The organism is Salinibaculum sp. SYNS191 (assembly GCF_037338445.1).
Taxonomy (GTDB): Archaea; Halobacteriota; Halobacteria; order Halobacteriales; family Haloarculaceae; genus Salinibaculum; species Salinibaculum marinum.
The window spans coordinates 1415600-1633326 of sequence record NZ_CP147838.1 but is presented as its reverse complement, the minus strand read 5'-3'; the positions used below and the strand labels follow the sequence as shown (position 1 = coordinate 1633326).

The following is a 217727-nucleotide window of genomic DNA, read 5'->3' as shown; positions in this document are numbered from 1 at the left end:
CCGAAGGCCTCGCCGGGGACGACGACGACGCCGCGGTCGATGACCTCGTCGACCCAGCCGTCGGGGACCTTCGGCATCGCGTAGAAGGCACCCTGCGGCGTCGGGCACTCCAGCCCCATCGACTCCAGGCCGTCCAGCAGCACGTCCCGGCGCTCGCGGAAGGCCTCGCGCATCTCCCTGACTGGCTCCTGTGGCCCGGTCAGGGCCGCCTCGGCGGCGTACTGGGCGGGCGCGCTGGCACACGCCTGGGCGTACTGGTGGACCCGCAGCATCCGCTCGACGCGCTCGGTGCTCCCGGTGACCCAGCCAAGCCGCCAGCCGGTCATCGAGTAGGCCTTCGAGCAGGCGTTGACCAGCACGACGTTGTCGCTGTCGGCGAACTCCATCGGCGAGCGGTGTTCCCCCTCGAACACCTGGTGTTCGTACACCTCGTCGCTGATGCAGAGCACGTCGTGTTCGTCCGCGATGCGGGCGAACTCGCGCATGTCCTCGACGGACTGCACCGCCCCCGTCGGGTTCGCGGGGCTGTTGACGACGAAGGCGGCGGTGTCGTCAGTGAGCGCGTCCTCGACGGCCGCCGGCGAGAGGGTGAGGTCCTCGCGCAGCGCGACCGGCCTCGGCTCCCCGCCGGCGAGGTGGGTCAGCGCCTCGTAGGAGACGAAGCCGGGGTCGGGGATGACGACCTCCTGACCGGCGTCGACGTGGGCCTCCAGCGCGATGTGTAGCGCCTCGCTGCCGCCGGACGTGGCGATGACGTCTTCGGGGTCGATATCCAGGTCGTTGTCCCGCTCGTGCTTTGCGGCGATTGCCTCCCGGAGGGAGAGCGTGCCCTTGTTCGAGGTGTAGGCGTCGGTCTTCCCGGACTCGATGGCCTCGACGGCCGCCTCCCGGGCGTGTTCCGGCGTCGGGAAGTCGGGCTGTCCCAGCCCGAGGTTGATGGCGTCCTCGCCGGCCGCCTCGAACACCTCGCGGATGCCGCTGATAGATACCTGCTCGACGCGCGAAGAGAACTCTGTCATACTCTACTTCCGGTCCGGGGTCCCGATAACTCTTGTCCGTTCGTCCCCGACCCCGTCCTGTGGACGTACTGGCCGACTGCACCCTGGACGACCGGGCACTGGTCTTCGACGAGACGCTCGTCTTCGCGGACTGCCACGTCGGCCGCGGCGAGTCCTCGGCGCTCGAACTCCCGGTCGGCGACGGCTCGGACATGATAGAGCGCGTCCAGCGTCTGGTCGCGACCCACCAACCCGCCGAGGTGGTCGTCGCCGGCGACCTCCTGCACTCCTTCCAGATGGTCACCCGCAGCGTCGAGCGCGTCGTCGCGGACCTCGCAGCGGCGGCCCGCGATGCGGGCGCACGCGTCGTCGTCACGCCCGGCAACCACGACGCGATGCTCGACTCGGTGTGGTCCGGGCCGTCCGAGCAGGCGTACCGCGTCGGCGACACCGTGGTCTGTCACGGCCACGAACCGCCCGACGCCGACGCCGAGCGCTACGTCGTCGGCCACGACCACCCGACCATCTCCATCGAGGGCCAGCGCCGGCCCTGTTATCTCGTTGGCGAGGGCGTCTACCGCGGCGCGGACGTGGTGATGCTGCCGGCCTTCAACCGCCTGCTCCGCGGGGTCGAGGTCAACGACATGCGCGCTGCCGACTTCATGTCGCCGCTGGTGACCGACGCCGACGCCTTCGCGCCGGTCGTGCTGGACGAGGCCGCGGGCGAGACGCTCTCCTTCCCGCCGCTTGGGGAGTTCCGCCACCGGCTGTAGATTCGTCGCCGGACCGACGGCCGATTCGTGTCGTCGGTGACCGGCCCGTAACCGGGTGTGACACCCGTTAGCAATCGCTTATGTCCACCGCCCGGCAACAACTGACCGATGTCAGACGACTGCATCGTGTGCCGGACCGACTACCGGGACGCGCCCGACCCGCTCCCCGACTGCTGTGTGCCCGCGGATACGACGGTGCTTGTCCGTAATAAGCCGCTACTTTCATATTCCGGACTCGTGGATTGTAAAGTATGGTAGAGATTGCACTCCTGTTCGTCGGGGCATCGGTGCTGGTCCTGCTGCTGATGCTCGCCGCGGCCATCGTCTACGTCCCGAAGGCGCTGGCGACGGGCCACGGCGAGGACGAGGAGGACCACGGCTCCGGCGGCCAGACAGCCTGAGACGGGAGACGACTACGACAGCGCCTTCTCGACGGCGAGCGCCGCGTCGCGGCCGCTCTCCATCGCGCCCTGTATCGACGACCAGCGGGTGTAGTCGCCGGCGAGGTACACCGGCCCCTCGGGGTCGTCGACCGCCGGGAGTCCGGCGCGAAAGCCCGGTGGCTGGGCGAACTGCGCGAAGTCGATGCGGTCGGTCGCCAGCAGTTCGAGGTTCGAGAACTGGTTCTCGGGGTACCACGACGCCAGGGCGTCGCGGACCTCCCCGGCCAGCGCCTCGTCACTGGCGTCCTGCTGGCCGAGAAACGTCGCGCTGAGCAACTGCATGTCATCGGGCGCGTACGACGGCGCGGCGGCGGACATCGGCGCGACGGTGTTGGGCCGGTCGTTAGCGGCGTTGAGCAGCAGCCGCCGGCCCGTATCGAGGCGCTGGGTCTCCGGCAGCGCGAAGTGCTGGGTGACGCAACTGCGGGCCTCGGTCGGAATCGACTCGACGCCAGTCAACTCCCTGGCCGTCGGCGGGTCCGTGGCGACGACGGCGGCGTCGGCGGTCACCGTCTCCGTCCCCGTCGTCACCTCGACGCCCCCGTCGTCGGGTTCGACCGCCTCCACCGTCGTGTCCGCCTCGACGGTCGCGCCGGCGTCGCGGGCGTTGGCGGCCAGTTGCGCCGGTATCGCGCCCATCCCGTCGGCCGGCACCGCCGTCTTGCCCTCGCTGAGCATCTTGAAGGTGTACTCGAAGACGGCCCGCGAGGTGGACAGCGAGCGGTCGAGCGTGATGCCGCCGTAGAACGGGGCCGCGAAGTTCCGCCGGAAGCGCTCGGAGAAACCACGCCCGGCCAGGAAATCCTCGATGGACTCGGTGTCGTTGCGCAACGCGGCGTCGACAGACTGGCCGGTGAGGTCACGCCGGAGTTTCAGCACGCGCAGTTTGTCCAGCGTGCTCACCTCGCGGTTGAAAAGCGACGCCGACAGCGCGGAGGGGTCCCGCAGCGGGTCCGACAGCGTCGAGCGCTCGCCCGGCCGCGTCAGCGTCGCGCCGGGGGTGAAGTAGCCGAGGTCCAGCGCGTCGAGGTCGAGTTCCCGTCGGACGGCAGGGTAGGCGGTGAACATGACCTGGAAGCCGCGGTCGAGCGTGAACCCGTCCACCTGACGAGAGCGGACCCGCCCGCCGACGTCCGGGTTGCGCTCGAACACCGTCACGTCCTCGCCCCGGTCCGCCAGCGTCCGCGCCGCGACCAGTCCGGCCAGTCCGCCGCCGACGACGGCTACGTCTGTCATGGCTCTCCCTCCGGGCGCGAGCGTCAAAAACGGACAGGGCTTAGTCGCCAGCGTCCCCAGCGGGCGTATGGAGACGACTGCGGCCTTCGCCGGCCTTCGCTGTACCGACTGCGGCACCGTCCACGGCGCGGACGTGGCCCACCGCTGCCCCGACTGCGGTGGCTCGCTCGACGCGACCTACGACTACGACGCCGCCGACGTCTCGCCGGCGGACCTCGAACCCGACGCCTCCGCCGGCATCGCCGCCTACGCCGACCTGCTGCCCTTCCCGGCGGATGCGCTCGTCACCGCGGGTGAAGGAGCCACGCCGCTGGTCGCGTGCCCCGGCCTCGCCGACGATCTCGGCGTCGCCGAAGTCTACGTGAAGGACGAGGGCCACAACACGACCGGTGCGGCGCTGGACCGTGGGCTGGCGCTCGCGGTCACCGCCGCCGCCGCCACCCACGACGCGACCGACGTGGCCGTCCCCTCGATGGGCAACGGCGGGCAGGCCGCGGCCGCCTACGCCGCCCGCGCCGGCCTCGAATCACACTCCTTCGTCCCCTCTCGCACCCCGTTCGTGAACAAGGCGATGATAAACGTCCACGGCGGCGACATGTCCGTCGTCGGCGGGCGCTACGCCGACGCCGTGGACGCCTTCGAGGAGGCGATGAGCGAGGAGGACTGGTACTCGCTCGCGGCGTTCGAGACGCCCTACCGCCACGAGGGCGCGAAGACGCTGGCCTACGAAATCGCCGCCCAGTCCGACTGGACCGCGCCCGACGCCGTTGTCCACCCGACCGGCCACGGCACCGAACTCGTCGGACTCCACCGCGGCGCGCGGGAACTGGCCGAGTTGGGCCTCGTCGACGGCGAGCCCCGTCTCTACGCCGCGCAGGCCGGCGGCTGTGCCCCCATCGCGGCGGCCTGGGAGGACGGTGCCGAGGACACCGAGGTCTGGGAGACGCCGGACACCATCGTCGGGCCGCTGGAGATTCCCGACCCCGCCGGGGGGTCCCGCGTCATCGACGCACTGGAGGCGACCGGCGGCGCGGCCGTCGCCACTGGCGACCAGGCGATTCTCGAAGGCGCGGTCACGCTCGCGGAGGCCGGTATCACGATGGGTGCCTCCGGCGGCGCGGCCTACAGCGGCGCGCAGACGCTGGCCGAGCAGGGCGCGTTCGACCCCGACGACGTGGTCGTCCTCGTCAACCCGACGACCGGCAACAAGGAGGCCGACATCCTCCGTAGCCACCTGATGAGTAAAGGTATCTGACAGGAATTGGCGGCAGTTCTCGTGCGTTCTATCGTAGCGGAATTTCGACCTATCGATATCGCTGTGACCGATTCAGAGCGTGTAGTCAGCAGTCAGCCATCGTTGGTTTCAGACCGATTCCTATGAATCAGCTGTTAGAACGAGCGTGCGAATATACCCTGATGATTCTACCAAATTACAATGAGTTTCACAGCGTCGTGCTGGATAGAGAGCGCGAACTGTGCCCTTATAGCTGGTCTGGCGATGTGTCCGCCAGCGACACCTGTTATTGGACAGAAAATACTTACCGAGAACACAAAAACGGGGCCATGTGCCCTCGAAACGAATTCCCCTTTTGATACTATGTCTCGCTCTGCTCACCCTCGCCGGTTGTATAGGTGGCATCTCGACGGACAGTGGGACACCTACGACTTCAGAATCTGGAGGCAACGGCCCGACGGACACCGGGACGCCTACGAGTACAAAATCTGGAGGAGACGAACGCTCACCGACGATTCCCGACAATGCCACGGTCGTCGACTATACTGCCCTCACCGTCACGCAGCAACAAGCGTTTGATGCGGCGCTTTCTGCGGATGAGATACGTCTGATGGACGGGAGAGCGTGGGACGCACCTGATTACTACTACAGCTATAATAATGTGGTACGGTCATGGCCCGAAGAATTCGTGACTCTGAGAGACACGTCTACGGATAGAATAAAAGAGACATATGTGCGGCGAAATACGACGTACTACCAGGTTACTGTCGACGGTCCGTATTGTTGCGCCGGGAAAGGAGAGCGTCTGTCCCTGACTCAGATTGAGTCGCCTGGGAATCAGACGGTAACCCATCTTGCAAATCACAGTGGCCGAGCCTGGGACTATCTCAAATACCTCATTGAAAACGGTACTACTCTTCCCGGGTGGGAGGTTGATGCGCCGGTCAGAGGTGGTGTCATCGAGCATCAAGGCGATTACTACGAGGTGGAGTACCGCGGACTCTATGATTTCGGGAGGGCAACAATGTCAGTCACGAAAGTCGAAGAAAGCTGACGCTGAAAGTTGGCATATTTTCGAGAGCAAGAATGCCCCCTGAATAACTCAGGAACTGGCATGACTGACACATGCCCAGTGCTGAGCAATTCGAGTCGGTGAAATTGTTTGCCCAATCGATGACCGATACGCGCGGCGTATCTCGCACAGCCGTTCTAACAGCGTTCAGACTATTCGCGCTCGAACACGGGGGTTCTTTTGCGAATCCCGACGAGCCCTCACCGGTCGGGTTCGCCGGCCAGCGCCGCGTCCCGCAACTCCCGACACCGCTCGGACTCGACGGTCAGTTCCGGGACGGGCGTCGGCGTCCCCTCGTCGTCGATGGCGACGAACACGAAGTACGAGTCGGTGGTCCGCTCGGACTCGCCGGTCCGGGGGTTCTCGCGGAAGGCCGACAGACGGACGCGGACGCTACTTTTCCCGACCGCGTAGGCGTAGGCCTCGATGACGCAGATGTCGCCCTGGGGGACCGGCCGCTCGAAGTCGAGGCTGTTGACGTGGGCCGTCACGCAGGTCTCGCCGGCGTGGCGCATCGCGCAGATCGCGCCCACCTCGTCCATCCAGTGCATGATGTTGCCCCCGTGGGCGGAGCCGTAGTTGTTCGTGTCGTTCGGTTGCACCCGCTCGCGGTTCTCGATGTGAGTCTCGCTGACGCTCGCCATGATACCCGGTCGGCCGCGGGGGTGAAAAAGCCCGCCGCGCCCTCAGACGAGCGGTTCCGGCGGCCGCGGCCGATCGTAGGTGTCCCGGACGGTGTCGGCGAAACGGCCGCCCTTCCGGAACGTGATGGTGACGACGACGAACTCGCGGGTGGGGGGCCGGAGCACGAACACCTCCCGCGGCGCGGGGCCGTCCTCGTCGCGGTCGTTCACGCGGTCGACCAGCGGTTCCAGCGGCCGCCGCCCGTCGCGGAACTCCGCGAAGCGGCCGCCGGCGTCGTTCTCGGCGAAGACGTAGACGACGCCGTTGACCACGCCGTCGGTGTTCTTCGTCACGCGGCTCCCCATCGCGTCGCCGGCCGCCTGCACGTCCCGCCAGGTCTCGGCGGCTACCTCGAACACCGGGTCGATGTCGTCGGCGAAGGCATAGAGCGTCGGCCGCACGACGGACGCTGACTCCACGGTCGGGTCGGCACTCGCCCAGGAGAGCGTCGCGTCGACGAGGTAGCCGGGCCGCAGGTCCCCGACGGCCGCCTCGTGGCCCGCCGCTGCCAGAGTAATCGGGTCGTAGCTCTCGCGGTCGAGCAGGCGGACCATCCCCTCGTCCTCGCCCGGCAGCACGCGGTAGCGACCCTCGTCCATACCTCCGGTAGTACCGGCGGGCGGAAAAGCACACCCATCCCGGCCGCGCTCGCGGTCCCCCGGTCCGATACACCCAAGTGACCGGTAGGGGATGGATGGGGCATGAGCACGCCCCGTGCCGCGACTGCGGAGATGGCCGGTGGCGTCTCCCGCCGTCGCTCGCTGGTCACCGTCCTGGGCATCGTCTTCATCGACCTGCTCGGGTTCGGCGTCATCATCCCCATCCTCCCCTTCTACGTCCGCAGTTTCGGCGTCAGCGACGTCTTCATCGGCCTGCTGGCGGCGTCGTACTCGCTGACCCAGTTCGTCTTCGCCCCGCTGCTGGGCCGCATCTCCGACGAGCGGGGCCGCCGGCCCGTCCTGATGCTCTCGGTGTTCGGCAGCGCCGTCGCCTGGACCATCTTCGGCCTCGGCGGCGAGTTCGACGCGCTGTTCGGGACCGTCGGCGCGCTCGGGGCGCTCTTTGCCGCACGGATGCTCGCCGGCGCGATGGGTGGCAACATCGCTACCGCGCAGGCGTACATCACCGACGTGACGCCCCCCGAAGAACGTGCGGCAGCCCTGGGCCTCGTCGGTGCGACGTTCGGCCTGGGCTTCGTCTTCGGTCCCGCCCTCGGCGCGGCCGTCGCCAGCGACCCCGCGGTCGCTGTGGCCCGCGATATCTTCCCCGGCTTCGTCCCCGTCAGTTCCTTCTCGCTGCCCAGTTTCCTCGCGGCGGGGCTGAGCCTGCTCGCGTTCGTCGCCGCCGCGCTCTTTCTCCCCGAGCCCAACCGGACCCGGCGCGCCGCCCGCGGCGGCGGCCTCGTCGCACAGTTCCGGGCGGCGCTGGCCGACGCCGACCTCCGCCCGCTCGTGCTCGTCTTCCTCGTCGTCTCCCTCGCCTTCTCCGGCGTCCAGGTCGCCTTCATCCCCTTCGTCGCCGACATCTACGGCTACGACGAGGCCCAGGCCGGCCTGCTGTTGACCTACATCGGCGTCCTCGGCGTTCTCAACCAGGGCGTCGTCGTGCGCGCGCTCTCGCGGCGCTACGCCGACACGCGGCTGGCCGTCGGCGGCGCGTCGCTGTTGCTGCTCGCGCTCCTCGCGCTCCCGTTCGCGCCGAACCTCGGCGCGACTCTCCTTCCGGGCGTCCTCGGCGCGTCGCCGGAACTGCTCGCCTTGCTCCTGGTCCTCGCGGTGCTGTCGAGCGGGAACGGACTCCTCAACGTCGGCACGGCGTCGATGGTCTCCGCCGCCGCCTCGGAGGACAGCCAGGGCAGCGCCTTCGGCGTCACGCAGGGGGCCGGCAGCCTCGGCCGGACCGTCGGCCCGCCGGTGATGACCGGCATCTACGTGCTCGTCTACTGGGCCCCGTTCCTGCTGGGCGCGCTGCTGACGGCCGTCGTCGTGGCCGCGCTGGTGGTTCTCACCCGCCGGTCGGCGGCGTTCGCCTAGTCGGCGTGTTCCTTCGCCAGCGTGTACGCCTCGCGCACCCGCTTGAACTCGTCCTCATCGCCGCCCTGGTCGGGGTGGACGTCCTTCACGCGCCGGCGGTAGGCCCGCTTCACTTCGTCGACGCTCGCACCGGCGGACACGCCCAGTTCCGCGAACGCGGCAGTGATGGGGTCGACGCGACTCCGCCCGTCCCGGCGACCGAAGCTGACGTCGGGCACCTCGAAGGGGAGGCGGCTGCCGAGCGCCGAGCCGGGCACCTCGTGTTCGACCAGAATCGCCGTCGTCTCGGAGCGGTCGATGCGGTAGTACGCCTTCGGGTCGAACGTGATGGCGACGTCCCGCTCGGGCAGGTAGAAGGCGACGCGTTGGCCCTCGACGACGTGGCCCTCGGCGTAGGGTTCGTCGATGGCGTCGAGGTACTCGCGGAACTCCATGCGCCGACGGGACTCGCCGCTACGGCGCTGGCGTTGCCGCTGTTGCTCGCCCGGAATCAGCCACTCGGCAGCGAGGAAGGCCCCGGCGACGACGAGCGTGCCGCACAGTCCCAGCAGCACCCCCGTGACCAGCCACGGCGGCAACCCCGCTACCACGTCCTCGAACACGGAGGCGGATACGGCGGGGACCAGTAAGAATCTCTCGCTCGCGCTAGCCGATGTACCGCAGGTCCTCGTCGGTCGGCGCGGGCGACTGCTCCATCTCCTGAATCTTGCGGACGACCTCCTCCATCTCCTCCGCGCGCTCCTCCAGCGAGGAGAAGTCGATTTCGAACCCGAGCACGTCCTGCAGGACCTCCAGCACCGCCTGCGCGCTCTTGGGGTCGACGAGGTAGCCGCTGGTCTCGCCCATCAGACAGGCAGCGGGCACGTCGCGGCGCTCACCCAGGCCGAGCAGGAGGCCGCTGACGCCGACGATGCCGCCGGCCGGTTCGTCGCCGCGGAACTCCACGCCGGCCTCCTCCAGTTCGTCGCGCTGGGCCTCGCTGGTCGTCGCGCCCACCACGTCGTACTCCTCGATGAGTTCGCCGGTGGGGACGCCGCCCAGCGCGAAGACGCGCTCGGCACCCAGGTCGTCGGCGATGTCCAGGAAGGTGTCCGCCAGGCCGTAGTGGCCGACGGTGTCCTGTGCCTGGTGGTCGCCGGTCAGCACCAGCAGGTCCTGGCCGTCGGTCTCCACGGCGTGTATCTCGGCGCAGGCCAGTTGCGTGAGGCCGTCCTCGACGCTGACCTGCGGGGGGAGATGCGTCGAGTAGACGCGGCGCACGAGGTCGCCGTCGCGCTCCTCGACGAGGTGCTCGGCGGCGAGTTTCCCGACGTGGCCGACGCCTGGCAGCCCCTCGACCAGCACCGGGTCGGTGAGCTCCGGCTCGGCGACTGCCTCGATCTCGAATTCGTCCATACCGTCTATTCCCGGTTGCGGCGCTTAAGTGCGCGTCGATACTTTCCGTGGGGGTCCTCGGGATTGAACGGCGCCGGCGCGCTGTTGACAGCTGCCGCGCCACAGTCCGGGCAGGTCTCCCCGAGCGTGTAGACCGGCCGCTCGTGGGCGTGCTTCCAGTCAGAACAGACGAGAATGTCGGATTTCACGGGGCCGCTACTCGTCGTCTTCGTTACGCTCGCGGTGGTAGAGCCCGGTGCCACCGTGTTGCTCGACGACGCTGCGCGCCCGCTCGGCGCTCTCCTCGAGGTGGGCCTCGGCCGTCTTGTAGTCGGGTGCCTGCACCTCGATGCGGTACTCCGGCGACCCGACGTAGGTCACTTCGAGCTGGATTTCCTCGGGCACCTCGCCGTTGCCCTCGGCGGCCTGCAGCGCCTCCCTGATGACGTCCACGCCCTCGCCAGTCGGGCACTCCAGGTCCACGTAGCCGGTGACGTTGACGTACGGCACGGAGACGTTCTCGCGGGCCGTCTGGACGATGGCCTCGACCTCCTCCTCGGAGAGGTCCGTCTCCTCCAAGGCCTCGGTGCCGTGGATGGCGGCCTGCTCGAAGCCGTCGTACATCGACCCGAAGTTCGCGAGCAGTTCGTTTGCGATGGCCGCGTACTGCTCGTCGTCCATGTCCTCGCTGAAGGCGATGGCCATCCACTTGTCCGCCTTCTGCTCGTTTTTCCACTCCTGTATCTTCTCCTTGCGCTGGTGGTCGTTGACGTCCTTCAGCGAGAGGTCGATTTGCTGTGAGCTCTCGTCGACGTCCAGCACCTTCGCGACGACCCGCTGGTCGACGTTGACGTGGTCGCGGACGTTCTTGATCCAGCCGGAGGCGACCTCGCTGATGTGACAGAGGCCACGCTTGTCCTCGTACTCCAGCAGGTCGACGAACACGCCGAAGTCCTCGATTTCGTCGATCCGCCCGACGACGAGTTCGCCGGGGTCGGGCCAGCCGCTGAACTTCATCGCGCCTCGACGGTCTCCGTGACCTCGCCTTCGAGGACGGCCTCACCGCCGGTCGGCCGTGCGAGCGTGTGCCCACAGACCTCGCAGGCGACCTCGGTGGCTGCCTTCCCGAAGACGATTTGTTCGTTCTCGCAGTCCGGACAGGCGACCTTGTAGAAGCTCCCTGCCATACTTACTCCTGGAACGTGAGGCGGCCGGCGCGCCAGCCCTTGCGCTGGTGGGCCTTGCCGCACTCGCCACAGCGGTAGGTGAGCTGTGTCTTCTTCGTGGGTTTGTCCCCACCGGGCACCTTCGAGAACTTGCCGTCGTTCCCGATGCCGCTGTTTCGCTTGCGCTGGCGGTCGTTGACCTTCTTCATGCCCGACGAGCGGCCCGAGCGGACCTTCTCGACCTCGTGCTCGTGGTGTTCGTTGCAGTGCGGACAGTACGTGTTCATCCGGCGTGGCATCTCCATAGATATCGACCTTGCGGCGGTGTTGGACACCAGCGTTTAAAACCCAAACGATTGCCGGCCACTTTTTGCTGTGCTACGAGACGGCGAAGCCGTCTCGGCATGACGAAAGAGCGCAGAGTGATATGCACAAGAACTGAATAGTAAACGAAGACGGGCGAGCGGCTACACAATCAGTGGCTTCGCCTTGCTCGCAATCACTGGTCTGTAACGCTCTTCACTGACTATTCAACAGTTGCAGTGACCACTCAAACGCACGCACCGGCCGCCGCTCTGCGACTGTCTGTTCAGGGCCAGTCCGTCGGCAGGTCGTCGGCGTGCTCCTCGAGCAGTTCCAGCAGCGGAACGATTTCGCGGAACTGCGGCCCCCGCGCTATCTGGCCGGTCAGCCGGTTCCACTCGATGTACCCCGCCGACTCCAGTTTGGGCAGGTGGTCGTGCTCGTACGTGACCTGTTCGGACTCGGCCGTCCCCTCGTCCATCACGTCGGCCACCTCGAAGGGGTCTCCATCGAGCAGTAGCTCCCGGAGGACGAGCCGCCGCTCCCGCCGCGACAGCAACTTGAGTTGCGTGTCGAGGTTCGGGACCGACTGCAACTCCTCGGCCCAGCCGGTATTCATTGCATCAGATATCTCTCGAACTCGCAGTTAGTGATGACGCGTTTCCGAATGACAAGCCCTGACATCTGGACGCTCTTTGCGTTCATGTTCCGGTTCCTGGATTAAATATCTCCGGTCAGGCCGTGTGCGGTTCCGACCGCGATTTGTACGCCTGGATTGTCTCCTCGGCCCACTCCCTGGCGGCCGGGTCGGTGGTCGTCACGAGTGCGTTCGGCCGGCCGTCCCTGATCGACCCGAGTGCCGTCGTCTCGTCGAGGACGCCGACGAACAGCGGGATGCGCTCGGGGTGGGCGAACATCTCGACGCCCTCGGCACGCAGCGTTTCGAGGTGGGCCTCCCGGTAGTCCGGGTTCGTCATCGCGTCCTCGGCGGCGTCCGCCGGGATGATGGTCGTCATCTCCAGGTCCTCGCCGCTCCTGACCCGCCGCGCCAGTTGCTCGATGCTCTGCTTCTCGACCGCCGGTGCTATCTCGCTGATGGTGCTGGCCCTGCGGCGCAACTCAAGCGTGCGGTCGAGAATCGCGTACGGGCTGGTCTCGCTCGCGGTGAGCACGTCGGCGTCGGCCAGGTGCCGGGGGTCGAGGTCGAACAGCGACGGGGGGACGTGCTGGAGAAAGGGTGCCAGGCGGTCCGCCAGCGCCGTGTCGGTGACGAACTGGTCGTAACTCTCCGCGAGGAACGCCCCCAGCGACGTCGGGCGGACGCCCGCGTCTGTCTCGGTGACGAACCCGCGGTCGGCGAGTTCGTTCAGGTTCCGGACCACGGTCCGGCGCGTGGCGTCGACCCGCTCCTCGATGTCGTACCGGTCCAGCGGCCCCTCCTCGGCGACGACGCGGAGTACCGACCCCCGGTTCGGGGAGTGCGTCAGGAACTGGACGTCCGCGGTGCGTTGGTCCATCTGTCGAAGCCATCTCGGCCCTCTCCGATAACGATTGCCTTTACCCGGACAGTGACGACGGCCCTCCGGCGGCGGTATTCCTCGGCTCGCGGGTTCGAAGTCCCTAAGTACACATCTTGCGAACGCGGGAGTATGAAGAAGCTCATCATCCACGGGGACCCCGGCATCCGGAAGGGCGCTGTCATCGAGTACGACGACGAGGAGTGGGTCTGCTTCGGCATCAACCGCAACGGCGACTGGCACGGCCCGGACCGCCCGCAGCTCTGGTGTACCATCGGCAAACCCGACGAGGAGGAGGCCTACGAGCGCCGCCAGTACATCTCCAACCACCTCGACGTCGACGCCATCGACGCCGACGCCGTCACCGTCATCAAGAAGAAGGCCGACGCGTAGCGACGCCCGGCCTACGCGACGCGGTATATCGTCACGCTCTCGAACTCACGGACGACCCTGACCCCCGCGGCGTTCCCGACTGTTATCTCCCCGTACGCCGCCCGTTCGGCCGGTCCGACGTAGACGTACTCCACCTCGTAGAACTCCAGCAGCCGGCGCTGGTAGTCGCTGTCGTCCGTCGTGTAGATGTCCTCCACGTCGCCCAGTCGCTCCTCGTAGTCCTCGCTGCCGCGGTACTGCTCCTCGTGGAACCACCCCAGGACGGCCGGGAGCCCGGTCAGGCTCGCCGGCGCGCTCGCACCCTTCCCGTCGTCGGGGTTCCACCGGTAGGTGCCGGGCGCGGCCGTGACGATGGTGGGCTGGCCCTCCCGCGCGTCCAGCCAGCGGATGGCCGGCGCGTCCCGCGGGAACTCGACGTCGAGGTAGGCCGTCGCGTCCAGCGTCGGCCCCTCCGTCTGGACGGTCTGGCCCGCACCGCCGACGTGGGCCGGCAGCGCGAACGCCGGGTAGACCAGCGTCGAGAGGACGAGCACGACGGCGAGGACGCTCCCGGTGCGGCGCAGGCGCTCGCGCGGGACCGCGAGGCGGTCGGCCGGCCAGCCGGTCACAAGCCGCGCCAGCAACACGCCGGCCGCCGTCGCCCAGAACAGCCACACCTGCGAGTACGGCTTGAAGATGGTGTTGAACCGCTCGCCCTGGATCGTCACCAGTTCGACGACGAGCACCAGCCCCGCGCCCGCCATCACGAGGGCGAGTTCGAACCCGGCGTCGTCCTGGCTGCGACAGAGCCACCAGGCGGTGACCAGCAGCGGCGCGACGATGCCCAGTGCCGGGAAGCCGAAGAAGACGCCGGCAGCCACGACCACGAGGAACCCGGCCAGGACCTTCCCCGGGCGCTCGACCGTGGCCCCCGTCCGCCGCGCCAGGGCGACGAAGAAGACGGCCAGGAACGCGCCGTTGACCAGCAGCAGGTTCCCCAGCGGCGTCCACGCCTGCCAGAGACCCACCGTCCGGCCGGGGCCGCCCAGCACCACCGGCCAGAACGGGGCCGTCCAGACCAGCCCCACCAGCAGGACGACGACGGCGACCACAATCGCCAGGACCGCGCGACGGAGTTCCCGGGTTACGGGACTGTCCCCGCCCGGCAGCCGCTCCGCGTACCGCGCCGGTAGCAGGCTGGCCGGCGAGGCTGGTGCGAGCCCCACAGCGAGCATCGTCAGGCCGCCGACGGTCGGCAGCGACCAGAGGTTCGTGAAGCCGACGACGCCCGCCAGCGGCCCCAGAAGGCCGAACAGCACGAGCAGCCGTCGCCGGCGGTTGTCGGCCGGCAGCCGCCAGTACGCGAGCAGCAGTCCGCCGGCGAGCAGCATGAGCGGCTGGCTCATCATGTGGGCGTGGAGGTCGCCGTTGAGCCAGGCAAAGAAGGGGAACTCCGTGGCGGCGGGGTAGGTGTCGGCGACGCTCGGGTCCGTCGGGATGACCCGGCTGGCGTCGAAGTAGTAGAACTCGCCCGGCGACCACGACGTCGCGTCGCTCGGGAGCCCCGTGACGTCGACGACCAGCCCTGCGGCGGCGTCGGGGAGCAACCACACGAGGACCTTCGTCGCCGTCACCAGGTTCGCCGCGACGCCGACGAAGAAGGCACCGAAGCCGGCCGCGAGCCGCCGCGGCACGCCCGTGGGGAGCGCAATCGACCCCGCGAGACCGTAGGCGGTCGAGACCAGCGTCGCGTAGAACCCGGCCAGCCCGAGGTTGTACGCGAACTTCGGGGCGGTCCCGGTCAGCGTCGCCACAAGCGTCGTCGTCAGGTGGCCGCCGTAGTAGTAGCGCACCGGTTCGCCGGCGAACCAGAAGTCCTCCGGGGGGAGCGTCCCCGCCCGCTCTAAGGTCTTCAGCATCCCGAAGTCGAGGAACTTCTCGCCGACGGCCAGCGGCAGCGGCGCGGCGGCGGGGTCGAACCCGCGGATGCCAACGACGAGCAGGAAGGCGAGCACGAAGACGACCGCGCCCTCGCCGAAACTCCGGTAGGCCGGGGTGACGCGGCGAATCGCCAGCGCCGACGCGCCCGCCAGCACGACCAGTCCGGCCGCGAGCGCGGGCCAGGGAAAGCCAATGTGCCCGACGAGGTGACCGACGAGGGTCAGCGTCGCGAGCGCCAGCGGCACGGCGAAGGGGCCGGCGTCGAGGTCGGCCAGCAGCCAGGAGGTGACGGGGAGCGCGAGCAGTCCGAGCAACAGGAGGGCAGCAATCCAGAGGGCGACGAGGCCGAACTCCATCACCGAAAGTCACCGTGACCGCGGACCATACGTCTTGTGAACTCCGAGTCGAACGGTTTTTACTGGGCGCTGTGGTGTATTCGGCCAATGACGCCCGCTGTCGGACTCGTGGTCCCCGCCTACCGGCCCGACGTGGACCGTCTCTCCGCGTACGTGCGCGCCCTCCACGACGCACTGGACCTCTCGACGCTCCGCATCGAACTCGACGCCCCCCGCGAGGGGGTGCCGGAAGCGCTCGCCGACTTAGAGGCCGAGGTCAACGCCGTCCCCTACCGCCGGGGGAAGGGCGCGGCCGTCACCGCCGGCTTCGAAGCCCTGTCGACGGACGTCCTCGCCTTCGCCGACGCCGACGGTGCGACGCCGGCCACCTCCATCGCCGAGGTGGTCCAGCCGGTCCGGGACGGCCAGGTCGGTCTCTCCGTGGGGTCGCGCCGGCACCCGGAGGCGACGGTCGCAAGTCACCAGACGCTCGCCCGCCGGTACCTCGGCGACGGGTTCGCGTGGCTCGCCCGCCGCCTGCTCTCGGTTCCACTCTACGACTACCAGTGCGGTGCGAAGGCCATCGACGCCGACGCGTGGGCGAAGGTCCGCCAGCACATCTACGAACCGGGGTTCGCCTGGGACGTGGAACTGGTCGCCATCGCCGGCGCGATGGGCTACCGCGTCCGCGAGGTCCCCGTCGAGTGGCACGACCGTCCCGGGTCGACGGTCTCGCCTGTTCGCGACTCGCTGCGCCTCGGCCGCGCGCTGCTCACCGCTCGCCATCGGGCGAAACGCCTCAGCGATAGCCGGCTCCACGCCGCCATCGCCGCTCGCCGGGACGACTCGCCGGCACTGGTCGACCGGGAATGAGCGACCGCTCGCTGCCCTCGTCGCTGGAGTCGCTCCTCTCGGGGGCCCGTTTCGGCCAGTTCGTCTCGGTGGGCGTCGTCGGCGCAATCAGCGACAACACCGTGCTGACGGCCCTGCACCTCCTCGCCGGCGTGCCCGAACTGTGGGCGAAGGCCGCCGGCGTCGAGACGGCCATCGTCGTGATGTTCCTGGTCAACGAGCACTGGACGTTCGCCGACCAGGGGGCCGCGGGTCGCTGGCCCTTCCTGAAGCGACTGGGAAAGTCACACCTCGTCCGCTCCGGCGGCGTCACGGTCCAGTTGACGGTCTACTGGTTCCTGGTGCGCTATCTCGACGTGACTCTCGAAATCGCTGGCACCGACCTGTGGTTCCTCGCGGCGAGTCCTATCGCCATCGCCGTCGCGATGTCGGTCAACTACGTCTTCGAGAGCCTGTTCACGTGGCAGGTCCACCTGGAGTGAGCACGGGAGAATGTCACGGACGGCCCGGTAATCACAATCCTTAAACGCAAACCGGAGTTACGAATGGGTAGCGGGATGGGATAGCCAGGAGATTCCGGCGGGCTCATAACCCGCAGATCGGTGGTTCAAATCCACCTCCCGCTACTTCTCACGAACTCACACGCGCCGAGTTTCATCTCGGCGCAACGCTCGTGAGTGAGTCGTCGCGGCGTGGATTTGAACGAGAGAAACGCGAGCGTCAGCGAGTGTTTCGCGTTGTTCGAATCCACCTCCCGCTCCTTTCACGAACTCACCGCTGAGCGACGAGTCCGGGAGCGTCGACAGAGGACTGGGGTCCCCCGAGCCAGCCGCCTCAGTAGGACATCAGCCAGTCGAACAGCCGGCCGAGGACGGCAACCGAGGCGAAGACGAGGAACATGAGCAGGAGCGCGAGCGCCAGGTCTGCGATCCCGCGGCTCTCCTCCAGTCCGATCTGCAACACCACGAGCGCCCACATGGTCCGGGGTACGTGCCTGACGGGAATAGAGATACCGGGTGACAGCGACGTGTCAGGACTGGTCGTGGGCGGTGCGCATGTGCTGGCGGGCCTCGTCGGGCGTCATCCCGCGGACGCCGCAGGCACAGGAGTGCAGTTCGGGGTCGGTGAGGTCGTTCACCTGCTCCTCGCGCGTCCGTTCGAGTGCGTCCGCGTCGGCGTCGTACTCGTAGTAGACGCGGTAGTTGACCTGCGCGACGCCCTCGATGCGGTGGTCGGCGTCGGGGTCAGGGTCGGCGATGGCGTCGTCGTGTTCGGCCTGCATCTCCGCCTTCCAGTCTTGGAGGGTCTTCTCGGGGTCGTCGGCCATGGCGGAACGTCCGTCGCCGGGGACAAAAGCGGTGTTACTGGTCGAGGACGCGCTCGGCGGCGCGGCGGGCGGCCTCGACGTGTTCGTCGGCCGTCTCGTCGCCGGTGCCGTCGACCTCCGACAGCAGGTCCAGCACCTTCTCGGTGCGCTTGCGAACGGTCTCGTCGTCGAGGTCGGCCGTTGCCAGGTCGGCGGCGACGGCCTGTGCTTCGCCGAGCCAGCGGTTCGCTGCAGTCTCCAGCGGCCGCTCCTCGGTGGCCGCGAGGTGGTCGTGCAGCGACGCCAGCAGTTCCTCGCGGTCGGTCATCTATCCGTCCCCGTCCTCGTCGACGATGACGACTTCGCCGTCCTCGACGACGACGTTGATGAGCGTCTTCGGTTCGTAGCCGGCGTCGGCAACCTTGTTCTCCCCGTCGGCCTTCTTGATGACGCAGACGATGTCGGCGATGTCCGCGCCGATGTCGTCCAGCGCGCTGGTGATACCGCGGAGGGTCCCGCCGGTGGAGAGCACGTCGTCGAGGATGAGCACCCGGTCGCCCTCGTAGACGTCGTTGATGTACATCTCACCCTCGGAGTAGCCGGTGACCTGCGAGAGCGACACCTCGCCGTCGAGGCCGTAGGAGCGCTTGCGCACCACGACCAGCGGGATGTCGGTCATCAGCGAGACTGCCGTGGAGATGTGGATACCCATCGCCTCGGGCGCGACGATCTTGTCGACGTCGTCGATGTCGGCCTTCCGGATGATTCGGATGACGATCTCCCGCAGGAGTTCGGGGCGCAGCATCGGCACACCGTCGCTGATGGGGTGGACGAAGTAGTGGTAGCCCTCCTTCTCGATGATGGGGGCTTCGAGCAGCGACTCTCTGAGCTGGTGCATGCCCGCGCTACTGCGAGCCAGCGTAAAAATCCCCTGTTAGGCCGCGGCCGACAGCCGGTCGGGCATAATATTCCCGACTACCAGAATATTCGCTACCAATAAAAGGAACCGTGGCGGGTGCGGTAAAACAAACCCCGGCGAGTGCGTTGTTATGCCGACTGTGACGCCAGTTCGCTGGACTGGTCGTCCTTCTCCCAAACGACTGTGAGTTCCCAATCCTGCGTCCCTGCGTCGACGGTAATGCGGTCGCCCGACGCAACCTCGTCGCCCGAGATTGCATCGGTGATGTAGGCTCCCGAACTGGAGTTATTACTCCAGTGGACGTCACTGCCGTTCAGGGTTCCCCGTGTATACAGCGTCGATGCGTCGATTTTGTCACCCGACTGGTGACTGATGTCGACGTAGCTGCTGTTCGTCGAGTTGGTTTCAAACTCGAACTGCGCGCTCGGTGCTGCTTCACTCGGACCGAGTCCGAGCACGAACGATGCGATGACCGCGGCCAGAATGACCGTAATTGCGACCATCAGGATAACCCCGATGACCGGGCTGACCGCACTGTCGTCGTCCAGTATCTGTCTCAGACGCATAGGCGGCGGTTACCTTGCAGCCTATATATTAGTTAGGGTCGTATTATCACAAAGTGTAATTCAGGCAATTGCTTGGTGGTTACTTCAGTCCCAGAAAACACCTCTAGTCGAGGGACAATCGCAGTGCCGACCGCACTCTCCAATTATCACGTATGATATGCGGCACACTCGGGACGTATTGCGGTTATTCCGGACAGTCCCAGCTTTCGCCACTGGTCTATCTGTTCGACGTGGCGACAGTGTCGCAGCTGATGTATTAAAGACTGAATGTCACGTTCACCATCCTGTCGGCGAACGTTCGGCCCCCGGTCCCGCCACCAGTGCCGTCTAGAGGCGGCAATTTTCGCCGCGCGCGCCCGGCGCGCGGAACTGCGTCAGACGGGCGCGCGCCGCGAACTCCAACTCAGGGAGCGAGCGTCGCGGCGAGTTCGTCGGCGACCCGGCCGCCCAGCGCCGTCTTCGTCCCCTCGAAGACGTCGTAGTCGTCGCGGCGGACCACGAGCGCGCGCGTGCGCTCCTCGCCCATGACGCTCGTGTCGTTGCCGACGACGAACGAGAGGCCCGCCCGGTCGAGTATCTCGCGGGCCTTCGCTGCGATGGCCGCGTCGTCGCCGTCGCTCTCGGCCTTGAACCCGACGATGGGCAGGTCCGGGTGTGACTCGCGGATTGTGTCGATGAGTTTCGGCGTCGGTTCGAGTTCGAGGGCGAGTTCGTCCTGGCCCGAGCGTATTTTCTCGGGGCTGGACTCGACGGTGTAGTCGGAGATGGCCGCCGCGGAGACCAGCGCGTCGGCGTCGTCGGCGTGTGCCTCGACGGCGGCGAGCATCTCGGCGGCGCTCTCGACTGTCTCGACGGTCGCCCAGGGGACGTTGGGACCGTCGTGGACCAGCGTCACCTCGGCCCCGCGGACGTAGCAGGCCCGGGCGACGGCGCGGCCGGTCCTGCCGGACGCGCGGTTCGAGAGCGTCCGGATGGGGTCGATAGACTCCGTCGTCCCGCCGCTGGTGACGACGACGTGTCTGTCGGCCAGGGTCTGCTCGGTCGTCGCGCGCGCGACGCCGGTCACGATGTCGTCCTCGGCGGCGATTTTGGCCTTGCCCTCCTCGACGCGGGGGTCGACGAAGGCGACATCCCACTCCTCCAGACGGTCCAGGGCGTCCAGCACGCCGGGGTGGTCGTACATCGGTTCGTGCATCGCCGGGACGACGACGATGGGGAGGTCGGCACCGAATGCGGTCGTCGCACACGTCGTCACCGGGCTGTCGTCGATGGCCGCGGCCATCTTCCCGACGGTGTTGGCGGTGGCCGGCGCGACCAGCAACACGTCCGCCCAGCCGTCGCGGCCGCAGAGTTCGACGTGCTCGACGCTGCCGGTGATCTCGGTGACGACGGGGTTGTCGGTTGCGAACTCCAGCGCCCACGGGTGGATGATGCCCTCCGCGGCCGACGTGGTGACCGCCCGGACCGACGCGCCCTGACGGCGGAGTTCGTGGGCGAGTTCGACCGTCTTGACCGCCGCTATCGACCCGGTGACGCCCAGGGCGACGTTCACTCCCTCCAGCATACTCCTACTGCGGGGGCGCTCCGGTATAAATGCGGGTGCGTCCGCGCGGCCGGTTTCACTCCTCGACGCTGGGGTGCTGTGTGGGTTCCTCCGGATGCGGTTCGCTGAAGTGTCTGCGCATGACCTCGCGTGCCTCCCGCTCCCGGCGCTCGCGCTCGTCGTCGTCGATCTCCTCACAGCCCGGCGGCACCTCGCGGCCGCGGCCGGTGAAGTAGCCCTCCGGCGCGACCCAGTCGTGGTAGAAGGGGACCTCGGAGTCCTCGATGGCCGCCAGCGCCACGTTGGCACCGTCGCCCGCCGCGACCACGGTCTGGTGTCGACTGCCGGCGACGCGTCCGGCGGCGTAGAGGCCGTCGACGCCAGTCCGCCCGTCCCCGTCCACGTCGACGTAGGTCTTGCTGCCGCGCTCGATGAGACCGACCCCCTCGACGCCGGCCAGGTAGTCGGTGTCGGCCCAGGATGTGCAGACGACGCGGTCGGCCAGCAGGCGCTCGTCGCCGTCGGTATCGAGTTCGAAGCGGCCGTCGGGGGCCCGCTCGACCGCCCGGACGCGCGTCTCCCGGCGGTCACAGCCGTTGCGCTCGGCCTGCTCGCGCGTCAAATCCAGGAAGCGGCGGGCGTTGACTCCCGCCGGGAAGCCGGGGACGTTCTCCAGGTGGGCGTTGCGTTCGAGAATGGGCTGCCCGCCGTCCAGGACGAGCGTGTCCAGGCCGGCGCGGGCGGTGTAGATGCCCGCGGTCAGTCCGGCGGGGCCGCCGCCGACGATGCAGACGTCACGCGTTTCGGGACTCATGGCCGCCCGTTGGCGTGGGTGGCGCAGAAATCTGGCGATTGGCGGGCCTGGCTCGCGAGGCGACACTCGTCCGTGCGTGAGGCTTACGTAGTGGTAGCCCAACGTACGGGCGTGGACTGCGTCGAAGTCAGTACGGTCGTCTATCTGCCCCCCGAGGAGATATACGAGTTTCTCCTCGATTTCCCCCGGTACGCAGAGTACTCGAAACACCTCACGGAGGTCCGTCGGCACGGCGGCGAGGGAGCCCCGGGCACGCGCTACGACATCACGTTCGCGTGGTGGAAGCTGTCGTACACCGCCCGGTCGCAGGTGACGGACGTCGAACCCCCGAACCGCATCGACTGGCGGCTGACCCGGGACATCGACGCCCGCGGGTACTGGGCCGTAGCGCCCGAACCCGAGTCGTCGCCGGAACCGAACCAGCCCGCCTCGCGCGTGCGCCTGTACGTGGAGTTCTCGCCGGGGTCGGCCGACCGCCGGAGCATCGGGCTCCCCTCGTTCGTCTCGCTGGACTGGCTGGTCGACCGTATCAAACCGAAAGTAACGGCGGAGGCAGAGCGAATCGTCGAGCGCATCGTCGCCGACCTGGAGGGCGAACACCGCGACGTCGCGCTCGACATCCACACGACGCCGGAGTCGCTGTAGTTACTCGAAGTCGCCGTAGTCGCCGCCGTACTTCATGAAGAAGTAGGCGAAGCCGAGCGTCGCCGCCGTCACGAACATCGTCGCGACGCCGAGCGTCTTCGCGCTGCCAGGCAGGTCGCTCGGGCCGACGGCGCCGCCGGTGTCCAGCGTCGGGTAGTCCGTCCCGACGACGACGGCCCCCAGCATCCCGCTGGCCCTGTGTGGGGAACAGAAGTACGGGTAGATACCGTCTTCGTTGAACGTGTGCTCGAACGTGCCCGAGGCCTTGGCCGGCCCGGAGTCGAACACGTCGTCCTCGGAGATGACGTTGTGGTTGCCGCCCTCACCGGTCCACTCCCAGACGATGGTCGCCCCGTTGTCGACGTGGACGGCGGCCGGACCGAACGCGAGGCCGTTGCTCCCGGCACCGACGTCGACCGTGACCTCGCTCTGGCCCCGCTGGTCGACGACGGACCCTTCGTAGTTGTTCGCGCCGTCGAGGTAGCCACCGAGGTCCGGCGGGCCGCCACCGCCGCCACCGCCGCCGCTGGACTCGTTGCCGCTACTCTCGTTGCTCTCCGCGGCACTCGCGGTTCCGGTCGCGGCCGCCGCCGTGGCCGTCCCTGCCGCTGTCCGCATGAATGCGCGGCGGGACAGGTCCGCATCGCTCTCTGTCATACCTGTCCCTTTGCAATCGCCCGTAGTGAATACTTCGCTTCAGTTCTCTCAGGGGAACAGGGCGAGAAAGCCCGCGAGGAAGGCGACCGCGAGCAGGACACCGACCACGACGAAGAGCGCGTTCTCCGCGCTGATGTCGCCTGCCTCCAGTTCCTCGTCTATCGCCATCGACCCCGCAACGTTGCCGCCGCCGTCCCCCTCGGAGTCGTCCTCCAGGTCGGACAGCGAGAACCGCCACTGGCTGTCGTCGTCCGCGGTGTCGGGGTCACTTGCCATGCTTCCACGTAGGGCGGCCACGGACAAAAGGCTGACCAGTTCTACCGAATCTTCGTCCCCAGCGGCGCGTCGGCGTGGGTCGTCAGCAGGTCCGCGTCCTCGCCCGCCGCCAGAATCATGCCGTTGGACTCGTAGCCGAACAGTTCGGCCTTCTCCATGTTCGCCAGCAAGACACACCGGGTCCCCGGCAGATCCTCGGCGTCGTGCAGCCCCTTGATGCCGGCGACCACCTGGCGCTGTTCTACGCCGATGTCGACCTCCAGGCGCATGAGGTTGTCCGAGTCCTCGATGGGTTCGGCGGCCGTAATCTCGCCGACCCGGATGTCCACCGCCTGGAAGTCCTCGAAGCCGATGCGCTCCTCGGCCAGCGGCTCCAGGTCGACGGACTCCGCCTCGTCCCCGTCGTCGTCTTCGTCCTCGCTCGCTGCCGCGACGCGCTCGCGCAGCGTCTCGTTGAGTTCCTCGACTTCCTCGTCTTCGATTTTGGTGAACAGCTCCGACGGCTCGCCGAAGTCGGCCGGCGGCGCGTCCAGCGCGGCCGCCTGCGTCGCGTCGTCGACGCTGCCCGTCTCGCCGAGCTGGTCCCAGAGGTCGGCGGCCTTCTCGGGCAGCACCGGCTGCATCAGGACGGCACAGGCCTTCGTCAGTTGCACGCAGTCGCGGATGACCTGCGCGGCCCGGTCTGGGTCGTCGTCGACGAGGTTCCAGGGTTCGTTGCGCTGGATGTACTCGTTGCCGAAGTCGGCCAGGTCGACGGCCACGTCGGCGACGTCGCGCAGGCGGTACTCGCCGACGGCGGCCTCGAACTCCTCGACGGCCCCCGTGATGCGCTCGGCGACCTCCTCGCTGACGTCCGCGTCCGGCGTCCCGTCGTAGTTCCGGTGGGCAAAGAGCAGCGCGCGGTAGCAGAAGTTCCCGAGGTTGCCGACGAGTTCGCCGTTGACCCGCTCGGCGAAGCGGTCCCAGGAGAAGTCGACGTCCGTCTCCAGCCCGGAGCCGGTGGTGATGTAGTACCGGAACAGGTCGGGGTGGAAGCCGGTCTCCAGGTACTCGTCGGCCCAGACGGCTCGGTTACGTGACGTCGACAGCGCCTTCCCGTCGATACCGACGAAGCCAGTCGCCAGCACGGCCCGGGGTTCGGCGTAGCCCGCCCCGCGGAGCATCGCGGGCCAGAAGACGGTGTGGTGCTGGATGATGTCCCGGCCGATGACGTGGATTATCTCGCCGGTCTCGTCGTCCCAGGACTCGTCCCATTCCGCGCCCAGGCGCTCCTCGCCGCCGGGTTTCCAGACCTCCTCCCAGTCGTACTCGTCGGCCCCGACGCGCTCGGTGTACTGTTTGGTCGAGGAGACGTATTCGATGGGGGCGTCCACCCAGACGTACAGGACGAGGTCCTCTTCGCCCTCGCCCGGGTAGTCGATGCCCCAGTCCATGTCGCGGGTGATACAGAGGTCCTGTAGCTCCCCTTCGATCCACTCGCGGGGCTGGTTGCTCGCGTTCTCCGTGCCTTCGAGGCGGTCGATGAAGTGCTGGAGGTAGTCCTGGAAGTCCGACAGGCGCAGGAACTCGTGTTCCCGGCGGCGGTACTCGGCGGGGTTGCCGGTGATGGTGCTCACCGGGTCCTCGATTTCGCCGGGTTCGAGGTGGCGCTGACAGCCCTCGTCGCACTCGTCGCCGCGGGCGTGCTCGCCGCAGTACGGGCAGGTCCCCTCGACGAAGCGGTCGGGCAGGGGCTGGTCCTCCTCGGTGTCCCAGGCGACCTGAATCTCCTTCTCGAAGACGTGGCCCTGCTCGACCCAGGTCCGGACGAACTCGCGGGTGGTCTCCGTGTTCGTCTCGTCGTGGGTGTGGCCGTAGTTGTCGAACTCGACGTTGAACTGCGGGAAGGTCCGCTCGTACAGTTCGTGGTACTCCAGGGCGAAGGACTCGGGGTCGACGCCCTCCTCGGCGGCGTTGACCGCGATGGGCGTGCCGTGCATGTCGGACCCGCAGACGAAGGCGGTCTGCTGGCCGACCCGCCGGAGCGCGCGGGCGTAGACGTCGCCGCTGACGTACCCGCGCAGGTGGCCGACGTGGAGGTCCCCGTTCGCGTAGGGCAGCCCCACCGTGACCACCGCCGGGTTGTCCGTCGGCAGTGTGTCTCGACTCATGTGCACCCTTTCTGGCATGGAGGTCAAAAACACCGCCGGTTCGCGGTAGCGGGGGCTACGCGGACTCCGTCGGCGCGACCGGCACGTCGGTCTCGAACGTCCGGCGGTCCGGCACCGATATCCGGACCGTCGACCCCTCCGACGAGGTCCGGAAGTCGACTGTCCCGCCCAGCGACCGCGTGCCCCAGGAGACGAGCCACATCCCCAGGCTGCTCGCGTGTGAAAGCGGCGTCTCCTCGCCCGACTGGATGGGGTCCAGTTCCGCCCGGGGTATCCCCGGCCCGTCGTCGGTCACGACGAGTTCGACCCGGTGGTCCGTGGTCGAGACGTCGACGGTGACCGACGGCGCGGACCCGCTGTGGACCAGCGCGTTCTCGACCACCTCACGGAGGACGACGGCGAACAGCCGCGGGTACGTCTGCACCTCTCCGCCCTCCACGTCCGTCTCGACGGTTGCTTCCGGGTGCTGGTCGGCGAGCGAGGAGACGACGTCGGTGACGAGCGACTCGACGTCGACGGACCGCGCCTCGGACTCGCGGTCGAACATCCGCTCGACCTCCAGTGCCTTCTCGCTGATGCTGGAGAGGCTCCGGGCCTTCCGGCTGACCTTCTCCCCCAGCGTCGCGACGTCGTCGCCGCTCTCGTGTTCTATCTGGGCCGCGAACCCGAGAATCACGTTCAGGTCGTTGCGGAGGTTGTGCCGGAGGATGCGGTTGAGCACCGACAGCCGCTCCTGGCGGCGCACCAGTTGCGTGACGTCCCTGATGACCAGCGTCCGGCCGACCTCCCGGTCGCGCCAGTCCGTCACCGACGACACCTTCGCCTGGTACGTGCGGCCGCGGCGCTGGAACCGCGCCGGGTAGTCCGAAAGCGAGTCCACCCCCATCTCCTCGAAGACCGCCGACAGCGGCGTCCCCGCGAGGTCGTCCGCGTCGAGGTACGCGTGGGCGCGGGGGTTGGCCTGCAACACGGTGTCGTCGCCGACGACCACGACGCCGTCGTCGAGGTCCTGGAAGACCGCTCGTTCCCCGATGCGGGCCACGGCGGGCACCTGGTCGAGGAACTTCGTGCGGAAGACCGCGTAGCCAAACAGCAGCGACTCCGGCCCGAGCGCAACCTGCGTGGCCGGGAACCCGTCGACCGGGAACCCGACGATGCTCCCCATGCTCCCCAGCACCGTCACGAGCGTCCCGAGGACGAGCGCGCTCGCCTGGCCGAGAAAGAGCTTGTCGCGCTCCAGGACGGTCTTTGCCACGACGACGAATCCGGTGAAGAAGACCCCGTAGATGTACAGCCCGAGGGCGGCCCCGACCGGGCCGACCGACGACGTGATGACGGTGCCGGCCGGAATCGACGCCTCCGTGAGCCCGCCGACCAGCGGCTCCCAGGTCGGCGCGACGGCGTAGGTCACGGCTCCCGCGACCAGCGGCGTCGCAACGGCCGCGAACCACCCGGACTGCACCCACTCGCTTCGCCCGGTGTACGCCAGGATGAACGCCAGCCAGAGGACGGTCGAGAGCAGGCTCAGCCCCGTCACGATGGCCCAGACCCGGAGCCGGAGGGGGCCGTGGGACAGTTGCAGGCCGACCACGGTCATCCCGACCCAGACGGTCGCCAGCGACTGCAACGCGGCGAACGCCCGCGCACTCGGCGTCTCCCGGTTCCGCCATCCGATGACCGCCAGCGCGGCCAGCAGGACGGCGGTCGCCAGGAGAATCAGCGTGGTACTCATCGACGTGTTACTATCTGTGATACACTCCCGGAGGAGTATCAACATTGCTACGCGTTATCAGGCCGTGAAATGACGACCGCGGGTCACCCCGTCCGCCGTCAGTCCGTCACAGAGACGCCGCCGAAGGCGGCGAACCCCGTGACGACGAGGTCGACCTCGTCGTGGTCGCGCTCGCGGCGCATCCGCTCGTCTGTCGCGCCGCCGAACAGCGGGAGCACGTCCATCTCGACGTTCCACTCCTCGGGCACTTTCACCTCGACGCCGCCGAACAGGGCGATGCAACTGACGTGGGCCGGCGGTTCAGCGACCGTCGCGTCCCGCAGGTCGAGTTCGGCACCGCCGAAGAGAGCGGTGAGGTTCGCGCCGGTGAAGCGCTCGGTCGTCACGCGCTGTTCGTTGCCGCTGAAGACGCCGAAGCCGGTGACGTGCGAGGTGCCCGTCGTGGCCGGCGGCGAGCGGAACTGGCTCAGCACCAGCGAGAGGCCAAAGAGGACGATGAAAAGCGGCCACAGCGAGACGACGTCGGCCGCCTCGACGAACCCCAGCGTCGTCGCCTGCCAGAGCCCGGCCAGGACGATGATGACCAGCGGCCCGAAGACGTTCCGGAAGCCGCTGCGGACGAGCGCGTACACGCCCACGAGGACGAACAGCGAGGGGATGTAGTCGAACAGGAAGCTGGTGTCGACTGTCCCCGTCGTGTCCGCGAGGAGGACCAGCCCCAGGAGGACGATGAGTGCCCCGAGGAGGAGCTGACTGGAGAGGGTGCGCTGTGTCTGTGCCATATGGCTAGTTCGCTGCCAGATAGCTTATAGACGGCTGTGTGGAGTGTGACCGCGGGACAACTACGGGGTGTCAGCGAACTCCTCTCGTGCCGTTCGAAGTCGCAGAAGTGGGAGAGACCGGCAAAGCACTTACCGACGAGTGACTGAAAATCAGTATGCGCCGTCGGAGTGTCATTGCAATCCTTGGCATGCTGACAGCAGGTACAAGTAGTGGCTGTATCTCCTCGATTCGAGACGCGGTGAATCCAACGGCTCAACTCGGGTGGTTCGGCGTTCACAATGCCGACACGGAGTCGTCACACCGATTCGTCCTCGAAGTCGAACGAGACGGGGAGGTCGTTCATTCGTCGTCACACACAGTCGACGCAGCGCGCGAATACGAAGGCGGTGGTCAACACAACGACGGGGCTGTGGCCGAGTGTGAGTGGGGGAGCACTCCGGGAGATTATACGGTTCGTGTCCGTGTAGATGACGGCGAGTGGGTAGAAGCGTCTGTAACGGAGTTCGCTACATCGAGAGACGTGGACTGTGTCGTCGCTGATGCCGAGTATCGCTCAACCCTCACCATCTATCTCAAAGAGGGGTGTGACCGAGACGGGTACGGGCGAATGTGCTCGTTCACGAACGAATAGAGTCACACGCCCACGCCAACGGACAATTCCCTGCCCGTCGTGTGAAAAACTTCTCCGAGGAGGGTTCGACCCGCTCCACTCGCGGTCAGTACCAGTCGAGGTCGGCGACGAAGGAGCGCAGCATCGACCGGGTGACGTGGGGCATACAGACGACGCGCATCTCGCCGGACCCGGTCTTGGAGACCCGCCAGCCGCGGTCCCGGAGTTCGTCGGTCATCGGCACCGAGAGGTCGGCGGCCACCAGCGGGAGTTCCGGCCCGACGACCTCGTGGCCGCGGACCTCCAGGGCCTCGGCCAGCCACTCCGCGTTGTCCATCGCGCGCTCGTAGGTCTCGCGGTAGCCCTCCGGCCAGAGGGCGTCCATCGCGGCGACGGCGCTCGCCACGCCCGCGCCGGAGCGGGTCCCGGTCAGCGTCACCTGCGACGTCGACTCCAGGTACGGCGTGTCGATGGCGAGTTCGTCGAACAGGTCCGGCGAGTGCGAGAGCAGGCCGCCGGCCGGCACCGCGGCCTGGCCGACCTTGTGGGGGTCGATGGTCAGCGTGTCGATGTCGGCGTGGTCGAAGTGCCACTCGTGGTCGCTGAAGGGGAGGTAGAAACCGCCCCAGGCGGCGTCGACGTGACAGAGCGCGCCGGCGTCCGCGGCGACGTCCGCCAGCGCGGGAATCGGGTCGACGTAGCCGTACTCGGTCGACCCGGCGACGCCGACGACGCAGACCGTGTCGCCGTCGATTAGTTCCTGCATCGCGTCGACGTCGGCGGTGTGGTCGGTCGTCGGCGCGGTCCGCAACTCGACGTCGAGGACGTTCGCGGCCTTCCGGAAACTGAAGTGGGCGCTCTCCGGGGCGACGACATTGGGGTCGTCCGTGTCGGCGCGGTTGCGCGCGATGCGGACCGCCTGGATGTTGGCCTCCGTCCCGCCGCTGGTGACGTAGCCGGCGGGGTCGGCCAGGCCGGCGACGGTGCCGAGTTGCTCGACGGCCCGTCGTTCGAGTTCCGCCACCGTCTCGTAGGTCCCGGGGTCGCCCGGATTGGTGGCGAGAAAGCGCTCGGCTGCCTGCCGCGCCGCAGGGTGCGGGACGGTACACATAGAGGAGAGGACGCGTTCGAAATCCTGCGGTTCGGCTCGCTCGACCTGCTGCATACGCCATACTATCCACGAACCCGCTTAGTGGTTACGTTTGTCTGAGTGTCGCACACCCCCGGCGCTCGGGGCCGAACAATACAGAAAACGACGGCTTCGGCGGCCGTTACCGCACGGAGTCCAGCAGCAGTTTCTGCTCGGTCCGCTTGACCTCGTGTTGCACGTCGCGGACGGCGTCGATGTTCGCGGAGATGGAGGTGACGCCCTCGTTGACGAGGTGTTGCACCATCCGTGGCTTCGACCCCGCCTGCCCGCAGATGCTCGTCGCGACGTCGTGTTCCCGGCAGGTCTGGATGGTCTCGCTTATCAGTTCCATCACCGCGGGGTGGAGTTCGTCGTAGCGGTCGGCCACGTTCTCGTTGTTGCGGTCGACCGCCAGCGTGTACTGCGTGAGGTCGTTGGTGCCGAAGGAGGCGAAGTCGATGCCCGCCTCGGCCATCTGTTCGACCGACAGCGCCGCGGCGGGGGTCTCTATCATCACGCCCCAGGAGCGCTTCTCCGTGTCGATGCCCGCGTCCTGCAGGTGTGCCTTCGCCCGCAGGACGTCCTCGGCGTCGTTGACCAGCGGCAGCATGATTTCGACGTTGTCGTAGCCCATCTCGAAGAGCTTCCGGAAGGCTTCGAGTTCGTGCTGGAAGACGTCGGGCCGGTCGAGGCTCCGGCGGATGCCCCGGTAGCCCAGCATCGGGTTGTGCTCCGCGGGCTCGTCGTCGCCGCCCTCTAGCTGGCGGAACTCGTCGGTGGGGGCGTCAAGCGTGCGCACGCGCACCGGGCGCGGGTAGAACTCGTCGGCCACGCTGCGGGCACCCTCGACGATCTGGTCGACGTACTCGTCGACGCCGTGGTCCGCGATGTAGCGCTCGGGGGTCTTGCCCAGCGAGAGGATCATGTGCTCGATGCGCAGCAGGCCGACCCCGTCGGCACCGGTCGCGGCCGCGCGCTCGGCGGCGTCGGGGATGGAGACGTTGACCTTCACCTCGGTGGCGGTCATCGGCTTGACCGGCGTGTCCGGCCGTATGTCCTCGACGGCGTCGTGTGCCTCCTCCTCCTCGGCACCGGTCTCGACGGTCCCCTTCTCGCCGTCGATGGTGATGACCTGCCCGTCGGTGAGCAACTCGGTCGCGTGCTCCGCGCCGACGACGGCGGGAACGCCCAGTTCGCGCGAGACGATGGCGGCGTGGGAGGTCATCCCGCCCTCGTCGGTGACGATGCCCGACGCCCGCTTCATCGCCGGCACCATGTCCGGCGTCGTCATCTCGGCGACGATGATGTCGCCCTCGCCGACCTTGTCCAGTTCGTCGAGTTTCCGGACGATGCTGACCTCGCCCGAGGCGCGGCCGGGGCTGGCACCCAGGCCGGAGAGGACGACCTCGCCGTCTTCGGTGCCCTTGGGCTCCTCGCTGCTCTCCTCGGCGAGGCCGCCGTCGGCGACGCTGCCCTCGGTCGTGCCGCCCTCGCTGATGGTCGTGATGGGGCGGGACTGCAGCAGGTAGACCTCGCCGTCGTGGATGGCCCACTCGACGTCCTGCGGTTCGCCGTAGTAGCCCTCTATCTCCTCGCCCAGTTCCAGCAGGGCGTCGAGTTCGTCGTCGGAGAGGACGCGCTGGTCGCGCTTGTCCTCGGGGACCTCTCGCTCGACGGTCTCGCCGGTTGCCTCGTCGCGGACGTGCATCACCTTCTTCTGGGCGACCGTCTCCGTCTTGATTTCGGCGGTCGCGCGGTCGATGACGTAGTTGTCCGGCGTGACCGCGCCGGAGACGACTGCCTCACCGAGTCCCCACGCGGCCTCGATGGTGACGACGGGCGCACCGGTCGAAGGGTGACTGGTGAACATGACGCCCGATTTGTCGGCGTCGACCATCTCCTGGACGACCACCGCGATGTCGACGGTGGCGTCTTCGAAGCCCTGCTCCTGGCGGTAGTAGATGGCGCGCTGGGTGAAAAGCGAGGCCCAGCACTCCCGCACTTTCTCCAGCAGGTCGTCGCGGGTGATGTTGAGGAACGTCTCCTGCTGGCCCGCGAAGGAGGCGTCGGGCAGGTCCTCGGCCGTTGCCGACGAGCGCACCGCAACGGACGCGTTCTCGCCGATGCGGTCGTAGGCCTCCAGGATGCCCTCCCGCTGCTCGTCGGGAATCTCGGTCTCCCGGATGAGCGACTGGGCGCGCTCGGCGGCGTCGGCCAGCGCGGCGGAGTCGTCGGAGTCCACGTCGACGATGTCGAATAGCTCCTCGTCGATGCCGGTGTCTTCGATGAACGAACGGTACGTGTCTGCGGTGACGATGAATGCCGGCGGGACAGGCAGGTCCGCCGACGTCATCTCCCCGAGTGACGCCGCTTTCCCGCCGACCGACTCCAGGTCGTCGGCCCGCACGTCGTCCAGCCAGAGTACAGCCATTACATGTAGCCTATCGAACTAGGATAAAGAACCTTCTGGAGTTGCCGGGCGGGACCGAGTGGCCGTCTTCGGGCCGCTCGACGGGGTGAGACTCCTTCCCACGCACAGCCCCGCCGTCCGGGACTGGACGGTCGCTGCCCCCGGCGTTTATACCATCTCAGACCTCGATGATGTCGTCGTCCTCGTCGCCGGGGACGGTGACGGTTCCGTCTAGCGTCGTCACCGCGTGTCCGCCCACCCGGAGGCCCCCGCCCGCCTCCACGTGGACGCGGCCGGGCCGCTCTGCGAAGTGGCCCTGCTCGACGCTCGTCGTCGCGTCCTCGATGACGCCGCGCTCGAACAGGTGCGCGACGAGTCCGCCGGCCAGGCCCGGCAGCGCCGGCGTCTCCAGTCCGACGGTCCGCACGCCCGGGTCGGTCCCCGGGGGGACGAACGTCCGCGCGTGACACGCCGCGTCGGCGGCCAGCGTGTCGAAGGTGAAGGCGCAGACGGCGTCGACGTCGGCGTCTGCGGCCACCTCCGCCAGCACCACCGGGTCGGGGTCGGCACCGCTGACGTGTTCGAGGAAGTTCACCGGCGCGGCCAGTACGTCCCGCCCGACCGAGAGCGAAAGCGGCGGCAGGTCCGCGCCGACGTCCCGCAGCGCCGCGACGTCGATGCCCAGCGCGGCCGCGATGCGCGCCTCGTCGACCGTCGACTCCGTGACCGTCGGCGTCGGCCGCGCGACCCAGACGCCGCCGTCGCTCGTGACCTCCACGTCGACCGTCCCCGTCGCCGTCGAGAGCGTGTCCGTCCCCACCTCGCGGCCGCCGCGCTCGTGCTGGAAGGCGACGGTCGCGACGGTCGCGGCGGGGTGGTCGTCCAGCGGTCCCGTCGGGCCGACGACGCGGAGGCTGTCGCCGTCGGGGACCGCAGTGGCCGCGGCGAGTTCGCCCGCGACGCCCTGCAACTGGTCGTCGGTGAGGTCCGCCCCGTCCGGCAGGAGGCCGACCGGGACGCCGCCGGTCGGCTCGGCGGCGCACGCGTCCACGATGACGGCCTGTCGGGTGTCCATACCCGGTGGGCGTCCGGCGGCCACATGAAAGCGTCGGGAATTTTCCCGCGGGCGTCCGTGAGCGCCCCCATGGGAGAGACCGAGACTGCCCGGCTGTCGCAGTCCCACACCGAGATGACGGAACTGCTGATGCCCGACGACACCAACTACTTCGAGCGCGCGCTCGGGGGCGCGGTGTTGCACTGGATGGACATCTGTGGCGCAATCGCGGCCATGCGCTTCTCGCACAGCCAGTGTGTCACGGCGTCGATGGACCACGTCGACTTCATCACGCCCATCGAACTCGGCGAGGTGGTCGTCGTCCAGGCCTACGCCTTCGAGACCGGCCGGACGAGCATCGACGTGAAGGTGGACGTGAGGGCCGAGGACCCCCACACGGGGGACTCCCGCGACACCACCTCGTCGTTTCTCACCTTCGTGGCCGTCGACGAGGACGGCACGCCGACGCCGGTGCCGGACCTGGTCTGCGAGAGCGACGCCGAGCGCCAGCACCGCCAGGAGGCAATCGAGGAGCGACAGGCGCAACTGGAGGCCATCATCGACCGGATGGAGTAGTCCGACCGCCCCCGGCGCGTTCCCGAGCGGCACCTCCTTTAATTACCGGAAAGACTGATGTTCAACCATGTTAGAGGATATCATCGAGGAGTCGAACACTGCCCGGATGAGCGACGCTCAGATACGGGAGTACCTCCTGGCGCAGGGGGTCGGCGTCCTGGGGCTGCCCGACGCGGAGTTTCCCTACCTCATTCCGATGTCCTTCGGCTACGACGGCGAGTCGACGCTGTACTTTCTGTTCTTGCTCTTCGGCGGCGACACGCAGAAGGAGTCACTGAGCGACAGGTCCGCGCGGGCGACGTTCGTCGTCTACAGCGCCGAGTCCAAGTTCGAGTGGCGCAGCGTGATTCTCAAGGGAACCATCGCGCCGGTGCCCAACGAGGAGTTCGGCGAGCTGCAAGAGGCCATGGAGAATGCCTGGCACCCGGACCTGTTCAGTTCGGCCAGCCCCCAGCGGGGCGTTCAGGGGTACAAACTGGAGATAGAGGAGTCGAACGGCATCTGGAACCGGAGCAGCCCGCGCAGTTCCGACGTGTCCCACACGTTCTAAATCTAGTCTGTCCGCACCGCCGCCGCGACGTCCTCGGTGATCTCCAGGCGCATCTTGAGCGTCTGGTCGTCCATGTCGAGGAGTTCGAAGCCGATGGACTCGTAGACGTGGACCGCGCGCTCGTTTCTGCTGTCGACGTGGAGCAGTATCGCGTCCATCTCGTCCTCGGTCGCGTAGGCGATGGCCTGCCGGATGAGTTCCGTGCCGATGCCGCGGTTGTGGAACTGCTCGTCGACGAAGATGACCAGTTCCGCCTCGTCGGCCTCCCGCGGCGAGTAGGCGACGTGGCCGACCAGCCGGTCGCCGGCGAAGACGGTGAGGTTCCGGCCGCGGTCGACGAGTTTCCCGACCCAGTCTTCGATTTGCGAGCGGGCCAGCGGCGGGAGCGACATCGAGCGGTGCCGTTCCGGGTAGCCCTCGTAGAAGTCGACGAGCGCCTCGAAGTGGTCCTCGTCGTACGGGCGAACGTGCAGCGCGACGCCGGTCTCGTCCTCGAAGCAGGGGCTCCGCGGCGGACTGTCGTCGAATCCGGCGCAGTCTGGCTGCGTCGAGTCGTCGGGGGACACGCCTTGTTGCAGTTCGACACTCATTCGTTCTATCTACTACAACTTATGGGAGCGACACGAATCACCCCTGGGCAGCACATGTGCGGGGTTTATATAGGAAACGGCGGCGAACGCCGGTGCATCGGGCCGGAGTATTTCGATTAGTCGAACGATACGGGACGGAGTGGCTGCTGCGCGACGCTACGGGGTGTGATGCGGTGTCGGAAGAACGGTCGACACGTCAGAACGAGGGTACGGATACCGGACGTACACCCTGCCGGTACGGCCGCACAGCTGGTCGTGGCGCGAGCGGGTCGCGGTGGTCGGTTGGCTGTGTCATGTGTCGTGCGTGCTCACTCTTCGATGCGGTGGCTCAGGACGATTTCTTCGAGGTCTTCTCGGCTCGTGCCGCCGTCCGTGTAGACGTCGGAGTCGTCGTGGATGTCCGGGACCATCGGTGCGCCAGTGTTCTCGGCGTCTGTGAAGTGGGTGTACATGGGTTCTCCGCAACCCTCATGGTCTTCCATGACGGTTGTACTCGATTCGTTGGCTCCGGGCCATATAAATATAATGGTCTATAATTCGGGTTGCCGGAATCCGGGGATGGGTCGGGCCCGGTCGGGGTCGCTGGCAGGTCACTCGTCCCAGTACTCCACGTCCGCGTCGAGCGGGAAGTACCCCTGGAAGGTGCGCTCCTCGCGGCCGCCCGGCGGCGAGCCGACGTAGACGCCGAACTTCTCCATCTCCGGATAGACCGTCACGTCGGGCTCCTCCATCGTCGACACCATCAGGTAGCGCAACACCTCGTCGCCGTCGTTGACGAGTTGGTGACCGCCGCTCTCGTCGGCCGGGAGTGCGACGAAGTCGCCCGCGCCGATGTCCTGTTCGCCGTCGTCGCCCCGGAGCAGTCCCGACCCCGAGAGGACGTAGACGGCCTCCTCGTTGGCGGTGTGGTAGTGGTAGGGCCACGAGCGCTTGCCGGGGTCGAGTTCGTAGAGGCTACAGCCCAGTTGCTCGGCGTCGGTGGCGTTCGCGAGTTCCTTCCGACGGAAGGCGTTCTCGCCGCGGTCGTACTCCTCCCAGTCGAGGTCGTCCTCGTTGACCGTCGTCATGGGCCGACTCACGGCCGGCGAACTGATAAGCGCGGCCCCGGTGCCCCGGTCACCATTTGTCTGTCGCGGGCCTCCAGCCGTGACTTCGAAGGGATTGTGTAGGCCCGGCGTCAGCCACGTACTGTGTCGCTGCTGTCTATCTTCGGGACGGCAATTCTCCCCATCGTCGCCATCGCCGCCGCGGGGTACCTCCTCGGGCGCACGCGCGATATCTCCGCGACGCCGTTGAACACCGTCACCGTCTACGTCCTCGTGCCGGCGCTGGTCTTCCACACGCTGACGACCACGCAACTCGCCGGGGAAACCCTCGCCAGCATCGTCCTCGGCGTCTTCCTGTTCACCGGCGTGATGGCCGTCCTCGCGCAGGGGACGGGGACGGTGCTGGGCAACGCCGAACCCATCCTCGGCACGTTCGTCCTCGTCAGCGTCTTCTCGAACGCCGGCAACTACGGCATCCCCGTCTCCGAGTTCGCCTTCGGCGCGCTCGGGCGCTCGACGGCCGTCGTCTACATCGTCGGCCAGTCCGTCGCCATGTACACGCTCGGTGTCTACCTCGCGGCCCGCGGCGAGGGCAGCGACTGGCGCGAGGGGATGCGGGCCATCTTCTCTATCCCGCTGATCTACACGGTCCTGGCCGCGCTGGCCGCCCGGTACGCCGGTGTCGTCCCGCCCGCCGACACCGCTGCGATGGAGACGCTGCAACTCGTCGGCGACTCCGCCATCCCCGTGATGTTGCTCATCCTCGGCATCGAACTCGCGGAGACGGACTACAGCGCGGCCGCGCTCCAGGTGACGCCGGCCGTCGGGCTGAAACTGCTCGTCGCCCCCGTCGTCGCCGTCGGGGTCGCGCTCCTCGTCGGGTTCCAGAATCCGACGGTCGCGCGGGTGTTCGTCCTGGAGAGCGCGATGCCGGCGGCCGTGACGACGCTCATCCTCACCGGGGAGTTCGCGGGCCCGAACGCGGACGGCATCGCTGCCACCGAGTACGCGAGCACCGCCATCTTCGTCTCTACCGTCATCTCGGTGCCGCTCCTTACGGGGTTGATTGCCCTCCTACAGTCGGGAGTGGTGCTCTGACGGCGAGAGGTGGACGTGGTAGAGCTTCCCGCAGTCGGACTCTCCGCAGACCGGACACTCGTCGGGCGCGGGGTCGACGGCCTCGGACGGTGACCCGTTCAGGTCGACGTCCGCGGCGGTGACCAGTCGCGCGCCCGCGTGGTCGAGTTCGTAGCCGTCCTCAGTCTCGCGGACGAAGTGCTCGCAGACCAGCGAGAGGTGGTAGTTGAACCGGCCGGCGTCGCTCACGCCCACGCGCCGGCGGAGGTCGCTGAAGGGGAGCGGCTCGTCGGCCTCGGCGAGCGTCCGGAGGATGCGCACCCGCGTCTCGTCGCTCAGCACGTCGAGCGCGTCGCCGGGGTCTGCCTTCTGCTCGGACATCACCGGTAGTACGGCGATGGCCGAAAAGACGCTTTCGCGATTCATACGCGAGCTTACTGAAACGCGCTTCTGGGAACGCTGAAGGGGGCCTGCGCCGACGGTGTGCCCATGCTACGGAACCGCCTCGACGAACGCACCGCCGACCTGCTCGGCAACGTCGGCTTCCGGCGGCTGTACGCGGGCCACGCGGTCAGCGAAGTGGGCGACGAACTCTACTTCGTCGCGGCGATGTGGCTCGTCTACTCGCTGTCGGGGTCGACGGCGCTCACGGGCGTCGCCGGCTTCCTCGCCCGCGCGCCGGGTGCCCTCGGTTTCCTCTTCGGTCCCCTCGTCGACCGCGCACCGCTTGGCCGACTGCTCGTCGGCTCCGAACTCCTCCAGGCCGCCGTCGTCCTCGCCGTTCCCGTCGCGGCCGCCCTCGACGCGCTGACCGTCCCGGTCGTCCTCGCCGTCGTCCCGCTGCTCGCGACGCTGAAGCGCATCTCCGACCCCGCGCAGAACGCCGCAGTCCCGCGATTGGTCGCCGACCGGAACCTCGTACGGGCGAACTCGCTGACCGCGACCAGCGACCGGGCCATCGGCGCGCTCGCCCGGGCCGGCGGCGGTGCAATCATCGCTGCCGTCGGTGCCGTGACGCTGTTCGCCGTCAACGCCGTCACCTTCCTCGCGAGCACGCTCGTCTTCGCGGCCATCGCCGTCCCCCGCACGGACAAGGGTGGCTCCCCCTCGGCCCGCGAGTACGTCGACGATATCGCCGAGGGTATCGGTATCGTCCGCCACTCCGCGCTGGCGCACATGGTCGCCGGGGCCGCGCTCGCGACGTTTTTCATGGGACTGACGACGGCCGTCCTCCCCGCCTTCGCCGCCACCTTCGGCGGTGCCGGGACCTACGGGCTCCTGCTGGCGGCGATGACCGCCGGGATGCTCTGTGGCTCCCTGCTCGCGTCGTGGCTGGAGACGGTCCCGCTCGGCCTGGTGACCAGCGCCGGATTCGTCGCCGGCGCGGCCTGCTGGGCCGCGGCCGTCCTCAGCGGGTCGCCGCTGGCCGTCGTCGTCCTGTTCGGCCTCGCCTTCGTTCCCGTCGGGAGCTACAACGTCCTCGTCAGCGCCGCCCTCCAGAGCGGCGTCCCGGAGGAGACGCTGGGTCGCGTGACGGCGACGACCGGCAGCCTCGTCTCGACCGTCGGCCCGCTGGGCATCCTCCTCGGCGGCGTCCTCGGCGACGTCGTCGGCAGCACGCTCGTCATCGGCGGGTCGGCCGTCGGCTTCGCGCTCATCGCCGCCTACTGGTTCCTGGTACCGACGCTCCGGCAGTTCCCCGCTATCGACGCGCTGGAGCGCAACGCGTTCGCGGTCTGACCGCTCCGCGTTCGGTCCCAGAGAGAAAGAGCCGCCGCTCCCCGCGTGGCCGACCGGTCAGCACTCGCTCACTGTCGCCCGTCGTCGCGGACGTAGGTGAGCGCGTCCAGGAACGTCTCGACGTCGACGCTGTCCTCCGACTCTGCGAGGCGCTCCCGGAGCTTGGTCGGTGTCATGTGTACTGGTAACATACAGCACTCCGAGCTATAGTTCTTTCGCTGCCACTAACAGGTCGACCTCCCCGGCGAAACGCAGTACTCAGTCGGCGATGGCTTCCCCGGAACCGGTCGCGGCGCTGGGGTCCTGAATCCAGAGGTCGCCGAAGAGGTCGTCCTGCTGGAGGCGGACCTGTCCGCGGTGGGAGAGAAAGAGCAGGCCGAGGAACGTCTCGACGCGGGAGCCGCCGGCGTGGGCGACCTCCCGGTAGAGCACCTCGTCGCGCCCGGCCTCGTAGTGCTCGCGCACCGCGTCGTGGACGCTCTCGATTATCTCGTCGATGTTCTCGGTGTGAGCCGTGCCGGTGACGTCCTCCGCGGTCGGCTCGTCGTCCATCCGCAGGTCGTCGGCGGTGTGGTAGTCCAGTTGCTGAGTGCCGCGCTGGTAGCCGCTCGGCGACCCGCTGGTGTCGTACTCGCGGGAGTCCTTCCACCAGCTATCCCGCTCGGCCTCCCGCAGGTCCCGCACCAGTTCGTCCAGCGTCTGTGGCATCCCGCGGGCGCGCCTGCGCTCCAGCCGGCGGTCCATCTCCGCCTCCAGCGTCGCGAAGGGGTCGTGGTCCTCGGGCACCTCGCCGTCGTCCATCATCGCCTGCTCCCACGGCTCGGGTTCGGGCTCGTCGTCGTCGTCCGCCTCCAGCATCGCGTCGCCTTTCATCCGCAACAGGACGCTCGCGTAGAACAGCGCCCGCCCGGACGTGCGCAGGTCGGCGTCGTCCAGCCGGTCGAGGAACTTGTCGGTGACCGCCACGATGTCGATGTCCCAGGGGTCTATCTCGCCGTCCTCGGCCAGCGCGACCAGCACCTCGACCGGTTCGACTTCCTCCTCATCGTCGCCTTTCTCTCCGTCGTGGGAATCCCCGTTTTCGAGCAGCGCAGCGGCCTCCTCGTCGGCTGGCTGGTGCCCGTTCTCCGACGCCGACGAACCGGGCTTCTCGCGGTCCTCGTGACCGGTGATGTCCAGCGGAATCTCGGAGTCAGTCACGGTCGACACCTCCGTGCTGGCTGGACGCGAGCGGGTCGCTTCGCTCCCCGTTCGCCGTTCGAGGACTCACTTCGTTCGTCCTCGCTAGTCATCAGCTGGCACCTCCGCTTCCTCGCCGTCACCGCCGGAGAGGTCGATGCCCGTCACGGCGCTGACGTTGTTCTCCTGCATCGTCACCCCGATGGCCCGCTCGGAGCGTTCGAGCATCGCCGAGCGGTGGGAGACGACGACGAACTGCGCGTCGCCGGCGAGTTCGTCGACCAGTTCCCCGACCAGGTCGGCGTTGGCGGCGTCAAGGAAGGCGTCCACCTCGTCCAGGGCGTAGAAGGGCGCGGGGTTGTGCCGCTGGATGGCGAAGATGAAGGCGAGCGCGGTCAGTGACTTCTCGCCGCCGCTCATCGCCTCCAGGCGCTGGATGGGCTTGTCGCCTGGCTGGGCCTTCATCGTCAGGCCGCCGTCGAACGGGTCGTCCTCGTTTTCGAGGTGCAGGCGGCCCGAACCGTTCGAGAGGCGCTCGAAGATGTCCTGGAACTGCTCGTCGATGGCCGTGTAGGCGTCCATGAACGTCTCTTTCTTGCGCGCCTCGTAGGTCTCGATGCGGTCGCGGATGCCCTCTGCCTCCTCGACCATGGTGTCCTTCTTGTCGAGGATGTCCTCCAGGGCGGCCTCGACCTCGTCGTACTCGTCGATGGCGAGCATGTTCACCGGCTCCAGTGCCTCCATCTCGGCTTCGAGCCGGCGAATCTCCGACTCCACCTCGTCGTGGTCGGGTATCTCCTCGGGGTCGAAGTCGCCGACCTCGTTCTCCAGTTCACCGATTTCCCACTCCAGGCGGTCGGCGTCGTCCTGGGCCTCCGTGAGGTCGCCCTGGACGCTCGCGACGGCCTCCTTCTTCGCGTCGCGCTTCTCGCGGGCGTCGGCGAGGTCGGCTTTCAGGTCCTCGCGCTCGTCTTTGAGGTCCGCGAGTTCCTCCTCCAGTTCGGCGACGGCCTCCTCCTTCTCGGCCAGGGTCTCCTCCTTTCCGTCAATCTGGCCTTCCAGGTCCTCGATGCGGGCCTCGGCGTCGGCCTCGCGCTCTTTCGCCTGGTCGATTTTGCCCTCCAGTTCCTCGATTGCGTCCTCGGCGTACTCCTTCTCCAGCGTGAGTTCGCTCAGTTCTGCGTCGAGTTTGTCCTGTTCGCGTTCGAGGTCGTCGATGTCCTCGCGGATCTCCTCGGCCTCGGCGGTCAGTTCCGGCAGGTCGGAGTCCTCGACTTCGGCCTCTAGTTCCGCGATGCGCTCCTCTATCTCGGCGATGGTCTCGTTTTGCGCGGCGATGTCGGCCTCCAGGCCGTCCATCTCCTCGGAGACCGACTCCCGCTCGGCCGCTATCTCTTCGAGTTCCGCCTTCAGTTGCTCGATTTTCGCCTCCGCCTCGCCGATTTCGGTCCGCTTGCGCTCGATTTCGCTCTGTATCTCGCGGACCTGGTCGGCGGCGTCGCTCTGCCGGTCGCGGGCGTCGTCGAGTCGCCCCTCCACGTCGCGGATGTCGTCGCGGATGGACGACCGCTCGTCCTCCAGTTCGTTGATGCGCTGGGCGACCCGCTCCAGTTTGCCCTCACTGCCTTCGAAGGAATAGCGGGACCCCTTCTTCGACCCGCCGGTCATCGCACCCGACTTCTCGACGAGGTCGCCATCGAGCGTCACGAGACGGTAGTCGCCCATCAGGTCCCGCGCCGTCTCCATGTCCTCGACGACGAGCGTGTCGCCGAGCACGTACGAGAAGACGCCGGCGTACTCGCTGTCGAAGTCCACGAGGTTGTACGCGAAGTCGACCACGCCCGCGCGGTTGGGCAGCGACGGGAGCGAGCGGGTGTGCATCTCCGTGATGGGGAGGAAGGTCGCCCGCCCGGCGTTGCGCGATTTCAGGTACTCGATGCAGTGCTGACCGATGCCGTCGTCGTCGACGACGACCTGCGCCATCCGGCCGCCGGCAGCGGTCTCGCAGGCGGTGGCGTACTGGCCGGAGACGCTGCCGAGCTGGGCGACCGTGCCGTGGACGCCGTCGATGTCGCCGTTGAGAATCGTCGTCACTGCCCGGCCGTACGAGGAGTCGCCCGAGTGGTCTGCCTTCGCCTCCAGTTCGGCGTACTCCTGCTGGGCGGCGCTAATCTCGTCCTCGATTTCTTCGAGGTCGTCCTGCAACGCGGCCTTCTCGGCCTTGAGGTCCTCGACGACCTCCGTGATGGTCGCGCGGTTCTTCTCGGCTTTCTCCAGTTCGGTTTCGAGGTCCGCGATGTCGGCCTCAAGTTCGGGGATGCGCTCTTCCGCTTCCTCGATGTCGGCCTCGGTCTCGCGCTGCTCGTTCGAGCGCCGGCGGGCCTCGTCCAGCAGGCGGTCCTGCTCGCGCTGCAGGTCGTTCTTCTCCGACTTTGCTTTCTCCAGGGCCTGCTTCTTCTCGTCGAGTTCCTCCTTGACCTCCTCGAAGTCCTGTCCCACCTCGTCGATGCGGGCCTCGACCTCTTCGAGTGCCGCCTCCTTCTCCTGTATGTCCGCGGCGATAGAGGACTTGGCGACTTTCGTCTCCTGGATGTCGCTCTGGAGGTCCTCGATGGTCTCCTGTTTGTTGTCTATCTTGACGAAGGCCTCCCGCCGTTCGGTCTCGGCGGCCTCGATTTTCTCCTCCTCGTTTTCTATCTTGTCTTCGAGACGGGCGATGTCGCCCTTTATCTCCTCCATCTCGCGCTTGATGGCGAGCTGTTCGTCCTCGCCCTTGCGCTCGATTTCGTGGTTCAGGTTTTCCAGGTCGGACTCCAGGGCCATCACGCGGGCCTGGCGCTCGTCGAGTTCGGCCTCGCGTTCGTCGAGCGTCGCCTGGAGGTCGTCGATTTCCTCGCGGAGGTCGTCGAGTTCGGCCTGTTTGTCGGCGAGTTCGGCGGCCTTCCGGTAGCTCTCGTACTCCTCTTTCTCCTCGCGGAGTTCCTTGTACTCCAGCGCCGTCTCCCGTTCGTCGGCGAGCTGGTCCAGCCGCTGTTCTTTCTCCTCGATGCGGAGTTCGGCCTCGTCGATGCGCTCCTCGACGACTTCCAGTTCCTCGAAGGCGTCCTCCTTCTTGGCGTCGAACTGGGCGACGCCGGCTATCTCGTCGATAATCTCCCGGCGCGCGCCCGGCGTCATGTTGATGATTTCGGTCACGTCGCCCTGCATCACGACGTTGTACCCCTCGGGCGTGATGCCGGCCTGTTCGAGCAGGTCCTGGATGTCGCCGAGGTTGACCGAGCGGCCGTTGATGTAGTAGTAGGAGTAGTAGTTGTCCTCGGTCTCCTTGACGCGGCGCTTGATGTTGATTTCGTCGACGTCGCCCACGGCGTCGGTGCCGGCGGCGTTGACGACCTGCGCGCGGTCGAGGGTGCCGTCGTCGTTGGCGAGGACGACCTCGACGCTCGCCTCGCGTTCGCCCTCGAAGGACTCGCCCTCCTGGTGGCCGGGGTTGTAGATGAGGTCCGTCAGCTTCTCCGCGCGGATGCCCGAGGTACGGGCGAGGCCGAGCGCGAAGAGGACGGAGTCGATGATGTTTGACTTGCCCGAGCCGTTCGGGCCGCTGACGGTGGTGAAGTCTTCGTAGAAGGGGATACGGGTCTTCCGGCCGAAGCTCTTGAAGTTGTCGAGGACGAGCTCTTTGATGTGCATGGGGGTGCTCGTGGGAGAGGTCCGGACCTACGCCACGATGATGTCGGTCTCGGACTCCTCCGCGTTGTCCTCTCCCTCGGAGGCCTCGGTGTTAGATGTGTCGGCCGCGTCCTGCGATTCGCCGGCTTCCGGCACTCTGATGTCGCTCTCCTCGGATTCCTCGCCCTCCTCGGATTCGGGGACGAAGCCCAGGTCGTCGTCGACCGCGTTCTCCAGCTCGCGCAGCCGGACCTTGCACTCGACGAGTTCGTCGGTCAGCCCCTCGACCGACGCTTCCAGTTCCTTGACCCGCGATTCGAGTTCCTCGACACGGTTGCCGCACATAGACACACCGTCTCACTCCGCCTACATAAACGTACGTCAGACAATGGTACGTGAACGGATATGTTCTCGAACGCAGCTTAGAGGGTCTGAAAACGCTGAATACGGCATATCGGTCCGCGACCAGTTACATTCACTATCTGGAGAGGAAACAGTGGTGGGTGCCCGCTACTCCTCGTCCAGCAGCGACTCGTCGCCGTACTCCGCGCGGAGGTCCTTCTTCGAGAACTTCCCGGTCGCGGTCTTGGGCACCTCCTCGATGAACACGTAGCGGTCCGGCTCCCACCAGTCGGGGAACTCCGCGGCGAGGAGTTCGCCCAGTTCCGCTTCGAGGTCCGCGTCGCTGATGTCGGCACCCTCGCGCCTGACGACGAACCCGACCGGGCGCTCCTGGTAGCGCTCGTGGGGGACGCCGATGACCGCCGCCTCGCTTACGTCGTCGTGGGCCATCATCGTGTTCTCCAGTTCCTGGGAGGATATCCACTCCCCGCCGGACTTGATGACGTCGTCCGCCCGGTCGACGATGTCGATGTACCCGTCCTCGTCGACGGTCACGATGTCGCCGGTCCGGAGCCACGTGCCGTCCGGGTCCTCCTCGAAGTCGCTCTCGTTGGCGTCGGGGCGCTGGTGGTACTCCGTGGTCACCCACGGCCCCCGGATGAGCAGTTCGCCGAAGTCCTCGCCGTCCCAGTCGATTCGCTCCCCGTCGTCGTCGACGACCTTGAACTCCAGTCCCGGCAGGGTCAGCCCCTGCTTGCTCCGCTTTGCCAGCGCGGTGTCGTAGTCGACGTCCTGCAGCGTACTCTTCAGCGTCGCCGTCGAGCCGATGGGCGCCGTCTCGGTCATGCCCCACGCGTGGACGACGGTCACGCCCAGGTCGTCGTACTTCCGGATGAGGCTCTCGGGGGCGGCCGCGCCGCCGATGTAGATTTCCTCCAGCGAGGAGAGGTCGACCTCGTTCTCCTCCATGTACTCCAGCAGGCCGAGCCACACCGTCGGCACGCCGGCGGTGATTGTCACCTCCTCCTCCTCGATGAGTCGGACGAGGTCCTCGGGGTTCGGCGACGGCCCGGGATAGACGTGTTTCGCGCCGGCGGCCGTCGTCGCGTAGGGCATCCCCCAGGCGTTGACGTGGAACATCGGCACGACGGGCATCACGACGTCGCTGTCGGCGAGGTTCATCCCCATCTGCGTGAGTTCGCCCATCGTGTGACTCCAGAGCATCTGCTGGGTGTACTCGACGCCCTTGGGCTTGCCCGTCGTCCCCGACGTGTAGCACATCCCCGCCGGCGTCTCGCCGGAAAGCGCCGGCCAGTCGTAGTCGGTGTCGTGGTCCTCGACGAACCCCTCGTAGGTGATGCCGAAGGGCAGTCCCGGGTACGGCACCTCGTCGCCGATGACGACGATCTGCTCGACGCTCTCGAAGGCGTCCTCGTCGTAGGCGCTCCCGATTTTCTCTGCGAAGAACTCGTCGACGAACAGGACGCGGTCCTGGGCGTCCTCGACGATGTACCGGATGTGCTCGTCCGGGAGCAGCGGGTTGATGGTGTGCAACTGCGCCCCGATGTTCGGCGCGGCGAAGTACGTCTCGAAGTGGCGGTCGTGGTTCCAGCAGACGGTCCCGACGCGGTCACCCGCCTCGACGCCGGCGTCGGCCAGCGCGTTCGCCAGCCGACCGACGCGGTCGCCGAACTCGTCGTATGTCGTCCGCGTGATTCCGTCGTGGGTCCGGGCGACGATCTCCGTGTCCGGGTACAGTCGCTCGGCACGCCACAGGAACGGTCGCAGTGTCTGAGGAGTCCCTCCTGGCATAGCTTTCCCAACGGGTGTCGGACTGATATACGTTCTCGTGTGACACTCTCCGGGCGCGACATCGACTGGATTCTCACGATGCAGGAACTGAAGCTACCAATAAGGTCACTCATGATGAATTTATAGATAGGTGATCACAATGGCCGCCGACATCCCCGAGCACCACGTCCCCGGAACGCCGGAGGCAGAGCAACTGGACAGGGTCTTCCGTGCGCTCGCGGCCCCGGTCCGGCGGGAGCTCCTCCGGGCGCTCTCGGAGCGCGAGGTCGACCACGCCGACCTCTCGTGGCTCGCAGACCGGCTGACCGGCGTCGACGACCGGCTGGACACGCCGGAGCAGGTCGTCGTGGCGCTCACGCACGTCCACCTCCCGATGCTCGCGGATGCAGGTCTCGTCGAGTACGACCGCCGCAGCGAGACGGTCCGGTACGACCCCCACCCGTTCGTCTCGCGGATGCTGCGGACGATACCGTCGATTGCAGAACAGTGACTGCTGCCGTTTTTACTTTCGTCTCCACACACGCGCCCGCAGGGCACGGTGCGTTAGTCTTTAGCCACCAGCCGCCGAACGGCGGGTAATGGCGCAAGTACAGGACCACGGCGAGCTGGCGGTCGTCATCGGGCTGGAGGTCCACGTCCAGCTCGAGACGGCGACCAAGATTTTCTGCGGTTGCTCGACCGAGCCCGCCGACGAGCCCAACACCCGCACCTGCCCGGTCTGTCTCGGACTCCCCGGCGCTCTCCCCGTACTCAACGAGGGGGCCGTCGAGGCCGCGGTCAAGGTGGGGAAGGCAATCGACGCGGACATCCCCGAGCGCACCCGCTTTCACCGGAAGAACTACTACTACCCCGACCTGCCGAAGAACTTCCAGATTACGCAGTACGACGCTCCCATCTGCCAGGAGGGGGAACTGGAGTTCGCCGTCGAGGGCGAGCGCCGCACGGTCGGCATCGAGCGCGCCCACCTGGAGGAGGACCCCGGCAGCCTCCAGCACAAGGGCGGCTCCATCGACACGGCCGACTACACGCTGGTCGACTACAACCGCGCCGGCACGCCGCTGATGGAGATTGTCACGGAACCCGACTTCCGCAGCGCGAACGAGGTCCGCTCGTTCCTCGCGAAACTCGAAGAGGTGCTGGAGTACCTCGGCGTGTTCGACGCCGAGCGCGACGGCAGCCTCCGCATCGACGCCAACCTCTCGGTCGTCGACGCCGACGAAGTGGGCGAGGCAGGCCACATCGACGCCGACGTGCTGGCCGACGCCAACCGCACGGAGGTCAAGAACATCTCCAGCCACAAGGGCGCGGAGAAGGCCCTGGCCTACGAGGCACAGCGACAGAAGAACGCCGTCCAGCGGGGCCGCGCGGTCGAGCAGGAGACCCGCCACTGGGACGAGGCCCGCGGCATCACGGTCTCGATGCGCTCGAAGGAAGAGGAGAAGGACTACCGCTACTTCCGCGAGGCCGACCTGCCCGCTCTGGAGGTCGCCGACTGGAAGGAACAGATCGCGATTCCGGAACTGCCCGACGCCCGCCGGAAGCGCTTCCGCGAGGAGTACGGTCTCAGCGACGAGGCGGCGGACAAACTCACCTCGACGAAGCAGGTGGCGGACTTCTTCGAGAACGTCGCCAGCGAGTTCGACGCCGACCTCGCGGCAACGTGGGTCGCGGACAACCTGCTGGGCGAACTGAACTACCGCGACATGGCCGTCACCGACGTCGACGACCGGTTAGACGAGATAACGCGGCTGGTCGAACTCGTCGCGACCGACGAGATTACGGCGAAGAACGCCCGCGAGACGGTCCTGCGGTCGATGCTCGACGACGGCGACGACCCCGACACCATCGTCGAGGCGGAGGGCCTGGGCAAGACCAGCGGCGACGAGGTGCAGGACGCGGTCGAGGAAGCCATCGCGGAGAACCCCGACGCTGTCGAGGATTACCACAGCGGCGAGGGCGGCGCGATAAACTTCCTCGTCGGCCAGGTGATGCAGAAGACGGGGGGGCAGCGCCGACCCCGGCGACGTGAACCAGTTGCTGCGGGCCGAGTTGGAGTAATTCCCGCGAGCGACCAGCGGGAGCGAGCGGCCTTTTTCACCCACGTTTTTCGAGGAGTGGTGGTGACCGAAGGGAACCCACCCGACGCAGAAAAAGGTGGCAGCGAGACGGGGGGGCAGCGCCGACCTCGGCGACGTGAACCAGTTGCTGCGGGCGGAACTGGAGTAGACTGCTTTTCTCTCACGCCAGCGAAATCCCGAACTCCCGTTCGAGCACGTCGTGGAACTCGCCGTCGTCGAGGGACTGTTCACGGGTCTCGCCGCCCTCGATGACGGTGAGTGTCTCCGGCTTGAGTTTCAGGTGGCCGGCGTCGGTGGCGATGGTCGCGAAGGGGCCGCTGGTGAACGACGACTCGGGAGCGGTCGAGAGGTACCGGCAACTCGCCGCGAAGTAGTCGAGGGCGACCGGGTGGTCGCGGAAGACGAAGCGGCGCTCCCACTCGGCGCCGGGGCTGCGAAACTCCGTGCAGTAGTCGGCGTCGGGCCGGTCGCTCTCTGCGACGCGCCAGGCGACGCCGGCACTGTCCTCGCGGAGTGTCCCGTCCAGCGGGAGCGGCTGACGGAGCGTGGGGACGGCGACGCCGACGTCGACGACGTAGCGCCGGCCGAGGTCGACGACGAGCGTGTGGTGGTTCGCCGGCGTCCCGACCTGGCCCTCCTCGTCGAGGACGGCCGCGGGGATTCGCTCGACGTCGAAGCCGAGTTCGGCGAGCAGCCAGCCGAACAGCCCGTTGAGTTCGTAACAGAAGCCCCCGCGCTCGCGCTCGACGATTTTCTCGTAGAGCGCCGGCAGCGAGAGCGAGACGCCCGGGGTGTCCTCTCCGGCGAGCAGGTCGCCGGTGATAGCGAGGTTCTCGAAGGGGACGCTGGTGACGTGTGCGCGCTGGATTTCAGCCAGCGTCTCGACGGAGTGGTCGTCGACGGCTGCTGGCTCGACTCCCAGCCGCGCCAGGTAGTCCGCAGTGTTCACACGGACAGCATCGCACGCCCCGCAGGTAACGCTTGTGCGGGCTGGCGACGGGTCCGCCCGGGTGCTACCACGGGAAGCGGTCGTCGTCGGCGACGTCGGGGTCGCCGCGCAAAAGTGCGAGAAAGAGCGCGATGGCGCCGACCTCGGCGCTCTTGGAGGCGGCTTCGAGCGGGAGAGTGACGATGTGGTCGACGATGGTGGCGACGAGGCCGGCCTGGTGCTGGTGGCCGCCGCCGACGCCGGTGACGGCCTCGCCGAAGAGCAACTGGCCGTGGCCGGTCGTGTGCCAGACGACCCAGCCGACGACGTAGACGGCCATCATCGCGATGCCGAGCCGGTAGGCCTGCGCCATCGACAGGTAGCCCCGCCAGGCGGCGACGAGGCCGACGGCGACGGCGGACCCCGAGAGGACGAACAGCACGGGACGGGGGTCCGGGAACGCGCTGGTCGAGAGGTACAGCTCCAGCGCCGCTGGGTCGAGGTAGACGGCCGCGCGCGGCAATCCCCAGCTGAGGTGGATGACCGCGGTGAGAACGACGAGCTGTGCCGCCAGCAGCCGCAGTGCCCGCGACAGGAACCGGTCCATGGGCTCGCTACGGCGAGGACGACCAATAGCCCGTTGGTCTCCACCGCGTGGGAACCCTGACTACTGATGGTATTTGATACCATCTGATGGTAATGAGCGGAATCTTTATACTCCTGGGGGCGGTATACAGAAGTAGAACAACAATGGCAGACTACACGACTCCCGTCACCACGACGTTCGAAATGCAGCGCAAGTCGATCGAACAGGGCCAGCAGGCGTTCCAGCAGGTACTCGACGCACAGCAGCGCGTCAACGACGCCGTCGTCGATAGCCTCGAGAGCGTCGAGGACGCCCAGCGCCGCGCCGTCGAACTCCAGCAGGGCGCCATCCACGACGCCATGGACGCAGTCGAAGCGAACGTCCCCGGCAGCGAGGCGGCTCTTGAGGAGTTCCGCGCGGCCGTCGACGACCAGTACGACGAACTGCTCGCCAACCACGAGGAAGCCTTCGACGCCCTCGTCGCCGAACTCGACGACGGCTTCGGCTCCTACGACGACCTCGCCGCCGAGTACGTCGAAGCCCTCGACGAGCAGGTCGAGATGCTCCTGGAGGCCCACGAGGAACTCGAAGACCAGTCGGTCGCGGCCGTCGAGCAGCTGGCCGAACAGGTCGAGGAACTCGAAGGCCAGATCGAGGAACTCGCGGCGCAGATCGAGGACGCCTCGGACCAGGCCCTCGTCGCCGTCGACGCGTAGACTCGACTCCCCACAGCTCCATTCCCCCTTCTGCATATTTCGACCGGCCAGCGGCGCCGCTGGTCCCTGGCGTCGAGGACACCGTACTCCGTCCGACTGCTCCACCGACTCCGGTCGGTAGTGTTGCGTGGCGTCTATTTCGTCGACTCATTGCACCTTCGTGCGCACCCGCTCGCGTGCACGCGAGCGCGTCGTACACGCTCGCACACCCGCGCTGTCTGTCGATTGGGCGAAACGTTTTAGAGGCAGTCCCGGCGTAGAGAGGCGTAGATGCCACACCGAGGTGACCGCCGGTGGAACTGATAATCACCGAGAAGGAGAACGCCGCCCGACGTATCGCCGAGATACTCAGCGAGGGGACCGCAGAGCCAGAGCGCCGCAACGGCGTCAACGTCTACCGCTGGGGTGACAAGCGCGTCGTCGGCCTCTCCGGGCACGTCGTCGGCGTCGACTTCCCGCCCGAGTACGCCGACTGGCGCGACGTCGAGCCCGTCGAACTCATCGACGCCGACATCACCAAATCGCCCACGAAGGAAAACATCGTGAAGGCCCTCCGTGAACTGGCGCGCCGCGCCGACGAGGCGACCATCGCCACCGACTACGACCGCGAGGGGGAACTCATCGGGAAGGAGGCCTACGAACTCATCCGGGAGGAGACGACGGTTCCAATCAAGCGGGTCCGCTTCTCCTCGATTACCGACAACGAGGTCCAGCAGGCCTTCGCCAACCCCGACGACCTGGACTTCGACCTGGCTGCGGCCGGCGAGGCCCGCCAGATTATCGACCTCGTCTGGGGGGCGGCCCTGACGCGCTTTCTCTCACTGTCGGCCCGGCAGCTGGGGGACGACTTCATCTCCGTCGGCCGCGTGCAGTCGCCGACGCTGAAGCTCATCGTCGACCGCGAGCGCGAAATCGAGGCCTTCGACCCCGAGGACTACTGGGAACTGTTCTCTACCCTCTCGAAAAACACCGTCGAGGGAACCTCGACGAGCCATGACGGAACTGGCGTTCCGTCAGACGGAGACGCCTTCGAGGCCCAGTACTTCTACGACGACGACGGCACCGAGGCCGAGCGCGTCTGGGACGAGGACGCCGCGAACGAGGCCCACGAGCGTCTCCAGCAGGCGACGGCGGCGACTGTCACCTCGGTCCGCCGCCGGACGCGGACGGACACCCCGCCGACGCCGTTCAACACCACGGCGTTCATCAGCGCCGCCGGGTCGCTGGGCTACTCCGCCCAGCAGGCGATGTCCATCGCCGAGGAGCTGTACACCGCCGGCTACCTGACGTACCCGCGGACGGACAACACGGTCTACCCGGCGGACCTCGAACCGGACGACCTACTCGATGCCTTCGTGGGTAGCAGTGAGTTCGGCGAGGATGCAGAGTCCCTGCTGGCGCTGGAGGACATCGAGCCGACGGAGGGCGACAAGGAGACCACCGACCACCCGCCCATTCACCCGACCGGCGAACTGCCGGGCCGGGGCGAACTCAGCGACAGCGAGTGGGAGATATACGAACTCGTCGTCCGGCGCTTCTTCGCGACGGTCGCGGAGGCGGCCACCTGGGAGCACCTGCGCGTCGTCGCCGAGGCCGAGGGCTGTCAGCTCAAGGCAAACGGCAAGCGCCTCGTCGAGGCCGGCTACCACGAGGTCTACCCCTACGCGAGCGCCAGCGAGAACCACGTCCCCGACGTGGCGGAAGGGGAGGAGCTGTCGGTCAGCGACGTCCACCTCGACGCCAAGCAGACCCAGCCGCCGCGGCGGTACGGCCAGTCCCGGCTCATCAAGCAGATGGAGGCACTTGGACTTGGGACAAAGAGCACGCGACACAATACCATCGAGAAACTGTACGACCGCGGCTACATCGAGAACGACCCGCCGCGACCCACCGCACTCGCGGAGGCCGTCGTCGAGGCTGCAGAGGCCTACGCCGACCACGTCGTCAGCGACGAGATGACCGCGCGGCTCGAAGCGGACATGGCAGCCATCGCCGACGGCGAGGCGGACCTGGAAGACGTCACCGCAGAGTCCCGCGAGATGCTCGAACAGGTCTTCGAGGAACTGCGCGACTCGCGCGAGGCTATCGGCGACCACCTCCAGGAGTCGCTGAAGGCCGACCGGCGGCTGGGTCCCTGCCCCGACTGCGGCGAGGACCTGCTCGTCCGGCGGAGCCGCCAGGGCTCATACTTCGTCGGGTGCGACGGGTTCCCCGACTGCCGGTACACGCTCCCGCTGCCCAACACCGGCGAGCCGCTCGTCCTCGACGACGTCTGCGATGACCACGAGATGCACCATGTCAAGATGCTCGCCGGCCGGGACACGTTCGTCCACGGCTGTCCCCGCTGCAAGGCCGAGGAGGCAGACGACAGCGAGGACGAGGTCATCGGCGCGTGTCCGGAATGCGGTGAGACCCACGACGGGGAACTCGCAATCAAACAGCTCCGGTCCGGGTCGCGACTGGTCGGCTGTACGCGCTACCCCGACTGTGACTACTCGCTGCCGCTGCCCCGGCGGGGCGACATCGAGATTACCGACACCTACTGCGAGGAGCACGACCTGCCGGAACTGGTCGTCCACAGCGGCGACGAGCCGTGGGAACTGGGCTGTCCCATCTGCAACTACCACGAGTACCAGGCCGAGCAGGCGGTCGACGACCTCGAAGACCTCGACGGCCTGGGCGCGAAGACGGCCGAGAAACTGGCCGAGGCCGGCATCGAGTCGCTGTCGGACCTCCAGGGTGCCGACGCGGACGACGTCGCCGCCACGGTCCAGGGCGTCTCCGCCGACCAGCTCCGCGAGTGGCAGGCGCAGGTCCCTGCCTGAGACCGGACACATGACTCTTAATGCTCGACTGCGATAGGGCGGTATGAGCGTTATCGCCGAGTTCCGCGTCCAGTCGTCGGGCTTTGTCCTCTCGCAGGCTCTCGACGCGGTCCCGGACGTGGAACTGGAGGTCGTCCAGGAGGTCGGCACCGACGCGGACCGCCCGTACCTCTTCATCTGGGTCTCCGGCGAGGACTTCGACCGATTCGAGTCGGCGATGGCTGCGGACCCGACCGTCGAGGACGTCGAGCGGTACATCGAACTGGAGACGCAGGTCCTCTACCGCCTGCGCATCTCCGAGGAGACCGACATCGTCACCTACTCGGTCTGGGTCGAGGTCGGGGCCGACCAGCTCGAAGCGCGGTACGTCGACGGCTGGTGGTACAACCGATACCGCTTCCCCGACCGGGAGGCGCTGTCGGAGGTCCGGGAGTGGTGCGACGAGGTCGGCGTCGAGTTCGACCTCACGCGCGTCTACACGGACGACGCCGAACCGGGGAGTCTAGGCCTGACCGAGCCACAGCGGGAGGTCCTCCGGGTGGGCTACGAACTGGGCTACTTCGAGGTCCCGCGCGAGGCGACTGTGAGCGACATCGCCGACGAACTCGACATCTCGGGGCAGGCCGTCTCCGAGCGCCTGCGGCGCGGGCACCGGACGCTCGTCGGTCAGAGCCTGCCGAACGTCGACCCGCCCTGACGCCCCGACCCGGAGTGACGGAGTCCGCACACGGCCCCGATATCTTCTTGACGTGTCGTGGCATACCTTGACACACGATGGCGTCCAACGAGACCTACCGATGCGAGGCCTGCGGTCGGGAGTTCGAGAGCCGGGAGCAACTGCAGCGACACGTCAAAGAGGTCGGGCTCGTCACGTGAGTGTGCGGGCCGTACTGAAAGGCTGTCCTTAAGTCCCGGCCACCCACAGGAACGGGCATGGACGACCGTACCTATACTGCCGACGCCAGCCCCGGTGACGCCGTCACCGTCGCCGGCTGGGTGCACGAGATTCGAGACCTCGGGGGCATCGCCTTCCTCATCCTCCGGGACAAGACCGGGAAGATTCAGGTCAAATTCGAGAAAGACGAGATGGACGACGAGATGGTCGAGACGGCACTCGACGTCCACCGCGAGAGCGTCATCTCCGTCGAAGGCACCGTCGAGGAGGAGGACCGCGCCCCGACGGGCGTCGAGGTCGTGCCCGAATCCATCGAGGTCATCGCCGAGGCCGACGCCGAACTCCCGCTGGACCCCTCCGGCAAGGTCGAAGCAGAACTCTCGACGCGTCTGGACAACCGCACGCTCGACCTCCGCAAGGACGAGGTCAAGGCCATCTTCGAGATTCGTGCCGAGGCGCTGCGGGCCGTCCGCGAGCACTTCCGCTCGATCGGCTCCACGGAGATCAACACGCCGAAGATCGTCGCCACCGGGACCGAGGGCGGAACCGAGCTCTTCCCCATCACCTACTTCGGCGAGGAAGCGTTCATGAACCAGAGCCCACAGCTGTTCAAGCAGCTGATGGTCGGCTCCGGCCTGGAGCGGGTCTTCGAAATCGGCCCGATCTTCCGCGCCGAGGAGCACAACACGCCCCGGCACCTCAACGAGGCCACCAGCATCGACTTCGAGTCGGCCTTCTTCGACCACACCGAGGCGATGGACGTCTGCGAGGGCATCGTCCGCGCCGCCTACGAGGGCGTCGCCGAGAACTGCCAGGAGGAACTGGAAGCGCTCGGCATGACCGAGGAGTTCGACGTCCCGGACGACGCGTTCCCGCGGCTGACCTACGAGGAGGCAATCGAGCGCATCAACGCGACGGGCGCACTCGACGACCCGCTGGTGTGGGGCGACGACCTGTCCACCGAGGCCGAGCGCGCGCTCGGCGAGGACGTCGGCAGCCACTACTTCATCACGGACTGGCCCAGCGAGATCAAGCCGTTCTACATCAAGGACCACGACGACGACCCCGAACTCTCGACCGGCTTCGACCTGATGCACCCGCGGCTCGAACTGGTCTCCGGCGGGCAGCGCGAACACCGCTACCAGCACCTCATCGAGGGCTTCGAACAGCAGGGTCTGGAACCCGAGGCCTTCGAGTACTACACCAAGATGTTCAAGTACGGCATGCCGCCCCACGCCGGCTGGGGGCTCGGTGCCGAACGCCTCATCATGACGATGCTCGGTCTGGAGAACATCCGCGAGGCGGTGCTGTTCCCGCGGGATCGACAACGTCTGAGTCCGTAGGCGGATAATTCTCACGAGGGTATCGGTTCTCGACTCCCGTTTTTCACTGGTGATGGACACCTTCTGGTGTGGGCGCGCGCTGTCGCGCCCCGTGCGCGACGGCAGCCGTGCGAGGGACGAGGAGCGCAACGGAGTGAGCACCGCAGTCGGCTGGGGAGGTGCGTGGTCGGTACGGGCGGGACCGAAAGGGGCCGAGCGGTCGCGGCGACCGACGACGCAAGCACTGACCGAGCGACCACCGGGAGCGAGGGAAGCGCGCAGCGAGTCAGCCGCCGCGAGCGCGAGGGGGCTTTCAGGCTGTAGGGTTGAGGGTTCAGGCTGTCTCTCGCCGCGAGAAGTTCTGAGAACGCCATAGGACAACAGTAAAACAACTTCGGACCAGTCTCTCCCTACCCGTCGACTTCCCCGATAGCGCGCTCGCGCAGCGTCCCCGTCATCTGCAGCCCGTGGTGGTCTGTCCGGCGGACGACCCGCTTCGCCTGGCCCGTCGAGAAATAGAGGTCGTCGGTCGCTGCGCGCACCACGACGCCGAAGGTGCCGGTCACCGTCGCGCCGAGTCCCTCGGCAATCGCACGGAGGCGCGTGTCGTCCGAGACGAGCGCCAGGTCGTCGCCGTTCGCACGCCCGGCGAGCAACGCGGCCACCAGCACCACGTCGCTGGTCGTCTCGGTCGCGTCCAGCAACGCCAGCGCGTCGTCGACGAACGACTCCCACTCCTCGTCCGCGCCCGCGACGTCGTTCTCCTCGACGAACCGCTCCAGGTTGGTCGCGGCGGGCTCGACGCTCACCTCGGCGCGTACGGCGTCGGGAATTACCACGTCTCCCTCGAAGGCATCGAGCAGGTCGAGTTCCCCGACCTGGCCGAGGTCGTACAGCGGCGTCGCGTCGACGAGAATCATAGCTCGCCGGCCCGCTCGGCGTCGAAGGTGAGGTCCGTCTCGTCGAGTTGCGTGGTCAGGCCGCGCTCGTGGGCGAGTTCCAGCCACTCGCCGATTGACAGCCCGGCCAGGCGCGCCGCCTCGTTGACCGAGACGTCGCCGCTCTGGTAGCGTTCGACGGCGTGGCGCTCCCGCAGCGTCGCCAGCCCCTCCCGCAGCGCCTTCCGGATGGTCGTGCTCTTGTCCTCGGCCAGCAGGTCGGCCACCGCCTCCAGTTCCGCTTCGTCCTCCTCCGGCATCCGCGCGCTGACTGTCGGCATGTATTACGAAGTAATAGAATGCAAACAGGCAAATATCTTGTGACCACTGCAGCCCGGCGGACGCCGGACCGGCGGGGCGCTACTGCTCCGTTACTCCTCCTGGGCGTCCACGACGGCGACGCTGGCCATGTTCACGATGTCTTTCACCTCGTCGCCGCGCTGGAGGACGTGGACCGGCCTGTCCATCCCTGCGAGCATCGGGCCCGTCGCCTCCGCGCCGCCGAGTCGCTGGAGGAGTTTGTAGCCGACGTTGCCCGCTTCGAGGTTCGGGAAGACCAGCACGTTCGCCGGCGCGTCGAGGTCGGTGAAGTCGTACTCGCCGGTCAGCATCTCCTCGACCAGCGCGGTGTCGGCCTGCATCTCGCCGTCGACGGGGAAGTCGACGTCGGGGTCCGACCGCAGGCGCTCGGCCGCCCGCCGTGGCTTGCGCGTCCCGGTGTTGTCGACGCTGCCGAAGTCCGAGTACGACAGCAGCGCTGCACGCGGTTCGACGTTGAACTTCCGGGCCACGTCGGCGGCGTGGCGGGTCACCTCCGCCAGCACGTCCGCGCCGGGGTCCTGGTTGACGGTGGTGTCGGCACAGAAGACGACGCGGTTCTTGAACGTCAGCATGTAGACGCCGGCGGCGTACTTCGTGTCAGGCGCGGTGCCGACGACCTGCAGCGGCGGGCGCAACGCGTCAGGGTAGTGGTGGGTCAGCCCCGTCAGCATCGCGTCGGCGTCGCCCATCTCCAGCATGACGCTGCCGAGGTAGTTGCCGTCGTGGATGAGGTCCCCGGCCTCCGCGCGGGTGACGCCCTTGCGCTGGCGGAGTTCGTACAACCGATCGGCGTAGGGGTCCAGGCGGTCCCGCGCCGGGTCGACGATTTCGGGGTCGAAATCCAGCGCCAGCCGTTCGGCCGCCTGCCATATCTCCTCGCGGTCGCCCAGCAGTATCGGCCGGCCGATTCCTTCGTCGGCAATCTGGTAGGCGGCCCGCACCATCTTCTCGTCGTCGCCCTCCGCGAGGACGACCCGCTTCGGTTCGCGCTTGGCCTGGTTCAAGACGACGCGCATCATCTCGCGGGACTTCCCGAGGCGGGCCTCCAGTTGCTCGCGGTAGCTATCGAGGGCCAGTTCACGGCGTGCCGCGCCGCTGTCCATCGCGGCCCGCGCGACGGCCGTGGTCACCTCGAACAGCACCCGCGAGTCCAGCGGCTTCGGGATGATATACTCCGGGCCGAACTGCAGCGGCTGGTCCTCGTAGGCCTTCAGCACCGCGTCGGGGACGTCCTCGCGGGCCAGGTCGGCCAGCGCCTCCGCGGCGGCGACCTTCATCGCCTCGTTGATTTCGGTCGCACGCACGTCGAGTGCGCCACGGAAAATGAAGGGGAAGCCGAGCACGTTGTTGACCTGGTTGGGGTAGTCGGAGCGCCCGGTCGCCATGATGACGGTGTCGTCGCGGGCCGTCTTGGCCTCCTCGTAGCCGATCTCGGGTTCGGGATTGGCCATGGCGAAGATGATGGGGTCGTCGGCCATCGACCGGACCATCTCCGGGGAGACGATGCCGCCGACCGACAGCCCGACGAAGGCGTCGGCTCCAGCCATCGCGTCGGCGAGGCTGCCGCTCTGCTCGCTGGCGAACGGCCGGACGTACTCCGTGAGGTCGTCGCGGTCAGCCGAGAGGATGCCGTGCTCGTCGCACATCGTGACGTTGTCCGGGTCGACGCCAAGCGAGACGTAGAACTTCGCCGTCGCCGTCGCGGCCGCACCGGCCCCCGCGAAGGTCACCTCGATGTCCTCGATGTCCTTGCCGGCGATGTCGACGGCGTTCAGCAGGGCCGCGCCGGTGATGATGGCGGTGCCGTGCTGGTCGTCGTGGAAGACGGGAATCGACATCCGCTCGCGCAGGCGCTCCTCGATTTCGAAACAGGCCGGCGCGGCGATGTCCTCCAGGTTGATGCCGCCGAAGGTCGGTTCCATCGCGGCGACGGCCTCGGCGAAGGCCGCCGGGTCGTCGATGTCCAGTTCCACGTCGAAGACGTCGATGTCGGCGAAGCGCTTGAAGAGGACGCCCTTGCCCTCCATGACGGGCTTGGAGGCCTGCGCGCCGATGTCGCCCAGCCCCAGAACGGCCGAGCCGTTGGAGACGACGCCGACGAGGTTGCCCTTCGCGGTGTAGCTGTAGGCCTCCTCCGGGTCCGCGTCGATGGCGCGGCAGGGGGCGGCCACGCCCGGCGAGTACGCCAGGCTCAGGTCGCGCTGCGTGTTGGTCGGTTTGGTCGTCGATATCTCGATTTTCCCGGGCGGGTCGCGGCTGTGGTAGTCGAGTGAGTCTTCGTCGAGTCCCATACTGCCACTCGCGCGCCCACGACCGTAAATCGCCCCCGAGGGTGCCAACACACCAGGGTTAAGCGCCTCGGCCTCCGAGCGGCCTGCAATGACCGACGTGGCACAGGCCTTCGTGCCGGGGCACATCACCGGCTTCTTCACCGTCGACCGGGACCCCGACCCGACGAAGGCGGGCTCCCGGGGGGCCGGCCTCGCGCTCACCGACGGCGTCACCGTGACCGTCCGCGCCGCCGACGAACCGCACGTCTCGCTCAACGGCGACCCCGTCGAGATGGCGGCGGTCGACCGCGTCCTCGACGCGCTGGGGGTCCGCGCGCAGGTCCGGGGCACCACCGACCTCCCGCTGGGCGCTGGCTTCGGCGTCTCCGGCGCGATGGCGCTTGGCACCGCCCTCGCCGCAAACGCCGCCTTCGACCGCCGGCTCTCCGAGCGGGAACTCACGACCATCGCCCACGGCGCGGAGGTCCAGGCCGGCACCGGCCTCGGCGACGTGGTCGCGCAGGAGCGGGGCGGCGTCCCCATCCGTCTGGAACCCGGCGGGCCACAGGACAACGAACTCGACGGTATTCCCGCGCGCTCGCGCGTTGAGTACCACACTATCGACCAGCTGGCGACCGACGACGTGCTCTCGGGGTCGACCGACGCCCTCACCGACGCCGGCACCCGCGCGCTCTCGATGGTGGTCAGCGAGCCGACCCTGGAGACGTTCATGCGCGCCGCCCGGCAGTTCTCCCGCGAGGCCGAACTCGTCACGCCGGCGGTCCGCGACGTCATCCTGGACGTCAGCGAGGCCGGCGGCACCGCCGCGATGGCGATGCTCGGCGAGACTGTCTTCGCGCTCGGAACCGGCCTCACCGACGCCGGCTACGACCCGCAGGTCTGTGCGGTTCACCCCGGCGGGGCGACTATCGAGGAACCGGTCGAGTAGGTCTCACGTGTCGTCCTCCCACTCGATGTTCTCCAACCGGTCGGTCTCCCGGAGGACGAACGGGCCGATGGCCAGCGTCCGCTTCGCGACCGTCGCGATGCGCAGCACGTACGCGAGCAGGAGCGCGAAAGGTGCAAGCGAGACTGTGGTCGCACCGACGACCACGAGGACGAGGTTGTCCACGCCAAGCGTCGTCCCGGTGACGGTCCCGGGGGAGTCGAGAAAGAGCACTCCGCCGATAGCCACCACCAGCGCCGGCACGGCCGCGTAGAGGATGGTCCGCGACAGGTTCGTCAGTTCCCACTGGAAGTACAGCGTCTTGACGTGCTCCCGGGCGGGCCCAAACAACCGCAGGGTCTCGACGACCCCCTCCAGCGCGTCCGTCGCCTCCTCCGAGAGTGTGTCGCCGTACTCGGCGCGCAGGCGGCGGGCCTCGTATATCTTCCAGGAGTAGTTGTAATCGAGCGCGGCGAAGACCACCCCGAAGGTGCCAAACTCCGCGTCGGCCAGCCGGTCCGCGACCAGGTCGGCGTCGTCTACCAGCCCCGCGGTGTAGGTGTCGACGCGCTCGCGGAGGGTCTCGTCGTGACTCGCGCCGACTGCCCCGGCGAGGTCCTCGGCGCGGGCCTGTGCGGCCTCGACGAGCGCCTGGAGGAACGCCGCCGGCTCCGGCGGGCTTACCGGCAGGTCGATGACCTCCTCCACGTCACGGCGGAAGGACAGCGCCCCCTCCATGCGCTCGCGCTGGTCGCCGACGGCCCCGAGTTCCTGCGAGAGGACCAGTTGCGTGATGGTGACGACCAGCGTGACGCCTGTGATGATGGCGGTGACCAGCGCCTGGAACAGCGTCTCGACCGGGTCCGACTGGCCGAGGGCCTCCCGGAGCGTGACCGGGGAGGCGACGCTCACCGCGACGAGCGCGCCGAAGATGGTGACCAGCACGGCCGCGGTGACGACCCATCGGTCCGCGTCGAGCAACAGCCAGAGCTTCCAGCGGCTCCCCGCTGCTCGCTCGCGCATCGTCTCCGCGCTCTCACCCGCCTCCCGCTCCGACATGGAGAGAGGTACAGCCTCCCGGATGTTCGGACTTTCGACCGGGACAGCATCGCTTTTCACCGTCCCACTCTGCCATCCGGTATGGACGAGGTCGAGGTTCCGGAGAGTCACCCGCGGTACGAGTCGCTTCTGACCCGTCACCGCATCGAGGCCGGCGTCGAGATGGGCATCACGAGCCAGCAGGGACTCATCGCGCAGGGCCGCGGCGAGGTCTTCGACTACCTGCTCGGCGAGGAGACCATCCCCAGCGCCGACGAGGCCGCCCGCGCCGCCGCCGCACGCCTCCTGCTCGCGGACCATCCCGTTATTTCCGTCAACGGAAACGTCGCCGCGCTGGTCCCGGGCGAGACGGTCGAACTCGCAGATGCGACGGGTGCGGACGTCGAGGTGAACCTGTTCAACCGGACCGAGGAACGGATGGCAGCCATCGCGGACCACCTCCGCGACCACGGTGCGGAGGACGTGAAGGGACTGACTGCCGACGGCCGCATTCCCGGCCTGGACCACGAGCGCGCGAAGGTGGACGCGGACGGCATCGGCGACGCCGACGTGGTGGTCGTCCCGCTGGAGGACGGCGACCGCGCGGAGGCGCTGGCCGACGCGGGCAAGACCGAAATCGTGGTCGACCTGAACCCGCTCTCGCGGTCGGCGCGCAGCGCGACGGTCCCCATCGTCGACAACATCATCCGCGCGGTGCCGAACGTGACCGCCCACGCCCGCGACCTTGCAGACGCGAGCGAGGCCGACCTCCGGGGCGTCGTCGAGGCCTTCGACCCGGACGCGGCGCTGGTGGCGGCGGAGGAAGCGATTCGCGAGGGCGAACTTTCGGGACCCGAATAGGACCCGGCGTCAGGAGAGGTGTGCGGTGATGTCCGTCGAGGAGACGATACCGACGTAGTCGTCGTCGACGACCGGCAGGTGGCTGATGCCGAAGTTCGTCATCATCGCCGCCGCCTCGTTCAACTGGAGGTCCGGGGGGACCGTCTCGACGGACTCGGTCATCACGTCGCTGACGTCGAGCTTCGACGTGTCTCTCCCCTGGGCGACGGCGTCGAGGATGTCGGTTCCGGTGAGAATCGAGGGTGGAGCCGTCGTCACGAGTAGCGCGCCGATGTCGTTGTCCCGCATCGCCGTGGCGGCCTCGGTCAGCGTCCTGTCTGGTCGTATCGTCTCGACGGGCGTGGACATGATGTCCGCGACCGTCGTCGGTGTCGAACCCATACGCACCCGGACGGCGGCCTCCGTGTTGGATGTTTTGCAACCCCCGGCGGACCCGCAGACAGCGTCGCGCGAACGGGCATCCGCGGTATTTACGGGTTCCCGCGCCCACGAACGGGTATGAGTCTGAAGGTCGACGTGCGGAAACTGGACGTCTTCAACAAGATCTCCAAGGAGGGGTCCAGGCGGGTGGCAGACAGCCTGAGCCAGATGACCGGCATCGACGCCGAGATACAGGTCTCGAAGCTCAACCTGCTGGCGATGGAGGACGTCAAGACCCACCTCGGCGACGAGAAGAAGGTCGGTATCCACGTCCAGTTGACCGAGCCGCCCAACGGGTACGTCCTCTTCATGCTCGGGCCGCGCGACAGCAAGCGCCTCGCCCGGCTCATGCTCCCCGGTGACGCCAGCACCGACGGCGGCTTCTCGGACATGGAGCGGTCGGCCATCCAGGAGGTCGGCAACATCATGACCTCGGCCTACATCGACGGCTGGGCGAACGTCCTCGACACCACCATCGACATGGGGACGCCGGCGTTCACCTACGGACCCGCACACGCGATCGTCCAGAAGATGGGCGGCTGGCCCGACGAGGACATCGCCGTCGTGCTCGATACGGAGATTACGGCCGGGGACGACGATGTCGACCTGACCGCCTACACCTTCCCACAGCTCCACGACCTCGTCGACCTCGTCCAGCAAATCGACGTCGACGCCGACGTCGCACGCGACACCGTTGCGTCCGACGAACTTACCGACGGGTAGGGCCATGTACCGCACCGGCCACTCCGGGGCCGCCCTGCTCGCGTACGCCCCGCTGGGGTTCGCAACTCTCGCGGCCGGCCTCGCCGACCTCGCGCTGCTCGGCGGTGCGTGTGCGCTCGCACTGGCGACCCTGCCCGACGTCGACCAGCGACTCCCCGGCGTCGCCCACCGCGGCCCGACCCACACCGTCTGGTTCGCGCTGGCCGTCGGCGGCCTCGTCGGTGCGACCGGCGTCGCCGTCGCCGGCGGCGGTCCGCTCGCGGCGGTCGGCGTCGGCGCGTTCGGATTCGCCGTCGGCACGCTGTCTATCCTCTCGCACGTCGCCGCCGACGCGCTCACGCCGATGGGCGTCACGCCCTTCACCCCGTTCCGGGACGACCACTACACCTACGACGTCGTGAAGGCGAAGAACCCGGTCGCCAACGCCGCCCTGCTGGCTCTCGGCGTGGCCGCGACGGCCGCCGCGGCCTGGGCCGCGACGCTCGTCGCCGGCGTCTGACTCGCCGTTTCCGGCACCGCTACCCCGGGACGCGAACGACTCTTTGCCGTCCCGCCCCTCTCTCCGCCGATGGTACTCTACGCCTCGGTCCGCGACATCGGCGTCGACCTGTGCGCGCGGGCCGGCTACGACGTGGACGCCGACCCGGGTCCCGGCCACCCGCCCGCGCTCGCCGACCCGACCGCCGACGCCGTCGGCCTCGTCGACGACCCCCGACCGATTGCAATCGAACCGCTGACCGAGGCCAGCGTCGGCCCCGAGGCGGTCGTCCCGCGTCTCGCTGCCGCGCTCGACGCCGGGCAGGACTGCCTGTTCGTCGCCCCCGCTCCCGACGGCTCGGAGGCGCTGGCACGCGTCGTCGCCTCCGTCCTGGAGACGCCGACGGCACTCGCCGCGGACGACCCGGAGGGGCGGCGCTTCTACAGCGGCCCCGACCGGGTTCCCCTCTCGGATGGCACCTACGCCTGCGTCCGCGCGCCGCCCGAGCGTCTGCAGTGGCGCGAGGTCCGCGTCGGTGCCGACCGACCGCGCCTGGAACTCTCGGCGGCAGACGAGGTGGTCGCCGTCTTCGAACACGTCGACGCGCTGGCCTGCCCCGACCGTGGGACGTTCCGCCACGCCTACGCCCGAACCGACGACGGGCAGTTCGCGGTCACCGAGCGCGGCGAGGTGGTCGCCACCTTCGCCGGCGTCGCCGCGATGCGCCGCGGCGGCTACACCCCCGTCGCGATGCCGCTGGTTCCCGAACACCTCTTCCCGGCAGAGTCGACGCCCGCCCGCTCCTGGGCGGTCTGTGCCGCCACCGACGACCCCGCCGTCTACGGCCCGGACGGCGTCCACGACTGGCCCTGAGTTCGCCGGTTACTCGATTTTCTCGCCGGCAGTCCTGTCTCCTCACCAAAAGGTCTTTCAATGACTCTGTTGTATGACTGGGTGGTATGGGCGAATCCGACAACTTCGAACAGTTCAGCGACGTCGGCGAGGCGGAAGTAACACGCGCGATCGGCCAGGAGTGGACCGAGGAGTTCATGGACTTCTCGGATTCGGACGTCATCATCGTCGGTGGCGGTCCCTCCGGGCTGATGGCCGCGAAGGAACTCTCCGAGCGCGGCGTCCAGACGATGGTCGTCGAGAAGAACAACTACCTCGGCGGCGGCTTCTGGCTCGGCGGGTTCCTGATGAACAAGGTCACCGTCCGCGGCCCGGCCCACCACGTCCTCGACGAACTCGACGTGGACTACAAGCAATCGCAGGATAGCGAGGGGCTGTACGTCGCCAACGGGCCGGAGGCCTGTTCGGGCCTCATCAAGGCTGCCTGCGACGCCGGCGCGAAGATGCAGAACATGACCGAGTTCACGGACATCGTCATCCGCGAGGACCACCGCGTCGGCGGCATCGTGATGAACTGGACGCCGGTGCACGCGCTGCCCCGCGAGATTACCTGCGTCGACCCCATCGCCGTCGAGGCGGACCTCGTCATCGACGCCACCGGCCACGACGCTATGGCGGTCAAGAAACTCGACGAGCGCGGCGTCCTGAACGCGCCGGGGCTGGAGGAGGAGGCCAGCGGCATGGACCAGACCGGCGACGACTCCTACGGTGCACCCGGTCACGACTCGCCGGGGCACGACTCGATGTGGGTCGGCGAGAGCGAGGACGCCGTCGTCGAACACACCGGCCTCGCCCACGACGGCCTCGTCGTCACCGGGATGGCCACGGCGACGACCTACGGCCTCCCGCGGATGGGCCCGACCTTCGGCGCGATGTTGCTGTCGGGCAAGCGCGCCGCCCAGGCCGCAATCGACGAACTCGGCGTCGACGCCGAGGACGTGGACATGACCACCCGCGCGAGCCCCGCCGACGACTGACGCTGGCGTCGTGGGGCAGCGGTGGGTCACTGCCACCGCGGCTTCCCGGGGGGAGCACCCACTCGCCCGTTTCGCCCGTTCCGGTTTTTCGACACAACCTGTTAGGTGCCGTACTTGGGTGGTCGCAGTCCCTTCTCCCGTGTATGGAAACACGACTCGTGACCGAGGGCGACTACGTCATCCTGGCAGGCACCGGTACCGACCAGTGGCTCCGGTGTGACCACGTCGTCGAACTCGACGCCTGGCGCTGAGACGGCTCGCCCGACTCCCGCTAGTCTCCGATCGAACAGCCAGCAATTATAATACGGGACATACGTTGGCAATTCTCGCATTTCACTCAAGGTATTTCTACTAGCGACGCCAGTATGTGGATGAATGGGTTCGTAATGGCCTCGACAACGAACGATACATCGAAAACGGAGCACGAAGCCGCGGGGACCGACGAGACCGACGCGCCGGGCCCGGAGATGGTCCTCTGGACCCGCCGGCCGGTCTGTGGTCCCCGGACGGAGGTCATCGACCGGCTGAGTGCGCTCGCGGCGCGCGAAGAAATCGGCGGATTCTCCGTCGAGACCTGGCCCGACGAACTGGCTATCTCAGAACACACAGAACACGGTAGCGTCGTCGAGCAGTTCAAGGAGTTCCTGCTCTGGGCCGACGAGCACGACCGCTCGATTACGCCGCCCTTCGAGCGCCGGACAGTCTCCCCGCTCATCGGCCAGAGCCGCGACGTCCTGACACTCCCTATCATGTGTCTCGCGGTCTACGAGGACGGCGACCTCCGCGGCGTCTACCCCCACTCCGACGGCGGTGAGACGGTGAGCGTGACCAACTACCTCGACGACTGCGAGTCCGACGACGGCGTGACCGTCCCCGGCGACTCCTGACGCCCGGTCGAGCACAAACTGTTTTAGTCGGTGGTACTACCACCAAATACCATGGAGACGGTCACGCTCTACCGCGCCCCGACGACCGGGGCCGACGCCGACGCGCTGGCCGACTGGCTGCGCGAGCGCGTCGACGCGACGGTGACGGTCAGGGACCGATTCCTCTCGCTGTACGCAGACGACGACCTGCCAGCGGAACTGGCCGAGACGCGGGTCCTCTCGCCGTACGACCGCGAGACGGGCAACACGATGCTCGGCATCGTCCGCTACGAGGAGCGCGCGCTGGACAGTCCAGAGCGCGCCGGCGGCGTCCTCTACGACGGGCTGGCAGTCCAGGAGCGGCTGGGCCGGCGCATCCCCGACGGGGAGCGGACGCTGGCACACCTCCACGTCCCGCTGCTGGACCGCGCGCTGGGCACCTGGGGTGACCACGACGGCCGCTGGCACAAGCGCGTGAACGTCTTCGGCCAGCCCGCACTGGTCTCGGTTCCCGGACTCTACGAGGCCCCCGCCAAGCCCGAGCAATACTACAAGGAGAAGCAGAAACACGCCCTGGTCGCCGGCGACGCGCCGCCGCGGGAGGTGCTGGAGGAGGAAGTCGACGGGGACTTTCTCGTCGCCGACGACCCCCGCACGACCGAGGCGCTGAAGGGCTACGTCCTCCAGGCGTACCACTACCTCGCCACCGGCGAGGCATTCTGTGACGCCGAGGGCTGTCGGCTCCACAATCCCCACCGCCAGCCGGGGGTCGTCGAGGCACAGCTGCGCGAGCCCGAGTTCTGCGACACGCACGCCGACCGGTACGCGCCGTAGCTGGCCCGCTGCGGCAAAGATTTTCAAGCCTCGGCGGTCCACTGTTCGGGTATGCCCCCGCTCGTTCCCCTCCAGTCCGGTGGCCTGCTGGTCTTCCGGCTGTTCGGCGTCGTCTTCGCCCTGATTGGACTGCTGAACCTCCTCAAGCCCCGCGAGATGACCGCCTACGCCATCCGCCGACGGGCCGGCGGCCCGGTCGACGGTCACATCGAGCCGACACAGACGCGGCTGCTCTTCACCCGATTGATTGGGGCCGTCGGCGTGCTCATCGGCCTGGGCCTCGCCACCGGAATTCTCGGTCCGTGACTACGCCGTGACGGTTCCCGCCAGCACGCCGAGATAGCCGCCCGCGAACGTCTCGAACTGTCGCTGCTCGGTTCGCCCGACCAGCGCCTCGCGGGCCGCGTCGACTCGCCGCTCGAAGGCCGCCGCCTGCGAGGAGCGTGTGAATCGCCCCCCCGGCGCAGAGAGCCGGACGAACCCCTCGAAGGCGACGTTGAACGGTGCCGCGAGCGCCCGGTCGCTGCGCTGGAAGTTCAACAGCGCAACCCGGCCACCGGGACCGACCAGGTCGCACCAGCGGTCGACGACCCTCGCCGGGTCCGCAAACATGCCGACGACGAAGGTGGCGAGGATTGCATCGGCCGTCCGAAGCGGCGGCCGGGTGGCGTCGCCCTGCACGTAGTCGATTCCGGGTCCCGTCCGCTCGCTGTGTTCGCCCGCCCGGTCGAGCATCTCGCGGGTGACGTCGACACCGACGACCCGACCGTCCGGTCCCACACGCTCGCGCAGGTACGGGACGTTCGCGCCGGTGCCACACCCCATCTCGACGACGGTGTCGCCGGCCGCGGGGTCGAGCAGGGCCGCTGTCGCCGCCCGCCAGGAGCGCAGGCCGGGGAGGTCCGCCACGCGGTCGTAGAGGGTCGCCCACCGGCCGTAGTACCGCTGGACGGGCGTGGGCATCTATGCGACCGCGCGGAGCTTTTCGGCCACCGTCACGGCGTCGGGGCCGAGAATGTAGACGATGGGTTCGATGCCCATCCCGCCGGTCTGGTAGACCACGTCGGCCTCGGGCGTCTCGGACAGCGTCGTCGCCAGCGCCGCGTCGATGTCGGCCTCCGGGTCGAACTCGGCGACGGTCAGGCCCTCGTCGGCCAGCGCCGCGACGGTCACCTCGTCGTAGGCGACGTTCAGCGCCGCGCGGGCGTCGCTGCCGGCCGCCATCGCCGCCAGCAGGACGCTCGCGACGTGCTGGCTGACGCCGAACTCCGGTTCGCCCGGCACGGTCGCCTGCCCGCCCACGTCGAGGATGCGCCCCGGCACGGCCGCCACGTCCTCGATGGTCGACGCCTCCGGCAGCGCCTCGACGAGATTCGAGCCGACGGCGGGAATCAGTCCCGCGAACCCGCTCGTGTTCTCCAGCACGCGAAGCCCGCGCCGGACGGACCCGCGGACGCGCCCGGCCTCGCGCAGCCGGCTGTCCGGGTCGTGGACCGAGAAGTCCGCGCCGTAGTCCGCAAGGCCTGGCACGGCCTCGCTGTGGAGGTCCGACAGGACCCCGCCGCGTTCGAGTTCGCGGATGCACACCTCCGCCTCGACCAGCGCCTCGACCGGCGTCATGTCGCCCCCGGCCAGCCCCTCGGCCAGGCGGTCGACGAGTTCCTGCAGGCGTTTGCTGTCCGCCAGGCGCGCGTTGCGCTCGACGTCGCCGTGGACGTACTTCGAGACGGCGCTCTGGCTGATGCCCAGCAACTCGGCGACCTCGCTCTGGGTCAGCCCGCGCTCGCGTAACTGTTCGGCCAGCAGCGACCGGAACGTGGGGAGAAACTCCTCCACGACGAGTTCTTCGATGAAGCGCATCGTTACTGGTCGCCGCCGTCCGTTCCGTCGGTTCTCGCCGACGACCGACGGGACACTCGCCGTTGCTCGTGCCCCGTCATTGGTCGCCTCCGAACTCCACATCGTTTCTCGCCGACGACCGACGGGACACTCGCCGTTGCTCGTGCCCCGTCATTGGTCGCCTCCGAACTCTCTATCGCCCTGTATCTTCGACGCCTGCGGCCCGGTCTGGCCCTGGTACTTCGAGCCGCGCTCGGCACCGTACGGTCGCTCGGCGGGCGTCTTCAGTTCGGTGAAGGTGAGCTGCGAGATGCGCATGCCTGGCGTGAGCGCGACCGGTGCCCGGCCGAGATTCGAGAGTTCGAGCGTAATCTGCCCCTCGTACCCGGGGTCCGCCAGTCCCGCAGTTGCATGCACCACAATCGCAAGACGGCCCAGTGACGAGCGCCCCTCGACGTGGGCGATGAGGTCGTCGGGGATGGCGACGCGCTCGTGGGTCGTCCCGAGCACGAAGTCGCCGGGGTGGAGGACGTACTCGCCGTCCTCGCCGACGTCGGTCTCCTCGACGTACTCCTCGACCTCCTGTTCGCTGTTGGGGTGGATGCAGGGGATGTTGGCGTGCTGGAACTCCAGGAAGGTCTGGCCGAGGCGCAGGTCCACGCTGGCGGGCTGAATCTGCAACTCAGGGTCGTCCAGCGGCTCGATGACGAGGTCACCCTCGTCGAGCCGCCGGGCGATGTCCGCGTCCGAGAGTATCATATTCTCCAAAGCGTCTGTCGGGGCTTAAAGTCTCCCGGCTTCGCCTTGCCCCGACGGTCAGGCCTTAGTGCGCCCGGCCCCGAGCGTGTCTATGAAGCAGGCAATCGTCGCCCGGAAGGACCTCGGGATGGGCGCGGGCAAACTCGCCGCCCAGGTCGCCCACGCCTCGCTCATGGCCTACGAGGACGCCGACGCGAAGACCCGGTCCGCCTGGAAGGGCGAGGGCCAGAAGAAGGTCGTCCTCCGGGCCGACAGCGAGTCGGAGCTGTTCGAACTCGCGGAGAAGGCCAAAAGCGAGCGACTGCCACACGCCGTGGTCCGCGACGCCGGCCACACGCAACTCGACCCGGGCACGGCCAGCGCGCTGGCGGTCGGCCCCGCGAAGGACCGCGCGGTCGACGCCGTTACCGGCGAACTTTCCCTCTACTGAGCTAGATTGCAGGCGACAGAACCCTTATAAATAACTATCCCTTACCTGTGGTGAGTACAGAACTCTCCCCCTTACAATGCAAGACAATCAACAGCAGGCATACGACCGCGGGATAACCATCTTCTCGCCGGACGGACGGCTCTACCAGGTGGAGTACGCGCGCGAGGCGGTCGCGCGCGGCTCCGCGAGCGTCGGCATCCGCGCAGCAGATGGCGTCGTCCTCGCGGCCGATAGACAGGCACGGTCCCCGCTCATCGAGCGCGACAGCATCGAGAAGATTCACACGATCGACGACCACGTCGGCATCGCGAGCGCCGGCCACGTGGCCGACGCCCGCCAGCTCGTGGACGTCGCCCGGCGGCAGGCGCAGGTCAACCACCTCCGCTACGAGGAGCCCATCGGCGTCGAGACGCTGACGAAGGAACTGACCGACCACATCCAGCAGTACACCCAGACCGGCGGCGCGCGCCCCTTCGGCGTCGCGTTACTCGTGGCCGGCATCGAGAACGGCGAACCCCGGCTGTTCGAGACGGACCCGTCCGGGACGCCCTACGAGTGGCAGGCCACCGCAGTCGGCGGCGGCCGCGAGGACATCATGTCGCTGCTCGAATCCGAGTACTCGACGGAGATGGACCTCGACGGCGCTATCGGACTCGCGCTGGAGTCGCTGGCCGAGGCCGACGACAAGCCGCTGGACGCCCACGGCGTCCACGTCGCGACGGTCGACGTCGAGACGGAGCAGTTCGAGACGCTCCAGTCCGAGGACGTTGCGCCACACATCGAGGAGCGCGAGCTCGGAGGTGACCAATGAACGACCCCGTCCGCGACCCCTACGAGCCGGAACTGGGGTCCATCCCCAGCGCCAGCGAGGGAGCCGACGACGACACCGTCGTCAAGACCGGGACGACCACCGTCGGCATCACCACGCCCGACGGCGTCGTCATCGGCACGGACCGCCGGGCCTCGCTCGGTGGCCGGTTCGTCTCCAACAAGCAGGTCCAGAAGGTCGAGCAGGTCCACCCGACGGCCGCGCTGACGCTGGTCGGCTCCGTCGGCGGCGCGCAGTCCTTTATCCGCAACCTCCGTGCGGAAGCGAGCCTCACGGAGACCCGTCGCGGCGAACCGCTCTCGATTAGCGCGCTGGCGACGCTGGCGGGCAACTTCGCCCGCGGCGGCCCCTTCTTCGCCATCAACCCCATCCTGGGCGGCGTCGACGAGGAGGGCAGCCACGTCTACAGCATCGACCCCGCCGGCGGCGTCATGGAGGACGACTACACCGTCACCGGCAGCGGGATGCAACTCGCCCACGGCGCGCTCGAACGCCAGTACGACGAGGACATGTCGCTGGAGGAAGCGAAGACGCTGGCCGCCCGCGCCATCAACGCCGCGACCGAACGCGACACCGGCTCCGGCAACGGGCTGGTCATCGCCGAGATAACCGACGACGGCGTCGACATCACGCACTACGACGACGTGACGGAACTGCTCTGAGGCAGTATCCGTCAGGTCCCCCTTTTCACCTCGGACGGACGCATCCGGGCCCGGTCGAGACTCTCCATCTCGAATTTCTGCTTCGATAGGAGCACGGTAGTTCGTCCCGTGGCTACTGTATGCAGCGCGCGTATCGGTCACCAGTTCGGTGCGCATCGCCACGAAATCAGCTGGGGAGACGGATGCTGTTAGTCGATCCCAATTAAGATGTCCGTTTATTCAGGGTTCCCGAACCGACGATATCGAATGCAACACTGGGCTCGTCCCCGCCGTCTGTCGGATAGAAGTGAGCGTGGTCGTGGTCGGTCTGTAGCGGGTCACCATCGACAATCTTGTCGACGTCGTATTCGATGAGATACTGTTGGCTTTCGGCGATGTCCTCGCGCCGAACTTCCTCCTGTGGTTCGACGTCGATGACCTCTCGGTTCGAGTGGCCGTCCCCGCTCGCAAGGAGATGTACCGTGATGACGAACCGACCGTCGGTATTGTTGATGAAGACTACGTCGAGCATCGGCGGGTCCGATTCCAGCATGGAACAGCCTGACACCGAGGCAACTGAACAGATGCCAGCAGCGATTACTGCGCGCCGAGAGTGAGTGGAGGGCTCGTCAGCCATGGGTTCCGCTATAGTTTCAGCAGTCTGTATAGTTTTTGTCTCGGATGTGCGCCAGTTAGGCGTTACCGGGTGAGCGGGCGTGGCAACGATGCGGGGTGTGCAGCTGTAGGTTGGCGGCTGGTAGTCTACTGCATTCGCGCGTGGTGTGTCTCGGTGAGCGGCTCGTCCTCGCTACGCTTCCTGTTCGTCTGCCCGCTGGGGCTGTCGGCGCGTCCGTCCGAACACTTTTCGCAGGTAGCGATACACCGGGAACAGCCAGTCCTCTAGCTGGCCGCGCATGCCGATGGAACTGGAGTAGATGAGCACCGGCACGCCGGCGCTGTCGGCCAGTTCGATGACCTGGTCCGGCGTGCTCCCGAAGACCCACTGGCGCAGCCGCCGGTCCCGCGAGGCACCGATGAGGAGGACGCCGCCCTCGTCGGAGACCGTCGCGACCAGGCCGTCCGCGACCGAGGAGGCGGTCACCTTGTGGACGACCGTCGTCACGTCCGCCGAGAGTCGGCTGAGGGTCTCGCCGGGGTCCTCCGGCGTCCCCTCCTGAGTCGCGCTGACGCTGACGAGGTTGATTTCGGTGCCCTGGCTGCCGAGTGCGTCCACAAGCGGCAGTGCCGCGAGGTGGTGCGGGCCAGCCCCTGCCCCGACGTGGACCTTCCGGAGGTCCGTGTCGGCCTCGAACCCGCGGGCGAACACCACGTCGCAGGGGGCGTTGTAGGCGACGCTCTCGGTCACCTCGTGGTGTTCTTCGGGGTAGCCCATCAGGATGAGGTCGGCCTCGCTGTTGCGGGCGGTCTGTGTGATATCGAAGGCGATGTCACGGCAGATGTGGCCCTCAACGGCGTACTCGGTGTCGATGTCGACGCCGGACAGCGCCTCGCGGACGCGGTCGACCCGCTTGCTCGCCGTCTCCGTGACCATCTCGTTGGGCGTCTGCTCGGGAATCTGCGTGACGTTGAGCACCTCGATGAACGGGTCGTCGTCTCGGCTCTGGGCGACGAGCGACGCCAGCCTGACGTGCGTCGGCGCGCGCTCGGGCCTGGCGATGGGGACGAGCACGCGGTACCGGTCGTTCTCCGGTTCGCCCTCGCCGGCGGGCGTGGCCGGCTCGATTTCCTCGAACAGGTCCTCGACGTGGGGCGCGCCGCCCCAGATGAGGTAGCCGACGACGACGGCGATGACCACCAGGACGCCGGCGACGACCCCCGACGTGGGGAGGTTCGTGATGAGCGCGAGGTTGGCGAGGATGCCGATGATAGGCAGGACCGGCACCAGCGGCACCCGGAAGGGGCGGTCGAGTTCGGGGTACTTCCGCCGGGAGTAGATGAGCGCGAGATTGACCGCCGACAGCGGGAGGAGGAGGTTGAACGTCGCGAAGCCGGTCAGCCCGGACAGGCCGATGGTGACCTCGCCGACGGCCGGCAGCGTCAGGCTGTGGGGGATGACCGCGATGAAGAGGACGATGAGCGCGACGATGACGCCCGTCGCCGAGGAGACGCTCCAGAACGGGGTGCCAAAGCGCGGGTGGATGCGCGAGAAGCGCCGCGGGGCCTGTCCCTGCCGTCCCATCAGCGACCCGATACCGGACGCCGCCAGGATGGAGGCGTTGGAGGCCGAAACCATCGAGAACACCGCGCCGGCGACGATGAGCGCCTGACCAGCGGGGCCGATGAACACCTGCGCCACCTCGCCCATCGCCGTCTCGCCGAGTTGCAGCAACTCTCTGTGCTCGGCCGGGACGTTCACCAGCGCGACGATGACGAGCGTGTAGAGGACGGTGACCGTCACCATGCTGGCGGCGATGGCCTTCGGGACGGTCTTGCGCGGCTCGATAATCTCGCCGGCGCTGGCGGCGATGGCGGAGAACCCGAAGAACGTGATGAAGGCGGTGGCGGCGATGGAGATGATGCCGACCGGTTCGTTCTGGAAGGAGCCGGTGAACTCGCCGGCCGAGCCACCGATTCCCGCGAAGGCGATGGCTCCGCCGATGAACACGAGCAGGACCGCCACCTTCGCGCTCGTGACGATGAGCTGGAAGGCCCCCGACTCCTCGGTCCCGCGGGCGTTCAGCCCGCCCAGGAGCAGGGCGGCGACGACGCCGACGGTCCCGTGGGGGAGCGTGAGCGCGTCGACCATCGGGACGAACTCGGGCAGCGCCAGCGTCTTCGGGATGATGAACTGGAAGAACCACTCGTCCATCGTCGCGAGGTAGAAGGCCGTGGTGCCGGTGTAGCCGAGAAACAGCGACGCGCCGATGCCGTAGACAAGCAGTTCGCGGTCCTCGAAGGTCTGCGAACTGAACAGGTACCCGCCACCGTTCTCGGCGTAGATAGAGGCGAACTCGGAGTACGACGCCGCGGTGATGCCCGCGACGACGGCCGCGATGACGAAAGCGATGACCGCACTGGAGCCGATCTGGGAGACCGCAGTCCCCGACAGCGAGAAGATGCCCGCGGCAATCATCGTGCCCAGGCCCATCGCGAACGCGATTTTGAACCCGAGCGTTCTGGTGTGCTCGACCATGCTTTGGAGACAGTTGTCCGATACGGCGTCTTATGCGTGTGGGTTTCGCTGCCGTTGCAGCCTCGACAGGTGTTTACCGCCCCGTTGCGTCACACCCGACAGATGCGCGAGGCACACGACGTCGAGCGGGCGGTCGGCATGGACTACTACGTCAGCGACGCCGACGGCATCGGCGGCCGCCTCCGCGACTCGCCGGCGGACTTCCGCGTGACCGAGCGCGAACTGTTCGCGACCGAACCGGTCGACGCCGACCCCGGCGCGTACCCCCACCTGGTGCTCCGCGTCACGCTCTCGGACTGGGACACCAACGACTTCGCGGGCGCGCTCTCGGACAGACTTGGCATCTCCCGCGAGCGCGTCTCCTGGGCCGGGACGAAGGACAAGCGCGCGGTCACGACACAGTTGTTCTCGGTCGACGGCATCGACTCCGATGCCCTGCCGGACCTCCCCGACGCCGACGTCGAAGTGGTCGGTCGCGCCGGCCGCCCGGTCCTCTTTGGCGACCTCGCCGGCAACGACTTCGCGATAACGGTCCGGGACCCCGACGCGCCCGAGAACGTCGACGCAATCACCGCCGACCTCCGGGAGTTCGCTGGCGCGAGCGACGGCGACGACACGACCGTCGCGGTCCCAAACTACTTCGGCCAGCAGCGATTCGGGAGTCGCCGGCCGGTCACCCACGAGGTGGGGCTGGCGATCGCCCGCGGCGACTGGGAGGGCGCGGTCATGGCCTACGTCGGGAATCCGTCGGACTACGAACCGGAGCGCACGCGCGAGGCGCGCGCGTTCGTCGAGGAGACCCGCGACTGGGCGGCCGCGCTGGAGCAGTACCCCGGCCACCTCGGCTACGAGCGGGCGATGCTCCACCGACTGGTCGAGGGCGACGACGAACCGGGCGATTTTCGGGCGGCGCTCGAAACCGCACCGACGAACCTCCAGCAGCTGTTCGTCAACGCCGCCCAGTCGTACGTCTTCAACCGCATCCTCTCGGCGCGCCTGGAGCGGGGCCTGCCCTTCGCCGAACCGGTCGAGGGCGACGTGGTCTGTTTTGCCGACCGCGACGCGCCGGAGGGGCTGACCGTCCCCGACACCGACCGGACACAGCGGGTCACCGAGGGGCGGGTGCGCTCGGTCAGTCGCCACTGCGAGCGCGGCCGGGCGTTCGTGACCGCGCCGCTCGTGGGCACCGAGACGGAACTGGCCGACGGCGACCCCGGCGACGTCGAACGGGCGGTGCTGGACGCGGTGGGAATCGAGCCCGCGGACTTCGACCTCCCCGACGAGTTCCACTCCGAGGGGACCCGCCGCGCCGTCGCCGTCCGGACGGCCCTCACTATCGACCGGGACCCGCTCACCTTCGCCTTCTCCCTGCCGCGGGGGTCGTACGCGACGGTGGTGCTCCGGGAGTATCTCAAGCGCGATCCGGCCGCTCGCTGACCTCGCTGCCCACTGACCCGAAGCGCGTCGCTTATCGGCCCGCCGCCCCCTACCGTGGTCCATGGAGTGTCGGCAGTGCGCGACGCCACTCGACAGGCCGGGCGACTACTGCCTGGTCTGTCACACCGAGAACGCCGACACCGTCGTCCTCGAACTGGAACGCGACCGGGCCACCGTGACGACGCTCGACGGCGAGACGGTCCTGGGGCAGTACGTCGTGACGACGACCCCCGAGGACCCCGACAGCGAGCGCACCATCGCGGAACTGCGCAACTTCGCCGGCCAGATTGCCGACGAGGTGCGGCGCAAGCGCCCGGAGGAGGTCTACGCCACCGGAAACCGCGACGTGCTCCAGGCGGTCCGCGCGCAACTGCACTACGAGTTCTACCGCGTCGAGGCCGACGACCCCGTCCAGCGGGTCATCGACCGCCGGGGCGAGCCCGCACTCGAGGTCGTCGAGGCCAGCGTCGCGGAGAAACTCGGCGGCACCCACTCGACGCTCATCGGCGGTCGGAAGGGCCGGAAGGCGCTGCAGGTCGTCGCCGGCCACCCTCACGTCAAGAAGATAGTGCCGGGCCCCATCGACGCCGGCGGGTCGGGGTCGCGGACCGGCCTGCGCGCGAAGGCGACCCGCGCGGACGACAACGGGAACGTCCGCCTGCTGGTGCGGGACGGCTCCAGCGTCCAGGAGAACCGCGTGGTGACGACCGCGCGGGACCGCGAACTCGGCGAGCACGTCCGGGCCGACCTCAACGAGGCGCTCGTCGACGCGGAGTTGCAGGAGTGACCGCCGAGCCCACAGACTAAGCGCCGCGCGGGCGTAGTACTCTAGGCGATGCGATACGCCCCGCTCGTCCTCCTCGTCGCCACGGTCGCCGTCGGCGGCTCGCTCGCCCAGCCCATCCCGCCGGCAGAGGGGACCGTGGTCGGCAACCCGACGCTGGAAGTCGTCGCCACGGGGAACCGGCTCACCTGGGGCGACAGCCAGGAACTGGCCCTTTCGGTCGCCAACGCCGGGACGCTCCTCCGCGGCGGCCCCGAGCAGTTCGAGTCCCGCGTCGTGACGGCCCGGAACCTCCGCGTCGAGGTGGCGACCGACCGGCTCGACCCCCCGCTGACCGACGGGCTCGTCGTCCGCCGCGGCGCGTCGCTGGTCGGCGAACTCGGGCGGGGCGAGGCGGTGCCCGTGACGCTCTCGGTCGGCGTGACCGACGGCCTCCGGCCCGGCACCTACAGCCTCCCGCTGCGACTCTCCTACCAGTACACGGCCGCGGTCCGGTACGGCGACGGCGACCCGGTGTACACGGACCGGACGCGAACGCGCCTCGTCACCGTGCCCGTTGTCGTCACCGACGAACCGCGTCTCGTCGTGACGCCCGCGGCCTCCCCGCCGCTCTCGCCCGGGCAGGAGGGAACCGTCTCGTTCGCCCTCTCGAACACCGGGACACGGACTGCGAGCGACATCGGTCTGACGGTCAGCGCCGACCCACCCGTCCATTTCGGCGACGACCGGACCCGCCGGACGAGTGTCTTCGTCCCGGAACTGGCCCCCGGCGACAGCCGGACGCTCACTGTCCCGGTCGCAACCGACCCGACCGCCACTCCCTCGACGTACCTCCTCCGGGTTTCCGCGGCCTACACGACGGCGGGGGGATTCGAGCGGACTAGCGACAAGTTACGCCTGGGCCTCCGGGTGCGGGCGAACGACACCGCGGCAACTACCCGCACGGACGGGGGTGTCTCAGTCACTCCGTACTCCGTCGGGGACCGGGCGTCCTCCGGACGGTACTCCCCTTACCGAAACGGCGCTACCAGTAACAGCGCGATTGTGTGTCTGGTACCCACGCTTACTCAGCCAGGCGAGCCCACCGGCCGAACGCCGAGCCGTGGTGCGATAGCGTTCGGTTATTCACGCCCGGCCGCCGGCACGTGCGTCGGTAATCCCGACCCAGGGGCCGGTAACGTCGGCCCACCCTCGTGAACCTCGCCTTACTCTCGACCCGGTCGTCAGTATTCCGAGGTTGTTCTGAACCCCCTCGCGGCCCGCCGAACCTACGGTCGCCTTAGCCTCAGTACAGTACCGAATAACAATCACCGGATATGTCGTAGGGTCCGGACGGAATGGAGGGTTCAGACCACGAGACCAGATTATCCATAGATACCGACAATTGGTCCAACACTATTCAGAGTAGAAACAACAAACAAATATGATAAAATTATGAGACAAAAGCAAACAGAACTCTCGTTCGGAACATCGAGCGTTCTCTTCGCCGTCGCCGTAATGATCCTCTCCTCGATGACACTTGGCGGCGTGCTCGCGGCCACGGTCGAACGTGGAGGGCCCGCCGGGCAGTTCGACCCCGGCGTCGGCGGCGAGCGCAACGTACAAATAACGACAGATAAGCCGGTCGTGTTCCAGGGCGAGGATGGCCTGAACTTCGTCAACGCCCAGGGTAACCCGATCAACGTCGCCCAGCTGGTCGGCGTCGCGGGCAACGCCGAGGGACAGCCCCTCGAAAGCCCCATCCCGACCGACCAGCCCCCGGGACAGTACGCGGTCAACGGTCAGGCGTCACAGCCGGGCGTGACCGTGCAGACGCCGCGCGTGACCGACCTTGACGTGCGCAACGAGCGTGGCATCAACGTCGAAGGCTCCTCAGTCCAGGAGGACGAGCTACTCCTCATCGAGGCGGAGTGGAACTTCGAGTTCGCGGAGGACCTCGAACTGGTCGTCCGTGACGAGAACGGCAACGACGTCACCGGCACGGTGCTGGGCGACGTCGACCAGCTCTCGGAGGCCCAGCGCCAGCGACTCTCCGGTCCCTTTGCGAACAACCCCGACGCTGTTTCCAACCCCGGACAGCGCGGGACCGGGACCGGCGTCGTCTATCTTCAGGGCGTCGGCCAGTTCAACCAGTCACAGCTCAACGGAACCAGCGTCGACGCGGCCTACTGGGCGCTGGACGTGAGCGACCTGGACGCCGGTGACTACACCATCACCGTCCAGGGGTGGGACAACCTCGACTTCGGTCCCGCCTCCCGGACCTCCTCCCTCTCGGTCACGACCGAGACGGACGTGAGTCTGGACCTCGACAGTGACCAGGCGACGCGCGGTCAGAACGTCGGTTACACCATCCGCGGCTCGACGGCCGGCGCGGAACACTACGTCGTCATCGAGCGCGACGAGTTCCGCAACGACCGCGTCGACCAGCGGGTGTTCCGCGACATCCAGGACGTCATCGACCGCGGCACCTTCGACACGAACGGTGACAACGTCTCGGACTTCGCGTGGGCACAGGTCCAGATTGACGAGGACACTGGCCTCGGCGTCGGGCAGATAGACACCGCGTTCCTCGACGACGCCTCCATCGAAGTCGACCTCTTCGAGGCCGGCACCTCGCTGGAGGACGTCGCGGCCGACCTCAGCGACACCGAGGACGACAAGACGCTGCAGGTCGAGCAGGGTGAACTCGTCTTCACCTCGCCCGTCGGCACGTACGTCGCCGGGTCCGAAATCGACGTCCGGGGCGACGCCGCCCCCGGCGTCGACAGCGTCGCCATCTACGCCCGCGACCAGGGCGACTGGGAACTCGTCGACATCAACGAGGACGGGAACCTCAACGACGACGACGCGATCAACGTCGACTCCGCCGGCGAGTGGGAGGAGGAGGACGTCGTGCTGTCACAGGCGACGGACATCTTCTCCATCCCCGGCCGGTACCGCATCGGCGTCGTCGAAGCCGAGGACGCCCGCGGTGACGCCAACCAGCTCCGCGAGACGCTGACCACCTCCGAGTTCAGTAGCGCCACGAGTTCGCAGTCGGCGCTGCTCGTGCAGGAGCCGGGCCTCGAAGAGGCGCGGTCCTTCCGCACCATCAACGCGCAGATCGCCGTCGAGGACGGTACGGTCGACGTCCTGGGGACCGCCCCCGGGCTCGACGACGTGCTCGTCATCATGGTCGACTCACGCGGTCGCGTCGCGACCGAACAGGTGACCGTCGACGACGACGACACCTTCGACGAGGAGGACATCCCGCTGGTGACCCAGGATGGCCGCCAGCTCAACGAGGGTGCCATCGAGGGACTTGTCATCGGCCTCGGCCGGGACGGCGTTGCCGGTGACGGCATCCTGCCCGGCCAGACCAGCGCCTCGCTGGCTGCCCTGGAGAGCTACGTCAACACCATCGGGACGGGACTGACCCAGGCCCAGGTGCTGGACCGCATCAGCGACGAGACCACCGACGAGGTTGCCAGTGACGACCTCTCCATCCAGGAGTCGTTCCGCCTGGCCGATGGCTCGACGTCCATCGAGAGTGTCGGCACTGAGGAGAACCTCCGGCAGGGCGACATCCGTCCGGTCCCGGTCAACTCGACGATGGTGGTCCAGGGGCTGACCAACCGCAAGCCCGACGACAACACCATCTCCGTCGAGGTCATCGAAGGCCCGAGCGTCGACGTCTTCGACGTCAACTCCACCGACGAGTGGGGTCTCGACGGCGTCTGGAGCGTCAGCCTCAGCACCCAGGGCGTCCAGCCCGGTACCTACGTCATCGAGGCGGACGACGGTGACAACACGGACACGGTGCAGGTGAACATCGTCGAAGAGCAGCCCGAAGAGCCTGCTCCTGTCGACAACGAGACGGCAGCCCCCGACGAGAACGTGACTGAAGAAGAGCCAGTGGACGCGAACGCGACTGAAGAAGAGCCAGTGGACGCGAACGCGACTGAAGAAGAGCCAGTGGACGCGAACGCGACTGAAGAAGAGCCAGTGGACGCGAACGCGACTGAAGAAGAGCCAGTGGACGCGAACGCGACTGAAGAAGAGCCAGTGGACGCGAACGCGACTGAAGAAGAGCCAGTGGACGCGAACGCGACTGAAGAAGAGCCAGTGGACGCGAACGCGACTGAAGAAGAGCCAGTGGAGGAGGAAGAACCGGCCGAAGCAGCCACGGTCTCCTTCTCCGACCAGGAGTCTGATGGTACCAGACTCGTTGTCGACTCGGTGACTCTCCCGGAGGGAGGTTTCATCGCCATCCACGATGAGAGTCTATTGGAGGGAGAGGTCGTCGATAGTGTCGTCGGCTCCACCGTGTTCCTCGAGCCAGGAACCTCCGAGAACGTTAGTTTCCGGCTGTTCGACGTCCCTGGCGCGACGTTCAACCAGACGGAGCTGACCGAAGATCAGACGCTCATCGCGATGCCGCACCTCGACACGAACAACAATGTGATATACGACTTCGTCGCCTCTAACGGGACGGATGACGGCCCGTACGTCGCAAACGGTGAACCCGTCACCGACGCTGCGAACGTGACGGTCAACGCAACTGGATAGGGACGAAACCGAGACCGAGGGAGCGCCGCATCGCTCTCTTCGGTTCGCACAACCGTAACGACAGGCGAGCTGTACGGCGGTTACGTGCTGACTCGCACACGCGGCCACAGTACCGTGACTGCAACATTTTTCGGACGCGTCGCGGCTTGGAATCGTAGGGGTTATTGGTTCGCTGCGTAGAGAGTACGGTACTATGAGTGAACAGAAGGGACGCACCGGGAGTGCCGGCCGCTTCGGCGCTCGATACGGGCGCGTCGCCCGCCGCCGCGTCAACCAGATCGAGGACGAGATGCACGACGACCACGCCTGCCCCGACTGCGGCGAGAAGCGGGTCGACCGCCAGGGGACCGGCGTCTGGGAGTGCCAGGCCTGCGGCTACACCTTCACCGGTGGCGCCTACACTCCCGAGACCCCGGCCGGCAAGACCGTCACGCGCTCGATCCGCGCCGCCCTCGGCGAGGACGAGGACTAAGGGCGTCCAGCACGAGTATCCGATATGAGCTACAAGTGCTCCCGCTGCAAGCGCGACGTCACTCTCGACGAGTACGGCGGCGTGCGCTGTCCGTACTGCGGCCACCGCGTGCTCCTCAAGGAGCGCAGCCGTGACATCAAGGAAGTCGACGTCAACTGACCGCGTCCACGACGCTGTTCTCACTTTCGACTACGACGACGCCGAGCGCGCCCGCCGCGTCGAGCGTGCCATCCGCCCGGAGGTCGGCGACATCGACGGCGACCGCTCGACGGTCCGTCTCGCCCGCGAGGACGAGCGGCTGGAACTCACCGTCGAAGCGACGGACCTTGTCGCGCTCCGGGCCGGCCTGAACACCTGGTTCTCGCTCGTCAGCGTCGCCGAGCAGGCCGGCGACGTCGTCGCGTGAGGCCATCATCGAAAGCAAGGGTTTACCACGGCGGGCACCCAGGTGGTGGGTATGCAGGGTAATCTTCCGCCGGAAGCACAGGAGAAACTCGAAGAACTGCAGGACCTACAGGAGACGGCCCAGCAGGTCGCCGCGCAGAAACAGCAGGCCGAGACACAGCTCAACGAGTCCGAGACCGCGCTGGACGAACTCGACGACATCGACGAGGACGCCACGATGTACCGCGAGGTCGGCGAACTCCTCGTCAAGACGGACTACGAGACGGCCAAGGACGACCTCGAAGAGAAGGTCGACAGTCTCGGAGTGCGCGTCGAGACCCTCGAAAAGCAGGAGGAGCGCGTTCAGGACCAGTTCGAGGAACTCCAGCAGGAACTCCAGCAGATGCTGGGCGGTGCCGGCGGCGGTCCGATGGGCGGCCCCGGCGCTGGCGGCGCATAATGTCGACGCCGGACGACCCCACCGACGACGAGGTCGTCCAGACGGCGGCAGAGGCCGCCGAAGACGTCGTCTTCTCTCGTTTCTCGCGGTCGGACGTCGAGGACTTCGACGTGACCGTCTCCTTCGAGGACGGCGTGCTCGAAGTGGACGTCTACATCAACGCCAGCGGCGGGACGGCCGACCCCGACCGGGTGGCCGACGACGCGGCGCTGGCCGCGCGCGCTGCCGTCGACGACCTTCTGGAATAGTCACCGCTCGCCGACCGGGCTCTCCTCGTCGTCGAGCCGGTTGCCGGCCAGCCCGGTCCGGAAGGCGATGTAGCCGATGATGCTGACGAAGATGATTGGCGGCAGGATGAGGAAGGCCCACAGCGGCCGCAGTCCCCAGCCGAGCAACAGGAGGAGGTTCCCGACGCCGAGCAGGACAAAGGGGAGGATGTACAGCGCCGCTCGCGTGCGGTTGAGTTGCGTCTCCTCGCCGAGTGGACCGGCCATGCCTCTCAGTTGGCAGCGCACGTAAAAAAGCGTCGCGCTCGCGTCGGTGCGGGTGGGGCGTCGTCGTCAGCGGGTGTGAATCGACAGCCAGCTACGGACCGTCACTGCTCGCTCTCGGCGTCGTCCTGTTCGCTGTCCTCGGCGTCGCCGTCGGTCTGCTGTCCGTCAGCGCCCGACTGCTCGCCGTCACCGTCGGACTGCTCGTCGTCAGTCTGCTGCTCGTCGTTCATCTCGTCGTCGCTCTGGCCGGCAGCGTCGCCGTCAGCGGCCTGGTCGGACTGCTCGTCACCCGGCGTCACGTCGGCGATCATCTCGCCGAGGCTGTCGATGGTGCCGTCGAGCTTCTGGTTGACGAGGTCGTGAATCTGCGTCACGAAGTCGGGCACCTGCGCGGGCATGTCGGTCGGCGGGCCGCGGCGCTCGTCGGCGTCGGAGGGGGGACCGCGACGCTGGTCGGCGCTGGCTGCGGCCGCGTGGGCGTCACTCTCGTTTGCCTGACCCTGTGCGGCCATCTCGTCCTGTGCGGCCGCGTCGCTCGCGTTGGCCGCGTCCGCTGCGGGGTCGTCGGCACTGCCGTCGTAGTTGTCGTCTGCCTGTCCAGCCTGGGAGTCCGCGGGCGCGTTCCCGGGCATCGCTGCGGCGCCGGCGGTGGCGACCAGCAGCACTGCCACGAACACGCTCGCAATCTTTGTGAGATTCATCGCACTCTCGGCTGTGGCCCGGACTCACTTGAAGGGGGGACGCGCTCAAACCGTCTACTGCCCGAATTTGGCCGAATTAAGCGTCGTCAAATCGGATTTAATCCGGATTAATTCGGCTCGGACCGTCCTGGCGGGGCGAAGTCCGACTCTCGGTGGGAGGCGCGGCCAGCGCGCGCTACGCGGACAGTCTTTTCATACCCTGCTCCCGTAGCCACGTGCATGGAACACGAGGCTACGGTCGAGGGCGTCGGGGTCGGCGTCAGCGACGAAGGTCCCGGCGCGCCCGTCGTCGTCCTGAAGGCCCGCGGCGAACTCATCCCCATCTTCATCAGCTCCGACCAGGCCCAGTCGATGCAACTCGCCCTGGAGGGCGAGCCCTTCGAGCGCCCGCTGACACACGACCTCTTCGTCGAGATGGTCGCGGAGTTCGGGGCGGCCATCGACCGCGTGCGCATCGACGACCTGGCCGACGGCACCTTCTACGCCAAAATCGACACCGAGCAGTACCACGGCGGCGAGCGCAAGCAGGCCGTCTTCGACGCCCGCCCCTCCGACGGCATCGCGCTCGGCCTCCGCGTGGACTGCCCCATCATCGTCTCCGACGAGGTGGTCGACGAGGCCGGCCGCCCGCCGGACGCGTTCGAAACCGACGAGGATTCGGGGCTGGACGACGACCCGCTGTTTTGATGGCCTACGACTCGCTGCTGCTGGACCACGACGGTGTCATCGTCACCCTCGGTGACGAGACGGCGCTGGTCGACGCGGCACGTACCTCCCTGCTGGATGCCGGTATCGACGACCCGCCGGCGGACGCCGTGGACACGCTGAGCCTCGCGGTCGCCGACGACGAACTCCGCGCGGTCAGCGAGCGCTACGGGCTCGACCCCGAGCGGCTGTGGCGCTACCGCGACGACCGCGTGGACGAGGCCCTCCGCGCCGAGACCACGGCCGGCCGGAAGGCACCCTACGACGACGTCGACGCGCTCGCCGACCTGGACGCGCCGACCGGCATCGTCAGCAACAACCAGACCCGGATCGTCGAGTTCGTCCTCGACCACTACGACCTCGCCCACCACTTCGGGACGGTCCGCGCCCGCTCGCCCACCCGCGAGAGCCTGACCAGAAAGAAGCCCCGCCCGACCTTTCTGGAGGAGGCGATGGCCGACCTCTCGGTGTCGAACCCGCTGTACGTCGGCGACAGCGAGAGCGACGTCGTCGCCGGCCAGCGGGCGGGCCTGGACGTGGCCTTCCTCCGCCGGGACCACAACGCCGACCGGTCGCTGGCCGTCGACCCGACCTACGAGGTCGGCGGGCTGGACGACGTCGCGGCGCTCGTCGACGGGGACGGACGATAGCCTGGCCGACCGGTAGACGTGCGTGTGCAGCCGCGTTTTTCGAAAAATGGATGAAACCGGCGCTCAGTCGTCGGCAACCAGCTGGTCGTCGTCGGCGGCGACCAGCCGGTCCATCGCGTCGACCATCGCCGACACGGAGGCGCGGGTGATGTCCGAATCGCTCGCGGTGACGGTCACCGCGTCGTCGCCGCGGGACATCTCTATCTCGACGGTGACGACGGCGTCGGTGCCGCCGGTGATGGCGTCGACGTGGTAGGATTCGAGGGAGGCATCGGCCGAGTGCGACAGCGCCTCCTCGGCGGCGTTCATCGCCGCGTCGACCGGCCCGGAGCCGGTGGCGGCGTTCTCCCGCTCCTCGCCTTCGACTTCGAGGCGGACGCTCGCGGTCGGCGGCGTGACGCCGCTGACGGCGGTGAGGTCGAGCAGTTCGACCCGGCGCTCGCGGTCGCGGCCCTCGACCTCCTCGGCGATGGTCAGCAGGTCGGCGTCGGTGACGCGCTTGCCGCGGTCGCCGATTTCCTTGACCCGACTGACCACCGTGTCGATGTCGTCGCCGGAGAGGTCGAAGCCGTGCTCGTCGAGCGCGGCCTTGATGCCGGCGCGGCCGGCGTGCTTGCCGAGTGCGAGGCGGCGCTCGCGGCCCACCTTCTCCGGCGGGTACGGCTCGTACATGGCGTCGTCCTTGAGCGTCCCGTCGGTGTGGATGCCGGACTCGTGGGTGAAGGCGTTCTGGCCCACGACGGCCTTGTTCGGTGCGAGCGGGATGCCGGTGAGCTTGGCGACGAGCTGGGCGAGGTCGTGAACCTCCGTGAGGTCCATCGCCTCGATGCCGTAGCCGTGGTCGAGCGCGATTGCGACCTCCTCCAGCGCGACGTTGCCGGCGCGCTCGCCGATGCCGTTGATGGTGCCGTGGACGAGGTCCGCGCCGGCCGCGACGGAGACTAAGGCGTTGGTCACCGCCAGCCCCAGGTCGTCGTGGGTATGGGTGCTGGTCGGCCCGAGGTCCGTCAGCCGGGAGACGATTTCAAGCGTCCGGTCCGGCGTCGCGTGGCCGACGGTGTCGGCGTAGCAGACCCGGTCCGCGCCGGCGTCCAGCGAGGCGGCCATCAGGTCTTCGAGGTAGTCGACGTCCGCGCGTGAGCCGTCCTCGCCGATGACCTCGACCCAGAGGTCGTGGTCCTTGGCGTACTCGACGAGTTCGGCCGTCGTCTGGACGTTCGCCTCGTGACTGGTGCCGACTTTCTGGGTGATGTGCCTGTCGCTCGCGGGGACGACGAGGTTGATACCGTCCACGTCGCAGTCCATCGCGAGGTCGATGTCGTTTTTGATGCCACGGCAGAAGCTCGTGACCGTCGCGTCCAGGTCCAGGTCGGTCACCCGGCTGATGGTCTCGCGCTCGCCCGGTCCGGTGCAGGCGCTGCCCGCCTCGATGACGTCGATGGCCGCCCTGTCGAGGCCGCGCGCGATGCGGGCCTTCTCGTCGGGCGTGAGCGACACACCCGGGGCTTGTTCGCCATCGCGGAGCGTCGTATCGAGGAACTGTACGTCGCCGAGTTCAGAGAGTGGGGTTGTTTCGGGGTGGCCCCCGAATAAATCGATCACTGGTCATGTTGACCCTACTCACTCCTCCTGTCGTGCAGCGTTATAAACTTGCCTTTTGCCGGTTTGGTCCCGGCTCGCCTACCCGTCGTCTAGGCCCTCGACGCGGACCGTGTCGCCGACGGTTATCCCGTCGGTCGCGCCGGCGGGCAGCTCGACGATGCGGTCGGCCCTGGCCATCCCCATCCCCGTCCACGGTGACAGGCTGGCGGTCTCGACGACCCGCTCGCCGTCCAGCCAGAGCACGTCGATGGGCACGCGCATGAACAGCATGTGGACGAACTGCCGGGGCGGCCCCTCCGAGAACGGCCACAGGCCGCCGCCGGAGCCGACGTCCAGCACGAGCGCGTAGCCGTCGGGGACCTCGCTTCGGAACATCAGCCCCTTCGCCTGCGAGAGCGTCGAGTCGGCCACCTCCACGTCCGTCGCGAGGACGCGCCGCTCCGGCCCCTCGTCGCTCCCGATGACCTCGTCTGTCTCGTGGACGACGCGCATACGCTGGTCCTCTCCCGGTCGGGTGAAAAAGCGTCCGGTCAGTCCTGTGGCTGTGGCACCTGCTGGGCCGACACCCCGTCGGCCCCGCCGATCCCGGCGTCAGCCTCGGCGACCGTGAAGTCGGCGAGCCGCGACTTGAGGTCGTCGGCCCCGCTGGACAGCGACTGGACGCTGGTGGTCACCTCGGAGATGGTCGCCGTCTGTTCCTGGGCGGCCGCAGCGACCGTCTCCGCCTCGGAGGCGGTCTGCTCGCCGATGCTCGCCACCTCGTCGACCATCCCGACGACGTCCTGTGCGGTCGCGGCCTGCTCGTCGGTCGCGTCGCTTATCTCCTGGACGGTGCCGTTTATCTCCTCGATGACGCCGACGATGTCCTCGAAGTCAGCCAGTGCCGCCTCGACGGTGTCGACGCTGTCGGAGACCTGCTCGTTCATCCGCTGGACGTCGTCGACGGTCTCGCCCGCCTCGGCCTGTATCTCGCCGATGCGGCCGGATATCTCCTCCGCGGACTCGCGGGTCTCCTCCGCGAGCCCCTTGATTTCGTCCGCGACGACCGCGAACCCGTCGCCGGAGCCGTCCGCGCGGGCGGCCTCGATGGAGGCGTTCAGCGCCAGCATGTTGGTCTGCTCGGCGATGTCGTTGATGAAGGAGATGATCTCGTCTATCTCGCCAATCTGGGCGACGAGGTCCTCGACGGCCGCGGCCGTCTCGCCGATGCTGGCCTCCAGTTCGTCCAGTTCGTCGATGGCGTCGTTGGCACGCTCCTGCCCCGACCGGCCGCGCTCGGCGGCCTCGTCGGCGGTCCCCGCCATCTCGTCGGCGGAGGCGGCTATCTCCTCGACGGTCGCCGAGAGGCTCTTCATCTCGTCGGCGACGGTCTGCAACTGCCCGGTCTGCTCGTCAGCGCCGTCGGATATCTCCTGGACCGAGCGGGCCACCTCGTCGCTGGCGTCGTCGACCTCGGTCATGCTCGCGGCCACCTCGTCGCTGGCCCCGTCGACGTCGGCGGCGAAGGTCTGGACCTCGCCGACGGTGTCCCCGAGCGTCCGGACGAGTTCGTTGTAGTTCTCGACGACCTCGCGGTAGGTCTCGTCGTCCGCCTCGACCACGTCCGCGTCGATGGTCGCGGTGAGGTCGCCCCGCTTGGCGCGCTCGGCGGCCGCACCGAACTCGGTGACCAGCGCCTGCAGCCGTTCGGAGCGGGCCTCCAGTTCGTCGGTCATCGTCTCCAGTTCCTCCGTGTAGTCCCGCAGGCTCTCGGCCATCGTCCGCAGCGAGTCGCCGAAGGAGCCGGGGACGTCCTCGTCGAGGACGGGGTCGTCGAAGTCCTGCCGGGCCAGCGCCGCGGCCTGCTCGGAGACCGTCTGGAGGTAGCCGTGCATGTCGGCGAAGGCGTTGGTCAGGCTCCCGATTTCGTCGGGCTGGTCGGTCCGGTGGACGTCGCCGTCGAGTTCCCCGGCCGCGATGTCGCTCGCCCGGGCTTCGAGTCCCTGAATCGGCTCGACGAAGTCCCGCCGGATGATGAGTATCGTGTTGACGAACGCAGCGGCGGCCGCGAGAAAGAGCGCGCCGGCCAGCGCGTACCAGACGACGCCCGAGACGAGAAAGGGCAACACGAGCTGTGCAACAGAGACGGCGAACTGGAGCCCGATTGCCACGAGCACCTTCCGCTCGATGGACTCCGTGACCCCGAGGGCCTCCATCGTCGACCAGAGGAGGTCCTCGTACCGCTGTCTCAATCGGCCTCCTGCCGAAGTGGTCATACTCCAGACATTCTCTAATCGGATTAAAAAGCTATGCGTGCAATTATCAAATGAGAAATTCCACTCCCGGTGGGGGCTCTCTCGGGGACGCTCGTCGACTCTCTCGGTCCACGACCCGTCGGGGCGTCGGACTGAAGGGTGCGGGGCTCCACCGGAGTGACATGGAGAAGACCGACGCGGGCACCGCCGTCGGCGTCGACGACCCCTACGCTCACGTCGACCGCTGTGACCACCTCACCGACGGGGGCAAGTGCCGCTTCGCGGTCGAACACGGCGAGCGCGACCCCGAGTTCGCGGACGCCCGCAGTCGCGAGGAGTTCCAGTGTCCGGTCGCCGGGCCACCGGAGGAGGAGGGGCCGACGGGGCCCTGGGAGTGGGCCGACTGCCCGCACTTCCGGTGTCGCAACCGCGACCGGGCGTGCATCCGCTGTGGCCTCGAAGAGGTGCGGATGGCCCACGACGACGCCCGGCCGCTGCTGGAGGAACACCACCTCTCCTACGCCGACGCCTCGTCCGAAGGGGAGGGCGACCCGACCCACGAGATTACCGTCTACCTCTGTCGGTGGTGTCACGCCAAGGTCCACGGGTCGTGGGCGCGGGTCGACGACGACGTGAACCCCGACCCGGAGGCGGTCGCCGAGCGGGAGTCCCGCCGGGCCGAGGAACAGTCGGAACTGGGCTTCGAGTCGGCGGCCGAGCGGTTCGACCGCGAGTGAGGGGACCGTTTCCCGTCGAGCGGCCCTGCTACGCCCGGCCGTTCAGCGGGCAGACGAAGAAGTTCGGCGGCGCGCCTGCGATGTCCGGGCGGCCCTTGCTGATTGTGAGTTGCCCGGCTTCTTCGGCGGCGAGAACGTCAGATTCGGACGTCAGCGGCTCCGAGAGCGTGACGCCGTCGGCGAGCTGGGCGCTGTAGTGGACCCACTGCCCGCCGTTCCAGTCCCGGTCGCCCGGTGCCGACTCGGAGACGAACGGCGACCCGCCGCCGTTGACGCCGCCGTTGGGCGGCAGCGACGCCGTCGTCCCGTCGTTGACGAAGTAGATGACGTCGCTGGCCTGCGGTTCGTCGTCGAGCACCTTCACGACGTTCGTCCGGTAGAGAACGTCGTTGGCCCAGACGCGGCCGAAGATCTTGCCGTTGCCCTGCTCGTCGCCCTTGCCGGGCGCGGCGACGGCCGTCCCGGTCGCGCCGAGACCGACCGCGCCGATTGCTGCACTCGCACGGAGGACCTCACGTCTCGTTGGGTTCGTTCCTGTCATGTGTTCTCTGGAGGACTGCGCCTCCACCCGCCCGGTAGAACCATCAATAAATAGCCATTTTTCAGAGTTCGGCCGAAATCAGTTCGGAGTCGTTCTAGATTTCGTCCCGGGTGTGCGGCCGGTTCGCACAGTGGCGACCCCTGTCGACAGAGGTTTTCGGTGGGCGTCCGAACGCGGTGTCATGGACCCCGACCTCGACCGCTTCGCGTCGCGCCGACCCACCGTCTACGCGCCCGAGGGCGTCGTCGCCACGAGCCAGCCACTCGCCGCCGCGGCGGGCCGGGAACTGCTGAGGGCGGGCGGCAACGCCTTCGACGCCGCCGTCGCCACCGCCGCCGCGTTGAACGTCGTCGAACCCACCAGCACCGGCCTCGGCGGCGACGTCTTCGCCTGCTACCGGACCGCCGACGGCGACGTGGGTGCGATGCGCGCGTCCGGCGGCGCTCCCGAGGGCGCGACCCGCGAGCGCGTCCGCGACGCCGTCGCCGACGAGGAGGATACCGACCCCGCCGAGGTGTCGATGCCCGAGTTCGGCCCCCACGCCGTCACCGTGCCCGGCACCGCCCGCGGGTGGGAGGCGACCGTGCAGGAACTCGGCCGCCTGACGCTCGCCGACGCGCTCGGGCCGGCCATGCGCTACGCGACCGAGGGCTACCCCGTCACCGAGGTGGTCGCCGCCCAGTGGGAACACGGCGAGGAGTTGTTCACCGACGCCCACGCACGCGAAGCCTTCCTCTTCGACGGCGCGTCCCCGGGCGTCGGGCAGACGGTCCGCCTGCCCGAACTCGGCGCGACGATGGAAACCATCGCCGAGGAGGGCGCGGACGTGGTCTACGAGGGCTACGTCGCCGAGGCAATCGCCGACGAGATTCAGGACAAGGGCGGATTCATGACTGTCGACGACCTGGCCGACTTCGAGGTGGAGTGGCCCGACCCGCTGTCGACCACCTACGACGGCGTCGAGGTGTTCGAACTCGGGCCGAACAACCAGGGTCAGATTGCGCTCGAAGCCCTCAACGTCGCCGAGGAGATCGGCGCTGGCGACCACCCCTACGACAGTCCCGAGCGCGTCCACGCCTTCGCCGAGGCGATGAAGGTGGCCTTCACCGACGGCCACTACCACATCACGGACCCCGAGTACGAACCAGTGCAGGCGCTGCACGAGAAGTCCTACGCCCGCGAGCGCGCGGCGGCCATCGGCGACGAGCCGCTGACCGATGTCGAGGTGGGCACGCCCGGACCGGTCGGCGAGGACGCCGACACCGTCCTGTTGACCGTCGCCGACAGCGCGGGCAACGTCGTCTCGTTCATCAACTCCCGGTTCATGGGCTTCGGGAGCGGCGTCGTCGCCGGCGACACCGGCATCGCACTACAGAACCGCGGCGCGTCGTTCACGCTCGACGCCGACCACCCGAACCGCCTGGAACCCGGCAAGCGCCCGTTCCACACGCTCGTGCCCGGCCTGGCCCGCTTCGGCGACGAGGACTGGGCCGCCTTCGGCGTCATGGGCGGGTACATGCAACCGCAGGGGCACCTCCAGGTGCTCGCCAACCTCGTCGACTACGACATGCCGCTGCAGGCCGCGCTGGACGCGCCGCGCTGGCGCTACCGCGAGGACGGCACGCTCGCAATCGAGGAGCGTCTGCCCGACGGCGTCGCGTCGAAACTCGCCCGCCGCGGTCACGACGTGCGCGTCGAACCGCCGAGCCAGTTCGGCGGCGCACAGATAGCCCGCTGGGACGACGGCACGCTGTCGGCCGCGACCGAACCGCGCAAGGACGGCCACGTCGCGCCGTACTGAGACGGCCGCGCTCGCGCAGATCGCTACGAGACAGCGGTCGAATAAACGGTATGCTTTTTCAGGGCGGGACGATAGCCTCAGCCAATGAGCAGCGACGAGTCGCCGGGGCCTCCGTCTCGCCCCGTGTCGGACGGCCAGTATCAGCGCCAGTCGGGCCGCACGGCCGGTCGGTCGACGGGCGGTGGGCCGGCGTCGCCATGAAGGGAAACGCCACGGGGCGCGACCGCCAGCGGCAGGCGCTCTTCGAGGCGACGCACGACCTCATCCGGGCCGGGTCGGTCGCCGACATCGCGGCCATCGTGACCGACACCATCTCGGAACTGGTCGGGCTCTCGCAGGTCGGCGTCCACCTCCACGACGCGGACGCCGGGGCGCTCGTCCCGGTTGAGTGGACCGATTCGGTCGAGGCTGCCATCGACGAACCGCCGGCGCTGGGCGAGGGGAGCCTGGCCTGGGACGTCTTCCGGGCCGGCGAGCCCCACCTGTTCGCGGACCTCTCGACGGAGCCGACCCACAACCCGGACACTCCCTTCGACAGCGAGTTTATCATTCCGCTGGACGACGAGGGCGTCGTACTGGTCGCGTCGCCCGACCCCGCCGCCTTCGACGAGGGAACCCGCCAGCTCGTCGAGATGGTCTGTGCCAACGCCACGGCGGCACTCGAACGGCTCGAACGCGAGCGGGAACTCAGCGGGTTCAAGAAGGCCGTCGAACACGCCGGCCACTCCATCGTCATCACGGACACCGACGGCACGATAGAGTACGTCAACCCGGCGTTCGAGGAGATTACCGGGTACACGCGCGAGGAGGCGCTGGGCGCGAACCCGCGGATCCTGAAATCCGGCTTCCACGAGGACGAACTGTACGCCAGGCTGTGGCGGACTATCCTCGACGGGGAGGTCTGGCACGCGGAACTCGTCAACGAACGCAAGGACGGCGAGCGGTTCGTCGTCAACCAGACCATCGCCCCCATCGTCGACGACGAGGGGCGGCCACAGCGGTTCGTCGCCGTCAACCACGACATTACCGAGCGCAAGGAGATGGAGCGACAGCTCCAGGAGCAGCGGGACAACCTCGACCTCCTCAACGAGGTGGTCCGCCACGACATCCGCAACGACCTGCAACTCGTCCTCTCGTACACCGAATTGCTGGGTGAGTCGCTAGACGACGCGGACCGTGAGTACCTCGACAAACTCGTCGACCGCGCCGAGAACGCGGTCGACCTGACCGAGACGGCCCGCGACATGGCGGAGGTGATGCTCCAGGCCGACCCGGACCTCGAATCGGTCGCACTCGGCGCGGTTCTGGAGGCGGAAGTCGAGGACCTCCGCAGTGCCTACCCGGCGGCCGACGTCAGCGTCGAGGCCGCGCCACGCGTCGTGGTCGAGGCCGACCACATGCTCGATTCCGTCTTCCGTAACCTCCTGAAAAACGCCGTCCAGCACAACGAGGGCGTCCCCGAGGTCACCGTCTCCGGAGAGGTGAAGGCCGACACGGTGACCGTCCGCATCGCCGACAACGGCCCCGGCGTCCCCGACGAGCGCAAGGAGGACATCTTCGGCAAGGGCGAGAAGGGGCTGGACAGCAAGGGGACCGGCATCGGCCTCCACCTCGTCCGGACGCTGGTCGACACCTACGGCGGCGACGTCTGGGTCGAAGACAACGACCCGACGGGAGCCGTCTTCTGCGTGGAACTGTCACTGGCCGAGTGACTGGCGCGACAGTGCCAAGTCGCGGCACCTAAACACCCCCCGCGCGTACCCGTCTCCAATGACCCGCATCGACGTCGTGGACAACCACGGCCAGTTCACCCACCTGGAACACCGCGCGCTCCGGGACATGGGCGTGGACGTCGAGACCATCGACAACGACACGCCACCGGCGGACATCGAGGCCGACGGCCTCGTCCTCTCCGGCGGGCCCGACATCGACCGCATCGGTAACTGCCCCGACTACCTCGACCTGGACATCCCGATTTTCGGCATCTGTCTGGGCATGCAGATAATCGCCGACGCACTCGACGGTCGGGTCGGCCCCGGCGACTACGGCGGCTACGCCGATGTGACCGTCGAGATTACCGAGCCCGAGGACCCGCTGGTCGGCTCGCTCGCCCCCGAGACCCGCGTCTGGGCCAGCCACGCCGACGAGGTCAAGGAGGTTCCGTCGGGCTTCACCCGCACCGCGAGAAGCGACGTCTGCGACGTCGAGGCGATGAGCGATGTCGACCGCGACCTCTACGGCGTCCAGTGGCACCCCGAGGTGGCCCACACCGAACGCGGCGAGGAAGTCTTCGAGAACTTCCTGGCTCGCTGTCAGTAATCCCGCCGCTGTCGGGTATTCTCCGCGCGCAGAGAAGTAGATTTAACAGCGTTCCGCCATCTCATAGAACAATGACAGCGACGCAGGGAAACCTCGCTGGGCTCTCGCGGTTCATCTTCGGGTCCCCCCGGTGGTACAACAGCGTCGCGATGGCGGTCGTCCTCGCCGCGGTGACGGGGTGGCTCGCCTTCGACTCCGCGTTCCCGCTGGACGACGCCTGGCGAGGGGTCTTCTTCGTCGGCATCCCGACCGTCGTCGCGGGCATCCTCACGCCCGTCGTCGACCAGGCGCTGGGCGGGTCGCTCACCCGCGACCGCGCATCCCTGCTCGCGCTCGCCTGCGAACTGCTGGTCGTCGGCCTGCTGATGGCCGCCTGGCTCATCTCCGAGGGTCTCGGCCTCACCCAGCAGTTCGTCCTCGACGCACTGCTCATCGCGCTGGCGGCCATCTTCGGCTTGCGCCTGCTCGTCGTCGTCGCCACCTCGCGCCAGCCACCGCTCCGGGCCGTCGTGCCGGCGAGCATCCAGACCGTCGCCGCGGCGGTCATGCTGTTCGTCTACAGCGGCACGCTGTACTACCTGGAGGTCGGCGGCCCGCTCGTCCAGACGGTATTCGCCCGCCCCGAGCAGGCCCCGGTCGAACTCCAGAACAGCATCTTCCCGTTCGACTTCGTCCTGCTCGCGGTCATCTGCGTCATCCACGCCGTGGCCGTGTGGGGCTTTCTCGAAATCATCGACCGGCCGTGGCGCTCCAGTCTCGGGGTCTCCGTGCTGGATTTCGTCCACGGGTTCATCGGCCACCTCGCGGAGGGCTCGCGCGAACTCGAAGCCTTCTTCGAGGACATCGGCGAGGAGGCGCTCGTCCCGGTGACGGTCCTCTCCGCGCGCCGGCCCGACGGCACGGAGAAGGCCCGCTTCGTTCTCCCGATGATACACCCGGGACCGATGGGGGAAATCGGCGGCGGGAACCTCCCCGTCCGCGTCGCCGAGCAGGCCGACGGGCTGGCGTTCGTCCCCCACGCCACCGCCGGCCACGACTTCAACCTCGTCACCGAGCGCGAGGTCGACACCATCTGCGAGACGGCCGACCGCGCCTACCAGCACATCGAGTACGACGGCACGGCCACCCGCGGCGTCCGCCTGGTCGAGGGCGACGCCACCCTGACCGGCCACGCCTTCGGCGACGACGCGCTCGTCGTCAACACGTTCTCGCCGACCTTCGCCGACGACGTGGAGTACGCCGTCGGCCTCTCGGCGGCCGCCGAGGCCCGCACCAGCGGGCTCGACGACGTGTTGCTCGTCGACGCCCACAACTGCAACAACGGCCTCGACGGCGAGGACCTGGGTCACGTCGTCCCCGGCAGCGAGCGCTCTTTCGACATGCTTCACGGCGCTGGCCGCCTCGGAAAGCGTCTGGCGGGGATGGCCCAGCACGACCTCCGCCTGGGCGTCGCCCACGAGGAGACGCCCTGGGAGCCCGACGAGGGAATCGGTCCGCTGGGCATCCGCGTTGCCGTCTTCGAAGCCGGCGGCCACACCACCGCATACGTCCTCGTCGATGGCAACAACATGGAACCGGGGCTGCGCGAGCGCATCGTCGACGCCATCGACGCGGTGGACCTGGTGGAGGTGATGACCAGCGACACCCACATCGTCAACACCGTCGAGGCCGAGAACCAGGTCGGCGACAGCATCCCCGAAGCCGACCTGGTCGCGCTGGTCGATTCGCTGGTCGGGCGCGCGCTGGCGGACCTCGAACCCGTCGAGGCCGGCATGGCGAGCGAGCAGGCCGAGGTCACCGTCTTCGGCAACGACCGCACCGAGACGCTGGCCAGCCACGCCAACGCCATGGTCTCGATGGGCTTCGCGCTGGCCGCCGTGTTCGTCCTCGCCGTCCTCTCCATCAGCATCCTCATCTTCGCCCTCGCCTCCAGCGCGCCCTGGTAACGACGCGCCTCCCCTGGTAACGACTCGCACACTCCCGGGTACCGAGTGGTCCCCGCGCCGGTCTTCGACGTGTCCGGTAGGACGAACTTACACCCCGGCTAAGTAACACCTAAGTGTCCCAGTTGGGCATTGCCGCTATGCGTCGCCGGTTCGCGGTGCCCGAGGTCACCACCCTCCGAGGGGCCGTTCCCGACCGCGCGGAGATCCGTCGAACGACCGTTCTCGGCCTCGCGCTGGGGTCGCTGGACGTCGTGACGACCGCCGAGCACATGCTCGTCCCGCCGATGAGCGATGGTAATCCCATCTTAATGGCGGTCGGGGGCGTCTCGCCGTGGCTCGCGTACGGCGGCTTCGTCGTCTGGTTCCTGCTGGTCGCCACGCTTGCGCTCGCACGCGACGACGCGCTCGGCTACGGGGCGGACACCTACCTCCTCGCCGCGTTCAGCCTCACGGGCGTCGCCAACGCCGCCTACTTCGTCCTCGGGACGACCGTCTTCAAGGAGTTCGTCGGCCAGTACACGGCGTTGACCCACCTCTACATCGTCGTGCTCGCGCCCGTCGGCAGTCTCGCCGTCGGCTATCTGTGGGCGAGTCGTCGGTACAGGGGCTGAGAACGGTGGAATTCAAACCCGTTGACACACTTCGTAGCTGACACAACCAACGTGCTGAACGTAGAGGGTGTCGTCAGCAGTCAGCCATCGTTGGTTTCACACCGATTCTGATGAATCAGCCGGTCAGTAAGCCTGCGTACTGACCGCTACAGTTCCTGATAGATTCTGATGATATTCAAATTGCTATGCGAGATACAGGGCGCATATCTTGCACCGGACTTTGGTCAACTAGTACGGGATAAGCCGTGCTTGCAGATCGCTCGCTCGGATATTCAAACAGTACCGGCATGAAAGATATCACCCCCTTATATAGTCAGCGCCCCTACGTGTTGTATGTTATATCCGGTTCCTTTACAGAATCTCGTCTCGGTTCCCGGGATTGTCGGGCTGCTCGTGCTCGGGTTGGCTGTCGTCACCGTCTGGAGTTCGATCCGGATAGTCGACGCCTACGACAAGGAGGCATACACCGTGTTCGGGAAGTATCGCGGCCTGCTCGAGCCGGGTATCACCTTCGTGCCGCCGTTTATCTCAGAGACGACCAGGTTCGATATGCGGACACAGACGATGGACGTCCCCGGACAGGAAGCGATCACGCGAGACAACTCCCCTGTGACCGCCGACGCCGTCGTCTATCTGCGCGTGATGGACGCCAAGAAGGCGTTTCTCGAGGTCGACGACTACAAGACCGCGGTCTCGAACCTCGCACAGACGACCCTGCGTGCGGTCATCGGTGATATGGAACTGGACGACACGCTGAACAAGCGCCAGGCGATCAACGCTCGCATCCGCAGGGAACTGGACGAGCCGACCGACGAATGGGGGATTCGCGTCGAGTCGGTCGAAGTCCGCGAGGTCAAGCCCTCCGATGAGGTTCAGCAGGCGATGGAACAGCAAACCGGTGCCGAGCGACGACGCCGGGCGACGATCCTCGAAGCGCAGGGTGAACGCCGCAGTGCCATCGAGCAAGCGCAGGGTGATAAGCAATCCAACATCATCCGCGCCCAGGGTGAGAAACAGAGCCAGATTCTCGAAGCTCAGGGCGACGCAATCTCCACTGTACTGAGAGCGAAATCCGCCGAGTCGATGGGCGAACGAGCGATCATCGACAAGGGGATGGAAACGCTGGGGGAAATCGGCCAGGGCGAATCGACGACGTTCATCCTGCCCCAGGAACTCACGTCGCTGGTGGGTCGCTACGGCAAGCACTTGACCGGTAGTGACGTCAAGGAGAACGGTCACGTCCTCGAAGGGCTGGAGTTCGACGACGAGACCCGCGAGATGCTCGGCCTGGACGACATCAAGGAGATTCTCGGCGAGATCGACGCAGCCGCCGAACTGGACGTCTCGGAACTGGAACAGCAGGCAAAGGCCGTCAAGGACGGCGAGCCGAGCCCCTGAGTTGGATGTCCCCAGGCGCTGGAGGCGGTAACTGCACCGGGTTTCCGCCAGTCGCTGGGGAGAACGGCGACTTCGAATCGAGACTCGATAGCGACAGGCAGGTCCCTTCCGTCTCGGTTCGTCAGGCGTTTCGGTCGATCCACTCACAGAAGGCGTCGAAGTCGTTTGCCCCGGCGCTCTCGGCGACGTCTCGGAGCCCGTCCGGAGTTCGTCGTGGAGCGGTACCGTCACCTGGCGGCGGTCGTCCTCGTTCGTCGGGTGTTCGTAGTACCGTTGCGCGTGGTCCCCGGTCGTCCGTCGCCACTCGAATCCACTACGTTTGCCAGCACCTTCAGGACCTCCAGCCCGGAGAACATCCGCCGCGCCATTTCTCAGTCCAGTACGTCCGGTGGGTCCCGGTTTCCGGTGGTGTTATCGGCTGGATCGATCCCCGCCGCACGCAGTTCCTCGTCGGTTGGCGCACGACCACGCTCGTCATCGTGTAGTGCCACGGCGTCGTCGAGGTTCTCCAGAGCTGCTTCTCTGGATTCGCCCTGCGTGGTGACTCCCGTCTCCACGTCCCTGGCGATCCACCAGTCGTCCTCTTGCCAGAGACGGATCTCTCCATCGTGGGTGTCACCGTCCCGAGTCGAACTAGCCATCGTACTCATCGTCGGGTAACGGGCCGTATAAGCGTTCTGCGGGCCTTTCTCGTGACGAGCGCAAGAAGGTGATGCGGACGGGCCTGATATGGTGACCGACTGGCGCACTCTATTCAGTACAGCCGTTGGGACCTATCACCACTTGGGGGCCTCAACAAGGCCAGAAATTTGGAGAAGCGCCGAGGGAGAGATTTGAACTCTCGAGTCCGTGAGGACAGTTGCTCTCGAAGCAACCGCCTTGGCCAGGCTAGGCTACCTCGGCCCACTCCACGGTACCCTCCGATTATTGTTATCCGTTTCGATTCGGCCGGTCGGTTCGCGTCGACATCTCCACCACGGTGAGGTCGGGACCACCGTCGTGTGAGGTCCCGACTCGCCATCCGACTCCAGCAGAGAGGGCAGTGAAGTAGCCTTCGCCAAAGTGGCGATTCTCGTCTATTAATCCATACGATTGGTAAATCTTCGGGGCAAACAGTCGTATTATCTGTCTCTACAGGCTCTATTTCAGTATGGTCGTCAAAACAAGTCGGAACGCCATTATCGTCGGTGGCGGTCGGGTCGGTCGGCGGACGGCTGCCAGCATCACGAACGCAGGATACACGGTGACTATCATCGAGAGGGACACGGAGAAACAGGACATCTTGCCGCAGTCGCCCGCGAGCAGGGTGATCGTCGGTGACGGTGCGGACGTCGAGGTCTTCAAGGAGGCGAACCCGACGATGGCCGACGTCGTCGCCGGCCTCACGAACGACACCGACACGAATCTCGCGGTCTGCAAACTCGCCAAGGAAATCGTCCCCGACGCCAGGACGCTCCTTCGCATCGGGGAAGACGGTGCCGAGGACTACGCCCACCTCAACTACGTCGACGCTATCGTCTATCCCGCTGCAGCCGGGGCCAGAGTCGCCACCTCACAGATTACTGGTGGAAACGTCCGGTAGGGTGTACGACGGCGTCGTGGCGTCTCTCACCTCGACACGCCAGTCGACAGCAGTTTCGGACTGACGCCGACGTCTCCCGTTTTCACTCGCCGTCGTCGTCTCCCTCGTCTGCCGAGCCGTGGCCCCCGCCGCCCGGCGTCTCGACGGTGACCGTCGTCCCCGCGGGTACGTCTGTCGTCACCTTCGCGCCCACCTGCTCCCCGTCGACGAGGTTCCGGCCGGTCGCGCCGTCCGCCCCGCCGGCGATGCCCCGGGGAGCGTGTCGCCGCCGCTCGGTCAGCAGCGAGACTGTCGCGTCCGTCAGCACTGTCACCGAGCGCACGAGGCCGTCCCCGCCGCGGTGTGCGCCCGCGCCGCCGCTGCCTGCCCGCAGCGCGTACCGCTCGACGCTCAGGGGGTACTCCTGTTCCAGCGCCTCGACTGGCGTGTTTAGCGTGTTCGTCATCCCCACCTGGACGCCGGAGAGGCCGTCGCTGGTCTGTGTCGCCCCCGCGCCGCCGCCGACGGTCTCGTAGTAGGCGAAGCCGTCGCCGCCGACGACGAGGTTGTTCATCGTCCCCTGGCCCTGCGCGGGGACGCGCTCGGGGGCCGCCTCGGCGAGTGCGGCGAAGACCACGTCGGTGACGCGCTGGCTCGTCTCGACGTTGCCCCCGACCACCGCCGCCGGCGGCGCGGGATTGAGCAGGCTCCCCGCGGGTGCGCGAACGGTCACCGGCTCGTAGCAGCCGTGGTTCGGCGGAATCTCGGGGTCCGTGACGCAGCGGACGACGAAGTACACGGCGCTCTTTGCGACCGCCAGCGGCGCGTTGACGTTGCCGGCGACCTGGCTCGCCGTCCCCGCGAAGTCCACCTCCAGCCTCCCGCCGTCGACGGTCACTGTCACCTCGATGGGGATGTCGGTCTCCGTCACGCCGTCGCCCTCCATCACGTCCGTCGCGCGGTACTCGCCGTCGGGCAAGGCTCGCAGTTCCGTCTCGACGCGCTCGCGGGAGTAGTCGACGACGGCGTCGAAGGCGTCGAGCAGTCGGTCGCCGTGGTCGGCCAGCAGGTCGCCGACGCGCTCGGCCCCGCGCTCGTTGGCGGCCACCTGCGCGCGCAGGTCCGCCCGCCGCTCGCGCGGGTTCCGGACGTTCGCCAGGAAGAGGTCCTCGACGTCGGTGTCGACGTCGCCGGCGCTCGCCAGCCGTATCGGCGGGAGTCGAATCCCCTCCTGCTGTATCTCGCGTGCGCCCGCGGGCATGCTCCCGGGTGCCATCCCGCCGACGTCTGCGTGGTGTGCCCGCGAGACGGCGTAGCCGACTATCTCGCCTTCGCGGGTAATCGTCGAGACGAGCGTCACGTCGGGCAGGTGGGTCCCGCCCTGGAAGGGGTCGTTGAGCAGCCAGAGGTCGCCGGGGTCGGGCGACTTCGCCAGCACCGCGTCGACGGCCTCCGGCATCGCGCCGAGGTGGACCGGGATGTGCTCGGCCTGTGCGACCATCCGCCCGTCGCCGTCGAAGATGGCCGTCGAGCAGTCCCGCCGCTCGGTGATGTTCGGCGAGTACGCCCCCCGAATCAACACCTGTCCCATCTCCTCGGCGACGCTCTCCAGCTGGTTGCGCAGTATCTCCAGTTCGACCGGGCCGATGTCGTCGCTCATGCCTTCTCCACCACCAGCGTTCCCCGTCCGTCGACTGTCGTCTCCCAGCCCGGCGGGACGACGACGGTGCTCTCGCCGCCCTCGAAGATTGCCGGGCCGGCGACGGTCGTTTCGGGTGCGAGCCGGCCGCGGTCGTAGACGGTCGTCTCGTGAGCCCGGTCGGTGAAGTGTGCTTCACGGTGGGCGACCGGCTCCGTGTCGCTTCCTTCGTGTGTGATATCAGGTTCGCTCCCCGGAATCGTCGCCGTCGCACGCAGGTTCACGACCTCGATGGGTTCGTCGTCGAGGTGGTAGCCGCGGGTGCGTTCGTGCGCCTGCTCGAATCGCTCTGCCACGGTCGCCGCGTCGAAGGGGTCCGGAACCGCGACCGTGAGTTCGTGGCTCTGGCCGGCGTAGCGGAGGTCGGCCGCGCGCTCGACGCGTGCCGCTTCGGGGTCGCTGGCGTCAGAAAGCACGGACGCCGCCAGGTCGTCGAACTGCTCGTCCACGGCGCCGGGGTCCGCGTCGGCGAGGGCGAACTGGTCCGTCCGGAGCGTGTCGTGGTGTTCGTCTGCGGCCAGCAGGCCCAGCGCGGAGAGGACGCCGTTCGCCCGCGGCACGCGAATGGTCTCGACGTCCAGGCGGTCGGCGAGCGCGCAGGCGTGCATCGGCCCGGCACCGCCGAATGCGACCAGCCCGAACGCCCGCGGGTCGTGCCCTCGCTCGACGGTCACCGACCGAATCGCTCTGGCCATCCGTGCGTTCGCCACGCGGTAGATACCGCGGGCCGCTTCGACTGCACCGTCGAGGCCCGCCTTCGCTGCCAGGTCCTCGATGACCGCTCTGGCCCGCTCCGCGTCGAGCGTGAGGCCCTCGCCGAGTTCCGTGTCCGCGCCGAGGTAGCCCAGCACGAGGTTCGCGTCCGTCACCGTCGGCTCGTCGCCGCCTTTCCCGTAGCAGGCCGGCCCCGGGTCCGCGCCGGCGGATTCCGGACCCACCCGCAGCGCCCCGCCCGCGTCGACGTGGGCGATGGAACCACCGCCAGCGCCGACAGTCTCGACGTCGACCATCGGCACCCTGACCGGGTGGCCGGCGATGTCGGCGTCGGTCGTCTCCTCGACGTCGCCGTCGCGGACGAGGCTCACGTCGCTGGAGGTCCCGCCCATGTCGAAGGTGATGATTCCCTCGTGTGCATCGTCTTCGAAGAGGCTCGCGCCGACGACGCCCGCCGCCGGCCCGGAGAGTACCGTTTCCACGCCGTGGTTCCTGACGGTCGCCGTGTCGGCGATGCCGCCGTTGGACTGCATCACCTGGACCGCCGGGAGGTCGCGCTCCGCTGCTGCCCGCTCCAGGCGGCCGAGGTAGGCGTCGATGACCGGCGTGACGTAGGCGTCCGCGACGGTGGTCGCCGTCCGCTCGTACTCCCGGAAGGCCGCCAGCGTCTCGTGGGAGGCGACCACCGGGGCGTCGAGGCGTTCCCGGAGGCGCTCGGCGACGCGGCGTTCGTTCTCGGGGTGGGCGTAGGCGTGCAGAAAGGAGACGGCGACGCTCTCGGCCTCGCTGTCGGCGATGGCCGCGGCCACGTCGTCTACCTCCCCCTCGTCCACGCGTCGCTCGATGCCGTCTGGCGTCGCCCGCTCGTCCACCTCGTAGCGCCGCTCTGCGGGCACGAGCGGGTCGGGCCGCGTCGCGTCGAGGTCGTACAGCGCCGGCCTGTCCTGCCGCCCGATTGCCAGCACGTCCTGGAACCCCTCGGTGGTGACCAGCGCCGTCCGCGCGCCGGTCCCCTCCAGCATCGCGTTCGTCGAGACGGTCATCGCGTGGCGGAACTGGTCGACGCACTCGGGGGCGACACCCGCCGCCTCACAGGCCGCGGCGATGCCGGCCAGGACGCCCTCGCTCTGGTCCGATTCTGTCGTGGGCACTTTCGCCGTCGTGACTTCCCCGTCGGCGACGAGCACCACGTCGGTGAAGGTCCCGCCGACGTCGACGCCGAGACGGACCGTGCCGCTGTCCATACCTCACCCTGGGCAGGCACTGGCATAAACGGTGCCAGTCGCACAATTTCTGCTGGTGGGGTCGGCGGTGGCCGTCCACAACTGACGGATAGTTGAACTGTGACAGACACCCAAAGGGCGTCGAGTCCACCGAACTTTATGACAGATGCGTTGACCAACGCCGTCTATGGGCGACGCGACGCTCGAACTCGCAGACGACGAGGGAGGGAACACGTCCGACAGGGGCACTGTCCCGCCGCCGCTGCCACCCGACGACCCGGAGGCCTGGTACGCGCCCGACGTGCGCGCGCAGTACGAGGTTCATCCGGGCGTCGTCGTCACGGTTTCCGACCGCGGCACCGACTTCGCCTACGACGTGCGCGAGCCACCCCTAACCGCCACAGACCGGGACGCGCTCGACCGGGTCGAGTCCCACTTCGCCGACGCCCACCTCGACCGACCGCGGACGCGCGAAGGTGCCGTCGAGCGGATGACGGAGGGGTTCAGCCCGAAACACGAGCGCGTCATCGACCGACTGGTCGACTGTTCGCCGGCCGCCCGCCGGCGCGTGACCTACCACGCGCTCGCCGGGCTCGCGTGTCTGGACGACCTGACGCCGTACGCGCTGGACGACGCCATCGACGTCGCCGACACGACCGACGAGGGCATCGTCGTCCACACGAGCGACTACGCGCCGGCCGAGACGGCCCTCTCGTCCGACCCCGAGTACATCGACCGGTTCGCCAGTGAGCGCATCGACCGTCACACCGTCTCGTTTCACGACTTCGAGATTCCCGTCATCCTCTACCGGGAGAACCTGCTCGGCAACGACCCGTTCACGACGAAGTACGCCGTCCGCGAACCGGACCTGCTGCCCGGCGACGAGGACCTCATCGCCGAGGCCAAGGAACGACTCTGGGAGACGGCCGTCGACGGCGTCATCGAGGACAAGACGACCTTCGTCCGCGAGCGCGCGGAGGAACTGCTGGCCCGGCGACTCCGCGGGCGCAACACCCGCGCCTGGGTCGACGCCGTGGGGAACCGGGTCCGCGCGGCGCTCGCCGAGTACGGTCTCGCCGTCCCGCCGGTCGACCGCCGATACGCCGACGACCGCCTCTCCGACCTGGTCTACTACGTCCTGCGGGACTACGTCGGCTACGGGAAACTCACGATTCCCATCCGCGACCCGACGCTGGAGGACATCGAGGCCAATCGCGTCGGCGAGCGAATCAAGGTCATCCCGCGAACCGCGACCGGCCACGGCGAGCGGGTGCCGACGAACCTCGTCTTTGAGGCGGAGCAACCCTTCGTCAACGTCGTCACCCAGCTCGCCGCCGCCGACGGGACCGAACTCAACGCCTCGACGCCGAGCGCGAAGGTCAACCTCAGCCCGGACGGCCTCGACGAGACCATCCGGTGTGCGGTCGCACTGCCGACGGTCAGCGAGGACGGCCCGCACATCTCCATTCGCAAACAGCGCGAGGACGTACTCACGCCGACCGACCTCGTCCGCGGGAACAGCCTCCCGACCGAACTCGTCGCCCTGCTGTGGCTGGCCTACGAACACCACGGCGTCGTCCTGTTCTCGGGTCCGACCGGTGTCGGCAAGACGACGCTGATGAATGCCCACATGCCCTTTGTCCCCTTCCGCGACCGGCCAATCAGCATCGACGAGGGCTCCCGGGAGGTCCGCCTGCCCCACGAGACGGGCGTCTCGCTGACGACGCGCGACCACGAGAGTGACCACAAGCGCGTGACGATGGCCGATCTGATGACCGAGTGCAACTACCTCAACCCCGACGTCGAGGTCATTGCGGAGGTCAATACGACCGAGAGTTTCGAGACCTTCGCCGAAAGCCTCAACACCGGTCACGGTCTCATCGGAACCACTCACGCCGAGGACGTGGAGACGCTGGTCAACCGGGTGGTCGAGCAGGGCATCCCGCCGTACCTGCTCCGCGAACTCGACCTCGTGGTGTTCCCGCGCCGGGCCGACGGCGAGCGCTACGTCGGCGAGGTCGTCGAACTGCTCGACGAGCGGCAGTTCCGCGACCTCGACCGCGACGAGCGCTGCGGGGTCGTCCGCAAACAGGGAACCGCCGTCTACTGGAACACCGTCGCCTGGCGCGAACCCGACGGCGACTACGGGTTCGCGTACGACCATCCAGCCCTCCGCGACGGAGAGGGAACGGGCCAGTCGGCGACCGACAGGCGCGTCTGCAACCTCCGGACCTTCGAGCGCATCGCCACCCTGACCGACCGGTCGGTCGACGCCGTCGAGGACGAGTTCCACCGGAAGCACCGATACGTCCAGTACTTCGTCAGGGAGGGCATCGACGACTTCGGCGACCTGTTCGACCTGCTGGCCGACCTCGAAACCGACGAGGCCGCGACTGTCGAGCGGCTCCACCGACAGCGCACGCCCGAGGAGTCGACTCTCGGAACGGGGGCGGGTGATGACTGACGAGGACCTCCCCACGCTCGGTCCCCTCGACAGGGGGCTGTACGCGCTGTTCTCCCGTCACGCCGACAGTGCGACGCACGACCGCGACCGGCGGAGCTACCGCGCGGCCGGGCTCTCGACCAGTTTCGACGTCTACCTCTCGCGGGTGTACGGCCTGGCCTGGGCGGCCGGCGTGACCACCGCGCTGCTGGCGTTCGTCGCCATCGCGCTGGCACCGTCGGACCTGGGCGCCGGCCTGCTCGACTTCCTCGCCGGCGGTCTCCCGGTGGTCAACCGACTCCCGCTGCCGGCGATACCCCGTGTCTACGTCGCGCTCGTCACGGCCGCGCTGGCCGGCGCGCTCCTCCGGTGGCTCGTCGTCCGCGCCGGCGGGTTCTACCTGCGGCGTGCTGCGGCGGCCCGCCGCGAGGAGATAGCCCGGACGCTCCCCGGAGCAGTCCGCTACCTCCGCGTCATCGCCACGGGGACGACCGACCAGCGCGCGATGCTCCAGCGAGTGGCCGAACAGCCCGCCTACGGTGCCACCGCCGACACCTTCCGGGCCGCACTCAACAAGGCCGCGCTCACCGGGAGCATCGACGAGGGCCTGTCGATGGTCGCCCGCGACACGCCCTCGCGGGACCTGCTCGCGCCCTTCCTCCTGAAGTTCCGCGAACACGCTGCCCAGGGCAGTGACTCGCTGGAGAGCTACCTGAAAATGGAGGGGCGACTGCTCTCTCACCAGCAGGAGCGCGTGCGCGAACGCGCCAGCGGCTACCTCGAACTCGTCGCGGAACTGTTCGTCGTGCTGCTGGTCTTTCCGGCGCTGGCCGTCCTCATCCTGACGGTCGCGAGCGTCCTCGCGCCAGGGCTCTCGACGTCCATCGGGACGCCGCTGGGACCCGTCTCGGTCCGGGCGCTGCTCGTCTACGCCGCGGTCGCGTTCGTCCTCGTCGTCGGTCTGGGAGCGGCGACCGTCGTCGTCTCGCTTCGGCCGACGGACCACGCCACACCGAGCTACCGCCCGCCCGAACGCGTCACCGGGGTCCTCGCGACGGCGACGAGCAATCCGGCGAGTGCGGCCCGCGCGTTCGCACCTCCGGCGCTGGCCGTCACCGGCGGGCTGTGGGCGCTCGGCTACGACCCGGTGAACGTCGTCCTGCTCGGCTACGCTGCCTACGGGATTCCCGTGGGCGTCGTCGCAGTCCGGCGGGCCTCGCGCGACGACGCGAAGGACCGGGAGATTCGCGACTTCGTCCACGCGGTCTCCGGGCACGTCAGCCTCGGCCGCCCGTTCCCGGAGGCGGTGGGTCGCGTCGCGCGCGAGGTCGACCTCGGTGCGCTCCAGCCCGACGTCGAGGACCTCGCGTTCAACCTCGAACTGACGACCGGGGTCGACGAGACGGACGACGTGCGCGCGGCCGCGCTGGACCGCTTCGTCGACCGCGTCGGGACACCCCTGGCGTCGCAGACGGTCGGGCTGGTCGTCGGCGCGCTCGAAGCCGGCAGCGACACCGAGGACGTCTTCGAGACGCTGGAGACTGAGATCGGCCGATTATACCACGAACGAAAGGCACTCCGGAGCAGGCTCTTGGTCTACGTCGCCGTCGGGTGGACGACCGCACTGCTCGTGGTGGGAATCGTCGTCGCGGTCAACGCATCGGTCCTCGACGGCTTCGCACAGCTCTCGACGGTCGCCGACGCCGACGCCGGCATGGCGCTCGACCCCACCGCCGTCCAGCCGGCCCGGGACCGGGCGCGCTTCTACCTGGTGACCCAGGCGACAGTTCTCTCCTGTGGCTGGTTCGCCGGAACCGCGAGCAGGGGACGCTACGAGGCACTGCTGCACTCGGGGGTCCTCGTCGTGCTGACCTACGTCGTCTTCACGGGGCTGGGACTGGTATGAGCCGCGCACAGTCTCACGTCGTCGGCGTGGCACTCATGCTCGGTATCGCCGTCGTCGCGCTCGGTGGGCTGACCGCCGCGGTCGGGTCGCTCGTCGACGCACAGACCGCGACCGCCGACGCCGCCCGCGTCGCGGACGAGATGGACAGCGCTCTCCGTCCCGTCTCGGTCACCGGGCCGCACGCGGGTGCCGTTCGGTTCGCCGACGGGACGCTGTCGACCGTCGACAGGGACCTCAGGGTCCTCCGCAACGGGACGGTCGTCGCCACACACAGCGTCGGCGGGCTCGTCTTCGACGCCGGCGAGCGCCGGGTGGCCTTTCTCGCCGGCGCAATCGTCAGGGGTTCGCCGGGGAACGCGTGGCTCCAGACGCCCCCGCTCGTGACCGGTTCGGAGCGCAACGCGGTCATCGCCGTCGGCGTGCCCCACCTCGGGGCCGGTACGGTCGCCCGCAGCGGACACGGTCCGACCACGATCACTCTGCGAACCAACGTCAGTCACTCGCGCCGCGACCTCGGGACCGGCCGGTACGCCGTCGCCGTCGAGACGGTCACCCCGGACCCGTTCGCACGCCACTTCCGCGAGGCCAACGCGACCGTCGAACGGCGGGACATCGACGGGGACGACGTCCGGAGCGTCGTCGCCACGTATCCGGGCGTTCGTCGGGGCTATCTCGCGGTCCACGACCTCGCGCTGGAGGTGGACGATGGATAACCGCGCCGTCAGCCCTGTCGTCGGGAAACTGCTCGCGACCGGCATCGCGGTGCTGTACGTCGCCAGCGCCACGGGGCTCTTGCTCGGTGGCGTGGTCCCCGACTACCGGGCCGCGGCGGGGGACGAACTCGGCGAGCGGGTCCTGGCGACTGCGGCAGGCGAACTGGAGCGGTCGCTCCCGGCGGCCGACGGTCGGAGTGACGTACTCCTGACGCGGGACCTCCCGCGGACCATCGCCGGCGACCGGTACCGACTGGTTCTCACCAGCGGCACACTCGCACTCGACCACCCGGACGACAGCCTCGACGCCCGGGCTCGCCTTTCGCTCCCGACGGGGATTCGCGTCCTGAACGCCACGTGGGAGAGCGGCGACCCGCTGACGATTCGCGTGCGCGGCACCCCGGGTAATCGAACGCTCACGCTCGCGGAGGGGACGGGATGAGGGCCCAGACCTCGCTCCCGGCCCTGGGTTTTGCCCTCCTGGTTCTGACGGGCGTGCTCGTCCTGGGCGTCGCTGTCGCCGACGGCTCGCTGGTCGACGCCGACCGGCCGGCGCTGGAGCGACAGGCGGCCGTGGACCTCTCAGACAGACTCGTTGCTCCCGACTCGCCGCTGACCGAGCGCGGGAACGTGGTGAACCGGTCCGCAGTCGCCGCGTTCGACGCGGGACGTCTCCGGAGCCGGTACGGACTCAGAACCGGAACCGAGGCGACTATCTCCCTCGAAGGAAGTGTGATCGCGTCGACCGGATCGGTCGAGGCGGGGACGACGATTACGCGGCTGGTCGTCGTCGAGAGCGTTGGCGAGCGGACGCTGACACCGGCGTTCACCGGGCGCAACAGCGTCACGCTTCCACGGCGGAGCCGCCGTGCCAGAATCAGCATCGCGCCCCCGAACGCGACGGTCACGACCGTCCGGGCGAACGACCGGGTCGTGTTGCACAACGACTCCGGACTCCGGGGTCGCTTCGAGGTCTCGCTGTCGCCGTACCGGACGACGACGTTCCGCTTCGAGTCCACGGCCCATCTCACTGCCGGGAGCGTCGACATCACCTACTATCCGACCAGAACGGAGAAGGCGCGACTGGAGGTGACTGTCGATGGGTAGAGGACAGGCGTCGATTACCGCTATCGAGGCGGGGCTGGGAGTGCTCCTCCTGCTTGGCGTCACCGTCACCTTCGCGCTGGGGACCGGCGCGCCGGCGGACGACCGGACGCAACTGGACGCCTACGCGACCGACGCCCTGACCATTCTCGCCACCGAGCAGCCACGCCACGGCGGTTCGACGCGTCTGTCGGAACTCGCCGCGTCGCGTGGGTCGTTCGCACGGGAGAAATCGGCTCTCGAACGCCGGCTGGACAGGTTGCTCCCGCCGAACGTGCTCTTTCGGGTCGAGACAGCGTACGGCACCGCCGGCTACCGGCTGCCCGACGACGTCGCGACCGGGACCGCGACCGTGACCACGCGTCACGGCGACGTCTCACTCCGGGTGTGGTACGTATGAGCCGCCGCGGCCAGCTCGTGTTGCTCGCGGCTGCTGCGCTCGCCATCGCCCTCGTTCCCATGACCGTCGCGCACCTCCAGCTCGGGTACAGCGCCGACATCGAGACGGCCTCGGTCGACGAGACGACGCTGGCGGACGCACAGCAGACACTCCAGCGGGCCCTCGACGACGCGACTGCATCGGTCCCGTCGCGGTACACCTGGTCGAACAGGTCCGGCGCGGTAACCTCGGTACACGACAGTCTCGCCCCCACCTTCGAGGCGATGCACACCGCTCGACTCGACGCCGGGACTGTCGTTCGCGTCTCCTACAACGGCACTCGGGCGCGGGAGTGGGCGGCACGGCACTGTCCCGGCGGGCCGAATCGGAACTTCGGCTCGTGCGTCGCCGACCGCGGCGTCGTCGTCCAGGAGCGGGCCGGAGACACGCACGTCCTCGCCGCCGCCGTCGACGTTCGCGTGACGACCGAGCGCCGGGACGCCTCGCTCCTGACCGTCGTGCGAACCGTCTCCGCCCGGACACCGTGACCCGGTACACTCGTAGGAAAGAATAAGGTGGTCGAGTGTTTCGTGGTCTCTATGAGCACGCAGGGTCGCGATACGGAGTTCACCCTCTCGGACGTGACACAGATATTCGAAGCCCGGACCGACTACGCCGAACCGCTGACCGCGAGCGAGATCGCCGAGGAACTGGGCTGCTCGCGCCGGACCGCGCTGAACAAACTCCACGAACTGGAGGACGGGACGGACCTCAAGAGCAAGAAAGTCGGCGGCCGCAGTCGCGTCTGGTGGATTCCGGTCAACGTCTGACGCACGAACCGGCGTCTCGTCGCCACTCCTGGCCGTCTGGCGAATTCTCGAAAGGGCAGCCGACGCTCGGTCGGTAGCGAGCCCGTTTTTTATTACCAGTTTCTCACCGTTTGCGACGACGGTTCGGGTTTTTTGTACTGTGATATCGTTACACGCCGTATGACCACGCCGTCACTCGGAGGCCTGTTGAGCGACGCAAGCGAGGCGTCCGAGCACCTACCGCGCGTCGCGGGACGGTTCGACGGCGACCACGTCCTCGCGCCGCTTTTGACCGCCGCCCGACCGACCGTGACCGACCAGCTCACGGTCGCGACGACGCTCGCGAACGTCTCCGACGCCTCGCTCTCGCTCGTGACCCCGGTCGCGTATCCCGACCAGATGGCACCGGTCTGTCACCAGAACGCCGGCGAGATGGACGAGTCCGCACTCCTTGAGTGGGCGCTCACCCGGACGGAGGAATCGGAGGTCTACACCGAGCGGGGCCTGCTCTACACCCGCGACCTCGTGCGGCGCGTGCTCCGGACGGTCCGGGCCAACGACGTCGACACGCTCGTGTTGCCGAGCGGGGCGCACGTCAGCCGGCTCCGGAAGGGGCTCCTCGACCAGATTGCGGCACAGGCCGCGTGCGACGTCGTCGTCGTCAACGGCCAGTCCGGCTACGACTCGGTCACCTCCATCCTCCTGCCGGTCGCCGGTGGCCCCCACTCGGGCCTCGCCGCGGACCTCGCCCGGTCGATCGCCGTGGACTGCGACGCGTGGGTGGACGTGCTCCACGTGGTCGACGCCGCCGCGTCGGAGCGGGAACGCCAGGCGGCACAGACGCTGGTGGGGGACATCGCGACGCGAATCGGCCGTCCCGACACGACGACGACCTGGGTGCTGGAGGAGCGCCGGACCGCCCAGGCCATCGCCGAGCAGTCGCGCTACTACGACCTGACGGTCATCGGCGCGCCGACCAAGGGTCGGCTGCGGCGTCTCCTCTATGGCTCGACGAACCGCTCCGTGCGAGACAAGGCCCGCAGCGTCGTCCTCTCCGCGCGGAGCAACAGTCACCGCCCGTCCGACACCGTCTCGACGCCGGAGTCGTAGCGGGGATTCGATCCATCGTCTCGGCAATCTGTCCGAACGAGTAACGTCGTGGAGGACTAGTCCTGTTCCGGAGCGACAGTGGCGTCAACTCCGTCGAGATGTTCACGAAGTACCCTATCAAGCTCGGTCCGGAGTCGTTCGGACGCTTCTACGTCCGACATGTCGTGAGCCTCCGCGATGTCTCCTAACGATGTTTGCCGGGGGACCTTGAAGTAGCCCCGTTCGACGGCGGTCGTCAGGAGTTCCGTGTCTGTGTCGCTCGATTTCATGGGGTGACCTGGCCGTTCTGGCCGGGGAGTTCCGCCTGGTCGTCCACCCATTCGAGCAGTGGCCGAATTTCCTCGAACTGTGGCCCTTTGACGACCTCCTGGGCGTCCCTGTTCCACTCGATGTAGCCGTAGTCTTCGAGTTTGGGCAGGTGACTGTGGTACATCGATATCCACACTCGTCGCTCGGCGTCGGTCGGCGCTGATTCCCCTGTGGGTAATTCAACCCCCGCGTCTTGCGGATTCGATTCGAGAATGTCCAGCAAGAGCGTTCGGCGTTGTTCGTGCGCGAGTGCGTCGAAGGTTTTGTCGTTCATGGTTTTGGTGAGGCGTCCACCGCGAGGGGGTGTTGGCTCCGATGGCTACATCGTCAGTAGTACGATAGAACGAGCACCGGTATAACGGTGTTGTGAACGCTCACGTAGGCATTCGGGATTCCACAGATTTGTCCTGGTACTGCTGCGGATTTCCGCAGCTGAAGTGTGTTATTTTTTTTGTTTCGGGGCCAAAATCTGCGGATTGCAGAAATATATCACCGATTATTCAGTTTCGGACTCGTCCGCTTCGTCCTGGGCGTTGTTGCGCGCGTCCATCTCTTCTGTCCCTTGCAGGAAGAAGTGGTTGAACGGTTGGACGTGCCGCCGTCGCATCATCTCTGACGACTCGATTTCGACGCCAGTGTCGTGGATAGCGTCGGTAATTCGGGTTATCTCGGCCGTGGTCGTCCCGACCACGTCGACGTGGACGTTCCGTCGGCCAGTCAGCATTTCACGAACGTCGATTACGCCCTGAATCCCTCGAATTTGCTCCGAATATTCTTTCAGTTCAGTCGGTGGCGCGGAGATTACGAACGTGACTTGCAGTGGCAGATTGGCCGCCTCGTAATCTATCTCCGGGTGATAACCTTTGATGATACCGTCCTCTTCGAGTTGGTCGATTCGGTTGCGGATGGTACTGGCCGAGACGCCCACCCTGTCGGCTATCTCCTGTGCCGTGGCATTGCGGGCGTCTTGTTGAAGCAGATAGAGTATGCTCCGGTCGACGTCGTCTAGGTCGCGTCCCATATCTCAAACGTCAGCGTGGCAGTTACTAACAAATTTCCCCGGCGCTGACTCGCAGCGGGGCCGACCGGAGATGGGTTTCCGCTTGCTTCTCGAGCGAAGGGCGGTCACTCGTACCGACTCGTTCTCCATCCGCTGCGGTCGGAGGGTTCGCGTTCCGACTCCGGACCCGGGCCACCGAATGGAGTACGACGACGCTGTCGCAGTCGGTTCTCCGCCGTCCGGTAAGCACTGCTGTATTCCCGTAAGATGCGATTACGGGGCCGAACTGTCGCGTCACTTAATCGGCCGTATTCAGTTATCGCCGGCATGAAACGTGACCGCGGGCCGTCGCTGCCCCGGGCCGGCGTCGCGCTGCTTTGCGTCGTCGTTCTCCTCGTCTCGGCCGGAGCCCTCCCCGCACTCGTCGCCGCGCAGGAAGGGACGGTCGTCGGGCGGCCGGAACTCTCCGTGTTCGCGCCCGACAACCGCATCGTCGGCGGCGGCCAGGTGACCCTCGACGTCCAGGTGACCAACGAGGGGACTCTCACCCGTGGCGGCCCGTCGCGGTTCGAAGAGGAGGTCAAGACCGCCCGCAACGTCCGGCTCTCCGTCCAGGAAGACGAACTCGCCCCAGAACTGGCCGACAACGTCGAGGTCCTCTCGGGCACGATACCGGTCGGGAGCGTTCCCGAGGGAGTCAGCGGCCCCTTCCCCCTCCGGCTGGAGGTGGACGAGGCAATCGAGCCGGGAACCTACCAGATTCCGGTCCGGCTGGAGTACGAGTACACGAGCGTCGTCCAGTACAGCGGCGTCGACGAGCCGGAGTACAGTACCTTCTCGCGGACCCAGGATGCCGAACTCACCATCGTCGTCAGGGAGCAGGCCCGCTTCGAACTCGACGCCGACAGCCGGGCCGTCGCGGCTGCCGAGACCGCGGTCAAACAGTTCACCGTCACCAACGTCGGCAGCCAGGTTGCCACGGACGCGGAACTGCGCCTCTCGGCGGCCAACGGCTCGCTGTTTTTCGGCCCGAACGACGCGCCGAAACCGACGGCACAGGTCTCGCTCGACAGCCTCGACCCCGGCGCGTCGCGGACCGTCGCCGTCCGCGTCGGGGCACCCGCTGACCTCCCGCCCGGCGGCTACCCGCTGTCGGCGGTCGTCACCTACCGGACGCCGGCGGGCGTCCAGGCCCGGTCGTCGCCGCTGTCGGTCACCGTCCCCGTCGGGGCCGAGCAGACCTTCAACGTCGGCAACGTCACCGACACGCTCCGCGTCGGCGAGCGCGGCGTCGTCGAGGGGTTACTCGTCAATACCGGTGACCGCCGCGTCGAGAACGCCGTGGTCCTCTTTCCCGACGACGTCTCGGGACTGCAGCCCCGCGAGCCCGAGTTCGCCGTCGGGACGCTGGAACCTGGCGAGGCGGTCCCGTTCCGGTTCGTCGTCGACGCCGCGAACGGCTCGGTGTCGGGGCCGCGCGTCCTCGACCTGGCCGTCCGCTACCGGGACAGGGGCGGGGACGTCCAGACGCGCGACGCCGGCGACGCGACCGTGAACGTGGCCGGCGAGCAGACGTTCGAACTCCACGATGTCGCCAGCGACTTCCGGGTCGGCGGCTCCGGGACGCTTCAGGGGACGGTCGTCAACACCGGCGAACTGGCCGTGACGGACGCAGTCGTCGTCCTCGCGGACGTCGGCGAGGCGTTCGAACCCCGGGAGCGGCGGGTTCCGGTCGGTGACCTCGCGCCCGGGGAGAGTGCAGACTTCCAGTTTCCGGCGGCTATCCCGGCGACTGCCGAGGCCGGGCCGCAGTTTCTCGCCGTCCAGATTCGCTACCGGGGCCAGGGCGACGAGGTGCGGACCAGCGACATTCTCGACGCCCGCATCGAGGTCGGCCCCGAACAGTCGTTCGCGCTCGACGACGTCGAGAGCACGCTTCAGGTGGGCGATACGGGGACTGTCAGCGGCACCCTCATAAACGCGGGCGACCGCCCCGTCGAGCAGGCGACGCTGCTGGTCCGCGCCAACGGGTCCGACGTCCGGCCGCGCGAGACGGCCTACGCCCTGGGGACGCTCGAACCCGGCGAGCCGGTCCCCTTCTCGTTCACCGCGGACGTGCCCGCCGGCGTCGCGCCCGGGCCGCGCGTCCTCCAGTTGCAGGTGCGCTACCGCGACGACGAGACGCGGCTCAGCGACGTCCTCGACGCGCGGGTCGGCGTCGCGCCCGAACAGTCCTTCGCGCTCCGGAACGTCTCCGGGACGCTCCGGGTCGGCGAGCGGGGCCAGCTTACCGCGACGCTGGTCAACACCGGCGATGTGACCGCCAGCGACGTCTCGCTGCAGGCAATCGGCAACGGCTCGCTCAGCCCGCTCTCGCCGGCCGCTGCGGCGGGGACACTCGAACCCGGCGAGTCGGCACCCGTCGCCTTCACGTTCGACGTGCCGCGGACGGCCGACCCCGGCGAGCGCCCGTTCTCCTTCCGCGTGCGCTACCAGGGGCGCGACGGGGCCTACCGGACGACCGAACCAATCGAGGTACAGGCCAGCGTCGCCGGCGAGCAGACGTTCGCGCTCACGGACGTCGAGAGCACGCTCCGGGTGGGCGAGACCGGCGACGTCACCGCGCGGGTGACCAACACCGGGCCGGTCAACGCCACCGGGGTGGTCCTGCTGGTGGAGTCGACGCCGGCGACGCTCGTCCCCCGTGAGACGGAGTTCGCAATCGGCGCGTTGCCGCCCGGCGAGAGCGCGAACGTCTCCTTCCGGGTCGACGCGACCACCGACGCCGAACCGGGGCCGCGGCTGGTGAGCTTCCGGGTGCGCTACCGCGGGCAGGCCGACCGGACACAGGAGACCGACCCGATAGACGCCCGCCTCGCCGTCGCGCCGGACCGCGACGAGTTCCGCGTCACGGCGGTCAACTCGACGCTCGCCGCCGGCGACACGGCGGTCGTCTCGCTCCAGGTCGAGAACCGGGTGAACGAGACGCTGCGCAACGTGCGGGCGCGCCTGTTCGTCGACGACCCGCTCTCCAGCGACGACTCCGAGGCGTTCGTTTCGCGACTCGACCCCGGCGAGCGCACCACGCTCCGGTTCCGCGTGGCCGCCGACGCCAGCGCCATCCCGAAGGAGTACCCGCTCCTCGTCGACTTCACCTACGAGGACGCCCGCGGCGAGGAGGAACTCTCGGACACCTACTTCGTCGCCGCCACGGTGACCGAACCCGAGTCCGGCGGCGGCCTGCCCGTCGACGTGGTGCCCCTCGCACTCCTCGTCGGTGCGCTCGTGGTCCTCGTCGCCGTCGTCGTCTGGTGGCGGCGTCGCCGCTCCCGCGGGGCGTGAGTCACGCCGCTTCGAGGGGCCGGGCGAACCGCGCCCGGAGCGCCAGCACCGACGGCAACACGAGCACGGACGTGAGGAATGCATAGAGGACGCTCAGGCCGGCGAGCAGGCCGAACTGGCCGATGGCGGGGAACGTCGCGAGGACGAGCACGCCGAGGCCGAAGACGGTCGTGAGCATCGACCCGGCGAGTGCGCCGCCCGTCCCGGTGACGGTCGTGCGCAGCGCCGCGTCGACGGTCGCGCCCTCCCGTCGCTCGTCGGCGAAGCGGTGCAGGAGGTGGACGGCGTAGTCGATGCCGAGGCCGATAGTCAGCGCGAGCACCGTCGCGGTGAAGGCGTTGAAGGAGATGCCGAGCGCGCGCATGGAGGCGGCGACGAGCGCGACCGTTGCGCCGATGGGCACCAGTCCGGCGAGTCCGAGCGTGGGGCGACCAAAGAGCAGCCAGAAGAAGCTCCCGAGCGCGATGGCCGTGCCCGCGAGCGCGACCGCGAGGCTCCCCAGCGCGGAGAGGAGGATGAGGTCGGCGACGGTCTGGAAGACGACGATTTCGCCCGTCGCCGTCGCGGCGTAGGGGAAGCGACCGGCGACCGTCCTGGCGTCGGCGGTGACCTCCGAGGACTCGGCGTCGGCCTCGACGGCGTAGACGACGCGTGCGCTCCGGCGGTTCTCCGTCAGGTACGACAGCGCCGCGTCGCGGGCGGGCGAGTCCAGCAGTTCGTCGTAGATACGTTCGAGATTGCGGTCGGGGACGCCGTCGCCGTCGATGTCGTTGCGCCGGACGAACTGGGCGAACTCCGGGTCTTGGGCGGCCTGCGCCTGGATGACCGTCAGAATCGACGTCGCGCTCGCGCTGCCGTCCGGTGCCGGGACGAACGTGTCGGGTGGCTCGGTGCTCGCCCGCGCCACCGCTTCGAGCGCGATGTCGGACTCCATCGGCCCACGGACGTACACGGTGACGGTGTCGGCCTCGCCGGTCTCGAAACGCTCCTCCAGGAAGTCCAGCGTCCGCGTGACGCTGTAGTCGCTGGGCCGGAACGGCTCCGGGAGCGAGGCGAGATACGACGGCGTCTCCGCGGCCGGGAGGAAGTTCTCCTCGGAGAACTCCGTGTCCACGCCGGTCGCGTACCCGCCCGCCAGGGCCGTCACGATGAGGACGAGCGCGAGGAAGACGGCCGGCGAGCGGCGGGCGAAGACGACGCCGAGCGTCAGCGCGCGCCCAACGCGGGACCCGGGCGTGCTGATGGGCCGGCGACGGGCCGGCGGGAGGCGCGTCCGCTCGCGCAGGCTATCCAGCAGCACCTTCGCGGCGGGGAGGAAGACGCCGAAGACCAGCGCCGTGACCACGATGCCGATGGCCGCGACGACACCGAAGCGCTGTATCGGGACGAGCGAACTCGTCAGGTTCGACGCGAACCCGATGGCCGACGTCACGGTGACGATGCCGAAGGCGACCAGCAACTGGCCGACCGTGATTCGCATCGCCGGGCGGATGGCCTCGCCCGCGGTCCGCTCCTCGCGATAGCGGTTGACGGCGTGCAGGCCGTAGTCGATGCCGACGGCGAGCAACAGCGGCGGGACGGCGACGAGAATCTGGTCGAACGGGATGCCGGCGAGGCCGAGTGCCCCGAACGTCCAGACGACGACCAGCGCCAGCCCGGTCATCCCCAGAAACAGGTCGAGGACGTCGCGGTAGGCCACGACGAGAAACAGCGTGATGAGCAGTATCGAGGCCGGCACGACGAGGAGCAGCGTGTCCCCGATGACCGCCCCGAACTCGGCTTCGAGGATGCCACCGCCGAAGACGACGACCCCCGGTGCGATGGTCCCGACCAGGTCGCCCATGCGCCGCTGTGCTGCGGCCACGGGTTCGGTGTCCTCCGGGGCGGCCGGAACCTCGTGGGTGACGACCGCGACCGTGGCGGAGGCACGCGCGCTCGCCGGGTTGAAGTCCGTACTGAGCAGGCGCTGGACGCCCGGGTCCGCGGCCGCCGTCCGAACGGCCCGCTCGATGGCCGGGGTCGTCGCCCGCTCGACGGCGCGGCGCTGTGCGGTCGGCGTGGTCGCGTCCGGGTCGAGGGTCCGCGCCACCTGCGCGGCGACGCTGGTGACCCGGGCCACGCGCAGGTCCGGCCGCTCCGCGATGGCTTCCTGGATGCGCAGCATCTCGACGAGTCCCTCACGCGAGAGCACGTTGCCGTCGCGCTGGATGAGCTGGGTCGTGCTCTCCGCCGGCGCGAACGGCGGCGCGAACTCCCGGTTCACCGCGTCCAGGGCCTCCTGCTCGGGGAGGTTCTCGGCGAAGGATTCCGTGCCCGTCTCGGTGGTCACGTTCGTCAGGCCGACGGCGAAGGGAACCGTGAGCACGAGGAAGACGCCGACGACGACCCGCGGCCGCTCCACGACCAGCGCCGTCGTCAGCTCGGCCAGCGTCCTGCTCTCGCCCGGACGGCTTTGGGCCGTCCCGGCTGTCTCCCCCTCGCGCATACGCCAGGGTCGGCAGCCGCTGGAAAAGGTGTCGCTGACCGTTCAGCCCGGTAAGCACGGCGAACACGCGATACGCGGGGACTAACTCTCCCTTCTCGGCGCTGCACGCCTCTCACTCGGCGAATCCCCACTCGGCTGCCCGCGCCTCGGCCTCCTCGCGTGCCCGTTCCCGTATCGCCGCTATCTTCTCCTCGTCGTCGAGAAAGGCCTCGACGGCGCTCGTGTCCTCCGATGGCTCGCTCTCGCGGTCTCTCAGTCGGGCCGCAGGTGCGGCCTCGCGAGTCCGGGCCGCGAGCTGTGGGTCGCCGGCCAGTCGCTCGGCCGGCGTCGCCGGTGGCACGCGGAACGCCTCCGTCGCGTGGACGTCGGCCAGCACCTCGGCGTCGAGTTCGTACAGCTCCAGGCGGTAGGGGCCGGCGACGGCGATGTCGGCGAGTGCGTCCTCGCCGGCGGTGTCCGTCGCGGTGTGGTAGGCGACGACCGGGATGCCCCGCTCGAACGTGACCACTCCGACCCCGTCCGCGTCGAGCAAGAGCGCGTCCTGGGATTCGAGTCGGGCGTACCCCGTCAGCTCCATCTCCAGCGCGCTCGACAGGGCCGTCCCGGGGTCGCTGACGACGCGCTGGCGGACCAGCCGCCCCTGCGGCAGTTTCATGGGTTCTCTGGCACGACGGCGCTCCGGAAGCGCTCGGCCACGGCCGCGGAGTCACCGGCCGCGACGTCCAGCGCTGCCGCCGCCTCGCGGTAGGCGGCCGCTGCCGCCGAGTCGGGCGCGTGTGCCAGCAGCGGTTTCCCGGCCCGGCGTGCTGCGCGGACGGCGTCGCTCTCCGGGACCGTCGTCAGCGTCCCGCCCTCGAAGTACCGCTCGGCCTTCTCGGCGATTGCGTCGATGTTCTCGTCGTCGGTGACGCGGTTGAAGACGAGGCCGGCGACGCCCGTCTCGTAGGTCGCGGCGTACTCCTGGACCTTCAGCCCGTCCGACAGCGAGGGGATGGTGGGCTGGAGGACGACCACCACGCGGTCGGCGAGGACGACCGGCAGGACCGCGGCCCGCGACCCGAGCGCGGCCGCCGAGTCGAGCAGGATGACGTCCGTATCGGCCGCGAGATCCGCGACGACGTTGCGGAGTCGTGCGGGGTCGGCGTCCCGGAAGCCGTCCAGCGACGTGCCACAGGGGACCACGTCCATCCCGAACCGGTCGTAGACCGCCGCCTCGACGGGTGCGTCGCCGGCGAGCACGTCGTGCAGCGTCGTTTCGACGTCCGCCAGGCCGGCGTGAAAGAGGACGTTCGCCATCCCGGTGTCGGCGTCGATGACCGTCACGTCGTGGGTCTCGGCGAGTGCCATCCCCAGTGCGAGCGTGCTGGTCGTCTTGCCCGTCCCGCCCTTGCCGCTGGCCACTGCGAAGGCCTCGACCATGTTACCGGTGGCTGCCGCTCGGTCGGGTATAAATTCTCGGTTTCTCGAAATTTCAGTTCGACAACTGCTTTTTTATACTTCGCACTGGACAGCTACGTATCGATGTTACTGGGGTCGGGTTCGGTTCACGTCCTCCTCCTCTCCGTCGCCGCGCTCGCGACGACCGCGCTGGCCGGATACGCCTGGCGACACCGCGACCGGCCGGGTGCCATGCCGTTCCTGGGTGCGATGGTCTTCACCGCGTTCTGGGCCCTGACCGACGTGTTCGCGCTGACGCAGACGTTCGCGAGTCACCTCGTCTGGGAGCGCGTCCAGTGGCTGGCAATCGCGCTCCTCCCGCTGCTTTTCTTCCTGTTCATGGCCGATTTCACAGGCTACGGGGTCGTCCTCGAACGGCGCGTCCTTCCTTTCTGGTTCGTCATCCCCGCTATCTCGGTCGTACTCATCTGGACGAACCCGTCGCACCAGCTCATGTGGTCGAACCCCGAACTCGTCAGGACCGGCGGCGTCGTCACGCTCACGCAGACGTTCGGCCCCTGGTTCTGGGTGTACTTCCTCTACGCCTACACCATCCTCATCGTCGGGTTCGTCCTCCTGCTCAGGCTGGTGGTCGTCTCCGACTACCTCTACCTCGACCAGACGGTCCTCATCATCGTCGGCATCGTCTCGCCGCTGCTGGGCAACGCGATTTCGGTGTTCGAACTCGCGCCGCTGACGGGGCTGGACCTGACGCCCTACGGCTTCGCTATCACCGGCGTCGCCTTCGGGAACGCGTTCCTGCGGTACCGGCTGTTCGACATCCTGCCCGCCACGCGACAGCTCAGCAACCAGGCCGCGCTGGCGGGCGTCGACGACGGCGTCGTCATCGTCGGCGACGAGAAAGAGATTCTCTACCTCAACCGGGCCGCGAGCGACATCTTCGGCTGCGACCGGGAGGACCCCTTCGGCGAGCCGCTGGAGACGCTGCTCAGCACCGACGAACTGGACTTCGAGAGCGAGGACGCCTTCGCCGAACTCGTCATCGGCGAGCGGACCTACGAGGTGACGACGGCCCCGATAACCGACCAGCGCGACCTGCTCATCGGGTACACGATACTGTTGCACGACGTCACCAGCCGGGAGCGACGCGAGCGCCGTCTCCGCCAGCAGCGCGACGAACTCGCGCAACTCGAACAGATAAACCACGTCATCAGGAGCGTCAACACCGCGCTCGTGAACGCGACGACCAGGGACGAGGTCGCGGAGACGGTCTGCGAGACGCTCGTCTCGAACGGGCTCTACGAGGCCGCCTGGTTCGGCTCCGGGCTGTCCGGCGCTTCCGGGACCGTCGCCATGACTGCCGGCGACGACAGTCCCCGCCGACTCGACTCCCCCGAGGACCTCCCGTCCGACGTCACGCTCTCGGGTGCGAGCGCCGACGCGGACGTCCCGGCGGTCGCAGACGAGGCGTCCGCTCCCCGTCCCGACGGCGGCAACCGGACGACGGTCCCGCTGGTCCACGGCCGGACCGTCTACGGCGCGCTCGTCCTGCGAACTGAGCGGGACGAGGGCTTCTCCAAGCGCGAACGGGAGGTGCTCGGCGAACTCGGCGAGACCATCGGACGTGCCATCCAGGCGGTCGAACACCGGCAGTTGCTCCTCTCCGACGCCGTCGTCGAACTGGAGTTCCGGTCGACGGACCCGGGCGACGTGTTCGTCGTGCTCTCCGAGCAAGCCGGGCCGTGTACGCTCGACGGCATCGTCCCCGGCGAGGGCGGCGCACTGCTGGCCTACGTCACCGTCGACGACGCGACCGCCGCGGAGGTCCAGCGGGTCGTCGACGCAGCCAGCGGCGTCCCGGAGGCCCGCACGGTCTCGGAGAACGGCGCGACGACCGTCGAGGTGTCACTGACGTCGGGGTCGCTGTGCTGCCCGCTCGTCGAGTACGGCGCGAACGTCCGCTCGGCGGAGGCGACCGACGGCGAGTGCCGCCTCGTCGCGGAGGTCTCGCCGGAGTCTGACGTCCGGTCCGTCGTCGAGCACGTCACCGAGTCGTTCCCCGAGACCGAACTCCGCGCGAAGCGGGAACTGGAGCCCACGGCTGAGGACCACGCCGCACTTCCCGGCGACGGGCTGGACGACCTCACCGACCGCCAGCAGGAGGCCCTGGAAGCGGCCTTCCGGGCCGGCTACTTCGAGTGGCCCCGCGAGAGCACCGCGGAAGACGTCGCCGAGTCGATGGATATCTCCTCCGCGACGCTGCATAACCACCTCCGGAAGGCCGAGAAACGCCTCCTCGCAGAGTTCTTCGAGGAGTGAGGGGACCTTCTCACCGACGGCCCCGTCCGAGCCCGCCGGCCACGACCAGCCCGAGGAGCGTCAGCGGGAGGACCGACCGGAGCCAGGCGAACACCGACGCGATGAAACCGCGGTCACTGTCGGACTCCTGGGTGTCGAGCTGGTTCCCGCCCGCCTCGCAACTCTCGACGGTCCCGATGTCGACAGCGACGTTCGGCGGCCCGTCGCCTGCCGGGTCGTCGAAGGTACAGGTCTCACCGCCGGCTCCGACGACCGCTCCGAGGATGTCGTACTCCGTCGAGAAGAACTGGGCCGCCACGGGCTCGCGGATGTCCGCGAAGTCGGTCGGGACGACCGCCGTGCCGTAGTTCGGCCCCGCCTCGTCGAAGACGGTCCCCGTCCACTCGTAGCGCACCAGCGGCACCCCGTCCGGACACTCGTCGGACCCGGCTCCCCCGACGGGCGCTTCGGGCACGCCCGCGTCCTCACCGACGCACAGCAAGACGAAGCTTATCGCGGCCCCCTCCTCCGGCGGCTCCGGCGGGGTTGCGGTCGGCGTTGCTGTCGCGGTTTCAGTCGCGGTTTCGGTCGGCGTTGCTGTCGCGGTCTCTGTCGCAGTTTCCGTCGGCGTTTCCGGGGGCGTGACAGGCGGCGTCTCCGTCTCTGTTGGCGTGACAGGCGGCGTCGCTGTCGCGGTCTCGGTTGCCGTCTCTGTTGGAGTTTCTGTGGCAGTCTCGGTTGCGGTCTCAGTTGCCGTCTCGGTCGGCGTCTCGGTTGCCGTTTCAGTCGGCGTCTCAGTTGCCGTCGGAGTTTCAGTCGGCGTGACCGTGGGCGTCGCAGTTGGCGTTTCGGTGGCGGTCGCTGTCGGCGTCTCGGTCGCCGCCGGCGTTTCAGTTGCCGTCGCCGTCTCGGTTGGCGTCGTCGTCGGCGTCTCGGTCGCCGGCGCGGCACCACAGTCGATTTGCACGGTGGTTCTGGCGATGCGCCGGTCGGTGCCCGCGACGAACGTCGCCAGGGTGTACTGGCCGTCGTCGAGTCCCTCGAAGCGCTCGCTCTCTCCGGGTTCGAGCGTCACGCGTTCGCCGAAGTCGCCGGGACCGGATATCTCGACGCGCAGACTCGTCGCGGCGTTCGGATTCTCAACGCCGATGGTCGCCGCCCCGTCGATACACCGCGCCGACACGTCGACCCCGCTCGGCACTTCCGTCGGGGTCGTGGTCGGGGTCTTCGCCGGCGTCTCCGTCGCAGTCGGCGTTCCAGTCGGCGTCTCGGCGGGGGTCTTCGTTGCAGTCGCCGTCGCCGTTCCCGTCGGCGTCTCCGTCGGCGTCGGCTCCACCGGACACTCGCCGGCGACGAGGTACGCCGCGCCGGTCTGGGTTCCGTTGTTGGCGTTGAACGGCGCACCGACGAGGACGTCGTTCAGGCCGTCGCCGGTGGCGTCGTCCGCCGCGGCGACGGACCAGCCTGCCTGGTCGCCCTGGCCGACGCCGGTGAGGGCAGTCGCTGCGGTGGAGAGGTTCCGTTCACCCTCCTGGTCGGGGCCACCGCTGACGAGGTACGCCGCCCCCGCGCCGTCGGCCGCGCTGTCGGTGCCGGGTGCGCCGACGAGCACGTCGTCGATGCCGTCACAGGAGACGTCGCCCGACCCCGCCGGTGCGACCGACCAGCCGGCCAGGTCACCCTCGGCAGTCCCCCGGAGCGTCACGTCGGCCGCTGCGAGCGGACGGTCGCTGGCGTTGCGCTCCCCGAAGAGCACGTAGCTCCGCCCGGCCTGGAGCCCGGCGTCGGTGTCCGCCCGCGGCGCGCCCACGACGACGTCGTCGACGCCGTCGTCGTCGAAGTCGCCCGCCGGCGCGACGGCCCATCCGGCGGTGTCACCCTGGCTGGTGCCGTTGAACGCGATGCCGGCGGTGACCGACGCGGTGTCGGTGCTGGCATCGAGGAGGTAGGCCGCGCCGGTGCGTGTACCGCTCGTGTTCGCACCCGGCGCACCGACCAGGAGTTCGGTCCGGTTGTCGGCGTCGTAGTCACCGGCCGGTGAGACCGCGTGGCCGGCGTTCGCGCCGGCGTTCGGTCCCTCGAAGGTCGCCGCGGCCGCGTCGCTCACTGCCGTCGACTCCGTGGGGACGTCGTCGACGAGGTAGGCCGCGCCGGCGTCGGGCGCTGCGCCGTCGTTCCCCGGCGCGCCGACGAGCACCGACCCGCCGTTCTCGCCCGGGACGACGGCGACCGCGAACCCGGCCATCTCGCCCTGTTCGCCCCCGTAGAGTCGGGTGATGTTCGCGCCCTGGCGCAGGAGCACTCGCTCGGGGCGCTCGGCCTGCCCGCGGACGACGTAGGCCGACCCGACGTCGCCGACGGTCTGGTTCCCCGTCACGAGGGCGCTGCGGGGTGCCCCGACGACGATGTCGTCGATGCCGTCGCCGTCCACGTCGCCGAGGGCGACGTCCCGCCCGGCGTCCTCGCCGGGCGCACCGACGAAGGTCACGTTGGCGTCGGTGACGTTCAGCGTCCCCGCGTCGACGGGGCCGTAGAAGACGTGTATCGACCCGCTCTCGTTCCCGTTGCTGTCCCGGCGCGGAGACGTGACGACGACGTCCGTCTCCCCGTCGCCGTTGACGTCGCCCTCACCCGCGACCCGCCAGCCCGTCGTGTCCTCCGCCCCGACACCCTGGAACGTCGTCCGGGCGTCGGCGAGCGAACTATTCCCCGACAGCGCCGCCGGGGTCGCGGTTCCGTCCGTGGCCGCGGACGCCGGGCCGGCGTCGGCGAGTCCGCCGACGACGACGGCGGCGCTGACGACGACCACGGCGATGGCGAACGCGAGCGTGTCTCTCCCCGGACTCCCATTCATGTCCGCGCCGTCGATAGCCGCGAGTATTGTTATGACTCGCTGACAGACGGTAGGCTTGCCACCACTGCGGGGTAGGCTCGGATTCCTCGCGCGCGCTCGACGGCGGTGCGCAGTAATCGAACGGTACGCCAGCGACTCCGCGGGTACGGACCGGTTTCAGTCGCGCTCCCGCCCGTCGTAAGCTCCGCTTCTCCGACCCCTATTCACAGTAAGCCGGCCGAATCCGGGGACGGGCTTGTTCCGGACGGTGCCTACCTGTCGGTCGACAACCCCAGCGGACCGAGGTCGACGTGGGTCGCGACGAGGTCGCGCGCGGCCCGATACGGCCGGTGCCCGCTCGGGTCGTCCCCGGACCCCACTGTGGGCGGGTCGACGCCGGCGGCAGCAGCGACAGTCTCGACGAACGCCGCGCGGACGGCCGCGTTCTCGAAGAGCCCGTGGAGGTAGGTGCCGAGTACGCGGTCGGTTGCGGCCCCGCTCTCGCCGAACCGCTTGACGTCGCCGACGAGTCGCGTCCGCCCCATGTGTATCTCGTAGCCAGTGACCGTCGCCGACAGGCCGGCCAGTGGCCCGGTCCCCTCGACGCGCCGCGACACCGGTTCGACGCGCTTGTCGCGCTCGAAGCGGGTGGCGACCGGCAGCAGTCCCAGCCCGGCCACCGCGTCCGTGGCGCTGGCGCTCTCGACGGCGGCGTTCGTGATGCGCTCGCCGAGCAGCTGGTAGCCACCGCAGACGCCGACGACCGGCCCGTCGAAGTCGCAGATGCGCTCGGCCATCCCCGACTCGCGCAGCGCCAGCAGGTCGTCGACGGTGTTTTTCGTCCCCGGGAGGACGACGGCGTCCGCGTCCAGGGGGCCGTCGAGGGGGACGTACGCCACGCGGACGCCGCGTTCGCGCGCCAGCGGTTCGAAGTCGGTGAAATTCGAGATGCGGGGCAGTCGCACCACGGCGACCGTCACCGCCTCGCCGTCGGGAACCCCGTCGTCGGCCCCGCGGACAGCGCGCTCGCCCGCCGGCGGCAGCGAGACGCTGTCCTCGGCCGGCAGCCCCGGGTCGTCGTAGGGGAGCACGCCCAGTACCGGCAGGCCGGTCCTGTCCTCGAAGTCCTCGACGCCCGGCCGGAGTATCTCGCGGTCCCCGCGGAACTTCGTGATGACCGCGCCGACGACGCGCTTGCGGAGGTCGGCGGGCAGCAGTTCGAGCGTCCCGACGAGGCTGGCGAAGACGCCGCCGCGCTCGATGTCCCCGACGAGCAGGACGTCGGCGTCGGCGAAGCGAGCCGTCTCGACGTTGGCGAGGTCCCGCTCGCGGAGGTTCGGCTCGGCAATCGACCCGGCACCCTCGGCGACGACGACGTCGTGTTTCCCGGCCAGTCTCTCGTGGGACTTCCGGGCGGCCGCGAGCGCTTCCTCCCAGCGGTCGTCGTAGTACGCTCCGGCGCTCTCGTGGCCGATAGCCTCGCCGTGGACGACGACCTGTGACTCGCCCTCGCCGGTCGGCTTCAGCAGGACCGGGTTCATGTCGACGCTGGCCGGCACGCGGGCCGCGCGGGCCTGGACGTACTGGGAGACGCCGATTTCCCCGCCGGGGACCGCGCGGGCGTTGTTGCTCATGTTCTGGGCCTTGTAGGGAACCACGTCGACGCCCCGGTCGGCGAGCAGGCGACACAGGCCCGCGGCGACCGTGGTCTTGCCGACGTGACTCGCCGTGCCCGCGACGAGCAGCGTTCGCGCCGTCGCCTCGCTTCCCGGCCCGCTCATCTCAGAACTCGGTGCCCTTCCGCGCGCCCTGGCCTGCCTCGATGGGGTGTTTCTCCTTCGCCACGTTGGTCACGAGATCGGCGTGGTCGACGACGAACGCCGGCCGGTCGTGGCCGCCCGTCAACACGAGTTCCAGGTCGTCGGGTTTGTCCTCGACCAGCGCAACCACCTCGTCGGGGTCGACGAGTCCCCGGTTCGCCGCGTACAGAACCTCGTCCAGGATTAGCATGTGGACGCCATCCTCGGGGTTGCCTTCGAGGGCAAATGGGGTCGAGAGGTCAGCGTCGGCCGCAGCCTCGACCAGTTCGCGAGCGCGGGCGAGTGCGCCCTGTGCCTGCGCGGCGTGTGCGTCGTCGTCGGAGCCGTCCACGAAGCCGTGCCAGCCGTAGTGGCCGGCGTTCTCGTAGGAGAGGCCCGGCAGCGCCGCGATGGCGTTGTACTCCCCGCGGACGTCCTCGACGGTGTCGGTGCCGCCCTTCATGAACTGGAGGACGTGAACGCGGTAGCCGTGACCGGCGGCGCGCATCGCCATCCCCAGCGCCGCGGTGGTCTTCCCCTTGCCGTCGCCCCACCAGATCTGGACGAGGCCGAACTCGTCGGGTGCTGCCGGTTCTATCGACTGTGCCGCTACTGCCTGGCTGGGTTCTGTCTGGTCCGTCATGGTGCCGGGCGACCGTGCGGTCGTTGTTCAAGCGCAGTTGACCTACGACAATAGCTGTTGTGCTACGGGCGGAAGGTCGTCGCCTCGCCCCCGGTCACGACGCCGTGGTCCGCGTCGGCGACCGTCTCCGGGTAGTCCGACTCGTCGTACCGCGCACCGAGGCCCGCCAGCAGCGCGTCCCTGACGCAGACTCTGGTCGCGGCCCCGACGGCGGTCCCGCTGCCGGCGAAGTCGGTGGGGTCACCGCTCGGGTCACAGCCGACTGCCACCGCGTCCGTCGTCGTTCCCGAAACGCCCGCGACCTGCTGGAGGGTCGCAGTCTTGGCCTCGACAGCCGTCGCCAGTAGCGTCGCCAGCGCCCCGTCGTCCAGCGCCCGCGTCGTGCCGACGAGGAGGTTGACCGTGCCCGGATGTCGTGAGTCAGTCTCCCCATCGGCGGCGTCCCCGTCGTCAGTGCTGTGCTCGTCATCCGTCCCGTGCCCGTCGACTGGGAGCGCAGCGGGGTTCGTGATGCCGGCCGTCGCGACGGCGGTTACAGACTCCCGCCGGGCACCGCGGGCGTGGCGCATGTCGACGCCCGTCAGGAGCCGCGGGCCGTCCGACTCGAAGCCCGCCTCGGCGAGTCGGTCGGCGGCGTACGCGTCGAGGTCCGTCCGCTCGAACCCGGTCGGCACCGAGACGTTGTACGCGGCGTCGGCCGTGTGGTAGCCGCCGTCGAAGCCGGTCGCGAGCCAGCGACCGCCCGGTCGAGCGAGCCGGCAGACGCCGGCCGTGACCGCCGTCTCAAACATTCAGCGCGTCGAGAAGCAGGTCGTTCTCGTAGGGGAGGCGGATGGCGACCCTGACGTGCTGGTCGAGGCCGCGGAAGTTCCGCGCGTCGCGGACCGCGATGTCGTACTCTCGGAGCTCCTCTATCACGGCGTCGACGGCCGACTCGCTGCCCGCGTCCAGCAGGAGGAAGGGTGCGTCCGAGTCGTGGACGTCGAACCGGGCACCCAGCCGGTCGCGCATCTTCGCCCGCTCGGACTCGACGCGCTCGCGGGTCTCCGCGACGAACTCGTCCTTTCGCATGCAGTGGGCCCCGACCGCCGCGGCCGGCGAGCCCATCCCCCAGGCGGGCCGAGCGGCCTCCAGCCGGTCGCGGTACCGCCCCGTCGCAACGGCGAAGCCAGCCCGCAGACCCGGCAGACCGAACAGTTTCGTCAGCGAGCGCACGACGATGACGCCATCGTGGCCGCCCAGCGACGGCTGGCGCGTGAAGCCGATGAAGGCCTCGTCGAGCAGGAACGGCGTGTCGGCCTCCAGACAGCGGCCGGCGTAGGAGCGCAGGCGCTGCGGGTCGTAGGCGTCACCCGTCGGGTTGTTGGGCGAGCAGCCGACGACCAGTGCGTAGTCCGCGGGGTCGACGTCCAGCAGTTCGTCGTAGGGGACGAAGTCCGGCTTCCCCCCTTGCAGCCGGACCTCGCGGGCGTACTCGCCGAAACTCGGCGTCGGCACGAGCACGTCGTCGCCCGCGGTGACCGTGGTGGCGATGGCGAGGCGCAGGGCCGGCAGCCCCCCGGGAGTCGGAATCACCTGCGTCGCCTCGCAGCCGGCGAAGTCGGCGGCTGCGGCGCGGAACTCGTAGTAGTCGTCCGACGGATAGGAGTGGGCGGCCGAGAGTGCGGCCTCGTACACCCGGGCGACGCCGGGTGGCGTCCGCGGGTTCGTGTTCGCACTGAAGTCGAGCATCAGCGGGTCGTCGGTCCCGCCGTGTGCGACGCGGCCGGTCTTCGACGTGCTCCCCTCGACAGTGCCCCCTTCCTCTACCCCACCGGTCGACCCGTTGGACGAGCATAGCTCGTCGACAGCATCTGGGTCCATCTGTGTGGTACTACTGCTCCCTATTATGGGATAATATTTTTGTTAATAATCAATCATCGACTGTGAGCCAGGCGGCCACGCGGGCGTCCGTTCGGCGGTTGACGTTGACGGCGTAGCGGGGGTCGCGGGTCGGCCACACCGTCTCCGCCCCGTCCCCGACGACGTTGATGCCCGCGGGGGTGACTGCGACGCCGCCGTGGCGGAACTGCGTGTCGACGCTGAGGCCGAGCGCCCGCTTGCGCCCGACCGGGACCACCACGGTCAGCGTCCCGTCGGCCGCTCCGAGAACGGCGTCGACGGCAACCCCGTCCAGCAGCGGCAGGTCCGTCGCGACGGTCAGCACCGGTCGCGAGATGCGGTCGTCGGCGAGCGCCCGCTGCAGGTCGGCGACGTAGCCCTCACCCGGCGTCTCGATGGTGGGGCAGTCGACGTGGGCCGCCGTCGCCGGCGTGGCTGGCGAGGTGACCGCGTAGAAGTCGTCGATTGTGCTCTCCCGGAGCGCGCCCAGCACGGAATCGACCATCGGCCGCCCGCGGACCGGATAGAGTGGCTTCTCTGTCTCGGTTCCCAGGCGGGTACCCCTCCCGCCGCACATCAGAAGAGCGTCCACGCGACCACCCCCGCGTGCACGGCGACGACCCGCGCGAGTTCGTTGGTCGCGCCGAAGACGTCGCCGCCGACGCCGCCCAGCGCGTCGTCCGCCCAGCGCATCGTCGCGAGCGCGACCAGGGGGCCGACGACGACAGCCGCGGCAGTCGCGGGCAGGGCGACCAGCGCGACGGGGAGCGCGATACCGAGCCCCAGCCACTCCGCGCGGTCGGACGCGCCGAGCAACTGCGCGCCCATGCCGTCGTGGCTCGGCCGGCCGCGGACGGAAAGCGTCACCATCCCGAGTTTCGCGCCCACCTCGCTGGCGACGGCCAGGGCGACCCCCGGGAGTGTCGGCAGTGCGGCGAGGAGGAACCCCCCCGCGACCAGTCCGGCCAGGCCGACGCCGAGGGCGACGATGCCGCCGACGCCGACCGTGGTGTCTTTCATCACCGAGCGCCGGCGCGCCGGGTCGCCATGGACGACGGCGGCGTCGCCGAGGTCCGCCAGCCCGTCGGCGTGGTTGATGCCGGTGACCAGGAAGAGGACGGCGACGTAGGCGACGGCGGCGGTGGGCGCGGGCAGGTCGGGGACGAGCACCAGCGCGGCGAGCAGGCCGACGAGGTAGCCCACGACCGGCAAGGTCCAGAGATTCGCCCGCATGGCCCGCCAGTCGCGCTCGTCGCTGTCGACCGGCAGGCGCGTCAGGAAGGCGACGGCACCCCGAAGCGGGCTCAGGTCCACGTCAGCACCCCCGCGAGCGCGTAGGCGACCAGGCCGGAAAGCGCCACCTTCCGGACGGCGACCCCGGCCGCCGCGGCGTCGGGCAACTGCGCGTCCCCGTTGAGCGTGTACGCGCCCGGCTTCGTCAGACGGACGTCCAGAATCGCCGCGAGCGTCCCCATCGGCCACCCGGAGTTTGGCGAGGGAACGTCCCCGTTCCACCGGCGTGCCCGCACGAGCGAAAGCGGCGCGCGCGAGACGAGCGCGAGCAGGCCGGCGGTCACGCGGGCCGGCACCCACATGGCGGCGTCGTCGAGCCGCGCCGGTCCCCAGCCGACGGGTTTCGACCGGTAGCCCAGCATCGAGTCCAGCGTGTTTACGGCCTTCACCCACGCCGCCCCGCCACAGCCGAGGGACACAGCCAGCAGCGGAGAGCCGCCGGCCGCGGTCGTCGCCGCGGCGAGAACGGTGTACCCGGCAAGCGGCGCGACCAGGCCGTCCGCGAGGTTCTCCGCGAGGCTCTCGACGGCGGCGCTGCGGAGTTCCCCGGGCGACAGCGCCGCGGCGTCGCGGCCGGCCAGCGCCCGCAGTCGCTCCCGTGCCGCGTCGACGTCCTCCTCCGAGAGCGCGGTGACCTCGCGGACGCGCTCCAGCAACCGCCGGAGGCTCGTCGTGACGAACAGCGCGAGCGCGCCGGCGACGGCACCGACGCGAGTGTCCATCTGTCCCGCGGCGAAGACGACTCCCGCCACGGCCAGGGCGGCGAGAATTGGCAACACCAGCGCCGCGACGACCCCGACCTGTCGGGGCCGTCGCCACTCGCCGTCGACCCGGCCGACGACCTGCCCGAACCACGCGACGGGGTGGAGTCGCCGCGGCGGCTCACCGACGAGGAGGTCCAGCGCGAGTCCGCCCCCGAGGACGAGCCCGCTCAGCGCCATCGCTCCTCCAGCCAGGCCGGGAACTCGGCCAGCGGGACGTCCTCGGTCAGGACGACCGTCGCTTCGGTCGTCCGCGCGCCGCCGTCCGCTCGCGGGTCGTCGCCGACGTGGACGAGGTCGGCCAGCGGGACGCCCAGCGCGTCGGCGACAGCTCCGAAGGCCCGGTCGTGTGGCTTGCGCCAGCCACAGTCGACGCTGGTCACGACGGCGTCGAACGCGACGGGCAGGGACGCACGGTCGAGCGTCCGCTCGACCAGTCCGGGGAGGCTGCAGTTCGAGAGGAGTCCGACCGCGCCCGCCTCGCTCGCTGCCCGGAGCGCGGCCGGCGCACCGTCGCGGACCGTGACCGGTCCGTCGAAGGCCGCGAGGAGTGCGTCACGGACCGTTTCATCGTCTGCGTCGACGCCGCGACTCGCCAGCGCTTCCGCGGTGTGAGTGACCAGCGAGAGTTCCGCGCCGCGCTCGACGGAGACGTGCGAGGAGCGATAGGCGTCCTCCCAGTCGTCGGGGACGCCGACGCCGCGTGCGCGCAGTTCGGTCGCCGCCGCGGCCCACGGCTCGGCGGGCCGGTCGGCGGTCACGAGCGTCCCGAAGAGGTCGAACGAGACTGCCACTACCGTTGGATGCAGACAAGTCTACTTGAATTGCCCGGGAGCGGCCCAAGAAATGTCGAAGCCGTGCGCACCCGCGACCGTGGCCGACCCGTGCGGGTGGCGATACTGGCTGTGCCAGTGTGGTCCATCGGGCGTCTACTGCTGGACCCACTTCGAGCGTCGAACGTCGAAGCTTCCACAGACCGGGCAGGTGTGGTGTTGCACCTCGAAGACCGTCTCGCACGCGAGGCAGACGTACGGGAGGCTCTCTCCATCCTCCTCCGAAATGCCTGACACCTCCTTTGCCCTGTCGAGGACACCCATCGCGACCACGCTAGTAACCACGTACTAACTCGCTAAAAAGGCGGATGATTGTTTACGCCATTTTTCGCCGCTGCCGTCGTGCGGTTTGCCCCCTCGTGTCACGTCGGTGTCGAGTCTGCCCGGCGTGCAGAATCGTCCCGCGTCACTCCCGGCGTCGAGCACCTCTCTCCCCGTGCAAACTCGTTCTCACTCGCCGTTCGTTCCGCCGACTCCGTGAGCTATTTCTGACAATACATATAACGATTCTTATGTTCCGCGTGGCGCTCCAGGAGACGGCCGACTTCACCTGTTGGTTTCGACACCATACCAAACACCTTATATATAACTAAAATTATAATTTCTCACTCGGACTGCCTGCGCTTCCAACATACGGGAACTGACAATTCCGCCGCGTTCTGGACTGCAGAGGGGACACCGCGGGTCGCGTTACGCGCTCCGCAGCCGGACGAGCACGTCGTCGCGCTCCCGGGGGAACGGCCCCGTCGCACGCCCGTCGCGGTTGGACGTGATGGCGTACAGTTCGCCCGACGGGCTCTGGGCGACGTGGCGGACGCGCCCGAGGTCGTTCTGCAGCAACTGGTGGGCCGTCGCCGTGAACGCGGGGTGAAACCAGTCGGCGTCGAACCGGCGCGCGTACCCGTCGAGTGGCGGAAGCTCTCCGCCCGGCGGCGTCAGCGTGACGACCCAGACCGCCTGGCTGACGAGCCCGCCGACGACGAAGCGGTGCCGCCAGGCCGGGCAGTCGGTGCCCGTGTAGAACGTCGCGCCGGTCGGCGCCCAGCTCGCCCCCGCGCCCGTGTTCAAAAGCGGCGGCACGACGTCGTCGTTGGCCGGGTAGGCGTCGTACTCGCCGTCGCTTCCGGGTGCGGCGCGGACGTCGTTCCACCCGTAATCGCCGCCCGGGACGAGGAGGTTCACCTCGTCCTGTCCGCTGGGGCCGTGCTCGCTGACGATGGGCACGCCGCCGGGGAGCCAGTCGATGCCCTGGGGGTTCCGGTGGCCGTAGGTGAACACCCGCGGGTCGCCGCCGAGGTCCGGGTTGCTCGCCGGCGCGCGCCCGTCCGGTGCGAGTCGCAGCACCTTCCCCGCCAGCGACTCCGGGTCCCTGGCGTCCTCGGGCGTGCCCGCGTCGCCGGTACAGACCCAGAGGTTGTCGTCCGGCCCGAAGCGGATGCGCCCGCCGTTGTGATACTTGTTCGCCGGGATGCCGCCCAGCAGGACCTCCTCGGTCGCGCCGGGGTCGTCGGCGCTCACGTCGTAGCGCACCACCCGGTTGCGCTTGCCCCCGCCCGCCGACGCCGTGTAGTAGACGTACACCCAGGGTTCGTCGGGATAAGACGGGTGGACCGCGACGCCGAGGGTCCCGCCCTCGCCGCCCTCGACCCACCAACTCGACTGGTCGCTACCCGGCGGTATCGAACCGGCGTCGATGGCGTCCTGCGGCTTCGCCACCTCCGACACCTCGCCCGCGTCGAACCTGACGACGCTGCCGGTCCGCTGGGTCATGAACAGTTCGCCCGTCCCCGAGAAGGCGAGGTCCCAGGGTATCTCCAGGTTCTCCACCAGCACCTCGACGGAGAGCTCCGCACGCGGGGAACCGGTCGGCGCGTCCCACGACGGACTCCCGCCCGGCGTCGGATGCTCGTAGTCGTCGCGCACCGTCCCGGGCGGGGTTCGGGGTGGGGCGTCGCCACCACATCCAGCCAGGGCGGCCGTGCCCGTCACCGCGAGAAACGCACGACGCGACAGCGGGCCTGCTGGCCCTCGTTGCATGTCTCCACCACCGGACACTCCCGAGTAAAGGGTACCGGTCCGCGCTCGCGTTCGCTCGCTCTACGCGTGCGCGGTACTATCATCTCGCCGCTCGCTGTCTCGAGTTCGAACGAAGTGAGAATCTCGCAGTCCACCCTCCCCGATTTGAACTCGTCGAGACGGTCCGGGCCTGCGGCGCTTCGCGCCGTTCCGGGCTGCGACTGTCGTGTTCAAATCGGCTCTGGATAGACTCGTCAGTCGACGCGTTGCGTCGACAGAACAAGTCCGCCCTCCCCGATTTGAACTCGTCGAGACGGTCCGGGCCTGCGGCGCTTCGCGCCGTTCCGGGCTGCGACTCGTCTGCTCAAATCGTGTCGGGATAGACGTGCTTTCCGCTCACCGTTGGTTCGCGGAAAAGCAGTCCGCCCTCCCCGATTTGAACGGGGGACAAGTCGATCTACAGTCGACTGCTCTACCAGTCTGAGCTAAGGGCGGATGCAACTCCGAGTAGGACCGTTGTCGGACTTAACGATTATCATTCGTCGTCACGGGCCGGCGCTGTCTGTCGTTCGTCGCCTCACCGGCTGACGGCCGTCAGACACTCGGATAGATTAAAATACCGTGGGTGACAACGTGTATGACGACCGGATGAGCAAGATAACCTTCCGCGCCGACGACGACCTCATCGAGCGCCTGGAGGAGTTCGACGCCTCCAAGAGCGAGGTCATGCGCGAGGCGCTGCGCGAGTACCTGGACGGGTCTACGGACTCGTCCGACTCGTTTACGCCCGATAGCGGCGCTGACGAAGGGACGCTCGACGACATGATTGCGGAACGCGTCGACGCGCTCATCGCCGACCGGCTCGACCGCCGGCTCCAGCCCCGCCAGCCACAGGACGTGAATGTAAACATCACGCTTGATGGCGATTCGGCGGCCGAGACGGCCGCTGTAAACGAGGAGTCGGACGCGTCACACGCGTCGTCGCCCGACGCGTCACACACCGCCGAGGGGCGTATGACAGACGAGGGGGCCGGTGAAAACGCCGATGCAAACGAACGTAAGACCTGCGCGCAATGTGGCGAGAACCTGTCGTCGTCCCACGTTTACTGCCCGAACTGCGGGGAGAAGTCGTCCCGGCGCGTGTTCTGCGAGTGCGGCGACGAGCTCCGCTCGGACTGGGCGTTCTGCCCCGGCTGTGGCCGCCGTACCGCCGCAGCGGACGTTCTGGACCAACCATGATGTGCCGAAAACGCGGGATACAGTCCGTTTACTTCGGTAAACATACTTTTGTCTTACACTCGCCGTAACTTTTATTACCACATGGTCTGTGGTAATGTGTGCGTAAGACGGTCGTCTTACACAGATGGGGTCCGACACTACACCCCGACGCCGTGTGGCGTTTTTCCTGTGTAAGACGAGTGGGCGCGGTGTAAACCCGTCCCCGTCTTACCCAACAGGGGAACGAAAAATATGGAGCGTGTGACACTACGGATTCCGAAGCAGCAGATCGAAGAGGTCGAACAGATGGTCGAGACGGGGGAGTACCCCAACCGGAGCGAAGCCATCCGGTCGGCGGTGCGCGAGATGCTCGCTGAGCAGGAGACTGGTCAGGAGCGCCCGTCCGAGAAACGCCAGCGCCGCAAGAAGCGCACCTGGGCGAGGGTCTAACGATGCAGGATATCGTCAACGAGGCCCTCCAGCGCGACGAAGAAGAGCAAAAGCAGATGGACGACGTCGACGGGTTCGGTGACCCGCGCATCGTCATCATCGGCTGCGGTGGCGCAGGCAACAACACCGTCAACCGCCTGTACAACATCGGCGTCGACGGTGCGGAGACCATCGCAATCAACACCGACAAACAGCACCTCAAGATGATCGAGGCCGACACGAAGATTCTGGTCGGCAAGTCCCTCACCAACGGGCTCGGCGCGGGCGGCGACCCCTCGATGGGCGAGCGCGCGACGGAGATGGCCCAGGGGACCATCAAGGAGGTACTCGGTGACGCAGACCTCGTCTTCGTGACTGCTGGCATGGGCGGCGGGACCGGTACCGGTGCCGCACCCGTCGTCTCGAAGATCGCCAAAGAACAGGGTGCCATCGTCGTGGGCATGGTCTCGACACCGTTCAACGTCGAGCGCGCGCGCACGGTGAAAGCGGAAGAGGGACTGGAGCGCCTCCGCGACGAGGCCGACTCCATCATCGTGCTGGACAACAACCGCCTGCTCGATTACGTCCCGAACCTGCCCATCGGCAAGGCCTTCTCGGTCATGGACCAGATCATCGCCGAGACCGTCAAGGGCATCTCCGAGACCATCACCCAGCCGTCGCTCATCAACCTCGACTACGCCGACATGACTTCCATCATGAACCAGGGCGGGGTCGCGGTGATGCTCGTCGGCGAGACACAGGACAAGAACAAGACCGAGGAGGTGGTCAAGGACGCGATGAACCATCCGCTGCTGGACGTGGACTACCGCGGCGCAAGCGGCGGCCTGGTGCACATCACCGGCGGCCCCGACCTCACGCTGCAGGAGGCCGAGGGCATCGCCCAGAACATCACCGACCGGCTGGAGGCCGACGCCAACGTCATCTGGGGCGCGCGCATCCAGCAGGAGTACAAGGGCAAGGTCCGCGTCATGGCCATCATGACCGGCGTCCAGAGCGCCCAGGTCCTCGGTCCGACCACCCAGAAGCAGGCCAACAAGTCCCGGCAGGCCATTGAGGGTGTCGACGACACGTCGTCGTTCGACGCGGCCGACAACTTCCAGCAGGACGGCCGCGAGTTCGGCGAGACCGACGGCGGCCAGCGCCAGGTCGAACAGAACAACGGCCTCGACGTCGTCCGGACCGACTGAGGTCCTCGGTCGACTCCCCCTCGGGGTGAACCACTCGCGTCGCGCTTTCTCGGCCGCAGTGTGTAACACTCATTAACCCGGTGGCCGACCCGTCGGTATGGTGAGTGAGCGCCGCCACCCTCCCGAGCGTTCTCGCCGACCGCGGGACCGTCTGCGCCGGCGACTTCTCTCGCTCGCGGCCGGTCTCGTCGCCGTCGCCACAGTCCCGGCTACTGCGCTCGCCCACACCGGACACGCCCGGGGAATCAGCACGCTCCCCCTCGCTGTCTTCGGCGTGAGCGTTCTGATGCTTCTCACCGGGTTCTATCTCGACTCGCGGGCGGACGTCGGCGACGCCTACGGACTGGCGGGCGTGTTCCTCGGTATCGCCGGCCTGCTCGCGGCTATCGGCCTCTTCCTGTTCTAGGCGAGCGCGTCCAGCAGGCTGCACTTCCGGCAGACCTCCCGCCGGGTGGGGCCGCCACAGCGCTCGCACTCGCGGTACTCCTCCTGGCCCTCGCCGCGGTGTTCGGCAGCGGCCATGCCGGCCAGTTCCTCGTAGCCGGCCATGATGGAGTGGCGCGTCCCGGGATGGTTCTCTTCCAGTTCGTAGAGCAACTCCTGAATCTCCCCGCGGTACGCTTCGTCGGCGTGGGGACACTCGGTGATGTGCGCGGGCAGGTCGCGGAGGTGCGCGTAGAGTGCGACCTCCTTCTCGGGGACGTCCCGGAGTGGCTTCCCCCGCGGGACGAACGCCTCGCTGTCCCCGCGGGTGCGGCCATCCTCGGCCCCCTCGAACGGGCCGAGACTGGCGTCGAAGTGACTTGCCATCTGCGTGATATCGCCCTCCAGAAAATTCATCAGCGCGGTTTCGGCCTCGTCATCGAGATTGTGACCAGTCAGAAGTTTGTCAGCGCCGAGCTCGTCGGCGTAGCGGGACAGCACGTCCCGGCGGAACACCCCACAGTATGCGCAGGCTGACATGTCGTGCGGGTCGTCCTCGACCACCTCGTCCATGCGGACGTCGAACTCGTCGTCGTAGGTGACGACCTCGTGACGGATGTCGAGGTCGGCGGTGAGTTCCCGGCAGGCCTCTAAGCTCTCGTCGCGGTAGCCCTCGATGCCCTCGTGAATCGACAGCGCGACGAGTTCGACGCGCGGGTCCGCGCCGAAGGTCTCCGCCAGAATCTCCGTGAGTACCACGCTGTCTTTCCCGCCGGAGAGCCCGACGACCCACGTCTCGGGGTCCTCTGGCGTCGTCTCGTCCGGCAGGAGGTTGTCGTCGCGGATGCGCTTGCGGACGCGGCGTTCGACCGAGCGACAGAAGTGCTCCTCACAGAGGTGCAGCCCCGAGTAGGCGGCGTGCATCACCGCGGACTCGTCGCACTTGTCGCAGTCCATTGCCCCCGCGTAGCGCCGCGTCGGGGTTGACCGTTTCGACTCCAGCCGCCAACCGACCGACTTATGAGAATCGCCCGACAGTTGTGGGATATGTCGAGCCACGGTGGGCATTCAGGGACAGGGTCCGGATTCTCGAACGTCGTCCCGGTCGAACTGGAGACGGCGAACGCGCTGAGCTGGATGCTCGGCGAGCGCGTGACCCGCGAGGACGACCGGGCGACGCTGGTTGCCCGGTGGGAACACGACGCCTCCCCGCGGCACGTCGCCGTCTACGAGGTCACCGCGGAGACGGCCGTCCTGCGCCACCGCTCGCCCGCCGGCCGCGAGCGCTACGTCGGAACGACCAAAACAGAGGCCAACCAGGCCTGTGCGGACCTCGATGCGTCGGCCGAGTGGCACCGCGCCGGGAAGTGAAACGATTTTGCACGTTCGCGTCCAATAGCGTCCAATGACCGACTGGGCCCGCGAACGAGCCGTCGACCGCGTGGCGGAACTCGTCGACACCGTCGCCGAGGAGACGATGCCCGTGCCCGTCCGGGAGGTGTGGGTCTTCGGCGACGTCGCGCTGGGTCTCGACCCCGTCGAGCGCATCGACGTCTACCTCACGAAGGACCTGCTCTTTCACGGCGACGCCGACCGCGAGAGCGACTTCGTCGACTCCCACGGCGTCGAGGGCGTCGGCAAGACCGTTCGCGCCGCCTGGGCCGACGAACACACCGAGCACCTGCGGGCCAACAGCAACGGCCACGCCGCCCCAGAGCAGTGCCTGGCTGCGCACCTGGTCGACGAGGACGAACCCATCCACCTGGAGGTCTGCAACGCCTCCTTCGAGGACAACGTCACCCAGCGGTTGAAGGGCGCGATGGCCCGCGAGAACTACCGCGAGATTCTGGACCCACGCGGGGCCTGCCTCTGGCTGGAGGGCCAGCGCTCCGAGGAGGCCTTCGAGAAACTCCGGACCGGCGAGTACGTCTTCCCCACGCTTTCGGGCGCGCTGGAGATGCTCGGCGTCGACGAGGGCGAGGCCGAGACCGCCGCAGAGACCATCCAGCAGTACCGCGAGCAACAGGACGGCGCGTCCGTCCGCGGTGACGTGGTCTGACTCACTTCCAGAACTCCGCGTGGAGGTCCCGGCCCGCTTCGTTTCTGACGCCACCCACCACGTCGGCCACGCCGTCGAGAATCTCGGCCGCGCGGACCGACACGGTCCCGCCGGTGAACTCCCGGAGTTCGTCCGCGCCGACGCTGTAGACGACCCGGCCGAGGCCGGCGTGGCGGATGCCGCCGGCGCACATCGGACACGGCTCGGTGCTCGTGTACATCACCGTCTCCGCGCGGGCTTCGGGCTCCCACTCGCGTCTCGCCCGGTGGGCCAGGTGCAGTTCCGGGTGCCGGCGGACGTCGTCCTCGGTCACGACGCGGTTGGACGCCTCCATGACGACGGCGTCGTCGCGGACGAGCACCGACCCGAATGGCCGGTCGCCGCGGGCGGCGGCCTCGCGGCCGAGTTCGATGGCGCGGTCCATGTGCGAGTCGTGGTCGAACTGGTCGAAGGGAGTGGCTGTCACACGGCCCGGTTCGGACCGAGCGGTCAAAACTTTCTGGTGTCAAAAAGGCCCACGACAGGACGGGAAAGCTCGCTTCCGGGGGAATCGTCAAGACCTCCGCGATGACGATAGCCGACGACGTGACAGACCTCATCGGCGACACACCGCTCGTCCGACTGGACACCTTCGCGCCCAACCTCGTCGGGAAACTGGAGTTCTTCAATCCCGCCAACTCGGTGAAGGACCGCATCGGGACGGCGATGCTGGACCACGCGGAAGAACAGGGGTGGGTCGACGAGGACACCACCATCGTCGAACCGACCAGTGGCAACACCGGCATCGGCCTGGCGGCCGCCAGCGCCGCCCGCGGGTACGACATGGTGCTCGTGATGCCGGACTCGATGAGCGAGGAGCGGCGGACGCTGCTCTCGGCGCTCGGTGCCGAGGTGGTCCTCACCGACGGCGACGACGGCATGGACGGTGCCATCGAGTACGCCGACGCGCTCGCCGACGAACTGGACGACAGCTTCGTCCCCCAGCAGTTCCAGAACGCGGCCAACCCCGCCATCCACCGCGAGACGACCGGCCCCGAAATCTGGGAGGCCACCGACGGCGAGGTTGACGCCGTCGTCGCGGGCGTCGGCACCGGCGGCACCATCACCGGCGTCTCGGAGTACCTCAAGGAGGACGTCGGTGCGAACGTCCGCTCCATCGCGGTCGAACCGGCGAACTCGGCGGTCCTCTCCGGTGAGGAACCCGGCTCGCACTCGCTGCAGGGCATCGGTGCGGGGTTCGTCCCGGACATTCTGCGGACGGACCTGCTGGACGACGCAATCCCAGTCCCCCGCGAGACGGCCGTCGAGCGGTCGCGGGAACTCGCGGAGGGGGAGGGCGTGCTCGCCGGCATCTCCGCCGGTGCCGCCGTGGAGGCGGGTCGGCAGGTCGCCGCGGACAACCCCGACGACCTCGTGGTCGCCATCGTGCCGGACTTCGGCGAGCGCTACCTCTCGACGGACCTCTACGAGGCCACCGCAGTAACGCACGTCGCGGAGACCGACCCGGAGCAACTCGCGGCCGACCTGACGAAGGAGACCCCGCCGCAATCGGCCGACTAACTCACTCGACTGTGCCGACGGTGACGTAGAAGGGGACGACCTCGCGCTGTCGATACTCGCCGGCCTGCATCTGTTCGATGACCGTCCGTCCCATCGCGCGCCACTCCTGGCGGAGCGCGTCGAACTCCTCGGGTGTCGTCTCGCCGGCGAGCATCGTCTCCCGGTCGCTGCCCAGGCCCTCGCCGCTGGCCTTGCGCCTGGCGGCGGTCAGCGCCGTCTCCGTGTACGGCGGCTCGATGGTCCGCTCGTGGTCGTACGAGCGCACCGTCACGTCGGCCAGTCCCGCGTCGGCAAAGAGTTCCCGGGCAGCCCCGAGCGCGGCGTTTGTTTCGACTCCGTCCAGGTACGAGCCCCGCGCGCGCCGGGCCAGCGGGGCCTCCGCTTCGACCGTGGACTCGATGGTGACGGCGCTGTTGTCCGGCTCGATTGCCGCCACGCGGTCCCGCGAGACGCGGGCGAACTCCCGGACCGCCGCCGCCGGGTCGGGGAGGTTCACCAGCAGGGCCTGACAGACCACGAGGTCGAAGGCGTCGTCCGGGAAGGGCAGGCGCGTCGCGTCGCCGCGGACCCGCGGGTCCGTGACCTCGGCGAGCAGGCCGGCGTCGGCGTCGAGCGCGACGACCTGGCCGGGCGATTCCTCGCGGAGGACGCGGGTCAACTCGCCCGTCCCGGCACCGACGTCCAGCACCCGCTCGCACGCTCCCAGTTCGAGCGGGGCGAGCGCCGCCCTGGAGTCCTCCCACATCCCCTCGCGGGTCGCGTCGAGGTACTCGGCGGTGAACTGGCGCACACCTGCCGTAGCGGAGACGGTAACTAAAGCCCTCGCTCTGGCGGTGACCGGGTACACGCGGGGGGAACTGTGCGGGTCAGAAGCATATCTCGGCCGCCCGCACTGTGGCGGACTCCCGGTGGACCGAACCTGTCGTTACTCGCGCAGTTCTTTCACGCGCTCGACGTTCCAGGCGAAGCTCTTGCCGTTCTCCGTCGGCGTCTCCAGCACCAGCGGAACGTCGCGAATCAGGTCGTGGTTGACGAACGCGCGCATGCCGTCCGCGCCGATGAGACCCTCGCCGACGTGAGCGTGTTCGTCCTTGTTCGTCCCGCACTCGTGTTTGGAGTCGTTGAGGTGGACGCAGGCGAGGTCGTCCGCGCCGACGACGTCGTCGAACTCGGCCAGCGTCTCGTCGACAGCCGTCGGCGTCGAGAGGTCGTAGCCCGCCGCGAACATGTGGGCGGTGTCGAGACAGACCTCCAGGTCCTGGTCGGTACGCTCCATGACCGTGGCGAGGTGCTCGAAGTCGCCACCCAGCTTCGTCCCGCTGCCGGCGTCGGACTCGATGAGGACCGTCACGCCGTCGGGCACGTCGAGTTCGTCCAGCGCGCTGGCGGCGTTGTCGAGGCCGCCGTCGACGCCCGCGCCGGTGTGAGCGCCCAGGTGGACGTTGACGTAGTCGACGTCGAGTTTCGCGGCGGCGTCGACCTCCTTCTGCATCGAGTCGACGGACTTCTCGCGGAGGTCGTCTTTCGGCGTGCAGAGGTTGACGAGGTAGGAGGAGTGGATGACCCAGGGTCCCAGGTCGTACTCGGCCGCGCCCTCGCGGAACTTCTCGGCCTCGTCGTCGCCGATGTTCGGGTCCTGCCAGACCTGCGGGGAGTGGGAGAAAATCTGGCCGCAGTTGCCGCTGTACTCGCGTTGCTCGTCGATGGCGTTGTCGACGCCCCCGGCGATGGAGGCGTGTGCGCCGACTCGCAGTGACATACCGGCCAGTCGGACCGGGCCCCAATAGGAACTTCGTTGTTCTCCGGCCGCTCGCTACCCGTCCGTCGGGTCCTCGCTGCTCGCGGGTCGTTTCACTCCCCGCTCGCCTGTCGAGGACTCACTACGTTCGTCCTCGCTGCTCGCGGGTCCACGCGTCGCTGGCGTACTTGCGCTCGGCGCGCTCCCTGGCGCGGTCGAGCTCCGACTCGGTCCACTCTCCTTCGTAGGCATCAGACCACTCCTCGAGGGCCGCTTCGAGTGTGTCGACGGCGCTCTGTCGGTCGAGGCCCGACTGCTCGCGGACGGAGGTAACCCTTCCTTCGAAGGTATCACTGTCTGGCGGGTCGGCGAAGCAGTTCAGGTGGCGCTCCGTCGTCCGTGCGTAGGTCACCGAGCCGTGCTGGATGATGCTGTCACGCTGGCGGTACTGCGCGTTGCCGCTTATCTTCCGGCCGTCCCCGGCCAGCACGTCGTGGGCGGGGTGCAACTCCCGCAGATAACACGCTGGCTCGTGAATCGCCGGCTGTTCGCTCTCGGCGAAGGCCGCGTCCACGCCCATCGCATCGAAGGCGTCGAACAGTGGCTGGCAGAGGAGTTCGTAGCTGTCCATCAGGTTCCCGGGGAGTTCCTCGGCGGGGGCGACGACGGAGTAGGAGATGTCGCCGTCGCTGTCGTGGTAGATGGCCCCGCCGCCGGTCGGACGGCGGGTGACGGTGATACCCTCGCGCTCGCAGAAGTCCCAGTCGATGGTCGCGGGGTCCTGGTGGTAGCCCAGCGAGAGCGTGCTCGGCTCCCAGCGGTAGACCCGGACGGTTCGCGGACCGCCCGCCGCGGCCGTCTCGGCGGCGATCTCGTCCAGCGCCATGTTCAGCGGCCCCGGCCGTGTCTCCTCGCGGATGAGCCGCCACTCCGCCTCGGCGAGGTCGGTCATGCACCGCCGTACGCAACCGGGTCGGAAAGCCGTTGCGGCGGCCGAAGTTCCTACGTGGGAATCCGACAGAGGGAACTGTCCGGCAGCCACAGCGTTCGTATGTCCGAGTTCGAGTACGAGGTGTCGCTCACCGTCCGCTTCCGTGACATCGACGCGATGGGCCACGTGAACAACGCGGTCTACGCGACGTATCTGGAGCAGGCCCGCGTCCAGTTCATCGAGGACGTCATCGGCGAACCGCTGATGGAGACGGGGGCCGTCGTCGCCGACCTCCACATCGACTTCGAGCGCCCCATCGACTGGGGCGAGGAGGTCACCGTCGCCGTCCGCGCCGGCGAACTCGGTACCTCCTCGATTCCGCTGGAGTACGAAATCCACGCCGACGGCGACGTCGCCGCGACGGCGGAGACGCTGATGGTCACGTTCGACCCGGAGGCCCGCGAACCCAGACCGATGCCCGACGCCTGGCGCGAGCGCATCCAGGAACACCAGGGCAACTGACCCCAGGCGGGACACGTCGGCTTTTTTACCGCGTCCGCCGTCGGTCCTCCCATGCCAACTGGTGCGCTCGTCCCCGAGGACGACGGCGGTGTCGCTGCCTTCGCCGAACGCGCGGAGTCACTCGGCTACGACTCCGTCTGGACGCCCGAACTCTGGGGCCGGGATGCCTTCGTCGCGCTGACCCGTGCCGCTGCCGTCACCGACGAGGTGACGCTCGGGACCGCTATCGTCAACGTCTACGGTCGCTCGCCCGCGACGCTCGCGCAGGCCGCGGCCACGCTGGCCGACGCTGCGGGCGACCGGGTCCGCCTCGGCGTCGGGACGAGCACCCCGAAGGTCGTCGAGGACCTCCACGGGATGGCCTTCGAGAACCCGCCGCGGCGCCTCCACGAGACGGTCGAACTCGCGAAGGCGTTCCTGACCGCGGAGGGCAGAGTTTCCTACGACGGAGAGATGTTCGAGGTCGCGGACTTTCCGTCGCTCGGCGCGGACGTACCGGTCTACGCCGCGGCGCTCGGGCCGGCGAACCGTCGAGCGACCGGCCGGACGGCCGACGGCTGGCTCCCGCATCTCATCCCGTTCGACGACCTCGGCGCGGCCTTCGAGACGGTCGCAGAGACGGCCCGCGAGTCCGGGCGGGACCCCGCGGATATCGAGACCGCCCCCTACGTCCCCTCGGCGGTCAGCGAGGACCCGGCGGAGGCGCGGGCGGCGGTGCGCGGTCACCTCGCGTACTACGTCGGCAGCGGCGAGGGCTACCGGCGCTCGGTCGCGCGGCAGTTCCCCGACGCCGCAGACGAGGTGGCGAGTGCGTGGCGCGACGGCGACCGGGAGGGGGCTCGCGCGGCAGTCACCGACGAGATGGTCGATGCGCTGGGCGTCGCGGGCACGCCCGAAGAGGCGCGGGGGCAGTTCGACGAGGTAGCGGCGCTGGACGCAATCGACGAGCCAATCGTGGTCATCCCCGTCGGCACGGAGGAAGCGATGGCCGAGCGAACGGTCGAGGCGCTCGCGCCAGAAAAGCGATAGCGGGCGTTCTGGAACGGTTCTCGTCCCCGTCCGGTGCTCGATACAGCTGATGGCATGAACGTTTATCATGCCGAAATTCAAATGTATGGACATGTTCCGCAAGACCCTCCACTGGCTGGCCGAGACGGTAGGCCTCACGTCAGAAGGGGGTGATGACGAGTCGAAGGGCCGTCGATTTGTTCCGTCTCGGCTCGATTTCTCGGTTCGGTCTTCACACGGCGGTGGCAACACCGAGGGTGCCCGTGAACTCGACAACATCGACAAGAAGGCACACATTCTCGAACAGGAGCAACGCGACAACTAACCACGCTCACTGACCGATCACTACAGTGGATGTCTCTAGCACACCACATCGACATGTCGGGTACCTTCTAGAAACGCTGTCCGCGACAGAGAATGATCGTCCGGTGGTAGGAGGGTAGTCGAGAGTCTGATGTGGCAGTCTGTGCATATTTGAGCGGCGGGGTTCGCGAGATGTGCCGTCAGAACTCGCGCCACTTGCGCCCACACTCGACGCAGGTGAACAGCCGAACCTCGTAGGAGCCGCCCGGCTTCGGCATCATCTCGTAGTAGGCCCGGTCGCTGTCGCAGTCGTCCGCCGGACAAGGCTCCTGCATCGTCTCGCCGGAGCCCCGGGTCGCGTCGGCCACGTCGGGTGCCCCGTCGTCCCGCTGCACATCCCGGGTCGCCATCGTCGATTCTGCTTGCGAGTCCCGCGACTCCTCGTTCTCACAGGAGCGACACACCCACGTATCGCCCTCCGTGTGCATCATCGAACCACACTCGTCACAGAATTGCATATAAAGCAAAGGTCCACGGTTGTCGGATATATGTGTTCACTTCCGATCCGTCGTGGAGTTCAGCCAACTGCTCACGCAGACTGTACTGGCCGAATCAGACAGTTTCGACTCTCGGTGTGCGACGTGCTGCATACGCGCTGTGTATCCAGCAACCTCTGAAATCCTATCAGAGATGGAGGGGTTTAGATCAGGGGGTTGGCTGTAGTTTGAGGTTCTTGACACAATTGCGTCTACCAGCAGTTTCTGACTGTGGAACGCCGTTTTCCGAAAGTCAACCTCCAGGTACGCAGTCACAGCTCCTGAGAACCACCAGTAGTTCATCACCAGTTACTCAGTCAATATATTCAGTATCTGTAAAAGAGTGTGCAAGATATAGAGGACGTATTCAGTACGCTATTGGATCATGTCGCCCGATTTAACCTGAAATCAGGTTGTAGTACGCGCTGGTGTATGCTAGTTGACTCCGGCCAGAGAACAATTCCATTAGGCTTCGGGCAACATTGTCGAATCGAACGGTTCGGCCTCTGATTTGTACTTTTCGTAGAGTGACTCAGCCCACGACACCACAGCTGGATGTTCACTTTCTAACAATCCCTCTCCACGCACTCGATTGCCCCCTGAACGATCAAACCACAGGACTACGCGGCCATCGATGAGATGCATGTTGACTGGAATCTGACCGTCGTACACCCATACTTGATCGGCGAACGTGTGCCACGGAGCCGCCCGTTCCGGGCTGTCAAGGAGTTCCTCAATAAATGCGGCTTCGATGACCCCCTCGAGTTCTAATTGCCCTCGTTCGACTCCATCCGCGAGCGTCCGGACGATTATCTCCGGAGCGATCTGTGTGAGTCCCCGGTACGTCTCGCCCGTTCGGTACAGTTCCAGTGCCCGTTTGAAGTGAGCCTGCGGCCACTCCTCAGATGGGGTCGTAATCTCGGCGTCACGGAGATGGCGAATGTCCAGTTCCCGGGCCGGTTCCGGGAGCTGATTGATCACGTCCCTGAGTTGCTGCGCTCCTTCGACTGTCTCCAGGTGTGTTTGAAACTCCTCAATCATGACCTCTCCCATGTACGTGAGTTCGTATCGACGTCCTTCGGATTCGACCCACCCCCGGGACTCCCCCTCGTCGAGAATCCGCGCGACCGTTGACCGCGATGCGCCCGTGCGCTCGGCGAGGGTACTGCTCGTCGTCACCCCGTTGGCGAGTGCCTCGAACACCCGGACGCTGTTGGCCGAATTCGCAAAGAACTGGATGGCCTCCAGCGCGGGATCCATGTCATTTGTTGTCATATGCCGAGAATACGGTCAGATCCTATCTAATAGTTGGCCCGGGAGAAACACGGAATAGCAGAGAGGGCCACGGTGGTATCCGACAACCGTTGCACAAGGCGGGAACGTTCGCAAGGGTTGGGAACGCTCTCACCGAGTAGTAATATCCTCCCGGGCAACCGAATCTGAATTGGGTGAGTCAATCCATGGCGGAAGCCAGCACCACCGAGCACGAACAGACGCTGAATACGTACCAGGACTACGAGGACTTGTGGAACGGAGACTTCTCGAAGCTAGACGTAGTTGCCGAGTCGATCACATTCTACAATTCGTCTCTCCCCGAGGGCAAGCTTCACGGACGCGAGGCATTTGAGGCGTACCTCCGCAAGCTTCGCTCGGCGTTTCCCGACTGGTACGTCGTCGCCGACGATCTGCTTGTGGATGACGGGATCGTTATGAAAGAATGGACGATAACGGGAACACACGAAGGGGAGTACAAGGGAATCCCCCCGACTGGACGCGAATTTGAGATCAGGGGGATGGATAAGATCCTGGTTGCAGACGGCAAAGTGCAGGAAGCTCGGCTCTACCACAACCCCCAGAGGGTGTCCGAACAACTTGGTCTCACAGAAGATTGACACCAAACTCAGAGGGTATCTTCAGCAATCGATCAGGATTCGAATCGCCGAAATAGTGAGGAGGTAGTCGACTGGGGGTGTACAACCGTCGTTGTTATTATTCTTCCATGTCGCTCATCTTCTGCACGACGTGGTCAAGGACGTGACTATGCTCGTCTTGTGGACTGAACAGGACGAACTCGACACTCTCGTCCTCCGTGAAAAGCGTGTGTCCGGGAGGCCAGTAGACGGCCTCACCCGCCTTGTGTATTTCTTCGGTCCCGTCAGAGTATCGGACATGAACCGCGCCGTCCATGATGTATCCCCAGTGGGGACATTGGCACAGGTCGTTTTCCAGCCCTTCAAGCAGCCCCGTGACGTCGACGCCAGCAGACATCGTCCCACGGGCGACGTCGAACCCCCGTCCCTCGAGCGTTCCGAAGTCGGTCAGTTGTTGAATATTCGCGTCTGGTGACTCGACCTTCGCCGGTATCTCTTCTGTCTGTTGGTGCATACTCTCACCGCTGTACGACTACGACGTCTTCCCATGTATACTGGTACCATTACACACCAAAGTGTTTTTTGAACAACTGAGTGACCCACGACCAACCAGACGGGAGGCGTGCTGAATACGCGCTCTGTACCTCGCACGGCTATTCGAATGTGTCTGAGAAATGGTAAGAAATCAACGGCCCGTACGCAGGTTTACTGAACAGGAGATTCGTCCGCAACCACCCTGGGGTCTCCCTCGTGAACTGTTCTCTGACTCCCTCTGGCGGTCGTCTAGTCGAAGCTGACCGCCCGTTCCTGCGGACTCGACTCGTCGTTCCGGTAGCCGTAGGCCGCGCCGGCGAGCAACAGCAGGCCGGCGACCAGCGTGAGATACAGCCCGATGCCGGCACTGACGCTGAACTCGATTGCCGCGCTGCCGACCTGGCTCCCGGTGCTGCTGAAGACGTTGCCGGCGACAAGCAGCGTCAGCACGCCGAGCAGGCCGACGCCGAGGACGTCCCCTCTCTCCCAGTCGCGCATGACGACGAGTCCACCCGCGATGACGCCGAAGACGAGCGTGAACACGCCGTCGCCGTCGATGCCAGTCATAGTGATGAACCCCGCCGAGACCCAGGGCAGGAACGCCCCGAGAACCGCGAGGACGCCGCCGCCGAGTGTCAGTTTCTCGCCGGTCGTGAAGTTGTCCGTATCCATGGCGACGCCTTCACCCACTGCCGGTAAAGTCGTTGGGGAACGCCGCCGCGAGACGCACCCCTCAAGTCCGTCCAGCCCTACCGTCGCGTAATGAGCGACAGCGGTGGCCCCCTCTCACCGGACCGTCCGGACGTCGACCACGACTTCCGCGTGGACGCACCGTTCTCTCCCGCCGGCGACCAGCCCGAAGCCATCGAGCAACTGGTCGACGGCTACCGCCAGGGCATGGAGAAACAGACCCTGCTCGGCGTCACGGGGTCGGGTAAGACCAACACCGTCTCCTGGGTCATGGAGGAGCTACAGAAGCCGACCCTCGTGATCGCCCACAACAAGACGCTGGCCGCACAACTCTACGAGGAGTTCCGGGAACTGTTCCCGGACAACGCCGTCGAATACTTCGTCTCCTACTACGACTACTACCAGCCAGAGGCCTACGTCGAGCAGACGGACACCTACATCGACAAGGACGCCTCCATCAACGACGAAATCGACCGCCTGCGCCACTCCGCGACGCGGTCGCTGCTCACGAGAGACGACGTCATCGTCGTCGCGAGCGTCTCGGCCATCTACGGGCTCGGTGACCCCCGGAACTACGTCGACATGAGCCTCCGTCTGGAGCAGGGCGAGGAGCTAGACCGGGACGAACTGCTGGGGCGTCTCGTGGACCTCAACTACGAGCGCAACGACGTGGACTTCACGCAGGGCACCTTCCGCGTGCGCGGGGACACCGTCGAAATCTATCCGATGTACGGCCGCTACGCGCTACGCGTGGAGTTCTGGGGCGACGAAATCGACCGCATCCGCAAACTCGACCCGCTGGAGGGCGAGGTCAAGAGCGAGGAACCCGCGGCGCTGATTCACCCGGCCGAGCACTACTCCATCCCCGAGGAGCGCCTGCAGCGGGCGATGGACGAGATTCGGGACCTCCTCCAGGACCGCATCCGCTACTTCGAGCGGGCGGGCGACATGGTGGCCGCCCAGCGCATCGAGGAGCGCACCACCTTCGACCTGGAGATGATGGAGGAGACGGGCTACTGCTCGGGCATCGAGAACTACTCGGTGCACCTCTCGGACCGCGAGAGCGGCGACGCGCCGTACACGCTGCTGGATTACTTCCCCGACGACTTCCTCACCGTCGTCGACGAGTCCCACCAGACGCTGCCACAGATTCGCGGCCAGTTCGAAGGGGACAAATCGCGCAAGGAGAGCCTGGTCGAGAACGGTTTTCGTCTCCCCACGGCGTTCGACAACCGCCCGCTGACCTTCGAGGAGTTCGAGGAGAAGACCGACCAGACGCTGTACGTCTCTGCGACCCCCGCCGACTACGAGCGCGAGGCGAGCGAGCAGGTCGTCGAGCAGATCGTCCGTCCCACCTACCTCGTCGACCCCGCGGTCGAGGTGGCCGACGTCGAGGGGCAGGTCGAGAACCTCATCGACCGCCTGCAATCGCTGCCCGACGACGAGCGCGCGCTCGTGACGACGCTCACCAAGCGCATGGCGGAAGACCTCACCGAGTACTTGGAGGAGGCGGGCCTGGACGTGGCCTACATGCACGACGAGACGGACACGCTGGAGCGACACGAACTCATCCGGTCGCTCCGTCTGGGCGACCTGGACTGCATCGTCGGCATCAACCTCCTCCGCGAGGGCCTGGACATCCCCGAGGTGTCGCTCGTGGCGATTCTCGACGCCGACCAGGAGGGCTTCCTGCGCTCGGAGACGATGCTCGTCCAGACGATGGGCCGCGCCGCCCGGAACGTCAACGGCACCGTCGTCCTCTACGCGGACGAACCCAGCGGGGCGATGGAGTCGGCCATCGACGAGACCCAGCGCCGCCGGCGCATCCAGCAGGAGTACAACGAGGAGCACGGCCACGAACCGGCGACCATCGAGAAGGCCGTCGGCGAGACGAACCTGCCCGGGAGCAAGACCGATACCGGCGGCGCGGGCAGCCTCGACCCCGACGACGACGAGGAGGCCGCCCGCGCCGTCGCGGACCTCCAGGAACGGATGCAGGAGGCCGCAGACAACCTGGAGTTCGAACTCGCCGCGGACATCCGCGACCGCATCCGCGAGTTGCGGGAGGACCACGACCTCGACGGCGGCGACGAGGGCGTCCCCGCCCCCGAAAGCGAGTTCTGACCGCGGCGGCTCCGCGCTGCAAGTAAGTCCACCTTACCGGCGCTCAGCCCCGCGGTCGTCGACAGCGGGTGGACCTGGCGGCGCTATCGCCCCTCTATAACAAAGTCGTCGGACTCCGAGGGACGGACCTGTGTCACCAGTCCGCGGTGACGACTGGCCCCGACGTGACCGCGGGAGGGACAATCTCCAAGAGCATGACCACCCAGTACATCTCCGGCCTGGCCACCGACGGCCATGGCACCGACTCGCCGACGAGGTCCAGCGACTCACTGACGACGGCCAGTACCGCCCGCACAGCCGAGGGGGCGGATGCCTGGACTGCAGCCGTTCGACGCACAGACACCTCCCGCACCGGACGGGTCGCGACCGGCAGCACTGACCCGTCCGAGTCACCAGATTACGATGTCCACGAGTGATACGCCCCGGCCGACCGTCGCAATCGCGTGTCAGGGCGGGGGCAGCCACACCGTGTTCACGGCCGGCGTCCTCGACCGGTTGCTCGCCGAGGAGTCGGTCGACTACGACATCGTCGGCATCAGCGGCACCTCGGGCGGCGCAATCTGTGCCTTCGCGACCTGGTTCGGCCTCGCGCGCGATGGCCGCGACGCGGGCCGCGAGACGGCCAGAGACCTCCTCGCACAGATCTGGGAGGACCTCAAGGCCGAGGAGCTGTTCGACGCGATGGTCAACGCCGTGGGCGTCGGGATGGTCCGCGCCCAGGGGATGGGCGTCCCGATGCCGACGTTCAGCCCGTACGACACCCCGGCCTCGGACTGGGGCCGGGACGTGCTGCGCACGACGCTCGAAAACGCCATCGACCCGGACGACCTCGCGTCGGTCGTCGGGAGAACCGACCCGCTGCCGCCCCGTCTCGACCTCGGGGCCGTGGACGTCCAGCGTGGCACCTTCCGGACCTTCACCGAGCGGGACGTGACCTACGACGCCGTCCTGGCTTCGGCGTCCGTGCCGAACATCTTCCAGGCTGCGCCCGTGACCCAGTCCGACGGGACGACCCGCTGGTACTGGGACGGCCTGTTCTCCCAGAACCCGCCCCTCGGAAATCTCTTCGGCCGGACGCAGGACCGTCTGGACCACGCCGACGAACTCTGGATTATCCAGATAAACCCGCAGCGCGACGACGACATCCCGACCGACATCGAGACCATCGCGGACAGACGCAACGAACTCGGCGGCAACCTCTCCGTGAACCAGGAACTGGAGTTCATCCGACAGCTGAATGAGTGGGAAGCCAAGGGTGCCCTCGAAGACGTCTACGACCCAATCGAGGTGAAGACGATAAACCTGGAGGAGGCGCTGATATCGTCGAACGGTCGCCTGGATTACGCGACGAAACTGGACCGTGCGCCCCGGTTTCTCGATCGGCTCTGGGACCACGGGACCGCCCAGGCCGAGCGGTTTCTCGACACCGAACGGGACCGGCGACGGGTCCGCCAGTCAGTCGAGGCGACCTGGGCGGGCAAGACGCAGGCCGAGACCGACGAGTGGATCCTGCCGGGCTTCGAGGCACGGTTCCCGACCGGACTCACGCAGCTCCGCAACTACCTCCAGGACGAACCGGCCGCCGAACCGGGACCGCTGGATATCGAGGCACTGGTGGCGTTCAGCAGGCAGATACGGGAGGCCTTCCCCGACCTGACGTTCGACATCGAGGAGATGGTCGTTCAGCCGGACGCGGTGGCGACGCGCTGGACGGCCACCGGAACCCACTCCGGCACGCTGCTGGACATCGAGCCGACCGGACAGGAGGTCACTCTCTCGGGTATCCGCATCGACCACCTCCGGGACGGGCGAATCGCCGACATGTGGCTCCTGATCGAACAGTGGAGTCTGCTCCGCCAGCTGGAGGCAGCCGAGGTCGAAATGCCGATTTCGACGATGAGTCGCGTGAGCGCGACGCCCGTCGTGACGCAACTGTCGGCCCCGGCCGAGAACGAGGAACTCGTCCGCACGCTGGTCGAAGACGTCTGGAACGAGGGCAAGCGAGACCCGCTAGCGCGCGTCCTCGACGAGGGTACCGTCCTGTTCCTCGACGACGAGGACGACCGCGTCGGCCGCGACGGCTACTGGACGTTCGTCTCCCGGTATCGGGACGCGTTCCCGGACCTGGAACTCACCATCGAGGACGTCGTCTCGGAGGGGGACAAGATTGCACTCCGGCTGCGGTGGACGGGCACGCACGAGGGGTCCGTGCTGGGCGTGGACGCGACCGGCGCTGAGGTCGAGGTGGACCGCATGGAGATTCACCACATCGACGACGGCCGCATCGTCGAGACGGGCATCGTCGAGGACACGGTGGGACTCCTCCAGCAACTCGGCGCGTAGGTCCCGTCGGTCGACCCCCGTTAGAGGACCCCGTGGGGGATGATGTCGAGGCCGGCGAGCCCGTCGAGTATAAACTCGACTGCCAGGGCAGCCAGGAGCACGCCGAAGACCGTTTCGGTGACGGCCAGGCGCGACTCGTCCAGATTGGCCGCGACCCGGTCCACGTTCGTGAAGACCAGCCAATCGAAGGCACCGACCAGCAGGACCAGCACGACGAGCACCGCCAGCATGACCAGCGAGTCGAGCGCGCCGGAGAAGGTCACGAGCAGCGTGATTCCGACGGGGTTCAGCAGGTAGGGGACGGCCAGGGGGTACAGTGCCGTCTCCATCGGGTCGCGGTCGCTCGTCGTCTCCTCGTGGTCCTCCTCGCGCTGGCCGGAGACAATCATCCGGAGCGCGAGGAGAAAGAAGACGACTCCGCCGGCGATGAACAGCGAGTCCCTGGAGAAATGCAGGAGCCGCATGAGCAGTGAGCCGAAAACCACCAGCACCAGCGCCACGACGACGGCAGTCCGTATCATCCGTTCTGCGACCTCTCTCCGCGTCTCGTCGTCCATCTCGGCGGTCACGTCGAGAAACGGTACCAGCGCTACCTTCGGTCCCATCCCTATCAGAAGCAGGACGAAGACGTCGAGAACGAGGACACTGTCGATCTCGCCGAGAGTCGTCGTCATCGCTCGCGTCCCTGGCGCGGCCGTCCCGTCGGCTCGACTGTCCTCCCGCCTGCCGGGGACTGGTGCAACAGCCGGGAACGACCGGTCCCGTGCCGGCGGCCGGGGAGTGGACAACTGGGCGGATAGCAGTCTCTCATTGGTGTGGCTGGGGGCAGTGAGCGACAGTGCACCCCGTCACGTCGGTGACGGGTGAGCAGGCTCCACCCGAGAACTACGACCCGGCCGACAAAATGCGTTGTTGCGACTCCCCTGCCACCCTCTCACGAACCGGTGGTCGGACAGGTCGAACCGCCGGTCACACTCCCAGGGTGACGCCCAGGTCGGTCAAGAGGCCGACCGCCCCTCTGAAGAGCAACTGGACGGCGATGGTCGAGAGGATGATGCCCGACACCCGCGTCAGGATGTCCATCCCTCCGGTCTCCCGGAGCCGGTTGGCAATCAGCGGCGAGATGTAGTGCGTCGTCCCGACGACCAGGGCCATCCCGACGACGATTGCCGAGAGGAGCACGCGGTCCCTCGTCGCGGGGTACTGCGCGGAGACGGCGATGGCGATTGCGGCCGTCGCGCCGCCGACGGAGAGCGGAAACGTCAGCGGAACGGTGATGACGCGATGCCAGTCTCCGTCCCCGGAGTCCGCCTCGTAGTCCACGTCGTCCCGCTGGTTTCCATGCATCATCATGGGCCCCGCCGTGAGGAGCAGGGCGATACCCCCGGTGGCAGTCAGTCCGGGCACCGTCAGTCCCAGGAGGGTCAAAAGCGGCGGTCCGAACCAGACGGATGCGAGCATGACGAGCGTGTAGTTGAGGCTGACCTGTCCGGCCATCCGTCGCTGTGCGGCGCGCGGATAGACGCCGGATATCGTGGCGATGCCACCGATTCGTGCGAAGGGGCTGAAGATGGTAAACAGGCTCACGAAGAAGATGGCGAGTTCGTCCAGCGGTATTGCCATAGGTGGTCTGTGACTCCGCGGCGACTCGGCGACGGGTCCGTCCCCCCGTTCCCGCGCCGTCCGGGCGGGAGCACGGACGACGAGATTGCTGAAAAGTATTCGCCGGTTACTCTCCGGCGGCGCGCTATTGCTCGCCTTACCGCCGGCGAAACCCAGTTTTCCTCGCGGCTGTGACCGGACAGTGCGTGGATTCTTGGCGTCTCGAACGGTATCCATTCGTATGACAGTCCGAGCGAGAGACCCGACGCCGAGGGTTCCAGGGACCGAGGTGTCGAGCCACGTCGCTTCCGTCGAGGGAACCGGCTTGCACTACCTCACGGCCGGCGAGGGGCGACCGCTGCTCTTGCTCCACGGCGGCATCATCGACGCGGCCGACATCTCCTGGCGCGACCTCATCGGCCCGCTGGCCGCGGAGGCAGAAGTTCACGCGCTCGACCTGCCGGGGTACGGCCACAGCGACATGCCCGATGGTCCCCTCACCCTGGACCGTCACGTCCGCCTGGTCGGCGGCTTCCTCGACGAACTCGACCTGGACGACCCCGTCGTCGCGGGTCTCTCGATGGGCGGTGGCATCGCCGTCGGCCTCGGGCTGGAGCACCCAGAGCGGGTCGCTGCCGTCGTCCCCGTCGACGCCTTCGGCCTCGGCCGCGACCTCCCCAACGGGCTGCTGACGTGGCTGCTCGCGAAGATTCAGGTCACGAACAACGTCTCCGTCGCGCTCATCGCCCGCAGTCGTCGGTTCACCGAGGCCTCGCTCGCCTCGCTCGTCCACGACCCCGACTGCATCTCCGACGCGCTGGTCGACCGCGTCATGGCGGAGGCGCGGCAGCCACACGCCGGCGCTGCCTTCCGGAAGTTCCGCGCCGCGGAGGTCACCCGCCGCGGCTACCGCACCGACTACTCCGACCGCGTCCGGGAGCTGTCGGTCCCGGCGCACTTCGTCCACGGCAGCGAGGACGACATGTTCCCCGCCGAGTGGGCCCGCCGCGCCGCCGACCGGGCGGGCGCGGATGTGACCATCCTCGACGACTGTGGCCACCTCGCGACCGTCGAGAAACCCGACGCGATTCGTTCGGTCGTCGCAGAAATGCTGTGAGCGACGGGTGCGCGGTCAGTGGTCCTCGCTGAGTTGCTTGAGGTCGGAGGTGACCTTGAACACCTTCGCGGTCTGTTGCTCGCTGGCGGTCGCGACCTCGTTTATCTCCTCGCTGACCTCGGTGATGCGGTCGGCGGCGTCGTCTATCATGCTGGCGACCTCCTCGGTGGAGGAGGCCTGGTCGTCGGTCGCGGCGGAGACCTCCCGGACGCCGTTTGCGGCCTCCTCGACGACCCCGAGAATCTCGTCGAGTTGCTGGAGGGCGTCTTCCACCCGGTCGATGCCGGTGTCGATGCGCTCGCCGGCGGTCTCGACGCTGTCGACTGTCTCCTCGATGCCGGCCTGTACGTCGTCGATGAGCGCCTCGATGTCGTCGGCCTGGTCCTGTGACTCCTCCGCGAGGGACTTGACCTCGTCGGCGACGACGGCGAAGCCCTCGCCCGCCTCGCCGGCGCGAGCGGCCTCGATGGAGGCGTTCAGCGCCAGCATGTTCGTCTGCTCGGCGATGTCGTCGATGACGTCGACCACCTCGCCTATCTCCTCGGTGCGGTCCTGCAACCGGGTGACGCCGGTCTCTATCTCGTCCGCGGAGTCGTCGATGTCCTCCAGGACGTCGATGGCGTCGGTGGCGGACTGCTGGCCCTCCGCCGCGGCTTCGAGGGCGCGCTCGCTCGTCGTCTCGACCTGGTCGGTGGTCGCCGCTATCTCCTCGACCGTGGCGCTCAGGTTCGACATCTCCGCGCGTATCTCCTCCATGTTCCCGGACTCCGTCTCGGCGAGGTCGCTGATGCGCTGGGCGCTCTTCGAGACGTCGCTCGTGAAGTCCTGGAGGTCGCGGGCGGCCTCCTGGGTGTCGGCGGCTATCTCCCGCCGTCGCTCCATCTCCGCCTGGAGCTCCTGCTCGCGGCTCTCGATGTAGGTGTCCATCGCCACCTGCATGTCGAGGTTCATCAGCTTCAGAAGCGACAGCGCCGTCTCCGCGCCGCCGTCTAGCTCGTTGCCGACTTCCGCGATGGTCTCCTTGTCGACGCCGGCCGCCTGGAGGGTCTCGGTCACGCGCTCCTCGGTCCGGTCGGCCACCATCGAGAGGACGGTCTCGAAGTAGAACGCGTACTGGCCGACGTACTGTCTGGCGGGCATCTCCAGCAGGTCGTGGAGCTTCCCGATGCGGGCGCGGGTCCGGAAGTAGTCCGGCCCGTACGCCCCGTCGGCCAGCGAGGTCCAGTAGGCCTGCTGGGTTCGCTTCAGTTCCTCGACGCCCTTCGGCGAGCGCTCGATGACCGCTTCGGTCTCCTCGACGCCGGTCAGGCGCTCGTAAAACTCGTCGGCGACGTCCGGTGCCGTCTCCTGGAGGCGCTCTTCGAGGTCGGCGATGCGGGCGGCGTCCCCGTCGTCGAAGCCGACGAACTCCTTGCGCCACGCGACGTCTGCCTCGTCGAGGCCGACGAGCGCGTCCAGTTGCTCGTCGTCGACCTCGTCGTTGAGCCCACCCTGTCCGAACTGCTGCTGTTGTTCACTCATGTGTCGTTGTCTGTCGGTTCACGCGGCGAGGAACCTCGCCGCTGTCGTCTCCACGCTCGGGACACTCACTCTCCTACTCGAAGCTGTACCCGTCGAGTTCCTGCCGGACGTAGTCGCCGTAGCTCTGGTCCTGGTCGTCGCCGGCGATGTGCGAGTCCAGCCAGTCGCGGGCGAACTCCAGCACCTCCATCGTGATGTACTCCCCGTTCTCGTGTTTCTCGCGGAGTTCGCTCACCTTCGCCGCGAAGTTCTCGTGCATCTCCTGGTGGTCGTGGAAGCAACTGGAGCAGTCCTGTGCGAACCCGCAGTCTTTCATCATGGTCTCCTCGTCGCCGAAGTGGTACTCCGTGTACTCCTCCAGCTCCCGGAGGATGTCGCCGAGTTCCTCCTCCGCACGGCCCTCCTCCATCGCCGTGTGGAGGTCGTTGAGTAGCTCGAAGAGCCGCTGGTGCTGTTCGTCTATCTTCTCGACGCTGGTGCTGTAGCGGCTGTCGTCCCACTCGATCAGTGCCATGGTGATAACCCTCTATTCGAAGGTTTCCGACACCGGTTATAATACCCTTACCACTCAATTCTCACTTATTGAAAAAGTATCCACCAGATAGCTGTAAATCTGATTGGTCATTCAATAATGTAGCTCAAATTTAACGTATTCGGAACGCAGTTTCGTCGCGTCTCAGCGAGCGGGGGCCGTGGCGGTGCGGACGGGGACCCTGACCGTGATGGTCGTTCCCCCGTCGTCGACGTCGCTGTGGAGGCTCCCGCCACACTGGAGGACCAGCCAGTTCGCCAGCCACAGTCCGAGCCCGCTGCCGTGTTTCAGCGCCGACTCGTCCCCGGATTCGAGCACGCGCCACTCGTGTGTCGGCAGGCCCGGCCCGTCGTCGGCGACGCGCACAGTGACCTCCTCCCCGCCGTCGCCGACGGTCGCCTCGACCCGCAGCGACGGGTCACCGTCGTTGTGTTCGAGCGCGTTGTGCGCGAGTTCGAACAGCGCCGGTTCCAGCGCGGCGTCGACGGTCACCGCACTGGTCGGCGGGACGACGTCCAGGTCGGCGTCGGGAAACTCCGCGCTCAGCTTCTCCCCGATGGTGTCGAACACTTCCCCGACGTCGACGGTCCGGTCGGTCCCCTCGCCCGCGCCGATGAGCCGCTCCGCGGTGTGGGCCTTCTCCGAGAGTTGCATCAGGTCCCAGGCCGTGTCCTCGATGTTCTCGATGGGGCCGACGATGTCCGCACTCTCCCCGTTTTCCGTCGCCGCGCTCTCCCCGTTTTCCATCGTCCCCTCGGCGCGAGCGAGCGCGAGTCTGGCGTTGCCCGTGATGACGTTCATCCCGTTGCGGAGGTTGTGCCGCACCACCCGGTCCAGTACGTCGAGGCGCTGGTCTCTGACCCGCTGGTCGGTGATGTCGACCTCGATGGCGATGACCGCGGTGACGTCGCCGCGTTCGTCGGTGACCGGTGCGACTGTCCGGTGGGCCCAGTAGCGCTCGCCGCCCTTGCGCCTGTTGTGGACCTCGCCCTCCCAGATGGACCCGGCCGCCACCGCCGTCCACATCCCGCTGTCGGTCCCGTCGCCGTTCGAGAGCAACTCCGGCGTCCGGCCGACGGCTTCCGAGCCGTCGTACCCGGTTATCTCCTCGAAGGCGGGATTGACGTAGCGGATGGTGCCGTCGGCGTCCATGATGAACAGGCCGTAGCCGGCCTGGTTGACCGCCTCCTGATAGCGCCGCGCCTCCTCGTGGGCCTCGATGGCGGCGAGTGCGTGTTGCAGGGTCTCGCGTATCTCCGCGAACATCGCCTGCTCGGCCTCGCCGAACCCGTCACCGTCGGTCGTGTACACCCCGAGCACGCTCTCGCAGTCCTCGCCAGGCTCCAGCGACAGCGTCATGCAGGCGGTGACGTCCCGCGCTGCCGCCAGCGAGTGCCAGCCGCCGCCGTCGGCGTCCACCTCGACGACGCCCGGGTAGCGTTCCTCTTCACAGACCACCTCGACCACCGGGTCGGCGTCCCCGGCCGACGGCTCCAGCCCGATTTCGTCGAGGTAGCTCCCGGGGTCCCCCGCGGCGTGTTCCCGGGCGGCGCTGTCGCCGTCGGCGCTGGCGAACCAGACGAACCGGTAGCCGTCGACCTCCGCGAGCACCTCACAGATTTTCTCTTTGGCCGCTCGCTCCGTCGACGCCTCGACGATGGCCTCGTTGACCTCCGAGCGGACCCGCGTCCGCTCCTCCAGGTGGACCAGCCGCGTCACGTCGGTCAGCGTGACGGCCGCCGAGATGAACTGCGGGCCAGCCTCGATTACTTTCTTCGTCGCCTGGTAGTGCCGGGTCGTCCCCTCGACGCTGGTGCTCACGACGTGCTGGTCGCCGACCGACAGGCCCGCGAGGGCGTTGTCGAGTGCCGCCAGCGAGTCCTCGCCCGCCGTCAGCGACGGGTAGGCCGCCGCGGCGTGGTCGTTGTAACTCACGACGGTGTCGTCGTCGTCGAGCAACAGCACCCCCTCCGAGAGGATGTCCACCAGTTGACTGTGCCCGGGCGTGCTGAGTTCCAGGAAGGAGTCCTCGGCGAAGAAGAGCACCCCGACGGCGAAGACGGCGACGCCCAGCGGCTCGTAGGTAACTCCGAGCAACAGGTCCGGGAACAGCGACCCGACCAGTGTGGGGACCACGGGCACCGCGATAGTCCCGGCCAGCAGGTACAGCGTCAGCGGCGTCTCCCGCTCCCGGAACGAGTCGTACAGCGCCCACAGCCCGACCCCGGAGAGCGCGTAGGCGAGACCCATGAGGAGCCAGTGGACGCTGCCGTAGCTGACCGCCATGTGGCGAAACGGCGTCGGCGACAGCGCCGCCGAGAAGTACGCCCCGTGGAGCGGGTTGGTCACCTTCACGAGCGTCGCGACGCCGTAGAACCCGCCCGCGGCGGCGACCGCTCGCCGGTCGCGGTGGTACGCCCGGCCGGTGTACGCAGAGACGAAGTACAGCCAGGCGAACACCGTCCCGAACCCGACCACCAGTCCGGCGATGTGCGCCCACCGCTTCGCGGCGAGGCCGGGTACGAGAAACTCGACGACGACCGCCAGCGCCCACAGCCCCGACAGAACCAGTAGCGCGACCAGCCCCCGGCGCACCTCCCGGGACGCGAGGCGACGCGTCTGCACGATACTCCCCAGGCACGCGATCGCCGCCCCCGAGAAAAGGACGAGATAGGTCGCATACAGTCCGTTCATCCTGCCGCTGCCTCGAGAGTCACTGGCCCCTTACAAAACGGTGGTCGGCGTTCCCACTTGCTGAGACATTTTGACTCCACGACAGGACAGCGGACCGTTCTCGGGCGTTCCGGCGCACTCGCCGTGTGCCGGCGGCCGGTCACTCCAGATCGCCGGGGGACGGACTGGCGGGTTCCACCTCGGCGTGGAAGCTCTCCTCTGGTCCCTGGACGTGGACTGCACAGCCGAGGCAGGGGTCGTACGACCGGATGGTCCGCATCACGTCGATCGGTTCGGTCAGGTCGTCGATGTGCATCCCCTCGACGGCCTGCTCGAAGGTGCTCGGCACGCCGTCGGCGTCGCGGGGGCCGAGGTTCCACAGGGTCGGCGAGAGTATCTGGTACTGGCTCACCTCGCCGTCCTCGACGGTGCACCAGTGCGACAGCGCGCCCCGTGACGCCCCCCACAGGCCGACGCCCTGGGCCGAGAAGTCGTCGGTCCACTCGTTGCTGAAAGTGCCGCTGGGGTCCAGCGCGTCCAGCCACTCCAGCAGCCAGTCGCGCACGAGCAGCAACTCCTGGACGCGGGCGACCAGGCGGTGGAGCGTACTGGAGGCGACGGCCTCGCCACAGAGCTCCGCCCGGAGGTCGAACGGGTCCCGCTCGGCGGCGACGAGTCGCGCCAGCGGTCCCGTCTCGATCGGCTCGCCGTCGTAGCGCGGGGCCTTCCCCCAGGAGTAGGCCCCCTCCTTCTCGGGGTCGGGGTCCGGTGCCGGCGCTTCGGCGGGGTGGCCGGCGCTCGCGTCCGTGTACCACGAGTAGGCGGTGTCCTCACGGATGTTGTCGACGATTTCCTCCCGGGTGGGCCGTTCCAGCGTGCCGTCGCGGTAGACGCCGCGCGGGAGCACGTAGCCGTCGCCGTCCTCCAGCCCGTTGAACATCCCGTTGGCGTAGAACCGGTCGGGGCCGCGGCCGAAGGTGTCGGCGTCGACGTCGGCGGCGGCGACGAGGATGCTCAGCATGTCGTGGATGCCCTGGGCCTCGTCGCTCTCGACGTCGCCCGCCCGCACGTCGGCCAGCGCCTCCGGGACGGCGTCCGTCGGGCCGAGCCAGTCGTCGACGTCCGCGACGGTCTCTCGCACGTCGGCGATGGTCTCGGCGTCCGGTTCCGTCGCCACGCCGCCGGGCGCGTAGGTCAGCGGGTGGGGGGCTTTGCCGCCGAACTCGGCGAACGCCTGCAGGAGCACCCGCTGCTGGCGAAGCGCTTCCCGGTAGCCCGCGCCGCCGACCGGGTCCAGGCGTTCGAAGCCGGTGTCGGCCACCTCGTCGCTGTAGTCCGGCCCGGCCAGCGTGAACAGGTGGATGGTGTCGTTCCAGACGAGGAACATCCCCTCCATGATGTCCCGCAGCAGGCGGCCCTGCTTCGGGACGCCCTCGAAGACCCCTGCCCGGCGCGCCGCGTCCTCGATGGCGAGCGTCGAGCCCATCCGGTGGCTGGTGAAGCAGACGCCACAGACCATCTGGCAGAACTGGGGCACGTCCGCCGGCGGGCGGCCGAGGACGATGGATTCGATGCCCCGGAACATGTCCATCTTCGATTTGACTGCCGTCACGACGCCGTCCTCGACGTGCAGCGTCGCGGAGTGGTGCCCCTCGATGCGCGTCGTCGGGTCGATGTCGATCTCCGGCATCAGTCGTCGTCCCAGATGTCGCCCTGGCTGTCGCCCTTCTCGTAGAACGGCGAGAAGCGGTCCCAGAAGTCGGGTTCGACGCACCCGATGCAGGGCGCGCCGGCGGTCCGGCAGACGGCGGTCCCGTCGTTGCGCAACCGGTCGGAGTCGTCGCAGAAGGCGTAGAAGCCGGCACAGCCCACCTCGGCCAGGCAACCGTCGTCGCCGGGATGGTCGGCCATGTCGCTGTCGACGAACTCGTCGAACAGCGGGCAGGTGGCGTGGACGTTCGGCTCGAAGAACGGCATCGGCCGGTGCTCGTCGTCGAGTTCCGGGACGTGGCCGTTCAGCAGCGTCGCCAGCGTCAGGAGGAAGTGGTCGGGGTGTGCGGGACAGCCCGGGACGTTGATGACCGGGTTTCCGCTCAGCGCCTCGAAGTCCGGGCCGAAGACGCCACCAGGGTCCTGCCCGGTGAACTGCAGCCCCTTCGCTCCGGTCGGGCCGCGGCCCCCTTTGTCGGGTGCCTGCCCGGCCTGGGCGGCCGGGAGCCCACCGTAAGCGGAACAGGAGCCGATAGCGACGACGTACTCGGCCTCCTCGGCCAGCGAGACGACCCAGTCGAGGATTGGCCGGGGTTCGCCCTCCTCGTCGTGGCCCAGCGTCGAGGCCCGGGGTACCGCCGTCGGGATCGACCCCTCGACGATGAGGATGTCCGGGGAGACCGAGAGCCGGTCGAGCGCCCGGTCACCCCCGGCCGTCATCAGCGTGGGGTGGAAACTTATCGCCTCCCGGAACTCGGAGAGGGACTCTTCGATACCCGGAAAGTCCGCCTGGAGTAGCGACATCGTACAGCCGGTGCAGGACTGCGCCTGCAGCCAGGTTACCTCTGCGTCGCCTCTCGTCGCACGTTCGAGGGCTGTCACTATCTCGTCGGCGTGGTCCTCCATCACTGCGCCGGGTTCGGCCTCGTCTGCGAGGGCGGCGAAGTCCGGGGGCTGTGCGTCGGTGTCGGAAGTGGATGTGGTAGCCATCGGCCGTAGGTCTCCCGAGTCTACGTATTGTGAATGCAACAATTCACTTAACTCCTGGCCTCAATTTTCTGAAATCTGCTTCATATACGCGTCTCAACCCACAATACGGATATTTGAATCGCGTACTCCTGTCGGGGGCGTTATCGAGATTCCAACTGTTCGGCCCCGCTTGCCGTCGATTTCCCGGCCGGCCGGTCGGCGGCGCGGAGTAAATTTGCTATAGCGACATGTAGTTTATGAAGTCCCTCTCGGTTGTTTCGCGGCCGTGCGGGGGCGGCCACGGGTACGTCGTGGCTGGCGCGTGCAACCTCTGGACGGGGCCGCGGTCGGTCGGCAGCTGTGGGTGGGTGGCCGTCGCTCGCTGGGTCTCCGCGACTGTGCCGTGGCTACCGGGTCTGATTCGACACTTCGGACTACGCCACTGCGCGCCAGCCCTCTCCCGATACGGCGGTAGCCGTTCGTCACCGCTTGCGCGCGCGAAGTTTCAGGTGAGTGCCGGTCGGTCCCGGCCCTCGCCGGTGACCGAGGCAGACTGTCCTGGCTCGTCGGTGGGCACCTGGGTACGGAAGCATGTCAGAGAACCTGTCTCGTCCGTTTCGAAGTGATAGATACAGGGTGACTACGTCTCGTCGAGTGTGGCTGGAACTTGCTCGACGGGGCCGTCACATGTCGAACAAGTTTGCTTTTCCGTCGCAATATATGCCGAATCACAGCTCTGGCAGACATAGAGCGACGACTGTGTCGTTTCGGGACTCTCGGTAGATTGTGTCGTCTGCGTAATCGACTGGAGCCACTTGATGACCGATTTCATCCTGACAGCGTACTCCGGGTGTTGTTTCGCCCTGTCATGGAACTACAGCCAGCCATCCGGCAGTTCGCCGCGGTGAGGATGCTGTTCCAGGAGTGCAGCGAGTAACTGCCGACGACGGAGGTCAGCCAACGCGGACGAATGATTCTCTCCTCGAGGGCCTCTCTGCTCCTGCCAAAATGTCATATAGGTGTATATTCTACCCGACCATATCCGTTTTCGCCATGGTCTACAAGGGTGTTGTTAATTCCACACGCTCTGTGGGGGGCCCGGTCGGACACGCCCGTGCGTCACGGCCGTCGCCGGAAGTGCCTCGCGCTGTCCCCGGCGTGATTCCAGCCTGGCGAGTCGTTTCGCGATTTCGGCCCCTCTGGCCCCGTCTCGCGACCTCGGGAGCCGAGACTACGGAGAGAGGCCGTCCGGGCGCTTCCTGCGCCCGATTCGCAGTTTGGGCTACTCCGGGGCATAAATCAGATGCTGCTATATCGAATCTCGCTCGCGTCGTTTTCTCGTTCGGTTCCCACGCGTGCCAGTCAGAGCGCCTCGTCGAGGCGGGCCGCCGTCTCCGGGCCGACGCCCTCGACGTCCCGGAGTTCGGCGGGCGAAGCCTTCCGGACGCCGTCGACGCTCCCGAAGCGGCGGAGCAGGCGCTTGCGCGTCGCCGGCCCGACGCCGGGGATGGTGTCCAGCGGGGTCGACACCTCGTCGCGGACCGTCTCGTGGTACTGGACCGCGAAGCGGTGGGCCTCGTCGCGCACGCGTTGGAGCAGGTGCAGGTGCGGTGCGTCGTCGGGCCAGTCGAAACTGCCGTCCGGCGTCACGACCCGCTCCTCCGCTTTCGCCAGTCCGACGGCGGGAACGTCCCAGCCCACGTCGGCCAGCGCCTCCCGGGCCGCGGTCAGTTGTCCCTCGCCGCCGTCGATGAGCAGCAGGTCCGGGTCCGGCCGGTCGTCCCGACCCTCGACGGCGCGGTCGGCGCGCCAGCGGACGAGCGCGTGCATGCTCTCGTAGTCGTCGTTCCGGTCGTCGAGTTTCTTCCGCCGGTAGCCGGCCTTCTCGGCCTCGCCGCCGACGAAGGTCACGTTGCTGCCGACGACGGCCCGGCCCTGAGCGTGGCTCACGTCGAAGCCCTCGATGCGGTCGGCGCGGTCCAGGCCGAGCGCGTCGGCCAGCGCCGCGGTCCCGTCCTCGCGGCCGGGGCTCCGCCGGGCGTTCTTCATCGCCAGGTCGACCAGCGTCGCCTCCCGACCGGCACCGGGCACGCGCACGTCCACGCCGGCCGCCGACAGCCACGCGTCGACGCTGTCGTCGGCCTCGCCCTGGCCGCCCGCCGTCCCGGCCGGTCGCTGCGGGCACAGCACGGCGTCGGGCAACTCGCGCTCGGCGTAGTACTGCGGGATGAACGCGCCCAGGACGGCGGCCGGGTCGTCGGTGCCGTCGGGTGCCTCCATCGCGTGCCGGTCGCGCTCAACGAGTTTGCCGTTCTCGGCCCGGAGTCGCGCGACGGTGGCGTCGGTGCCGTCGAGAGCGACGCCGAGGACGTCGACTGTCTCGCGGCCGCTGCCGGCTTCACTGACCGCATCGCCGCCGGTGCCGTGGAACGCCTCGACCGCTGTCAGGCGGTCCCGCAGGTTCGCCGCCCGCTCGAAGTTCTGTGCTTCGGCGGCCGCCTCCATCTCGCGGCGAAGGGGGTCCGCGAGGATACCGGTCTCGCCGCCGAAGAAGCGCTCGACGGACTCCACGTCGCCGCGGTAGGACTCGCGGTCGATTTCGTCGGTGCAAGGGGCGGTACAGAGGCCGATGTCGTGGTCGAGACACGGCCGGTCCCGGTTGGCGTACTTGTGGTCCGAGCACCCGCGCAGGCCGTAGGTCTCCCGGAGGGCCTTCACGACCACCTCGACCTGGCCCATGCTGGTGAACGGGCCGAACACTGTCGCGCCCTCGTCGGGGTCGCGGGTAATCTCGACGCGCGGGAAGGCGTGGTCGGTCAACTGCACGAGCGGGTAGGACTTGTCGTCCTTCAGGCGGACGTTGTACCGCGGCCGGTGGCGCTTGATGAGGTTCGCCTCCAGCAACAGCGCCTGCGTCTCCGTGTCGGTGACGGCCACGTCGACGCCGTCGGCGCGGCGGACCATCTGGCGGATGCGCTCGCTTCTGGGGTCGGCGTAGGACCGAACCCGGTCGCGCACGTCCACGGCCTTCCCGACGTAGAGCACCCGTTCGTCCTCCCCGTCCTCGCGGGACAGGAACTGGTAGACCCCCGGCTCCGCCGGGAGGTCACCGGCGCGCTCGCGGACAGCCTCGGCGTCCATCGGTCCCGGGTAGGCGCTCGGGCGCTATCAGCGTCACGACTCCCCCAGCGGGTCACCCACGTTCCCCTGCTCTCGCGCCTCGTCTGTCCTCGGCGAGACCGCCGCAGCCAGCCGGTCCCGGGCGTCCGTGGCGTCGCTCGGCCGCGGCACGTGGATGTCGTCTCCGCCGGCGACTTCGACGACCAGCGTCGCCTCGCGGGTGACCCAGTAGACCCCGAGCAGCACGACGGCGAGCAGGAGGGCGAGCGCGCCGACCACCTGCAGCAACTGGTCGAGGCGGGTGAGCAGGTTCAGCATCGTCTGCAGCGTCCCCATGATACCGCCCAGGCCGAGTTCGCCCGTCGCCTGACCCTGGAGGTCAACGCCGCCGACGAGGCCGTCGAGGTTCACGAACTGGCCGGCGACGACGAGGACTGCCCCGACGAGGCCGTAGCGGATGCCGCGTTCGAGCAGGCCGGCCTTGCTCCGTGCGCTGGTGCCCACGCCGTCGACGTTGGGCCGGTCGACCTGCTGGAAGTTCGCGCCGTCGGCCTCGGGGGTAAAGGCGAGGACGCGGTGGCTGGTGACGACGACGCTGGCGTCGTCGAACGCGACCGTCTCCCGGACGGACTCGCCGTCGTAGAGGAGCTGGTCGACCCGGTCGCGCCACCCTGTCATGGTCGCGGGTAGGTCGGCACCCTATTTCAACGCTCGGGGCTCCCTGTGCCCGCCGCGGCGGCACTCGGTGGATACAACACGGCCGCGAGCGAAGCGTGGGTATGGCCGAAACGCGCGTCTGGCTCGTCGACCGCACGTACAACGACAAGGGGATGGTCCGCCTCGTCTACGCCACCACGGACGGCGACCGCTACCTCCGCCGGCAACTCTCCGAGCGGATGCTGATGCAGAAGGACGTGACGGCCGCCGTCGACGTCGAGGAGGACCGCCTCGAACCGACGCCCGACGAGGAACGGGAGCGCTACGCCGCCGAAGCGACCCGGATGTCCGACGACCACGATCCGGACGAGGCGGTCTGAGCCGCGACCTTCTATATAAGAGTTGGCACCGACTGCAGTGCCTGCACCACTGGATTCGGTTATTAGGTGTCTGTGGGCGATACTACACGTATGGCCGCCATCGAACTGACTGGTCTCACGAAACGGTACGGCGACGTGACGGCCCTCGGCGGGGTGGACCTCACCGTCGACGAGGGGGAGATATTCGGCTTCCTCGGGCCCAACGGCGCGGGGAAGTCGACGACAATCGACATCCTGCTGGATTTCGTCCGGCCGACGGCCGGCGAGGCGCGGGTCTTCGACATGGACGCCCAGGAGAAGACCCTTGCCGTCCGCGAACGGACCGGGGTGCTTCCCGACGGTTTCCACGTCTACGACCGCCTGACCGGCCGCCAGCACATCCAGTTCGTCGTCGAGTCGAAAGAGGCCGACGAGGCCCCGATAGACGTCCTCGAACGGGTCGGAATCGCCGACGCCGCCGACCGGAAGGCCGGCGGGTACTCGAAGGGGATGACCCAGCGCCTCGCGCTGGGGATGGCGCTGACCGGCGACCCCGACCTGCTCATCCTCGACGAGCCCTCAACCGGACTCGACCCCACGGGAGCGCGGGAGATACGCGAAATCGTCCGCGAGGAGAGCCGCCAGGGCACGACGATTTTCTTCTCGTCGCACGTCCTCAGCCAGGTCGAGGCTGTCTGTGACCGCGTCGGCATCCTCCGGGCGGGCGAACTCATCGCCGTCGACTCCGTCGAGGGACTGCGCGACGCGGCGGGCACCGAGGCCCGGTTAAAAATTACCGTCGACGGCATCGACGACGCGGCGCTGGACGCCGTGCGCGCACTCGACGGCGTCTCGAACGTCTCGCAGACGGACTCTCAGCTCACGGTCGGCGTCGCGGACGGCTCGAAGACGGCGGTACTGAACGCCCTGGAGGAACGCGGCGTGACGGTGCGTGACTTCGAGACCGACGAGTCCTCGCTCGAGGAACTGTTCATCTCCTACACGGAGGGAGAAGCATGAGCTGGGCCGTCGTCGCGCGCAAGGACTTCCAGGACGCCATCCGCTCGCGGGCGCTGTGGGGCCTGTCGGCCGTCTTCCTCCTGCTGGTCGGCGGCGTCTCGGTGCTGTACGCCACCGTCGAGGAGGTGGCCGGCGGGGACCCCTCCGCGCTCGGGCTCATCTTCTTCGTCGCCAGCGCGATCGGCCTGTTCGTCTCCGTCGCCGCCATCGTCACCTGCTACAAGTCGGTCGCGGGCGAGCGCGAGACGGGCAGCATGAAGATACTGCTCTCGCTGCCACACACCCGCGGCGACGTCGTGTTCGGGAAACTCGTCGGCCGAACCGCCGTCCTGGCGGTGCCCATCGTCGTGGCGCTTTTCGTCGGCGTCGTCGCCGGCATGGCGCTGCTGGGCGAGTTCGCGGCCGTTCCGACGGTCCTCTTTGGCCTCGTCGGCCTCCTCTTCGCGCTGACCTACGCCGGCATCATGGTCGGTCTCTCTGCCACGACCGGGTCGACCACCCGCGCCGCGGCGCTGGCAATCGGGTTCCTGCTCGTCTTCGAGTTCCTCTGGGACGTCGTCGTGCTGGGGTTGACCTACGTCGCCAACGGCTTCGCGTTCCCGGCGACCGCCGCCGACTTCCCGGCGTGGATATACCCCGTCAGCCAGGTGCCGCCCAGCAGCGCGTTCGTCACGAGTCTCACGGCCGTCATCCCGGACGCCCCCGTCCAGGCCGGCGGGACCGCACCCGCCGCCGACGCGTTCGAGGCCGCCTTCGCCACGCCCTGGGTCGGCATCGTCGCGCTGGTGCTGTGGACCGTCGTCCCGGTCGTGCTGGGCTACCTGCGCTTCCGGAGCGCGGACCTCTGAGCGGACCACAACACACTTGAGCGACACCTTCGACCACGCGACGTATGCCCGCACTCGAAGCCGCTGCCCTCACGAAGGACTTCGGCGGCGTCACCGCCGTCCGCGACCTCGACCTGACGGTCCGGGAGGGGGAGGTCTTCGGCTTTCTCGGGCCCAACGGGGCCGGGAAGTCGACGACCATCAACATCGTGCTCGACTACCTCAAGCCCACCAGCGGGTCCGTCGAGGTGTTCGGCATCGACGCGCAGGCCGACCCCGTCGCCGTCCGCGACCACGTGGGCGTCCTCCCCGAGGGGTTCAACGTCCTCGGGCAGAAGACCGGCCGGGAGCACGTCGCCTTCGCCGCGGAGTCGAAGGGCGTCGACGACGACCCCGACGCCGTCCTCGACCTCGTTGGCCTCGACAGCGTCGCCGACCGCTCGGCCGCCGCGTACTCGAAGGGGATGCGCCAGCGCCTCGCGCTCGGCATGGCCATCGTCGGCGACCCCGACCTGCTCATCCTCGACGAACCGACGACCGGCCTGGACCCCAACGGCGCGCGGTTCGTCCGCGACACCGTGACCAGCCTCAGCGCGGACGGCACGGCCGTGTTCTTCTCCAGCCACATCCTGGACCAGGTGGAAGCGGTCGCGGACCGCGTCGGCATCCTCCGGCAGGGTGAACTCGTCGCCGTCGACTCCATCGACGGTCTCCGTGCCGCGGCCGGCGGCGGGGGCCGCCTGGACGTGACGCTGGCTGCCCAACCTTCCGAGGACTGTCTCGCTCGCGTGCGCGACGTGGCCGGCGTCACCGACGTCAGCGCGGACGGCCGGACGGTGACCGTCGCCTGTGAGGACGCCGCGAAGGCGGCCGTCGTCGACGCAGTCCGTGCCGACGGCGCGACCGTCGAGAACTTCGAGACCAGCCGGACGTCTCTGGACGAACTTTTCGCACAGTACACATGAGGTGGCACAGACTCGCCCGGGAAGAGGTCCGGGACGCGACGCGGACGCGGACGTTGCTGGTCACCGTCGCCATCTTCGCGCTCGTCGGCGGCGCACAGGGCTATCTCAGCACCACGACCGGCGACCCGGAGACGCTGCGAGCGGCGCTGCCGCTGGTGGTCCTGAGCGCGATGACGCTGCTGGTCCCCATCGTCGCGCTGGGGCTGAGCTACGAGGGCATCGCCGGCCCGCGCACGAGCGGGAGCCTGCAGTTCCTGCTCGGGTTGCCCTACAGCCGCCGGGACTACTTCCTCGGGACCTACGTCGGCCGCGCGGCGCTGGTCGCCACGGGCGTCGTCTCGGGGTTCGTCGCGCTGGCGCTGGGTGCGGCCGTCCGGGGCGTCTTCGTCTCGCCGACGAAGACCCTCCTGGCCGCCGTTCTCGGCGCGACGCTGGGTGTCGTCTTCGTCGCCGTCGGCGTCAGCATCTCCGCGAGCGTCCGCTCGACTGCCGCCGCCGGTACGCTGGCCTTCGGCGCGTTCCTCCTCTTCTTTTTCTTCTGGTCGTCGCTGCCCGGTCTGCTCGCCTACGTCGCCAACGGCTTCGCCCAGCCCGAGACGTTGCCGGGGTGGACGCCCTACGTCCGCTCGCTCAACCCCGTCTCCTCGTTCCAGGTGCTCGTCGACGCCTTCGTCGCCGGCCCGGACTTTGGGGGCGGGGGCTTCATCGGGACCGGCGTCGAGTCGGTCGGACTCGCCGTCGCCGTCCTCCTCGGGTGGCTGACGCTCGTGCCGCTGGCGGCCTACCGCCGGTTCAGCGCCGGTGACCTCTAGACGTCGACGCCCCGCTCGTCCAGCAGGTCGAGAAAGTCCTCCTCGGAGAGCACCGGCACGTCGTTGGCGTCGGCGTCGTCGCGCTTGCTCTGGCCCGGATTCTCGCCGGCGACGAGGTAGTCCGTGTTGCCCGAGACGCTGCTGGTCGCCGACCCGCCGTGGCGCTCGACGAGGTCCTGTGCCTCGCTCCTGGTGAAACGGTCCAGCGCCCCGGTGAACACCATCGTCAGCCCGTCGAGTTCGTCGCCGCTGCTCGTCTCGGCCTCCTGTGGCGTGACGTGCTCTAACAGCGCGTCGATGGCCGCGCGGTTCTGCTCGCTCTCGAAGAAGCCCCGAATCTCCGCAGCGACCGTCTCCCCGATGTCTGCCACCTCCCGCAGTTCGTCCTCGCTGGCGTCCTCGATACCCTCGAAGGTACCGAAGTGCTGGGCGAGCGACCGGGCGGTGGTCGAGCCGACCTCGGGGATGCCGAGCGCCGTCAGGAAGTCCGCGAGCGGCGGCTCCGTCGTGGCCCCTATCTCGGAAACGAGGTTCTCGGCGCTGGTCTCGCCCCATCCCTCTAGCTCTCGAAGCTCGGCTTCCTCCAGCGTGTAGAGGTCGGCCAGTCCCTCGACGAGGCCGGCCTCGACGAGCTGTGCGACGCTTTTCTCCCCCAGTCCCTCGATGTCCAGCGCGTCGCGGCTGGCGTAGTGCTTCACGGCCCGCTCCAGTTGCGCGGGGCAGGCGACGCCGCCGGTGCAAAAGGCGAGCGGCCCGTCGCGCTCGACGGGGCTGTCACAGACCGGGCAGGTGTCGGGAAAGTCGAAGTGCCCCTCGGCGTGTTTCTCGACCACCTCGGCCACGTCGGGGATGACGTCGCCGGCGCGCTTGACGTGGACCTCGTCGCCGACGGCGACGTCCAGGCGGGCGATCTCCTCGGGGTTGTGCAGGCTGGCCCGCGAGACGGTGACGCCGCCGACCTCCACCGGGTCCAGCAGCGCGACGGGCGTCAGGCGGCCGGTCCGGCCGACCTGGACGACGATGTCCCGGACCGTCGTCCGCTCGCTGCGGGCGGGGAACTTGTAGGCGAAGGCCCACCGCGGCGCGCGGGAGGTCCGACCCAGTTGCTCGCAGGCGTCGAAGTCGTCGACCTTGACGACGACGCCGTCTATCTCGTAGTCGAGGTCGTCGCGAGCGTCGAGCATCTGCTCGCGGTAGTCGATGGCGTCCTCGATGTCGTCGACGTGCTCGCTGTCCGTGCTGACCCGCAGGCCCCACGCCGGCAGGCGCTCGTTGCGCTCGGCGTGGGTCGTAAAGTCGACCGAGGCGTCGAGCACCGAGAAGAAGAAGACGGCCAGCGGTCGCTCGGCGACGACCGAGGGGTCGAGTTGCCGGAGCGTCCCGGCGGCGGCGTTGCGCGGGTTGGCGAAGGGGTCCTGCCCGGCCTCGACGCGCTCGCGGTTGAACTGCTGGAAGGCGTCCCGGGGCATGTACACCTCGCCGCGGACCGCCAGGAACTCGGGGTAGTCGCCGCGCAGGCGCTGTGGGACGCTCGGAATCGTGCGCACCTGCGCTGTCACGTCGTCGCCGCGCTCGCCGTCGCCCCGCGTGGCGGCCCGCTCGTAGACGCCGTCCTCGTAGACCACCTCGACGGAGAGCCCGTCGAACTTCGGCTCGCACATGTACGTCACCGCGTCGACGCCGAGTTCGTCGCGGACGCGCTCGTCGAAGGCACGGACGTCCTCGGCCTCGCCGCTCTGGTCGATGGAGAGCATTGGCGCGACGTGGTCGACGGTGTCGAGTTCGTCGACGGGTTCGCTGCCGACGCGCTGGGTGGGGCTGCCCGACCGGTCCAGGTCGAAGGCCTCCTCCAGGTCCTCCAGCCGCGCAAAGAGGGCGTCGTAGGTCCGGTCGCCGACGACGGGGTCGCTGGCGACGTAGTAGCGGTAGTCGTGGTAGCGGATGGCCTCCCGGAGCTGGGCGGCCTGCTCGCGGGCCGCTTCCTCGCTCAGTTCCGCGACCGGCTCGAAGTCCGTGTCGGGGTCCTCGACGTAGGGGTTGTCCTCGGGGGCCTGCGCGGCCGTGGTCATGCCGGCGGTTTGTGGCGACCGGGTATAGAACCCGTCGGTTACCCGGTTGCGCTCGGTCACGCCCGCCCCGGGGCCTGCACCGTCGCCCCGGTACTGGCGACCGATGTCGCGTGGTCGAGCCGCTCAGCGCTCGTCGATTTCGACGATGTAGTCCGGGCCGCGCTGGCGGTACCGGCGATGCCACGCGTGGTCCGACCGGACCTGCCGCACGAGCGCCAGCACGAGGCCGGCGACCCCCGCGGCAGCGAGCCCGATGGTGAGCCCGGCAGCGATGGCACCGAGGTGGCCGGCGACGAGCAGCGACAGGACGAGTCCGCCCAGCCCGAGCGTGACCTTCGGGAACGCCGTGGCTGGCAGGGTGTTGGCCGCGCAGTACACCGATATTCGCTCGCCCTTCTCGGTCAGTTTCACCGTCCCCGCACTCGTGTCGTGCGTGACCAGGCCGATGCGCTCCAGTTTCGGCAGGTGGGTCTGGTAGAGCGAACTGTAGACGGACTCCCGCTTTCGCGCCGGAACGTTCCCGGACGGGGACTCCGTCTCCCACGCGGCGATTCGCTCGACGAGGTCGTCGAACTGCGCGACGCCGTCGCTGTGACACAGGTGATACAGCACGTACCGCCGGCGGGTGTTCCGGACTGCCTTGCGTATGTCCTCCTCGCTCCGTACCCCCGGTTTCGCCTGTGACATCACTCTGTCACTCACCGTCCATTCCAACCTACAAAAAGCGGAGATACCGTTGCTCGTCTTCGCAACCGCTTACCCGGCGCACCCGTCCGGCATTCTCGGTTTTGGTGTCGCCGTACTCCGCGATAGGTTGGGGTTAGTCACGGCCCCCGGAGACGCCGGCGTGGCGTGTAATCTGTTCCTAAAGAAGGAGGCGGTCGGGAGAGCGGGTCGGCCGGTCAGTCCTGTGACTGGCTCGTGGTCAGCGTCGTCGACTGCTCCTGGTCCTGGTCGTTGTTGCTCCCGCTGGTCTCCTGGTCCTGTTCCTGCTCCAGGTCCGTCTCCTGGCTCTGGTCCTGGTCCTCGCCACCGCCAGCGGTCTGCTCGCTCGTCTGGTCTATCGTGGCGCTCTGGGTCTGGTCCTGGTCGTTGTTGTCGCCGTCCTCGACCTCCTGTTCCTGCTCCTGTTCGGCGTCGACGTCCTGCTCACTGCTCTGGTCGTTGTTGTACCCCGTCGCTTCCTGGTCGGAGTCCTGCTCCACGTCGGACGTCTGCTCCTGGTCCTGGTCGTTCTCGTCGCCGTCTTCGACTTCCTGTTCCTGCTCGGATTCCTGCTCGACGCTCTGGTCGGATTCCTGCTCGTTGTCGTATCCCTTGGCGTCCTGCTCGGACTCCTGCTCGGATTCCTGTTCGCTCTCGGATTCCTGCTCGTTCTCGTCACCGTCTTCGACTTCTTGCTCCTGTTCGGACTCCTGTTCGTTCTCCTGTTCGGAGTCCTGCTCGTTCAACACGCCCTTCGCGTCCTGCTCAGACTCCTGTTCGGAGTCCTGTTCGGCCTCTGCATCCTGCTCGTTTTCGTCACCGTCTTCGACTTCTTGCTCCTGTTCGGAGTCCTGTTCGTTCTCCTGTTCAGATTCCTGCTCGTTGTCGTATCCCTTGGCGTCCTGCTCGGACTCCTGCTCGCTCTCTTGCTCGTTCTCGGACTCCTGCTCGTTTTCGTCACCGTCCTCGACTTCTTGCTCCTGTTCGGATTCCTGTTCGTTCTCCTGTTCAGATTCCTGCTCGTTCAACAGTCCCTTGGCGTCCTGTTCGGACTCCTGCTCGGATTCCTGTTCGGCCTCTGCATCCTGCTCGTTCTCGTCACCGTCTTCGACTTCTTGCTCCTGTTCGGACTCCTGTTCGTTCTCCTGTTCGGATTCCTGCTCGTTGTCGTATCCCTTGGCGTCCTGTTCGGACTCCTGCTCGGATTCCTGTTCGCTCTCGGATTCCTGCTCGTTTTCGTCACCTTCCTCGACTTCTTGCTCGCTCTCTATCTCCTGTTCGGATTCCTGTTCGGAGTCCTGCTTGTTCAGCAGTCCCTTGGCGTCCTGTTCGGACTCCTGCTCGGATTCCTGTTCGTTCTCGGCGTCCTGCTCGTTCTCGTCACCGTCCTCGGCCTCCTGCTTTTGCTCGCTCTCCTGCTCGTTCTCCTGCGTGTCGTCCTGGAAGTTGAGCGCTCCCTCGGCGTCCTGTTCGGACTCCTGTTCGTTCTCCTGCTCGCTCTCGGCGTCCTGTTCGTTCCGGTTCGCGTCCTCGGCTATCTGCTCCTGCTCGCTGTCCTGTTCGTTCTCGTCGTCCGCATCCTGGAAGTTGAGCGCTCCTTCGGCGTCCTGCTCGGACTCCTGCTCGCTTTCCTGTTCGTTCTCGGCGTCCTGTTCGTTCTCGATGCCACCGTCGACTTCCTGACTCTGTTCGCTGTCCTGTTCGGACTCCTGCTCGTCGTCCTGGAAGTTCAGCACTCCTTTAGCGTCCTGTTCGGAGTCCTGCTCGCTGTCCTGGTCGTTCTCGGCGTCCTGCTCGTTGTCTTTGCCGTTCTCGATGTCCTGCGTCTGTTTGTTCTTCTGCTCTGCGTCCTGCTCGCTCTTCTGTTTGTTCGCGATGCCCTGTGCGTTCTGCTCGGCGTCCTGTTCGGACTCCTGGTCGTTCTCGGCGTCCTGCTCGTTGTCTTTACCGTCCTCGATGTCCTGTTGCTGTTTGCTCTTCTGGTCCGCGTCCTGGTCGCTGTCCTGGCCGTTGAACAGGCCGCTCGCGACCTGCTGGCTCTCCTGGTCGACGTCCTGCTCGCTGTCGGCCTTCTGGTCGTTCTCGTCACCGTTCAGCACCGACTGGCCCTGCTTGGCGTCCTGGTCGGCTTTCTGGGTCGACTTCTGGTCGTTCTTCGCGCCGAAGATGACCGCCTGACTCTGTCGCTGCTCGACGTCGTTGTCGTTCTGTTTGGCTTTCTGCTTGTTCTTGTCGCCCTTGGTGACGTCCTGTTTCTGGTCGAAGTCCTGGCTTGCGCTCTGCTTTGCCTTCTGGTCGTTGTTCGACCCGAACAGGACTAGCTGGGCCTGCTTCTGGGTGACGTCGTTGTCGTTCTGTTTGGCCGTCTGCTTGTTCTTGTCGCCCTTGGTGACGTCCTGTTTCTGGTCGAAGTCCTGGCTTGCGCTCTGCTTTGCTTTCTGGTCGTTGTTCGACCCGAAGACGACGACCTGAACTCGCTTCTGGGTGACGTCGTTGTCGTTCTGTTTGGCCGTCTGCTTGTTCTTGTCACCCTTGGTGACGTCCTGTTTCTGCGTGAAGAACTGGCTCGCACCCTGACTGCCGCTCTGGTCGTTGGTGCTGCCGGCGATCGACAACTGGACCGAGAACTGGCTGATGCTGTTGCCGGTCTGGGAGGCCGTCTGGCTGTTGCCGCTCGACCCGGCGGCCTGGGACTGCTTGAGGGCCTGTTTCGCCCGCTGCTCGGAGAGCTGTTGGCTGCCCCGCTCCAGGACGACGTACTGAATCTGCTCCTGGGTGAGGCTGCCGCTCTGGTCGCTACGCTGGGCGTTCTTGCCGTCGCTGGCGTCCTGTTCCTGCGTGTAGAAGACGTGCAGCCCCTGGCCCTGGACCTGCTCGTTGTTGTCGCTGACGATAGCCCACTGTTCCTGGCTCTGCATGTAGTAGAGGCGTTGCTGCCGGTCCTGGCAGTTGCTCGCGTCACTCGCGTCGCCGTTGCCTGCTAGCTTCCCACTGACCTCGGCGGTCTGTTGCTGTGTGTTCCCGTCGCTTTTGCTGCTGATGTCCTGTTCTGCGTTCTGTGTGCCGTCGATGGCCTGGTCTGTGCCGCACTGCTTTGCGTGCACGGACCCGGCCCCCGCGAGTGCCATCCCCGTCGCGAGAAGCACGACGAAGAGCACCGCGAGCGGGCGTGTCCCCGTGGTTGGACGTTCTTCGAACATGTGTCTGTCTGGCGAGAGTCCGCCAGGGGGAGTGAGCGGGACGTGCTCACATTGTTATACGTCGTCATCATGCCGACAACGACCGTTAGAACCGCTGGTAATGGGTATTACGCGACGGTACCCTCGGATTACTCGGCCCGAGGCCAACGATAAACTGGGTCAGGGGACACGACGGGTAGCAGAAAGGGGCTGGTCTGCGCGTCAGAGGCCGGCGACGTCTTCGATGGCGTCGGTGAGTTCCTTGACGCTCTCGACGGTGTGTTCGCCCATGTGGCCGATGCGGAACGACTCCTCGCTCAGGTCGCCGTAGCCACTGGAGAAGACCATGTCGTACTCCTCGGAGACTTCCTCGACGGTGGCGGCGACGTCGATGCCCTGCGTGTTCTCGACGCAGGTCACTGTCTGGGACTCGTAGCCCTCCTCGGCGAACAGGCCGAAGTGCTCGCGCGCCCAGTCGCGGGCGTACTCGGCCATCTCGCGGTGGCGCTGGTCGCGGGCCTCGTGGCCCTCCTCCAGCATGTGTTTCATCTGCTTGCGGTAGGCCAGCATGATGGGGATGGCCGGCGTCGAGTGGGTCTGGCCCTTCCGGTCGTAGTAGTCCAGACAGCGCTGGAAACCGCCGTACCAGGAGGCGGAGTCCTTGTCGAGTTCCCGCTCGTAGGCGGCGTCGCTGACGGTACAGACGGCCAGTCCGGGCGGCATCGCGAAGGCCTTCTGCGTCGAGGTGAAGATGCAGTCGATGTTGTGTTCCTCGACGTCGACGTAGTCGCCGCCGAGACAGGAGATGGCGTCGACGACGAAGTAGGTGTCCGGGTAGTCCCCCATGAGGTCGCCGATTTCCTCGACCGGGTTCCTGACGCCCGTCGACGTCTCGTTCATCACGACGCCGACGGCGTCGTAGTCCCTGTCGCCGTTTTCGAGCGCGTCGCGGATGTCCTCGGGTTTGACCGCCGTGCCCCACTCGTACTCGATGCGGTCGACGGTCTTGCCCAGGCGGTCGGCGACGTTGGCCTGGCGCTCGCTGAACGCGCCGGAGGTCGCCACGAGCATGTTCTCGTCGACCAGGTTGAGCGTGGTCGCCTCCCAGAACTCGGTGCCGGAGGCCGTGAGGATGATGACGTCGTCGTCGGTGCCGAGAAACTCCTTGGTGTCCTCGACGATGGTCGTGTAGAGGTCGGTCATCCGGTCCATCCGGTGGCCGAACATCGGTTCGGCCATGGCCTCGATGACGTCCTCGCGAACCTCGGTCGGTCCCGGGAGATACAGCGTCTTGTTCGGATAGTCGTCTTTGTATTCGCGTTTCTTGGTCACGCAAACCACTTCGCAGTATGGCGACCCTGGCGGCGCGACGATATGGGAGTTTTGATACTGTCGTGGTCGACCCGTCGCTCGGCGGTCCTGTCGCTCGCCCCACGTCGGCGTGTCAGTCCCGCTGTTCGCGTTCCCGCGCCCGGTCGAGGAGTTCGTCGACGCGCTCGTCGCCGGTGTAGCGGACGGTGTTGGCGGACTCGTCGAACGTCACGAGGTCTGCTCGTGACAGTTTCGGCAGGTGGACGTGGTGGAGTTCGGTCAGAATAGTCTCGATGTCGTCCTCGCCCGGGTCCATCAGAGCGACCTTCTGCGCGAGGTCGACCACGAACGTGGGTTCGTCCCGGTCGGAGAGAACGTAGAGTACCCCCCGCCGACGGTGGTCGGTCAGGGCCCCGATGACCGAGTCGAGCGACGGGTCGAGTGTGACGCCCCCGGTCGCGTCGTCCTCGTCCCCACTCCGAAGGAAGTCGGCGTCGGCCGTCTCGGAAGACATAGCTATCGCTACTTGACAGCGGCCGCATTTAGATTTTCGGACTTTGCTGTTCATGCACGCCATATCTCGTGATTTTTCACTCACATACTCACAGCCTATCATCGGCACACTCACTCCCAGTCCGCACACCCACTCACGGTCTGGTACCCGCGTCACTCCACCGCCGCACGCACGTCTGGCCGGCGTGAACGACTATACGACCGGGACCCCTACGGAGGGTATGGCACTCCCAGGCGGCGTTTACGCGTTCTCACAGACAGTTTCGCGCGACGGGACCGACCAGACCTTCCACCCGTCGGCCGTCGAGACGGCCAAGGGGCTGTTGCTCGTCGACGTCGGCTTTCCGGGGCTGACGGACCAGGTGGAGGCGAACCTCGCCGAGGCCGGGTTCGACTGGAGCGACGTCCGCGGCGTCGTCCTCACCCACCAGGACGGCGACCACGCGGGCGGCCTCGCGGACCTGCTGGAGCGGGCGACGCCGACCGTCTACGCCCACGAGCGATGTGCGCCCTACGTCGACGGCCGCAAGTCGCCGCTCAAGTCGCCCGACGGCGAGCGGTACCCGCCCGCCGACGTGGACGTGGAACTCGTCGACGGCGTCTCCTTCAACACCGCGGCCGGACCGATGGACGTCGTCTTCACGCCCGGTCACGCGCCGGGTCACGTCTCGCTGCACCTGCCCGAGGCGGGCCTGTTGCTGGCCGGCGACGCGCTGACCGCCGACGCCGACGGACTGCAGGGTCCTAACGAGATGTACACGCCCGACATGGACGAGGCACTTTCCTCCGCCGAGCGACTGGCTGACCTCGACTTCGACCGGACGCTGTGTCACCACGGCGGCGTCGTCGCGGAGGGGACTGACCGCGTCGCTGACATCGTCGCCGCCGGGCGCTGACCGCTCACTCGGTGCCCCAGTCGGAGATGCCGAGCACCACGTCGCACTCCGGACACGTCCAGACCTTCGGCGTGTTCGCCGCCGGTGCCTTCTCGATGCGCTGTGCCCACTCGGAGATGTCGGACTCACAGGTTGGACAGACTGCCATGGCACAAGATAGCACGGCCTCGCCTCACTAAGCAGTTTTCCCCGCGCGGGTGCGCTCGCGGCGAAGATGTTTTCCCTCCGCTCGCGGCAGTAACTGGCATGGACCACGAGCGCGCCGGCGACCTCTGTACGCGGATTCTGGACGCGGTGGGCGAGGCCGTCATCGCGGACAGGGAGTTCCTGGAGACGCTGATGACCGGCATCCTGGCGCGGGGACACGTCCTGCTGGAGGACGTGCCGGGGACGGGCAAGACGCTCACGGCGCGGAGTTTCGCCACCGCACTGAACCTCGACTTCCAGCGCATCCAGTTCACCCCGGACCTGTTGCCCTCCGACATCACCGGGTCGAACATCTACAACGAGGCCGCCGGCTCCTTCGAGTTCTCGCCGGGGCCGGTCTTCGCGAACGTCGTCCTCGCCGACGAGATAAACCGCGCGCCGCCGAAGACACAGGCCGCGCTGCTGGAGGCGATGGGCGAACAGCAGGTCACCGTCGACGGGACGACACACGAACTCCCCGACCCCTTCTTCGTCATCGCGACGCAGAACCCCGTCGAGCAGGAGGGGACCTTCGGCCTGCCCGAGGCCCAGCGTGACCGCTTCGTCATCAAGACGGCCATGGGCTATCCCGACCGCGACGGCGAGCGGGAACTGCTGGCCCGCCGTGCCGGCCGCGTGGAGCAGGCCCCCAGCGTCGACCCAGTCGTCGACGGCGAGCGCGTCTCCGCCCTCCAGCGCGTCCCCGAGGGCGTGACGATGGACGAGCGCCTGCGCGACTACGTCGTTGACCTCGGTCGGGCGACCCGCGAGGACCGCCGCGTCGAGGTCGGCGTCTCACCGCGGGGGGTCCAGCGCCTGTTCGAGGCCGCCCGCGCCCTCGCCGTGCTCCGTGGGCGCGACTACGTCGTCCCCGACGACGTCAAGCGGGTCGTCGCGCCCGTCTTCACCCACCGCATCGTCCTGACCGCCGACGCCAGCGTCCGCGGGACCGACCGCTCGGAAGTCGTCGCGTCGGTGCTGGATAGCGTCGAGGTCCCGGCCGTCGGCGGCGAGCCACAGGACGGCAGCGGGGGCGGCGGGTCACCGCGGCCCGACGGCCACCGTCAGGACGGGGAGTCGTAGAGATTCGCAAAAGAACCCATCATTCGACTGACTATCCTGTGGTGCGTACCAGCAACGCCGTACGAGATTCAGAGCGTGTAGTCACCCGTCGGCTATCGTTGGTTTCGTGCCGATTCTGATGAATCAGCTGGTCAGTACACCTGCCGACTGAACGTCAACCCGCTGTGGAAATCATCTCGTGGCGGTCAGTGACGAGAGGCTCACGAGTCTTCAATCTGCAAGGCTGGGGCGATAAACGCTTCTGTGAGCACGAGCGCACAGATAATCCCTATCCACGCGAAAATCACCGGATGTGAGGTGGCAAACCCAGGCCACAGGGGTGCAAATAACGTTTCCCGTGTGAGTTCACCGGCGAGTAGGCGAATCGCTCTGTCCACCACGACGACGAATCCGACCGCCGCGAGGACTTTACGGAAATCCACGGGTATGGTTCCGCTCTCTCGAATAAAAAGCGTTTCACAAAAATACACGATTCGTGGAGCAATAAATTCTCCAGCTGTACTGACCGATTCATCATCCCGCTACCTGGCCAAAAAGTGGTTACCGATACGCGCTCTGTATCTTGCACGACGGATTCAACAAGTCCCCACTCAGTCAGGTTCGAAAGTATGACTACTTCTGCGAATTCCGATAGGGCTCACCGCAGCGCCGCGACGAGGAAGACGATGCCGGCGAGCACGCCCATCAGCGCGACGACGGCGGTCGGCGAGTCGGCGGCGATGTCGGCCTCGATGGTCGTCGCGACGCCGTAGGCCAGAACCGTCCCGACCAGTCCGACCGCCAGCGTCCCGCCGGCGTGGACGAGTTCGGCGTTGCGCGTCGGGGCGCGTCGGCCGATTTCCTCGCCCAGCGTCGTCCCGTAGCGGCCGACGTCCCAGACGAGGAACGCGCCGACGAGGCCGCCGAAGACCAGCCACGCCGGCGCGTCGACCGTGCCGGCGAAGGTGGCGGCGACGAACAGGCCGCCGCTTGCCAGCGAGTACCCGGCCGTCTCCCCCGACAGGTAGCCCGCGAGGAGTGCGAGGCGGCCGACGAGGACCACCGCTGCCGTCACGCCGACGAGCAGCGCCACGAGCACGACGACGATGGTGCCAGCCCCGAAGAAGTCGGTGTAGAGCGTCACGCTCTCGCGGAACGCCGTCTCGAAAGGAGTGGGTAGCTCGGCGGCGATCGACGCGACGAGCCAGGCGACCACCGACTGCGCGACGGCGATGGCGACCGCAGTGACGACGGCGCCACCGACGAAGGGGCCGATTCTGCTGAGAAAGCCAGTAATCGACCCGCGTGCGGCCCGCCGGAGCAACCGGGTCGCGACCACCGTCGGCACCGCGACGGCCGTGGCGCCGACGAGGACCGACCGGAGCGGCGGGGCCGTCGACAGCTCGACCAGCGTGCGGTACAGCCCCGGCCCGACGAGTTGGCGGAGGTCGGTCGGGCCGCCGCCCACTTCGAGGACGGCGAGGGGAATCGCGCCGACGACGCCGACCGCGGCCGTCCAGGTCAGGGCTCGCCGGACCCCCTCGACGCGGCGCTGCTCGGTCTCGCCGCCCCCGCTGTCGGCGAGCAGTTCCGCGACGGGGAGTGCGGCGATGGCCGCCCGGACCGACAGCGCGGCGACCGCGACCAGCAGCGCCAGCGTCCCGAGGTGTGTCGTCACGGGCGCGGGCGCGAGCAGCCAGTCGCCTACTCCGGCCAGCAGCGGTCCGAGCAGTACCGGCGGCTGGCTGCCGCTGGTCAGGTACGCGCCGACGACCATCGCCGCGCCGGCGACGGCGGGGACGAGGCTGGTCTTGACGGTCAGCCAGAAGTACGACGCCAGGGTGGAGCCGTCGACGACGTTGCGGACGCCGACGGCCACGCCGAGGACGGCGAACAGGCAGCCGACGACGACGCCGACCTGGCTGAGCAACAGGAGCGAGCGGGTGACGAGCTGTCCGGTGGTCTCGACGGGGAAGAAGGAGCCGACGAGCACCAGCACCGTGCCCACGGTCCCGACGAGGAAGCCGACGCCGACGGCCACGGTCAGCAGGCTGGCGAGGACGCCCGTCACGGTCTCCATCCGCGCTGTCGAGACGAGGTGGAGGCTCGCGGCGAAGCAGGCCGCGCCCGCCGTCCCGAACAGCGCCGGCCACAGCACGAGGTCGACCTCGCCGAACAGGAGTGCGACGAGGCCGGCCGTGACGACGGCGGTGATGGCCGTGCTCGTCAGCGTCGGCCGGCCGGTGTGGGTGGACGTTTCGGTGCTCATCGTCCCCCCAGCAGGTGTGGCAGCGACTCCCGGAGCGCGTAGTCGATGGGCTGGTCGAGGTCCCAGCTGACCGTCGTCGCGCCGGCGAGTTCGGCCTCCCGGAGGTGGAGTCGGCGGCGGACGCCCAGGATGGTCTGGCCGACACTGTCCCCGCCGGTGACGTCCGGGCTGACCAGGACCTGCGGGTAGCCACGCACCGCCAGCGACCGGACCAGGTCGGCCGGCCAGCCGTCGACGACGGGCGAGCAGACGACGACCTGCGCGTTCGGCGGGAGGCGCGCGAGCACGCGCTGGATGCGCTCGTCGGGGCCGCCGTCGGCCCGCGGCGTCGTCGCCACCTCGCGGTCCGCGGACTGGCCGTCGGTCTCGCCGCTCGCAGTTTCCGTCTCGGCGGTCGCCTCCGGCCGTCTCCGACGCTCCCGGGTGGTCGCCGCCGCTCGCTCCCTGCCGCCGACGTCGCCCAGCGTGTGCGGGGCCGCGTTCTGGTCGGCGACGTCCTGCAGTTCGCTCAGCACCCGCTTGGCGCGGGCGGCGTGGCCGCGCTCCTCGGGGTCGACCCAGGGGAGGCCGTCCGGGCCGACCAGCCCGTCGAGCGCGCCGTCGTCGACGCCGACGGCGGTGACCGTCGTGGCGATGCCGGCGTCGCTGAGCGTGTCGTACAGCCGCTCGCCCGCGTACGCGCACAGTTCCGCGCCGGTCGGATAGCCCGCGCGCGGCGTGATACGTCCGACGGGGCGGGCGTCGACCAGCAGGACGGTCCGGATGGACTGCTCCTGGCGGTACTGGACGGTGACGAACTCGCCGGTCTTGGCGTAGTGTCGCCAGTCGACCCTGTTCATCGGGTCGCCGGCCTGGTACTGCCGGGTGGCGTAGAACTCCAGCCCGCTCCCGCCGGTGTCGGTCGGCAGCGTCCCGGCCCGCGGGAGCGCGGCGTCACGGATGGGCGCGTGCTCGACCGTGTTGGCACACGAGAGGGTCACGTCGCCGTCGGCGTCGACGGTCAGTGTCTCGACCTCCGTGGCCGCAAGCGAGCGCAGGCGGACGGCGGGGTCGCCGAAGTCGTACTGGCCGCGCTTGGCGACCACGGTGTATTCGAGCGTCGCGCTGCCGCCGGGCGGGACCGAGAGCGCGGCCCGCGGCGACCCGTCGGTGACCGCCAGTTCGTCCGGCACGCCGTCGATGACCCGCAGGTCACTCAGCACGCTGTCGCCGGTGTTCTCGACGGTCACGGTGACGGTGACCGCCTCGCCCGGTCGGGGGTCGGGCTGGTCGAACGACCGGCGGACGGCCACCTCCGCGGACGCGGGGAGGCCCGAGACGACGCCGTAGAGGACGTAGGTGAGCGGAATCGCGGCGGCGACCAGCAGAGTGCGGCTGGCGTAGAGCAGGCCGAAGCCGGTCAGCGCGAGCGTCCCGACCAGGCCGACGTTCCACCGATGGACCCGCCGGCGCGTCATGGCGTCTCCTCCGTGAGTGCGGTCGCCGCGGCGAGCGTGCGCCGGATTCGGCGCTCGCGCTCCCGTTCCGGCGTCAGCCACAGCCTGACCCGCGAGAGCAGCGACGCCTGCGGCCCTTCCTCGGCACCGAGAAAGGCCGCCGCGACGCGGTCGTCGGTCCAGTCGCCCGAGGCGACGACGTCGCGGGCCTGGGCCCGTCTGACCTGGTAGCGCCGTGCGTACGCCTCGACGACGAGGCCGGTCAGCGCGTCCCGCACCGCTGCCAGCCGTGCGCCGCCGGACGCGACGGCCCGGTCGACGTCCGCGTCGATGTCGGCGGCGGTCAGCGTCCGCCGGTCGGCCGTCACCGCCTCCGGCGGGGCCGTGACGGCCCCGTCGAACCGTCGCTCGGCGGGCGAGGCGCTGGCGACCGTCCGGTCGCCCGGCGAGGAGCGCGCCGCCACCGTGACGTACAGCCCGACGACGAGCGTCGCGACCAGCATCACGAGCGTCGGGTCGAGGCCCGAGAGCTGTCCGACGACGGCCTCGACGGGGCCGACGGCGAGTAGCACCTCCGGCGCGACCACGAACACCGCGGCGACGAGCGTCGCCAGCGCCCCGAGCGTGCCGAAGACGGCGACCCGCAGGCGCATCACTCCGCCCCCCGCGGTCCGTCTGTCGTCTCCTCGCTCTCGTCGGCCCGGTCCCGCTCGATTGCCGAAAGCGCCTCCTCGACGCGCTCCAGCCGCTCGCTGGCCGAGCGCGCGCCGTACTCGACCTCGCGGAAGGCGTCCCGGAGTCTCGCCACCGGCTCCGCCGGCAGGCCGTCGCGGTCGACGGCGTGGCGGGCGATCTCTCCCGGCGTCTTCGTGCGCTGTCGCCGGAGGCTGACGTAGTCGAGGAACTGCGCCCACGCGCTCCGCACGGTCCGGCGTGCCTCCGCCGGCGTCGTCTCGGCCGGCCGCTCCTCGGGGGTCTCGCCGCGCCCGACGCGGCGTCGGAGCGTCCGTCGCTTCGTCGTCAGCCACGCCAGCAGCGCCGCCCACAGTTCGGCCGGAGTCACCCTCCCGCGCAGCAGGGCGGCCAGGTGGGCGGCAGTCCGGCGGAGCCGCGCGGCCAGGCGGGCGAGCAGTTCGTCGCCACGCGTCGCCAGCGTCACGAGCAGCCACTGCGCGGCCTGGACCGTCAGCCGGGGGAGCCGACGGAGCAGCGCCAGGACCTCACGCGGCGCGTACCCGCGGCGAGCGGCCACCCCCAGCGGCACGGCGACGGCCAGCACCAGCCCAGCGAGCGCCAGCCCGAGGTTCGCGAGAAGCCCGGAGACCGTCGCTTCGTCGGTCAGGCCGAAGGCGCTGGCCGTGAGGGTGGTGCTCGACGCGAGGGGCAACCCGACCGTGGCCGTCCCGTCGACGCCCGTCGTCGCGGCCCGTCGGCCGTCGCGCAGGACGGGGGCGGAACTGACGGGGTCGCCGCCGGCCGTCACCGTCACCGTCGCGGTGGTCAGCGGGAGCGCGAGCGGCGCGTCGGGCGCGACGCTGACGTTCAGCGACGGCAGCGTGAGCGTCCGCGAGCCGGCAATCGGCTCCCGCTCGACGGCTATCGTGACGGGTCCGGGCTGGTCCGGGAGCGCCACCGTCGCCCGGCCACTGTCGCCCGTCGTCGCCACCTGCCTGTCGTCGACGTGGACGGCCGCGCCCTCGACGGGGACGTCGTCGACCGTCGCGGTGACGGTGACAGTCGCCCCGGGAACGACGTCGCCGGAGACGGTGACCGTCGCGTTCGTCTCGACGGGGATGGTCACCTCCGCCGCACCCGTCGACGGTGGGGGGAGACGGTAGAAGCGGTCGGTGTCTGCCGGGAGTGCCCGCGCCCCCGCCGCGGCGAAACTGGCGGCGGACCCGTCGTCGACGTCGACACGGAGTTCCCGGGTGTAGGGGACGGTAGCGACGACCGTCCCCTGCTCGTCGGTCGTCCCGACGGGGTCGCCGTTGAACAGCACCGTCGCCCCGGCCGCGGGGACGCCGTTGCGCGAGACGCTGACCTCGACGGCCGTCCCGGGGACTGCGGTCCGGTTCAGCGAGATGTCGTACCCCGACTCTGTCTGGCCGGTTGTTCCGTCGTCTTGGTCTTCCGGGTCCGTCTCGTCGGGTCCGTCCGTCGGCGTCTCGCCGGGGGCGGGCGTGGCCGTCGGCGTCCGTTCGGCCGTCTCCCCCTCCGGCGTGAAGGACTCGCCGGGGCTGCCCTCCTCGCGGGGCGTGTACTCCTCGTTCGGGCTCTGCTCCGCCAGCGACTGCTGTTCGGTTCGGAGGCGCTCGCTGCCGGGCGTGGGGTCGAACTTCACCCAGCCGACGTCCTCGAAGTAGACCTCGACCCAGGCGTGGGCGTTCATCGCGCGGACGGTGTAGGTGTCGCCGGCCTGCTGGCCGGTCGAGTACCCGACCGTGTAGCGGGCGGGGATGCCCTGTGAGCGCAGCATGACGACCATCGACGTCGCGAAGTACTCGCAGTACCCCCGGTCCATGTCGAAGATGAACGTGTCGGCCATCGAGTCGCTGGTCCGGGAGACGTTCAGCGAGTACGCCTTGTCGGTTTCGAGCCACTCCTCGATAGTGACGGCCGTCTCGTAGGGCGTGGAGGCGTTGCGCGTCAGTTCGTCGGTGAACTGGCCGACGCGGGCGGGGACGTCGGTCGGCAGGTCCGTGTAGCGGCGCTCGACGTCGACCGGGTAGTCGGTCCCGGCCGCCCGCAACAGCGCGGTGTCCTGGGGCGGTCGGTGGCTGACGCCGACGTAGCTCTCCCCGGTCCCGAGCGCCTGGTCGGTGCGAACGGCGCGCTGGTCGGTCACGAACAGCCCCGACCGGTCGCGGACGGTGCTCGGCCGCCAGACCGTCGGCAGCGCGGTGGCCGACCGGTTCAGCGTCACCTCGTACTCGACGCGGGGCCCCTGGATGCCGTCACCCTCGATGGGCCCGTCCAGCGGCACTGCGCCGCCGCTCTGTCGCCAGCCGGTGCCGGTGTAGCGGTCGTAGGCGGCGGTGCGCCAGTAGGCCGGCCGCGGGCTGGTGACGGTGAAGTGGACGGTGTTGTTCTGTGACTGGTAGGGGTTGGGGCCATCGACGCCCGTCGCGCCGCCGACGTCGGTGTTCCGGGAGGGGTTGAGCGCGCCGAAGCCGCTCCGGCCGATGTTCCCCAGTTCCTCCGGTCCGAGGCCGCTTCCCGGCGGTCCCTCGGAGCTGAGCGCGGTTCCGGGGACGAGGCGCTCGGCGGGACTGCCCCCGGCACCGCCGGTGAGCGAAGGGACCAGCATCCCGGCGAGCACCAGCGCGAGCAGACAGCACGCGACGAGCAGGATTCGCACCGTATCGCGTGCCGGCGCTCCGTCGGAGTCCGTCGCTTCTGGAGCCATTTGTCAGGACAGCGTGTGTCTTGGGACGATTGGTGCGGACGGGTATAACGATGACGCCGACGCCCGGGGGCGAGCGCGTCAGAGTTACGGCCCGCGCTCCCCAACGGCCCGACATGGACGCCCACCTCCGGGCCGGCATCGCCGTCTACAACGCCGGCGGCTACCACGCCGCCCACGACGCCTGGGAGGACCACTGGCTCGACCTGGAGTCGGGCACCGACGACGAGCGGTTCCTCCACGGGCTCATCCAGTTCACCGCCGCCGTCTTCCACGCCCGCAACGGCAACTGGTCCGGCGCGACCGGCCTGGCCACGAGCGCCCGCGAGTACCTGGCCGGCCTGGACGACGACTACCGCGGCGTCGACGTGGCCGCCGTCCGCTCCTACCTCGGGGACCTGGCCGCCGACCCGGAATGTATCGAGCGCCGGCCGCCGCTCGCGCTCGCCCACGAGGGCGACCGACTCGCGCTGACGGACCTCGACTTCGAATCGACGGCCGTCGCCGCGGACGTGCTGGCGGAGGAACACGGCTACGACGAGGCCGTCGTCGCGGACGCCGTCGAGTACGCCCGCGCGGACCTCGACGACGGCAAGACCGAGAGCCCCTTCGTCACCTTCCTGTTCGACTTCGTGCGCGACCCGGAGAGCCGCGGCATCGTCGCCCAGCGCCTGGCCGAGCACGTCGAGCGCCGCCGCAGCCGCGAGGAGGACGTCGAGGGACTGTTCGACTGACGCGCCGGTGACGCGCTCCAGGCGTACGCGCCGCTTTCGGATTGTTGCTGCCGGAAAAATCGCGTCCGCGAACCTGTCGTGACGTCAGTCGACGCTGTGGCTACTCCCGCAGCCAGGCCAGCAGGCTCTTCAGCGGGCTGTCGACCCGTGCGAGGTCCTCCGGACGCGGCGTGTCTTTCAGTCGTACGGGACCACTCTTGGGTCTGGTCACTTGCTTCGCCATTGCATGTGGACCTCGTTGCTGGACGGGCTTAAATATATTGGAAGTGTGATATTTTGTTCAGCGTCGACCGTGATAGATGACTATTTTTCATATCGGAATTCGATACCGGATTTCGCAATATTTGCTGTTCGAGACACTCTACGGGACATCTACGTCACGTCAGTAACCTAAATATCCTGTAACTTGGGCGGAAAATCCGACCGGTCGACGCAGCCACGGAAGTACACGAAAAGTGATAGTATGACTCACTGTGCCACGGCGGCCGGGGCGTGTTACTGGACCTGTTCGTCGCCGTTCCACTCCGCGGAGTTGTCGCGGGGGGCGTAGCCGAGGGCTTCTTTGGCGCGCTCTAAGGAGTAGTACTTGCGGTCGTTGTCGGAGATGCCGTAGACGATTTCGTAGTCGTAGTCGGCCCGGAGCGCGCAGTCGTGGAGGTGCCAGCAGTCACGGGGCGAGAGCCACATCGCCTGGCCGCGCTCGTAGTCGATGGGTGGGTGCTGCTCGTTGAGGTTGCCGATGCGGACGTTGCACACCGAGATGTCGTGTTTGTCGTGGTAGTACCGGCCGATGATTTCGCCGGTGGCCTTCGAGATGCCGTACTTGTTGCCGGGGCGGGGCAGTTCCGTCCCGTCCAGGCGGAAGTCGTCGTCCGCGCGGTACATCTCGGGGGTGCGCTGGTCGCTCTCGAAGGCGCCGACGGCGTGGTTCGAGGAGGCGTAGACCACCTTCTCGACGCCCTCGTCGACAGCCACCTCGTAGAGCGTGTGGGTGCCGTCGATGTTGTTCTCCAGCACGCTCGTCCAGGGGGCGCTGGGGCGGGGGTCGCCGGCGAGGTGGATGATAGCGCCGACGCCCTCGGCGGCGGGGGCGACGTCCTCGTAGTCCTGTACCTCGCCGGTCCAGTAGGGGTGGTCCGGCTCCTCGGCGGGCTGGCTGTGGTACATCAGTCGCCAGTCGTACTTCTCGCCCAGCCCCCGGAGGATGACCTGCCCGACGTGACCGCCAGCACCCGTGAGCAAGACCGGCTCGTCCATTCAGTCGTAGCCAGGCGAACGACCGGTAAGTAGCATACGATTTGTTGCGAGTCCTGTCGCCGCGTTGCCGCGACCGACGCATCATTACGCCGTGCGCGGGTACTGGCGGTATGACCGAGGACGCGGACCCGACGGCGGCGCAGGTGGCCTGCTTCGAGGCCGGCATCAAGTTCGGCTCGCTGTATCACCAGTTCGCGGGCACGCCCGTCAGCCCCGCGAGCGCGGACTCGCTCGCACGAGCGATGGAGGCGGCCATCGAGAACCAGCCCCACTGCGAGAACGTCGTCGTGGACGTTCGCGAGGACCGACTGCGGGACGCACTCGCCGACGCCAGCGCCGACTACACGGAGCTGACGGGACGGTTCATGGACGTGGACGTGGAGATAGCCTACGAGGGCGTGGCCGTCCACGCACAGATGCGGATGGCCGACGGCTACCCGCTGATGGAAGTGGTCGACGTGCGGTCCTGAGCCGCAAGCACGGCGTGCTCGCCCGCCGACTGCTCCCCGATGTATCAGATTTATGTCGCTGACAGGCGCATGTTCAGTATGGCCTACTATGCCCTGGAGTGCGTGGACGACGCCGTCGAGGCCACGCGCGACTTCCTCCTCCCCGTGGACCGGAGCCGGTGGCTGAAACTCGCCGTCGTCGTGTTCTTCCTCTCCGGCGGGTCGGGAGTCAGTTCGCTCCCGAACACCTCCTGGAACGTCTCGGCGGAGGAACTCGGCGTCGTCGACGTTCCCCCCGGTCTCGATTCGCTCCCCGAACTGTTCGACACAGTCCTCCCGTTTCTGGTGGGGCTGGCCGTCGTCTTCGCGCTCGTCGGCGTCGTCTTCGCGCTCGTCGGTTCCATCATGGAGTTCGTCCTGGTCGACTCGCTGCGCACCGGGTCGGTGGCCGTCCGTGCGACGATGCGGGAGTACCTCGGTGGCGGGCTGGCGCTCTTCGCCTTCCGGCTCGTCCTCGGACTCGTCGTCGTCGGCCTGTTCGCCGCGCTCGCGCTCGTGCTCGTCGTCCCGGCAATCGGCAACGACGCCCAACTACTCTTCGGCGTGGCCGTCCTCGTCCCCGTCGGGCTCGTCGTCGGCGTCACGGCCGCCGTCGTCCACGGCCTCACCACGGAGTTCGTCGTCCCGACGATGATACACGAGGACCGCGGTCTGCGGAGCGCGTGGGGGCGGTTCTGGCCGGTGCTGCGCGGGAACCTCGGGCAGTTCGCACTCTACGTGCTCGTCCGCTTTGCCCTCACCATCGGCGTCGGCATCGTCGCGGGCATCGCCGTCGGCATCGCCGCCGTCGTCGTGGGCGTCCCCTTCGTCGTCCTCGGCGGCGTCGCCTGGTTCGGCACCGGCGGCGCGCTGACGCTCGGGTCGGCGGTGGTCTACGGGCTGTTGCTCGCGGTCTACGTCCTGACGTTGCTCGCCGTGACCGCCGTCGTCCAGGTGCCGCTGAAGTCGTTCACGCGGTACTACGAACTGCTCGTCCTCGGTGACGTAGAGCCAGAACTGGACCTGATTCCGGAGCGCCGCGAGTCGGTCCGCTCGCCGTAGCGGTCCGCGGCGACGGACGCTGCCCGAATATTTATCACGCTCAGTTGAGATGTTCGAACGATGTCCGCGTCCCCGCCGTTCATCGACAGGGAGTCCGGTGAGCTGGATACGAGCCAGATTCGAGCAGAGGCGTTCCCGCTCGCGGGACTCATCGTCCTGTTCGGCGGGCTGGCGCTGATTCCGTTTCTCCTCGGTATCCTGTTCGGTAACTCCAGTCTCAGTATCCTGTTCGTCCTCGCGACGCAGCTCGTCCTCGCCGTCGGTGCCGGAATCGTGCTCATGTACGTCGTCGCCCGCGCGATACAGCTCGCCGGCTAGCCCGAACGGCCCCCGCTGCTTCCGTCGTCCCGGACTAACCTCGCGCCCCCTCTCGTGTCGGTCGGTTTCACTTTCACTTTCAGGCGTGCGTTTAACCCGTCCGCCGGCGAAGATGCCGGTATGAGTCAATCGACACTCGACGACGACGAACTCTTCGGCGAGGCGGCATCGGAGATGCGCGCGGACGTGGAGGACTCTCTGGCCGCGGCCCGCGAGAGCCTGCCCGACGCCGACGACGTCTGGGAGGTCGAGGCCGACAACACGCTGGGCGTGCTGAACGCGCTCCGGTCGGCGCTCGACGTCGGCGACGCCGAGGACCACCTCCGCGACGCGAAGAAGTGGTACACGATGGGCGAGCGCGCCGACGCCTTCGAGGACGCCGGGGACCTGGAGGAGGCAATCGCGGACGTGGAAGAACTCGTGACGGACATCGAGGACGCCCGCGAGCAGGTGGGCGACCTCACCAGCACGATTCCGCAACTCCGCAGCGCGCTGGAAGACGCCGACGACGACGCCGACACCGACGCGGACGCCGACACCGACGCGGACGCCGACGCCGCCGAAGCCGAAGCCTGAGTCCGAGCGTCAGTTTTTCTGGTGCCACTCCCGGCGCTCGACAGTCCCGAGCAGGTCCGCCAGCGCGTCGGCCGCCGCCGCGAGCAGTTGCTCGCCCGCCTCGGCGCTGCTCTGTCCGGGGTCGCCGACGGTCCCGCTTTCGGAGAACTCCGCGGTGTCGTAGGCCAGGTTCGTCCCGGACTGCCACTCGCCCCAGCCGTCGGCTCCCTCGGTCGCCGCCTGCTCGAAGCGGTCCTCGTCGACGATGTCCGGCTGGATGTGCCGGACGAGGCTGGTCTCGACGGCCCCGCCGTGGCCCATCCCGGCGTCGTCGGGCAGCGCCGCCGCGTCCCCGGCGTCGACGGTGTCGAACCAGGTGAAGGGGACGGTGTAGGCGGTGCCGTCGCGGGTGAGGCGGCCGCAGACCTCCCGGAGGGGGGCGGTGTTGCCGCCGTGGCCGTTGACGACGACCACGCGGTCCCAGCCGTGGTGGGCGAGGCTGGCGACGGTCTCGCGGACGTTCGCGCGGAAGGTGTCCTCGCTGACCCACAGCGTCCCCGCGAAGTGGCGGTGCTCCTCGGCGACCCCGACCGGCAGCGCCGGCGCGACGACGACCTCCCCGTCGTAGGCGTCCACGCCGGCCTCCGTGACAGCCGCCGCGGCGAGGTGGTCGGTCCCCAGCGGCGCGTGCGGGCCGTGCTGTTCGGTGCTGCCGACGGGCAGGACCGCGAGGTCGGTGTCGGCGGCCTCGGCGTCGGTCCACGTTACCTCCGTCAGGTACATACGCGCCCGTAGACCGCCCGGCGTCTTAACGGCTGGCGCTCTCGCCCGGCTCAGACCAGCGTATCCGGCCGTTCGGAGAGGTAGCTGAAGACCAGGCCCAGCGACGCGCCGTAGACCCAGTGGGCGACCAGCGTCAGGACGAGATAGAGCACGAGCGAGACGCCGCCGAAGCCGGCGTAGAACGCGCCGACGAAGCCGGTCCACAGCGCCGTCCCGAAGAAGACGCCGGCGACGGGCCAGGAGTCCCCCGGGAGATACTCCTTCAGCGAGGCAAACAGCAGCGGCCAGGGGAACATCCCGCCAGCCAGGAAAATGAGGTAGCCGACGGTAACCTCCGGAACGAGCCCGCCCAGTCCGACGAGCCGGGCCAGCGCGCCGAAGGACTCCCGCGAGAACGCACCGAAGGACTCCGCGACGAGCAACACGACCGTCATCATCGCCACCCCGACGAGACCGCCGGCCGCGCCGACCACCCCGTCGGCGACGATGCCGCCGAGCCGGTCGTACTTGCTCCCCTCCTCCGCGAGTGCCGCGTCCTCCAGTTCCGTGGTGCCGTCTGGCATGACCACAGTTGTGTAGGCTCGTCGCGGCAAAAGTGTTGATTGAGATTCACGTGCGGATTACTCACCGGGCAGTTCGGTCCGATGGGGCACGCTCCCGTGGCTTGATGCCCGGCCGGGGCGTAGTATCACTATGGCGCACGACCACCCCGAATCGAGCGAGTCCGACTGGGACAACCCAGACTTCTGCCCGTTCTGTGGGGCCGAACTCATCGACGCCGGCGCTGGCTTCATGGAGCACATCGAGGACGCCGAGACCTGCCGCGAGCGGTTCGAGGACTGGCGGACGAACATCGTCGAGGACGTCGGCGAGGAGTGGGGTGGGTGAGCGGTCAGTCGTCGGCGTCGGTGCGTGCCCGGCGACGCGCCGCCCGCTCGACGAACTCGGCGGGCAGGTCGTCGATTTCGCCGGCCTGGACCGCCCAGAGGTTCGCGTAGAGCCCGTCGGCCTCCAGCAGGTCGCCGTGGGTCCCCCGCTCGACGACCTGGCCGTCGTCGAGGACGACTATCTGGTCGGCGTCCTTCACCGTCGAGAGGCGGTGGGCGATGACCAGCGTCGTCCGGTCCGCGGTGAGGCGGTCCAGCGAGCGCTGGATGAGCATCTCCGTCTCCGTGTCCACGTCGGAGGTGGCCTCGTCGAGGACGAGGATTTCGGGGTCTTTCAGGATGGCGCGGGCGATGGCGATGCGCTGGCGCTGGCCGCCGGAGAGTTTGACGCCGCGCTCGCCGACCATCGTGTCGTAGCCGTCGGGGAGGTTGGTGATGAACTCGTGGGCCTCGGCGGCCTCGGCGGCCTCGCGGATGGCCGCGTCGTCGGCGTCGGGCGTCCCGTAGCTGATGTTGTCCCGGACGGTCCCGTAGAACAGGAAGGTCTCCTGGCTGACGTAGCCGACCTGGCTGCGGAGGCTGGGCACGGTCACGTCGCGGACGTCGGTCCCGTCGATGCGCACCGCGCCCTCGTCGACGTCGTACAGCCGCATCAGCAACTTCACGGCGGTGGACTTGCCCGCGCCGGTCGGCCCGACCAGCGCCACGGTGTCGCCGCCGTCGACGTCGAAGTTCACGTCGTCGACGACGGTCTCGCCGTCGTACCCGAAGGAGACGTGGTCGTACTCGACGTCGCCGTCCCTGACGGCCAGCGGCTCAACGTCGTCGCGCTCGCCGATGCGGTCGGGGGTGTCCATCAGGCCGAAGACGCGCTCGGCGGAGGCGTACGCGCGCTGGTACATGTTGATTATCTGCCCGAACTGGGCCATCGGCCAGATGAACCGCTGCGTGTAGAAGATGAACGTCACGAACACGCCAGCGCTGACGGTCCCCTCCAGCACCCAGAGGCCGCCGACGGCGAAGGTCACGACGAAGCCCAGGCCGGCGAGCAGCCGGAGGGCAGGGAAGAAGGTGATGCGTGTCGTGATGGCGTCCCAGTTGGCGTCGTAGTAGTCACGCGAAACGTCGTCGACGCGGTCGGACTCGAAGGGCTCGGTGTTGCTGGTCTTGATGACCTGGATGCCGCCGAGGTTGTTCTCCAGCCGGGAGTTGAGCGAGCCGACCGTCGAGCGCACGTCGGCGTATTTGGGCTGGATTATCTCGATGAACTTCTTCGTGAAGAAGGCGATGATGGGCACGGGTAACAGCGCGACCAGCGCCAGTCGCCAGTTCAGGTAAAAGAGGATGCCGGCGATGCCGATTACCATGATGACGAGCCGGGAGACGGAGTTCATGCCGTCGTTGAGGAACTTCTCCAGCCGGTTGACGTCGTTCGAGAGCACCGACATGAGTTCGCCGGTCTGCTTGTCGGCGAAGAAGTCCATGTTCAGCCGCTGCATCTTGTCGTAGGTGTCGGTCCGGACGTCGTGTTGCACGCCCTGGGCGAAGCGGTTCCACCCCCAGTTTCGGGTGTAGTGGAAGACGGCACCGCCGAGAAAGCTCGCGGCGATGATGCCGCCGGTGAACCAGAGCTGTCCGGTCTGGGTGTCCGGCAGCCACGCCTGCGGGACGAACAGCAGCGAGAAGGCGGATTCGTTCAGAAAGATGGCGTCGATGGCGATGCCGAGCAACAGCGGCGGCAGGAGGTCGAGCACCCGCGCGAGGATGCTGCTCACCAGCCCGACGAGGAAGTAGCCCTTGCGCTCGCCGCCGCCGTACTCGGTGTACAGGCGGAGCATCGGCCGGTCGACCTGCTCGCGTTCCTCCTCGAACGCGTCCGAATCCGGACCAGCGTCGATATTCACACCTGATGCATGGGTTTGCGCGCAAAAAGTGCGTCGGGGTCACCTCAGCCGCCGGCCGGTTCGGCGTACGCCGCGGGAATCTCGACGGTGTCCCCGGCGGCGATGCCGGTCCGGTTCGTGTACCCGCGGGGCACCTCCAGGACGTACTTCCCGCGGCCGGGGTACTCCAGCGTGGTGTCGTCCGCTGGCACTGCGGCGTGGCGAATCGCCCGGATGGTCCCGTCGGGCGCGACGAAGACGATGTCCAGCGGGAACGACATCGACGGCGGCATGATATAGGGTTTCTCGCCGTCGCTGGCGTGGACGAACAGCATCCCCTCCCCGTCGGAAAGCGTCTCGGTCCGGCGCAGTCCCACCCGGCGCTTGGCCGTCGTGTCGGCGACGCGGACGTCGACGGTGGCGAGTGCCGTCCCGTTCTCGTCGACGACGGTGACCGACGTGTTCTCGTAGGGGCCTGGATTGACGAACTGGATGGGCGGGACGGCGAGGATAGCGACGACGGCGAGGACGGCCAGCAGGCCGGCGACGACCAGGACGCGCTGCCGGGTATCCATGGTGTGTCGGTGGTCCGAGGCGGGGGTAAGCGTTCCGACCGCAGAGAGAAAGCATTATTCCCCCGGATAGGCTTGTCCCCTCTGTAGGGTTCGTGGTCTAGTTGGTTATGACGCGGCCTTTACAAGGCCGAGGCCGGCGGTTCGAAACCGCCCGAACCCATATTCCTGTTGCGAGCAACCCGCGAGCAACAGGAATCGGACGTGAGCGGCGCGTTTCGAACCCTATCAGTCGCGCGCAGCGGAGCGAGCACGTCTGATTTCGGTTCGAAACCGCCCGAACCCACTTTTGCCGCGAACAATCCGTGAGCGGCAAATGGGCATGCGGTTTCGCGCCCAGAGGACGAGCGAAGCGAAGTCCTCGCGGTTCGAAACCCCCCGAACCCCCTGCCGTTGGCCGCACCCTCCTCGCCAGCCATAGAGCCCAGATAGCACGGGCCTGACCGGGCTTTATCCTGTCAGGGAGCGTACGTACCATATGGTCCGCAAACGCACACTCGCACTCGCAGCACTCGGCGGCGCGGTCCTGGCCGCCGGTGCATCGACCCTCTACCAGCGCGCCGCGACGGAGACAGTCTCCTACACCGTGGTCGCACGACTCGACGACGTCGAACTGCGGCGATATCCGGAATCGGTCGTCGTCGAGACGGCCGAAGACTCCCAGATGGAGGCGTTCCGGCGGCTGTTCCGGTACATCGCGGGCGCGAACGCGGCGGACGACGAGATAGCGATGACGGCACCGGTCGAAATGTCCGGCGGCGGTGCGAAGATTGCGATGACCGCCCCCGTCGAAATCGGCGGCGACACCGACGAGCAGCGGATGCGCTTCTACCTCCCCGAGGAGTACGACATCGACTCCGCGCCGCGGCCGACCGACGACGCAGTCGAACTGGTGTCCATCCCGGAGCGCACCCTGGCGGTCCGGGAGTTCTCCTGGCGACCGACCGAGGACCGCATCGAACGCGAGACGGAGGCGCTGCTCGCCGCGCTCGACGATGCGAACGTCCCGCTCGCCGGCGAACCGTTCTTCATGGGGTACGACGCGCCGTGGACGCTCCCCTTCCTCCGCCGGAACGAGGTAGCGGTCGAGGTCGAGAGTTCCGCTTGAGACCGCTGCTCACAGCCGTCCGAGACAGTTCTCGCAGTACGTGAATCCTGCCTCGTTGGCCGTGCCACACTGGGTGCAGGTCACGCCCGGTCCCGTCTCCGCATCTCCGTCGAGCGCGGCCGGCGGTCCGCGGTCGAACTCCGGGTCTTCGGTGTAGCGCTCCATCTCGCCGGTCTTCCACTTCCGACGGCGTTCGATTCCATCGACGACGATTCGCTTGAGGACCGGAATCGCGACCGCTAACGCGACGAGGAGGAGAACAGTGATGACCGCGGCGTAGACCTCTCCGAACGTGACCACACGGTTACTACGGCCGGCGTCGGTTTATAAAATGCGCCTCGTTGACACACGGCATTGCGTGTCCGGATTGTGGCCCGCCTTTCGAAATCCTTTTTTCCCCACTCGCCATCGGTCGGGATGTCGCATCGCGCGCCGCCTTAGCTCAGACTGGGAGAGCACTCGACTGAAGATCGAGCTGTCCCCGGTTCAAATCCGGGAGGCGGCATCCGGCTTCTACACGATTCTCATTCGAGAGCGTTACGCACTCGACTGAAGATTGAGCTGTCCTCGTCTCCGCGAGTGGAGCGAGCGGGAAGTCGAGAGACGAGCGTAGCGAGTCTCTCGAAAGTTCACAATCTAGAAGGCGGCATCAGACTCAGAGTTCAAATACCCGCTAGCACGGCGTGTGTCAGTGGGTGCTGGGAAGCCACTTTCTCTTGGATACCGCTCTCGACTCTCCAATTCCTCGGCTCCTTCAACTGGGACCACCGAGTCGATCGTTGAGCGCATCCATCATCTCCCACAGGAGACCAGTCACCGAGCGTCCGCCAAATGAAACTGGCACGTATGTGTACTCGTCGTTCGTGTTGTCCCGCTCCTGATAGTGGAGCAAGCCGTCGACGTGTGGGTTCGGTTCGCAGTGGAATCCGCAGTCGAGACTGTCTGGCTCGCTGTAATGGAGGGTGTAGTACGCCCGAATCGGTGTTCGCTTCCACGTGTCGCTCCCACGATCAGATGCTTCGGGCCCAGGTGACGGATTCGGGATCCACGTCACCCGGAGCGACGCTGTCTCCGCTGTGCGACTGAACCACGACGGGTCGAGTGTCGCACGCAGTTCCCGGTACGCATTCGGTGGTTCCCCCTCGACAGAGCGAACGGCAGGGTGTCGCGCCAGTTCACCGCGCAACTCGCGAAGAATGCGGTGTCGATCCCGGCCAGGATCAGCCGTCATACTGTGATCGACGACGGGTCGGCTGACCAGGTATCGTAGTTTTCGATGGCGTCCTGCACGAGCGAGAGTCGGTATCGGGCGAGTTCCCAGTCGCTCGCGACCGCGACGAGTTCGTGTGCCTGCTCGGCAGATACGTCAACTTCGGCTGCTCGTTCACGCAAGGTTTCCGGGGAATCAGCGTCGTACTCGGCTTCCCACGCCGCAATATCGCCTTTCAACTCGGCGGCCTGCTCCGAAAGTTCGCGTTTCGTCGTCTCCTGGAGTAACTCCCTGACATCCCGGAGCCGCGTGTACAACGGATCCGGATAGTAATGGCGGGTCCCATCGTTCTCGATCGCTGTTACCACACCCAGATCGATGAGCCGGCGCAGGTGGTCCCGGGCCGTATTCGGGGAGACGGCCGCTTCCGTCGCAATCCACGACGCTGGCCGCGGCTCCGAGAGTGTCATCGTGACTGATTTCACTCGGTCGAACGCCGACGCGTGTTCTTTCCACGTCTCGACCCATTCAGTCTCGTCGGGCGGATTCTCGGGCGACATACTCGACAGTACCCACTCGAGCGTAATATTTCTATCTCTCCGCAAATTATTGCGTGGATCAGTGAGCGACGCGTCGGTCACAGCGAGAAGCGACGGTCGTTCTCCGACGCATTCGAATCCAGACCGATGATCTGTGCCACTGTCCCGCACCCGATTTCTACCAGGAATCGATCCGGTGGCTCGCTCATCGTTCGTCGTACTGGTCCTCAAGATTGTCGAGTGCCCGCCAGAACTGTTCGCTGTTGATCGGCGGTTCCCTCGATGCACACGCTTCCAGCACGCCGGCGTACGTGTCGAACGCCTCGGGATCCGGATCGGTCGCGAGGACACACTCCACGTAGCCATCGAGTGCCCGCTGGATGGTCTGGACGTAGTGATCGTAGGCACCGTCGACCAAATTGTGTCTCTCGTCGACCTCCTCGAAGATTGCTCGGTAGACCGTGCCAGCCGCGAGATACCGTTCGCGGTCGCGGTACTGCTCGGCAACCTCGAAAAACCTCGAGAAGTCGATGGCCTCGAACACGACCGGGTCAGCGTGTGTCTCGAACAGTTGGCCTATCTCCTCGCGGTACTCGTCGACCGATTTGTGGTCGTCGCCGAAGCGTGCGAGAAACTGGTCGCGCAACTCCGCGTTCTCGGCGAGTGCATCGCGGACGAACGCGCGTAGCTCCTCGGCGGATACGTCTGCGAGGACTGTCTCGATGTCCTCACTTTCGTCTCGTGGTGGGCTCGCGGCGACATCCAGTAATACGGCGACGACGTGCTTGCAGTCGCCGCTTCCGTCGTACGGACAGGTACACTGCGTTTCGAGAGTTCGCCCACCGAACTCGACAGTCACGTCGTACAGGTTCGACCCTTGAACCGTCGCCGTCACGAGGTCGCCGAATCGGGCAAGGCGCTGGATGCGTCCCTCGTCGCGGTAGTTCACACCGCGCTCGAAGACGGCATCGGTACACCGCTTCTGGATCGTCGCCTCGTCGACGTTCATGCCCACGAGTATGTCACACTCAGTCGAACCATTTCCGGTTCACTCGGCGGCTGCTGATCGCCGGTCAAGTGGGCAGGCCTGCGACGAGAAACCGAAGGCCTGGAAGACTATCGTTGACTACCTTCCGGTTGTTAGTAACCCGATATCGGCAGAGGCGAGGATTGCTTGAAATGAATAACTGAGAGAAATAAACCGGTCCAACTGCTAAGAGGCGAGGATTTCGAATACGTACTCACGTACGTACCTGTGTACATACTCAGGTACACGAGTGACCACCCGACTTCTGGTGTCGCTCAGAACTCACCAAAATCCCGGACCTACTCACTTTCCGTGGGAGCGGAGGTAAGTCCGGCGGGTCGTCCCTGCTCCCACTCGACCGCGAGGACCGCGTCTCGAAGCGAGTCGAGTCTGCGCGCCACGACATCCAGCGGATGTGAGTCGATGAACTGCGCTGGTTCGTGCGCGACGGGTGTCGAGCCGTCGTTCACCTGCAGATGAACTGGCCCGAGGTCGCCGTGCGTGTCGTCTTGGTGCCAGCCCACCAGCAGACTTCGGTCTGGCTCGATCCAGTTGCACCAGTAGTACTCGTGCGGTTCGCCGGTCTGCAGTTGAAATCCGATCTCGACCCGCGCAGCCGTCACCGGGTACTCGTCGTCACCGAGGAACTGGCGTGGATCTACCTTAGCGACGACACGGTAGGGGCCGGCTTCACGCGGTTCAGCACGCCGTCGTCGAACGTTGTCGAACTCGCCGCTGAGCCGGTTCTGGATACGGTCGTGGAGCCGCTTGCTCTGTAGGTTCGCCCGGTTAGCGAGGAAAACGACCATCAGGCGAGTGTCGAGGGGAGTCAGTCCGCGGTGACGAGAGTTCGATGACGTCATCATACAGTTGGAGTGCGTGCTTCACGAGTCCGAGTTCCGTGTTGATTGCTTCCCACGTAGCGATCACGTTGCGGCGCTCACGGAGCTCCGCAGCCGATAGGTCCCCGCCCGCGAGTTGCTCCCGAAACTCGTCGAGCGAACTGACGTCGTACTCCGCAGCCAACTCTTCCTGTTCTTCTTTCAGTTCCGTGAGCTGACTCTCCAGTTCGTCACGCGAGTGTGCCTCGATCAGGTCAGTCACCTCGTCGAAGAGCATCCGGACCGGGTTCAGATCGTAGGCTTTCGTCCCGCCGACAGTCATTTCCGTGACCCAGTCGTCGCTCTGCAGTCGCTGGAGTTCGTCGTCGGCTGTCGCGCGCGAGACCGCTGCCCGGTCCGCGATCTCCTGTACCGGCGTTGGTTCGTCCAGCAACTCCACGACGTGCCGGACGCGCTCACGCCCGCTCGTACTCTCCGTCCACGACCCCGAGTTCGGCTCAGCCATCTGTACCGATTCCTTGCGCCCGCTATGTCAAATAATTTGGCTCAGCTCAAATATTCAAACAACGCGTGACCTGTCCTCCGATGAAAAGCGGCTCTGATGCTGGGATGGGAGCATTTTTCTACAATCTGACGGCCTGCTGGCCCCGTTCGGTTTCCGCTTCGTCGGTGATGCCGCCAGTGTGCCGCCCGAGTCCCGACGCTGGTGGTGAACCAGAATCGGGAAAGAGGGTGGCACGAGGCAGGTGTGGGTGAACTCTCCCGGGGTCAGGTGCAAGGCTGCCAGCAGGGCCGTACTCCTGCCGGCGACACGGTAGTTCTCGACGCGGACGTAAACCCCCCCAGACTGTTCAGCAACCGGGTCCGCGAGTAGTCAGTTACTAACACCCTGTCCCACGGGATTCGTCCCCCGCCTGGATGGGGGCGACCGGCGCGGCGGCGGTCACGATTCGCGAACCGGTGTCAGCCAGGACCGGGACCGACCGAGGGTTTAACCTCCTCTTGTGCCCGAGTCAACAGTAGAAGATATGTCTCGGTCGTGGCGCGGCGTGTTCTGGGATATCGGCGGCGTCATCCTGGACCCGGCGTCTATCAAGCGGGGTCGGGAGCTGTTCGTCGCGGGGCTGTCGGCGAAGTTCGACCTCGACATGACCGAGACGCTCCGCATCTGGGACAGAGAACTCGGCGAGTACTTCCGCGGCCGCGAGAACCGCACCTTCCGGCCGGCCTACAGGGGGTACCACCGCACTGCGAAGGCCGTGGTCGGCGAGCGCGTGTCCGTCGACGAGTGGCTGCCGCTGGTGATTCAGTCGGCGCACGTCGGCTTCGAACCGGTCGACGGCGTCGCCGAAACGCTGGCCACGCTCGCTGACGAGGGCTACTACCTCGGCGTCATCAGCGACATCGACGCCTGGGAGGCCGAGTTCATCCTCACCTCGTTCGGCCTGCGACAGTACTTCGACCACGTGACGACGTCGTCGGAGGTCGGCCGGACGAAACCCGCGCCGGAGATGTTCCGGACGGCCCTCTCGAAGTCCCCCGTCGGCCCCGACGAGGCGCTCTACGTCGGAGACCGCTACGAGAACGACATGCGAGGCGGACACCGCGCGGGCCTGACGACGGTCGCCTTCGGCGGTACCGCCGCCTCCCGCGCGAGCGAAGAGGAGGGCGTCGTGGACTTCCGTCTCGACGACATCAGGGAGCTACTGGACGTCCTCGACGTCGGGTGACTCGGGGTCTCGACGACGAGAGCATCCCGTCGCGCCCGCCGCAGCGCCGTCGGGAGTGGTGGCCTGACGTGCCGCTGCGGGGGTGTAGAGAGAGCAGAGACCAGTGGGGGTGGGTCAGGCGTCCGCGCGGATTTCGTCGGCGAGCGATGCCACGGCCTCGTCGGCGCTGAGCGCTTCGAGGACGGTCTCGGCGCTGACGTCGAGGGAGTAGGCGGGGCGACCCTTGCCGACGGGGGAGGAGTCGTCGAGTTCGGCCATCTCGACGAAGGAGTCGGCTTCGAGGCGGTTCAGCGCCCGGTTGACCTCCGCTTCGTCGATGTTGCCGATGGTGTCGGCGTCGACGGAGTCGATGTGGTTCTTCGTGGTCTGGATGACCTGGCCGGTGTGGACCGGCGTCTCGCCCATCTGCGCGAGCTGCGTCATACTGAGCAGCACGACCCTGCACGAGAGTGAGAGTGTCTCTATCTCGTCTGGCATAGGGGTACGGATGGACTCCCCTGATAAAATACTCCCGTTCGTCAGTCAGTGACGATGGCCGTCACACTGATATGCGTCATCTAGCAAGAGCCGGCATGAGCGTGCCCGCGACCGTCGCAGAGCGTATCAGGGGCGAACCGCTTTCGGCGTTTCTCGCGACCGCAGTCGACGACAGGCCACACGTCGCGCCCGTCTGGTATCTCTTCGACGAGGAGGCCGAGTCGGTCTGGTTCTTCACCGACGGGCGGAAACTGGAGAACGTCGAGGCGAACCCGCGCGTCGCCCTCGCAATCGAGGAACAGGGCGCGGACGGCTGGGTCGTGTTGCTCCGGGGCACGGCGACTGTCGTCACCGACGGGGAGCGACGCGACGAGGTCGCCGACCGCCTGTTCGTGCAGTATCTCGGCGACCCGGACGCGGACACGTTCCGGACCGCGGGTGGCGAGCCGACGGGCGAACTCGTCCGTGTGGACGTGGGCTCGGTCACGTTCCGCGAGCAGTAGACGGCCACCGCCGCCTCCCGGCTCAGGTTCGGAAGGGTTATACATCGGCCCGGCGTCGGCTCAACAGTAATGGCAAACGGTACGGTTGACTTCTTCAACGACACGGGCGGTTACGGTTTCATCGAGACTGAGGACGCGGACGAGGACGTATTCTTCCACATGGAAGACGTCGGCGGCCCTGACCTCGAAGAGGGACAAGAAGTCGAGTTCGACATCGAAGAGGCAGAGAAAGGACCGCGCGCGACCAACGTCACGCGCCTGTAAGACGGCCCCGCCGTCTTCCAGTTGATTTCTTTAGGCACTTCCCGGTCAGCAGCGGGTATCCCGCTGGCGCGTCGCTGACCCCGTTCAGCAGCGGCTGCCGTCGGACACCGTCGGCAGTTCGACGTGAAACACCGCTCCCTCGGGGTCTTCGGCCGCGGCTTCCTCGCCCGGGAGCGGTTCGGTCCTGTCGGTCACCCAGACCTCGCCGCCGAAGTCCTCGACGAACGTGTTGACGAGATACAGTCCCAGCCCGGTTCCCGGACTGTCCATCCCCCGTTCGCCCTTTCCGAATATCTCTGTTTTCTGGCCGTCCGGGATGCCGGGGCCGTCGTCGGCGACGCGGACCTCGACGGTGTCGGTGCCAACCTCGGCCTCGACGGCGACCGTCGGTGCGTCGACGTCGGTATGCTGGATGGCATTTTGCAGGAGGTTCCGGAACACCGACGACAGCATCTCGTTGCCCCGGACCTCGACGTCCGGGAGCGGGCGCTCGACCCTGACGTCGGCGTCCTCGTCGCCGGCCGCGACCGCGTCGACTTCGGCCGTCAGGACCTCCGGCAGCGAGACGGCGGTGGACTCGGTCGCCCCCTCGTCGAGCATCGTCGCCATCAGCTCCCTGACGGTCCTCGTCAGTTCGACGACGTGCTCGCCGTGCTCGCGGAGTTTCTCCAGGTACTCGGCCCCCTCGTCGTCGACGTGGTCGGCGAGCAGGTCGGCGTAGCTGCTGACCACGCTCATGTCGTTGCGGATGTCGTGGCGGACGACGCGGTTCAGTACCTCCAGCTGTTGATTCTGCCGTTCGAGCGTCCGTCGGTTCTGCTCGCGCTCGGTGACGTCGTGGATGATAGAAAACAGGAGCCGCTGGCCGCCGGTGTGGACCGGCGAGGAGTCGACCTCGACCTGCCTGACCTCGCCGTCGGCGAGTTCGTGCGGGAAGATGAAGCGGTTGCGCTCCTCCTCGTCGGCGGCCTGCCGGCGGCGTGCGACCTCCGCGTCCGAGAGCTGGTTGATGTCCTGAACCGCCATCGCCGTCAGTTCGGACTTCTCGTAGCCGTAGAACGAGGCGGCGGCCTCGTTCGCCCGTTCGATGTGGCCGCTGTCCGGGTCGACGAGCAGCATCGGGGCGTTGTGCTCCTCGAACAGCCGGCGAAAGCGCTGCTCGCGCAGGCGGAGTTCCCTGGCCTGTTCGCGGCGCTCGGTCACGTCCTGGACGATACCGTCGTAGTAGACCTCGCCTTCCACTTCGTGGCGGATTGCCGTCACTGCGCCCCAGAAGGCCTCGCCGTCCAGCGTCTCCAGTCGGAGCATCTCTTCGAGGACACGCCCCTCGGCGTCGAGTTTCCGGCTGAACCGCTCGCGCTGTCCCGGCGTCCGGTACAGTTTCGCGACGGCCGTCCCCAGCAGGTCCGACTCGTCGTCGGCGTCGAACATCTCGACCATCGCGGGGTTGACCTCCTCGAACTCGCCGGCCAACCCCGGCGTGTTGCGGTAGACGCCCACCGGGACGTTGTCGATGAGTTGCTGGTAGCGTTCGAGTTCGTGTTCGCGCTCCTTGCGTTCTGTCACGTCCTGCTGGATGGCGACGAAGTTGACCACCTCGCCGTCCTCGACGATGGGGGCGATGGTCTGCTCGGCGTAGTAGGACTCGCCGTCCGCCCGCACGTTCGCTATCTCCTCCTGCCAGACGTCGCCGCCGAGAATCGTCTCCCACAGTTCCGCGTAGTACTCGTCACTCGTCGCGTCGCTGCTGATGATGCGCGGCGTCCGGCCGATGGCAACCTCGGCGTCGTAGCCAGTCATCTCCTCGAAGGCGGGGTTGACGTACTCGATGGTTCCGTCGGTGTCGGTGATGTAGACGGCGTGGCCCGCCTGCTCGACCGCCCGCTCGAACGTTCGCAGTCGCCGCGTGCGCTCCTTGCGGTCGCTGACGTCCCGGACCACGCTGAGGACGGCTGGCTCGCCGCGGTAGGTGATGCGCCGGGCGTTGATTTCGACGGGTATCTCCGTGCCGTCGGCGGCCACCTGCACGCTCTCGAAGACGAGCGTCTCGTTCTCCGCTATCTCCCGGAGGCGCTCGTCGGCGCGCCGGGCTTGCTCGGGCGGGCTGATGTCGACCGGTCCCATCGAGAGCAGTTCCGTCCGGGCGTATCCGAGGCGCTCCACGGCGGCCCGGTTGGCGTCGACGTAGTTCCCGTCCAGGTCGACGACGAACACCGGGTCGTTCATGGCGTCGATGAGTTCCTGAATCCCGCGCTCGCCGTCCCCGGTCGTGGCGTCCGCGTCCCCGTCCGCGCGGCCGCTCCGGACCGTCACGACCGCGCGCTCGTCGGCCTCCGTCAGGCGCATGGCACACCGGAGGTCTGCGACGCTTCCATCCGGCCGCTCGACGCGCCAGTCGAACCGTACCGGCCCGTCGTGGGCGCGGTCGACGAGCGTTTCGAGTCCCGTCGGCGGCGTCCAGCCGTCGGGCGAGAGCCCAGGCAGTGAGCGTCCCTGGAGGGAGTCCGCGGGGCGGCCACACAGTTCCCCACAGCGGTCGTTCGCCGCCGAGACGGTGCCCGTGACGGGGTCGAGGACCAGCAGTCCGTCCGGGTGTGCTTCGAAAAGCCCCTCAGCACCGAGGGATGGTGGCATATCGATGACTGAGTGTAGGTCTCCCGTAAGAACCTCCCTCCTGTTCTCTCCCTCTGGGAACGCCCCGCCGAAGGCCGGTCAGGCCTCGACCAGCGGTTCGCCGGCGCGGTAGACGATCTGCATCGGGAGTCCCTTCGGGTCCGTCGGGGGGTCTGCCGGGAGCGAACGGAGTTCGCCGGGGCCGGGCCGCGCCGTGTAGGCCAGCACCGTCGCGTCGAGCACGTCGTCGACGGCCACCTGGGCGTCGCCGGCGGCCTCGGCCGCCGACTGGACCGCCGCCGGCGCGTCGGGGTCGAACGTCGCCAGCGCGCGCATCCGCTCGGCGTAGCCGCCGGCCTTGCGCTTCGAGTGCTGGAGCGGTTCGCCCGCCAGCGCCCGGAAGCAGACCTCCGGGTGCGACTCGGCGAAGGCCGCCCGCGCCTCCGGGACGTTGCGAAGCAGGTCGTCGACGGCGGCGATGCCGTCGCTGATGTTGAACGCCTGTTTCGAGAGGCCGCGGCCCGACTTGCGTTCGTTGACGCGCTGGGCCGCGGGGTAGCGGCGCTTGCGCGTCGCCTCGCGGACCGGCGGCGTGAAGATGGAGGCGCTGCGCGGGCCGACGGCTTTCCGGGCCAGGCGGTCGCACTCGCGGCCCTCCTCGCCCTCCTCGATGAGCCCGATCGGCATGTCGACGAGGACGCGCTCGGCGCGTTCCTCGTAGCGGTGCCAGAGTTCGCCGATTTCGTCGACGACGACCGCGTGGTCGAAGCCCGCGCTGTCGAAGGCCACCGCGAACCACGACCCTGCACTCCAGTCGACCCCCAGGTACAGGTCCTCGGCCATAGGTGAACGTCGTGCCGGGGCGGTAAAAACCCGTGTCAGACGGTGGTTCGAGGGTTGACACCTCCGTTCCGGACCCCCTGGAGGCGGAACACTGATGACGCTCCCGGGTCGAACGCTTCGACGTGTCACGCCCTCCACACGAACGGCGAGCGCTTGCCGTCGTCGTTGTCGTCGTCGCCATCGCCGCGGTCGCGACTGTCGCCACGGCGGCGAGCGCGTCCACGCCGACCGGTGCACCGTCCTGTGGGTCCGACGACGCGGACTCGACGCTCACCTCGCGTGCGGGCCTCGATGCCAGCTACACGGACAGGTTGACGAACGACTCGCTGTCGGACTGGGACGGCGGGCGGGTCGTCCGCGTCGGCGCGTCCGGCGACTGCTCGCTGTACGTCGGTCCGACCGAGACGGCGACGCTCCGGGCCGCCCTCGTCGACGGGACCGACGGCATCGCGACCGGCACCGTCGACCTCGGTCCGAACGGGACCGTCGCGTTCGTCGACGGGAACCGGACGGCACTCGGCGTCGCCAATCCCGGGCCGACCTACGGCACGGAACTCCTCGTCACCGGCGACGGCCGCGGCGAACGCGTCACGGTCGGGACCGGCGGCTTCGTCGACTTCCTGGTCCGGTTCGCCGGCAACGACACCCGCGTCGCCGTCTGGCCCGCAGACCAGCCGTGGGACGGCGACTGGGACGTCCGCGTCGAGGCGTCGACCGCCGGCGACCACCGGCTCCGACTGCAGGGGGAGGCCTCCCTCAACGAACTCGCCGTCGGCACGGAACGCCCCGAACCGACGCCGACGGCGACCCCGACCCCGACCGACCCGGACGACGATGACGACTTCCCCGGCGCGGACTTCCCGTCAGAGCCGGGGGATGGCCCTGTGGAGAGCGAACCGGCCGGTCCCGGTGGTGGGGCCGTCCTCGTCGGCCTGTTCTGTCTCGTCTTCGGCGGTGTCGGCACGGTCTACCCCCGGCCCGTCGCTCGCCTCGGCGAGCAACTCGACGCTATCGGGAGCACGACGCCGCTGCACGAGGTCGAGCCCGCGGAGTGGAACGTCCTCCTGACCAGAGTCGTCTCCGTGATACTCGCCCTCCTCGGTGGCTGGATACTCTTTCTCGCGCTGGGGTAGCTACTCGCCGCCGACGAAGACTGTCTTCAGCCGGTTGCCGCAGTCCGGACAACACAGCGTCTGCCACTTCTCGGGGTCGAGGCCGCCGTAGGTCTCCGACCGCCGGGCTTCGTCGCGGTCGACGGCCCGCTCGCAGGTCTCGCAGTAGAGGTCGTCCTCGGTCATCGCACGAGGGTAGGCCGCCCGGCGGCTAAAGTCCCGTCACTGTCGCGCGCACTCGCGGCGGTCACCAGCCGCTCACCGTCTAACGTCCGCCTCAGCTACTCTCAAGCGCTCCTGTGGCGATGGTCCGGTATGTTCGTGACGCGAGTGCAGATAGCCGTCTACGGCGGCCGGACCGGGGGAGGCGGTCGGCGGTGACGGCGGATGCGCCCCGCATCGAGCTGTACGTCAGGTCGCTCGCGCCGACCGAGGCCAGAGACACCCAGGAGGCGGTGGTCGAACGGCTCCAGCGGCTGGACGAGACGGGGCGCATCAGCGGGTTCGAACTCGCCCTCTGTGGCGACTGCGTCTGTCCGTCGCTGAACACGGCCGCCACGGACACCGGCGAGCGACTCCTCCGTCGGTACGAGGCCTTCCAGCGCTGGGCCGCGAGCCAGGACCGCGAACTCACCGGGTTCCGGCAGCGGGACACCGAGTCGCTGCTGACCGGGACCACGGTCACCGGCGTCGTCTTCCCCCGCATCACGCTCGCGGAGTACCGCAACGGCGGGCTCGCGTTCGTCGCCCCCTCGGCCAACGGCACCGACCAGACCGGCGTCCTCGACCGTCTCGACGCGTACTGACCCACCGCCGGCGCGCTTTTGTCACGGGACCGCCAACGCTCGGCCGTGCAGGCAGTCGTGCCCGCGGCCGGCGAGGGAACGCGGCTCCGCCCGCTGACCGCCGACCGTCCGAAGGGACTCGTGGAGGTGGCCGGCAAGCCACTGCTGACGCACGTCTTCGAGACGCTGGCGGCCCTCGACGTGACCGACGTCGTGGTCGTCGTCGGCTACCGCGGCGACGATATCTGCGAGTTCTACGGCGGTTCCTTCGAGGGCACTCCGCTGACGTACGTCCGCCAGGACGACCGGCGCGGCCTCGGCCACGCCGTCCTGCAGGCGGCCCCGCACGTCGACGGCGACTTCGTGGTGCTCAACGGCGACAACGTCTGTCGTGCCAACGTCGAGGAGGTCATCGCACGCCACCGCGGGACTGACGCCGACGCGACGCTTCTGGTCGAGGAGGTGTCCCGGGAGCGCGCCGCCCGCGGCGGCGTCGTCGACCACGAGGACGGCGAGGTGACGGGTCTGGTCGAGAAGCCAGCGGACCCGCCGTCGACGCTCGTCCCGCGGGGCTTCTTCGCGTTCTCGGAAGCCATCTTCCCGGTGTGTCGGCTGGTGACACCGGGGCACACCGGCGAAATCGAACTCACCGCGGCCGTCGACCTGCTCGTCTCGGCCGGCCGGCGCGTCGAGACCGTCGACCTGTCGGGGTGGTGCGTGAACGTCAACACCGGGGCGGACCGCGAGCGGGTCGCTGACCTGCTCGGTCGGTAGTCGCCGTTCGCGGGCGACCGCCAGGGATTTGAAAACGCGGGCTCACACTCATCGCATGCGCGAACTGACAGCGGAGGAGGTCGCCGAGGTGCTGGCACACAACGGTATCGGCGTCCTGGCGCTGTACGACGGGACCCGACCGTACGCGATTCCGATGTCCTTCGGCTACGACGGGTCCGAGGCCGTCTTCGCGGTCCAGTTCGGGTCCGGCGAGTCCAGCCGGAAACGCGACTGTCTCGACGTGAGCACCGAGGCGTCGTTCACGGTCTACGAGGAACCGGAGCAGGGCCGGTGGCGCAGCGTCGTCCTCTCGGGCGAACTCGTCGAAGTCCCCGAGGCGGAGACCGACGCGGCCTTCGCCGCACTGGCAACGAACGCCGAGTTCGCGCCGGACACGAGCGTCTGGGGCGTCCCGCTCGACGAGGTGACGTTCACGCTGTATCGCCTGGACATCGACGACTGCGAGGGCCGCGAGTTCTCGATGGGCCACTGAGTCCTGTCGACCGACTCAGGCCAGCGGGAGGAGCGCTTCGGGTGGACTGCCGGGCAGTTCGTCCCGGTCGTGTTCGGCCGTGAAGTCGAGGTCCGGCCCGGCGGCGACGATGCGCGAGGGGGTGACGTCGGGGTGGGTGGTGTAGTAGTGTTCCTTGATGTGGTCCATGTTCACCGTCCCGGCGACGAGCGGCGTCCCCTCGACGGCGACGCCCGTCTGATAGAGGTCACGCAGGTACGGCCAGAGGTTGTCGTACTCGTGAATCTGCTTCTTGTTGCACATGAAGTGGGTGTGGTAGACCTGGTCGAAGCGAATCAGCGTGGTGAACATGCAGATGTCCGCTTCCGTCAGGCGGTCGCCGGCGAGGTAGCGCTGGTCGGCCAGCACGGCGTCCCAGTGGTCCAGCGCGTCGAACAGCTCGTCGACTGCGCGGTCGTAGGCCTCCTGAGATTTGGCGAAGCCGGCGCGGTAGACGCCGTTGTTGATGGGCTCGTAGATGTCGTCGATGATTCGGTCGACCTCCTCGCGGTAGCCCTCCGGGTAGAGGTCCACGTCGTACTCGGCGAGGTCGTCGAACTCGGTGTCGAGCATCCGCAGAATCTCCTTCGACTCGTTGTTGACGATGGTCTCCTCCTGTTTGTCCCAGAGGACCGGGACCGTGACGCGGCCGGTCATCTCTGGGTCGGCCGCCACGTACACTTCCCGCAGGTAGTCGCTGCCGTTGACGGTATCCTCGGTACAGCCCGCCTTCTCGGGGGTGAACTGCCAGCCGTCGTCGGCCCGGAACGGGTCGACGATGTCCACGGAGATAGCGTCCTCCAGCCCCTTCAGCGCACGGACCAGCAGCGTCCGGTGGGCCCACGGACAGGCGTAGGAGACGTAGAGGTGGTACCGGCCGGCTTCCGGCTGGAAGCGGGCGTCCTCCTCGTCCCTGACGAACTCGCGGAACGTGGTCTCCTGGCGGTCGAACTCTCCATCCTCTGTCGTGGACTCGTAGGCGTCTCGCTGCCACTCGCCGTCGACGAGCATGTTCATGATATCGGAGGGAGGGGCGCGAGGCGAATAAAGTCGGCGTGAGATTACGTGCATGTTACCGGCCGAGGGCGGCGGGGCGGTGTCTCCCGTCCCTCGACTCTTTCAGTGAGGGGGCGACCACCTCTGGCTCATGACGGCCGACACGACGCGTGGCGTTTCGGCGGTGGTGGGGACGGTCGTCTTGGTCGCGCTCGTCGCGGTCCTCGCGGCCGGGGTGTTCGCTGCCGGGGCGGCGGTCGAGTCGCTGGACGACCCGCCGCCGTCGGTGGTCGCCGAGGCCGACGACGTCGTCGCCGCGTGTTCGGGCTGTGGGTCCGCTGACCAGGTGGTCCGCCTGTCCCACCGGGGTGGCGACGCGGTCGCGCTCGCGGAGACCGACCTGGTCGTCGACCTTCCCGGCCACGACCTGCGGACGCGACTCGTGGACCTGCCGCTCCCGCACAACTGTCTGCCGGACAGCCACGTCGAGGGTCCGGATCTCTTCGACGGCCGCTGCGGTCGCGTTGCGGGGTCGGTGACGGCCGTCGGCGCGGACGACGACGGCGTCTGGAGCGCCGGCGAGAGCTTTTCGGTTCGCCTCAGCGAGGGTGCGGTCCGCCTCGACCCGGGTGACGAGGTGGTCGTTCGCCTCGTCCACGCGCCGTCGGGGACCACGGTGACCGAACGGACGGCTGCTGTCTCCAGTGGGTAGACCCGCGTGCGCGCCGGAGGCGGACCGGGTCGGTCGCGATGCACCGTCGTCTCCCCGCGACGCGTTCGGCCTGCGGTGGCGACTCGCTCCCGCTCACTCGTCGGCCGACCGGAGCGTCACGTCGCCGTTGGTCGTTTCCAGGCGGAGCAGTGGCTCGGTCCCGCCGTTGAGCCGTCCCTCGATGCGCTTGTTCCGGGACGTCGTGACCGTATGTTCGACGTCCCGCACTTCGGCGTCGCCGTTGCTCGTCGAGAGCCGGAAGGCCGCGACTACCTCGGGTCCGACACGGACCGTGACCGAGCCGTTGGTCGACCGGCAGGTCACGTCGTCGCGCATCGCCAGCACCTCGACGTCGACGGTCCCGTTGGACGTCTGCGCGCCCCGCAGCCCCGTCGTGTTCCGGGTCCGGATGTCTCCGTTGGAGGTCTCGCACCGGACGTACCCGTCCACGTCGGTCACCTCCACCTGGCCGTTGCTGGAGGAGGCGTCGACGTCGCCGGCGACGTCCGCGACTGTCACGCGCCCGTTCGAGGAGGAGGCGCTGTCGACGGCGACGCCGTCGGGCACCTCGACAGTGAGTTCGACGCTGCGGTTCGAGAAGCTCGACCCGCTCCCGAGGTCAACGTCGACGGCGATCTCCTCGCCCGTCGAGACGTCGACGCTGATGGCGTCCAGTCCGGACTGCCTGGGGGCGCGCTTCTCGCCGGAGACGGCGAGCTGGTCGCCGTCCGTGTCCCGGACCTCGACGTCGCCGTTGCGGTTGCTGACCGTCAGCGTCGCCCCGTCGGCGACGTCGTAGCTCCGGTCGAACGATTCGGTCACCCGGGAGCCAAACAGCGAGCCGGTACAGCCGGCGAGACCGGCCGCCAGGGCGGTCCCGCTGCACGCGAGGAGGGCGCGGCGCTTCATACTGCACTGTGGTCGCTCCACTGACAAATGTGTGCCGACCCTCCGGGCGGCCGCCTCCCCGCTCCGGCCGTCCGTCACGCCTCCACACGCGACAGTGACGGTTCGTAGGCTTTATCTACGCCGTCGGCTTCGTCTACCGCAAGACCATGTCCGACAAACCCGCCTCTATGTACCGGGACATCGACAAGCCCGCGTACACGCGACGTGAGTACATCACGGGCATTCCCGGGTCGAAGATTGCACAGCACAAGATGGGCGACCGGAACAAGGACCCCGAGGACTATCCGGTCCAGATTTCGCTGGAGGTCGAGGAGAGCGTCCAGCTCCGCCACGGCTCGCTGGAGGCAGCGCGCCTATCGGCTAACCGCCACCTCATCAAGGAACTCGGCGAGAACAACTACTCGATGATTCTCCGGAAGTTCCCCCACCAGGTCCTGCGCGAGAACAAGCAGGCGACCGGTGCCGGGGCCGACCGTGTCTCCGACGGGATGCGCCAGGCGTTCGGGAAAATCGTCGGCACCGCCGCGCGAATCCAGGCCGGCGAGCGCCTCTTTACCGCCTACTGCGACGTCGACCAGGCCGCGGCTGTCAAGGAAGCCTACCGGCGCGCCTACAACAAGATTACCCCGCCCTGCCGCATCGTCGTCGAGCGCGGCGAGGAACTGCTCATCGCGTAACGTCGGTCGCTGACTCGATTGCGGTCGTCCCTTCTTCGGTCCGTCGCCCTGCGAGCGACGGCGTCTTCGCTCTGGTCGGGTGCGTTCAGAGGTCGGCGCGGCGGTAGCGGCGGTAGCCGATTCCGGCGGGGACGAGTGCCCACACCACGAGGACGACCAGGCTGAAGGCCTGGGAGAGGTACCACGGGCCAGCGCCGCTCAGTGACCCGGAGAGGACGCCGCCGACGGCGCTGAGATAGGCCTGGCTCGGCGGCAGATTCGCCAGGAAGGCGATGACGTCGGGCATCGCCGCGATGTCGCCGGTGAGGAACGCGGCCGGCACCTGGAAGCCGTTGAGGACGAACCAGGCCGCCAGCGGGACGATGTCCCAGGCGAACTCCACGACGACCAGCACGAGGACCGCCACGGTCGCGGCCCGCGCGGTCGAGGTGGTACTGGCCGAGATGCCGACGAACAGCGTCACGTACACCAGCACGAACAAGAGCGTCACGGCGGTAAAGAGCGCGTACTCGACGGGTTCGAGGGCCACGTTCGTCGCGAGGACGACCGCGAGCATGGCCGCGAGGCCGACGACGACGGGGATGGCGAGCACGAGCGTCCGGCCGAGAATCTTCCCGAACAGGACGTCGCGGCGGGTGTTGGGCAGGCTCAACAGGAGCTTGCCCGACCCGGACTCGGTCTCGCCGGCGACCGACTTGTAGGCGATGACCAGCGAGGCGACGGCGACGAAGATACCGACGGGGGCCGAGAGGAATCCCATCAGCCCGAGCGACGAGAGCTCACCACCGCCCGAAATCTCCGGGATGTAGGTGTACAGCGCGGCGAACAGGACGGCGAGCAGCAGGAAGGCAATCGACAGTCCCCACAGCGAGCGCGAGCGGCGGGCGTCGTTGAAATCCTTGCGCGCGACGACGGCCCAGCTCATCGCGCCACCTCCGCGGGTTCCCCGTCGGCCTCCGGCGTCGGGGCGGTGTCCTCCGCGTCGCCGGTGTAGGTCGCGAACAGCTCTTCGAGCGAGGTCTCGGCCGTCGTGAAGTCGAGCACCTCCGCGCCCGAGGATTCGAGGACGTCGAGGATGGCCGTCTTGCTGCCCTCGTCGATGGTGACCGAGACGGTCGTCTCGGTGGCAGTCGCCTCGCGGACGCCGTCGAGGACTCTGATAGCCTTCACAGCCCCCTCCGGCACGGCGTCGACGGTGATGGTCAGTTGCGTGCCGCTGCCGGCGCCGTCGCGCAGGCCAGCGATGGTATCGACGGTGACGACGCGACCCTCGTCGAGAATCGCCACGCGGTCGCAGATTGCCTCGACCTGTTCGAGGATGTGGCTGGAGAAGAACACGGTCGCGCCGCGCTCGCTCTCCTCGCGGATGATGCGGCGCATCTCGCGGGCACCGTTCGGGTCGAGTCCTGTCGAGGGCTCGTCCAGGATGAGGATGTCGGGTTCGCCGACGAGCGCCATCGCGAGGACGAGGCGCTGGCGCATCCCCTTCGAGTAGCCGCCGGCCTTCCGGTCGGCGGCGTCGGCGATGCCGACCCGTTCCAGGAGGGCCAGTGGGTCCTCGTCGGACCCCTTCGCGTCGATGGCGAACTGGACGTGCTGGCGACCGGTCAGCCGGCCGTAGACGCTGTATGCGTCGGGCAGCACGCCGGTCCGCCGTCGGATGGCGAGGCTGTCGGCCTGGGCGTCCATGCCGAGGACGCGGACGGACCCGGCAGTCGGACGGACGAAGTCCAGCAGCGTGTCGATGGTCGTCGACTTGCCCGCGCCGTTGGGGCCGAGGAAGCCGAAAATCTCCCCCTCCTCGACGGTGAGGTCGACGCCGTCGAGCGCCACTACGTCGCCGAAGCGCTTGGTCAATCCCATGAGTTCGATTGCAGATGCCATGTTTAACTGTTGATTTATTAGATATTAAATATATATTGAACAACAGTAGCACGCGTCACGGGCCCACGGAGCCGTCTCTGTGGGGGTCTCGTCGCGTGCCGGACTGGCGTGGCCCCGGGTGGGTTCAGTTACGTGGTCGAACCGGGCGGGGACTCGTGTCGCCGATTCCGGCGGCCGACCGCGTACGCGGCCACGGCCGCCGTGACGAGTCCGACGGGCAGACCGCCGGAGAGTATCGCGGTCGCGACACCGACCTGCTGGCTCGCGAGGACAGCGACGGCGAGGCCGCCGCCGCCGGCGAATCCGAGTACGGCCGCCACCGTCGCCAGGGTCCGCCGCCGCGTCCTCTCCGAGACCGACCCCGTGCTGGCGCGTTCGTCCAGCGCAGTGAGGCCGAGGTACGCGAGCGCGGCCGTCGCGACGCCGGCGAGGAGACCGACCGGGAGTCCGAGCATCGCCGACGGCCAGATGTACGGGTCCAGCGCCTCGGTCACGGCGATGCCGACGAGGGCAAAGCCGACGAAACCCGCGAGCAGCGCGGCGAGCGCTTTGAGCAGCGTGTTCATGCCTCCTCTTCGCTGTCTGACAGCATAACTCCAGACGACGGTTCTCCGGTGCCGAGAACGTGCGGCCTGTTCGCACGGCTCGTCCGTCACGTGAAGTCCGTGTGGCGATGCGACCGGTCAGGTGCGGCGCGGGTAGGTGTGTGGCCCGTACACCCTCGTCAGACGACGGTGATTCGCCCGTCGCTGGTGACCGTGACCGTCACGTCCTCGACGTCGAATTCGAGTT

General features: G+C 67.9%; 222 protein-coding genes, 5 tRNA genes and 3 pseudogenes (2 of these 230 running past the window's edge). 102 read left to right on the top strand and 128 right to left on the bottom strand.

The annotated features are described in order from the left end of the window. Positions 1 to 1019 carry the 5' portion of a pyridoxal phosphate-dependent aminotransferase gene (locus tag WDJ57_RS08860; protein ID WP_338905659.1) on the bottom strand. It extends 103 nt beyond the left edge of the window, so the window shows 1019 of its 1122 coding nt (coding positions 1–1019); it begins with the start codon at positions 1017 to 1019; the stop codon falls past the left edge of the window. 68 nt (positions 1020 to 1087) lie between these two features. Here WDJ57_RS08860 and WDJ57_RS08855 point away from each other — a divergent pair, with 68 nt between their 5' ends. Both WDJ57_RS08855 and WDJ57_RS08850 read left to right on the top strand, forming a co-directional pair. Further along, entirely contained in the window at positions 1088 to 1771 is a 684-nt protein-coding gene (locus WDJ57_RS08855) for a metallophosphoesterase (RefSeq protein WP_380629438.1), read from the top strand. A gap of 251 nt (positions 1772 to 2022) precedes the next feature. Further along, a complete protein-coding gene (locus WDJ57_RS08850; RefSeq protein ID WP_338905657.1) occupies positions 2023 to 2172 on the top strand; it encodes a hypothetical protein in 150 nt (49 codons plus the stop codon). A 12-nt stretch (positions 2173 to 2184) separates the two neighbouring features. Here the strand turns inward: WDJ57_RS08850 and WDJ57_RS08845 are convergent, their stop codons facing one another. Beyond that, entirely contained in the window at positions 2185 to 3450 is a 1266-nt protein-coding gene (locus tag WDJ57_RS08845; protein WP_338905656.1) for an NAD(P)/FAD-dependent oxidoreductase, read from the bottom strand. A 67-nt stretch (positions 3451 to 3517) separates the two neighbouring features. Here WDJ57_RS08845 and WDJ57_RS08840 point away from each other — a divergent pair, with 67 nt between their 5' ends. Together WDJ57_RS08840 and WDJ57_RS08835 are read left to right on the top strand one after the other, a co-directional pair. Continuing rightward, positions 3518 to 4705, top strand: a complete 1188-nt coding sequence (locus WDJ57_RS08840) for a threonine synthase (protein ID WP_338905655.1) — start codon at positions 3518 to 3520, stop codon at positions 4703 to 4705. A gap of 310 nt (positions 4706 to 5015) precedes the next feature. Further along, the gene (locus WDJ57_RS08835; protein WP_338905654.1) at positions 5016 to 5738 is read left to right on the top strand and encodes a hypothetical protein; all 723 of its coding nucleotides are present in this window, start codon (positions 5016 to 5018) and stop codon (positions 5736 to 5738) included. Between the two features lie 218 nt (positions 5739 to 5956). Here WDJ57_RS08835 and WDJ57_RS08830 read toward each other — a convergent pair whose 3' ends face one another. Together WDJ57_RS08830 and WDJ57_RS08825 are read right to left on the bottom strand one after the other, a co-directional pair. Continuing rightward, positions 5957 to 6400, bottom strand: coding sequence for an acyl-CoA thioesterase (locus WDJ57_RS08830; protein ID WP_338905653.1), 444 nt, complete (start codon positions 6398 to 6400; stop codon positions 5957 to 5959). A 42-nt stretch (positions 6401 to 6442) separates the two neighbouring features. After that, a complete protein-coding gene (locus WDJ57_RS08825; protein WP_338905652.1) occupies positions 6443 to 7039 on the bottom strand; it encodes a DUF6663 family protein in 597 nt (198 codons plus the stop codon). A 102-nt stretch (positions 7040 to 7141) separates the two neighbouring features. Here WDJ57_RS08825 and WDJ57_RS08820 point away from each other — a divergent pair, with 102 nt between their 5' ends. Further along, the gene (locus WDJ57_RS08820; RefSeq protein ID WP_338905651.1) at positions 7142 to 8473 is read left to right on the top strand and encodes an MFS transporter; all 1332 of its coding nucleotides are present in this window, start codon (positions 7142 to 7144) and stop codon (positions 8471 to 8473) included. On the opposite strand, the gene WDJ57_RS08815 is transcribed toward WDJ57_RS08820, so the two are convergent. The 8 genes from WDJ57_RS08815 to WDJ57_RS08780 all read right to left on the bottom strand — a co-directional run bounded on the left by WDJ57_RS08815 (position 8470) and on the right by WDJ57_RS08780 (position 12833). Beyond that, a complete protein-coding gene (locus WDJ57_RS08815; RefSeq protein WP_338905649.1) occupies positions 8470 to 9075 on the bottom strand; it encodes a J domain-containing protein in 606 nt (201 codons plus the stop codon). The genes WDJ57_RS08820 and WDJ57_RS08815 overlap by 4 nt on opposite strands. A gap of 43 nt (positions 9076 to 9118) precedes the next feature. Next, positions 9119 to 9868, bottom strand: a complete 750-nt coding sequence (locus tag WDJ57_RS08810) for a proteasome assembly chaperone family protein (RefSeq protein WP_338905647.1) — start codon at positions 9866 to 9868, stop codon at positions 9119 to 9121. Positions 9869 to 9873: 5 nt separating this feature from the next. Further along, the gene (locus WDJ57_RS08805; protein WP_338905645.1) at positions 9874 to 10056 is read right to left on the bottom strand and encodes an RNA-protein complex protein Nop10; all 183 of its coding nucleotides are present in this window, start codon (positions 10054 to 10056) and stop codon (positions 9874 to 9876) included. 7 nt (positions 10057 to 10063) lie between these two features. Next, positions 10064 to 10864, bottom strand: a complete 801-nt coding sequence (locus WDJ57_RS08800) for a translation initiation factor IF-2 subunit alpha (RefSeq protein ID WP_338905643.1) — start codon at positions 10862 to 10864, stop codon at positions 10064 to 10066. After that, the gene (locus WDJ57_RS08795) at positions 10861 to 11034 is read right to left on the bottom strand and encodes a 30S ribosomal protein S27e (RefSeq protein ID WP_338905641.1); all 174 of its coding nucleotides are present in this window, start codon (positions 11032 to 11034) and stop codon (positions 10861 to 10863) included. Before WDJ57_RS08795 ends, WDJ57_RS08800 begins: the two co-directional genes overlap by 4 nt. Before the next feature lie 2 nt (positions 11035 to 11036). Beyond that, positions 11037 to 11318 carry a 50S ribosomal protein L44e gene (locus WDJ57_RS08790; protein WP_338905639.1) on the bottom strand — a complete coding sequence of 94 codons (282 nt, stop codon included), beginning with the start codon at positions 11316 to 11318 and terminating at the stop codon, positions 11037 to 11039. Between the two features lie 284 nt (positions 11319 to 11602). Continuing rightward, positions 11603 to 11935 carry a hypothetical protein gene (locus tag WDJ57_RS08785; protein WP_338905637.1) on the bottom strand — a complete coding sequence of 111 codons (333 nt, stop codon included), beginning with the start codon at positions 11933 to 11935 and terminating at the stop codon, positions 11603 to 11605. Between the two features lie 115 nt (positions 11936 to 12050). Further along, entirely contained in the window at positions 12051 to 12833 is a 783-nt protein-coding gene (locus WDJ57_RS08780) for a helix-turn-helix transcriptional regulator (protein WP_338905635.1), read from the bottom strand. A gap of 132 nt (positions 12834 to 12965) precedes the next feature. Between WDJ57_RS08780 and WDJ57_RS08775 the strand changes: the two genes are divergently transcribed. Beyond that, positions 12966 to 13226, top strand: a complete 261-nt coding sequence (locus WDJ57_RS08775) for an HAH_0734 family protein (RefSeq protein ID WP_338905633.1) — start codon at positions 12966 to 12968, stop codon at positions 13224 to 13226. Between the two features lie 11 nt (positions 13227 to 13237). On the opposite strand, the gene WDJ57_RS08770 is transcribed toward WDJ57_RS08775, so the two are convergent. Further along, a complete protein-coding gene (locus WDJ57_RS08770) occupies positions 13238 to 15502 on the bottom strand; it encodes a DUF2298 domain-containing protein (protein WP_338905631.1) in 2265 nt (754 codons plus the stop codon). An 87-nt stretch (positions 15503 to 15589) separates the two neighbouring features. Here WDJ57_RS08770 and WDJ57_RS08765 point away from each other — a divergent pair, with 87 nt between their 5' ends. The 3 genes from WDJ57_RS08765 (at position 15590) to WDJ57_RS08755 (ending at position 16959) form a co-directional block, all read left to right on the top strand. Further along, the gene (locus WDJ57_RS08765) at positions 15590 to 16354 is read left to right on the top strand and encodes a glycosyltransferase (protein WP_338905629.1); all 765 of its coding nucleotides are present in this window, start codon (positions 15590 to 15592) and stop codon (positions 16352 to 16354) included. Beyond that, positions 16351 to 16815 (top strand): GtrA family protein, encoded by a 465-nt coding sequence (locus WDJ57_RS08760; RefSeq protein ID WP_338905628.1) that lies wholly within the window; start codon positions 16351 to 16353, stop codon positions 16813 to 16815. Before WDJ57_RS08765 ends, WDJ57_RS08760 begins: the two co-directional genes overlap by 4 nt. Positions 16816 to 16884: 69 nt before the next feature. Beyond that, positions 16885 to 16959: transfer RNA gene (locus WDJ57_RS08755), tRNA-Met, on the top strand. Positions 16960 to 17167: 208 nt separating this feature from the next. Here WDJ57_RS08755 and WDJ57_RS08750 read toward each other — a convergent pair. The 7 genes from WDJ57_RS08750 to WDJ57_RS08720 form a co-directional block, all read right to left on the bottom strand. Then, a complete protein-coding gene (locus WDJ57_RS08750) occupies positions 17168 to 17311 on the bottom strand; it encodes a hypothetical protein (protein WP_338905626.1) in 144 nt (47 codons plus the stop codon). Between the two features lie 52 nt (positions 17312 to 17363). Continuing rightward, the gene (locus WDJ57_RS08745) at positions 17364 to 17660 is read right to left on the bottom strand and encodes a hypothetical protein (protein ID WP_338905625.1); all 297 of its coding nucleotides are present in this window, start codon (positions 17658 to 17660) and stop codon (positions 17364 to 17366) included. Positions 17661 to 17694: 34 nt separating this feature from the next. After that, positions 17695 to 17967 carry a hypothetical protein gene (locus WDJ57_RS08740; protein WP_338905624.1) on the bottom strand — a complete coding sequence of 91 codons (273 nt, stop codon included), beginning with the start codon at positions 17965 to 17967 and terminating at the stop codon, positions 17695 to 17697. Beyond that, the gene (gene hpt, locus WDJ57_RS08735) at positions 17968 to 18537 is read right to left on the bottom strand and encodes a hypoxanthine/guanine phosphoribosyltransferase (protein WP_338905622.1); all 570 of its coding nucleotides are present in this window, start codon (positions 18535 to 18537) and stop codon (positions 17968 to 17970) included. A 149-nt stretch (positions 18538 to 18686) separates the two neighbouring features. Continuing rightward, positions 18687 to 19124, bottom strand: a complete 438-nt coding sequence (locus tag WDJ57_RS08730) for a type IV pilin N-terminal domain-containing protein (RefSeq protein WP_338905620.1) — start codon at positions 19122 to 19124, stop codon at positions 18687 to 18689. Between the two features lie 403 nt (positions 19125 to 19527). Further along, entirely contained in the window at positions 19528 to 20688 is a 1161-nt protein-coding gene (gene coaBC, locus WDJ57_RS08725) for a bifunctional phosphopantothenoylcysteine decarboxylase/phosphopantothenate--cysteine ligase CoaBC (protein ID WP_338905618.1), read from the bottom strand. A 55-nt stretch (positions 20689 to 20743) separates the two neighbouring features. After that, a complete protein-coding gene (locus WDJ57_RS08720; RefSeq protein ID WP_338905616.1) occupies positions 20744 to 21481 on the bottom strand; it encodes an NAD(P)/FAD-dependent oxidoreductase in 738 nt (245 codons plus the stop codon). A gap of 111 nt (positions 21482 to 21592) precedes the next feature. Between WDJ57_RS08720 and WDJ57_RS08715 the strand changes: the two genes are divergently transcribed. Beyond that, positions 21593 to 22126, top strand: a complete 534-nt coding sequence (locus WDJ57_RS08715; RefSeq protein WP_338905614.1) for a type II toxin-antitoxin system RatA family toxin — start codon at positions 21593 to 21595, stop codon at positions 22124 to 22126. Here WDJ57_RS08715 and WDJ57_RS08710 read toward each other — a convergent pair whose 3' ends face one another. From WDJ57_RS08710 to WDJ57_RS08675, 8 genes are all read right to left on the bottom strand, one after another. After that, on the bottom strand, positions 22127 to 22783 hold the full coding sequence (locus tag WDJ57_RS08710; RefSeq protein ID WP_338905612.1) for a halocyanin domain-containing protein: 657 nt from the start codon (positions 22781 to 22783) through the stop codon (positions 22127 to 22129). It lies immediately after the preceding gene. A gap of 48 nt (positions 22784 to 22831) precedes the next feature. Then, complete coding sequence (locus tag WDJ57_RS08705) at positions 22832 to 23059, bottom strand: DUF7312 domain-containing protein (RefSeq protein WP_338905610.1); 228 nt, start codon at positions 23057 to 23059, stop codon at positions 22832 to 22834. A 41-nt stretch (positions 23060 to 23100) separates the two neighbouring features. Then, a complete protein-coding gene (metG, locus tag WDJ57_RS08700; protein ID WP_338905608.1) occupies positions 23101 to 25209 on the bottom strand; it encodes a methionine--tRNA ligase in 2109 nt (702 codons plus the stop codon). 55 nt (positions 25210 to 25264) lie between these two features. After that, a complete protein-coding gene (locus WDJ57_RS08695) occupies positions 25265 to 26941 on the bottom strand; it encodes a histidine kinase N-terminal 7TM domain-containing protein (RefSeq protein ID WP_338905606.1) in 1677 nt (558 codons plus the stop codon). A gap of 98 nt (positions 26942 to 27039) precedes the next feature. Next, positions 27040 to 27723, bottom strand: a complete 684-nt coding sequence (locus WDJ57_RS08690; protein ID WP_338905604.1) for a LiaF transmembrane domain-containing protein — start codon at positions 27721 to 27723, stop codon at positions 27040 to 27042. A gap of 717 nt (positions 27724 to 28440) precedes the next feature. Then, a complete protein-coding gene (gene mfnA, locus WDJ57_RS08685) occupies positions 28441 to 29499 on the bottom strand; it encodes a tyrosine decarboxylase MfnA (protein WP_338905602.1) in 1059 nt (352 codons plus the stop codon). A gap of 106 nt (positions 29500 to 29605) precedes the next feature. Further along, positions 29606 to 31894, bottom strand: coding sequence for a phosphoenolpyruvate synthase (gene ppsA / locus WDJ57_RS08680; RefSeq protein ID WP_338905601.1), 2289 nt, complete (start codon positions 31892 to 31894; stop codon positions 29606 to 29608). A gap of 157 nt (positions 31895 to 32051) precedes the next feature. Then, entirely contained in the window at positions 32052 to 32948 is an 897-nt protein-coding gene (locus tag WDJ57_RS08675) for a PhzF family phenazine biosynthesis protein (RefSeq protein WP_338905600.1), read from the bottom strand. 69 nt (positions 32949 to 33017) lie between these two features. Here WDJ57_RS08675 and WDJ57_RS08670 point away from each other — a divergent pair, with 69 nt between their 5' ends. Continuing rightward, positions 33018 to 33503 (top strand): acyl-CoA thioesterase, encoded by a 486-nt coding sequence (locus WDJ57_RS08670; RefSeq protein WP_338905599.1) that lies wholly within the window; start codon positions 33018 to 33020, stop codon positions 33501 to 33503. A gap of 67 nt (positions 33504 to 33570) precedes the next feature. Beyond that, a complete protein-coding gene (locus WDJ57_RS08665; RefSeq protein ID WP_338905597.1) occupies positions 33571 to 34053 on the top strand; it encodes a pyridoxamine 5'-phosphate oxidase family protein in 483 nt (160 codons plus the stop codon). A 2-nt stretch (positions 34054 to 34055) separates the two neighbouring features. On the opposite strand, the gene WDJ57_RS08660 is transcribed toward WDJ57_RS08665, so the two are convergent. The 3 genes from WDJ57_RS08660 to WDJ57_RS08650 all read right to left on the bottom strand — a co-directional run bounded on the left by WDJ57_RS08660 (position 34056) and on the right by WDJ57_RS08650 (position 35710). Continuing rightward, positions 34056 to 34643 (bottom strand): GNAT family N-acetyltransferase, encoded by a 588-nt coding sequence (locus tag WDJ57_RS08660; protein ID WP_338905595.1) that lies wholly within the window; start codon positions 34641 to 34643, stop codon positions 34056 to 34058. Positions 34644 to 34951: 308 nt separating this feature from the next. Continuing rightward, positions 34952 to 35095, bottom strand: a complete 144-nt coding sequence (locus WDJ57_RS08655) for a hypothetical protein (RefSeq protein WP_338905593.1) — start codon at positions 35093 to 35095, stop codon at positions 34952 to 34954. A gap of 138 nt (positions 35096 to 35233) precedes the next feature. Further along, positions 35234 to 35710, bottom strand: coding sequence for a cupin domain-containing protein (locus tag WDJ57_RS08650; RefSeq protein WP_338905592.1), 477 nt, complete (start codon positions 35708 to 35710; stop codon positions 35234 to 35236). Between the two features lie 123 nt (positions 35711 to 35833). Here WDJ57_RS08650 and WDJ57_RS08645 point away from each other — a divergent pair, with 123 nt between their 5' ends. After that, a complete protein-coding gene (locus WDJ57_RS08645; protein WP_338905590.1) occupies positions 35834 to 36787 on the top strand; it encodes an AEC family transporter in 954 nt (317 codons plus the stop codon). Here the strand turns inward: WDJ57_RS08645 and WDJ57_RS08640 are convergent. Beyond that, on the bottom strand, positions 36764 to 37147 hold the full coding sequence (locus WDJ57_RS08640) for a winged helix-turn-helix domain-containing protein (protein WP_338905589.1): 384 nt from the start codon (positions 37145 to 37147) through the stop codon (positions 36764 to 36766). The genes WDJ57_RS08645 and WDJ57_RS08640 overlap by 24 nt on opposite strands. Before the next feature lie 108 nt (positions 37148 to 37255). Here WDJ57_RS08640 and WDJ57_RS08635 point away from each other — a divergent pair, with 108 nt between their 5' ends. After that, the gene (locus tag WDJ57_RS08635) at positions 37256 to 38506 is read left to right on the top strand and encodes an MFS transporter (protein WP_338905587.1); all 1251 of its coding nucleotides are present in this window, start codon (positions 37256 to 37258) and stop codon (positions 38504 to 38506) included. Between the two features lie 68 nt (positions 38507 to 38574). Here the strand turns inward: WDJ57_RS08635 and WDJ57_RS08630 are convergent, their stop codons facing one another. From WDJ57_RS08630 to WDJ57_RS08610, 5 genes are all read right to left on the bottom strand, one after another. After that, a complete protein-coding gene (locus WDJ57_RS08630) occupies positions 38575 to 38697 on the bottom strand; it encodes a hypothetical protein (protein WP_338906329.1) in 123 nt (40 codons plus the stop codon). A gap of 67 nt (positions 38698 to 38764) precedes the next feature. Continuing rightward, positions 38765 to 39706 carry a segregation/condensation protein A gene (locus tag WDJ57_RS08625; protein ID WP_338905585.1) on the bottom strand — a complete coding sequence of 314 codons (942 nt, stop codon included), beginning with the start codon at positions 39704 to 39706 and terminating at the stop codon, positions 38765 to 38767. An 84-nt stretch (positions 39707 to 39790) separates the two neighbouring features. Further along, positions 39791 to 43375 (bottom strand): chromosome segregation protein SMC, encoded by a 3585-nt coding sequence (smc, locus tag WDJ57_RS08620; RefSeq protein ID WP_338905584.1) that lies wholly within the window; start codon positions 43373 to 43375, stop codon positions 39791 to 39793. A gap of 27 nt (positions 43376 to 43402) precedes the next feature. Continuing rightward, the gene (locus WDJ57_RS08615; RefSeq protein WP_338905583.1) at positions 43403 to 43699 is read right to left on the bottom strand and encodes a DUF7518 family protein; all 297 of its coding nucleotides are present in this window, start codon (positions 43697 to 43699) and stop codon (positions 43403 to 43405) included. Between the two features lie 165 nt (positions 43700 to 43864). After that, complete coding sequence (locus WDJ57_RS08610) at positions 43865 to 45508, bottom strand: long-chain fatty acid--CoA ligase (RefSeq protein WP_338905582.1); 1644 nt, start codon at positions 45506 to 45508, stop codon at positions 43865 to 43867. 139 nt (positions 45509 to 45647) lie between these two features. Between WDJ57_RS08610 and WDJ57_RS08605 the strand changes: the two genes are divergently transcribed. Continuing rightward, positions 45648 to 45998, top strand: coding sequence for an ArsR/SmtB family transcription factor (locus WDJ57_RS08605; protein ID WP_338905581.1), 351 nt, complete (start codon positions 45648 to 45650; stop codon positions 45996 to 45998). Positions 45999 to 46086: 88 nt separating this feature from the next. Beyond that, positions 46087 to 47566: pseudogene (gene gatB, locus WDJ57_RS08600) on the top strand (Asp-tRNA(Asn)/Glu-tRNA(Gln) amidotransferase subunit GatB). 180 nt (positions 47567 to 47746) lie between these two features. On the opposite strand, the gene WDJ57_RS08595 reads toward gatB, so the two are convergent. Continuing rightward, the gene (locus tag WDJ57_RS08595) at positions 47747 to 48535 is read right to left on the bottom strand and encodes an arylamine N-acetyltransferase family protein (RefSeq protein ID WP_338905579.1); all 789 of its coding nucleotides are present in this window, start codon (positions 48533 to 48535) and stop codon (positions 47747 to 47749) included. A gap of 64 nt (positions 48536 to 48599) precedes the next feature. Beyond that, entirely contained in the window at positions 48600 to 49121 is a 522-nt protein-coding gene (locus tag WDJ57_RS08590; RefSeq protein ID WP_338905577.1) for a hypothetical protein, read from the bottom strand. Between the two features lie 143 nt (positions 49122 to 49264). Here WDJ57_RS08590 and WDJ57_RS08585 point away from each other — a divergent pair, with 143 nt between their 5' ends. From WDJ57_RS08585 to aspS, 4 genes are all read left to right on the top strand, one after another. After that, the gene (locus WDJ57_RS08585) at positions 49265 to 49816 is read left to right on the top strand and encodes a hypothetical protein (protein WP_338905574.1); all 552 of its coding nucleotides are present in this window, start codon (positions 49265 to 49267) and stop codon (positions 49814 to 49816) included. A 293-nt stretch (positions 49817 to 50109) separates the two neighbouring features. Next, a complete protein-coding gene (locus WDJ57_RS08580) occupies positions 50110 to 52641 on the top strand; it encodes a DNA topoisomerase I (protein ID WP_338905572.1) in 2532 nt (843 codons plus the stop codon). A gap of 43 nt (positions 52642 to 52684) precedes the next feature. Continuing rightward, positions 52685 to 53338 (top strand): helix-turn-helix domain-containing protein, encoded by a 654-nt coding sequence (locus WDJ57_RS08575; protein ID WP_338905571.1) that lies wholly within the window; start codon positions 52685 to 52687, stop codon positions 53336 to 53338. A gap of 236 nt (positions 53339 to 53574) precedes the next feature. Next, entirely contained in the window at positions 53575 to 54879 is a 1305-nt protein-coding gene (aspS, locus tag WDJ57_RS08570) for an aspartate--tRNA(Asn) ligase (RefSeq protein WP_338905570.1), read from the top strand. A gap of 389 nt (positions 54880 to 55268) precedes the next feature. Here aspS and WDJ57_RS08565 read toward each other — a convergent pair whose 3' ends face one another. The 3 genes from WDJ57_RS08565 to WDJ57_RS08555 form a co-directional block, all read right to left on the bottom strand. Continuing rightward, complete coding sequence (locus WDJ57_RS08565) at positions 55269 to 55778, bottom strand: hypothetical protein (RefSeq protein ID WP_338905569.1); 510 nt, start codon at positions 55776 to 55778, stop codon at positions 55269 to 55271. Further along, complete coding sequence (locus WDJ57_RS08560) at positions 55775 to 56077, bottom strand: UPF0175 family protein (RefSeq protein WP_338905568.1); 303 nt, start codon at positions 56075 to 56077, stop codon at positions 55775 to 55777. Before WDJ57_RS08560 ends, WDJ57_RS08565 begins: the two co-directional genes overlap by 4 nt. Positions 56078 to 56167: 90 nt before the next feature. Beyond that, positions 56168 to 58408, bottom strand: a complete 2241-nt coding sequence (locus WDJ57_RS08555) for an NADP-dependent malic enzyme (RefSeq protein WP_338905567.1) — start codon at positions 58406 to 58408, stop codon at positions 56168 to 56170. Positions 58409 to 58496: 88 nt separating this feature from the next. Between WDJ57_RS08555 and WDJ57_RS08550 the strand changes: the two genes are divergently transcribed. Continuing rightward, the gene (locus WDJ57_RS08550) at positions 58497 to 59336 is read left to right on the top strand and encodes a pantoate kinase (protein WP_338905566.1); all 840 of its coding nucleotides are present in this window, start codon (positions 58497 to 58499) and stop codon (positions 59334 to 59336) included. Between the two features lie 3 nt (positions 59337 to 59339). Here WDJ57_RS08550 and WDJ57_RS08545 read toward each other — a convergent pair whose 3' ends face one another. Beyond that, the gene (locus WDJ57_RS08545) at positions 59340 to 60392 is read right to left on the bottom strand and encodes a hypothetical protein (protein WP_338905564.1); all 1053 of its coding nucleotides are present in this window, start codon (positions 60390 to 60392) and stop codon (positions 59340 to 59342) included. Between the two features lie 81 nt (positions 60393 to 60473). Here WDJ57_RS08545 and WDJ57_RS08540 point away from each other — a divergent pair, with 81 nt between their 5' ends. Beyond that, the gene (locus tag WDJ57_RS08540; protein WP_338905562.1) at positions 60474 to 61232 is read left to right on the top strand and encodes a 4-phosphopantoate--beta-alanine ligase; all 759 of its coding nucleotides are present in this window, start codon (positions 60474 to 60476) and stop codon (positions 61230 to 61232) included. 9 nt (positions 61233 to 61241) lie between these two features. On the opposite strand, the gene WDJ57_RS08535 is transcribed toward WDJ57_RS08540, so the two are convergent. Further along, positions 61242 to 61580 (bottom strand): CBS domain-containing protein, encoded by a 339-nt coding sequence (locus WDJ57_RS08535; RefSeq protein WP_380629436.1) that lies wholly within the window; start codon positions 61578 to 61580, stop codon positions 61242 to 61244. 150 nt (positions 61581 to 61730) lie between these two features. On the opposite strand from WDJ57_RS08535, the gene WDJ57_RS08530 reads away from it, so the two are divergent. The 7 genes from WDJ57_RS08530 to WDJ57_RS08500 all read left to right on the top strand — a co-directional run bounded on the left by WDJ57_RS08530 (position 61731) and on the right by WDJ57_RS08500 (position 66748). Further along, positions 61731 to 62375 carry a chemotaxis protein CheC gene (locus WDJ57_RS08530; protein WP_338905558.1) on the top strand — a complete coding sequence of 215 codons (645 nt, stop codon included), beginning with the start codon at positions 61731 to 61733 and terminating at the stop codon, positions 62373 to 62375. 4 nt (positions 62376 to 62379) lie between these two features. Next, positions 62380 to 62874, top strand: coding sequence for a metal-dependent hydrolase (locus WDJ57_RS08525; protein ID WP_338905556.1), 495 nt, complete (start codon positions 62380 to 62382; stop codon positions 62872 to 62874). 69 nt (positions 62875 to 62943) lie between these two features. Continuing rightward, positions 62944 to 63726, top strand: coding sequence for a hypothetical protein (locus WDJ57_RS08520; protein WP_338905555.1), 783 nt, complete (start codon positions 62944 to 62946; stop codon positions 63724 to 63726). 86 nt (positions 63727 to 63812) lie between these two features. Beyond that, positions 63813 to 64742: a sulfide-dependent adenosine diphosphate thiazole synthase gene (locus WDJ57_RS08515; RefSeq protein ID WP_338905553.1), complete on the top strand. Its 930-nt coding sequence runs from the start codon at positions 63813 to 63815 to the stop codon at positions 64740 to 64742. Positions 64743 to 65128: 386 nt separating this feature from the next. Beyond that, a complete protein-coding gene (locus tag WDJ57_RS08510; RefSeq protein ID WP_338905551.1) occupies positions 65129 to 65629 on the top strand; it encodes an HTH domain-containing protein in 501 nt (166 codons plus the stop codon). A gap of 51 nt (positions 65630 to 65680) precedes the next feature. Further along, complete coding sequence (locus WDJ57_RS08505) at positions 65681 to 66442, top strand: DUF7001 family protein (RefSeq protein ID WP_338905550.1); 762 nt, start codon at positions 65681 to 65683, stop codon at positions 66440 to 66442. Positions 66443 to 66493: 51 nt separating this feature from the next. Beyond that, positions 66494 to 66748, top strand: coding sequence for a hypothetical protein (locus WDJ57_RS08500; protein ID WP_338905548.1), 255 nt, complete (start codon positions 66494 to 66496; stop codon positions 66746 to 66748). Here WDJ57_RS08500 and WDJ57_RS08495 read toward each other — a convergent pair whose 3' ends face one another. The 3 genes from WDJ57_RS08495 to dcd all read right to left on the bottom strand — a co-directional run bounded on the left by WDJ57_RS08495 (position 66749) and on the right by dcd (position 69040). Beyond that, the gene (locus WDJ57_RS08495; RefSeq protein ID WP_338905547.1) at positions 66749 to 67405 is read right to left on the bottom strand and encodes a class I SAM-dependent methyltransferase; all 657 of its coding nucleotides are present in this window, start codon (positions 67403 to 67405) and stop codon (positions 66749 to 66751) included. Next, complete coding sequence (locus WDJ57_RS08490) at positions 67406 to 68302, bottom strand: thiamine-phosphate synthase family protein (protein WP_338906275.1); 897 nt, start codon at positions 68300 to 68302, stop codon at positions 67406 to 67408. It lies immediately after the preceding gene. 150 nt (positions 68303 to 68452) lie between these two features. Then, on the bottom strand, positions 68453 to 69040 hold the full coding sequence (dcd, locus tag WDJ57_RS08485) for a dCTP deaminase (RefSeq protein ID WP_338905546.1): 588 nt from the start codon (positions 69038 to 69040) through the stop codon (positions 68453 to 68455). Between the two features lie 91 nt (positions 69041 to 69131). Here dcd and pth2 point away from each other — a divergent pair, with 91 nt between their 5' ends. The 3 genes from pth2 to psmB all read left to right on the top strand — a co-directional run bounded on the left by pth2 (position 69132) and on the right by psmB (position 70961). After that, positions 69132 to 69470: a peptidyl-tRNA hydrolase Pth2 gene (pth2, locus tag WDJ57_RS08480; protein WP_338905544.1), complete on the top strand. Its 339-nt coding sequence runs from the start codon at positions 69132 to 69134 to the stop codon at positions 69468 to 69470. Positions 69471 to 69546: 76 nt separating this feature from the next. Beyond that, positions 69547 to 70281, top strand: a complete 735-nt coding sequence (psmA, locus tag WDJ57_RS08475) for an archaeal proteasome endopeptidase complex subunit alpha (RefSeq protein ID WP_338905542.1) — start codon at positions 69547 to 69549, stop codon at positions 70279 to 70281. Beyond that, positions 70278 to 70961 (top strand): archaeal proteasome endopeptidase complex subunit beta, encoded by a 684-nt coding sequence (gene psmB / locus WDJ57_RS08470; RefSeq protein WP_338905540.1) that lies wholly within the window; start codon positions 70278 to 70280, stop codon positions 70959 to 70961. The genes psmA and psmB overlap by 4 nt, the downstream gene beginning before the upstream one ends. Before the next feature lie 202 nt (positions 70962 to 71163). Here the strand turns inward: psmB and WDJ57_RS08465 are convergent, their stop codons facing one another. Next, positions 71164 to 71577: a hypothetical protein gene (locus WDJ57_RS08465; RefSeq protein WP_338905538.1), complete on the bottom strand. Its 414-nt coding sequence runs from the start codon at positions 71575 to 71577 to the stop codon at positions 71164 to 71166. Between the two features lie 171 nt (positions 71578 to 71748). Continuing rightward, complete coding sequence (locus tag WDJ57_RS08460) at positions 71749 to 74094, bottom strand: amino acid permease (protein ID WP_338905536.1); 2346 nt, start codon at positions 74092 to 74094, stop codon at positions 71749 to 71751. A 102-nt stretch (positions 74095 to 74196) separates the two neighbouring features. Between WDJ57_RS08460 and truD the strand changes: the two genes are divergently transcribed. From truD to WDJ57_RS08415, 9 genes are all read left to right on the top strand, one after another. Next, positions 74197 to 75531, top strand: coding sequence for a tRNA pseudouridine(13) synthase TruD (truD, locus tag WDJ57_RS08455; RefSeq protein ID WP_338905534.1), 1335 nt, complete (start codon positions 74197 to 74199; stop codon positions 75529 to 75531). Positions 75532 to 75592: 61 nt separating this feature from the next. Beyond that, on the top strand, positions 75593 to 76318 hold the full coding sequence (locus WDJ57_RS08450; RefSeq protein WP_338905532.1) for a DUF2103 domain-containing protein: 726 nt from the start codon (positions 75593 to 75595) through the stop codon (positions 76316 to 76318). A 48-nt stretch (positions 76319 to 76366) separates the two neighbouring features. Then, a complete protein-coding gene (locus WDJ57_RS08445; RefSeq protein WP_338905530.1) occupies positions 76367 to 77512 on the top strand; it encodes a COG1361 S-layer family protein in 1146 nt (381 codons plus the stop codon). A 237-nt stretch (positions 77513 to 77749) separates the two neighbouring features. Then, on the top strand, positions 77750 to 80863 hold the full coding sequence (gene csg, locus WDJ57_RS08440) for an HVO_2072 family ArtA-dependent S-layer glycoprotein (protein WP_338905528.1): 3114 nt from the start codon (positions 77750 to 77752) through the stop codon (positions 80861 to 80863). 193 nt (positions 80864 to 81056) lie between these two features. Next, positions 81057 to 81335, top strand: coding sequence for a 50S ribosomal protein L37ae (locus WDJ57_RS08435; RefSeq protein ID WP_338905526.1), 279 nt, complete (start codon positions 81057 to 81059; stop codon positions 81333 to 81335). A gap of 24 nt (positions 81336 to 81359) precedes the next feature. Beyond that, positions 81360 to 81494, top strand: a complete 135-nt coding sequence (locus WDJ57_RS08430; protein WP_338905524.1) for a DNA-directed RNA polymerase subunit P — start codon at positions 81360 to 81362, stop codon at positions 81492 to 81494. Continuing rightward, positions 81466 to 81741 carry a KEOPS complex subunit Pcc1 gene (locus WDJ57_RS08425; RefSeq protein ID WP_338905522.1) on the top strand — a complete coding sequence of 92 codons (276 nt, stop codon included), beginning with the start codon at positions 81466 to 81468 and terminating at the stop codon, positions 81739 to 81741. Before WDJ57_RS08430 ends, WDJ57_RS08425 begins: the two co-directional genes overlap by 29 nt. 51 nt (positions 81742 to 81792) lie before the next feature. Continuing rightward, a complete protein-coding gene (locus tag WDJ57_RS08420; RefSeq protein WP_338905520.1) occupies positions 81793 to 82179 on the top strand; it encodes a prefoldin subunit beta in 387 nt (128 codons plus the stop codon). Beyond that, positions 82179 to 82427 carry a DUF3194 domain-containing protein gene (locus WDJ57_RS08415; RefSeq protein ID WP_338905518.1) on the top strand — a complete coding sequence of 83 codons (249 nt, stop codon included), beginning with the start codon at positions 82179 to 82181 and terminating at the stop codon, positions 82425 to 82427. Before WDJ57_RS08420 ends, WDJ57_RS08415 begins: the two co-directional genes overlap by 1 nt. Here the strand turns inward: WDJ57_RS08415 and WDJ57_RS08410 are convergent, their stop codons facing one another. Next, positions 82428 to 82673, bottom strand: coding sequence for a hypothetical protein (locus WDJ57_RS08410; RefSeq protein ID WP_338905516.1), 246 nt, complete (start codon positions 82671 to 82673; stop codon positions 82428 to 82430). A 101-nt stretch (positions 82674 to 82774) separates the two neighbouring features. Further along, a complete protein-coding gene (locus tag WDJ57_RS08405) occupies positions 82775 to 83374 on the bottom strand; it encodes a hypothetical protein (protein ID WP_338905514.1) in 600 nt (199 codons plus the stop codon). A gap of 219 nt (positions 83375 to 83593) precedes the next feature. On the opposite strand from WDJ57_RS08405, the gene WDJ57_RS08400 reads away from it, so the two are divergent. Next, the gene (locus WDJ57_RS08400) at positions 83594 to 84061 is read left to right on the top strand and encodes a bifunctional nuclease family protein (RefSeq protein WP_338905513.1); all 468 of its coding nucleotides are present in this window, start codon (positions 83594 to 83596) and stop codon (positions 84059 to 84061) included. Next, entirely contained in the window at positions 84061 to 84729 is a 669-nt protein-coding gene (locus WDJ57_RS08395; protein WP_338905512.1) for an HAD family hydrolase, read from the top strand. The genes WDJ57_RS08400 and WDJ57_RS08395 overlap by 1 nt, the downstream gene beginning before the upstream one ends. A 63-nt stretch (positions 84730 to 84792) precedes the next feature. On the opposite strand, the gene WDJ57_RS08390 is transcribed toward WDJ57_RS08395, so the two are convergent. The 3 genes from WDJ57_RS08390 to WDJ57_RS08380 form a co-directional block, all read right to left on the bottom strand. Next, positions 84793 to 86331: a (R)-citramalate synthase gene (locus WDJ57_RS08390; protein WP_338905511.1), complete on the bottom strand. Its 1539-nt coding sequence runs from the start codon at positions 86329 to 86331 to the stop codon at positions 84793 to 84795. Between the two features lie 78 nt (positions 86332 to 86409). Further along, positions 86410 to 86823 carry a DUF192 domain-containing protein gene (locus WDJ57_RS08385; protein ID WP_338905510.1) on the bottom strand — a complete coding sequence of 138 codons (414 nt, stop codon included), beginning with the start codon at positions 86821 to 86823 and terminating at the stop codon, positions 86410 to 86412. A gap of 38 nt (positions 86824 to 86861) precedes the next feature. Beyond that, complete coding sequence (locus WDJ57_RS08380) at positions 86862 to 88526, bottom strand: methyl-accepting chemotaxis protein (RefSeq protein ID WP_380629431.1); 1665 nt, start codon at positions 88524 to 88526, stop codon at positions 86862 to 86864. Positions 88527 to 88747: 221 nt separating this feature from the next. On the opposite strand from WDJ57_RS08380, the gene WDJ57_RS08375 reads away from it, so the two are divergent. After that, positions 88748 to 89302 (top strand): DUF7097 family protein, encoded by a 555-nt coding sequence (locus WDJ57_RS08375; RefSeq protein WP_338905507.1) that lies wholly within the window; start codon positions 88748 to 88750, stop codon positions 89300 to 89302. Between the two features lie 28 nt (positions 89303 to 89330). Here WDJ57_RS08375 and WDJ57_RS08370 read toward each other — a convergent pair whose 3' ends face one another. Beyond that, positions 89331 to 89843 (bottom strand): hypothetical protein, encoded by a 513-nt coding sequence (locus WDJ57_RS08370; RefSeq protein WP_338905506.1) that lies wholly within the window; start codon positions 89841 to 89843, stop codon positions 89331 to 89333. A gap of 181 nt (positions 89844 to 90024) precedes the next feature. Between WDJ57_RS08370 and WDJ57_RS08365 the strand changes: the two genes are divergently transcribed. The 6 genes from WDJ57_RS08365 (at position 90025) to WDJ57_RS08340 (ending at position 97918) form a co-directional block, all read left to right on the top strand. Next, positions 90025 to 91644: a gamma-glutamyltransferase family protein gene (locus WDJ57_RS08365; RefSeq protein WP_338905504.1), complete on the top strand. Its 1620-nt coding sequence runs from the start codon at positions 90025 to 90027 to the stop codon at positions 91642 to 91644. A gap of 197 nt (positions 91645 to 91841) precedes the next feature. After that, positions 91842 to 93356: a PAS domain S-box protein gene (locus WDJ57_RS08360; protein WP_338905502.1), complete on the top strand. Its 1515-nt coding sequence runs from the start codon at positions 91842 to 91844 to the stop codon at positions 93354 to 93356. 58 nt (positions 93357 to 93414) lie between these two features. Then, positions 93415 to 93963 (top strand): GMP synthase subunit A, encoded by a 549-nt coding sequence (locus WDJ57_RS08355; RefSeq protein ID WP_338905500.1) that lies wholly within the window; start codon positions 93415 to 93417, stop codon positions 93961 to 93963. Between the two features lie 71 nt (positions 93964 to 94034). After that, positions 94035 to 95909, top strand: a complete 1875-nt coding sequence (locus WDJ57_RS08350; protein WP_338905498.1) for a DUF2070 family protein — start codon at positions 94035 to 94037, stop codon at positions 95907 to 95909. Positions 95910 to 96046: 137 nt separating this feature from the next. Then, entirely contained in the window at positions 96047 to 96520 is a 474-nt protein-coding gene (locus WDJ57_RS08345; protein WP_338905497.1) for a hypothetical protein, read from the top strand. Positions 96521 to 96853: 333 nt separating this feature from the next. Continuing rightward, positions 96854 to 97918, top strand: a complete 1065-nt coding sequence (locus WDJ57_RS08340) for an SPFH domain-containing protein (RefSeq protein WP_338905496.1) — start codon at positions 96854 to 96856, stop codon at positions 97916 to 97918. 121 nt (positions 97919 to 98039) lie between these two features. Here WDJ57_RS08340 and WDJ57_RS21595 read toward each other — a convergent pair. The 3 genes and pseudogenes from WDJ57_RS21595 to WDJ57_RS08330 all read right to left on the bottom strand — a co-directional run bounded on the left by WDJ57_RS21595 (position 98040) and on the right by WDJ57_RS08330 (position 98821). Further along, positions 98040 to 98286: pseudogene (locus WDJ57_RS21595) on the bottom strand (type II toxin-antitoxin system HicA family toxin). A gap of 3 nt (positions 98287 to 98289) precedes the next feature. Next, the gene (locus WDJ57_RS08335; RefSeq protein WP_338905494.1) at positions 98290 to 98559 is read right to left on the bottom strand and encodes a type II toxin-antitoxin system HicB family antitoxin; all 270 of its coding nucleotides are present in this window, start codon (positions 98557 to 98559) and stop codon (positions 98290 to 98292) included. Between the two features lie 177 nt (positions 98560 to 98736). After that, a tRNA-Ser gene (locus WDJ57_RS08330) sits at positions 98737 to 98821 on the bottom strand. Between the two features lie 247 nt (positions 98822 to 99068). Between WDJ57_RS08330 and WDJ57_RS08325 the strand changes: the two genes are divergently transcribed. After that, entirely contained in the window at positions 99069 to 99500 is a 432-nt protein-coding gene (locus WDJ57_RS08325) for an NAD-binding protein (protein ID WP_338905493.1), read from the top strand. A gap of 82 nt (positions 99501 to 99582) precedes the next feature. On the opposite strand, the gene WDJ57_RS08320 is transcribed toward WDJ57_RS08325, so the two are convergent. Together WDJ57_RS08320 and WDJ57_RS08315 are read right to left on the bottom strand one after the other, a co-directional pair. Then, entirely contained in the window at positions 99583 to 101139 is a 1557-nt protein-coding gene (locus WDJ57_RS08320) for a hydantoinase B/oxoprolinase family protein (RefSeq protein ID WP_338905491.1), read from the bottom strand. Continuing rightward, complete coding sequence (locus WDJ57_RS08315; RefSeq protein ID WP_338905490.1) at positions 101136 to 103136, bottom strand: hydantoinase/oxoprolinase family protein; 2001 nt, start codon at positions 103134 to 103136, stop codon at positions 101136 to 101138. The genes WDJ57_RS08320 and WDJ57_RS08315 overlap by 4 nt, the downstream gene beginning before the upstream one ends. Positions 103137 to 103302: 166 nt before the next feature. Here WDJ57_RS08315 and WDJ57_RS08310 point away from each other — a divergent pair, with 166 nt between their 5' ends. The 9 genes from WDJ57_RS08310 to WDJ57_RS08270 all read left to right on the top strand — a co-directional run bounded on the left by WDJ57_RS08310 (position 103303) and on the right by WDJ57_RS08270 (position 111579). Further along, positions 103303 to 105579 (top strand): type II/IV secretion system ATPase subunit, encoded by a 2277-nt coding sequence (locus tag WDJ57_RS08310; RefSeq protein ID WP_338905488.1) that lies wholly within the window; start codon positions 103303 to 103305, stop codon positions 105577 to 105579. Continuing rightward, positions 105572 to 107464 (top strand): type II secretion system F family protein, encoded by a 1893-nt coding sequence (locus WDJ57_RS08305; RefSeq protein WP_338905486.1) that lies wholly within the window; start codon positions 105572 to 105574, stop codon positions 107462 to 107464. Before WDJ57_RS08310 ends, WDJ57_RS08305 begins: the two co-directional genes overlap by 8 nt. After that, positions 107461 to 108177 carry a DUF7289 family protein gene (locus tag WDJ57_RS08300; RefSeq protein WP_338905485.1) on the top strand — a complete coding sequence of 239 codons (717 nt, stop codon included), beginning with the start codon at positions 107461 to 107463 and terminating at the stop codon, positions 108175 to 108177. The genes WDJ57_RS08305 and WDJ57_RS08300 overlap by 4 nt, the downstream gene beginning before the upstream one ends. Further along, on the top strand, positions 108170 to 108619 hold the full coding sequence (locus tag WDJ57_RS08295; protein WP_338905483.1) for a DUF7266 family protein: 450 nt from the start codon (positions 108170 to 108172) through the stop codon (positions 108617 to 108619). The genes WDJ57_RS08300 and WDJ57_RS08295 overlap by 8 nt, the downstream gene beginning before the upstream one ends. Then, the gene (locus WDJ57_RS08290; RefSeq protein WP_338905482.1) at positions 108616 to 109284 is read left to right on the top strand and encodes a DUF7263 family protein; all 669 of its coding nucleotides are present in this window, start codon (positions 108616 to 108618) and stop codon (positions 109282 to 109284) included. The genes WDJ57_RS08295 and WDJ57_RS08290 overlap by 4 nt, the downstream gene beginning before the upstream one ends. Continuing rightward, a complete protein-coding gene (locus tag WDJ57_RS08285; protein ID WP_338905480.1) occupies positions 109277 to 109681 on the top strand; it encodes a DUF7262 family protein in 405 nt (134 codons plus the stop codon). The genes WDJ57_RS08290 and WDJ57_RS08285 overlap by 8 nt, the downstream gene beginning before the upstream one ends. After that, the gene (locus WDJ57_RS08280) at positions 109678 to 110208 is read left to right on the top strand and encodes a DUF7261 family protein (RefSeq protein ID WP_338905479.1); all 531 of its coding nucleotides are present in this window, start codon (positions 109678 to 109680) and stop codon (positions 110206 to 110208) included. Before WDJ57_RS08285 ends, WDJ57_RS08280 begins: the two co-directional genes overlap by 4 nt. A 51-nt stretch (positions 110209 to 110259) precedes the next feature. After that, positions 110260 to 110490, top strand: coding sequence for a helix-turn-helix domain-containing protein (locus tag WDJ57_RS08275; RefSeq protein WP_338905478.1), 231 nt, complete (start codon positions 110260 to 110262; stop codon positions 110488 to 110490). 159 nt (positions 110491 to 110649) lie between these two features. Then, complete coding sequence (locus tag WDJ57_RS08270; RefSeq protein ID WP_338905477.1) at positions 110650 to 111579, top strand: universal stress protein; 930 nt, start codon at positions 110650 to 110652, stop codon at positions 111577 to 111579. Positions 111580 to 111635: 56 nt separating this feature from the next. Here WDJ57_RS08270 and WDJ57_RS08265 read toward each other — a convergent pair whose 3' ends face one another. From WDJ57_RS08265 to WDJ57_RS08255, 3 genes are all read right to left on the bottom strand, one after another. Then, positions 111636 to 111848 (bottom strand): helix-turn-helix domain-containing protein, encoded by a 213-nt coding sequence (locus WDJ57_RS08265; protein ID WP_338905475.1) that lies wholly within the window; start codon positions 111846 to 111848, stop codon positions 111636 to 111638. After that, positions 111845 to 112162 (bottom strand): DUF7344 domain-containing protein, encoded by a 318-nt coding sequence (locus tag WDJ57_RS08260; protein ID WP_338905473.1) that lies wholly within the window; start codon positions 112160 to 112162, stop codon positions 111845 to 111847. Before WDJ57_RS08260 ends, WDJ57_RS08265 begins: the two co-directional genes overlap by 4 nt. A gap of 222 nt (positions 112163 to 112384) precedes the next feature. Further along, positions 112385 to 112909, bottom strand: a complete 525-nt coding sequence (locus WDJ57_RS08255) for an Lrp/AsnC family transcriptional regulator (protein WP_338905472.1) — start codon at positions 112907 to 112909, stop codon at positions 112385 to 112387. A 306-nt stretch (positions 112910 to 113215) separates the two neighbouring features. Between WDJ57_RS08255 and WDJ57_RS08250 the strand changes: the two genes are divergently transcribed. Continuing rightward, positions 113216 to 116230, top strand: coding sequence for a COG1361 S-layer family protein (locus tag WDJ57_RS08250; protein WP_338905470.1), 3015 nt, complete (start codon positions 113216 to 113218; stop codon positions 116228 to 116230). Between the two features lies 1 nt (position 116231). Here WDJ57_RS08250 and WDJ57_RS08245 read toward each other — a convergent pair whose 3' ends face one another. The 3 genes from WDJ57_RS08245 to WDJ57_RS08235 form a co-directional block, all read right to left on the bottom strand. Beyond that, positions 116232 to 118715, bottom strand: coding sequence for an efflux RND transporter permease subunit (locus WDJ57_RS08245; protein WP_338905468.1), 2484 nt, complete (start codon positions 118713 to 118715; stop codon positions 116232 to 116234). A gap of 112 nt (positions 118716 to 118827) precedes the next feature. Beyond that, positions 118828 to 119370, bottom strand: coding sequence for a hypothetical protein (locus WDJ57_RS08240; RefSeq protein ID WP_338905466.1), 543 nt, complete (start codon positions 119368 to 119370; stop codon positions 118828 to 118830). Next, the gene (locus WDJ57_RS08235; protein WP_338905464.1) at positions 119367 to 120134 is read right to left on the bottom strand and encodes an AAA family ATPase; all 768 of its coding nucleotides are present in this window, start codon (positions 120132 to 120134) and stop codon (positions 119367 to 119369) included. Before WDJ57_RS08235 ends, WDJ57_RS08240 begins: the two co-directional genes overlap by 4 nt. 102 nt (positions 120135 to 120236) lie before the next feature. Between WDJ57_RS08235 and WDJ57_RS08230 the strand changes: the two genes are divergently transcribed. Beyond that, entirely contained in the window at positions 120237 to 122432 is a 2196-nt protein-coding gene (locus WDJ57_RS08230; protein WP_338905462.1) for a histidine kinase N-terminal 7TM domain-containing protein, read from the top strand. Between the two features lie 10 nt (positions 122433 to 122442). Here WDJ57_RS08230 and WDJ57_RS08225 read toward each other — a convergent pair whose 3' ends face one another. The 12 genes from WDJ57_RS08225 to WDJ57_RS08170 all read right to left on the bottom strand — a co-directional run bounded on the left by WDJ57_RS08225 (position 122443) and on the right by WDJ57_RS08170 (position 134965). Continuing rightward, positions 122443 to 125265 carry an integrin alpha gene (locus WDJ57_RS08225; RefSeq protein WP_338905461.1) on the bottom strand — a complete coding sequence of 941 codons (2823 nt, stop codon included), beginning with the start codon at positions 125263 to 125265 and terminating at the stop codon, positions 122443 to 122445. A gap of 251 nt (positions 125266 to 125516) precedes the next feature. Continuing rightward, the gene (locus tag WDJ57_RS08220) at positions 125517 to 127025 is read right to left on the bottom strand and encodes a cobyric acid synthase (protein ID WP_338905459.1); all 1509 of its coding nucleotides are present in this window, start codon (positions 127023 to 127025) and stop codon (positions 125517 to 125519) included. Position 127026: 1 nt separating this feature from the next. Beyond that, positions 127027 to 127686: a cob(I)yrinic acid a,c-diamide adenosyltransferase gene (locus WDJ57_RS08215; RefSeq protein ID WP_338905458.1), complete on the bottom strand. Its 660-nt coding sequence runs from the start codon at positions 127684 to 127686 to the stop codon at positions 127027 to 127029. A 62-nt stretch (positions 127687 to 127748) separates the two neighbouring features. Beyond that, positions 127749 to 128477, bottom strand: a complete 729-nt coding sequence (locus tag WDJ57_RS08210) for an adenosylcobinamide amidohydrolase (protein WP_338905457.1) — start codon at positions 128475 to 128477, stop codon at positions 127749 to 127751. Further along, positions 128470 to 129549, bottom strand: a complete 1080-nt coding sequence (locus WDJ57_RS08205) for a threonine-phosphate decarboxylase (RefSeq protein ID WP_338905455.1) — start codon at positions 129547 to 129549, stop codon at positions 128470 to 128472. Before WDJ57_RS08205 ends, WDJ57_RS08210 begins: the two co-directional genes overlap by 8 nt. A gap of 49 nt (positions 129550 to 129598) precedes the next feature. Continuing rightward, on the bottom strand, positions 129599 to 130144 hold the full coding sequence (locus tag WDJ57_RS08200; protein WP_338906273.1) for an NTP transferase domain-containing protein: 546 nt from the start codon (positions 130142 to 130144) through the stop codon (positions 129599 to 129601). After that, positions 130144 to 130881, bottom strand: a complete 738-nt coding sequence (gene cobS, locus WDJ57_RS08195) for an adenosylcobinamide-GDP ribazoletransferase (protein ID WP_338905454.1) — start codon at positions 130879 to 130881, stop codon at positions 130144 to 130146. Before cobS ends, WDJ57_RS08200 begins: the two co-directional genes overlap by 1 nt. After that, a complete protein-coding gene (cbiB, locus tag WDJ57_RS08190) occupies positions 130872 to 131801 on the bottom strand; it encodes an adenosylcobinamide-phosphate synthase CbiB (RefSeq protein ID WP_338905453.1) in 930 nt (309 codons plus the stop codon). The genes cobS and cbiB overlap by 10 nt, the downstream gene beginning before the upstream one ends. Next, positions 131792 to 132415 carry an HAD family hydrolase gene (locus WDJ57_RS08185; protein WP_338905452.1) on the bottom strand — a complete coding sequence of 208 codons (624 nt, stop codon included), beginning with the start codon at positions 132413 to 132415 and terminating at the stop codon, positions 131792 to 131794. Before WDJ57_RS08185 ends, cbiB begins: the two co-directional genes overlap by 10 nt. 135 nt (positions 132416 to 132550) lie before the next feature. Next, the gene (locus WDJ57_RS08180; protein WP_338905451.1) at positions 132551 to 132739 is read right to left on the bottom strand and encodes a hypothetical protein; all 189 of its coding nucleotides are present in this window, start codon (positions 132737 to 132739) and stop codon (positions 132551 to 132553) included. A gap of 405 nt (positions 132740 to 133144) precedes the next feature. After that, positions 133145 to 134491 carry a PQQ-dependent sugar dehydrogenase gene (locus WDJ57_RS08175; protein ID WP_338905450.1) on the bottom strand — a complete coding sequence of 449 codons (1347 nt, stop codon included), beginning with the start codon at positions 134489 to 134491 and terminating at the stop codon, positions 133145 to 133147. A 400-nt stretch (positions 134492 to 134891) separates the two neighbouring features. Continuing rightward, positions 134892 to 134965: transfer RNA gene (locus WDJ57_RS08170), tRNA-Tyr, on the bottom strand. 153 nt (positions 134966 to 135118) lie between these two features. Here WDJ57_RS08170 and WDJ57_RS08165 point away from each other — a divergent pair. The 4 genes from WDJ57_RS08165 (at position 135119) to WDJ57_RS08150 (ending at position 137731) form a co-directional block, all read left to right on the top strand. Continuing rightward, the gene (locus tag WDJ57_RS08165) at positions 135119 to 135709 is read left to right on the top strand and encodes a double zinc ribbon domain-containing protein (protein WP_338906271.1); all 591 of its coding nucleotides are present in this window, start codon (positions 135119 to 135121) and stop codon (positions 135707 to 135709) included. Positions 135710 to 135940: 231 nt separating this feature from the next. Beyond that, positions 135941 to 136138, top strand: a complete 198-nt coding sequence (locus tag WDJ57_RS08160) for a ribbon-helix-helix domain-containing protein (protein WP_338905449.1) — start codon at positions 135941 to 135943, stop codon at positions 136136 to 136138. A gap of 2 nt (positions 136139 to 136140) precedes the next feature. Beyond that, positions 136141 to 137325, top strand: a complete 1185-nt coding sequence (gene ftsZ, locus WDJ57_RS08155; RefSeq protein ID WP_338905448.1) for a cell division protein FtsZ — start codon at positions 136141 to 136143, stop codon at positions 137323 to 137325. A 97-nt stretch (positions 137326 to 137422) separates the two neighbouring features. After that, on the top strand, positions 137423 to 137731 hold the full coding sequence (locus WDJ57_RS08150) for a hypothetical protein (RefSeq protein WP_338905447.1): 309 nt from the start codon (positions 137423 to 137425) through the stop codon (positions 137729 to 137731). Here the strand turns inward: WDJ57_RS08150 and ncsA are convergent. Beyond that, on the bottom strand, positions 137728 to 138705 hold the full coding sequence (gene ncsA, locus WDJ57_RS08145) for a tRNA 2-thiolation protein NcsA (RefSeq protein WP_338905445.1): 978 nt from the start codon (positions 138703 to 138705) through the stop codon (positions 137728 to 137730). The genes WDJ57_RS08150 and ncsA overlap by 4 nt on opposite strands. A 90-nt stretch (positions 138706 to 138795) precedes the next feature. Between ncsA and WDJ57_RS08140 the strand changes: the two genes are divergently transcribed. Beyond that, positions 138796 to 139119, top strand: coding sequence for a hypothetical protein (locus tag WDJ57_RS08140; RefSeq protein ID WP_338905442.1), 324 nt, complete (start codon positions 138796 to 138798; stop codon positions 139117 to 139119). 34 nt (positions 139120 to 139153) lie between these two features. Further along, the gene (locus WDJ57_RS08135) at positions 139154 to 139807 is read left to right on the top strand and encodes a DUF7095 family protein (protein ID WP_338905440.1); all 654 of its coding nucleotides are present in this window, start codon (positions 139154 to 139156) and stop codon (positions 139805 to 139807) included. 1 nt (position 139808) lies between these two features. Here the strand turns inward: WDJ57_RS08135 and WDJ57_RS08130 are convergent, their stop codons facing one another. Next, positions 139809 to 140273, bottom strand: a complete 465-nt coding sequence (locus tag WDJ57_RS08130; RefSeq protein WP_338905439.1) for a nucleoside deaminase — start codon at positions 140271 to 140273, stop codon at positions 139809 to 139811. A gap of 101 nt (positions 140274 to 140374) precedes the next feature. Here WDJ57_RS08130 and cysK point away from each other — a divergent pair, with 101 nt between their 5' ends. Beyond that, positions 140375 to 141367 (top strand): cysteine synthase A, encoded by a 993-nt coding sequence (gene cysK, locus WDJ57_RS08125; protein ID WP_338905438.1) that lies wholly within the window; start codon positions 140375 to 140377, stop codon positions 141365 to 141367. Position 141368: 1 nt separating this feature from the next. On the opposite strand, the gene WDJ57_RS08120 is transcribed toward cysK, so the two are convergent. The 3 genes from WDJ57_RS08120 to WDJ57_RS08110 all read right to left on the bottom strand — a co-directional run bounded on the left by WDJ57_RS08120 (position 141369) and on the right by WDJ57_RS08110 (position 144057). Continuing rightward, positions 141369 to 142157, bottom strand: a complete 789-nt coding sequence (locus WDJ57_RS08120) for a class I SAM-dependent methyltransferase (RefSeq protein WP_380629205.1) — start codon at positions 142155 to 142157, stop codon at positions 141369 to 141371. A 135-nt stretch (positions 142158 to 142292) separates the two neighbouring features. After that, entirely contained in the window at positions 142293 to 143126 is an 834-nt protein-coding gene (locus WDJ57_RS08115) for a deoxyribonuclease IV (protein WP_380629203.1), read from the bottom strand. 121 nt (positions 143127 to 143247) lie between these two features. Then, the gene (locus tag WDJ57_RS08110; protein ID WP_338905437.1) at positions 143248 to 144057 is read right to left on the bottom strand and encodes a lipoate--protein ligase family protein; all 810 of its coding nucleotides are present in this window, start codon (positions 144055 to 144057) and stop codon (positions 143248 to 143250) included. A gap of 99 nt (positions 144058 to 144156) precedes the next feature. Between WDJ57_RS08110 and WDJ57_RS08105 the strand changes: the two genes are divergently transcribed. The 3 genes from WDJ57_RS08105 (at position 144157) to WDJ57_RS08095 (ending at position 145891) form a co-directional block, all read left to right on the top strand. After that, a complete protein-coding gene (locus tag WDJ57_RS08105; RefSeq protein ID WP_338905435.1) occupies positions 144157 to 144558 on the top strand; it encodes an acyl-CoA thioesterase in 402 nt (133 codons plus the stop codon). Positions 144559 to 144609: 51 nt separating this feature from the next. Next, entirely contained in the window at positions 144610 to 145587 is a 978-nt protein-coding gene (locus WDJ57_RS08100; protein ID WP_338905434.1) for an LLM class flavin-dependent oxidoreductase, read from the top strand. 91 nt (positions 145588 to 145678) lie between these two features. Further along, a complete protein-coding gene (locus tag WDJ57_RS08095) occupies positions 145679 to 145891 on the top strand; it encodes a hypothetical protein (RefSeq protein WP_338905433.1) in 213 nt (70 codons plus the stop codon). A gap of 178 nt (positions 145892 to 146069) precedes the next feature. Here the strand turns inward: WDJ57_RS08095 and WDJ57_RS08090 are convergent, their stop codons facing one another. Next, entirely contained in the window at positions 146070 to 146387 is a 318-nt protein-coding gene (locus WDJ57_RS08090; protein ID WP_380629200.1) for an RPA12/RPB9/RPC11 RNA polymerase family protein, read from the bottom strand. A 483-nt stretch (positions 146388 to 146870) separates the two neighbouring features. Then, on the bottom strand, positions 146871 to 147680 hold the full coding sequence (locus tag WDJ57_RS08085) for a helix-turn-helix transcriptional regulator (protein ID WP_338905432.1): 810 nt from the start codon (positions 147678 to 147680) through the stop codon (positions 146871 to 146873). A gap of 185 nt (positions 147681 to 147865) precedes the next feature. On the opposite strand from WDJ57_RS08085, the gene WDJ57_RS08080 reads away from it, so the two are divergent. Beyond that, on the top strand, positions 147866 to 148297 hold the full coding sequence (locus WDJ57_RS08080) for an ester cyclase (RefSeq protein WP_338905431.1): 432 nt from the start codon (positions 147866 to 147868) through the stop codon (positions 148295 to 148297). A 97-nt stretch (positions 148298 to 148394) separates the two neighbouring features. Here the strand turns inward: WDJ57_RS08080 and WDJ57_RS08075 are convergent, their stop codons facing one another. Further along, positions 148395 to 148790, bottom strand: coding sequence for a cupin domain-containing protein (locus WDJ57_RS08075; RefSeq protein WP_338905430.1), 396 nt, complete (start codon positions 148788 to 148790; stop codon positions 148395 to 148397). A gap of 269 nt (positions 148791 to 149059) precedes the next feature. Next, positions 149060 to 149482 carry a hypothetical protein gene (locus tag WDJ57_RS08070; protein WP_338905429.1) on the bottom strand — a complete coding sequence of 141 codons (423 nt, stop codon included), beginning with the start codon at positions 149480 to 149482 and terminating at the stop codon, positions 149060 to 149062. A gap of 90 nt (positions 149483 to 149572) precedes the next feature. On the opposite strand from WDJ57_RS08070, the gene uvrB reads away from it, so the two are divergent. From uvrB to WDJ57_RS08055, 3 genes are all read left to right on the top strand, one after another. Then, a complete protein-coding gene (gene uvrB, locus WDJ57_RS08065; protein ID WP_338905428.1) occupies positions 149573 to 151624 on the top strand; it encodes an excinuclease ABC subunit UvrB in 2052 nt (683 codons plus the stop codon). A 194-nt stretch (positions 151625 to 151818) separates the two neighbouring features. Next, on the top strand, positions 151819 to 152040 hold the full coding sequence (locus WDJ57_RS08060; protein ID WP_338905427.1) for a hypothetical protein: 222 nt from the start codon (positions 151819 to 151821) through the stop codon (positions 152038 to 152040). Then, entirely contained in the window at positions 152027 to 153967 is a 1941-nt protein-coding gene (locus WDJ57_RS08055; protein WP_338905426.1) for an ester cyclase, read from the top strand. The genes WDJ57_RS08060 and WDJ57_RS08055 overlap by 14 nt, the downstream gene beginning before the upstream one ends. A 20-nt stretch (positions 153968 to 153987) precedes the next feature. Here the strand turns inward: WDJ57_RS08055 and WDJ57_RS08050 are convergent, their stop codons facing one another. Then, positions 153988 to 154641, bottom strand: a complete 654-nt coding sequence (locus WDJ57_RS08050) for a MarC family protein (RefSeq protein ID WP_338905424.1) — start codon at positions 154639 to 154641, stop codon at positions 153988 to 153990. A 295-nt stretch (positions 154642 to 154936) separates the two neighbouring features. After that, positions 154937 to 155590 carry a MarC family protein gene (locus WDJ57_RS08045; RefSeq protein WP_338905423.1) on the bottom strand — a complete coding sequence of 218 codons (654 nt, stop codon included), beginning with the start codon at positions 155588 to 155590 and terminating at the stop codon, positions 154937 to 154939. A 220-nt stretch (positions 155591 to 155810) separates the two neighbouring features. Here WDJ57_RS08045 and WDJ57_RS08040 point away from each other — a divergent pair, with 220 nt between their 5' ends. Continuing rightward, the gene (locus tag WDJ57_RS08040) at positions 155811 to 156686 is read left to right on the top strand and encodes an alpha/beta fold hydrolase (RefSeq protein ID WP_338905422.1); all 876 of its coding nucleotides are present in this window, start codon (positions 155811 to 155813) and stop codon (positions 156684 to 156686) included. A gap of 15 nt (positions 156687 to 156701) precedes the next feature. Here WDJ57_RS08040 and WDJ57_RS08035 read toward each other — a convergent pair whose 3' ends face one another. The 7 genes and pseudogenes from WDJ57_RS08035 to WDJ57_RS08005 form a co-directional block, all read right to left on the bottom strand. After that, positions 156702 to 158207: a globin-coupled sensor protein gene (locus WDJ57_RS08035; RefSeq protein ID WP_338905421.1), complete on the bottom strand. Its 1506-nt coding sequence runs from the start codon at positions 158205 to 158207 to the stop codon at positions 156702 to 156704. Positions 158208 to 158283: 76 nt separating this feature from the next. Beyond that, a pseudogene (locus WDJ57_RS08030) lies at positions 158284 to 158721 on the bottom strand (bacteriohemerythrin); the annotation flags it as partial. Positions 158722 to 158883: 162 nt separating this feature from the next. Beyond that, entirely contained in the window at positions 158884 to 161433 is a 2550-nt protein-coding gene (locus tag WDJ57_RS08025) for a PAS domain-containing protein (protein ID WP_338905419.1), read from the bottom strand. Between the two features lie 139 nt (positions 161434 to 161572). Next, positions 161573 to 163102 (bottom strand): nickel-dependent hydrogenase large subunit, encoded by a 1530-nt coding sequence (locus WDJ57_RS08020; RefSeq protein ID WP_338905417.1) that lies wholly within the window; start codon positions 163100 to 163102, stop codon positions 161573 to 161575. After that, entirely contained in the window at positions 163102 to 164112 is a 1011-nt protein-coding gene (locus WDJ57_RS08015; RefSeq protein ID WP_338905415.1) for a hypothetical protein, read from the bottom strand. The genes WDJ57_RS08020 and WDJ57_RS08015 overlap by 1 nt, the downstream gene beginning before the upstream one ends. 1341 nt (positions 164113 to 165453) lie before the next feature. Next, positions 165454 to 167232 carry an excinuclease ABC subunit C gene (locus WDJ57_RS08010; RefSeq protein ID WP_338905413.1) on the bottom strand — a complete coding sequence of 593 codons (1779 nt, stop codon included), beginning with the start codon at positions 167230 to 167232 and terminating at the stop codon, positions 165454 to 165456. A 33-nt stretch (positions 167233 to 167265) separates the two neighbouring features. After that, positions 167266 to 167889, bottom strand: coding sequence for a hypothetical protein (locus WDJ57_RS08005; protein WP_338905412.1), 624 nt, complete (start codon positions 167887 to 167889; stop codon positions 167266 to 167268). 101 nt (positions 167890 to 167990) lie between these two features. Between WDJ57_RS08005 and WDJ57_RS08000 the strand changes: the two genes are divergently transcribed. The 5 genes from WDJ57_RS08000 (at position 167991) to WDJ57_RS07980 (ending at position 171851) form a co-directional block, all read left to right on the top strand. Beyond that, positions 167991 to 168248, top strand: a complete 258-nt coding sequence (locus WDJ57_RS08000) for a hypothetical protein (RefSeq protein WP_338905410.1) — start codon at positions 167991 to 167993, stop codon at positions 168246 to 168248. Positions 168249 to 168338: 90 nt separating this feature from the next. Beyond that, positions 168339 to 169247 (top strand): ABC transporter ATP-binding protein, encoded by a 909-nt coding sequence (locus WDJ57_RS07995; RefSeq protein ID WP_338905408.1) that lies wholly within the window; start codon positions 168339 to 168341, stop codon positions 169245 to 169247. Continuing rightward, positions 169244 to 170095, top strand: coding sequence for an ABC transporter permease (locus WDJ57_RS07990; RefSeq protein ID WP_338905407.1), 852 nt, complete (start codon positions 169244 to 169246; stop codon positions 170093 to 170095). The genes WDJ57_RS07995 and WDJ57_RS07990 overlap by 4 nt, the downstream gene beginning before the upstream one ends. A 44-nt stretch (positions 170096 to 170139) precedes the next feature. After that, the gene (locus WDJ57_RS07985) at positions 170140 to 171039 is read left to right on the top strand and encodes an ABC transporter ATP-binding protein (protein WP_338905406.1); all 900 of its coding nucleotides are present in this window, start codon (positions 170140 to 170142) and stop codon (positions 171037 to 171039) included. Beyond that, the gene (locus WDJ57_RS07980) at positions 171036 to 171851 is read left to right on the top strand and encodes an ABC transporter permease subunit (protein ID WP_338905404.1); all 816 of its coding nucleotides are present in this window, start codon (positions 171036 to 171038) and stop codon (positions 171849 to 171851) included. Before WDJ57_RS07985 ends, WDJ57_RS07980 begins: the two co-directional genes overlap by 4 nt. On the opposite strand, the gene ligA is transcribed toward WDJ57_RS07980, so the two are convergent. From ligA to WDJ57_RS07955, 5 genes are all read right to left on the bottom strand, one after another. Further along, positions 171848 to 173920: an NAD-dependent DNA ligase LigA gene (gene ligA / locus WDJ57_RS07975; RefSeq protein WP_338905403.1), complete on the bottom strand. Its 2073-nt coding sequence runs from the start codon at positions 173918 to 173920 to the stop codon at positions 171848 to 171850. The two genes, WDJ57_RS07980 and ligA, sit on opposite strands and share 4 nt — an antisense overlap. A 123-nt stretch (positions 173921 to 174043) precedes the next feature. Then, a complete protein-coding gene (locus WDJ57_RS07970) occupies positions 174044 to 174607 on the bottom strand; it encodes a DUF7344 domain-containing protein (RefSeq protein ID WP_338905401.1) in 564 nt (187 codons plus the stop codon). A gap of 215 nt (positions 174608 to 174822) precedes the next feature. Then, a complete protein-coding gene (locus tag WDJ57_RS07965; protein WP_338905399.1) occupies positions 174823 to 177825 on the bottom strand; it encodes a hypothetical protein in 3003 nt (1000 codons plus the stop codon). A gap of 201 nt (positions 177826 to 178026) precedes the next feature. Next, a complete protein-coding gene (locus WDJ57_RS07960; protein ID WP_338905397.1) occupies positions 178027 to 179136 on the bottom strand; it encodes a pyridoxal-phosphate-dependent aminotransferase family protein in 1110 nt (369 codons plus the stop codon). A gap of 112 nt (positions 179137 to 179248) precedes the next feature. Continuing rightward, a complete protein-coding gene (locus WDJ57_RS07955) occupies positions 179249 to 179629 on the bottom strand; it encodes a DUF7344 domain-containing protein (RefSeq protein ID WP_338905395.1) in 381 nt (126 codons plus the stop codon). A 220-nt stretch (positions 179630 to 179849) separates the two neighbouring features. Between WDJ57_RS07955 and WDJ57_RS07950 the strand changes: the two genes are divergently transcribed. Further along, positions 179850 to 180524 (top strand): MBL fold metallo-hydrolase, encoded by a 675-nt coding sequence (locus WDJ57_RS07950; RefSeq protein ID WP_338905393.1) that lies wholly within the window; start codon positions 179850 to 179852, stop codon positions 180522 to 180524. 4 nt (positions 180525 to 180528) lie between these two features. On the opposite strand, the gene WDJ57_RS07945 is transcribed toward WDJ57_RS07950, so the two are convergent. Beyond that, positions 180529 to 180672 carry a hypothetical protein gene (locus WDJ57_RS07945; protein ID WP_338905391.1) on the bottom strand — a complete coding sequence of 48 codons (144 nt, stop codon included), beginning with the start codon at positions 180670 to 180672 and terminating at the stop codon, positions 180529 to 180531. A 98-nt stretch (positions 180673 to 180770) separates the two neighbouring features. On the opposite strand from WDJ57_RS07945, the gene WDJ57_RS07940 reads away from it, so the two are divergent. Then, the gene (locus WDJ57_RS07940) at positions 180771 to 181793 is read left to right on the top strand and encodes an AAA family ATPase (RefSeq protein WP_338905390.1); all 1023 of its coding nucleotides are present in this window, start codon (positions 180771 to 180773) and stop codon (positions 181791 to 181793) included. A 200-nt stretch (positions 181794 to 181993) separates the two neighbouring features. Here WDJ57_RS07940 and WDJ57_RS07935 read toward each other — a convergent pair whose 3' ends face one another. The 5 genes from WDJ57_RS07935 to WDJ57_RS07915 all read right to left on the bottom strand — a co-directional run bounded on the left by WDJ57_RS07935 (position 181994) and on the right by WDJ57_RS07915 (position 188883). After that, the gene (locus tag WDJ57_RS07935; RefSeq protein ID WP_338905389.1) at positions 181994 to 182215 is read right to left on the bottom strand and encodes a hypothetical protein; all 222 of its coding nucleotides are present in this window, start codon (positions 182213 to 182215) and stop codon (positions 181994 to 181996) included. Positions 182216 to 182430: 215 nt separating this feature from the next. Further along, positions 182431 to 184041 (bottom strand): DUF7519 family protein, encoded by a 1611-nt coding sequence (locus WDJ57_RS07930; protein WP_338905388.1) that lies wholly within the window; start codon positions 184039 to 184041, stop codon positions 182431 to 182433. Continuing rightward, positions 184038 to 185498, bottom strand: coding sequence for a DUF58 domain-containing protein (locus tag WDJ57_RS07925; protein WP_338905387.1), 1461 nt, complete (start codon positions 185496 to 185498; stop codon positions 184038 to 184040). Before WDJ57_RS07925 ends, WDJ57_RS07930 begins: the two co-directional genes overlap by 4 nt. Then, positions 185495 to 186130: a DUF7269 family protein gene (locus WDJ57_RS07920; RefSeq protein ID WP_338905385.1), complete on the bottom strand. Its 636-nt coding sequence runs from the start codon at positions 186128 to 186130 to the stop codon at positions 185495 to 185497. Before WDJ57_RS07920 ends, WDJ57_RS07925 begins: the two co-directional genes overlap by 4 nt. Then, positions 186130 to 188883: a transglutaminaseTgpA domain-containing protein gene (locus tag WDJ57_RS07915; RefSeq protein WP_338905383.1), complete on the bottom strand. Its 2754-nt coding sequence runs from the start codon at positions 188881 to 188883 to the stop codon at positions 186130 to 186132. The genes WDJ57_RS07920 and WDJ57_RS07915 overlap by 1 nt, the downstream gene beginning before the upstream one ends. 113 nt (positions 188884 to 188996) lie before the next feature. On the opposite strand from WDJ57_RS07915, the gene WDJ57_RS07910 reads away from it, so the two are divergent. After that, positions 188997 to 189614, top strand: coding sequence for a DUF309 domain-containing protein (locus WDJ57_RS07910; protein WP_338906265.1), 618 nt, complete (start codon positions 188997 to 188999; stop codon positions 189612 to 189614). Between the two features lie 100 nt (positions 189615 to 189714). Here WDJ57_RS07910 and WDJ57_RS07905 read toward each other — a convergent pair whose 3' ends face one another. Together WDJ57_RS07905 and azf are read right to left on the bottom strand one after the other, a co-directional pair. Further along, complete coding sequence (locus tag WDJ57_RS07905) at positions 189715 to 189837, bottom strand: hypothetical protein (protein WP_338905381.1); 123 nt, start codon at positions 189835 to 189837, stop codon at positions 189715 to 189717. A gap of 272 nt (positions 189838 to 190109) precedes the next feature. Then, complete coding sequence (gene azf / locus WDJ57_RS07900) at positions 190110 to 190871, bottom strand: NAD-dependent glucose-6-phosphate dehydrogenase Azf (protein WP_338905379.1); 762 nt, start codon at positions 190869 to 190871, stop codon at positions 190110 to 190112. 110 nt (positions 190872 to 190981) lie between these two features. On the opposite strand from azf, the gene WDJ57_RS07895 reads away from it, so the two are divergent. From WDJ57_RS07895 to WDJ57_RS07880, 4 genes are all read left to right on the top strand, one after another. Then, complete coding sequence (locus WDJ57_RS07895; RefSeq protein ID WP_338905378.1) at positions 190982 to 191341, top strand: dihydroneopterin aldolase family protein; 360 nt, start codon at positions 190982 to 190984, stop codon at positions 191339 to 191341. A 78-nt stretch (positions 191342 to 191419) separates the two neighbouring features. Next, the gene (locus tag WDJ57_RS07890; protein WP_338905377.1) at positions 191420 to 192421 is read left to right on the top strand and encodes a DUF7544 domain-containing protein; all 1002 of its coding nucleotides are present in this window, start codon (positions 191420 to 191422) and stop codon (positions 192419 to 192421) included. Positions 192422 to 192481: 60 nt separating this feature from the next. Continuing rightward, entirely contained in the window at positions 192482 to 192739 is a 258-nt protein-coding gene (locus tag WDJ57_RS07885) for a hypothetical protein (RefSeq protein WP_338905376.1), read from the top strand. A gap of 120 nt (positions 192740 to 192859) precedes the next feature. Continuing rightward, positions 192860 to 193315 (top strand): DUF5790 family protein, encoded by a 456-nt coding sequence (locus tag WDJ57_RS07880; protein WP_338905375.1) that lies wholly within the window; start codon positions 192860 to 192862, stop codon positions 193313 to 193315. A gap of 9 nt (positions 193316 to 193324) precedes the next feature. Here the strand turns inward: WDJ57_RS07880 and WDJ57_RS07875 are convergent, their stop codons facing one another. Continuing rightward, positions 193325 to 194077, bottom strand: coding sequence for a creatininase family protein (locus WDJ57_RS07875; RefSeq protein ID WP_338905374.1), 753 nt, complete (start codon positions 194075 to 194077; stop codon positions 193325 to 193327). A gap of 50 nt (positions 194078 to 194127) precedes the next feature. Then, complete coding sequence (locus WDJ57_RS07870) at positions 194128 to 194640, bottom strand: DUF6789 family protein (RefSeq protein ID WP_338905372.1); 513 nt, start codon at positions 194638 to 194640, stop codon at positions 194128 to 194130. Between the two features lie 130 nt (positions 194641 to 194770). Here WDJ57_RS07870 and WDJ57_RS07865 point away from each other — a divergent pair, with 130 nt between their 5' ends. Continuing rightward, on the top strand, positions 194771 to 194965 hold the full coding sequence (locus WDJ57_RS07865) for a DUF7501 family protein (protein ID WP_338905370.1): 195 nt from the start codon (positions 194771 to 194773) through the stop codon (positions 194963 to 194965). A 4-nt stretch (positions 194966 to 194969) separates the two neighbouring features. Here the strand turns inward: WDJ57_RS07865 and WDJ57_RS07860 are convergent, their stop codons facing one another. Then, positions 194970 to 196868 carry an ABC transporter ATP-binding protein gene (locus WDJ57_RS07860; RefSeq protein ID WP_338905368.1) on the bottom strand — a complete coding sequence of 633 codons (1899 nt, stop codon included), beginning with the start codon at positions 196866 to 196868 and terminating at the stop codon, positions 194970 to 194972. A gap of 44 nt (positions 196869 to 196912) precedes the next feature. After that, the gene (locus WDJ57_RS07855; RefSeq protein WP_338905367.1) at positions 196913 to 197422 is read right to left on the bottom strand and encodes a DUF192 domain-containing protein; all 510 of its coding nucleotides are present in this window, start codon (positions 197420 to 197422) and stop codon (positions 196913 to 196915) included. 86 nt (positions 197423 to 197508) lie between these two features. Here WDJ57_RS07855 and WDJ57_RS07850 point away from each other — a divergent pair. Together WDJ57_RS07850 and WDJ57_RS07845 are read left to right on the top strand one after the other, a co-directional pair. After that, a tRNA-Val gene (locus tag WDJ57_RS07850) sits at positions 197509 to 197582 on the top strand. A gap of 315 nt (positions 197583 to 197897) precedes the next feature. Continuing rightward, positions 197898 to 198527 (top strand): SOUL family heme-binding protein, encoded by a 630-nt coding sequence (locus tag WDJ57_RS07845; RefSeq protein WP_338905366.1) that lies wholly within the window; start codon positions 197898 to 197900, stop codon positions 198525 to 198527. A gap of 9 nt (positions 198528 to 198536) precedes the next feature. Here the strand turns inward: WDJ57_RS07845 and WDJ57_RS07840 are convergent, their stop codons facing one another. Next, positions 198537 to 198827, bottom strand: coding sequence for a DUF7577 domain-containing protein (locus tag WDJ57_RS07840; RefSeq protein WP_338905364.1), 291 nt, complete (start codon positions 198825 to 198827; stop codon positions 198537 to 198539). Between the two features lie 131 nt (positions 198828 to 198958). Here WDJ57_RS07840 and WDJ57_RS07835 point away from each other — a divergent pair. After that, a tRNA-Phe gene (locus WDJ57_RS07835) sits at positions 198959 to 199032 on the top strand. Between the two features lie 722 nt (positions 199033 to 199754). Here the strand turns inward: WDJ57_RS07835 and WDJ57_RS07830 are convergent. The 4 genes from WDJ57_RS07830 to WDJ57_RS07815 all read right to left on the bottom strand — a co-directional run bounded on the left by WDJ57_RS07830 (position 199755) and on the right by WDJ57_RS07815 (position 202650). Continuing rightward, the gene (locus WDJ57_RS07830) at positions 199755 to 200378 is read right to left on the bottom strand and encodes a winged helix-turn-helix domain-containing protein (protein WP_338905362.1); all 624 of its coding nucleotides are present in this window, start codon (positions 200376 to 200378) and stop codon (positions 199755 to 199757) included. Positions 200379 to 200481: 103 nt separating this feature from the next. Further along, the gene (locus WDJ57_RS07825; protein WP_338905360.1) at positions 200482 to 201285 is read right to left on the bottom strand and encodes an SWIM zinc finger family protein; all 804 of its coding nucleotides are present in this window, start codon (positions 201283 to 201285) and stop codon (positions 200482 to 200484) included. A gap of 317 nt (positions 201286 to 201602) precedes the next feature. Continuing rightward, positions 201603 to 202112, bottom strand: coding sequence for a hypothetical protein (locus tag WDJ57_RS07820; protein WP_338905358.1), 510 nt, complete (start codon positions 202110 to 202112; stop codon positions 201603 to 201605). Further along, positions 202093 to 202650: a winged helix-turn-helix domain-containing protein gene (locus WDJ57_RS07815; RefSeq protein WP_338905356.1), complete on the bottom strand. Its 558-nt coding sequence runs from the start codon at positions 202648 to 202650 to the stop codon at positions 202093 to 202095. The genes WDJ57_RS07820 and WDJ57_RS07815 overlap by 20 nt, the downstream gene beginning before the upstream one ends. Positions 202651 to 203173: 523 nt before the next feature. Here WDJ57_RS07815 and WDJ57_RS07810 point away from each other — a divergent pair. Next, positions 203174 to 203875, top strand: a complete 702-nt coding sequence (locus WDJ57_RS07810; protein ID WP_338905354.1) for an HAD family hydrolase — start codon at positions 203174 to 203176, stop codon at positions 203873 to 203875. 114 nt (positions 203876 to 203989) lie between these two features. Here WDJ57_RS07810 and WDJ57_RS07805 read toward each other — a convergent pair whose 3' ends face one another. After that, positions 203990 to 204352: a hypothetical protein gene (locus WDJ57_RS07805; RefSeq protein WP_338905353.1), complete on the bottom strand. Its 363-nt coding sequence runs from the start codon at positions 204350 to 204352 to the stop codon at positions 203990 to 203992. Positions 204353 to 204447: 95 nt separating this feature from the next. On the opposite strand from WDJ57_RS07805, the gene WDJ57_RS07800 reads away from it, so the two are divergent. Both WDJ57_RS07800 and WDJ57_RS07795 read left to right on the top strand, forming a co-directional pair. Next, positions 204448 to 204855 (top strand): pyridoxamine 5'-phosphate oxidase family protein, encoded by a 408-nt coding sequence (locus WDJ57_RS07800; protein ID WP_338905351.1) that lies wholly within the window; start codon positions 204448 to 204450, stop codon positions 204853 to 204855. 69 nt (positions 204856 to 204924) lie between these two features. After that, the gene (locus WDJ57_RS07795; protein ID WP_332323188.1) at positions 204925 to 205119 is read left to right on the top strand and encodes a cold-shock protein; all 195 of its coding nucleotides are present in this window, start codon (positions 204925 to 204927) and stop codon (positions 205117 to 205119) included. Between the two features lie 84 nt (positions 205120 to 205203). Here WDJ57_RS07795 and WDJ57_RS07790 read toward each other — a convergent pair whose 3' ends face one another. Further along, a complete protein-coding gene (locus WDJ57_RS07790; protein WP_338905347.1) occupies positions 205204 to 207753 on the bottom strand; it encodes a PAS domain S-box protein in 2550 nt (849 codons plus the stop codon). Positions 207754 to 207831: 78 nt separating this feature from the next. Further along, complete coding sequence (locus WDJ57_RS07785; RefSeq protein ID WP_338905345.1) at positions 207832 to 208575, bottom strand: DUF429 domain-containing protein; 744 nt, start codon at positions 208573 to 208575, stop codon at positions 207832 to 207834. Between the two features lie 122 nt (positions 208576 to 208697). Here WDJ57_RS07785 and WDJ57_RS07780 point away from each other — a divergent pair, with 122 nt between their 5' ends. Next, a complete protein-coding gene (locus WDJ57_RS07780; RefSeq protein ID WP_338905343.1) occupies positions 208698 to 209708 on the top strand; it encodes a hypothetical protein in 1011 nt (336 codons plus the stop codon). On the opposite strand, the gene WDJ57_RS07775 is transcribed toward WDJ57_RS07780, so the two are convergent. Next, entirely contained in the window at positions 209709 to 209873 is a 165-nt protein-coding gene (locus WDJ57_RS07775) for a hypothetical protein (RefSeq protein ID WP_338905341.1), read from the bottom strand. It lies immediately after the preceding gene. 191 nt (positions 209874 to 210064) lie between these two features. On the opposite strand from WDJ57_RS07775, the gene WDJ57_RS07770 reads away from it, so the two are divergent. Genes WDJ57_RS07770 through WDJ57_RS07760 form a run of 3 tightly spaced genes read left to right on the top strand, consistent with a single transcriptional unit; the run spans position 210065 to position 211739 of the window. After that, positions 210065 to 210493 carry an HTH domain-containing protein gene (locus WDJ57_RS07770; RefSeq protein WP_338905339.1) on the top strand — a complete coding sequence of 143 codons (429 nt, stop codon included), beginning with the start codon at positions 210065 to 210067 and terminating at the stop codon, positions 210491 to 210493. A gap of 45 nt (positions 210494 to 210538) precedes the next feature. Further along, positions 210539 to 211246 (top strand): sugar phosphate nucleotidyltransferase, encoded by a 708-nt coding sequence (locus tag WDJ57_RS07765; protein ID WP_338905337.1) that lies wholly within the window; start codon positions 210539 to 210541, stop codon positions 211244 to 211246. 55 nt (positions 211247 to 211301) lie between these two features. Continuing rightward, positions 211302 to 211739, top strand: a complete 438-nt coding sequence (locus WDJ57_RS07760) for a pyridoxamine 5'-phosphate oxidase family protein (RefSeq protein ID WP_338905336.1) — start codon at positions 211302 to 211304, stop codon at positions 211737 to 211739. A gap of 15 nt (positions 211740 to 211754) precedes the next feature. On the opposite strand, the gene WDJ57_RS07755 is transcribed toward WDJ57_RS07760, so the two are convergent. Beyond that, positions 211755 to 212774 (bottom strand): glutathione S-transferase family protein, encoded by a 1020-nt coding sequence (locus WDJ57_RS07755; protein ID WP_338905335.1) that lies wholly within the window; start codon positions 212772 to 212774, stop codon positions 211755 to 211757. A gap of 130 nt (positions 212775 to 212904) precedes the next feature. Between WDJ57_RS07755 and WDJ57_RS07750 the strand changes: the two genes are divergently transcribed. Continuing rightward, positions 212905 to 213465 carry a type IV pilin gene (locus WDJ57_RS07750; RefSeq protein ID WP_338905333.1) on the top strand — a complete coding sequence of 187 codons (561 nt, stop codon included), beginning with the start codon at positions 212905 to 212907 and terminating at the stop codon, positions 213463 to 213465. A gap of 93 nt (positions 213466 to 213558) precedes the next feature. Here WDJ57_RS07750 and WDJ57_RS07745 read toward each other — a convergent pair whose 3' ends face one another. Beyond that, the gene (locus tag WDJ57_RS07745; RefSeq protein ID WP_338905331.1) at positions 213559 to 214374 is read right to left on the bottom strand and encodes a DUF4097 family beta strand repeat-containing protein; all 816 of its coding nucleotides are present in this window, start codon (positions 214372 to 214374) and stop codon (positions 213559 to 213561) included. 146 nt (positions 214375 to 214520) lie between these two features. Between WDJ57_RS07745 and WDJ57_RS07740 the strand changes: the two genes are divergently transcribed. Then, positions 214521 to 215051, top strand: a complete 531-nt coding sequence (locus WDJ57_RS07740; RefSeq protein ID WP_338905329.1) for a 50S ribosomal protein L16 — start codon at positions 214521 to 214523, stop codon at positions 215049 to 215051. A gap of 85 nt (positions 215052 to 215136) precedes the next feature. Here WDJ57_RS07740 and WDJ57_RS07735 read toward each other — a convergent pair whose 3' ends face one another. The 4 genes from WDJ57_RS07735 to WDJ57_RS07720 all read right to left on the bottom strand — a co-directional run. Next, a complete protein-coding gene (locus WDJ57_RS07735) occupies positions 215137 to 215976 on the bottom strand; it encodes an ABC transporter permease subunit (RefSeq protein ID WP_338905328.1) in 840 nt (279 codons plus the stop codon). Next, on the bottom strand, positions 215973 to 216935 hold the full coding sequence (locus tag WDJ57_RS07730; RefSeq protein ID WP_338905326.1) for an ABC transporter ATP-binding protein: 963 nt from the start codon (positions 216933 to 216935) through the stop codon (positions 215973 to 215975). The genes WDJ57_RS07735 and WDJ57_RS07730 overlap by 4 nt, the downstream gene beginning before the upstream one ends. A 128-nt stretch (positions 216936 to 217063) precedes the next feature. Next, a complete protein-coding gene (locus tag WDJ57_RS07725; protein WP_338905325.1) occupies positions 217064 to 217501 on the bottom strand; it encodes a hypothetical protein in 438 nt (145 codons plus the stop codon). 158 nt (positions 217502 to 217659) lie between these two features. Continuing rightward, on the bottom strand, positions 217660 to 217727 hold the 3' portion of the coding sequence (locus WDJ57_RS07720) for a HalOD1 output domain-containing protein (RefSeq protein WP_338905324.1). Its footprint extends 202 nt past the window's final position; 68 of the gene's 270 nt are visible here — the last part of the coding sequence; the start codon falls outside the window, past its right edge; the stop codon is at positions 217660 to 217662.

Excerpts from the sequence above, each read along its gene's own strand:
- WDJ57_RS08040 (WP_338905422.1), top strand. The coding sequence starts at position 155,811 with ATGACAGTCCGAGCGAGAGACCCGACGCCGAGGGTTCCAGGGACCGAG.
- WDJ57_RS07970 (WP_338905401.1), bottom strand. The coding sequence starts at position 174,607 with ATGTCACAGGCGAAACCGGGGGTACGGAGCGAGGAGGACATACGCAAG.
- WDJ57_RS08325 (WP_338905493.1), top strand. The coding sequence starts at position 99,069 with ATGGTCGTCAAAACAAGTCGGAACGCCATTATCGTCGGTGGCGGTCGG.
- WDJ57_RS08545 (WP_338905564.1), bottom strand. The coding sequence starts at position 60,392 with ATGTCGGAGCGGGAGGCGGGTGAGAGCGCGGAGACGATGCGCGAGCGA.
- WDJ57_RS08380 (WP_380629431.1), bottom strand. The coding sequence starts at position 88,526 with ATGGAGGCCCTCGGGGTCACGGAGTCCATCGAGCGGAAGGTGCTCGTG.
- WDJ57_RS08320 (WP_338905491.1), bottom strand. The coding sequence starts at position 101,139 with ATGAGCGACGACATCGGCCCGGTCGAACTGGAGATACTGCGCAACCAG.
- WDJ57_RS08260 (WP_338905473.1), bottom strand. The coding sequence starts at position 112,162 with ATGAACGACAAAACCTTCGACGCACTCGCGCACGAACAACGCCGAACG.
- WDJ57_RS08245 (WP_338905468.1), bottom strand. The coding sequence starts at position 118,715 with ATGCGCGAGGGGGAGACAGCCGGGACGGCCCAAAGCCGTCCGGGCGAG.
- WDJ57_RS08200 (WP_338906273.1), bottom strand. The coding sequence starts at position 130,144 with ATGTGCGGCGGGAGGGGTACCCGCCTGGGAACCGAGACAGAGAAGCCA.
- WDJ57_RS08105 (WP_338905435.1), top strand. The coding sequence starts at position 144,157 with ATGTCCGAGTTCGAGTACGAGGTGTCGCTCACCGTCCGCTTCCGTGAC.
- WDJ57_RS07825 (WP_338905360.1), bottom strand. The coding sequence starts at position 201,285 with ATGAACGTCGACGAGGCGACGATCCAGAAGCGGTGTACCGATGCCGTC.
- ftsZ (WP_338905448.1), top strand. The coding sequence starts at position 136,141 with ATGCAGGATATCGTCAACGAGGCCCTCCAGCGCGACGAAGAAGAGCAA.
- WDJ57_RS08395 (WP_338905512.1), top strand. The coding sequence starts at position 84,061 with ATGGCCTACGACTCGCTGCTGCTGGACCACGACGGTGTCATCGTCACC.
- WDJ57_RS08840 (WP_338905655.1), top strand. The coding sequence starts at position 3,518 with ATGGAGACGACTGCGGCCTTCGCCGGCCTTCGCTGTACCGACTGCGGC.
- WDJ57_RS08740 (WP_338905624.1), bottom strand. The coding sequence starts at position 17,967 with ATGACCGACCGCGAGGAACTGCTGGCGTCGCTGCACGACCACCTCGCG.
- WDJ57_RS07950 (WP_338905393.1), top strand. The coding sequence starts at position 179,850 with ATGGCACTCCCAGGCGGCGTTTACGCGTTCTCACAGACAGTTTCGCGC.
- WDJ57_RS08605 (WP_338905581.1), top strand. The coding sequence starts at position 45,648 with ATGGCCGCCGACATCCCCGAGCACCACGTCCCCGGAACGCCGGAGGCA.
- psmB (WP_338905540.1), top strand. The coding sequence starts at position 70,278 with ATGAACGACCCCGTCCGCGACCCCTACGAGCCGGAACTGGGGTCCATC.
- WDJ57_RS08240 (WP_338905466.1), bottom strand. The coding sequence starts at position 119,370 with ATGAAACTGCCGCAGGGGCGGCTGGTCCGCCAGCGCGTCGTCAGCGAC.
- WDJ57_RS08335 (WP_338905494.1), bottom strand. The coding sequence starts at position 98,559 with ATGGCTAGTTCGACTCGGGACGGTGACACCCACGATGGAGAGATCCGT.
- WDJ57_RS07845 (WP_338905366.1), top strand. The coding sequence starts at position 197,898 with ATGGTCCGCAAACGCACACTCGCACTCGCAGCACTCGGCGGCGCGGTC.
- WDJ57_RS08090 (WP_380629200.1), bottom strand. The coding sequence starts at position 146,387 with ATGCAATTCTGTGACGAGTGTGGTTCGATGATGCACACGGAGGGCGAT.
- WDJ57_RS07990 (WP_338905407.1), top strand. The coding sequence starts at position 169,244 with ATGAGCTGGGCCGTCGTCGCGCGCAAGGACTTCCAGGACGCCATCCGC.
- WDJ57_RS08215 (WP_338905458.1), bottom strand. The coding sequence starts at position 127,686 with ATGACGGACCAGACAGAACCCAGCCAGGCAGTAGCGGCACAGTCGATA.
- WDJ57_RS08175 (WP_338905450.1), bottom strand. The coding sequence starts at position 134,491 with ATGCAACGAGGGCCAGCAGGCCCGCTGTCGCGTCGTGCGTTTCTCGCG.
- WDJ57_RS08420 (WP_338905520.1), top strand. The coding sequence starts at position 81,793 with ATGCAGGGTAATCTTCCGCCGGAAGCACAGGAGAAACTCGAAGAACTG.
- WDJ57_RS07865 (WP_338905370.1), top strand. The coding sequence starts at position 194,771 with ATGGCGCACGACCACCCCGAATCGAGCGAGTCCGACTGGGACAACCCA.
- WDJ57_RS08845 (WP_338905656.1), bottom strand. The coding sequence starts at position 3,450 with ATGACAGACGTAGCCGTCGTCGGCGGCGGACTGGCCGGACTGGTCGCG.
- WDJ57_RS08410 (WP_338905516.1), bottom strand. The coding sequence starts at position 82,673 with ATGGCCGGTCCACTCGGCGAGGAGACGCAACTCAACCGCACGCGAGCG.
- WDJ57_RS07795 (WP_332323188.1), top strand. The coding sequence starts at position 204,925 with ATGGCAAACGGTACGGTTGACTTCTTCAACGACACGGGCGGTTACGGT.
- WDJ57_RS07755 (WP_338905335.1), bottom strand. The coding sequence starts at position 212,774 with ATGAACATGCTCGTCGACGGCGAGTGGCAGCGAGACGCCTACGAGTCC.
- WDJ57_RS08400 (WP_338905513.1), top strand. The coding sequence starts at position 83,594 with ATGGAACACGAGGCTACGGTCGAGGGCGTCGGGGTCGGCGTCAGCGAC.
- WDJ57_RS08045 (WP_338905423.1), bottom strand. The coding sequence starts at position 155,590 with ATGGCAATACCGCTGGACGAACTCGCCATCTTCTTCGTGAGCCTGTTT.
- WDJ57_RS08615 (WP_338905583.1), bottom strand. The coding sequence starts at position 43,699 with ATGTGCGGCAACCGTGTCGAGGAACTCGAATCGCGGGTCAAGGAACTG.
- coaBC (WP_338905618.1), bottom strand. The coding sequence starts at position 20,688 with ATGCTGGAGGGAGTGAACGTCGCCCTGGGCGTCACCGGGTCGATAGCG.
- WDJ57_RS08450 (WP_338905532.1), top strand. The coding sequence starts at position 75,593 with ATGGAGTGTCGGCAGTGCGCGACGCCACTCGACAGGCCGGGCGACTAC.
- WDJ57_RS08205 (WP_338905455.1), bottom strand. The coding sequence starts at position 129,549 with ATGGACCCAGATGCTGTCGACGAGCTATGCTCGTCCAACGGGTCGACC.
- WDJ57_RS08355 (WP_338905500.1), top strand. The coding sequence starts at position 93,415 with ATGACCCGCATCGACGTCGTGGACAACCACGGCCAGTTCACCCACCTG.
- mfnA (WP_338905602.1), bottom strand. The coding sequence starts at position 29,499 with ATGCAGCAGGTCGAGCGAGCCGAACCGCAGGATTTCGAACGCGTCCTC.
- WDJ57_RS08060 (WP_338905427.1), top strand. The coding sequence starts at position 151,819 with ATGACCACCCAGTACATCTCCGGCCTGGCCACCGACGGCCATGGCACC.
- WDJ57_RS08505 (WP_338905550.1), top strand. The coding sequence starts at position 65,681 with ATGGAGACGGTCACGCTCTACCGCGCCCCGACGACCGGGGCCGACGCC.
- WDJ57_RS08635 (WP_338905587.1), top strand. The coding sequence starts at position 37,256 with ATGCTACGGAACCGCCTCGACGAACGCACCGCCGACCTGCTCGGCAAC.
- ligA (WP_338905403.1), bottom strand. The coding sequence starts at position 173,920 with ATGACCACGGCCGCGCAGGCCCCCGAGGACAACCCCTACGTCGAGGAC.
- WDJ57_RS08115 (WP_380629203.1), bottom strand. The coding sequence starts at position 143,126 with ATGTCACTGCGAGTCGGCGCACACGCCTCCATCGCCGGGGGCGTCGAC.
- WDJ57_RS08310 (WP_338905488.1), top strand. The coding sequence starts at position 103,303 with ATGGGCGACGCGACGCTCGAACTCGCAGACGACGAGGGAGGGAACACG.
- WDJ57_RS08770 (WP_338905631.1), bottom strand. The coding sequence starts at position 15,502 with ATGGAGTTCGGCCTCGTCGCCCTCTGGATTGCTGCCCTCCTGTTGCTC.
- WDJ57_RS08160 (WP_338905449.1), top strand. The coding sequence starts at position 135,941 with ATGGAGCGTGTGACACTACGGATTCCGAAGCAGCAGATCGAAGAGGTC.
- WDJ57_RS08415 (WP_338905518.1), top strand. The coding sequence starts at position 82,179 with ATGTCGACGCCGGACGACCCCACCGACGACGAGGTCGTCCAGACGGCG.
- WDJ57_RS08365 (WP_338905504.1), top strand. The coding sequence starts at position 90,025 with ATGGACCCCGACCTCGACCGCTTCGCGTCGCGCCGACCCACCGTCTAC.
- metG (WP_338905608.1), bottom strand. The coding sequence starts at position 25,209 with ATGAGTCGAGACACACTGCCGACGGACAACCCGGCGGTGGTCACGGTG.
- WDJ57_RS08490 (WP_338906275.1), bottom strand. The coding sequence starts at position 68,302 with ATGCGCTTCATCGAAGAACTCGTCGTGGAGGAGTTTCTCCCCACGTTC.
- WDJ57_RS07985 (WP_338905406.1), top strand. The coding sequence starts at position 170,140 with ATGCCCGCACTCGAAGCCGCTGCCCTCACGAAGGACTTCGGCGGCGTC.
- ppsA (WP_338905601.1), bottom strand. The coding sequence starts at position 31,894 with ATGGCTGTACTCTGGCTGGACGACGTGCGGGCCGACGACCTGGAGTCG.
- WDJ57_RS07880 (WP_338905375.1), top strand. The coding sequence starts at position 192,860 with ATGAGTCAATCGACACTCGACGACGACGAACTCTTCGGCGAGGCGGCA.
- WDJ57_RS08370 (WP_338905506.1), bottom strand. The coding sequence starts at position 89,843 with ATGACAGGAACGAACCCAACGAGACGTGAGGTCCTCCGTGCGAGTGCA.
- WDJ57_RS08265 (WP_338905475.1), bottom strand. The coding sequence starts at position 111,848 with ATGAAATCGAGCGACACAGACACGGAACTCCTGACGACCGCCGTCGAA.
- cbiB (WP_338905453.1), bottom strand. The coding sequence starts at position 131,801 with ATGGCGCTGAGCGGGCTCGTCCTCGGGGGCGGACTCGCGCTGGACCTC.
- WDJ57_RS08660 (WP_338905595.1), bottom strand. The coding sequence starts at position 34,643 with ATGAGTGTCGAACTGCAACAAGGCGTGTCCCCCGACGACTCGACGCAG.
- WDJ57_RS08610 (WP_338905582.1), bottom strand. The coding sequence starts at position 45,508 with ATGCCAGGAGGGACTCCTCAGACACTGCGACCGTTCCTGTGGCGTGCC.
- WDJ57_RS07790 (WP_338905347.1), bottom strand. The coding sequence starts at position 207,753 with ATGCCACCATCCCTCGGTGCTGAGGGGCTTTTCGAAGCACACCCGGAC.
- WDJ57_RS08095 (WP_338905433.1), top strand. The coding sequence starts at position 145,679 with ATGTTCCGCAAGACCCTCCACTGGCTGGCCGAGACGGTAGGCCTCACG.
- WDJ57_RS08150 (WP_338905447.1), top strand. The coding sequence starts at position 137,423 with ATGGTGAGTGAGCGCCGCCACCCTCCCGAGCGTTCTCGCCGACCGCGG.
- WDJ57_RS07965 (WP_338905399.1), bottom strand. The coding sequence starts at position 177,825 with ATGTTCGAAGAACGTCCAACCACGGGGACACGCCCGCTCGCGGTGCTC.
- WDJ57_RS08225 (WP_338905461.1), bottom strand. The coding sequence starts at position 125,265 with ATGAATGGGAGTCCGGGGAGAGACACGCTCGCGTTCGCCATCGCCGTG.
- WDJ57_RS07760 (WP_338905336.1), top strand. The coding sequence starts at position 211,302 with ATGCGCGAACTGACAGCGGAGGAGGTCGCCGAGGTGCTGGCACACAAC.
- WDJ57_RS08795 (WP_338905641.1), bottom strand. The coding sequence starts at position 11,034 with ATGGCAGGGAGCTTCTACAAGGTCGCCTGTCCGGACTGCGAGAACGAA.
- WDJ57_RS08670 (WP_338905599.1), top strand. The coding sequence starts at position 33,018 with ATGGGAGAGACCGAGACTGCCCGGCTGTCGCAGTCCCACACCGAGATG.
- WDJ57_RS07910 (WP_338906265.1), top strand. The coding sequence starts at position 188,997 with ATGGACGCCCACCTCCGGGCCGGCATCGCCGTCTACAACGCCGGCGGC.
- WDJ57_RS08375 (WP_338905507.1), top strand. The coding sequence starts at position 88,748 with ATGGAGAAGACCGACGCGGGCACCGCCGTCGGCGTCGACGACCCCTAC.
- WDJ57_RS08360 (WP_338905502.1), top strand. The coding sequence starts at position 91,842 with ATGAAGGGAAACGCCACGGGGCGCGACCGCCAGCGGCAGGCGCTCTTC.
- WDJ57_RS07820 (WP_338905358.1), bottom strand. The coding sequence starts at position 202,112 with ATGGTCGTTTTCCTCGCTAACCGGGCGAACCTACAGAGCAAGCGGCTC.
- WDJ57_RS08695 (WP_338905606.1), bottom strand. The coding sequence starts at position 26,941 with ATGAGTACCACGCTGATTCTCCTGGCGACCGCCGTCCTGCTGGCCGCG.
- WDJ57_RS08255 (WP_338905472.1), bottom strand. The coding sequence starts at position 112,909 with ATGGGACGCGACCTAGACGACGTCGACCGGAGCATACTCTATCTGCTT.
- WDJ57_RS08110 (WP_338905437.1), bottom strand. The coding sequence starts at position 144,057 with ATGACCGACCTCGCCGAGGCGGAGTGGCGGCTCATCCGCGAGGAGACA.
- WDJ57_RS08550 (WP_338905566.1), top strand. The coding sequence starts at position 58,497 with ATGACCGACGTGGCACAGGCCTTCGTGCCGGGGCACATCACCGGCTTC.
- WDJ57_RS08705 (WP_338905610.1), bottom strand. The coding sequence starts at position 23,059 with ATGGCAAGTGACCCCGACACCGCGGACGACGACAGCCAGTGGCGGTTC.
- WDJ57_RS07945 (WP_338905391.1), bottom strand. The coding sequence starts at position 180,672 with ATGGCAGTCTGTCCAACCTGTGAGTCCGACATCTCCGAGTGGGCACAG.
- WDJ57_RS07885 (WP_338905376.1), top strand. The coding sequence starts at position 192,482 with ATGTCCGCGTCCCCGCCGTTCATCGACAGGGAGTCCGGTGAGCTGGAT.
- WDJ57_RS07895 (WP_338905378.1), top strand. The coding sequence starts at position 190,982 with ATGACCGAGGACGCGGACCCGACGGCGGCGCAGGTGGCCTGCTTCGAG.
- WDJ57_RS07890 (WP_338905377.1), top strand. The coding sequence starts at position 191,420 with ATGGCCTACTATGCCCTGGAGTGCGTGGACGACGCCGTCGAGGCCACG.
- WDJ57_RS08510 (WP_338905551.1), top strand. The coding sequence starts at position 65,129 with ATGGCCTCGACAACGAACGATACATCGAAAACGGAGCACGAAGCCGCG.
- WDJ57_RS08275 (WP_338905478.1), top strand. The coding sequence starts at position 110,260 with ATGAGCACGCAGGGTCGCGATACGGAGTTCACCCTCTCGGACGTGACA.
- WDJ57_RS07915 (WP_338905383.1), bottom strand. The coding sequence starts at position 188,883 with ATGGCTCCAGAAGCGACGGACTCCGACGGAGCGCCGGCACGCGATACG.
- WDJ57_RS08720 (WP_338905616.1), bottom strand. The coding sequence starts at position 21,481 with ATGAGTCCCGAAACGCGTGACGTCTGCATCGTCGGCGGCGGCCCCGCC.
- WDJ57_RS08085 (WP_338905432.1), bottom strand. The coding sequence starts at position 147,680 with ATGACAACAAATGACATGGATCCCGCGCTGGAGGCCATCCAGTTCTTT.
- WDJ57_RS08540 (WP_338905562.1), top strand. The coding sequence starts at position 60,474 with ATGGACGAGGTCGAGGTTCCGGAGAGTCACCCGCGGTACGAGTCGCTT.
- uvrB (WP_338905428.1), top strand. The coding sequence starts at position 149,573 with ATGAGCGACAGCGGTGGCCCCCTCTCACCGGACCGTCCGGACGTCGAC.
- WDJ57_RS08270 (WP_338905477.1), top strand. The coding sequence starts at position 110,650 with ATGACCACGCCGTCACTCGGAGGCCTGTTGAGCGACGCAAGCGAGGCG.
- WDJ57_RS08765 (WP_338905629.1), top strand. The coding sequence starts at position 15,590 with ATGACGCCCGCTGTCGGACTCGTGGTCCCCGCCTACCGGCCCGACGTG.
- truD (WP_338905534.1), top strand. The coding sequence starts at position 74,197 with ATGCGCGAGGCACACGACGTCGAGCGGGCGGTCGGCATGGACTACTAC.
- hpt (WP_338905622.1), bottom strand. The coding sequence starts at position 18,537 with ATGCACCAGCTCAGAGAGTCGCTGCTCGAAGCCCCCATCATCGAGAAG.
- WDJ57_RS08850 (WP_338905657.1), top strand. The coding sequence starts at position 2,023 with ATGGTAGAGATTGCACTCCTGTTCGTCGGGGCATCGGTGCTGGTCCTG.
- dcd (WP_338905546.1), bottom strand. The coding sequence starts at position 69,040 with ATGATACTCTCGGACGCGGACATCGCCCGGCGGCTCGACGAGGGTGAC.
- psmA (WP_338905542.1), top strand. The coding sequence starts at position 69,547 with ATGCAAGACAATCAACAGCAGGCATACGACCGCGGGATAACCATCTTC.
- WDJ57_RS07750 (WP_338905333.1), top strand. The coding sequence starts at position 212,905 with ATGACGGCCGACACGACGCGTGGCGTTTCGGCGGTGGTGGGGACGGTC.
- WDJ57_RS08295 (WP_338905483.1), top strand. The coding sequence starts at position 108,170 with ATGGATAACCGCGCCGTCAGCCCTGTCGTCGGGAAACTGCTCGCGACC.
- WDJ57_RS08005 (WP_338905412.1), bottom strand. The coding sequence starts at position 167,889 with ATGACAGGGTGGCGCGACCGGGTCGACCAGCTCCTCTACGACGGCGAG.
- pth2 (WP_338905544.1), top strand. The coding sequence starts at position 69,132 with ATGAAGCAGGCAATCGTCGCCCGGAAGGACCTCGGGATGGGCGCGGGC.
- WDJ57_RS07815 (WP_338905356.1), bottom strand. The coding sequence starts at position 202,650 with ATGGCTGAGCCGAACTCGGGGTCGTGGACGGAGAGTACGAGCGGGCGT.
- WDJ57_RS08430 (WP_338905524.1), top strand. The coding sequence starts at position 81,360 with ATGAGCTACAAGTGCTCCCGCTGCAAGCGCGACGTCACTCTCGACGAG.
- WDJ57_RS07730 (WP_338905326.1), bottom strand. The coding sequence starts at position 216,935 with ATGGCATCTGCAATCGAACTCATGGGATTGACCAAGCGCTTCGGCGAC.
- WDJ57_RS08385 (WP_338905510.1), bottom strand. The coding sequence starts at position 86,823 with ATGCGCGTCGTCCACGAGACAGACGAGGTCATCGGGAGCGACGAGGGG.
- WDJ57_RS08465 (WP_338905538.1), bottom strand. The coding sequence starts at position 71,577 with ATGGCTGACGAGCCCTCCACTCACTCTCGGCGCGCAGTAATCGCTGCT.
- WDJ57_RS08525 (WP_338905556.1), top strand. The coding sequence starts at position 62,380 with ATGTACCGCACCGGCCACTCCGGGGCCGCCCTGCTCGCGTACGCCCCG.
- WDJ57_RS08010 (WP_338905413.1), bottom strand. The coding sequence starts at position 167,232 with ATGGACGCCGAGGCTGTCCGCGAGCGCGCCGGTGACCTCCCGGCGGAG.
- WDJ57_RS08070 (WP_338905429.1), bottom strand. The coding sequence starts at position 149,482 with ATGGATACGGACAACTTCACGACCGGCGAGAAACTGACACTCGGCGGC.
- WDJ57_RS08300 (WP_338905485.1), top strand. The coding sequence starts at position 107,461 with ATGAGCCGCGCACAGTCTCACGTCGTCGGCGTGGCACTCATGCTCGGT.
- WDJ57_RS08710 (WP_338905612.1), bottom strand. The coding sequence starts at position 22,783 with ATGACAGAGAGCGATGCGGACCTGTCCCGCCGCGCATTCATGCGGACA.
- WDJ57_RS08435 (WP_338905526.1), top strand. The coding sequence starts at position 81,057 with ATGAGTGAACAGAAGGGACGCACCGGGAGTGCCGGCCGCTTCGGCGCT.
- WDJ57_RS08520 (WP_338905555.1), top strand. The coding sequence starts at position 62,944 with ATGGTACTCTACGCCTCGGTCCGCGACATCGGCGTCGACCTGTGCGCG.
- ncsA (WP_338905445.1), bottom strand. The coding sequence starts at position 138,705 with ATGGACTGCGACAAGTGCGACGAGTCCGCGGTGATGCACGCCGCCTAC.
- WDJ57_RS07745 (WP_338905331.1), bottom strand. The coding sequence starts at position 214,374 with ATGAAGCGCCGCGCCCTCCTCGCGTGCAGCGGGACCGCCCTGGCGGCC.
- WDJ57_RS08750 (WP_338905626.1), bottom strand. The coding sequence starts at position 17,311 with ATGTGGGCGCTCGTGGTGTTGCAGATCGGACTGGAGGAGAGCCGCGGG.
- WDJ57_RS08080 (WP_338905431.1), top strand. The coding sequence starts at position 147,866 with ATGGCGGAAGCCAGCACCACCGAGCACGAACAGACGCTGAATACGTAC.
- smc (WP_338905584.1), bottom strand. The coding sequence starts at position 43,375 with ATGCACATCAAAGAGCTCGTCCTCGACAACTTCAAGAGCTTCGGCCGG.
- WDJ57_RS08445 (WP_338905530.1), top strand. The coding sequence starts at position 76,367 with ATGCGATACGCCCCGCTCGTCCTCCTCGTCGCCACGGTCGCCGTCGGC.
- aspS (WP_338905570.1), top strand. The coding sequence starts at position 53,575 with ATGGACGACCGTACCTATACTGCCGACGCCAGCCCCGGTGACGCCGTC.
- WDJ57_RS07940 (WP_338905390.1), top strand. The coding sequence starts at position 180,771 with ATGGACCACGAGCGCGCCGGCGACCTCTGTACGCGGATTCTGGACGCG.
- WDJ57_RS08350 (WP_338905498.1), top strand. The coding sequence starts at position 94,035 with ATGACAGCGACGCAGGGAAACCTCGCTGGGCTCTCGCGGTTCATCTTC.
- WDJ57_RS08290 (WP_338905482.1), top strand. The coding sequence starts at position 108,616 with ATGAGGGCCCAGACCTCGCTCCCGGCCCTGGGTTTTGCCCTCCTGGTT.
- WDJ57_RS08785 (WP_338905637.1), bottom strand. The coding sequence starts at position 11,935 with ATGAATACCGGCTGGGCCGAGGAGTTGCAGTCGGTCCCGAACCTCGAC.
- WDJ57_RS07800 (WP_338905351.1), top strand. The coding sequence starts at position 204,448 with ATGAGCGTGCCCGCGACCGTCGCAGAGCGTATCAGGGGCGAACCGCTT.
- WDJ57_RS08565 (WP_338905569.1), bottom strand. The coding sequence starts at position 55,778 with ATGATTCTCGTCGACGCGACGCCGCTGTACGACCTCGGCCAGGTCGGG.
- WDJ57_RS08055 (WP_338905426.1), top strand. The coding sequence starts at position 152,027 with ATGTCCACGAGTGATACGCCCCGGCCGACCGTCGCAATCGCGTGTCAG.
- WDJ57_RS08630 (WP_338906329.1), bottom strand. The coding sequence starts at position 38,697 with ATGTTACCAGTACACATGACACCGACCAAGCTCCGGGAGCGCCTCGCA.
- WDJ57_RS08775 (WP_338905633.1), top strand. The coding sequence starts at position 12,966 with ATGAAGAAGCTCATCATCCACGGGGACCCCGGCATCCGGAAGGGCGCT.
- WDJ57_RS08650 (WP_338905592.1), bottom strand. The coding sequence starts at position 35,710 with ATGACGACGGTCAACGAGGACGACCTCGACTGGGAGGAGTACGACCGC.
- WDJ57_RS07740 (WP_338905329.1), top strand. The coding sequence starts at position 214,521 with ATGTCCGACAAACCCGCCTCTATGTACCGGGACATCGACAAGCCCGCG.
- WDJ57_RS08165 (WP_338906271.1), top strand. The coding sequence starts at position 135,119 with ATGAGCAAGATAACCTTCCGCGCCGACGACGACCTCATCGAGCGCCTG.
- WDJ57_RS08100 (WP_338905434.1), top strand. The coding sequence starts at position 144,610 with ATGCCAACTGGTGCGCTCGTCCCCGAGGACGACGGCGGTGTCGCTGCC.
- WDJ57_RS08025 (WP_338905419.1), bottom strand. The coding sequence starts at position 161,433 with ATGAACGGACTGTATGCGACCTATCTCGTCCTTTTCTCGGGGGCGGCG.
- WDJ57_RS07805 (WP_338905353.1), bottom strand. The coding sequence starts at position 204,352 with ATGCCAGACGAGATAGAGACACTCTCACTCTCGTGCAGGGTCGTGCTG.
- WDJ57_RS08640 (WP_338905589.1), bottom strand. The coding sequence starts at position 37,147 with ATGTCCGAGCAGAAGGCAGACCCCGGCGACGCGCTCGACGTGCTGAGC.
- WDJ57_RS07810 (WP_338905354.1), top strand. The coding sequence starts at position 203,174 with ATGTCTCGGTCGTGGCGCGGCGTGTTCTGGGATATCGGCGGCGTCATC.
- WDJ57_RS07775 (WP_338905341.1), bottom strand. The coding sequence starts at position 209,873 with ATGACCGAGGACGACCTCTACTGCGAGACCTGCGAGCGGGCCGTCGAC.
- WDJ57_RS07930 (WP_338905388.1), bottom strand. The coding sequence starts at position 184,041 with ATGAGCACCGAAACGTCCACCCACACCGGCCGGCCGACGCTGACGAGC.
- WDJ57_RS08830 (WP_338905653.1), bottom strand. The coding sequence starts at position 6,400 with ATGGCGAGCGTCAGCGAGACTCACATCGAGAACCGCGAGCGGGTGCAA.
- WDJ57_RS08235 (WP_338905464.1), bottom strand. The coding sequence starts at position 120,134 with ATGGTCGAGGCCTTCGCAGTGGCCAGCGGCAAGGGCGGGACGGGCAAG.
- WDJ57_RS08800 (WP_338905643.1), bottom strand. The coding sequence starts at position 10,864 with ATGAAGTTCAGCGGCTGGCCCGACCCCGGCGAACTCGTCGTCGGGCGG.
- WDJ57_RS08655 (WP_338905593.1), bottom strand. The coding sequence starts at position 35,095 with ATGTACACCCACTTCACAGACGCCGAGAACACTGGCGCACCGATGGTC.
- WDJ57_RS08210 (WP_338905457.1), bottom strand. The coding sequence starts at position 128,477 with ATGTTTGAGACGGCGGTCACGGCCGGCGTCTGCCGGCTCGCTCGACCG.
- WDJ57_RS08590 (WP_338905577.1), bottom strand. The coding sequence starts at position 49,121 with ATGGACCGGTTCCTGTCGCGGGCACTGCGGCTGCTGGCGGCACAGCTC.
- WDJ57_RS07855 (WP_338905367.1), bottom strand. The coding sequence starts at position 197,422 with ATGGATACCCGGCAGCGCGTCCTGGTCGTCGCCGGCCTGCTGGCCGTC.
- WDJ57_RS08135 (WP_338905440.1), top strand. The coding sequence starts at position 139,154 with ATGACCGACTGGGCCCGCGAACGAGCCGTCGACCGCGTGGCGGAACTC.
- WDJ57_RS08315 (WP_338905490.1), bottom strand. The coding sequence starts at position 103,136 with ATGGACAGCGGCACGGTCCGTCTCGGCGTCGACGTCGGCGGGACCTTC.
- WDJ57_RS07785 (WP_338905345.1), bottom strand. The coding sequence starts at position 208,575 with ATGGCCGAGGACCTGTACCTGGGGGTCGACTGGAGTGCAGGGTCGTGG.
- WDJ57_RS08760 (WP_338905628.1), top strand. The coding sequence starts at position 16,351 with ATGAGCGACCGCTCGCTGCCCTCGTCGCTGGAGTCGCTCCTCTCGGGG.
- WDJ57_RS07925 (WP_338905387.1), bottom strand. The coding sequence starts at position 185,498 with ATGACGCGCCGGCGGGTCCATCGGTGGAACGTCGGCCTGGTCGGGACG.
- WDJ57_RS07905 (WP_338905381.1), bottom strand. The coding sequence starts at position 189,837 with ATGGCGAAGCAAGTGACCAGACCCAAGAGTGGTCCCGTACGACTGAAA.
- WDJ57_RS08495 (WP_338905547.1), bottom strand. The coding sequence starts at position 67,405 with ATGCCCACGCCCGTCCAGCGGTACTACGGCCGGTGGGCGACCCTCTAC.
- WDJ57_RS08575 (WP_338905571.1), top strand. The coding sequence starts at position 52,685 with ATGAGCGTTATCGCCGAGTTCCGCGTCCAGTCGTCGGGCTTTGTCCTC.
- cysK (WP_338905438.1), top strand. The coding sequence starts at position 140,375 with ATGACGATAGCCGACGACGTGACAGACCTCATCGGCGACACACCGCTC.
- WDJ57_RS08730 (WP_338905620.1), bottom strand. The coding sequence starts at position 19,124 with ATGCGTCTGAGACAGATACTGGACGACGACAGTGCGGTCAGCCCGGTC.
- WDJ57_RS07870 (WP_338905372.1), bottom strand. The coding sequence starts at position 194,640 with ATGCCAGACGGCACCACGGAACTGGAGGACGCGGCACTCGCGGAGGAG.
- WDJ57_RS08780 (WP_338905635.1), bottom strand. The coding sequence starts at position 12,833 with ATGGACCAACGCACCGCGGACGTCCAGTTCCTGACGCACTCCCCGAAC.
- WDJ57_RS08585 (WP_338905574.1), top strand. The coding sequence starts at position 49,265 with ATGGCAGACTACACGACTCCCGTCACCACGACGTTCGAAATGCAGCGC.
- WDJ57_RS08675 (WP_338905600.1), bottom strand. The coding sequence starts at position 32,948 with ATGGACACCCGACAGGCCGTCATCGTGGACGCGTGCGCCGCCGAGCCG.
- WDJ57_RS07920 (WP_338905385.1), bottom strand. The coding sequence starts at position 186,130 with ATGCGCCTGCGGGTCGCCGTCTTCGGCACGCTCGGGGCGCTGGCGACG.
- WDJ57_RS08250 (WP_338905470.1), top strand. The coding sequence starts at position 113,216 with ATGAAACGTGACCGCGGGCCGTCGCTGCCCCGGGCCGGCGTCGCGCTG.
- WDJ57_RS08405 (WP_338905514.1), bottom strand. The coding sequence starts at position 83,374 with ATGAATCTCACAAAGATTGCGAGCGTGTTCGTGGCAGTGCTGCTGGTC.
- WDJ57_RS08825 (WP_338905652.1), bottom strand. The coding sequence starts at position 7,039 with ATGGACGAGGGTCGCTACCGCGTGCTGCCGGGCGAGGACGAGGGGATG.
- WDJ57_RS08280 (WP_338905479.1), top strand. The coding sequence starts at position 109,678 with ATGAGCCGCCGCGGCCAGCTCGTGTTGCTCGCGGCTGCTGCGCTCGCC.
- WDJ57_RS08340 (WP_338905496.1), top strand. The coding sequence starts at position 96,854 with ATGTTATATCCGGTTCCTTTACAGAATCTCGTCTCGGTTCCCGGGATT.
- WDJ57_RS08560 (WP_338905568.1), bottom strand. The coding sequence starts at position 56,077 with ATGCCGACAGTCAGCGCGCGGATGCCGGAGGAGGACGAAGCGGAACTG.
- WDJ57_RS08305 (WP_338905486.1), top strand. The coding sequence starts at position 105,572 with ATGACTGACGAGGACCTCCCCACGCTCGGTCCCCTCGACAGGGGGCTG.
- WDJ57_RS08230 (WP_338905462.1), top strand. The coding sequence starts at position 120,237 with ATGTTACTGGGGTCGGGTTCGGTTCACGTCCTCCTCCTCTCCGTCGCC.
- WDJ57_RS08000 (WP_338905410.1), top strand. The coding sequence starts at position 167,991 with ATGGCCGAAACGCGCGTCTGGCTCGTCGACCGCACGTACAACGACAAG.
- WDJ57_RS08345 (WP_338905497.1), top strand. The coding sequence starts at position 96,047 with ATGCGTCGCCGGTTCGCGGTGCCCGAGGTCACCACCCTCCGAGGGGCC.
- WDJ57_RS08530 (WP_338905558.1), top strand. The coding sequence starts at position 61,731 with ATGAGTCTGAAGGTCGACGTGCGGAAACTGGACGTCTTCAACAAGATC.
- WDJ57_RS08220 (WP_338905459.1), bottom strand. The coding sequence starts at position 127,025 with ATGAGCGGGCCGGGAAGCGAGGCGACGGCGCGAACGCTGCTCGTCGCG.
- WDJ57_RS08075 (WP_338905430.1), bottom strand. The coding sequence starts at position 148,790 with ATGCACCAACAGACAGAAGAGATACCGGCGAAGGTCGAGTCACCAGAC.
- csg (WP_338905528.1), top strand. The coding sequence starts at position 77,750 with ATGAGACAAAAGCAAACAGAACTCTCGTTCGGAACATCGAGCGTTCTC.
- WDJ57_RS08140 (WP_338905442.1), top strand. The coding sequence starts at position 138,796 with ATGTCGAGCCACGGTGGGCATTCAGGGACAGGGTCCGGATTCTCGAAC.
- WDJ57_RS07995 (WP_338905408.1), top strand. The coding sequence starts at position 168,339 with ATGGCCGCCATCGAACTGACTGGTCTCACGAAACGGTACGGCGACGTG.
- WDJ57_RS08460 (WP_338905536.1), bottom strand. The coding sequence starts at position 74,094 with ATGGTCGAGCACACCAGAACGCTCGGGTTCAAAATCGCGTTCGCGATG.
- WDJ57_RS07875 (WP_338905374.1), bottom strand. The coding sequence starts at position 194,077 with ATGTACCTGACGGAGGTAACGTGGACCGACGCCGAGGCCGCCGACACC.
- WDJ57_RS07980 (WP_338905404.1), top strand. The coding sequence starts at position 171,036 with ATGAGGTGGCACAGACTCGCCCGGGAAGAGGTCCGGGACGCGACGCGG.
- WDJ57_RS08515 (WP_338905553.1), top strand. The coding sequence starts at position 63,813 with ATGGGCGAATCCGACAACTTCGAACAGTTCAGCGACGTCGGCGAGGCG.
- WDJ57_RS08535 (WP_380629436.1), bottom strand. The coding sequence starts at position 61,580 with ATGTCCACGCCCGTCGAGACGATACGACCAGACAGGACGCTGACCGAG.
- WDJ57_RS08665 (WP_338905597.1), top strand. The coding sequence starts at position 33,571 with ATGTTAGAGGATATCATCGAGGAGTCGAACACTGCCCGGATGAGCGAC.
- WDJ57_RS08810 (WP_338905647.1), bottom strand. The coding sequence starts at position 9,868 with ATGGACGAATTCGAGATCGAGGCAGTCGCCGAGCCGGAGCTCACCGAC.
- WDJ57_RS07735 (WP_338905328.1), bottom strand. The coding sequence starts at position 215,976 with ATGAGCTGGGCCGTCGTCGCGCGCAAGGATTTCAACGACGCCCGCCGC.
- WDJ57_RS08035 (WP_338905421.1), bottom strand. The coding sequence starts at position 158,207 with ATGAGTGAACAACAGCAGCAGTTCGGACAGGGTGGGCTCAACGACGAG.
- WDJ57_RS08745 (WP_338905625.1), bottom strand. The coding sequence starts at position 17,660 with ATGGCCGACGACCCCGAGAAGACCCTCCAAGACTGGAAGGCGGAGATG.
- WDJ57_RS08690 (WP_338905604.1), bottom strand. The coding sequence starts at position 27,723 with ATGGCACAGACACAGCGCACCCTCTCCAGTCAGCTCCTCCTCGGGGCA.
- WDJ57_RS08050 (WP_338905424.1), bottom strand. The coding sequence starts at position 154,641 with ATGACGACGACTCTCGGCGAGATCGACAGTGTCCTCGTTCTCGACGTC.
- azf (WP_338905379.1), bottom strand. The coding sequence starts at position 190,871 with ATGGACGAGCCGGTCTTGCTCACGGGTGCTGGCGGTCACGTCGGGCAG.
- WDJ57_RS08285 (WP_338905480.1), top strand. The coding sequence starts at position 109,277 with ATGGGTAGAGGACAGGCGTCGATTACCGCTATCGAGGCGGGGCTGGGA.
- WDJ57_RS07725 (WP_338905325.1), bottom strand. The coding sequence starts at position 217,501 with ATGAACACGCTGCTCAAAGCGCTCGCCGCGCTGCTCGCGGGTTTCGTC.
- WDJ57_RS08020 (WP_338905417.1), bottom strand. The coding sequence starts at position 163,102 with ATGCCGGAGATCGACATCGACCCGACGACGCGCATCGAGGGGCACCAC.
- WDJ57_RS08015 (WP_338905415.1), bottom strand. The coding sequence starts at position 164,112 with ATGGCTACCACATCCACTTCCGACACCGACGCACAGCCCCCGGACTTC.
- WDJ57_RS07955 (WP_338905395.1), bottom strand. The coding sequence starts at position 179,629 with ATGTCTTCCGAGACGGCCGACGCCGACTTCCTTCGGAGTGGGGACGAG.
- WDJ57_RS08500 (WP_338905548.1), top strand. The coding sequence starts at position 66,494 with ATGCCCCCGCTCGTTCCCCTCCAGTCCGGTGGCCTGCTGGTCTTCCGG.
- WDJ57_RS08790 (WP_338905639.1), bottom strand. The coding sequence starts at position 11,318 with ATGGAGATGCCACGCCGGATGAACACGTACTGTCCGCACTGCAACGAA.
- WDJ57_RS08555 (WP_338905567.1), bottom strand. The coding sequence starts at position 58,408 with ATGGGACTCGACGAAGACTCACTCGACTACCACAGCCGCGACCCGCCC.
- WDJ57_RS08820 (WP_338905651.1), top strand. The coding sequence starts at position 7,142 with ATGAGCACGCCCCGTGCCGCGACTGCGGAGATGGCCGGTGGCGTCTCC.